A 230,686-nucleotide genomic window follows, 5' to 3' on the forward strand; every position below is an offset into this window, starting at 1 on the left:
ATTTTGAAGTTGAAATACTCCATTTTCCAAAACAGGAAACACACTTCCTTTTGTTTTTGAACCAAAATAACTTGCTGATAAATCCCAATTTAATTCTAATAAACGAAAACCAATTAAGGCATTAAAAGTATAATCGTGTTTTTCTTCTAATGCAATATCTTCATTAATAAATAAGTCTATATTACTGGTATAAGTAAAACTTTCTGATGGCAATAATTCTAAACTATTATGACTCTGATTATTATAAAACAAAAGCATTTCGTTAACATCAAAAGCACTACGAGCGCTAAGCGTAATGTCATTAAAATCATAGATGTCGATAAAATCTGTTAAATCTATTTTTAAGACAGATGTTGGTAAAAGCAATTTGTTTTTTTGAATTGAAGATATGTGGCTGTTATTACTAAAGATGATTTCAGTATTACGAGAACGAGATATTCTAATAAGCTGATTAAGCCTTAGTACATTTCTATATATTTTATTTTCAACAATGGACGTATTGCTTGGATTTGATAATGTAAATGGATTGAACTCTTCAGACTCTCTAAATTGATAATCTAAATTTTCGTTTCTAAGTTTTGCAACTGAACGTAAGTCAATAGAAAAGTCGCCTAAATGTTTTTTGTAGTTTAAGTTTAGTGATACATTAAAATTCTTACGTTTTATGGTTTTGTTACTTAGATAACCTTCTTCATACCCAATCGTATTTGCAACTAACCCAAAATTTTGCTCGTTTGTTGTGGTTTTATAATTTAACTGACTTTCAAGACTTAAATCATCAATAATTTTAAATTCATTTTCTAGGCTAAAAACAAATAAATCATTGGCATCATAGTTTTTATTGTTGTTCAGTAACCACTCTGGATTATTATAATTTGTTGGACTAAAACTACGCTGATTATTATCTAGTAAAACTGTTCCTTGACTATTCTCAAAAGAAACAGGTGTTATCCAAGAATTTATAAGGAGGTTGTTAGTAAACGCATTAATATTGGGTTGGTTATTTATCCATTTACTGAGTTTAACGAAGGATTTCCAGGTAAGTTTACGGTCGTAATGACGCTTATTATCAAAGCTTAGAACAATATTATCTCTTTTACTGTGCTTAAGGCCAAAAGCATCTTCAGTATTTTTATTACTAAAATCGATACCAGCAGTCCAACGGTCTGTGTCAACATTAAAATAGATATTGGTGAACCTGTTAATAGCTGTATTTAAAATAGTGTTATTATACGTATTTGCTAAGTCACCATTGCCACTTCCTAGAGGAACTAATCTTCCATTAGAATCAAAATTGTAATTACTTCCATCATATTCTAAAGTATTTAGATTTGGTCCATACGAAAAGCTATTTCCTGTTTCAGGTCCTAGAAAATAAAGTGCTCCATTTTCTGCAGCACCTTGACTAAAAGACGATTGTAATTTTGGTAAATTTCTATCTTTTACAAATCGAAAACTTAAGTTAGACTTAACACCGACTTGAAAATAAATATCAGGATTAAAATAAGTAAGATCGACGTTTTCTGAATTAATAGTTATCGCTTTTATACGCGAAAAAGCATTATAACCTTTTTTGTTATAAGTATGTTTCGAATCTTCAATGGTTAGCGTTTTGAAGCTTTGTTTTTTAATCGATTTTAAGGCGTTATTGTAGGCATCACTTTCAATGGGTTTTACAGGAATGCGTTCAACATAATTTTGCTGCGCTACTCCAAACATATCTGCTGTGACTCTTATTTCTTTAGAGGTCATGCCAACATAGCTGATTACAATTATATCACCTACATTACATTTAATATTGTATTTACCATCAAAATCAGTTTGTACTCCATTAGAGGTTCCTTTAATGACGATAGAAGCTCCCGGTAATGGTAATCCATCATCATCAGTAGTGAGCGTTCCTGTTACGACACCTTCTTGTGCCAGACCTAACAAGGGAAATAACATTAATAATAAGATTAGTTTAAGCGATATTTTATACATGAGTACAAGTGTTGGTTGACTCAAATATATATACGATATCTAGGGCTTAAAACCGATAATGAGTGAAACGGTCAGATGAGTGAGTGAAGTGGTTAAAATTAAAAACCTTACCAGAAATAGTAAGGCTTAATCTAATATATCTAAAAGCAAAACGCTCTAATAATCTAATATTGACTCCCATCATGCTTTCCAACCTCATAACCATGCTTTCCTAAATATTTGTTTCCACTTTCAACAGCCCCTTCTTCAATGCTAGTTCCCATAGAATCATTCCAACGGTTAAGGTATCCAAATAGAGAAATTACGCCTAGCATTTCTACTATCTCACCTTCATCCCAATGTTCATATAAACGCTTTTTAATATCTGCATTAACAGCATTTGGTACGAGCGAAGCTGCCAAGCTAAAATCTAATGCAGCACGTTCTGCCGCAGAAAAGGCTGGATGTGTTCTATATTCCCAAATGTTATCTAATTGCTCTTGCTCGGCGCCATAACGTTCGGCAGCTCTAATAGCATGTGCTTGGCAATAACGACAACCTGTTGAGTTACTACTCACCCAAGCAATCATACGTTTTAACGCTGAGGTTACCCTGCCTTCATTTGCCATTACGGCTTTATTTAAGTTTATAAACGCCTTACTTATAGCTGGTCTGCGTTGCATGGTTAAGACTGAATTAGGACAAAATCCAAGAGTTTCATTGAAGAATTCTGCTAATTCTTTGGTTTCTAAATCATGTTCTGCAGATAACGGAGTTACTAATGCCATATTTGTTTTTTTTAAGTCGTATTTTTGATTGTACAAGATAGGAGTTCTATTATTTAAACTAAAAAAATATGTCACATAAAATCACAACACATTGGAAGGGTGGATTAACTTTTGAATCGGACAACCCAAGTGGTAAGTCCGTAGTTATGGATACTGATATTGAAGGTCAAGATGAGCGTTTCGGTCTGTCGCCTAAAGCCATGATGTTATCTTCTTTAGCTGGTTGTTCTGCCTTAGATGTTATTTCTATTTTAGATAAAATGAAAGAAGATATTGACGATTTTAAAATTGAAGTTTCAGGTGAACTCACCGAAGAACATCCTAAATATTACCACTCTGTTATTGTTGATTATCACTTTTATGGATCAGATTTAAATAAAAAGAAGTGTGAAAAAGCAGTAGATCTTTCAGTTGAAAAATACTGCGGTGTGATGGAAATGTTTCGACAGTTTGCAGATGTAAAAACCAATATTATTTATCACATAGGAACCAAGCGTAATATTTAATTTTTAAGAATATCTATGCGCTGGACACTTAAACCAAAACCAGAACCCTCGAAAGTTGAAGAGTTAAAAAAAGAACTTCAAGTTGATGAGATTGTTGCAACTTTACTTTTGCAACGCGGTATCGATACTTATGAAGCTGCTAAAACGTTTTTTAGACCCAGTTTTGAAGATCTACACGATCCATTCTTAATGAAAGATATGGATAAAGCTGTTGCTCGAATAGAAAGAGCAATTGCCGAAGGTGAAAATATTTTGGTTTATGGAGATTATGATGTGGATGGCACAACGGCCGTAGCATTAATGTCGTCTTACTTAAAAACCCGAATTGATTCTATTTCAACATACATTCCAGATCGTTATGATGAAGGCTATGGTGTTTCCTATAAAGGAATTGATTTTGCAGATGACAATGATTTTTCATTAATTATCGCTTTAGATTGTGGTGTTAAGGCTATTGATAAAGTGGTATATGCTAATAAAAAAGGCATCGATTTTATAATTTGTGATCATCACAGACCAGCAGAAAAACTTCCAGAAGCTATTGCTGTTTTAGATCCAAAAAGAGACGATTGTGACTACCCTTTTAAAGAATTATGCGGTTGCGGTGTGGGCTTTAAATTAATTACTGCATTAGCTCAAAACCAAGGGCAGTCTGTTGAAGATTTAGTAGAATATCTCGATTTAGTAGCCACTGCAATTGGAGCAGACATCGTTCCTATTGTAGATGAAAATAGAGCATTGGCATATATTGGTTTACATGTAATTAATACTAATCCAAGACCTGGAATGAAAGCGATTATCGCTGAAGTAAAAAAAGAAAAATTAACCATTACTGATGTCGTTTTTATTATTGCACCAAGAATTAATGCAGCTGGAAGAATGAAACATGGTAATCACGCCGTGACTTTACTTACTGAAACGGATTTTAATTTGGCGGCTGAGTATGCTGTAGATATTGATCAATTTAATACTGATCGTCGCGAAACTGATAAGCGAATTACCAAAGAAGCCTTAATTCAAATAAGAGAAAACAAAGAACAAGAGGGTTTTACAACTGTGGTTTACCATGAAGATTGGCACAAAGGTGTTATTGGAATTGTAGCTTCTAGATTAATTGAAACCTATTACAGACCAACTTTAGTGTTTACAAAAAGTGGAGATAAATTGGCGGCTTCTGCACGTTCCGTAAAAGGGTTTGATGTGTATAATGCGTTAGAGGCATGTAGCGAATTTATTGAACAATTTGGCGGTCACAAATATGCTGCTGGATTAACCTTACTTCCAGAAAACTATAACGCTTTTAAAGCAAAGTTTGAAAGCGTCGTTAAAGACACCATCGACCCAAAGCTGTTGACACCAGAATTAAAAGTTGATTTAGAAATAGATTTAGGTCATATTAATGATAAATTAATGCGAATTCTCAAACAATTTGCTCCTTTTGGCCCAGGTAATATGTCTCCAACTTTTATGACTCAAGGTATAAAAGACACTGGTTGGGGAAAATGTGTTGGAGAAGATGATAAGCATTTACGATTTACAGCCACCCAATCATTTAACGATAAAATAGTCTGTATTGGTTTTGGATTAGGTGATAAAATAGATATCATTAAAAATAGAAAGCCATTTAGCGCAGCCTATTCTATTGATGAAAATCAATGGAATGGCAATGTTAGTTTGCAGTTGAAACTTAAAGATATTAAACCCTAACTATTGGTAAAAAACGATCCATACGCAGCACTTAGAATAAAAGAGTTCAATATTTTTTTATTATTACGATTTGCTTTGGTTTTAGGCTGGTCTATGCAATTTGTAGTTATAGAGTGGCAAGTATATGCTTTGACCAAAGACCCCTTATCACTAGGAATTATAGGTCTTTGTGAATTTTTACCAGCATTTTTTCTAGCACCTTTTGCAGGCCACATAGTAGATAAAAAAGAAAAGCGAAACCTATTTACACTATGTATTGCACTATTTTCTTTAATAAGCTTTGGATTGTTTTGGTTGACTTCAGAAACAATAGAATCCTCATGGGAAACAACCACTATCTTATACGGAATTTATGGATTAGTATTTTTTGGAGGTGTATTGAGAGCGTTTTTTGGCCCAACTATTTTCTCGCTCATCGCATTACTTGTACCTAAGAAAATATATCCTAATGCGGCAACATGGAGCAGTAGTACATGGAAAGGGGCTAATGTTTTCGGAGCATTATGTGGTGGGTTTTTAATTGCTTGGATAGGAGTGCATTATACGCTTGGAATCATATTTTTGTTGGTAATGCTAGCTTTGGTATTGGTTTTTCAGATTGCAAAAAAGCCAATTTTAAATAAAGGCTCTAATGAAACAGTAAAAGAAAGCCTTAAAGCAGGCCTTAGTTTTGTGTTTAACGATAAAGTTATTTTAGGAGCGCTAACCTTGGACATGATTGCTGTTTTATTTGGTGGTGCAGTTGCCATTTTCGCTGTATTTGCTAAAGATATTTTAGATGCAGGACCTAAAGGGTTTGGGCTTTTAAATGCTGCCTTATCTTCTGGAAGTATAATTACGATGTTAGCGACAACATATATCCCTATTACAAAAAGTACAGGAAAGAAATTACTCATTTCAGTTTTTGGATTTGGCTTTTGTATGATAATTTTTGGTGCTTCAAAATTGTTATGGTTGAGTGTTATTGCGTTGTTTTTTTCAGGTGTTTTTGATGGGATTTCTATGGTGGTACGACAAACTATTCTTCAATTAAAGACGCCAGACCACATGAGAGGTCGTGTAGGTGCTGTTAATTCTATGTTTGTTGGGTCTTCTAATGAACTAGGTGCTTTAGAGAGTGGTATAGCAGCAAGAATTTTTGGAGCACCATTGGCAGTAGTGCTTGGCGGTACAGTAACGCTAATCATTGTTGCTATTATAGGCGCAAAAAATAAGCCTTTACGTGAACTTGATTTGCAAGAAGATATTGAGGATCATTATAGTGAAGTAAGCACTTAGTATTTTTTAATCTGAAAAGTCTTACCATCAAAAACACCATAGGTGTAATATTGAATCCAGTCGCCTAAGTTGACGTATTTAGACGTTTCATTAAGCTGAATTTCTAAAGGCAAGTGTCTGTGACCAAATATAAAGAAGTCTCTATGTTTTTCTTGGAGTTTGCGTTTACTATAAACAGCTAACCATTCATTGTCGTCACCTAAAAACTTAGCATCGTCATCACCAGAAATCAATTTATTTTTAACCGAGAAATATTGTGCAATACGCATTCCAATATCTGGATGTCCCCATTTAAAGAGCCACTTAAAGAAAGGACTTATGAAAATCTTTTTCATACGTTTATAGCCTTTGTCACCAGGCCCTAAACCATCTCCATGTCCAATAAAAAAAGAAGTACTATTTAATGTAAATTCCCGAGGTTTATGATATACGGGAATACCGAGCTCTTCTTCAAAATACCCATTCATCCATAAATCGTGGTTACCAACAAAATAATGAATTGGAATACCTGAGTCACTTATTTCAGCTAGTTTACCAAGTGTTCTAGTAAAGCCTTTTGGTACCACAGTTTTGTATTCAAACCAAAAATCGAATAAATCACCAAGTAAAAAAATTGCAGCAGCATCTTCCTTGATTTCGTCTAACCAAGCAACGAATTTTTTTTCACGAGGACGAGACGCTTCCATAGTTGGTGCACCGAGATGATTATCTGAAGCGAAGTAGATTTTTTTTCCGTGTGGAATAGTTATGTGATGGCTTTTACTCATTATCAGAAGCGTACCATTCTGCAAAACTGGTAGCTGTTTCTTGTAGTTTTAAAGAATGTAGTTTAATATTTTCTGGTAAGCGTTGTTTAATTTTTTTAGCAAAGTCAATAACCATCATTTCACTAGTCGGCTGGTAATCTACCAATAGAACATTGTGACCTCTATCTTCTAGCTCTCTAGCCAATTCTACGTGAGGTGTGTTTTTGTTGAAAACAGTAGCATGGTCAAATACATTTACAATTTCTTCTTTAACGATTTTTTTTAAATCACTAAAGTCTATAACCATTCCATATTTTACATTGGTGTTATCAGAAATTGGCACACCGATTACAGTGACATCCAATCGATAACTGTGACCATGTACATTTTTACATTTACCGTCATAACCATAAAGTGCGTGACCAGTTTCAAAAGAAAACTGTTTTGTAATGCGTATATTGCTCATTAGCGTCTTTTGTTTCGATTATAGAAATAGACAACAATAAGGACAATACCTAGGATAAGAAATAGTCCGTTTCCGCCTAAAAAATTAAGAATATCCATTCTATTCGTCTTTTATTCTGTTTTTATTATATCTGTAAATAGTATATGCTATAATCACTAAAATCAAAAACGGTAAAAGTGTGCCGATAAAAACACCTATCCCGTAATTGCTGTCTGGAGCATCTTTTAGCTTTTCATCAATATTTATTTCTTGAAATATGGAAATAAGAAAATTCACTTTTACATTTAATTTAGGCCAAATTTAAGGGTTTTGAGCAAGTGTTTTAAATGTTTTACGGAATTTTATAATTAATGGCAATCCACGAGCAATAATCCAAAGCGTAAAAGCTATAAAAACACCGTAAAGCTTATAGCCTAAAGTGTCTGTAATAAAAATAACAGGGATGAAGACCAAAAGTGTTGAAAACAATAGGACATCTCTCAGATATTTCATTCTCCCAAGACCTTTAAAAACACCATCAAATATAAAAGCTAATGCACATAAAGGTTGCATAGCAAGGATAATCCAAAAAACCTTATAAAATTCTTTTAAAACGTTTTCATCATTGCTAAATAGATTTCCAATTGAATAATAAAAAAGAGTACCAATTAAACCGATTAAAATTCCTATTGCAATGCCATATTTAATAAGTTTATTACTCAAGTTAATAAGGCTTTTGTAATCTTTGGATCCTAATAACTTACCAGATAAGATATTACCAGCACTTGCATAGCCGTCTATTAAAAATGCACCTAAAAACCAAAGATTGATAGCTATAGTATATGCCGCAATGTATGTTGTGCCATACTTGGTAGCAAAGCTTGTCCCAAAATATAAAGCTACATTTAGAGCAATGGTTCTAACAAATAAATTGAGAATCATTATAGCAAAACGTTTTATTTCTGGATTAAATGGAAATCTGACTAAAAGCGGAATTTCTGTTTTTTTAAGAATATAGTATACCGAAAGTAAAGCCATTATAACTTGTGCTATAACGCTAGCGTAAGCAGCACCTTTAATATGCATAGCTGGGATTAAATCATTTATACCATAAACAAAAACGACATCTAAAACAATGTTTACTAGAGCTCCAGCAATAGCAATTAGCATAGGATAATATGTGTTTTGTAAACCTCTAAATGTTCCAAAAACAGCAATTGTGAAAAGAGTAAACGGGAAACCAAAAACACGTATTTGATAATAATCTATACTGTAATTTAAAATTAAATCTGATGCGTTGTAGAGCTTAAAAATTTGAGATGCAAAAGGGTATGTGAAGGCTATAATTAAAACACTTAAAGAGGTAATTAAAAATATGGCTTGAGCTGGTAAATTTTTTACTGCATTTATGTTACCAGCTCCCAAATATTGAGAAACAATAGATGAAATTGCACTTCGAGTTTGTCCTAAAACCCAGATTAGCATAGACATAAAGGTAGTTACTATACCAACTGCAGCTAAAGATTCTGTGGCATTATAATCCATATTGCCAATAATAGCAGCATCTGTTAAAGATAATATAGGTTCAGATACACCAGAAATTAATGCTGGTATGGCAAGTTTGTTGATTTGTTTTAATGTAATAGCTGTACTCAAAGGACTAATTCATAACAATGAAAAGGAAATTCACTTTGTTTAGGAAAATAAATATCTCCTAAGCGTTTATAGCTGCGAAGTTCGTAAAACTTTTGATTTCTTTTGTTTTGAGAAAACGTATCTAATCGAATAGAACTATAGCTGTTTTCTATAGCTAATTGCTCTGCAAAATTCATTAATTGTTGAGCATAACCAAAACCTTGATGTTTTGGGTGGATAGCCAAACGATGAATGTAGATGTTATTCTTATTTGGTGTCAACCATTTAATAGGGATATATTCTTCATCCATAAAAGTTGAAATAACTATACAGCCTACGATTTGAGACTCTAATTCTAGCACATAAAGTTCATCGCGCTTTATATCGTTTTCAAATGCACTTGCCTTTGGATAATGCTCATTCCATTGATAAATACCTTTGGCTCTCATAGCTTTAGCACAAGCCTTGGTCATAATTAATATAGGTTCGATATCTGATAGTGTAGCTTTCCGAATCATTTATAATGTTTACTTTTGCATCAAATTTAGTTTATATGAAAACAATACTAGTTCCTGTTGGTTCTTCTAAAAATGCAAAATCGCATTTACAATATGCTGTAGACTTTGCAAAAGCATTTGGTGCTAAGTTATATGTTGTTCAAATATATAATGTTTACACTAAAGCTGGCACTATGATAAAAGTAGATCATATAATTGAAAGAGAATCTAGGGCCTTTTTAGACGAGCATATTGCTTCAGTAGATACTAAAGGTGTTGAGGTTATAACAAAAACTTTTAAGGGAAAATTAATAGATACCATAGAGAAGGTTTGTGATGCACTAGAGGTCGATTTAATCATTCTAGAACCTCGTACTAACTCTGTTAAAGACGAGGTTTATTTAGGGCAAACTTCAGGCAAAATTGTAAAGCAAACTCAAATTCCTGCACTTGTGGTGCCAGAAGGTTATGTCTATAAGCCAATTGGAAAAATATTGCTAGCAATTAAATCTGCAATTGTAAAAAAGGAGAGAGTTTTATATCCACTGTCTGCGATTAAAAATCAATTTAAGGCTGTTGTAAATCTACTTTTGGTAAAAACGGCATATCATGTAGAAGAAGATTTTGAGCTCAATGAAGAATTGAAGTCAATAGTAAGTGAGACTGTTATTGCTGAAAAACCAACAACCTTTCAAGCAGTTTTAGAACACTATAAATCTAACAACCCTGATTTGCTATGTGTAGTAAGACGAAAGCGTGGATTTTTTAAGAAGCTCTGGGAGAATAATGTCATCTTAAAGAAAGATTTTCATAGCACTCAAATACCTGTTCTCATTTTAAGTGGGTTGAAATAATTTGGGGATGTAGCTCAGTTGGCTAGAGCGCTTGACTGGCAGTCAAGAGGTCGTGGGTTCGAATCCCATCTTCTCCACTTTTTATTTTACAATAAAATTTGAAATTAATTCAACTACTTTTTTTAACTCTTGAGATAAAATATCAGTAGACCAAGGGTGCTTGGTGTTAAACACATGATTTGCGCCTTCAATAATTTCGAGTTGACTATCAGGATACCATTTATGTAATTCTTCAGCTTCACTTAAAGATACTGAGGTGTCGTTATCACCATGAATAATCAGTGTGGGAATATTTAATCGTTTTATAGCAGACTCAATGTGTAGTCTTTTTTCATTGGCTTTAAAATCCTCGAAGAATTGATAATAGTGAGGCATTTGCTGTTTTGTTCTCCCATTAAGCACGTATTTTACTCCTTTTTCTTTCCATTCTTTTAAATCACCAATTGTAGCTGTTCGTTTTCCAAAATCACAAACACTAGCAAGAGTAACAAGTTTATTTATCCTATTGTCTTCAGAGGCTTTCAAAATTGCTATGCCACCACCACGACTGTGACCAATTAAATCAATCTCATTAACATCTACATATAAATTGTCTTTAAATTGGTTTTGAATCCAATCTATCACATCATTAAGATCATCAAGTTCTTTAGAATAGTTATTATTACCAAAAGCTTCTAAATCTGGAAAATCAATGGGATTTTCTATGGTGGCTCCATTATGCGAAAAGTTGAATTTAATAAAACAACAATCAGCTTTGGCTATTTTTTCAGCCATCAAATTCCAAGCACCCCAATCTTTAAACCCCTTATAACCATGACAAAAAATTACTATGGGCTGATTGGCTTTATCTTTAGAGTAAAAGGTGTCAATAAGAATAGGTTTTTTGTCTGTTCGCTCTAATATGATGTTTCTGTCAATTTGCATTAATCGAGTTCTTTTTCAATAAAGTTAATATCTGGGTTAAAGATTTCTAAAATGAGTTTTTTAAGTTCTATTTCAAAATTATTAAGTGTTTCTTCAGTTATTGTTTGGTCTTTTGTTCTGCTGTAAAATGATTCTTTTTTTCCGAATTTTAAAAAGCCAGCATTGAGGTTTTTAAAAGAAATAATACCAGCTTCAATTGGTAGCTCAATTCGATTTTTTTGGTGCATCATATAAGCGTAGCATAAAATTTGAAACGACTTGCTATATTTCTTGTAGTCTGAGGTTAAGTCTTCCCAATTTACAATTTCAACTTTATTTTGCTCAACCTTTCCAGACTTGTAGTCAATAACTCGAGTTACCCCATTAAAAGTATCTATTCTATCAATTTTTCCATTTAATTTGACAGGAAAATCTAAGCCCTCTACTTTAATTTCAATAGTTTCTTCCGCTTCAATAGCTAGAATTTTTATTTTATTACCAGCTTTAAGATTTTTAATTTCAGAATTTAAAAAATTGAAAATATAACGTTGTGCAATTTCAAAAATGATGAGGTTTTTCCCCATGGTGAAATCACCATCTTTATATAAGTCTTTAAAATGTTTGGCAATTGTTTTTTCGATTTGATTTTTAAAGGTATCTAAATTTTCTACTGTTAAAAATTCATTTTCCAATGGTTTATAAAAGTCCTCCAAGGTATTATGAATCACAGAACCCAAAGTATTTGCGGCTATATTTTCTTCAACATCTTCAAATTCTTTGATGCCAAGAATTTTTTCGTAATAAAAATCAATAGGGTTTCTGATATAATTGGTCAGAGATGAAGGTGAAAACCCTTTAGAAGAGAGCTCTTTTAGTTTTTCGGCAACAGACAATGTTTTAGAAATTTCCGTTAATTGTTTTTTTATTACAGGCAAATCAGGGGAAACTATTATATTTTTTATCTGATGAATTCCCTCAACCTCTAGCTGTGTAATAAATCTACTTTTTTCACCTCCTTTCAAAGCATCAATCTCAGTATTATAAAGAATATATACATTTTTGGCCCTCTGCAAAAGCCTGTAGAAGTGATAGGTGTAAACAGCGTCTTTTTCTCTGAAGGTTGGCATGTTGTTTTCAACTTTCACATCGAAAGGAATAAAAGAATTATTTGTTTTACCAGAAGGTAATATGCCTTCATTAACTGAGCTAATGATAATAGTTTCAAAATCTAGAACACGAGATTCTAACATCCCCATTATTTGAAGACCCTCTAAAGGTTCACCCTTAAAATCTAATGTTTCTGAGCTTAAAAGCTCTTTATAGACAGAGTATAAGGCTACAATACTATTAAGGTGTTTATAGTTGTCATTTAATTCTAAAAGTTGGTTGAATAAGATATTAAAGCGGTATAAATATTCTAATTCTAGGCTGTTAGTTTTTTTGTTAATATCATAATGAGCCTTCATCTTAAAAATAAGACGAGAACAATTTCTTAAAGCCATTTTAGGATTGTTTTCCCAAGATTTAAATATTAAATCGATAAGCTCAGCATGTGAACCTAATCGCTTTTTTAATTGATCAACAGAAATATAAACAAGGTTATTCTTTTGAATATAAGCTACTAGTCCAACCGATTTACCTTCAAAAAGTGAATAAATCGATGGATGGGAAAGAAGACTTATGACATCTTTATAGTAAAAGTTATTTGGAATATTTTTGTGTACAGCAAATAAGTGCTCAAAAAAAGAAGATAATGGTACAAACTGCAATGGCAAACCCATGGTAACATTAAGTTTCTCTATAGTTTTGGGGATAGAATTTAATACAGGTATCAAAAGATTTTCTTCTCCTAATACTACAGCTACACTTGAAAGATTTTTATTGGTTTGACTTATGTCTTCTAATAGTTTTCCAATATATTTTGCTTGCCCAATAAGCTTGGGTATTCCAACAACATGAATATTCTTTTCCTCATTGTAATGAGATGAGACCCAATTAAAGGGTTGTTTTTTAAAGTAGTTCCATGAGTTTCTGTGCATTCTTGTAAATAATCCAGCATCATGTATTGGATCATCTATGAATGTTTCGTCTATATCCCAATATATATGTGCTAAATCACTTTGAAGCAAACCTTGTATAATTTGTGATTCTGATTCGTTTAAGGCATTAAAGCCTAAAAAAATATGCTTTTTACCATCATTATTTTCAATATATGCTTCTAGATTATCACATGCTTCTCTATAGACTAAACCTTGATACCCTTGTTTGTTTTGAAGTAGTTTTTCGGTAAAAACTTGATAATACTCTTTAAGATGTTTCCAAAACTTCAAGTGATTTTTTACTAAATTGGTCTGTTCGGTTTCTAAAGACCAATGATTGAGTTCTTTTATAGCATGTAGATAATCGAATATATGTTCTTGTGATATAAGATAGCGATCAATTTCATTAAAGTCTTGTAATAGAATTTGTGCCCACTTAGAGAACGTGTCAAAAGGCTCTTGATCTTCTTTTTTAGTGAGTGAAATATAGGTTTCGTATAGTTTAAATAGTAAGTCTGTATTTTGTAAAGTTTGTAAACCAGAAAGTTCTTCAACAAATTCTTCAATACTTAGAATCTGGGGTGAAAAAATAGGTTGACTTAATAAAGTAGAAAGGTGATGTTTTAAAAATACACCTGCGCGCTTACTAGGAAGTACAAAATATAAATCTTTAAAATTTAGGTTTTTTTCTCTAAGATCTATTAATACAGTTTTTATAAAACCTTCCATTGTATAAAAATAAAAAACGCTCCGAATTTCGGAGCGTTTTTAAAATATATTTTAGAGATATAATTAGTTTTTCAACTTCACCTCTACACGTCTGTTTTCTTTTCTACCAGCTCTAGTTTTGTTATTGGCGATAGGATTGTCTTCACCATATCCAGAAGCTGTTAATCTATCTGCACTAATTCCATTAGCAATTAAATAATCTCTAACTGCATTAGCTCTTCTTTCAGATAAGGCTTGGTTACTAGACTTAGATCCTACACTATCAGTATAACCTTCGATAGCGAAATCTGCTCTTGGGTATTCTTTAAAGATAGCAGTCATTGCTTCTAATACTTGATTAGTTTCTTTTTTGAAAGATGCTTTACCAGTATCGAATAAAATAGTTCTTGCATAGCTATTTAAAGTTTCCATTACTTCTTCTGTAGGCTTAACTTCTGGACAACCATTATTTGCAGCTGTACCAGCTTCATTAGGACACTTATCATCTTTATCTAAAATACCATCACCGTCAGTATCTGGCCAAGGACACCCGTTGTTAGCTGCAGGACCTGATTCGTTAGGACAGTTATCATCACCATCAGCGATACCGTCACCATCAGCATCCGGACAACCCATTAACGCTTTAGAACCAGCAACAGCAGGACACTTATCATCTTTGTCAACTACTCCGTCACCATCAGCATCAGGACAACCATTAAATTCAGCTAAACCTGCAGTATTTGGACAATCATCTTTAGAATCTTGAATACCATCATTATCAGAATCTGGACAACCATTAAAGATTTCTAAACCAGCTTCTTCAGGGCAAGCATCGTCTTGGTCATAGATACCATCACCATCTGTGTCAGTACCACCAAACTTAAATGTTAAACCAAGTGTATGTTGAAAATGTTTTGGTAAATAATCTTCAAAAGAATGCTTATATGTAGAATTAAAATTCACACCTACTTTCTCACTAATCCAAAACTTAATTCCTAATGTTCCATTTAATGTACCAGCACCGATGTTGTCTAACCAAGAATAACCACCACCAACTCCTAAATATGGATCGATTGTGTTAGACTTAAGGACATCCATAAAGCTGTAAGAAACTCTACCGTCAAGCCCATAATAAGATAAATCATCTACTGAAGCATCACCAAATTTATCAATTCTGTTTAATGAACCTGTAGCGGTAAAAACAAAACCATCACTAAGGTATCTAGAAACTGAAATTGAAGAAAGCGAAGGCATAATATTCCAATGATCTCCAAAGTTGAAATATTCATTGAAGTAATCACCTTGAGGAGCATCTTCACCTACAGGGTAAGCATCAACTGCATTGGTTCCAATTTCGATAGCCCATGGATTGTTCTGATCTTGAGCATTGGAAGTGCTAAAGCTCATAAGAAGCACTGCTGCAAAAAATAATCTGCTAAGATTTTTCATATTCTTAATAATTTTAATTTTTAAGTGTTAAATTGTTGTCAAAAGTAAGTTGTTAAATATTATTAACAAAGACAAATATAAAAAAATATTGTGATATCGCCCTAAAATAGAGTGATTGAGTTAAATTTAGATTGATTTCAGATAACTTTCAATAGTTTACCGACTTTAATAAAAGCAGATATTGCTTTATCCAGCTGTTCTTTATTATGGGCAGCAGATAGTTGAACACGAATTCTAGCCTTGTCTTTTGGAACTACAGGATAGAAAAAACCAATAACGTAAACGTCTTCCTCTAATAGCATATTTGCCATAGTTTGCGAAAGTTTTGCATCATATAGCATTACTGGAACAATAGCAGAATCGCCATCAACAATATCAAAACCTGCTTCTTTCATTCCTTTTTTAAAATATTTTGTGTTCCAATCTACTTTGTCTCTTAATGAAGTGTTGTTTTTGAGCATATCAAAAACTTTGATAGAAGCTCCTACAATTGCTGGAGCTAAGGAATTAGAAAATAAATAAGGCCTAGAGCGTTGACGCAGAATTTCTATAATTTCTTTTTTCGCCGTAGTGTATCCACCCATTGCGCCACCCATTGCTTTCCCTAAAGTACCAGTAATAATATCGATTCTTCCTAATACACCTTTTTCTTCGAGAGTACCAATACCAGTTTCTCCGATAAAACCAGTAGCGTGGCATTCGTCAATCATTACCATTGCATTATATTTATCTGCTAAATCACATATTTTATCTAATGGAGCCACTAAGCCATCCATAGAAAATACACCATCTGTTACAATAATTTTAAAACGTGCTCCATTTTCGTTAGCGGCAATTAACTGCACCTCTAAATCTGCCATGTCATTGTTTTTGTAGCGATATCTAGCCGCTTTACAAAGTCTTACACCGTCAATAATTGAAGCATGATTTAAAGCATCCGAAATAATAGCATCTTCTGCCGTCAATAAAGGCTCAAAAACTCCTCCATTGGCATCAAAAGCTGCTGCATAAAGTATGGTGTCTTCTGTGCCATAGAAGTCAGCAATTTTTTGTTCAAGTTCTTTATGAATGTCTTGTGTGCCACAAATAAATCTTACAGATGACATACCAAACCCATGTGAATCTAAAGTATCTTTTGCAGCCTTTATAACTTCAGGATGTGATGATAACCCCAAATAATTGTTGGCGCAGAAGTTTAAAACTTTTTGCCCTGTATTTAGAGTTATTTCAGCACCTTGAGGTGATGTAATGATCCGTTCTTCCTTAAAAAGTCCAGCTTCTTTTATAGATTTAATTTCTTTTTGTAAATGAGTTTTTATATCTCCGTACATAGTTTTAAATTTTAATCAAAGATACTATGAAAAATTAGACCTTAATAACCTCAATTGTGTCATTTATATAAACTAGTATTTTGTTGGTAACCTTTAAATTCATCTGATTTAAGACAGCTTCATAATCCTTAAGTTGTGCATTGTGATAACTTTCAGAATCACCAGTTTTATAATCAAGAATTACAGCTTCATTTTTAGAATTGATGTTGATGCGATCGGGTCTCAATAACTGACCGGAACTGGTAATGATATCACGTTCATTATAAATAGTGAAACTGTCTTCAAAATATATATTTAGTTGTGGGTGTTCAATTACTTTTAAAACTAAATTTTTTAAGTCATCAATATTATCTTTGGTAATATCTCCAGAAACTAGCAAATCGTTAAAAGCAAAATCAAAATCTTGTCTAGTTCTAATTTTAGACAACACCAAGTGTACTAAATTTCCTCGTTCTATGGCGATTTCTTGCTGCGTGTCCCAAAGTAATCCTGCTTTAGTAATAATACTGAGATTATGATCTTCTTTTGGCACCGAAATTAAATTTAGAGGTTCTAAATATTCTTCTGCTTTTAAAATATGCTTATAAGTTTTTTGTACACCAAAACTATATCTTAATTGATTGTCTAACCATTTACCTTGTTGTTGCAAGAAAGAAATTAAAAGACCAGCATATGTTTTTTCATTTACCAACCCTTTGTTACTAATATCTTTTTTTGAAATTACATATAATTGATCTATAGCTCTAGTTAAAACTACATAAAGTAAATTGATATTGTCCAACTCTAGTTTGGACTGATGTTTCTGATATAAGTCACTGCCTACATCTCCAAAGTGTTCAATATCCTTACCATAATTAAGAAGCAAAGTATCAAAACCGCTGAAGTCTTCTTTTTTTACTGGAAACCAAATTTTGGGTTCCAGTTCTTTATAAATATTAAGGTCGGCGAATGGAAATATTACTACAGGAAACTCCAAGCCTTTGGCCTTATGGATGGTCATAATTTTAACAGCATTAGTATGACTTGGAGAAACAACACTTAGTTTATCTTTTTTCTTTCCGAAATAATCAATAAAGGCACCTAAATCTGAATTTTGTTTTTGTGTGAATTCTAAAACTACATCCATATAAAACTGAAGGTAGGCATCAGAATTTTTATTTAGATTAAAAACCCTAATGATTTGTTCTAAAAGTTCATATAGCGGTAGTTGAAGGAGCTCATCTTTGTTTATAAAAATGTTCAAAGGCTTTAATCCATCAAACATATCGTCTATATTTTTCTTTAGATATGAACTAAAAAAATGATGCTTGTCTTCAATTTGGTGTTGTTCGGCAATAAATGAAAGAAACTTAACTTTGAGACTATCGTTATTCGGTTGAAGCAGTAGTTTTAAGAAAGAATCAATAAAAATGATTTTTTTAGAATTTTTGAGTAGAAGTGTTTCAGACGAGGTTATATTAACACCATTTTCATTTAGGTGATTTGCAACAGCGACTCCTTCTTTTCGCTTTCTTACTAAAACACAAATATCATCTAAAGAAAAACCGTCCCTCAAGCACTGATTTATAGTTTCTAATACTTTTGAAACATATAATTCAGCAGAATCTTCGTCTTTTTTAATATCTAAGAAATTAAGGTCTACATAACCATCAGATTCGCTATAAGTTTTTTGTTTTGCTTTTCCAAAGAGTTCTGCATAGTTTGAATCATTAAAATGTTGTTCGCTCAAAAATTCAAAAAACGAATTATTAAATAAGATGATTTCTTTAGCACTTCTGTAATTAGTTTCTAAAGAAAGCACATCCGCCTCAATCTGAAATGGATTTTCGGTTTTATTATAGAGATGTATAAATTGCTCTGCTTCACCACCTCTCCATCTATAAATGGCTTGTTTGGCATCACCAACCAGCATTGTTGAGCCATTGGTAGCTGAGAGAGCACTATCTAGTAAAGGCACTAAGTTCTCCCATTGCATTTTTGAAGTATCCTGAAACTCATCAATAAAATAATGTTTAAATTTTTCACCCAATCGTTCATAAATAAAAGGGGTAGGTTGATCTTTTATTTCATTGCTAATAATTTTATTAAATTCTGAAATAAGCATTTTATTTTGCTCTTCTTTTAGACTATTTAATTCGTTCTGAATTGCGTTTAAAACTGAAAGTGGAGTGATATTTTTATAGGCGGATTTTAAGAATTTAATCTTAAAAACAAAATCTTGTGAGGTATTAAAAGCCGTAATAATTTCTGGTTGAAGAGCATCTAAAATCTGTTTTATTTCATCAGTTGTTGAGGTTTGAGGATATAGAGGCTTATTTTCTAAGTTTATTATCCAAGCAGCGCTAAAATTAATATCGAGATTAAGCTGCTGCAGTTTTAAAAAATAATTGGGCAGATAGGCGTTTTTACCACCAGAAAAATCGCTGTTTTCCAAACCAGCTTCTTCAATTAATTTTAAGGTAGAACTTGCTAAAGACTTTATGGCTTGTTCGGTCTCTGAAATCTGTTTTAATAATTGTTCTTTTAAAGTATTAAAATCTTGAAGAGTCTTGCCTTTTAATTTTTCAATTTCCTTGAGATCATTTTCATTAACCAAGAGTTTTGAAATTTTATTGAAGTCGTAACTAATATCCCAACTTTTGTCATCATCTGCTTTTTCTATAGCAAAATCTACTAAAATTTTGGTTAGCGTTTTATCACTTCCCGCTTTTGCTATAAGACTGTCTACAGCTTCATTTAATAGACGTTCCTGGTCAAGTTCAACTTCAAAATTTACAGGTAGTTTTAGATCGTGAGCAAAGGTTCTTATTACTCTGTGAGTAAAGCCATCAATAGTAGAAATATCGAAAGCACCATAGTTATGAATTATGTGCTTAAGAATATGTTTTGATTTACTATAAAGAATTTCGGGTTGAATCGATAATTCTTCACATATCGCTTCAAACATAGGGTGTGGATTGGCTAAATTTTGTTCATCCGAAAAAGACTTTAGCATCTCCAATATACGCTCTTTCATTTCACCAACTGCTTTGTTGGTAAAAGTTATTGCTAAAATGTATTTAAACTGGTCATAGTTTTTAGACCTAATCAGAATTTTTAGATATTCTTTTGCTAATGTGAATGTTTTTCCACTACCTGCGGAAGCATTATATATTTTATAGTCTGAGTTTTGCAAAAGATAAATTTTATACCAAAATAGGGAATCTTAATAATTTATTAAGTAAATCTTGTTTTCAAAATTGTAAATTTGTTAAAATAGAAACATTAACACTTAAAACACAAAATATTATGGCTTTTGAATTACCAAAATTAAAATATGCTTATGACGCTTTAGAACCAAACATAGATGCTCGCACAATGGAGATTCATCATACAAAGCATCATAATGGATATACTACTAAACTAAATGCGGCGATTGAGGGAACAGATTTAGAAGGTAAATCTATAGAAGATATCCTCAACAATTTAGATATGAATAACAGCGGTGTAAGAAATAATGGTGGCGGATTTTATAATCATTCCTTATTTTGGGATGTTATGAATCCTGAAGGAAAAGGCCGTTTGTCTGGGGATTTAAAAGATGCGATCGAAGCAGAATTTGGATCTTTTGATGCGTTTAAAGATGCTTTTTCTAAAGCTGCCGCAACACAGTTTGGCTCAGGTTGGGCTTGGCTATGTGTTCACAAAGGAGGAAAAGTTGAAGTTTGTTCTACTCCAAACCAAGACAATCCTTTAATGCCTGGAGTAACATGTGGTGGAACACCAATACTAGGCTTAGATGTTTGGGAGCATGCGTACTATTTAAACTATCAAAACAGAAGACCAGATTATATTGAAGCATTTTTTAATGTTATTAACTGGAATGAAGTCGAAAGAAGATATGCTGAAGCCAAATAATCTTTCTCTTTCCTAGATAAAGTGCTGAATTTATTGCAGCAACTTTAATTTTTAGGTAATACTATTATAAAAAAATCCGAGTCTTTTAAAGGCTCGGATTTTTTATGTTTTATTGAAATATTTGTTTCTCATTATTTGAAATTGGGCATGAAAAAGGGCGAACAGACGTCCACCCTTTTTGCCCCAAATCTACCATAAACTTAACCTACTTATGTTATGGTGATTCAAATATAAGTTTACATTATTTTAACCATTCAATTTTTTGGACAAACGACCTATATATTAGTCTAACAGTGGAAAATACTGCGATTACAATTCAATAAGAGTAAAAACATATTCTAAATTGAATTAATTACTTAAAGTAAAACTTTAAATTAGACTAATAAAAAAAGGTGAACTAAGTTCACCTTTTTTTGCCCCAAATCTACCATGAACTTAACCTACTTATGTTATGGTGAGACCAATGTAAATGTTATTTGTTAAATCAATACATATATTGGACGAAATACATATTTCTCGGATAAAATACACATTTTTTCGGATTAAACGCTATTTTGGGGTGTTATTTAGTAAGCGCGCTCCTTATTTCCTTCGTAGAAGTTAATAAAGGCTCTGTTAACAACTCTATTACCACCAGCTGTTGGATAATTACCAGTAAAATACCAATCACCTAAATTTTTAGGACAAGCCTTGTGGAGATTTTCTACAGGTTGAAAAATAATTTTCACTTCAGCGTTAACGTCTTCGTCACTAAGTAATTCTGAAATTTTATCAGAGATTTGTTCGTCTGTAAAATTATTGTAAATGTCTTTCACATAATTAACGACATTTTTATCATTCAAACTTATCTGAGTAACACACTTCTTATAAACCTCTTCTATTATATGATATTGATCGTAGTCTTTTAATAGTGCTAGTGCGGCTCTAAAAGCCACTAAGCTTTCTAGATTTGCCATATCAATTCCATAACAATCAGGATAGCGTATTTGTGGCGCGGAAGACACTACAACTATTTTCTTTGGGTTAAGTCTATCCATCATTTTGATGATACTCTTTTTAAGTGTAGTTCCTCTTACAATGCTATCGTCAATAATAACTAAGTTGTCAGTAGGCTTAATGACTCCGTAAGTAACATCGTAAACGTGTGCAACCAGATCGTCCCTACTACTATCTTCAGTGATAAAGGTTCTGAGCTTTACGTCTTTAACAGCTATTTTTTCAATTCTTGGGCGCTCAGATAAAATTTGTTTAACTTTTTCAGCAGATAATTCTCTTTGACCATTAAGAATAGCATTTGTTTTCTTTTGATTAAGATGTTCTTCAACAGTATCTATCATACCAAAGAATGATGTTTCTGCTGTATTTGGTATAAATGAGAAAACCGTGTTTTCAGTATCATTATCTATGGCTTCAAGAACTTTTGGCATTAATAAGCGACCAAGTTCTTTACGTTCTTTGTAAATTTCTGCATCACTCCCTCTTGAAAAGTATATGCGCTCAAAAGAACAGGCCTTACGTTCTAAAGGTTCTAGTATTTTTTTAATTGATGTTGAACCTGACTTTTTAGTAATTATAGCATGTCCTGGATCTAACTCTTTAACAGCTTCGAAGGGTACGTTAAACACGGTTTGTATCACAGGTCGTTCTGAGGCTACAACAACAACCTCATCGTCTTTATAATAATAAGCTGGTCTAATACCAGCGGGATCCCTCAATACAAATGAATCTCCATGACCTAATAAACCAGCCATAGCATAACCTCCATCCCAGTTTTTCGCAGCACGTTTTAAAATTTTGGCAACTTTTAAGCGCTCGGCAATAAGTGGCGAACATTCATTTTTATTGTAGCCTTCTTTTTTAAGATCTTTGTATATTTTAGCAACAGCATCATCTAGAAAATGACCAATTTTTTCCATTACAGTAATGGTATCAGCTTTTTCTTTTGGATGCTGACCAATCTCAATAAGATTATTGAAAAGCTCATTGACATTCGTCATGTTAAAATTTCCAGCGACAATAAGATTTCTATGTTGCCAGTTATTTTGTCTTAAAAATGGATGTACACTTTCTACACTGTTTTTACCAAATGTTCCATAACGAACATGACCTAATAATAGTTCGCCTATGTATGGAATGTTTTTCTTCTGTAAGGCGACATTATCTTGGTATTGCGGATTTTTAGTTAAGTCCTCATTGATACGTTCATTGATTTGAGCAAAAATATCTTGAATAGGTTGTTGAGCAATGGAACGTACTCTACTAATGTAACGCTCACCAGGTTGGGTATTTAATTTAATACTAGCAAAACCGGCTCCATCTTGTCCTCGGTTGTGCTGTTTTTCCATCATTAAATACATTTTATTGACACCATAAAATGCACTCCCGTATTTCTCCTTGTAATATTCTAATGGTTTTAAAAGTCTAATAAGTGCGATACCACACTCATGTTTTAAAGCATCACTCATGTTATGTAATAAAAAACGCGCTCAATTTAGAGCGCGTCGGTTTAAGTTAATTCTATATCAAATTGTGTTAGACTCTTAAACTGGTCTAAACGTTTATAAACTTCTTTATCTGTTAAATTTTGCATGCGCTCAGTGCCAAATTTTTCTACACAGAAAGATGCTAATGTAGAACCATAGATAACAGCAGTCTTCATATTTTCAAAAGAAAAATCACCAGTTTTCGCTAAATAACCTGCAAAACCACCAGCAAAAGTATCACCAGCGCCAGTTGGATCAAATACCTCTTCTAAAGGCAAAGCCGGAGCATAAAACACATTATCGTCGTGAAACAACAAAGCTCCGTGTTCTCCTTTTTTAATTACTACATATTTTGGACCCATGTTGTGAATCTTTCTTGCTGCAACAACTAATGAATATTCTCCAGTTAATTGCCTAGCCTCTTCGTCGTTTATAGTAATGACATCTATATGCTTAATAGTATTGTGTAAATCCTCTAGGGCACAATCCATCCAAAAATTCATAGTATCTAGAATAACCAGCTTGGGTTTTTTAGACATTTGGTTTAAAACACTCATTTGGGTTAAAGGATGCAAATTTCCTAACATTACAACTTCAGCATCTTTATAACTTTCAGGAACCACAGGTTCAAAATCTGCGAGTACATTTAGTTCAGTAGCTAAGGTGTCGCGAGAGTTCATATCGTTATGATATTTACCACTCCAAAAGAAGGTTTTACCGTCTTTTACAATTTCAATACCAGAAACATCAATGTTTTTATCAGACATTAAGTCTAAGTATTCTTGAGGAAAATCTCCACCCACAACGGATACTACTGCGGAGTCTACATTAAAATTAGAAGCTGCTAAACCTATGAAAGTACCTGCACCTCCTAGAATTTTGTCGGTTTTACCAAAGGGTGTTTCAATAGCGTCAAAAGCTACAGTACCAACAATCACTAATTTACTCATTACCTAAGTTTAAATTAAGGTGCAAAAGTACATAAAATATATTCCTTTTGAAACAGGGATTTTCGCCTTTTAAATGCATATTATTTTCTCCCAAAATCTGCAGGAATTTCTCCCCAAGCTTTTGTTTCCCACTTTACAATAGTTGTAGAATATTCATTTGTTTTTAGCCATTGTATAGCACGATCTATCAAATCATAAACAGGTTTGTTTTTTTCATTTCGCTCTAGCTTAGAGTTGCACATCTTTTTTCTAACCCAACTCATTGCTGTTTTAGAGTCTGTGTACATAATACGATCACTTTTATGCTGTTTTAAAAAAGCTAGGCCATGTACCAAGGCTAAGAATTCACCAATGTTATTCGTTCCTTCTTCAAAAGGACCCTGAATAAAAAGTTGCTTTTTTGTTTTTGTATCAACTCCTCTATATTCCATTTTACCAGGATTTCCACTTGATGCGGCATCTACAGAAATAGAATTATAGTTAGGCTTTCCTATTTTTTTGAGTTGTGCTTCGGTAAGTGCGCTTTTAAAGGATTTAGATTTTCCTACATAATCTTTATAGTTTCCTTTCAGTGCTTTTTTTGCAGCTTCAAAAGTTGAAAACGATTTATATTGTGCTCCTTTAAAATCTTTTATTTGAGCTTTACAGTCATCCCATTTTTCAAACACTCCGGTTTTGTGACCTTTCCAAACGGTGTAATATTTTTTCTTTTTTTTACTCATGTTTACTTCCTGCGAAGGCAGGAATCTTATTAATCGCTTCCTTCTAATGTTATATTAACATCTTCATTACCAATGTTAAGACCAAGTAATATATCTAAAGTTTCATTATCTCCAGAAATAGACAAAAGTTTATATTTTTCTTCTTCCCCAGAAATTTCTATTTCATCAATATTAAAGATTCTCAAAGTTAAAGATAGTGAGCTATTCAATACAACATTCACAAACCATTCTTTTTGAATTTCTCCCTCAGTAAGACTTCCTATTAAATAAAATTCGTCTTTTGATCTAATAGCAAAGCTTTCAATAACATTAAACTTACCTTTTATGTTTTTAGAATACATTACTAATTACTTTAATAATCTATCAACCACCTTCGGAAAATGTTCCATCTCTAACAAATGAATCTTCCCAGCGACATCTTCGGCAGAATCCGATGGTAAAACATCACATTTGGTCTGAAAAATAATAGCTCCTTCATCATAATTCTCATTCACATAATGGATTGTAATCCCAGTTTCAGTTTCTTTATTTGCAACTACAGCTTCATGAACATGCATACCATACATACCTTTTCCACCATATTTCGGTAATAAAGCGGGATGAATGTTTATAACTTTGTTTTCAAATTCTTTTAGTATAAACTCAGGAAATTTCCAAAGAAAACCTGCTAGTACAATTAGGTCTGGTCGAGAAGCTTTTAAAATATTTAAAACGTCTTCAGATTTTGAAAAAGCGATTCTATTAAAAGATAAGGCGCTAATATTCAGTTTTTTACAACGATCCAATACTTTGGCATGAGGATTGTTAGTTAATACCTGAATAACAGACGCATTATCGCTGTTGTGAAAAAACTTTATCAAATTTTCAGCATTACTCCCACTTCCGGACGCAAAAATTACCACACGTTTCATTTACAAGCTATCAATGTTATATTATTCAAACAAAAAAAAGAATAATAATTAACAATTAGGGCAAAACCAAAAGACTTATATTTATTTTAGTAAATTAAAAGCACATTTTATCGGTAAAGGTGATTATTAAAATAAAGTTTTTTATTTTTGCCATCTAATTAAAACTTAAAATTAAAAAATTATGTCAGACATTGCATCACGAGTAAAAGCGATTATCGTAGATAAATTAGGTGTTGATGAAAACGAAGTTGTAACTGAAGCGAGCTTCACTAACGATTTAGGAGCGGATTCATTAGATACTGTTGAATTAATAATGGAATTTGAAAAGGAATTTGATATTCAAATCCCAGACGATCAAGCTGAGAACATTGCAACAGTTGGTCAAGCTATTTCTTACATAGAAGAAGCAAAATAATAACTTCACTTTTATGGAATTAAAGCGAGTCGTAGTTACTGGTTTAGGTGCACTTACGCCAATAGGCAATACCAAAGATGAATATTGGAATGCGCTTATTAATGGCAAAAGTGGTGCCGCACCAATTACACATTTTGATGCTGAAAAGTTCAAGACGCAGTTCGCTTGTGAAATAAAAAACTTTGAAGTCACTGACTTTATTGATAAAAAGTTGGCGCGACAAATGGATAAGTTTTCACAGTATGCAATGGTTGCTTCGGATGAAGCAATTGCAGACTCAAAACTAGATCTAAATGCTATAAACAAATTAAGAGTTGGAGTAATTTGGGGAGCAGGTATTGGTGGTTTAGAAACATTTCAAGAAGAAGTGTTAAACTATGCTGCTGGTGACGGAACACCTCGATTTAATCCGAGATTCATTCCAAAAATGATTGCTGATATAGCACCAGGAAACATATCTATAAAATATGGTTTCATGGGTCCTAACTATACCACAGTTTCTGCTTGTGCATCCTCTGCAAATTCAATGATCGATGCTCTAAACACTATTCGTTTAGGCACTTGTGATGTTGTAATCACTGGCGGAAGTGAAGCTGCGGTTACTATTGCAGGTATGGGAGGATTTAATGCTATGCATGCAATGAGTACTCGAAATGATGATCCAAAAACTGCTTCCAGACCTTTTGATGCCACCAGAGATGGTTTTGTATTAGGAGAAGGAGCAGGAGCGATTGTTTTAGAAGAGTATGAGCATGCCAAAGCAAGAGGAGCTAAAATCTACGCAGAAGTTGTAGGTGGAGGTTTGTCTTCTGACGCTTATCATATGACGGCACCACATCCAGAAGGTATAGGTGTCATTGCGGTAATGAAAAATTGTTTAGAAAATGCTGGTTTAAATCCTGAAGATGTAGATCATATTAATACACACGGTACATCGACACCATTAGGTGATGTTGCTGAGTTAAAAGCTATATCAGAAGTATTTGGCAGTCATGCTAAAAACATAAACATTAATTCAACAAAATCTATGACAGGTCACTTGTTGGGTGCTGCTGGAGCTATTGAGGCTATTGCTTCAATTTTGGCCATGGAGCATGGTATTGTACCTCCAACAATAAACCACCAAACGGTTGATGAAAACATAGACCCAGAATTAAATTTAACACTCAATAAAGCTCAGAAACGAGATATTAAAGTCGCAATGAGTAATACATTTGGATTTGGCGGTCACAACGCTTGTGTATTATTTAAAAAATTAGATTAAATCCCGAATGAGCATCATTCGTAACATATTGAAAAATTCCCGTTCTGAAGAAGACGGGAATTTTTTTTTAAAACTGAAAGTTATCCTTGGGTTTAAGCCAAAATCAAAACCTCTTTACTTAAAGGCATTTACCCATCGTTCTATGAACATCAGGGACAAAAAAGGGAATGCCATTAATTACGAACGTTTAGAATTTGTAGGCGACGCTATGCTAAGCTCAGTTATTGCTGCATATTTATTTGAAAAAGTGCCGCATGGTGATGAAGGCTATCTTACTAAAATGCGCTCTAAAGTAGTAAGCAGAGAGCATCTTAATGAGTTAGGAAAAGATTTGAGTCTTATTGATTTGGTTCAGAGCAGAATTCCTAAATCAAATTTTGGAAGTAATATTCATGGTAACCTTTTTGAAGCTCTAGTTGGTGCTATTTATTTAGATAAAGGCTATAAAACTTGTGAAAAATTTATTTATAGACGTGTTATTAATCCTTATGTTGATATAGAAACCTTAGAAGGTAAAGTAATTAGCTATAAAAGTTTGCTCATAGAGTGGTGTCAGAAAGAAAAGAATACATTTGATTATGAAGTCTATGAAGACACAGGTAAAGATGAACTAAAACACTTTTCGGTTAAACTCAGTATTAATGAAAAAGTAGTATCTAAAGCAAGAGCAACTTCAAAAAAGAAAGCCGAGGAAAAAGCTTCTAAACGTGCATTTTTTGCCTTTCAGAATCAAATCACCAAGCTTATTTAACCTGTCTTTACTAATTCTGTTCCACGATAACGTTTTCGTAAATTTTAAGGGTTAAGATTAACCAAATCTTAATAAAACTAAGCTTTTATTATACTATATTTACCATTCAAAGTTGTAATTATATGGCTTTACACAAACTTCAGGTTGATGATTTTTATGACGATACCTACAAACTCATTGCGATTCATTGTGGGCTAGAAGATTATCGTTTGGCCTATTTACTTAATAAGAATTTAGACTTAAACCTAAAGCGTAAAGTAGAAGATTTAGATTTTAAATATTTAAAATCATCTTACAGCATTTTTGAATGGGAAAACGAATTGGAATATGTGAGATGGAATCTAATATCTAATGTTTGTAAAAAAGAAGAAGATGGTTTGTACAGCACAGGAACTTTATTTGAAACTAATCATAAAGTGCTTAAAACGTTCAACTTAATTTCAGAGTATAAAAATGTTGATTATTTCATTAAGATTTCTGATGAAATTAAGAATGTTAGTGAGCGATTAATTTTGAACAAACTACATTCTATTCCTCAAATTATTACTAGTTACACGGTAGATCCGTTAAAAATAAAATCGAAAGATCATTTAATTTTCTAATTTGATGTCAAATAAAAAAACAAAAATAGTAGCCACTTTAGGCCCAGCAACAAGCACAAAAGAAGTGTTAAAAGCGATGTTAGATGAAGGAGCCAATGTATTTAGAATCAACTTTTCGCATGCGGATTATAAAGACGTTGAAGAGCGTATAAAAATGATTAGAGAACTCAATGAAGAGTTTGGCTACAATGCTTCTATTTTAGGTGATTTACAAGGCCCTAAATTGCGTGTTGGAATGATGAAAGGAGAGGTAATTGTAAACGAGGGAGATGAAATTATTTTCGCTACTGGTAAACGTTTTGAAGGCACAAAAGAGCGCGTTTACATGACCTATGATAATTTTCCGCAAGACGCTAAACCAGGAGAGCGTATTTTGTTAGATGATGGAAAATTAATTTTTGAAGTCGTTTCTACAGACAAGAAAACGGAAGTAAAAGCAAAGGTAATACAAGGAGGACCTTTAAAGTCTAAGAAAGGAGTCAACTTACCTAATACAAATATTTCGCAACCAGCATTAACCGAAAAAGATATTGAAGATGCCATTTTTGCCATAGGACAAAAAGTAGATTGGATAGCTTTGTCTTTTGTAAGACATGCAGAAGATTTAATGCAATTGGAAAATTTAATTAATGAGCACAGTGATCATAAAATTCCTATCATAGCCAAGATAGAAAAACCTGAAGCCGTAGAGAATATTGATAAAATTGTTGCCTATTGTGATGGGTTAATGGTAGCTCGTGGTGATTTAGGTGTTGAAATACCAGCAGAAGAAGTGCCATTAATACAAAAGCAATTAGTATTAAGGGCCAAACGCGCAAGAATACCTGTAATTATAGCAACCCAAATGATGGAAACTATGATTACCAGTCTCACACCTACACGTGCTGAGGTAAATGATGTGGCAAATTCTGTTATGGATGGTGCAGATGCTGTAATGTTATCTGGCGAAACCTCAGTGGGGCAATATCCTGTGCAAGTTATTAGACAAATGGCAAATATTATTCGCAGTGTAGAGGAATCACCATTAATTGAAGTACCACAATCTCCGCCTCATATTCGTACTAAAAGATATATTACAAAAGCGATTTGTTACCATGCAGCAAACATGGCAAACGAAATTAATGCTAAAGCTATTTCTACATTAACTAATAGTGGTTATACAGCATTTCAGATCTCAGCATGGAGACCTTCAGCACATATTTTAGTATTTACGTCTAATAGGCTAATTTTAACACAACTAAGCTTACTTTGGGGTGTTACTGCTTTTTACTATGATAGGTTTGTAAGTACTGATGAAACGATTGAAGATGTGAATGCCATTGCATGTAAAAAAGGTTATTTAGAAGTAGGCGATATGCTTATTAGTTTAGCAGCAATGCCGATACAGGATAAAGGTATGGTAAATACATTGCGAGTTACTGAAATTGAGAGTTGTAGCTTCTAAGAATATATAACGACTTTATTCCTGTTTTAATTTTGATAGTTTGAAATACTTATTAGAAGTTTTATCTAGTCGTTCAGTTATTTTTTTGAAATTTTTCTGATTTGGTTTAAGATTAATGTATTTATCAATAACGTTACTTCTTTTATAAATAATAATTGTGTTTTCTACATTTTGATTTATCTTGTTTAAATGTACTTCTGAATCCTTATCTGAAAATGAAGGTATAAAAGTCAAAGCAGTTTTCACTAAATTAAGATTAGTACCAATTCTCTCTAATTCTTTCATTCTTCTGGTTTTATCATAATTAGTTTCATTACCATAAACAAAGTAAACCTTTAAATATTCATCTCTTTTAATACTTTCTTTATCTAAAAAAACCAACCATTTTTTGATTTCGTCCCAATTAGGATTATTACCTACAAAGTATAGAATACCATGAAACCAACCATATTTACAAATAGGACATGTTTTTGAACCTTTGTCTTCACCATAAGCATGAAATGGTGTAAAGGAAATAATATCTTCTCCAATATTTTTTCCTGAATTAAGTAGGTTAGTATTTTGCTTAGGATAATCTCGAATATTTAAACCTAAGACAATATCTCGTTCCCCAACCCACAGATTATCTTTCTGAACAAAACGAATAACACCACTTCCTCCACGATTCTTCATTTTTATTCTTTTCTTGGTAGTTAAAAGTGGGTCGTTATCAAACACAAAATCATCAATATAATATGGTTTTTTTACAAGCTTGTCTTTGATGGTTATATGCACATGTGCGGCTTCAGTTCTACTTGGATAAGTACCTGGTTTTATTGTATAAATGGAATAATTACCATGTTTATTTGTTTTTAGCCAACCCCTAATGTAACCATGAGTTTGACCTAACTTATTTTTTGGCATATTTCTTTCTTCGCTTTCTTTTGTAGCATAAACACCATTCGTGTTAGTCTGGTAATAATAAAGAATTACATTTGGCGCTGGTGTTTTTCCGTCTCTTTGATAAACTGTTCCCGTAAGTAGAATTTTCTGTCCATCTTGTTTAAATGCAGGACTTGTATCTTTCGATGACAATTTTTTAGGCATTTTGTAATTAAATGGTGGGGATTGATCAAAATCCTCGCTTAATTTATTTCTTTGCACTAAGTTGGTTTGCCCATTACAACTAATTAACTGCATACATATTAAGCATAGAAAACCTCTTTTTAAAACTCGTAACATTTTGATAGTTTTCAATAAATGTAGCAATTTGTAAAATGGATTATTCTATATTTTACAGGGAATTACCCAAGTGGAGTTAAAAATAGATTCAGTGGAGTAGTTGATGCCAATTATCTCTGTAATGTCTACTTAAACGAATAACTTCATCGTTTTGAAGTAGTGCTTCATAATCACCATTATTTCTTGATTTTAGTTCTTTTATGAATGTAGAATTTATGATAAAAGAACGATGAACTCTTAAAAAAATACTTGGATCAAGTTTGTTTCCAAATTCCTTTAAGCTTTTGCTGTCTAAAATTTTTTTATCATTTGTGTGAACAACCGAATACGGTTTCTCGGTTGAAATTAATTGAATAGAAGAAGTTAGAACAGTAATAATTTTTGAGCCTATTTTGAATTTTATTTTTTCTGAATAAGGAGTAGCTTCTTCAGTTGTTTTACGTAATGAAATATAAACAAAAGGAAAAATCACATACCATAATAAAGCAATATAAAATTGATTTGATAAAGCAGAATTAAAAATATTTGAAAAACGATGTGCTGGAGTAAATATCAAAGAACTAACAAAGACAAATAAAAAGGTAAATAAAACTAAATGTAGAAAACTAAAAGTTATTCCAATTCCTAAATTATAGACTAGTCTCCTATATTCTCTATTAGGATTAATAATTTTTATTAACCTATTTATAAAAACGGTTAAAGGAATGAAAAACGTCCAAAACGTATTATAAAGAAATGACTCTGACAAATAAAAGCCCGTTCCTTGTATTCTGCTGTATATGTAATCTTGAAGTATTGCCAATACAAAAACAAAAACCACAATGATTAAATACGAGGGTATTTTACCATTTTCCAGTATTTTTTTTATGTAAAATAATTTTTTCAATGTTTTTTAGATTACTTGGTATTATACATATAAACCAGAATAACAATGCAAAGCAGCAAAAATATGATTACGTAATTCTTATAATTAGAGTTATTACTTTTTATAATATGGCTTCCTCTTTTTGAGCGCTGCTTTATGGGTTTATTATAAGCTTTTAAGATTTTCGTTTCTGGTATATAATCTTTTCCATCATAAAAATTAGGATTTTCAATCAAATTATCTATAACATCTTTACATTCTTTAAGTCCCATATTGGTTTTATCCTTAACCAGCTTTATGGCACTAAGGCTTTTTCCACTATTGATTAAATGAAGTAATTCGTATTTGTTTAGCTCAATATTATTAATTCTAATTATCATTGATTTAAAAAGGTATTAAAATCTATCTGATAAATTCTGCTAGTACCATTATCATATTTATTAATCTCTGAGAATAATTCTTCCGCACTAGAAAAACCACCTTCTTTTAATTCAACACTACTTCTTCGGCTGGTAAAATAAAGTATATTATTATTTACAAAAGGGCAGAAGTCTGTTTGTTTGGAGTTAATCTTTTCACCTAAATTTTCAGCTGTAGCCCATTCTCCATTTATATTTCTACTGATATATAAATCACCAGCTCCAATACCGTCTGTGCGTTGCCAACCACCAAAAATGATATAAGATTCGTCAGGAGCAATAAACGCATTAAATTCGGCCCCTTTTGTATTTACTCCTTCGCCTAAAAGTTTTGGTTCAGAATACCTGTTGTTTTCCCATTTACTCATAAAAATATCGTCAGCTGATTCTAATTCCTTTTTTATGGTGGTATAGTATAAGTTTTTATTACTAGCTACTGCTGGATAAAACTCATCAGCTATTGTATTTATAGGTGCACCAATATTTTTTGGTTCAGACCATTTAGCCATTTTGGTTTCGCGTTCTACATACCAAATATCCATATCCTTTATATTTGTACTATCTGCTGAAATAGGTCTATTTGAAACAAAATAGAGTTTTAAATTATCTGGAGACAAAAAAGGTTCTAAATCTGTATATCGTCCTGAAAAACTACTTATTTGAGGCTCTTGCCAAACATCATTTTTCTTTTCAATTTTCATGATTACAGAAAGCTCTCTAGCTGGACTTTGTAAAGAGAAATAAGCTTCATTCTGTTCTGTATTCATCGTAAAATCTCTAACATTAGTAAACCGAGAAAAGATGTGTTCAGCAAAAGGTTGAACCCCTTCTTTATGTTCCTCGTCTTTTTTAATTTCGTTCAATTCTGTTGTAGTTTCTTCTTTCTCTTTACAAGAATGAATTACAAAAATGAAAAAGACGAAGAGTAATAAATTTTGAAGTTTCATTTCTGGGGGTTTTAGTTAGAGTTATAAACTTAAATAAATCAGACCATTAAAATTCAAATTTTAACTGAACACTAACAGATTTTTTTTCTTCTAATTTAGCTTTTGGTTTCTTTGGCTCTGTATTCAAATTAGATAATGAAATACCTAATAGCCTTACAGAATTATTCATCTTATCCTGATATAATAGATCTTTTGCAGTTTCAAGAATAATAGCTTTTTCGCTCATGTAATATGGTAATGTTTTGCTACGCGTTTGTAATGTAAAGTCGCTATATTTTATTTTAAGTGTTATGGTTTTTCCTGAGACCTTGCTTTTGCTCAAACGTTTTGAAACCTCTTCAGCAATATGCTCTAATTTTTCGAGCATAAAAATTTCTGAGGATAGATTTTCGCTAAATGTTCGTTCAGCAGCCAAAGACTTTCTAATACGATTGGGTTTTACTTCACTGTTATGGATTCCACGTACCACATGATAGTAATAACGACCAGATTTCCCAAAGTTTTCATCCAAGTATTCAAGTGTTTTAGACTTTAAATCTTTTCCAGTAAAAATGCCTTTTTGATACATCTTTTCTGCTGTCACTTTACCAACACCATAAAACTTTCTAATGTCTAAATCTTCTAAAAATTGAATAACATCCTCAGGATTTATTGTTTTTTGGCCATTAGGTTTGTTAATGTCACTTGCAACTTTAGCAATAAACTTATTAATTGAGATGCCTGCGGAAGCTGTTAAGCCCACTTCGTTAAAAATGCGTTGTCGTATCTCTTGAGCAATTAAAGTAGCGCTAGGAAGTCCCTTTTTGTTTTCAGTAACATCTAAATAAGCTTCATCTAAGGACAGAGGTTCGACTAAGTCTGTATAGTCAAAAAAAATCTTTCGTATGCGGTTAGAAATTTCTTTGTAGCGATCAAAATCTGTTCTAACAAAAATTAATTCTGGGCAAAGTTTTATGGCCAAGCGACCAGACATGGCACTTTTCACTCCAAATTTTCTAGCTTCATAACTGGCAGCACTAATAACACCTCTAGCACCTCCACCTCCAACAGCTATTGCTTTTCCTCTCAATTCAGGATTATCCATTTGTGCTACAGAGGCATAAAATGCATCCATATCTACATGTATAATCTTTCTATTAATAGGTGCATTCGACATAAAGCAAATTTATAATATCTTTGATTTAATTGTAGCTTTAAGCATGAAACTTATATACACACTTTTAGTATTAGTACTATTATTATTGATTTGGTCTGCAATTAATCCTTATGAATATTTTACTTGGTTCTTAGAAGTTTTGCCGGCCATTATAGGTATTGTAATTCTTATTGCGACGTTTCACAAATTTAGATTTACAAATTTTGTGTATGTACTTGTTTTCATTCACTGTGTTATTTTGATTATTGGTGGTCATTACACCTACGCAGAGGTACCTTTATTTGATTGGATTCAAGAGACTTTTAATCAGACCAGAAATAATTATGACAAGGTTGGGCATTTTGCACAAGGATTTGTACCAGCAATGATTACGAGAGAAATATTAATTCGTCAAAATGTGGTCAATAAGACGTCTTGGCTCAATTTTATTGTGGTTTGTGTTGCAATGGCAATTAGTGTTACTTATGAGTTTATTGAGTGGGCAGTTTCATTAGGAACTGGAGATGGTGGAGATGCTTTTTTAGGTACCCAAGGTTATATTTGGGACACACAGTCCGACATGCTTTATGCAACTATTGGTGCGATTTGTGCCCTTGTATTTTTGAGTAAATCTCATAATAAGCAAATTGAATATTTAAATTTTAAATAATATTCCCGTTTCACGGGAAGTAAATATGATAGAAATAGAACGTAAATTTTTAGTTATTTCAGAAGCTTTTAAAAAAGAAGCAATTAATAGTTATAGTATTAAGCAAGGGTTTTTAAATAGCCATAAAAAGCGTGCCGTAAGAGTAAGGATTAAAAAAGATAAAGGCTACTTAACTATTAAAGGAAAATCAACAAAAGATGGGTTATCTCGTTTTGAATGGGAAAAGGAAATATCTAATACAGAAGCTGAATCGCTTTTGAAATTATGTGAAAAGGGTATTATTGATAAAACACGGTACGAAATTAAATGTGGTAATCACATCTTTGAAGTTGATGAATTTCATGGTGATAACAAGGGTTTAATTATTGCTGAAGTTGAACTAGATTCTGAAAACGAATATTACGAAAAGCCTAATTGGTTGGGCAAAGAAGTAACGGGTGACATAAAATATTACAATGCAGTATTAAGTAAACAACCTTATAAAACTTGGAAAAAATGAAAAAATCAATTCTATTATTTATAATTGTATTAGGTTTTCTATCGTGTAAAAATGATTCTAATGTCGAAACAGACTTAACAGAAAATAAAACGGTCAAAGTGGAGTCTACAAATGAAGTTGTTAAAGAGCAATCTACCGCAGAGCTTAAAGCTAAATTAACATCTAAAGGATATCAAATTTTTGACTATGTAGATGAGAAAACGCAAGACACAATATTAATGCAACAGTATTTTATTGCATTTCTTAAAAGAGGATCAATACGAACTCAAAATGAAGAAGAAGCTGCAGTTTTACAAAAAGAACACTTAGCGCATTTAGGAAAGATGTATGATTTAGGTTATGCTGATATTTCTGGTCCTTTCGGTGACGATGGTGATATAAGAGGCATTACAATTTATAATGTACCAACTCTAGAAATGGCTGATAGTTTAGCTAATTCTGACCCAATGGTAAAAGCTGGTCGGTTAGCTATAGAAATTCATCCTTGGTGGGCTGCTAAAGGATTTCCACTAAGATAAATTAAAAAGGCTCTGAATTTTCAGAGCCTTTTTAACTATATAATCATCAATTTATTTATTGTGCCTGTGGACCACCACTCACAATAATAAACTCTGAACGTCTGTTTTCTGCATGCTGATCTTTTGTACAACCACTAGAACAATCTATGCGAGGCTCTGATTCACCTTTACCAGATCCTGATATACGAGATTCATCAATACCTTGGGAAATCACATACTGAATCGTAGTTTTAGCTCTACGATCAGAAAGACTTGCGTTATAAGATTCTGGTCCTCTTTCATCTGTGTGTGAATTAGCAACAATAATCATTTCAGGATATTTTTTCATAATCTGAACCAGTTTATCTAATTCAAATGCTGCTTGATCAGTGATATTAGATTTATCGAACTCAAAGAAAATTGGTGCTAAATTAATTTTTTCAGCAACAATTAATTTTTCTATTGGATCTAAAGAAATCTGAATATTATTCTCTTCTTCGCTAGATCCTTTAACAGGTACTCTCTTGCTGTTGAAACCATCCATTATTACTTCTAATTCGGTATCTTCTTCACATTCAACAATAAATTCGGCAACACCTTCAGCATTAGTTGTTTTTGAAACGACACTATTACCTTCTGAATCGAATAACGATACTGAAGCTCCACTAATTGGCTCACGTGTTTTATCATCTAAAACTGTTGCGCTGATTAAAACATCACAAAGTGGTTGTAATTTTTTAAAGGCATAAACATCATCACTACCTTTTCCACCATCTCTATTTGACGATACAAAACCAGATTCATCTTCTTCGTTAATAGTAAAGGCAATATCATCGGCATTACTATTTATAGGAATACCAACATTTCGTATTGGTGCCATTTTACCGTCAATTTCTCTAGTGTAGAATACATCCATTCCACCAAGTCCTAAATGACCGTTGGAAGAGAAATAAAGCATATTTGTACTGCTGATGTAAGGAAACATTTCCTGCCCCTCAGTATTAACTTTTTGACCTAAATTTTGAGGCTCACCTATCGTTCCATCTTTATTTATAGGTGCTTTGTAAATATCAAAATCACCATAACCACCTGGCATGTTAGAAGCAAAATATAATGTGGAACCATCCGCACTAACAGACGGATTTTTAACTGAATAGTTTTCACTATTAATAGACAAACTTTCTACTGTATCCCAATCATCACCTAATTTAGTAGCTTTAAAAAGATATAACTGACTATAACGTACTTTGCTTAAAGAGTCTTTCTGATAAGCTTTTTCAAAATAGCTTTCTCTAGAAAAATACATCGTACTTCCGTCTGGTGTAAAGGATACTAAACCTTCATGAAAACGTGTGTTAATTTTATCGTTTGCCAGTGTAGCTTCTTGGTAAGAACCATCTGAATTTTTAGTCATTGAATAGATATCTAAAAAAGGTTGTTCATTCCAACCATAGGTTTTACGACTATCATTACGACCAGAGGTAATATATAATTTTCCGTCATTTGTTGTACCTCCAAAATCTGATTGTTCAGAGTTGAAATTCGCATTCTGCAAATTAAACTTTTTACCTTGCTCTAAAATTTTAGGAAGGTAATCAGGGTTTTTTCTGAATGCGGTAGCTCTATCGTCTGAAGGACGCATAGTTGCAAATCGATCCATTTGTTGGTTAGACTCTTCATACTTACCGTTGGCTTTAAGCATTTGAGAATACTTATAAATCATTTCTGGGTTATCAGAAGTCTCTAGTGCTTTAGCATACCAGCGTTCGGCTTCAACCGTATTGAAAATATTGTAGTAACTTTCAGCAAGTTGACTGTAAACGTATGCATCGCCTTTACCATTTTCAATAAGTTTATTGTAGCTTTCTGCCGCATCTACAAATTCAAATCTGGCAAAATGTTTGTCTGCTTTTTTAGTAGCTTTATTCTGAGCAGTTAAGCAAAAACCACTCATCAACGTAATAAATAATAATGTTTTAAAGTTTTTCATAATTGTTTAGCTTAACTGATTAAAAGTATCTTGGTGAACGAGAAACACGTTTTGGAAAATTGAGATCAAATAACAACATCACCTCATGAGATGCAGGTGCATATGCTTTGATATCTGATGATATAGCATCATAAGCATATCCAATTCTAAGAGAAGGTGTAAGAGCAAAGTTGATTAACCCTGAAAAAGAATCATCTAATCTATATGAAGCTCCGATTTCAAATTTCTTATAGAATCGCGCATTAACATTAACATCAAAAGATGTTGGTGCATCAAAAGAAGATTTAACCATAAACGAAGGTTTTAATTCCGTATTCGGTGACAAATCAAAAACATAACCACCAGTCAAAAAGTAATGTTGAGTTTCTGAACCTATTTTAAAACCATTAGCATCTAAATGCACAGAGGATAATAAATTAGGTACAGACAATGATAGATAATAGTTATCAGTGTAATAAAAGAAACCGGCTCCAATATTGGGTGTTGTTTCATTTATATTTTCATCAAAAAATGGATCGTTTTGGTCAATAACATCTAAGGTACTTAGACCGATATCATGAAATGTAGCACCAGCTTTGACACCAAATGCCAAATTATGTCCACCGCCTAATTTTAAGGTGTAAGAAACGTCTGCGTAAACATTTGTCTCTTTAACTGGGCCAATTTGATCTGCAATAACAGACAAGCCTAATCCTAAGTTATTACCAATAGGAGAGTGTCCAAAAAATGTTCCTGTCTGAGGCGCACCATCAATTCCTGCCCATTGCGTTCTGTATAATAATCCGAAAGATAGATTCTCTCGTGAACCAGCATAAGCCGGATTAATGATATTCATATTATACATGTACTGTGTGTACTGAGGGTCTTGTTGCCCATGCATTTGAAATGCCAAGAGCAAGACCGCTATAATAGAGAGTTTTTTCATATTATAATTTAAGTTGATTCAGTTAGTCGATTTATTTGTTAATGTATACCCAAGAACTACGCATTTTTGTACCGCCTTCATATTCCATGGTGTAGAAATAAGTTCCTACTGGAAGTTCTTCACCATCATTGGTTTGTCCTACCCATTCATTGGTATAATCAGTCTTAGAATACACTAGTGTACCATTTCTATTAAATATCTCTAATTTGGAAACGTCATAACTACTTAGGTCGAAGATATCATTAAAGCCATCTCCATTTGGTGATATACCTTCTGGAATTACACAAGTATCTAATTCACTAACTGTAGCTGAAAGCGTATTATTTACACAACCAGAATCATTGAATATTATCTCAGCTCTATACTCACCTTGGACAAGCACTGAAGATAAAGTTAATCCGTTTCCACCTGAAATAAGTACGTCATCTAAGAACCATCTCACTGTCACTTGATCAGCTGTAAAGTTTGTTGGGATTAGCCCTATTTCTACAGGTACTGTTGCATTAGGACAAACTTCGTAATCGTAAATTGGATCAAAAGTTGCTAATGGAACGATATTTACCTCTAGGTTAAATGATGTTGTGTCGTAACAACTCGTTATAGTGTTTTCTGCCCTTACATAAATCGTCTCACCTGCACTTGAATAAGGACTAGTTAAAGCTCCAATTCCACTATCTGCGTCTTCTTGCGAAGTGTGGTAAGTAATTACTACATCAGCTTCTGTATTTACTTCATCATCAATTGAAGTTAAATCAAAAGCGGTAACACCATCAACATTGCCATCAATATCATCACAAACTATAAAATCAGCTGGTTGATTGATTACAGGTACAGGGTTTACAACAAGTTCTACTTGAGATAACTGGCGGCAACCTAAGAATCCGTTAGTAGCGGCATCAGTATCTTCTACTCTGATAATTAATGTTTCACCAGTAGAGTTGTAAGGTGAAGCCACTGGGTTCATTGCCTGATTTGCATCTGCCATACTAGTGTAATAACTGATTGTAAATCCATCAACTAAACCAAGGGAAGTTGATAAAGCATCTAAATCGAAATCAGCAGTTCCAGGACTAACAGGGCTATCACATGCAGTTATATTTTGCGGGTCAATAGAGCCTGCATCATCATAAAGGTTTACAATTACGATTTGAGAAAAAGCTTCTGAACCACATTGGTTGTCAAATGCTTGAACTTGGTAATTGTCTGATTCAGTTACTACTAGTGTAGAAGATGTTTCATCAGTCATCACAAAACCATTTTTGTACCAAACAAATTCGTCTGCAAATGGTGAGTTGGTTTCAATTGTAACAGTGTCAAAACCACATACATTCGCTTCTACTGGAGTGCCAGGATCAGAATCAGTATCTACAAAAACAACTTCATTACTTACAATTTCAGCAGATATTTCTGCGTCAATAGTACCATTATCTGTTCCTCCTACATTAGTTTGCTCAATAGTTATATCACCAGCACTTCCATTGAAATTAGTTACCAATAACATATATATTTCATCAGCTTGAGCATTATTAATAGTAAGGTTTTCTACTGAAGATGCGGAATAGCTACAATCTACAATATTACCAAACGGATAGAAATTAGGATTTGTGGTGTTATTAGGACATGTAGGACAATCTTCCAAGATAATATCTGTACACGCCTGTTCAACAGAAGCAAAAGGTCCCCAAATTACAAAGTCTACGTCCAATCCATTTCCATTAGCATCTTGTTGATTTATTTCGATTTCAATTGTACCAGGATCACCTATTTGAATAATATTCCAAGTTGGGTTTGGTGCGGTAAATAAACAAGCTACTTGTCCACTACTCGGAATTCCAATAATATTTGGTGTAGTTAGCGCACCACCTACTGAACAGAAATTCTCAGCATTTTCACATATAATGTTGGTTGGTGCAGGTCTTATACAAAGATCGAATGTAGAAGTCTCAGGTTGATTACCACCACTAAATACTCTAATGTAATACGTATTGCCTACTACTAAAGAAGGGGTAACACTAGCATCATCATCAGAGCAATAAAGCTCTGTTAATGTACCACATGAACCTTCATAAACTGCATGGTCAATATTAAATGTTCCACCAACAACATTGAGTATTGATATAATTTGTATTTCATCTAAGGCTTCAAATGTAAACCATACATCGTCATTTGTACTACCTGTACAACTTCCATCAGGAACTCCAGAAGGTGTAGCTGCTAATATTGTTCCAGGTGTTGTTGCGTCACAGGTACTATTTGCATTAACAACTGCAGCAATTGCACCTGCACAGTCGTCATTTGCTGGCGGACATGCTAACACTTCATAGTTTTCACTACTAATAACACAGTTGTTATCTTGTTCATTGGTTACGAATATTTTCACAGTACTACCAAATGGATATGGGCCAGCTTGGTAAACATCCACAGCTGTTGCTTGTAGCGTAGCAGTATCGAAATTATTAGAAATTTGAAGAGATGTCGCATCACCTAAACTAGTTACGTTAACATCTATAAAAAATTGGTCATTTTCACAATCCGCTACAACTGTGTAATCTGCTGCGGGCAAAGTACAGGTTAATTCTTGGATATTTACTGTAAAGTCTAAAGTAACACCCCAAGCTCCATTATAACAAGGATCCGGTGTTGCTTGTCCAAAATCAGCACTGCCAATACGCATTCTATGTTGTCCTAGAGGTGCCGTTGCAGGCATAACAAAAGAGGCATCTAATATATGAGGATTATTACCTCCAGCTGACTCTCCTTGGAATACTATTTCTGAAGCGTCAAAAACTAAGTCGTCATTGAAATCTATCCAAATATTTGTACCATAAGTAAATGTATGGCCGAATTCTATTTCAACAGTTGTATTAATACCTTGAAAAACATTAACGACTGGTGTTGTTTGGTTTTCATAAGTTACATCACCCAAACTTGGAAAGTCCGTTACACCAATAGTAACATTATTTACACCGTCACCATCATTACTACTTGGAATTGATTCACAATAGCCAGTAAAAAACTGAAAAGGACCAGCGAATGAACTCTCATCACCAGGACCACAAATAGCTTGAACATAGAACTCATAACTTGTGTCCGACATTAGACCAGTTAACACAAAAGGATTAGTTGTAACATTAGGTTCAATTGTTCCAGATCCTAATGCGAAACCTGCCTCACCGTATTGTATATTCCATGATGTTGAAGTTCCTGCTTCTGTCCAGCCTACTTCTGTAGATGTTAAGCTTAAATTTGTAGCTGTTAAATCTGTTGGCTCAGCACATGTAGGTATATTTCTAACACGGAAGTTATCTACAAAGACATCATTATCTTCTGGATCATCAACTGTACCTTCAGACCCTAATATTCCAAATTGTACTATTTGTCCACTATATGCTGTTAAATCTACAACAGGATGCTCACCAGCAGGTGAAACGACAGATGTATTATCATAAGTTAATAGCGTAATCCATGTAGCTCCATTATCATTAGTCATTAGTAATTGTACAGTATCATCAGAACCTAGAGTCCCAGCAGTATCATCACTACCGAATTCCATTATTCCAAAATCAAATTCTACCTGAAAAGGACCACCAGTTAAATCAAATAAAGGAGATATAATCCAATCACTTTTACTAGCTAACCAAAGGTTAATTTTATATGCTCCATCATCTGTACCGATATTAAGAAACTCGTCTGCAGTCCATGAACCAGCACCTAAATCACCAGGGCCAGTCATTGCGTCACCACTATCAGCCTCATCCCAACAATCAGGAGGAACTGTACCAGTAACTGTTGTGAAATTTTCTATGTAATCTGGTACAAAAACATCACACAATGTTATGAATGTAAATGGTCCAACCCAATCGCTTAATTCACTTCCGCAATTAGCTTGTACATAATAGTCGTAACTTGTTATTGCAGCTAAGCTAGTTGCTGTGTATGGATTAGAAATATCACTGGCAGTTGGTGTTCCTGATGGTGTTGTTCCAGTGGTTACAATTTCAATATTCCATAAAGACACGGCTCCGTCTTGAGACCAACTAAGTTCAGCCGTATTTGATGTTATCGCATTTGCCGTTAGCAAAGAAGGATTGAAACAACTTGGTGCTTCATCAAAAGTAACATCGTCAATTGCGATGTCATCATAAAAATCACCAGTTTCAGTCTCCGAGAATATAAATCTTACTTGCACATCGCCTGTAATTGTAAGTGTACTTATATCGATAACTTTTAACTCCCAACCTACTGTATTTGTATTGAAAGTACCCATGTTATTCCACGCAGCACCATCCCATACTTCAACATCTAAGTTACTATTGGCGTTACCTTCGTTATCACTTATTTCGTAAAAAGAAAGGGCTGGAGTAGTTAAGCCACTAACATCTACAAGCGGACTAGTTAATGTGCGAGGACCTTCATCACCAGATGAATCAGCCCAAGCGAAATAGTTGTTAGATGCTGTACTGCCAGTTATAGTTCCGTTATCTCCTATATGTTCACCCGCTCCGTCATTATCGAAAAACCAATCTTCTCCACCGCTCATAGACCAACATAATGGAATCGCACCAGCATTTTCAAAGTCTTCTGAGTAAGGAGCTGTAAACGTAACACACTCAGTCGCAAAGATGAAAGGTCCAACCCATAAGCTAAGGTCATTAGTACCACAGTTAGATTGGTAGTACACATAATATGTTGTAGCAGGAGTAAGTCCTGTTAAAGTCGTATTTGGTGAACCAGTTACAGGCACGGCATTTTCTTGCTCTCCATTTCCTGGAGTAAAATCCATACCACTATTGTATTCTATATTCCATGCTGTTTCAGAATCACCTGCTGTCCAATCTAGAGTTGCATCTGTAGCTGTTACTCCTGATGATGTAATGCCAGAAGGCTCAATACATGTAGGAACTTCAAATAGTCTTATTGTAATATTTGACCAATCTGCGTCAGAGCCAGCCCAACTTTGATTAAGAACTAAATCCATAAAACCATCTGTTGCTGGGTCATATAAGTCAGGTAGATTCCCTTCAAAAACAAGTGTAGTATTATTACCATTGGTTTGACCACCTGATGTCGCTGGATCTATAGTAATTGAACCAGCAGTAGTTGTAATGGTAAGGTCTGCCTCACTAGAAAATGGATTTCCTCCTCCAGCTACCCAATCAGCAGTAATAGAAAATGTATCATAAGAACCTGATGAGGATGCTGGTACACCAGCTGTGTTAGCTACATCGTTAAGATTAATAGTAACAGGTGCTCCTGCGGCTACATTGGTAGGACCTACAATCGGAGGGAAATCATATTGTGCGCTAGCTGTAAGGAAAAACCCTAGCATGATTAGAAATAGAGTAATCTTTTTCATTATTAATCGGTTTGTTAAAAATTATTTAATCTCCTTGTAATCATATGATTATAAAGAGGTTTTTTAATGCTCTAAAAAAAATGTGTTGTAATGTGCATTAGTAACGTTGGTTGGTCGTTTTTTTAATGCGAACTCGAATATATAAAAAATGACTATTAACAAGATATTAACAATACTATAATAGATTAACTACCGTATTAATCGACAAAATGGTCTGAGTAGATTTTAAGAAGTTTTCAATTGAATATAAACAGGGAAATGATCACTATATCCTCCTTTATATTTCTTGCCTACATAGGTTCTAAAAGGTTGCCCTTTATACTTGCCATGATATTGGGTTAAAAATTTGGAATTAAAGACGTCTGCACTATGAAAATCTAAGTTAGAATTATTGGTGTCAAGAAAATTAGTAGAAAATAGAATCTGATCAAATAAATTCCATTGAAAATTGTGATTTAAACTCCCTTTATCTCTAGACCAAACCGTTTTAAAAGGGTTGTAAAGATTGCTTTCTTTTTCCATTAATAATATACTGTTACAATTAGGGTTATCGTTGAAATCTCCCATAACTATAATCTTAGCATCTTTCTCTTCAGTGTTTAGTTTATTGATAATGGAGTTAACTACATTAGCCGCTGCCAGCCTTTTGTATTCAGTTTCTTTTACACCCTCGCGTCTAGAAGACCAATGACTAACTATCACATTTATGGTTTCTCCATTTAATTTGCCTTGTACTAAAAGAATATCTCTTGTGTAATCCTGATATCCTAATTCAGTTTGAAGGTAAACCGAGAAGGTTTCAGAATTTTCAACTTTAAATACATCACTTTTGTAGAGAAGAGCAACATCGACACCACGTTCATCAGAAGAATCATAATGCACATAGCTATAGCCTTCATTAATAAGATTTTTGCTTCGAACCAAGTCAGATACAACTTTACTGTTTTCAACTTCAGCTAAGCCAATTAATACAGGTGCTGTCTCTGTGTTTTCTTCTCCAATTTTTGAAATTACAGTTCCTAGTTTCAGTAATTTATTTTGATAACGTTTTGGTGTCCAACGCTTTCTAGAGGTTGGTAAAAAATCATCATCATTAGTAAGAGGGTCATTTTCTATATCAAATAAGTTTTCGATATTATAAAATGCAATCGTAAAGGCATTATAGTCATTATTACTCATGGCAATAAATATATGATTTTAAAACCTTATTCTAAATAATGCATTTGTTTAACTTTGCACTTTAATTACCTTATGATAGAGAAAAAAGATATTGCATTAGAAAAAGTTGTTTTAATTGGTGTGATTACACAAGAACAAGATGAAGAAAAGTCTAAAGAGTATTTAGATGAATTAGAATTCTTGACCTACACAGCAGGTGGCGAAGTTATAAAACGTTACACTCAAAAAATGGCCATGCCTAACCCAAAAACATTTATTGGTACTGGTAAGATGAATGATGTTATGGAGTTTGTAAAAGAAAATGAAGTCGGAACCGTAATTTTTGATGATGAATTATCACCTGCGCAAGAGCGTAACATAAGTAAAATTCTCAATTGCAAAATTCTGGATAGAACAAATCTTATTCTAGATATTTTTGCTCAGCGTGCACAAACAAGTTATGCAAGAACTCAGGTAGAACTTGCACAATGTGAATATTTATTACCTCGATTGAAAGGTATGTGGACACACCTCGAAAGACAAAAAGGTGGTATTGGTATGCGTGGACCAGGTGAAACAGAAATTGAGACTGATAGACGTATTGTACGTGATAAAATTTCATTGCTAAAAGCTAAGATTAAAACCATTGATAAACAAATGGCAGTACAACGCGGTAATCGCGGCAAAATGGTACGCGTAGCGTTAGTAGGTTACACCAATGTTGGTAAATCTACTTTGATGAATGTGATTAGTAAAAGCAAAGTATTTGCTGAAAACAAGCTTTTTGCAACATTAGATACTACTGTGAGAAAAGTGGTAATTGGAAATTTACCATTTTTAGTGAGCGATACTGTTGGGTTTATTAGGAAATTACCAACACAGTTGGTTGAATCTTTTAAAAGCACACTCGATGAGGTTAGAGAAGCTGACTTATTACTTCATGTAGTCGATATATCACATTCTAATTTTGAAGAGCATATTGATTCTGTAAATCAGATTTTAGACGAAATAGATAGCAAGGATAAACCAACCATTATGGTTTTTAATAAGATTGATGCTTATAAAGCAGAACCTTTTGATGAAGATGATTTGGTAGAAGAGCGAACCAAAGCTAACTATACTATTGAAGAATGGGAAAAAACTTGGATGGCAAGAGTAGGAGAAAATGCATTGTTCATTTCAGCATTAAACAAAGAGAACTTAGACGAATTTAGAAAACGTGTTTATAAAGAGGTTAGAGAAATACATGTAACACGTTTTCCATACAATCATTTCTTATATCCAGACGTTGAAGATATAGAATAATTAAGTCTACTTATGGATTCTTACCAATCATGTTTTAAAGTATGGATTAAAAAAGCTTTAAAAAAGAAATGGATAAAATGGCCACTTCTTTTAATAACTACAGTCTTGTTATTTCTTATCGGGCTTTACTTCTGTATATACTTTGGCTTATTTGGAAAATTACCCACGATTGAAGACATAGGTTCTATTAAGCAAGAGGAAGCCACACAAATATTAGATAAGAATGAAAAGTTAATAGGTAAATATTATATCTATGACAGGCAACCTGTAAAGTTTGAAGATTTTCCACAACATCTTATAGACGCATTGGTTGCTACAGAAGATAGTAGATTCTATGAGCATGATGGTATAGATAATATAAGCTTAATCCGCGTTTTTGTAAAAAACTTGATTCTTCAGGATAAAACAGCAGGAGGTGGAAGCACAATTACACTTCAGCTGGCAAAAAATCTTTATGGAAGAAAAGATTATGAGGTATTTAGTATGCTAATCAATAAGTTTAAAGAGTCCATTATTGCTAAGCGAATTGAACAAGTTTATTCAAAAGACGAAATCATAACGCTGTACCTCAATACAGTTCCGTTTTCCGATAATACGTATGGTATTGAAAGTGCTTCCCTTAAATTTTTCAACAAATCAGTAAGAGATATATCAATAAATGAAGCTGCAACTTTGGTTGGTACATTAAAAGCTAATACATACTATAACCCAAGAGTGCATTTAAAGCGAAGTGAGGAACGACGAAATGTAGTATTGCATCAAATGGTTAACTACGATTATATTTCAGAAGACTCTTTGGAATATTACACAAAACAGAAGCTGAAATTAAACTATCATTCTTTCAATCACGATGTCGGTTTAGCTCCTTATTTTAGAGAAGAGGTAAAAAAACAATTGTCAGCATTGCTAGATTCTATAAAATCCCCAGAAGGGGAAACCTATAATCTTTATAAAGATGGTTTGGTAGTGCATACTACTTTAGATTATACCATGCAGCAATTAGCTGAGGAAGCTATGAAAGAGCATCTTACTAGATTGCAGAATGATTTTGAAACGTCTTATGGCAAAGATTCACCTTGGAATAAAAATTCAATGACACTAAAATCGGCCATAAATAATTTACCTGTAGTAAGAAGTTACAAAGAGCAGGGATTAACAGAGAAACAAATACTAGATTCATTACATATAAAGCGTAATGTTGAATTATTTGGTTGGAAAGGCAACACCATCAGAAATGTTTCAGTAATAGATAGTTTAAAACATTATTTAAAATTTCTAAATACAGGTATGTTATCTATAGATCCTTCAACAGGTGCAGTAAGAACCTACATTGGTGGTATAGATTACAGGTTCTTTAAATATGACCATGTTTCTCAAAGTGAGAGACAAGTTGGTTCAACTTTTAAACCCTTTGTATACACAGCAGCTATTGAAGATGGATTAGATCCATGTTCATACTTTTCTATAAACAAAGTAACATACACAAATTATGGAGATTGGACACCAAGTAATTCTGGCAGTAAGGAAGATGACCCATATATTAATTATACTTTAGAAAATGCCCTAAGTAATTCTGTAAATACTATATCTGTAAAAGTTTTAGAAAAAGTCGGTATTCCTAAAGTTTTAGATCAGGTTAAAAAACTAGGCGTTTCTAAGTCTTTACCTAATAAACCCTCAATAGCGTTAGGAGTTTCAGAAATTAATTTAATGGAATTGACAGGCGCATATGCTAGTTATGTTAATAAGAGTAGAGCAGTAAAACCATTTTATATTACTAAGATAGAAGATAAATTCGGAAATGTAATTGCATCATTTGAACCCGAAGTTTCTAAAGAAAAAGCTTATAGTGATTATACAAGACAGATAATGTTAGAGATGATGAAATCTACTGTAAATAAAGGGACAGCATCAAGACTTAGAAATAAATATAGACTAAATAATGCTTTAGCAGGTAAAACAGGGACGACACAAAACAACAAAGATGGGTGGTTTGTGGCACTAACACCAAATTTAGTTACTATCACCTGGGTTGGTAATGATAATCATAGTATTGGTTTTAAATCTACGAACTTAGGTCAAGGTTCTAGTTCGGCTTTACCAATATTTGCTAAGTTTTATCAAAACCTAAATAAAGAAAGTCAATACGATGAAATTACCAGAGCTTCATTTGAAGCTTCTCCAAAAGAAGTTTTAGAAGATTTAGATTGTGAACCGACTAAACGAGACGGGTTTATTAAGCGCCTATTTAAAAAGAAAAGCAAAAAGAAGAAGTTTAATTAGAATAAAAAAAACCTGCCGAGATTTAATTCTCAACAGGCTTTTAAATATTTATAATCTTTTTGCAGGCCTAGAAAGCGTAGCTTAAACCTAAAGTATAATAAGTTTGTATTTTATTGTCAGCATCTGCTAAATTTACACCTTGAAAGTTTGCAGCTTCTTGCTGATTACTTCTTAATGCAAAATCAAAACCAACACCAATCATTTTCCATAGAGTGTAGCTAAATGAGTTTGTCCACGTCCAGTTAGATAAGTCGCTAGATTTGTAACTCTGGAATGTGGAGAAATTAGTTTTAAAATTAACCGCACCAATAGATCTTGTGTAATCTGCTACAATTTTTGCACCAGCTGAAGAATCGAAAGCTGCATCATTGTCAGCAAAAACAAAATTGTAGTTTAAAGGATGAATTACAACAATTAAATTTTCAAGTGGAGTCCAAGTTGCACCAATACCAAAATCTAAAAAACCTGGGTCATTGAAATTATCTAGTAAAGTTGTTCTGTATTCTGCTAAAGCAGAAACAGCCCATTTGTCGCTTAATTTGTAACCGTAAAGTGATGATAAATTAAAGACATCTGTAGTAGGATTGAATTCATCACTATCTGTTGCTATATCTTTATTATCCAATTTTACCCAATTTAAGTTTGCTGTTAGAGAATTTCTCCAGAAATATTTTTCTTCTAGTTTATTGGCAAATGCATTAACTGTAATACCAATGTTTCCAGAAGCGTTATTTGGAGCTCCTTGAGCATACCAATTGTTGAAGTTAGATAAGCTACCACCTATGGTGCCAAAAGCTCCGGTTCTCCAACCCGGTAAAGCATCTATCTGAGCTTGTATAGCATTTGCCTCTCCCTGAAACTTGTCCGCTTCAGCTTGTTTTTCAGCTTTTTGAGCTTCTAATTCTTCTTTAGTTTGAGAAAAACCGAACGTAATCGCAAACATTAAGAATGCCGATAAAAGTAATTTTTTGTTCATAATAAGTTTTAATTTAATAAATAGTAAATTGTTATTAAGTTGCAAATATAAGTGTTTCTTAATTTTAGTGAAAGCCGTTAATGAATGCATTCACTCTTGTTTAGACAAGTAAATAAATTAAAAGTCACATTTTTAATGTACTATCTTCTCTTAAAAAGGGGGACAGAAGAACAAGCTTCACCAAACATAATGGATTTTGCGATAGGTTTTAGTCTTTGAGAGAGTAGAACTAATGAGTTTGCTGGGACTGGTTTATTAGAGCAACCTTTAATGATAACTGGGGAATCTTTATAAATCGCTAAATCTAATTCCGAAATAATTGATGCATAGATAATAGATTCTAATGTTTCTAACGAACCAATAATAGTTAATTTAGAATAGGCTTGAAGCTCTAATGAAATTAACATGTAAGCCCAATCTGGCACAATGGCATCTGTAGAGCAGTGCAATGCAACATAACAATCTTGGTATTGTGACCAATCATGTTCTGTGACAGAAACTCTGAAGTCTTTTTCGCGAAGTACCAAATCTTCAAACAACCAGTCTTTTATATCAAAAAGAACACGCTTACCGCTTGGGTAATAGTCTTCTAAATCAATGACTTTTAGTTTACTATTGGCAACTCTATTGACTATTTCGTTATCCATTTTATTTCAAGGTTTGGAGTGAGTAATGCTAACAGAGTACTAATTTAAAGCATACCTAATTCTAGTTTTGCCTCTTCGCTCATCAAATCTTGAGTCCAAGGTGGATCAAAAGTAATTTCCACTTCAGCATCTTTTACTTCGTTAATAGATTTTACTTTTTCTTCTACCTCTAGTGGCAGCGTTTCTGCCACAGGACAGTTTGGTGTTGTTAATGTCATTAAGATTTTTACGTCATAGTCTTCGTTTACCATAACATCGTAAATTAATCCTAATTCGTAAATATCTACTGGAATTTCAGGGTCAAAAATGGTTTTTAAGACTCTTACTATTTTTTCGCCGAGTACGTTTGTATCTATAGTTGTATCACTCATTTTAATTCAATTGTGTTTGGTATGCAATGGCATACATTTTTATTTGCTTTATCATACTCACTAAGCCATTGGCTCTGGTTGGGGATAAATGTTCTTTTAACCCTATTTTATCAATGAAATCTGTATTAGCTTCTATAATATCTTTTGGGTGCTGATTAGAAAAAGCTCTGATTAATATTGCAATAATACCTTTTGTTATTATCGCATCGCTATCTGCTGTAAAGTTTACTTTATCATCAACCATATCAGCGTGTACCCAAACTTTACTTTGACATCCCTTTATTATGTTATCTTCAGTTTTATATTGTTCTTCAATTAGCGGAAGTGTTTTCCCTAAATCTATCATATATTGATAGCGCTCCTCCCAATCTTCGAACATTGAAAACTCATCAATAATTTCATTTTGAACCTCTTCAATAGTCATAGTCTAATTCTTTTTAGCAAAATTACAAAATAGCTACTGCTTTACTGTATTTTCTTTAATGGATAACACTTTATTAACTAATGCTTTAATTTCTTCTGGTGGATTGCCATGATCAAAAGCAGGAGTGATATGCAAAACATCACCCATTTTTACGGTTAAAGTGGCTTCTGCTGCCGCATCAGTAGTTCTATTATTAGAAGGAGCTTCTAATTCTCTAAAAGTATCTATATCAATGGCCTCAATTAAGTTGTTAATTATAGTCCAATCTTTTTCATTGTTACTGTAATTTTTTACAGATTTTAATCCTCTATCTGTAGAAAATGAAATTGTAGATTCTGAAATATTAATATATTCAAATACACCTCTGGATGAAATTTGATAGATTACACCAATGCCATAATTACCTCTTGCGTCTTTCTTATTTTCAATAGCATTAGCTTTTGTTCCTTTTAGCAATACATTTTTGTTATCTAATAATGATAAAACATCATTTTTTAGAGTGAAATTATTCACTGTATTTAGCACTTCTAAAAATTGATTTTCTATATCGTTTATTTCTGAACAACATAATTTTTTAGATCTAGCGATATCACTAAACTTTAGTTCACCGTTTTCAAAAGAATAAGTACCAAAAAAGTTATTGCAACCAGCAAAACCTGTTATTTTATTGGATTTTTCATCAAATGATAGTTTGAGTTTAGGTGAAACAGCCTTGTTTTCACCAATTTGAGAAATAGTATAATCTCCTGAAAGTGTGATTTGCTCTTTATTCATGTCCACAATATTAGTATTCTCAATAGAATCTTTTGTTGAATTACAAGATTGACTGACTACTATAAGTGTAAATAAGCTAAGTAAGAATTTCATTTTTAAAGTGTTTAAAACTGTAAGTTACACTTTTGATGCCAACGTTTAAGACAGCATCATTATGGCTTTTTTTAGTGAAGCTATAAAAACATCAATTTCTTCCTTTGTATTGTAAAACATAAATGATGCTCTAATGGTACCAGGAATTTTATAAAAATCCATAATTGGTTGTGCACAATGATGTCCTGTACGCACTGCAATACCCATCTTGTCTAAAATTGTTCCGATATCGTATGGGTGAATATTTCCTACATTAAAAGAAATAACTGAGGTTTTTTGTTTTGCTGTGCCATAAATCTTTAGACCTTCTATTTGCAGGAGCTGCTGAGTTGCATAATCTAGAAGTTCATTTTCGTAAGCTGCTATATTATCAAAGCCAATGGTATTCATATAATCTAATGCAGCACCAAAAGCTATACCACCACAAACGTTTGGAGTTCCAGCTTCAAACTTATGTGGTAAATCAGCATAAGTTGTTTTTTCAAAAGACACTTCGGCAATCATTTCACCTCCTCCTTGATATGGTGGTAATTTATTAAGCCATTCCTCTTTTCCGTAAAGCATTCCAACACCTGTTGGACCGCAGATTTTATGAGCAGAACAGACGTAAAAATCAACATCTAAAGCTTGAACATCTGGTTTTATATGCGGACACGATTGTGCTCCATCCACTAACACAGCTGCTCCAATATCATGTGCTTTCTCAATTATGTATTCAATAGGATTTATAGTTCCTAGAGCATTAGAAATATGATTAACAAAAACCAGTTTAGTGTTTTCGTTTAATAATGAATCAAATTTTGAAAGCACCAACTCTCCATTTTGATTCATCGGAATTACTTTTAAAACAGCTCCTGTGCGCTCACATAGCATTTGCCATGGTACAATATTACTATGATGTTCTAGAGCCGAAACTATAATTTCATCTCCTTTTTTAAGTAAAGAAGAGAATCCATTAGCTATAAGATTTATTCCATGTGTTGTGCCAGAAGTATAGATGATTTCATGCGAATGTTTTGCATTAAAATGTTTTTGAATCTTAACACGTGCTTGCTCATAAGCGTCAGTAGCTTCTTGGCTCAAACTATGAACTCCTCTATGAATATTGGCGTTATAGTTGGTGTAATAATCTACAATAACGTCAATGACTTGTTGAGGTGTTTGCGAAGTTGCAGCATTATCGAAATATATGAGGGGTTTTCCGTTTACTTTTCGATTAAGTATTGGGAAGTCTTTTCTTATTTTTTGTACGTCTAACATTAGTTTAATTCCTAATTGCAAAGATACAACGCATTGTTCTTAATGTAAAACTTATAGTCACTCATTCAAATAATTTAATTATACATTTTATGAAGATACATTTAAATAAAATGTATATTTGTGATATGTATAGCAAAGAATTAACAAAAGGAACGTTACAGCCCATCATTTTGTCGCTTATAAATAATAAGGGTAGAATGTATGGTTATGAGATTACACAAGAAGTAAAAAAAATGACTTCAGGAAAAATTGATATTTCAGAAGGCGCATTATATCCCATTTTGCACAAGCTTGAGGCAAAAAAGGTTTTAGAAACTCAAAAGGTTTTTATAGGTAAGCGCGTTAGAAAATATTATAAAGTGACAAAAGAAGGGAAGAAATTGGTTGAGACTGTTACTGAAGAAATCAATGATTTTATTGAAACCTTAAGTTTAATTTTTAATCCTAAACCTATATAATAATGGAATTGTCAGAAAAACATATCGCTTTTATAGAGAATAGCTTATCCTTATATGGTGTTGATAATAAAGATTTAAGAGAGGATTTGGTAGACCATATCTGTACATATATTGAAAGCCAGGATTCTGATGATTTCAATATCTTATATCAACAAGCTTTACATAAATTTGGTGGTTATGCGAGTTTTCAGAATCTACAATTAGAAACTAGTCATCAAAAAATAGCCAAACAAATTATAACTGTTAATAAGTTGAAATTCTCCTTTGGCTTTATAGTTATTGCCTTATTGATTGTTAGTTTAGTTTTTCAAATGATGCAATGGCCTTATGCTAATGCTTGGTTACTTGGTGCGATTTTAATTTCAGTTTTAGTCATTCTGCCAGCCCACTTTTATGCGAACTATAAAAAATCTATTCACAAATATTCTTAAATTATTTATTATGAAGAAATCATTTTACATCCTCGGATTTATTACTTTTTTTATTCTCGGAATAGGTGCTATGTTTGAGTTTCTAACATGGCCATACAGAGGAATAATAGTTTTTATTGGCTTTCTGTTTCTCAATTTCGGATTAATACCAAGCTATTTCTATCAAAAATATAAGCAATGCTAAAAGCAAAAGGTTATTATTCAGTCCTATTATTCTTTTTTGTTTTTAACCTCTATGCTCAAATTGAGCTAGAAGCTAAAATAGATACGCTTTTAAAAACATATAACACAAAAAGCTCTCCTGGTTTAGTAATTAGAGTTATAAAAGATCAGAATATATTATATTCTGAAGGTTTCGGAATTGCTAATTTAGATTATGATGTAAAAAATACCGATTCTACCATTTTTAGTATCGCTTCAATTAGTAAGCAATTTACTGCAGCTGCTGTATGGTCTTTAATTAGAGAATCTAAATTGAGTTTAGAAGATACTATTACATCGTTTTTCCCTGATTTCCCCGACTACGGAAAATCAATAAAAATCAGACACCTTTTAAATCATTCTAGCGGAATTAGAAATTATCATACTACGATGTATTTATCTGGTTTTGATTATGAGAAGGATTATTATGATAATTCTTATGTTCTTGATTTAGCTCAAAGACAAAAAAACCTCAATAACCGTCCTGGCGAAAAAATCATTTATTCTAATACAAATTATAACTTATTGGCCTTAATTGTTGAGCAGATTTCAGGTCAAAATCTAGATGAGTATCTCAAAGCAAAAGTTCTTATTCCGTTGGGTATGGAAGATACATTTGTACGAATTGCTCACGGAAAGCCAATAAAAAATAGAGCTATCGGTTATCAAAAACAAGAAGATGGCTATGTTTTTAGTACATCAAACCAATTAAGTTATGGTGCAGGAAGCATGGGAAGTAATCTTAAAGATATGATGCTTTGGGCGAGAATGCTTAATGAAGAAACACATGAATTTATAGAATTGGCTAAGTTTCTTAAAACAACTGAAGTATTGACTACTGGCGAAAAAGCAAATTATGCTAGAGGTTTAATGGTTGACGATTACAAAGGGTTTGAAACCTTAAGTCATAGTGGTTTTGGTTTTGGAGGACGAACACAGCTTATAACTGTTCCGGAGGAAAATATAGGTGTTATCATTCTAACCAATTTGCAATCTATAAACCCAACTTCTATTTCTTATAAAATTTTAGATGTATTACTTGTTCCCAAGGAAAAAGAGGCTAAAGTTATAGATGCGAAAGTGAGTTTCAAACCTCAAAAATTGAATCAATTTACAGGAGATTATAAAGAAGTTAATAGTGATATGACCATGCAGATTTCTGTAGAAAATGATACACTAAAAGCACTTGGTTCTATGGGAAAGACAAAAATTCCGTTATTACAAAACGGCACTAATGCGTTTGTAAGACACAATGCTCAAAATGTAAAATATAATTTTAATAAAACGTCAGCGTATGATATGATAATTTCATTCGGAGGCACTCCTTTTTACTTTAAACGTGCAAAACTCATAAAGAAAAACCCAAGTAATTTAAAAGATTTTACTGGTGACTATTATTCTGAAGAATTGCAAACAACGTACAATTTTTTTATCGAAAACGACATACTAAAACTGTCTTATGCAAATCATGATAGTATCAGCTTATTCCCTGTGCAATTGAATCAATTCGGAAATGGAGATAGAACGCTATATCATTTCGTTACCTCAGACGATGGTAAAATAAAAGGAATGTTATTGTCTTGCGATGGACAGGCAAGCAATATTGGGTTTGTTAAAGATCAAACCCAATATTAACACCTAATTTCTTAGCAATAATCTTAGTAATTCTGTTTTTAATTTCAGGAATTTTCACGGAATCTAAAACATTATTACTAAAAGCAAACATTAGTAACGCTCTGGCTTCTTTTTCGGGGATTCCTCTAGAACGCAAATAAAACATAGCACTTTCATCTAGCTGACCAATAGTACAACCGTGAGAACATTTTACATCATCTGCAAAAATCTCTAACTGAGGTTTCGTATTGATGCTTGCTTTATCACTAATTAGAATATTGTTATTAGCTTGAAAAGCATTCGTTTTTTGTGCTAATTTTTCAACGACTACTTTTCCGTTAAAAACACCAGTTGAGCTATCATCAAAAATACCTTTGTAATCTTGGTGGCTTTCACAGTTTGGTTCAATATGATGTACTAAAGTGTTATGATCTACATGCTGTTTGTTACCAATAATAGTAATACCTTTCATTGTAGAATCAATACGTTCACCATTTTGGTAAAAGTTGAGGTTGTTTCTAATCAACTTTCCACCAAAAGAAAAGGTATGTACCTTAGCTAAACTTTCTTGTTTTTGATTGACGAATGTATTGTCAATTAAAGACGCATTTTCATTATCATTTTGGATTTTATAAAAGTCTACAATGGCGCGTTTATTTGCGAAAATTTCAGTAACACTATTTGTTAAAACAGGGTTATCTGTTAAACTCTGATGACGCTCAATAATCTGAACATGAGAATTCTCATCAACAACAACCAAGTTACGCGGCTGCAACATTAGCGCCGCTTCATTTCCCGTAGAGAAATGTATAATCTGAATTGGTTTAGCAACCAGCTTATTTTTCGGTATATGTATATAAGCACCTTCTGCAGAAAACGCTGTATTTAGCGAGGATAATCCGTCTTTAGGTGCAATTTTATTGAAATAGTTTTCTATTATCAATCTGTATTTTGGTTTTGAAAGTGCTGCAGACATTAAGCAAACATCGATACCATCGTGAGTAGTTTGCGATAAATGAGAGGAGTACTTACCGTCGATAAAAATGATTTTATAACAATCAATTTCATGGATGAAATATTTCTTCACATCCTTGTATTCTAAGGCATTTTCATGCTTAGGAAACACACTATAATCATGTTTTAAAACTGAGTTTAACGACGTGTATTTCCATGCCTCCTGGCGCTTACTAGGAAAACCTTCAGTTTCAAACGTCTTTATAGCTTCAGTTCGTATGTCATGAACAGGTGAATCTACATCTACTGTATTCTCAAAGGCCATGAACGAGGATACTAACTTTTCTTTTAATTCCATGTGCTTATTAATTAAGCGTTTACTTCTTCTTTAATCCAATCGTAACCTTTAGCTTCTAACTCGTGAGCCAATGCCGCAGTTCCAGATTTTACAATTTTTCCATTATGCAAAACATGTACATAATCTGGTACGATATAATCTAACAAACGTTGGTAGTGTGTAATAACTATAACAGCATTATCTTTAGATTTTAGTTTATTTACACCGTTTGCAACTATTCTAAGTGCATCGATATCTAAACCAGAATCAGTTTCATCAAGGATGGCTAATTTAGGTTCTAACATTGCCATTTGAAAGATTTCGTTACGCTTCTTCTCACCTCCAGAAAAACCTTCATTAAGAGAACGCGATAAAAACTTACGATCAATCTCTAACATTTCAGATTTTTCACGAATCATTTTCAACATGTCTTTAGCTGGCATGTCTTCTAAACCTTTTGCCTTGCGAGTTTCGTTGATAGCTGTTTTCATAAAGTTAGTGACACTAACCCCAGGAATTTCTACAGGATATTGAAAAGACAAAAATACACCTTTGTGAGCGCGTTCTTCTGCAGCTAATTCTTCAATATCTTCACCTTCGAGTAGAATGTTTCCTTCGGTAACTTCATATTCCTCTTTACCGGCAATCACAGACGCTAAAGTACTTTTTCCAGAACCGTTAGGTCCCATAATAGCATGTACTTCACCTGCTTTTACTTCTAGGTCGATGCCCTTTAGAATTCCTTTGTCTTCTACACTTGCGTGTAAGTTATTTATTTTTAACATAGCTTTAATTTCCTAATTTTATAACGTCTTCTTTGTTTGGGTTAGGTGCTTCCACCTTTAAAATTTCTTTTATTTCTAATACCTGTTCCCAGAGGATATCTGGGTTGGTGTTTTCAATTCTTTTAACTCTTACAGTAACAGGAATAGAAGTAAACTCATCAATCTTGAGAGGAGTGACTTTCTCATTTAATAAATGCATATTATCATCTATAACTACTCCGTAAATTTCTGTCTCAGTTTGAAGCACAGCTGCGTTTTGTTTTTTGTCGTAAACGAAATCACCTTTAATCGCAATTAAACCATCATTTTGGTCATAAGATTTGGCGCGATTTTCTTCTAGATTAACTTCAGTTTTTGTTTCGTTTTTACATGCAAACAAAACCAAAGATATAATGAGAATTAGATTGATTTTTTTCATGAGTAACAATTTTTATCCAACTGAACCTTCTAAACTAATTTCTAATAATTTCTGAGCTTCAACGGCAAATTCCATTGGTAATTTATTGAGCACTTCTTTACTAAAACCATTCACAATTAAGGCTATAGCTTTCTCTGTATCAATACCCCTTTGGTTACAGTAGAAAATTTGGTCTTCACCAATTTTACTTGTTGTGGCTTCGTGTTCTATTTGGGCTGATTTATTTTTGGCTTCAATGTATGGAAATGTGTGAGCACCACATTCATTACCCATCAATAAACTATCACACTGAGAAAAATTACGCGCATTGTCAGCACGAGAACTTATCTGTACTAGACCTCTATATGAATTTTGAGATTTACCAGCAGAAATTCCTTTAGAGATAATCGTAGATTTAGTGTTTTTACCAAGATGAATCATTTTGGTACCTGTGTCTGCTTGCTGATAATTATTAGTTACAGCGATAGAATAAAATTCCCCTACAGAATTATCACCTTTTAATATGCAAGAAGGGTATTTCCAAGTGACTGCAGAACCAGTTTCTACCTGAGTCCAAGAGATTTTTGCATTTTTCTCGCAAAGCCCTCTTTTAGTTACAAAATTGTAAACACCACCTTTACCTTCAGCATTTCCTGGAAACCAGTTTTGTACTGTAGAATATTTTATTTCAGCATCGTCTAATGCAATAAGTTCAACTACTGCTGCATGTAATTGATTTTCGTCTCTACTTGGTGCAGTACAGCCTTCTAAATAAGATACATAACTACCCTCATCAGCAATTACTAAAGTTCTTTCAAACTGACCTGTTCCTGCTTGGTTGATTCTAAAATAAGTTGAAAGCTCCATTGGGCAACGCACCCCTTTTGGAATGTAACAGAAAGAACCATCACTAAATACAGCCGAATTTAAAGCAGCATAAAAATTATCTTTTGTTGGTACTACAGTGCCTAAATATTTTTTTACGAGTTCTGGATGCTCTTTTATAGCCTCAGAAATGCTCATAAAAATAATACCTTTTTCGCCTAAAGTCTTTTTGAAGGTCGTAGCAACAGAAACAGAATCAACTACAATATCCATCGCAACGTTGTTCATTTTCTTTTGCTCATCGACAGAAATTCCTAATTTTTTATACATCGCTAATAGATCTGGATCTACATCGTCTAATGTTTTATTAGGATCTACAGCGACTGGCGCAGAGTAATATGCTATAGCTTGAAAATCTGGCTTGGTATAGTTTACATTTGCCCACTCAGGTTCGGTCATTTCTTTCCAAACTTTAAAAGCTTCAAGCCTCCATTCCGTCATCCATTCTGGTTCTTCTTTCTTCTTAGAAATAGCACGAACAATATCTTCGTTTAGACCAACTGGAAATGTTTCAGATTCTATGTCCGTATAAAAACCATATTCGTACTCTTTGGTTTTTAATTCCTCTCTTAAATCGTCTTCAGTATACTTACTCATAAATCTTTTTTAAAGTGAGAATGATTCTCCACAACCGCAAGTGCGGTTAGCATTTGGGTTATTAAATACAAACCCAGTTCCGTTTAATCCACCTGAATATTCTAAAGTAGTTCCAATAAGATAGAGAAAGCTCTTCTTGTCAACTATGATTTTAATACCATTGTCTTCAAAAACTTTGTCTTCTTCTGCGTGCTCATTGTCAAATTTTAAATCATAAGATAGACCAGAGCAACCACCGCTTTTTACACCAACTCTAACATAATCTGTTGTTGGGTTAAAGCCATCGTCAGTCATTAATTCTACGACTTTCTTTTTAGCTGTTTCCGAAACTTTTATCATATTCTTATATAGATTTACTCTAAATAGAGGGCAAAGATACGATATAAGTCTGTTTTAACCATATAACCTAACATTATATTAGGATATGATTTGATAGGATTTATTTATAGCAACTAAAGTTGCCAGAAAGGCTAATTATTAAGATACTTTTGCTTTAGGGAAATGTCGCTTAAGACGATACAGTTCTTGTAATGCGTCTTTAATCTGAGTATTGGAGAAAGTATGAGAATCAAAATTTCCTTTATGATCTGTAATTACGACCATATCACAATGCATGCAAGTTAGTTCTATAGTGTGATCTTTATTGGTTTTTGATCTTGTATAGTTGTGACCAAAAATGGCACATGGCAAAGATTTGTTTGATTTAGGTTTCATTCTCATCAATAAATTAGGGGAAAACAATTTAAATAAAACCAGAGCTAAATTAAGTCTAAACACTTTATTTTTCGATGAAATACCAAAATTAAGTATATTATTCTTACAAAATTAATTATGAAACGAAGGATTATCGATAAATGAAGGGTCGGAAAGTGTTAACAAAAACGCCTTTAAATCTGCCTTATCTTGGTCGGATAATTGAACACCACCTTGGGCAATTTGCTTCATAAGCGGGTCTATGGTCGATGAATTTTGAAGTCCATCACTATAATGATTAATGACTTCTTCTAAAGTGGCGAATCTACCATCATGCATATATGGTGCTGTGTATGCTAAGTTTCGAAGTGATGGGGATTTAAATTTACCATTATCATTAGGATCTCCTGTTACTTCTCCCAAACCTAAATCTGAAAAACTACTATCTAACCCGTTGTTGTGGAAGTCATTATCTGTCCAAAGAGGATTATTAGGGTTACCATGGCAATGAAAACAATCTCCTTTATCTTCTCTTAGAAAAACATCGAGACCATTTAATTCTTGTGCAGTTAAATTGGTTTGTCCCATGGAGTATCTATCGAATTTTGAGTTTGCAGATATTAAAGTACGTTCAAACTGCGCAATAGCTTTGGTGGTTAATTCTTTTGTAATTGTATTAGTGTTAAATGCTAATCTGAATAACTCTGGATATTCAGGATGTTCTTGAAGTCTATCTACAACAGCTTCCCAATTACTATGCAATTCTATAGGGTTTTCGACAGGTTCTTCAGCTTGTCGCTCCAAACTAAGAGCAGTTCCGTCCCAATTAAAACGTTCGTTATAATTCCACGCCAGATTAAATAACGGCATAGAATTACGTGTTCCAAAAATGCCATCTATGCCACTGCTTGTAGGTGTGTTATCTGTAAATGCATTTTGAGGCGAATGACAACTAGCACAAGCCTGAGTTCCGTTGGCTGAAAGAATTCTATCAAAAAATAGTTTTTTACCTAAGGCCACACCTTCAACAGTTTGTGGATTATCGATTGGAATTATTGGAGGAATAATATTATCTGAAAAAATAGAGGGAATATCCAAAGGTTGTACTGTTGGCTCATAGCCAGTGTCTTCACTTGAACAGCTCAAACAAAGCGCGATAAACGCAATAATATATAACCACCTTTTAATCATTTAGTTTTCATATTATTGAATAACCTCACCCAAACTAAAGACATTTTGCCCATTATCATACATCATTATTTGTGCAGTGGAATTAGGCATTAACATTTGGTTAAAATCATTTAAATCCCAAAGAATAGGATTTTTAAACCATTCTGCAATGTTCATTTGTACTTCAATCTCAGTATTACTGGTTATATCAATTACTCCCAAATCTATAGTAAAGAATGTGTCTTGAGGAAATGTTGGATTCATTCCAGGATTATCTACAGCTCTTATGGCATGATAATTAAAACCTTGTTCTTCGGAGTTTGAATTGATGAATTTTCCATCAAATTGCATGTAATGGTAACCACCTCCAAGCATATCAGGCACATTAAAAGATTCAGAGTTTAAATCGAGATAATTTTCGGCATTGTCTTCATTATCTAATCCAAAGGTGAAGGAAACGGTATAACTACCTGTTGGAATTTGAGTTTGTAGTGTAAAACTTAAATTGTTATTGTTAGTTACATCAACTAAATTATAAACATCTAATTCAATAATTTCATTATTACTAGACGTAAACATAATATCCGAAATTACGTAACGCAATCTTTCAATACTTAATAAGTCTCCGTTTGCATTAGTATAAACAATATTATTGAAATTAGCATTAGTGACTAAAGTTCCATCCCAATTATGAGTAAAATTGAAAGTTGTTAAATTCTGTAAACTTAGATTATCATCGAGATCTTCGCTACAGGAAGTAAAACTCAGAAGTACAATTAAAAAAGGGGTCAAAATCTTTTTCATAGTTGTTTTATTTTGTAATTCCTTATTCAATTTTAATAATTAACATATCGGTGAAACCTTTATTTTCTGTTATATCTCCATCACTGCTAGTACTATCACCAACGGCAATAATTGAAGTTGCATTAAGCTCTACAATTCCATATGTAAAATCTATATTGGAGCCACCAACAGTCGTTTCCCATTGTAAAATACCATTTGCATCTATTTTTAATACCCAAGCATCATTCTGTCCTTTATTTTCTGAAACATCACCATCACTACTTCTAGAACTGCCAGCCAATAAAAAACCATCATCTTGAGTTGTAATAATAGAGCGAGCCACATCAAAACTTGAACCGCCAATAGTTTTTTCCCAAATTAAATTACCACTAGGTGAAATTTTAATTAACCATAAATCTGCAGCTCCATTGTTATTAGAAACATTATTATTGTTACTTCTTGTATCACCAGCAATTATATAATTACCATCTCCTGATTTTGCAATAGCTCTGGCTTCATCAATTTGATCTCCTCCAAACGATTTTTCCCAAACTAAATCACCTGTGGCAGAAATTTTAATCACCCAAAAGTCATAAGATCCAATATTGCTAGAAATATCAGTATCTTCACTATCGGAACCTCCTGCAATAATAAAACCGTTATCTTCAGTTTGAATTATACCTTCAGGTGTGTCAGTAAAGTTGCCACCATAGTATCTACTCCACTGTAACTCGCCAGTAGAATCTAACTTTAACGCCCAATAATCTCCTCCTGCATGCAGAATCTCCCAGCTTCGAGAAGAGTTTCCTAAACCACCTGAAGCTGTAACATCTAATATTCCTGAAATTAAATACCCTTGATCATTCGTTTGAATTACCGATATACCAGAATCCGCTCCTTGATACCCAAACGATTTTTGCCAAGATATATTTCCATTGGCATTTAATTTCACCAACCAATAATCTTGTAAACCTGCATTTTCCGTAACATCACCATCATTACTAAAACTAAATCCTAATATGGCAAAACCTCCATCTTGGGTTTGTATAATATTGCTACCTCTTTCATCTGACGAACCTCCATAAGTTTTTTGCCATTGTAGCTCATCTTCAGCATTAAATTTCATTACCCAATAATCAAAGCTTTCATTTTGTTTATCAGTTATATCTCCATCCATGCTTTGAGTAAATCCTAGAATTGCATAACCGCCATCTGAAGTAGCAACAACTGATTGTGCACTATCATTTTTACTTCCTCCATAAGTTTTTACAAAATCTATATTTCCTTCTGGATTTGAGTTGGAATCATCATCATTACTACAACTAAAAAAAAGTAGAAAAAACAAAACAGACACTATATATGGTGGAACCTTGAATAGCATTTTAGTTACTTGCTTTAGCAATAAACATGCCTCCTTCAATATCACTTATGAGGATATTTCCACTTTCAAAAAACGGATAAATATTCCATGCTCCATGAAAATCAGTTTCGTTATTAGGAATGTAGGTGTCAATAAAACCTGTTTCTACCATAACACCTGAAGCGATATTTGAGATGTCAATTATTCGCATACCTGCAGAATAATTGGCAATGTAAAATGTATTTCCGACCACATAACCATTGTGGTCTATTGCTGCAGTAGGTCCTAGATATTCCATGTGAAACATTGGATTATCTAAATCTGTAAAGTCAAAAACTAATGTTCTTGAGTTGCCACCGAAGTCGATTTCATCTACTTCGTCACCCAATAAAAAATACTCCATGTTTTCGGTAAACCATCCTTGGTGAGTATAACCAATATTGCTGTAGTCTATAGTAGAAATCTGAGCTGGAGAATTTTTATCAGTTACATCTACAATAACGACTTCGTTTTCATTACTACCAATTAAAATTTCTTTTCCAGTATGATCTGTGTCAGGCCCATTATAAGTTACTACTTGAGCATCATGTGAATAGGCATCGTCAGCATAACCTCCAGCGGCAATAGGGTTTGTAGGATCTTGAATATTAACAAAATGAGGCCCTCCACTAAAGGTATCGGAACCAACAGCGTAAGCAAACCCACTATCTTCATTTATTACAATGTTGTGAGCTTTTCCAAACCCAGTATAAGTAGCATCAGCGGTAAAGGTTTCAGGAGGATTGGTTACATTTCTGAGCCTTGTTAAATCAAATACCTGCATACCATGTCCTGGTGCTTCACTAACAACAAACGCATGATTGTTATATACTTTTATATCTCTCCACAAACTGTTTACTGTAGCAGTAGGAAGTCGTCCTAGAAAAATTGGGTTAGATGGATTGGAAATATCTACAAAAGCTGAGCTTGTTGTTGTGCCTATTAAGGCATATTCTTTACCTGTTTCAGGATCTGTCCAGCCCCAAGAATCGTTACCTTCTGCTCCTGTACCACCTAATTCTTCAACTGGAATATGACTCATTAAATCAAAACCATTGCAAGGATAATCTCCTGCGAAGCCATCTATACAAGGAAACTGAGGTTGAATAGTATTATCGTCACAGCTATTACCAAGACCGTCATTATCAGAATCTAATTGATCTGGATTTGCTATCAAGGGACAATTATCATTAATATCCAAAATACCATCATTATCATCGTCGTCGTCACAAGCATTTCCAAAACCATCATTATCAGAATCTAATTGATCAGTATTGGGAATTGCGGAACAATTGTCAAAAGCATTTAAAATAGTATCATTATCTAAGTCAGTATTTGCAGGCTCAACTAATTCGTTAGAGCAGCTTTGAGTTATACAAATAAGACAAATTAGTAAAACAGAAATAGGTCCATTAAGGGGGCTTAATTTCATAGTCTTTTTTTTAGCAATTTAAGCAAATTTTATTTCAAGGATGAAAGCTTAAATAAATAACGCGAATATTAACTTGATATTTGGTAAAAGCATAATATTTTTGCACTATGATAGAAGATAAAAATCCACAGCGTACTCCGTTGAGCGAATTAGGTGAGTTTAAATTAATTGAACACTTAACAGAGCATTTTAAAGTTACTCAAAAGTCTACCATTAAAAGTATTGGTGATGACGCAGCCGTATTAAACTTTGAAAAAAAGCAAGTTGTAGTTTCTACAGATTTGTTGGTAGAAGGTGTGCATTTTGATTTAAGCTATGTACCTCTTAAGCACTTAGGTTACAAGGCAATAATGGTTAATCTTTCTGATATCTATGCGATGAATGCTATGGCGACTCAGGTTACAGTTTCTATTGCGGTTTCTAATCGTTTTCCTTTAGAAGCATTGGAAGAGTTGTATGCAGGAGTTGCAACAGCGGCAAAAATGTATGGTGTAGATGTTGTTGGTGGTGATACAACATCTTCAACCTCTGGATTGATTATTTCAGTGACAGCAATAGGTGAGGTAGAAAAGGATAATGAAGTGTTACGCTCTGGAGCAAAACCTAACGATTTATTAGTAGTAACGGGTGATTTAGGTGGCGCTTACATGGGATTACAGGTTTTAGAACGCGAAAAAGAAGTGTTTAAAGTCAACCCAAACAATCAGCCAGATTTGTCTATGTACACGTATATTGTTGAACGTCAATTAAAACCTGAAGCCAGAAAAGATATTGTTGAATTATTGAAAGAGCTTAAGGTTAAACCAACAAGCATGATAGATATTAGCGACGGTTTATCTTCTGAGGTTATGCATTTGTGCAAACAAAGTAAAGTAGGAGTAGATGTGTACGAAAATAAAATTCCATTAGATCCTCAGGTAATTTCTACATGCGAGGAATTTAATATAGATAGTACAACGATCGCCTTAAATGGTGGCGAAGATTATGAGTTATTAATGACAATTTCTCAAGAAGATTTTCCAAAGATAAAAGGAAATACAAATCTAACAGTTATTGGGTATATGACAGATGAAGACAGGGGAATGCACTTAGTAACAAGAGCAGAAACAAAAATTCCTATTATAGCTAAAGGTTGGAATTCACTTAAAGATCAAGTATAACAAACTTCTGACTTTTCTCTAGACGTTTTGTATGAACGCGATGTAAAACAGAATTTATTTCTTTGAACTTTGGTGTTAGTGGAATAAAATTTCCATTACCGTCAATTGTCATTTCTGACTTACAGTTTTTGCATTTGTATTCTTTGACGTGATAAGTAACAATTTTGGAGACCTTATAGTCGTGCCCAAATAATGAGCAATAAACGTTTTTCATTTCTTAATTAGTATTCTTAAAGGATTAAGGAATAGTTAGGGTTTTAAATATAAGAAAAACAGATGTTGATAAGTTGTTAATAATTAATAAATCGACGAACTGAGTGTTTTTTGCTTTAAACGCATCATTCTGTTATTGTATATGCGCTCTAATGCCGAATTTATTTCTTGATATTTTGGGGTAAGTTCGGTGAGCCTACCATTGCTATTTGTTGTTAATTGCTTTTTACAACATTTACAGGTGTACTCTTTAACATGGTTAGTTACTTTTTTAGTCATTTGGTAGTTGTGACCAAAGAAATCGCAGTAAAGTTTGGTAGGTGTCATAAGTAGGTCTATTACATTCTTTTTTTTAATCTAGGTTATAAACTTAGAAAAAAAAGACAAATAAAACGTTTAAGTGGATTATTTTTCGACAAACTGTTTTATTTCGTAAGATAATTCTGATTTATTCTCAATATGACTCATGTGTCCTTCTGAAAATTCAACATATTTAATATCAGTATTAGTGATTTGGGATTTTAATTTTTCACCATCAACAATCCAGTCCTTTAGACCAATAATAATTAGTTTGTTGCCATTTAACTTTCTAAAACTATCAAAATAATCTGGTCTTAGCCGCATACCTTCTGAAGCCGCAATGTAGCCTTGGACAGGTGTTTGCAGTGCTATTTGCAAAGCTTCCTCTAGCTCATTTTGAAACTTCACTCTACTTTCAGGTGCAAAAAGATTGGCAAAAGACATCCTGATTAAACTTTCAAAATGAGTTTTTACCATTTCGTTTGCTTGCATTCTAAGTTTTTTGCGTTCTTCATCATCGGCTTCAAAAGTCGAATTCATTAAACACAAACCTTCAAAAAGCTGAGGTTGCTTTTTGGCTAAGGCCAAAGTGACATAACCGCCCATGGAATGTCCAATAAAAGTTGCCTTGTTAATCTCAAGATTTTTTAAAACAGCAAATACCGCATCTGCCATGTCATCCATAGTGTGCACATAACCTAAACAATCCGATTTTCCATGACCTAGTAAATCAATACAAACGACTTGATGCTTTTTTGATAATTCAGGAACTAGATCATTCCACATATCAACGGTTTCGAGAAAACCGTGTAGTAGAACAACCGCAGGACCTTCTCCAGTTAAGGTATAATGGATAGCACTGTTTTTATATTCTAAAATCATAATTGCAAAGATAAATTTTGAATGCGTTTTTACGACACAATCATCACTAACATTTTAGTATATTTGATTTCTTTCAAACTAAATAAAAAATCAAATGATTTTAAAGCGACTATTACTCTTAACCCTATTCTTCTGTAGCGTTACATTATCCGCTCAGATTGAAGAGCAAGAACTAGATAAATTAGTAAAAGAAACTTTAACCACTTTTGATGTTCCTGGTATATCAGTGGGAGTTTTAAAAGACGGGAAAATAGTCTATGCCAAAGGACATGGAGTCCGTTCTTTGACGACTAAAAAAGACATGAACGATAATACGTTAGTTGGTGTTGCTTCTAATAGTAAAGGCTTTACCTGTTTTGCTTTAGCCATGATGATTGATGCAGGGAAACTGAATTGGGATGATAAAGTTCGTAAACATATTCCAGAATTTCAATTGCACGATTCTTGGGCAACCGAAAACTTTACGGTTAGAGATTTAGTGACACACAGAAGTGGAATGGGATTAGGAGCAGGTGATTTAATGTTTTTTCCAGAAGGCAATGATTTTAATGTTGATGATGTGATTAACAATGTAAAGTACTTAGAACTTGAAACCTCATTTAGAAGCAAATTTGCATACAATAATAATATGTTTATTATCGCTGGTGAAGTTTTAAAACGTGTCAGCGGTTTGTCTTGGGAAGCGTTTATTGAAACCAAGATTATGAAACCGGTTGGGATGAAGAATTCCAAAGCCTCTTATAATCGTGTGACTGATAAATCTAATATTATCGAAGCACATACCAGAGCAGAAGGCAAGGTGATTCAAATTCCGCACGATTGGAGTGAAACTGCAAATGCTGCAGGAGGTATTGTTAGCAATGTGCTCGATATGATGACTTGGGCAAAATTCTTAATGAACGATGCTGTGACTGAAAGTGGAGAACGTTTGTTGAGCAAGGAAGAATTTCATGAACTATGGCAATTACAAACACCATTAAAAGTAAGGGCAGGTGATTGGTATGATTCTAACTTTAGAGGTTATGGTTTAGGTTGGTTTGTCACTGATGTAAAAGGAGGTCATAAACAAGTCTATCATACAGGTGGTTTATTGGGAACGGTTACACAGTTTACTATGATTCCTGATTTGGATTTGGCCATTGTGGTGTTAACAAATCAGATGAATGGTTCTGCATTTAATACCATTACTAATACAATTAAAGATTCGTATTTAGGTTATGAAAACAGAAATTGGCTAGAAAAGTATGGAGCTCGAAATGTAGATTATTTAAAATATAATGATAGTATTAAAGCAGCTGTTTATGATAAGACTGCAAAAATGAAAGGTGTTGCAACGCTTCCAAAACCTGAATATATTGTTGGTACCTATAGAGACGATTGGTTTGGTGATGTTAATATTTCTCATGATGGTAAAACCTATAGCATAAAGTGTAAACGTTCACCCGCACTGTCTGGCGAATTATTAACATATAGTGCGACAACTTTTGTTGCGAAATGGAACAATAGAAGCTTTGATGCCGATGTTTTTGTGCAATTTACCTTTAATGAAAAAGGTGAAGCGGTTTCTGCCACCATGAAATACATTGCGCCAATTACAGACTTTAGTTTCGATTTTCATGATTTAGAACTTGTAAAGACTAACTAAGTGAACATTCAACGTAAAGAACTTTTAGTTACAAGTTTTGCTTTATTCTCTTTATTTTTTGGAGCAGGAAACTTGTTATTACCACCATTATTAGGCTATAATGCAGGTGAAAATTGGTTTTGGGTAACCGTAGGTTTTATGATTACTGCTGTGGTTATTCCTATCATTGGAATTCTTGCGCATGCCAGATTGCAAGGCACTTTGTATGATTTTGGTAAAAAAGTATCACCAGCTTTTAGTTTAATTTATTGTATAATCATATACGTTATTGCTGTGGCCATTCCATCACCAAGAACAGCAGCGGCCACGCATGAGATTGCCATTCATCCTGCTTTTGGCACAAGCCCATTATTAACAAGTGCTATTTACTTTGCACTCGTTTTGGTATTTGTGCTCAACCGTTCAAAAATTTTGAACCTTATCGGGAAATTTCTAACACCATTCATTGTGATTATGCTTTTGGCCGTTATTGGTATTGGCTTATCGTCTTCTGAATTTACAACAGGAGCTTCAACGTTTGAAATACCAATTGTAACAGGAATTTTAGAAGGGTATCAAACTTTTGATGCTATTGGTGCTGTCGTTGTTGGTGCTGTAATTATTGTGTCTCTGAATTTTAAAAACATGAAGGTAAGTGCGTTTGAATCTAAACGCAAACTCATAAGACAATCAGGATTCATAGCAGGTACAGGTCTCTTTATTATTTATGCAGGTTTAATTTCTGTAGGAGCGTATTATGGTTCTGAAATCAAAGTCAACTCAGAACTCAGTAGCGATATGCAACGTGCCAATTTATTGCGAGGCATTAGTATTGCGTCTTTAGGTGAATTTGGAAATACCGTTTTAAGTGTGCTTATCTCTTTAGCTTGTTTTACTACAGCTATTGGTATTGTGGCAGGTACAGCCGATTATTTTAGAGGTCTGTTTCATAAGTCTCAAACTGTTTATGTGGTTACAGCAGTCATTGCTTGTATGGCAGGAATTGGTGTTGGGCAATTAGATTTTAACTCTATAATTGTCATTGCCATTCCGGTATTGTTATGTGTTTATCCAATTACCATTGTGCTGATTTTATTGAATGTCTTACCAGAGAAATTAGCAACTTCCTTGGTGTTTAGAGCTGTTGTATTAGTGACATTTCTGTTTAGTTTACCAGATGTCATTGGGTTTATTAGTCCTTCAGAAGGTTTAAAATCCATAACAGAGTATATTCCATTTTCGCAGTACAGTTTAGGTTGGATCTTGCCAGCTTTAGTGGCTTTTGTTATTTCGTCTGTTGTACAATCTTTAAAGCCGAATGAAGGATGAAGTACATGGGAAGCAAGGCACGCTTTGCCAAAGATTTATTGCCAATTATTTTAAAAGACAGACAACCAGACCAAGCTTATCTCGAACCTTTTGCTGGTGGCATGAATATGATAGACAGGGTTGATGGCATACGTATAGCCAATGACCAACACCAAGAATTAATGGCCATGTGGCAAGCTTTAATTTACGATAATTGGGATCCGCCAAAAACCGTAAGTGAAGAAGACTACAAACTCATAAAATATAACCAAGCAGATTACCCAAAACATTTGGTCGGATATGTTGGATTTAACTCTTTTGGCGGCAAGTGGTTTGCAGGTTACCGACGTGATAAAGAAGGCAAACGCGATTATTGGGGCGAACATTACCGCAATATCACAAAGCAAGTTCCAAAACTAGATGGTGTGATATTGTCTTGTAAATCGTATACAGAATTAGAGATTCCCAAAAACAGTATTATTTATTGCGATCCTCCTTATGCATCTACTACAAAATATAGAGACAGGTTTGACCATGAGGAATTTTGGGAATGGTGCAGACAGCAAAGTAAAGCTGGTCATCAAGTCTTTATAAGTGAATATAATGCACCTGAAGACTTCAATTGTATCTGGGAAAAGGATGCAAAAACTACCTTTTCTTGGCATGCAGAGAATTTATCCACTAAAGTTGCTTTGGAGCGGTTATTTGTATATTAGTTACAAGCTGTAGAATAATTTGCGGAGGCATCTTTGTTCCAATCATCTGGAATATTTTGAAATTGACTCTCACTAACTTTTATACAATTAAGATTATTCAATGTGCAGTCTAAATTAGATAAATTTGCGTTATAGCTTAAATCTAAATTCGTAAGTGCATTGTTAGATACTTCTAAAATGGCTAAATTACTAATAGTGCCAAGATTTAGATTAGAGAGATTACTATTATTACATTCAAGCCAAACCAATTGAGAATTAGCGCTAACATCTAGATTAGTTAATTGCGCATTATCATTGAAATACAGAAACTCTAAAGCAGTATTATTACTAAAATCTAAGTTAGATATTTGCGTATTGCCACCATAAATGTAGGTGAGCATTGTATTATTAGTAAGATCTATAGTGCTGATTGGGTTATTATAAAAACCAATGTTTTGCAATTCAGTATTATTAGTAACATCGATAGTACTAATTTGATTGCCTTCAAAGGCCAGGCCTTGAAGTTCTGAGTTGTTTGTAACGTCTAATGTTGTCAACTGATTACCACCTAAACCAAGCCCTTTTAAAGCCAAATTGTTACTTACATCTATATCTGTTAATTGACAATCTAAACATGTTAAATAATCTAAGTCTAAATTATTACTAACGTTTAGATCAGAGATTTGTGTGCCCCAAAATGATAATTTTTTAAGCTTTGTATTATTACTAACATCAATAGAAGAAAGGTTTATAAAACGCGCATCTAGCACCTCTAAATCTAAATTATTAGACACATCTATACTAGCTAATGCGTTGTTGTAGCACCATAATATTTTTAATAATGTATTGTTACTAACATCTAAAGTTGAAAGTTGCGAATTGTCATAAGTATACAATTCTTTAAGATTAACATTATTACTTACATCTAGGTTCGATAGGTTATTCGCATGACATCTTAGAATTTCAAGTTCAGTATTTTGGCTCACATTCAAACTGGTTAATGATTGAAATCTACTGTAACCACAATTGAGCTCTTTTAACTTTAAATTACTGCTTAAATCTAGGTTGCTTAAACTTTGTCCGTCACAATTAAGAATTTCTAAATTTGTAAAGAATTCTATACCAGTTAAATCCATAATGTCATTACTGGTATCGTTAAAATTAAAATCAGAAATATCTAATTCTGTAACGTTGACTACGTTTGAAATAATAATGCTCCCATCTAACACATCATCATAACCTTGATCTATTAAGGCTTGCTCAAAAATGGGATCTGGTATATTCCCTAGGTTTGGAGTATTAGAGTTTTCATCATCTGTTCCGCATCCAGTAAAAGCAAAACTGATTGCTAAGTATAAAACTAAAAGTGAAATAGATTTTGAAAACTTGGCCATAATTAAATAGTTTAAACACATCATTTGATACTAAAGATACTAAAGATACTAAAGATACTAAATATCAGAATATAGAGTTTGAAGTAACCAGAATTCAATTCCAAATTAACCTATAAGTATTTAAGAATTCATCAAATCCTCAATCTCTTCAATTTCAATAGGAATATTTCGCATCAAATTAAAAGGTTCTCCAGAGGCTTGTATCACCACATCATCCTCTAAGCGAATTCCAAAACCTTCATCTGGGATATAAATACCAGGTTCTACGGTAAATACCATATTGGCTTGCATAGGCTCGTGCAGTAAACCATAATCGTGGGTGTCCAATCCCATGTGATGCGATGTACCATGCATAAAGTATTTTTTATAAGCTGGCCAATCTGGGTTTTCGTTTTGTACATCGGCTTTGTCAATAAGTCCTAAACCTAAGAGTTCTGAAGTCATCAGTTTACCAACTTCAATGTGGTATTGTTCCCAAAGCGTTCCAGGAACAAGCATTTTGGTGGCTGCATCTTTAACACGATTCACAGCATTATAAACTGCTTTTTGTCTTTCGTTATAGCGTCCAGAAACAGGTATGGTACGCGTCATATCACTGGCGTAATTGGCATATTCAGCACCAGCATCAATCAAAATTAAATCACCAGCTTTACATTGTTGGTTGTTCTCTATATAGTGTAGTACGTTGGCGTTGTTTCCTGAGCCTACAATTGGAGTGTAAGCAAAACCTTTAGAACGGTTATTGAGGAACTCGTGCATAAACTCGGCTTCGATATTGTACTCCCAAACATCTGGTTTTACAAAATTAAGCACACGTCTAAAGCCTTTTTCGGTGATATCACAGGCCTTTTGTATCAGGTCTAATTCTATCTGATCTTTTACAGAACGCAAACGTTGTAAAATAGGATTACTCTTAGCGACGCTATGTGCAGGATACTTTTCTTTTAGCCATTTGGTAAACCGATCTTCGCGCGTTTCGGTGTCTACATTGGCTCTGTAATGTTCGTTAGTATTAATATAAACCGTGTCACATTGGGTCATGATTTCAAACATGATTTTCTCCATATCCTGCAACCAATACACAGTTTTAATTCCAGACGTTTTTAAAGCCGCTTCTTTAGTTAGTTTTTCACCTTCCCATATCGCTATGTGCTCATTGGTCTCTTTTAAGAATAAAATCTCACGATGCTTTTCTTTTGGGCAATCTGGAAACAGTACCAAAATACTTTCTTCTTGATCCACACCACTTAGATAAAAGATATCGCGATGCTGCTGAAATGGCATAGTGCTATCGGCACTAATCGGATAAATATCGTTAGAGTTAAACACCGCTAAACTACTTGGTTTCATCTGAGCTATAAAGTTTTTGCGGTTTTTTATAAATAGGTTGCGGTCTATTGGATGGTATTTCATTTGAAAAATATTTATTGTTTTAATCTGCAAAGTAAATCGTTGTCATTCTGAATTTATTTCAGAATCTGAAACGAGTTCAGATTGACAAAAACTAATTGAAGAACAAAATCTTAATTAAGTGTTTCAAAAATACCAATTTGCTGGGCATAAAAAAAAGGCAATCTGTAATAAGATTGCCTTCATTTGATTAGTTATGTAAAAGTTATTTAGCCATCGCTTTTTTCACCATGCCTATAATAGCCATTAAGATACCACCACCAACACCACCTCCGGCAACGCTGCCCAAGATGCTACTAAGATCCATACTCGATGATGCTTCAGCTGCCTCAGCACCTGTAAGGCCTAACATGCCCAATACGGTTCCGCCAAGTCCACCGCCAAGAATACCGACAATAGAATTCCATAAGGTACCAAGAGATGAATTTTTCATTAGCTTGCCAGCAAGATTTCCGCCAACAGCTCCACTGACTAATTGAATAATTAGAGGTAAATACTCTTCCATTTTAATGTGATTTTATTAGTTAATTGCGCTCAATGTAATGAATTTATTTAAAAAATTGTTAAAAAATAAAGAATAACACATTTTTGAGATATTAAAATTATCAAATTTATAATTACTTAAGGTTGTTAAACTTTAGGTTAGTTTTTTGATGATTCTATGTTTATTCATTAATTTCATGCTTATAAAAACTAACCAACATGACTCATTCAAAAATCTTTTCATTTTTACTTGCTATAAGTACTTGTTTTGCCATTGCTCAACAACCAGCTACCTCTGCTGAAACGGTTAAAAAAGCATTGGAAGAAAAACAAGCTATGACTCAATCGTCATTAGTTAAAAACGTACCCTTTGAAAATATTGGACCAACTATTATGAGTGGTCGTGTGGTAGATTTAGACGTTAACCCAGAAATGCCTTCAGAGTTTTATGTTGGTTATGCCTCTGGTGGTGTTTGGCACACAACTAATAACGGAACAACATTTACTCCGATTTTAGATAGTTCAGACACGCAAAACGTTGGTGATATTGCAGTGCATTGGCCAACCCGAACAATTTATGTTGGTACAGGAGAAAACAATGCATCACGTTCGTCTTATGCAGGAATCGGCATTTTAAAATCGACAGACAACGGAAAGACTTGGGTAAATATAGGGCTTATGGATGCACATCATTTTGCTCCTATTTTAATTCATCCTGACAATCCAGATGTTGTTACGGTTGGTGTTACAGGTCATTTGTATTCTCCAAATGAGGAACGCGGAATTTACAAAACTACTGATGGTGGTAAAACATGGAAGCAAACTTTGTTTGTAGATAATATGAGTGGAATTATTGATTTGCAACACAGCCCTAAAAATTACAATGTGATGTATGCGACCTCTTGGACAAAAGATCGTAAAGCATGGAATTTTTCAGGAAATGGAAGTAATTCAGGTATCTATAAGAGTACAGATGCAGGTGAAACCTGGACAAAAGTTTCTACCGCTAAAAGTGGATTTCCAACTGGTGATGGTGTTGGTCGTATAGGCGTTGCAGTATTTAATGATGATGTAGTTTATGCAATTCATGATAATCAATTTAGACGAAAAAATGATAAGAAGAAAGGCGATAAGAACGACCTAACAAAGGAAGATTTTAAGACCATGTCTAATGCAGACTTTTTAGCCTTAGACGATAAAAAGTTGAATGGATTTTTAAAGACTAATGGTTTTCAGGAAAAATACAGAGCAGAAAATGTAAAACAAATGGTGCGCTCTGGTAATGTAAAGCCAATTGATTTAGCAAAATATCTAGAAGATGCTAATTCTATGTTGTTTGATACTCCAGTTGTTGGTGCAGAAGTCTACAAGAGTATTGATGGTGGAAAAACGTGGAAGAAAACTCATAAGGATTATTTAGATGGTATCTATTATAGCTATGGCTATTATTTTGGTCATATTCATGTGTCAACAGCAAACGAAAATGATATTTACATTTATGGTGTGCCTATTATTAAGTCTAAAGATGGTGGTAAATCTTGGACATCGATAAGTGCAGAGAACGTGCATGCAGATCATCACGCACTTTGGATAAACCCTAAGAATCCTAATCACTTAATAGATGGTAACGATGGTGGAGTTAATATCACTTATGATGATGGTAAAAACTGGATTAAAAACAATTCACCTTCAGTTGGGCAATTCTATGCCATTAATGTAGATAATGAAAAACCATATAATGTCTATGGTGGTTTACAGGATAATGGTGTTTGGAAAGGAGCTAATAATGCTAGAGAAAATAAAAGCTGGCATCAACGAGGTCAGTACCCATGGGAAGGCATTATGGGGGGTGATGGTATGCAAATTCAGATAGATAGTCGTAATTCTAATATTGTGTATACAGGTTACCAGTTTGGAAATTACTTTAGACTCAACTTAGAAGAGGATAAGCAAAAATACATTCAGCCTAAACATACCTTAGGTGAAAACCCTTATCGTTTTAATTGGCAAACACCAATTTTGTTATCTCCACACAATCAAGATATTTTGTATTTAGGAGGAAATAAATTAATGCGATCTATGAATCAAGGAGACGACTGGGAAGCGATTAGTGGTGATTTAACAAATGGAGGTAAAAAAGGAAATGTAGCTTATGGTACATTAACGTCAATTAGTGAAAGCCCATTTCAATTTGGATTAATTTACACAGGAAGCGATGATGGTTTAGTGCATATAACTAAAAATGCAGGAGGCAGTTGGACTAATATTTCAAACACATTACCCAAAGATTTATGGGTAAGTCGTGTCATTGCGTCTCAACATAAAAAAGAAAGGGTTTACGTGACTCTGAATGGTTATCGTTGGGATGATTTTAAGGTCTATGCATATATGAGCGATGATTATGGACAAACCTGGAAAGCTATTAGTAGTAATATTCCTGCATCTCCTGTAAATGTTATAAAAGAAGATTCTGAAAATGAAAACTTATTGTATTTGGGCACAGATAATGGAGCGTATGTGTCTTTTGATATGGGAAATTCTTGGGAAGTGTTTTCAAATGGAGTCCCGAATGTTGCAGTTCACGATATTGTTGTTCAACCTGAAGCGAAACATTTATTATTGGGCACACATGGACGAAGCATTTACAAAGCAGACATATCCTCTTTGCAGAAAATGAATTCAGATTTAAAATCGAAACCGATTACGTTTTTTGATTTAAGTCCTGTACGTCATTCGAGTCGTTGGGGAAGTTCATTCAGTCAATGGTCGGATGCTTTTGAACCTGAAAAAACCATTCAATTTTATAGTAATTCTTCAGGTAAAAAAACAATTAAAATCTTATCGGAAAAGGGATCAGAATTGAAAAGAATGTCAGTTGATGCAGATAGAGGTTTTAATTATGTAGATTATAATTTAGAGATAACAGAAAAAGGTAAAAAGGCCTTGATGAAGGAGGATAGTAAAATAGACTTTAGAGAAACTGGAAATAAAAAACAGTATTTACCAAAAGGCATTTATTTTGTTGAAATTGATGATGTTAAAACAAAATTGGTTATTAAATAAACGCGAAGATCTATACGCTATACTTCTTTAATTGATTTGATTTTTATTGTTTTCAGAATTTAAAGATTCGATTAAAGAGTCATATTGAAGATCTAACTTTTCGTTTTTGTAATCATAATACTTTAGGTTATTAACTCTTTTCTTATCGTGTCTGATTTTTGCTTTTTCGTCAATTTTTGAGTCTAATACCTTAACGTAGTCCTCAATTTCATGAATTTTGACATAAGTTATATTTTTTAGTTGACGGCTTTTTTCTGTGAAGTCAAAATAGAAAGCTGCTAACTTGTTTACAATGTCTTCCTGTTCGGATTCTGATTTAAATTTAAAATTAAGCAAATCAACACCTACTTTCTTTTTCCAAAAACGCTCATTAATATAATCGTTATTCAGATAATCGAGTTTGGACCAGTAGTTTACTACAGAATTAATCCATTTTGAAGGTTTTCTAACAACGATTATATAATCGAGATTTTTAGCAACTTTATGATTTGCTAATTCGTCTATATAAGCACTAAAGAAGCCAGAACACTCTAATTTTAAATTTAGAGCATTTAAGCGCTTAAGAAAAAAATCGCTAAAGTTATTTTCAAATTTTTTTAATGATAAGTATTGCATTGGTTCATGCTGAGAGACTTCATTTGGGTACGCAGCAGCTAAAAATGTAGTACCTGTTTTGTATGGAGATATACAATAAATAGTGTTATGACCTGTCTTGATTCTATTTGAACTATTAATTGTTGAACAAAATTCTATTAAGGCTTGTGTTTTCTTAATAGGTTTTGCAAAAGTAGAGTTCATTAATCTTCTTCGATAATTACTCATCTTGAATGCGGTTAAGCTGAATAACCAAAGGCTATTCCGTTAGGGTTTAAAGTTTGTAATATATAGAAAGTTATTTATTTTTGTCTTTTAATCAGATGTAACGCCTTATTTATAGATAAAACCTTTAGTTATAAAGAAGCTTCATTTTTATTATTGACTATAAAGATTCATATTTTAAAACAAAGTAGTCAGTCATTTCTCCATCTACTTAAAATGATTCTAAATAATTAATTATAAGATAGCGTAGTTGGCAAAACGCCAATTGCGCTGTATCTTTGTAAGACTAACTATAAGTTTAATTCAACAATGAGCGGAATTCTAAATTCGTCGATTGGAAGAAAGTTTGCCATGGCACTTTCGGCACTCTTCCTAATGTTTTTCATACTACAACATTTTGCTATCAATATTCTTTCTGTATTTAGTCCAGATACTTTTAACGAAGTCTCTCACTTTATGGGAACTAATCCATTGGTACAATTTGCATTACAGCCTGTTTTAATTTTTGGTGTGATTTTCCATTTCGCTATGGGATTTATTTTAGAAATTAAGAATAATAAGGCAAGAAAGGTAAGTTATGCAAAGAATAGCCCTTCTGGAAATTCTACTTGGATGAGTCGAAACATGATTTGGAGTGGAGGGTTCATCCTTGTATTCTTAATCATTCACTTTATTGATTTTTGGATTCCAGAAATAAACACAAAATATATTGTTGGTGATATGAGTGGAATGCACAATGGTGAGTTTAGATATTATGAAGAATTGGTGCATAAATTTGTTCCTATTTGGAGAGTAGCTTTGTACTGCATTGGTTTTGTATTCTTAGCGTTACATTTATTGCATGGATTTGATTCTGCATTCCAATCTGTGGGAGCTAATAATAAGTATACCAAAGGCATTAAGGGATTAGGAAAAGCGTATTCGATTTTAATTCCACTTGGATTTATCTTCATTGCATTATATCATCATTTTAACCACTAAAAAACAGCTTGTATGGCTTTAGATTCTAAAATACCAAAAGGACCACTTGCAGATAAGTGGACAAATCATAAAAATGAAATTAACCTTGTTAACCCTGCCAACAAACGTCTTATTGATGTTATTGTTGTAGGAACAGGATTAGCAGGAGGCTCAGCAGCTGCAACACTAGCGGAATTAGGCTATAATGTAAAAGCATTTTGCTTTCAGGATTCACCAAGACGTGCACACTCAATTGCTGCACAAGGTGGAATTAATGCAGCAAAAAATTACCAAGGTGATGGTGATTCTACATACCGTTTATTTTATGATACTGTAAAAGGTGGTGATTACCGTTCGCGCGAAGCTAACGTGCATCGTTTGGCAGAGGTATCTACTAATATAATTGATCAATGTGTGGCTCAAGGAGTACCTTTTGCCAGAGATTATGGAGGGTTATTAGATAACCGATCTTTTGGTGGTGTACTTGTATCTCGTACTTTTTATGCTAAAGGGCAAACAGGGCAACAACTTCTATTAGGTGCGTATTCTGCAATGAATCGCCAAATAGGTCGTGGTAAAATAAAAATGTTTACACGACACGAAATGCTAGATGTTGTGATTGTAGATGGTAAGGCCAGAGGAATTATTGCACGTAATTTAGTGACAGGAGAAATAGAAAGACATTCTGCACATGCTGTTGTATTAGGAACCGGAGGTTACGGAAACGCATTCTATCTTTCTACTTATGCGATGGGAAGTAACGTCACAGCAGCATGGAAAGCTCATAAACGAGGTGCATATTTCGCAAATCCTTGTTATACACAAATTCACCCAACATGTATCCCCGTTTCTGGAGATCATCAATCAAAACTAACATTGATGTCTGAGTCGTTGAGAAACGATGGTCGTATTTGGGTGCCAAAACACAAAAAAGACGTAGAAGCTATTCGTGAAGGAAGTTTAAAACCAACGGACTTAGCTGAAGAAGATAGAGATTATTATTTAGAGCGTCGTTATCCTGCTTTTGGGAATTTAGTACCAAGAGATGTTGCTTCAAGAGCAGCCAAAGAACGTTGTGATGAAGGCTATGGAGTTAATAAAACAGGTGAAGCTGTTTATTTAGATTTTGCATCTGCTTTTATGCGTTATGGAAAAGAACAAGCACATGTAAAAGGACTAGATGAAAATGATGAGTCTTTAGTTAAAAAATTAGGTCAAGAAATCGTTAAAAATAAGTATGGAAACTTATTTCAGATGTATGAGAAAATTGTAGACCAGAATCCTTACGAGACACCAATGATGATATATCCAGCGGTTCATTACACTATGGGAGGTATTTGGGTAGATTATAATTTAATGACAACTGTTCCAGGTTTATACTGTATTGGTGAGGCTAATTTCTCAGATCATGGGGCTAATCGATTAGGCGCTTCTGCATTAATGCAAGGTTTGGCAGATGGTTATTTTGTTTTGCCTTATACCATAGGTGATTATTTAGCAGATGATATTAGAACAGGACCAATTTCAACAGATTCAAAAGAATTCGACGAAGCTGAGAAAAGTGCAACTGACATTATCGATAAATTAGTTAATAATGAGGGCACGCATTCTGTTGATTATTTCCATAAGAAATTAGGAAAGATTATGTGGAACAAATGTGGAATGGCAAGAAATGAAAAGGATCTAAAAGAAGCGATTACTGAAATTGCTGAATTAAGAGCAGAGTTTTGGAAAGATGTTAAAATTCCCGGCAAAGCAGATGAATATAATGAAGAACTAGCAAAAGCTGGTCGTGTTGCCGATTTCTTAGAATTGGGCGAATTATTCGCTAAAGATGCTTTGGTAAGAGAAGAATCTGCAGGTGGTCATTTTAGAGAAGAGTATCAAACACCAGAAGGTGAGGCAATGCGTCGTAAAGAATTTCAGTTTGTATCCGCTTGGGAATACAAAGGAGAGCCAAAAGATGCTGTTCTTCATAAAGAAGATTTAGTGTACGAAAATATTGAAGTGAAAGAGAGAAGTTACAAATAAAAAAAAGCTATGAATTTAACGTTAAAAATATGGCGTCAAAAGAACGCTAGTGACAAAGGAAAGATAGTCGATTATCCTATGAGCGATGTCTCTCCAGATATGTCATTCCTAGAAATGCTTGATGTTTTAAATCAAGAGCTTATCGATAAAGGAGAAGAGCCAATTGCTTTTGATCATGATTGTCGCGAAGGTATCTGTGGTATGTGTTCCATGTATGTTAATGGTAGAGCACATGGACCAGATTCTATGATAACAGTATGTCAGTTGCATATGAGAAGCTTTAATGATGGTGATACTATTTTTATAGAGCCTTGGAGAGCAACTGCGTTTCCGGTTATTAAAGATTTAATTGTAGATAGAAGTGCCTTTGACCGTATTCAACATGCAGGAGGGTTTATTTCTGTAAATACATCTGGTAATACTCAAGATGCCAATGCTATTCCTATTGAGAAAGAAAATGCAGATAAGGCATTTGATGCAGCAACCTGTATAGGTTGTGGTGCTTGTGTAGCAAGTTGTAAAAACTCATCAGCAATGTTATTTGTATCTGCAAAAGTATCTCAATTTGCCTTATTGCCTCAAGGCCAAGTTGAAGCGACAGATCGTGTATTAAACATGGTGAAGCAAATGGACGAAGAAGGCTTTGGTAACTGTACAAACACAGGTGCTTGTGAAGTGGAATGTCCTAAAGGTATTTCTTTAGAAAATATTGCACGCATGAATCGTGAGTATTTAGCAGCAAGTTTTAAAGGATAAAATATTATAACATACATTTATTCAAATCCTAAGTATTTACTTAGGATTTTTTTCTTTATTTTGAATTAAACCCCTAAGATGAAAAACAGAATAACTTTCTTCGTATACCTCGTATTTTTTATAACATTCAGTTTCGCACAGAATAAAAAACAAAAATTTAATGAGGACAAACTTTTAGAGCATTTAGAAATCTTGAGTTCAGATAAGTTTGAAGGTCGTAGAACTGGAGAAAAAGGAAATGATTCTGCTAGAGCTTATATCATTGAGCAATTTAAGGAGCTTAATGTTACTGGTTTTAATGGTGAATATGAACAACCTTTTTCATTCGAAAATAGAAACAAAACATACAACGCAACAAATATTTTAGCTGAGATTAAAGGAACAGAATCACCAGATAAATACATTGTTATCAGCGCACATTATGACCACCTTGGAGTTTCTGGAGGCAAAATTTATAATGGTGCCGATGATGATGCATCTGGTGTTGCCGCACTTTTAGCTTTTGCAGAATATTTTAAAACCAGCCCACCTAAACATTCGGTAATATTAGCTGCTTTTGATGCTGAGGAACTTGGGTTGAGGGGAGCAAAACACTTTGTCGATACTATTGATACCAATAAAATTTTGGTCAATCTAAATATGGACATGATAAGTCGTAGTGCAAAGGATGAGTTATATGTTGTTGGAGCACGTTACACAGAATGGCTCACATCGATTCTAGATAGATTCAAAAATACCACCACCACTAAACTTTTACAAGGGCATGATGGCACCGATAATAAAGACGATTGGACTATGGCTTCGGACCATGAACCATTTTATTCTGCTAAAATCCCATTTCTGTATTTTGGTAATGAGGATCATGCCGCCTACCACAAGCCAACAGATGATTTTAAGGATATTACACCAGAGTTCTATAAAAACGCTGTCGAAATTATTTTATCCGTTTTCGTAGCTATCGATACCTCAGGACTTTAATTAAAGATATGCAAGACCCAAGTACATTTTATAAAGCACAGCTAGAATTAAATAAATCGGAGTCAAAGCGTATATTTAAACAACTGAGTTTATATAGTCTTCTTAGACTTTCTGTTTTTGTACTTACAGGAATAGGTATTTATTTCACCTTTCAGAATTGGCAAATAGCAATGGGTATTGCAGTGGTTGGTGTGGCTATTTTTCTTTTTTTACTTTCAAGATATACAGATCTAAAGTCAAAAAGAAATTTACACAAACGATTGATTACAATTAATGAAGACGAATTAAAAATAGCAAAAGGGGATTTTCATAATAGATCTGATGGTTCAGAATTTCAAAATCCAAAACATTTCTTCAGTCTCGATATCGATTTATTTGGGAAAGGTTCATTCTTTCAATTTATAAATAGAACAGCTATTAAAGAAGGTGCTCAGAAACTCTCTGAAAATTTACTTTCAAATAATATTTTAAATATTGAAGAACGGCAACAAGCTATACAAGAGTTAGCAGCTTTACCGGAATGGAGACAAAACTATTCAGCAATTGCTCAAGGAGTTGAAATAGAACATTCTGCAGCTTCAATTATTACATGGTTAAAAGACTACAAACCTTTTTTAGGAAAAACGCAATATGCGTTAACCATTGCTTTTGGTATAATATCTATAGTGCTTATAGTATCAGGAATTGCTGAAGTTATTACGATTTCAATTGCTGGTTATTGGTTACTATTAGGATTAGGAATTACAGGTCGCTATTTAAAGAAAATCAATATACTGGCGCAACACACAGAGCGAGCAAAAGACACTTTTAGACAATATGCATTGTTGCTAAATGCAATAGAAACTACTGAATTTAATTCCGAATTATTAAAGTCTAAACAAAAATTGATTCAGTCAGAAGATTTAAAAGCTTCTGCAATTTTTTTAAAATTTTCAAAGGCATTGGATGCTTTAGACAATAGGAATAATCTCATTTCTGCAATTGTTGGTAATGGTTATTTTTTAATAGACATAAGAAATAGTTATAGGATAGAGCAATGGGTTACAAAATATGCAGATAAAGTTGATGATTGGTTTGAAGTCGTCACCTTCTTTGACGCCCTTAACAGCTTAGGTAATTACGCCTTTAATCATCAAAGTTTTACTTATCCTATTTTAACTGAAAAACCTATTACCATTTCTGCTGAAGATTTAGGTCATCCTTTATTAAATCCTGAAAAACGCGTGGATAGTGATTTACGATTAGAAGAAGAGCAATTCTTCATCGTAACAGGAGCAAACATGGCAGGTAAGAGTACCTTTTTAAGAACCGTTGCACTTCATATAGTTATGGCTAATGTTGGACTGCCAATTTGTGCAAAACAAAGTAAATACAAGCCCATTAAGTTAATTACCAGCATGCGAACTACAGATTCGTTAACTGATGACAGTTCGTATTTCTTTAGTGAATTAACACGACTAAAATTTGTAGTAGATACCATTGAAAAAGATACTAATTACTTTGTGATACTTGATGAAATTCTAAAAGGAACGAATAGTACAGACAAAGCCATCGGCTCAAGAAAGTTTGTTGAGAAATTAGTAAAACTTAATGCCACAGGAATTATTGCCACTCACGATTTAAGTCTTACAGAAATTGAAAAAGAATTAGAAGCAGTAAAGAACTACTACTTTGATGCAGAAATTATAAACGATGAACTCTTTTTTGATTACAAACTCAAACAAGGCGTTTGCCAAAATATGAATGCTAGTTTTCTGTTGAAGAAGATGGAAATAGTATAGACTAAAAAACCCTCTCTAAAAATAGAAAGGGTTTTTAAATCATTTAAGAAAATAATCTCCTAAGCCTCAAAAGGCTCTATAGAAACGTAAGACTTATTGTCTTTTTTCTTAGTGAATTTTACTAAACCATCAACTTTAGCATGTAAAGTATGGTCTTTTCCTTGGTATACGTTTTCACCTGGGTGATGTGTGTTACCACGTTGTCTTATGATAATGTTACCAGCAATAGCAGCTTGTCCACCAAAAATCTTAACGCCAAGACGTTTCGATTCTGATTCTCTACCATTCTTCGAACTACCAACTCCTTTTTTATGAGCCATGATCTTAAGGTTTTATATTGTTATACTTAAGTAGTTAAGCAATTAAGCTTTACCACCATCTAATTCGTCTTGCCATTTTTTAAGCTCGTCCCACTTACCATCAGCAGCTAATTTAGCTTGTGCTGGCCAAGTATCTGTTACGTGGTTTCCACGAACACCTGCTATGATTTCAGAAATTTTAGCTGGCTTAGTCTTAGCTAATTCAGCAAACGTAGCGACACCTGCTTCTACTAAGGTAGATGCAATTTTCGGTCCAATACCTTCAATTTTCTTTAAATCATCTGCTTTACCTGTTGCTTTTTTTGGTGCAGCCTTCTTAGGGGCAGCTTTTTCAGCTTTTGGAGCAGCAGCTTTGGCTTCTACTTTCTTAGTTTCTTTTTTAGGGGCAGCTTTTTCAGCTTTTTTAGCTGGCTTAGCTCCAGAAGCAACAATACTTTCAATTACGATTTCAGTTAAAGATTGTCTGTGTCCATTTTTAACACGGTAACCTTTACGTCTTTTCTTTTTGAAAACTATTACTTTGTCACCTTTAAGGTGCTTTAAGACTTTTGCACTTACTTGTGCTCCGTCTATAGCTGGGGCGCCTAAAGTAGTTTTGTTACCATCTCCTATTAAAAGAACGTTGTCGAAAGAAACTTTCTTACCTTCTTCTGTAGATAAACGGTTAACAAAAACTTTTTGGTCTTTTTCAACTTTAAATTGATGCCCTGCTATCTCTACAATTGCGTACATAGCGTAACGTTTTTATTAATTTGTTTATTAAATAAATCACTTTCTTCTCAGAAAGCGGATGCAAATATACTCCTAAATTCGTAATTCACAAACGTTTCGAGCGTTTTCAACATGATTTACAGATACTTTCTTGCAGAGCTTAAAATTTTTACGATCCAACCAGTTATAATTAATTGAGTTTTCACATTTTATTATGTTAATAAGAGGAATCATTCCTTATTTTTGTAAGGCTTTATGTAACAAAAGGCATTTAGTACAGACTAACACAAAAACAATTTAAATTTTAAACACACTAAATAATGAAAAAAAGTTTATTTACTCTTGTACTTTCATTACTTGTTGGATTTCACTCCAATGCGCAGAAAGTAGAATTTGAGGAGTACGATTTAGACAATGGTATGCATGTTATTTTACATCAAGATAATACGGCTCCTGTAGTTACAGTTTCAGTAATGTATCATGTAGGTGCCAAGGATGAAGATCCAGAACGTACTGGGTTTGCTCACTTCTTTGAGCATTTATTATTTGAAGGTACAGAAAATATTGAACGCGGTGAGTGGTTTAATATTGTAACTGCAAATGGAGGAAGCAACAATGCTAATACTACAGATGACAGAACATACTATTACGAGGTATTTCCTTCAAATAGCTTAGAGACTGGTTTATGGATGGAGTCTGAGCGTTTACTACACCCAATCATCAATCAAATAGGTGTAGATACACAAAACGAAGTTGTAAAAGAAGAGAAAAGACTACGTGTAGATAATCAGCCTTATGGTAATATTTTAGCTGAGATTAAAAAGCGTATGTTTAAAGTACATCCTTATAAAGGCACAACTATTGGTGAGATGGAACATTTGGATGCAGCTACTTTAGAAGAGTTTCAGGCATTTAATAAAAAATTCTATGTGCCAAACAATGCAGTTTTAGTTGTTGCTGGTGATATTGACAAGGCGTCTGCTAAGAAAATGATTGAGGATTATTTTGGACCAATACCTCGAGGTGAAGATGTAACAAGAGATCTTCCAAGAGAGGAACCAATTACAGAATCTTCTAGAGATAAGGCTTATGATGCTAATATTCAAATACCCGCTGTAATTGCCGCTTACAGAACACCTTCTTTTAAAGATAGAGATTCTTACGTTTTAAACATGATTTCCAGCTATTTAAGTGGAGGTAAAAGTTCAGTTTTATATAAGAAAATAGTTGATCAGCAAAAACAAGCACTAGCAGTTCAAGCGGTTAATATTAGTCAAGAAGATTATGGTATCTATGCTTTGTTTGCATTGCCTTTAGGAGATGTATCTCTAGATACATTGATTACAGAAATGGATGAGGAAGTGGCAAAAATGCAAGAAGAATTAATCTCTGAGCGCGATTATCAGAAATTACAAAACCAGTTTGAAAATCAGTTTGTAAATTCTAATTCTAGTGTAGCTGGTATTGCAAATTCATTAGCACGTTATTATATGTTATATGGCGATATAAATTTAATAAACAACGAAATTGATATCTATCGTTCTATTACAAGAGAAGAAATGAGAGATGTTGCTAAAAAGTATTTGAATTCTAACCAGCGTTTAATACTTGAGTATTTACCTAAAAAAGATGATCAATAAGATGAAAAATTTTAATATGAAAACTAAAATACCAGCATTCGTTGTATTGTTTTTAATGGCAATAGGTGTAAATGCACAAATAGATAGATCTAAACAACCTGAACCAGGACCAGCTCCTAAAATTACTTTAGAAGTACCAGGTGAATTTGAGTTAAAGAATGGTATACAAGTGCTGGTGGTAGAAAACCACAAATTACCTAGAGTATCTTACTCTTTAAGAATAGATAACAAACCGATTACTGAGGGAAAAAAAGCAGGGGTTTCTAGTATTTTAGCAGCAATGTTGGGTAATGGAACCACTAATATTCCTAAAGATGAATTTAACGATGAAATTGATTTCTTAGGAGCGAATTTAAATTTTGGAGCTCAAGGTGGTTTTGCTAGTTCATTATCTAAATATTCAGATAGAATTATAGAATTAATGGCAGATGCTGCGATTAATCCATTATTAACAAAAGAAGAGTTTGAAAAGGAAAAAGAAAAACTTTTAGAGAACTTGAAATCTCAAGAGAAAAGTGTTGATGCTGTTGCAGGACGTGTAGGTGGAGCTTTGTCTTATGGTGTAAATCATCCAAGAGGAGAGTTTACCTCTGAAGAGACGGTTAATAATATTGAGTTTGCTGATGTGTTAGCATTTTATGAAAAATATTTTAACCCAAACAACGCTTATATTGTGGTTGTTGGTGATGTTGAAATAAGTGATGTAAAGAAGCAATTAAAAAAGCATTTTGGTAAATGGGAAAAAGCTGCGGGAGTAGAAATTACACTTCCAGACCCACAACCTAATGCACAGTACACACAAATCAATTTTGTGGATATGCCTAATGCTGTTCAATCTAACATTTCATTGACAAACAATGTTAATTTAAAAATGAATGATGAAGATTACCATTCAGTGCTAATTGCTAACAAAATATTAGGTGGTGGTTTTGGTAGTTATTTAAATATGAACTTACGTGAAGAACATGGTTATACTTACGGAGCACGCTCTAGTGTTGGCACAAGCAGATGGAATGCCTCACGTTTTACTGCTGGAGCAGCTGTAAGAAATGCAGTTACTGATAGCGCTGTTGTTGAGACATTAAAAGAAATTAAACGTATCAAAACAGAACCTGTAGAAGCAGAAAAATTAGCAAATGCTAAAGCAAAGTATGTAGGTGATTTTGTATTGGCTTTAGAGCGTCCACAAACAATTGCAAATTATGCTTTAAACATAAAGTTGAATGACTTACCAAAAGATTTCTATACAACGTATTTAGAGAAAATAAATGCAGTCTCTAAGGAAGATGTTACTCGTGTTGCTAACAAATATTTTAAAACTGAAAACGCACGTATAGTAGTTGTAGGTAAAGGAAGTGAAGTATTAGAAAACCTTGAAAAAACAGGTATTCCAATTAAATACTTTGATCCTTACGCTAAGCCAACAGATAAGCCAGTATTTTCTAAACCTTTACCAGATGGATTAACAGCAGAGAAAGTGATAAAAAATTATGTAACTGCAGTTGGTGGCGAAGAAAATCTTAGAAAGATTAATACAACGCTTACTAATGCAGAGGTTACTATCCAAGGTGCACCATTTAAACCAAAGGCAATTATGAAGCAAATGTCACCAAACAAATTTTCTATGGAAATGGTTGCTGAAGGAATGGGTACATTGTTCAAGCAAAGTTTTGATGGTGAAACTGGATATCAAGAACAACAAGGGAGAAAAGTTCCTATGGACGAAAAAGACATATCTTCTAGAAAAGCTGAAAAAGGTTTGTTTTCAGAGTTATTTATGGAAGCTTCTAGTATTGAGTTAGAAAGCATGACTACCATTGATGGTACAGATGTTTATAAAATCAAGTTCACAAAAGATGAAAAGGAAACTTATAGATATTATGATGTAGAAACAGGTTATTTAGTAAGAACAGAAGCTACTACTGAAGCTGGAGGTCAAACTATTACTACAGTTACTGACTATTCTAATTATAAAGAAGTTGACGGTGTTATGATGCCATATACAATGAAAATTGTTAATGGACCGCAAGTAATAACTTTAGAAACTACAGATGTTAAAGTTAATGAAGGTGTTACTGCCGAAGATTTTAACTAAGCCGTAGTGATATTATAAAAACTCAAACCGAAGTGAAAACTTCGGTTTTTTTATGTTTTACGCTGATTAGATAAGTAGACACCAGCTAATATTAATAGCGAAGCTAATCCTTGAATAAGACCAAAAGTCTCCCCATCAATAATTCCCCAAATTAATGCAACAATAGGCATAATATAGGTCACTGAAGATGCAAAAACAGGTGTGGAAATTTGAACTAACTTAAAGAAAACTACTTTAGCCATTGCGGTACCAAGAACAGATAATATGGTTATATATATTAATGAACTTATTAAATAGGGATTATTAAAGCGTTCTGAAGTAAAAAAGTCTGTAAATAACAGTACTACAATTGCTGGTATTACAATAAACACATAATTTCCTGTGGCAATTGCTAAAGGTTTTACATCTTGTAAATAACGCTTTATAATGTTTACGTTGGCTGCATACATGAGTGTAGAAGCAATTACAAAACCTGCATATAAGTAATTCTGGTTAGGATTTAATTCGGCCCCTTTTAAAATTAAAATAGCAGTCCCAATAAAACCAATAATGACACCTAAAACTTGCCGTCTTGTTGATGCAATTCTAAATACTGCAAAACCTAATAAAATAGTGTTTAAAGGAACTAATGAGTTTAATATAGAGGCTACAGCACTATCAATTTCAGTCTCTGCAATGGCAAAAAAGAACGCTGGAATAAAAGATCCAAGTAGTCCAGAAATCAACAACCATTTCCATTTAGATTTCGGAATATCTTTGAGTGTATTGTATCCTGCAGCAAATAGGATTAGTCCTGTAATTATGGTTCTTAGAGCTCCGAGTTGATATGGAGTTAAACCTAGTAGTGATTTTTTAATTAAAATAAATGAACTTCCCCAAATGACAGAAAGTATTAAAAGATAAATCCATTTTATATTCGGGTTTTTCATACAAAAGCTCTGTAAACAAATCACAAAATTCGTTAATTATTACGCAAGAAACGTCAATATTTATTAGATTTATCCAAAATATAATAGTTTTAATTTATGAAGACATTAAAAAACATTTGTATCGTATCAATTTTAGCACTTGTTATTTCATCCTGTAAGAATGAAACACAGCCTGAAGTTAAAACAGTAGATGTAGAAGTTTCTAAAAAAGATGTTGCCCAAAATTTAGATCCAAATGCTACTTATGCTAAAGTAGAGTTTGGTATTGATGGTATGACTTGTGCTATGGGCTGTGCTAAGACCATTGAAAAGAAAATGGCGAAGATGGATGGTGTTAAATCTGCTAAAGTAGATTTTGATAAACGTCTAGCCATGGTAGAATATGATGAAGCCAAAGTAACTCCAGAATCTTTAGAAGAAACAGTTACTAAAGTTGCTGATATCTATAAGGTAAAGGATATGAAAAAAGTTATTGATTTTGAGAGTAACGAAGCAAAACCATGCAAAGCTGATTGTAATAAAGCTTGTTGTGCTAACATGTCTGAAGCTGAAAAGAAAGAGTGTAAAGCAGATTGTAAAAAAGCATGTTGCAATGGTGAGAAAAAGGCTGAATAAGCTCAGAACATAAATAATAAGTTAAAACGTCATCTGTTAAGGATGGCGTTTTTTATTGTACCTGTAGTAAAATAAATGCTATAGATAGACAGCCAAAAGGCAAAAACCACAATAAATATATTGAAGCCCGTTTACTTTTTGATTTTGCATTAAGAATGTTTCTTTTCTTACCGTTATATCGCATCCAATTTTTAAATATTACAAACAGACTAATTGCAGCAAACAATACCCAAAATTTAGTTGTTGACATCACTAGTATTCTCATTTGACTTGCAAATGCCTTAAAAAAGGCAGCAAAAGCCAATATGATAGATAATTCTAAAAAGTCGATGTATAACAATGCAATTGTTAAACTTCGCTTTCCTAAAGTCTTTTTGTAATAGTTGAAAACAGAAATATAAAAAGTATCAAGCATAGGTTTATTGAAAAATAAAAAGCCACATCTTCAAAACAAAGATGCGGCTTTTTAATTGTTTTATAATTTCTTAGTTACCAGTAATTTCGATATTGTCTACATGGTATCTTGTTGTTGCACTTGGATCTGAACCTTCGTAGAAGAAGCCAAAGTGTACATCTCCATCAATACAAGAGATATTTATTGGACCAACAGATTCAAAAGAACCAAATCCACCGCTAGGACCTACCGGGATCGTAGCATCTAGTAGTTGCCATGTTGCAGCTGTTGGATCACCTGTAAAATCATTAGAGAAATATACTGTTAATATAGTTCCATTATCAAAATTAGCTTGTACATCAAAAGATAATTCTTCACCGTCAGTTGTGTCCATATTTATTTCTGGGGTTACCAACCAAACATTAATTTCATCATCACCACTATTAAATCCAGAGATTTGTGCGTAAGCGGAGCCACCGAAACTGCCGGTAATCCATTCTGTACCACCTCCACTTATGTTAACATTAGTCCAACCTTCAGCGTCATATCCTGCAAAGCTTTCAAAATTCTCTGAGAAAAATGCTGAGCCTCCACCAGAAGCTTCGTTACATTCAAAAAAATCTGGATCACAACGCTCATCATTATCAAAATTAATATCTTCTGGGGAATTAATAACTATAGTATAAAAATCATCAAAGAAATCTCTAGTGAGTACACCAGAAATGAACCCTCTATTTGCTGGAAGAGGTAAACTTTTAAAATCAGAAAATGTACTTGTGCTCATAATAACAGAAGCACCAGTAGCACAATTTTCTACGCTGCGTTCACCATCAAATTCATCAGTATCTTCAGCAGCAAAAGTTAAAGGATTTTCTCCCAAAACGTCATTACGATTAAACTGCATATCATTTAATCTAATAAATTGACTTTCTAAATCATTTGTAAAATCGGCTATGGTAACATCTAGAGGTACTATTGTAGCAACCTCTGGATCTAAAATAATATGCTCTGCTCTTTTCGTGCCTGAAATTTTTTCTATACTATTTCCAGCTCCTGTACCCAATTGCAATACACCATTATCTTCGGCAATTGTTAAACCATCTAATTTGATAAATACTTTTCTCCCAAATTCATAAAGTGTGAACAATGGATTAACATCAACTTGAATTACAACACCCGCTGTAGGGTTTTCTGCTTTATCCTGAATAACTAATTCTTCAAAAAAGTTTCCGCCTTCATCGCTAGAAATTACATAACCAGATGTATAAACATCATAATTTTCATGATCTTCGAACGGGTAAGGTTCTCCATTTTGATTGAAATTACCTAGTACTGCATCGATATCAATAATAACATCATTCTCACCAAATTCAACTTCATTTACTGAGAGGTTTGGCAAATTGTAATCATCGTCCTCTACACATGCTGTAAACACTAATAAGCCTATTAGCAAAATTGTTAGTTTATTTAATTTATTTGTTTTCATTTTTTTGTCTTTATAAAGTTAAAGATTTATTTTTTTAGAATCTTACGTATACGTTTAAATAATATGTTGTGCCATTTCCATAGAAATAACGATTGCCAAATACTGGACCATTTTCATTGGTCTGTTCAGTTAATTGACTTCTGTAATCCACCCTACGTGCCTGTTCAAAACCACCTGTTCTATATTGTTGATTAAATACATTGTTTATGGTTGCAAAGAAGCCGAGATAGTAATCATCAACTCTCCAAGATTTTCCTCCAATTATATTTACAAGCATATAATCATCAAATTGCTCTTGTCTTAATAAATCTCTTGCAATAGCTTCATCGTAATCACTGAATCCATAACCCGAAATGTTTCCACCCTCTCTGTATCTATCTTCGGTAATTAGGTCAAGGTTAGTATTAAAACGTCCTGATCGCTTTAGATTGTTTACGTCTACATATGCATTAGAGAAGAAGTTACTTGTAATACCAATATTCCAGTAATCAGGGTCTCTATATTCAAATCCTATTTGATAAGCACGTTCAGGACCACCAGCAACATGATAATTTTCAAGATATGTTTTGCCATCTCCGTAAGTTAAGTCCTCTTCAAAATCATCACCAGATAAATACATATTTGGGTTGTTTGTAAAGATATATTGTCCTACTGAAGCGGCACCTTTTAACTTAATTGTTGGTGTAACTTGCGCTTCAATACCAAATTCTCCACCAATGTGTCTTCTATCTACATTAGTCAACACTTCTTGAGTAAATGCACCAGAACTTCCTTCAGTATAATAAAATCCAATATCGGTTCCATCTTCAAATGTTGAATAAAAACCTGTAAGACGTGCTTTTACAATTGGTGATCTAAATATATAACTAGCGTCTACTGATGTAATGACTTCACTATTTAAATCATTGATTAGCTCGTTGTTTTGTCTTGCGTTTTCGAATGTATTTCTAATACTTGGTGCCTTAGTCATATAGACTGCATTAAAATCAACAAGATGTTTTCCTGTAATTTTAAATGTTGCACCAGCTTTGACTCCTATATTAGAAAAATCTACCTTCTCACTTTTCCCAAATGAGTTATCCTCAAAATATCCGTTTTGATATAGACCCTTTCTTTGGTAATTAGTCTGAGAGATATTAGCAGCGGCATAGAAATCTACTTTGTTATATTTAAATTGTGCTTGAGCAAATGCACTAGCCACATTTGCTTCTATTTCGTAGTTATATTTATAACGATCCCCTTCTCCTACAATACGATTAGGGTTTCTAATATCTGATTGAGCTAGGTTACTGATGTTTTGACTAGGATCTATTTCTTCGGCAAAGAAATCGACATCTAAATAACCATTAGCTCCAAATAGATCCTTAACTCGTGCGTAATTTTCACTCTTTAAATTTCTGAAATTTAATCCTCCATTTAGTTTTATATTATCTGCAAGTTCTGCATCTAATAATATGTTTGCGCTTAGTTGTTTGTCATCTATTCTGTCTTCTTGTAAAGCATATATAGCATTGTGACCTCTTGCAGTAGAGTTGACATTTGCTCTATAAATATTTTCCCAGTTAAATTGGCCATTATTAATAAATTCTTGCTCAGCCAAATAAGCTAGTTGATAATCTGATGCTTCTGGCGCTCCTCCAACATTCAAAAAATAACTTGGTAAATTTTGGTAGTAAGTAGGGTCTGTGTTGCGGGCACCGCCAATATAAGTATCTACTCCATTAAATGTAACACGCCGTGTACCACCATTATCTATACGTGTATTTCCTATCTTTCCAAATTGATAAGCAACATTAGTGTTTAATTTTACTTTAGAGGATACATCCCAATAGTGGTTTAACATTAAAATTGGTTCACTTATCTCTCGCGTTCTCGAATTGCGTTGTTCGCCATTTAAATCTCCCCAAAATGGATTATATTCTCTACCTTTTAAGTTAAAAACCTCTTCTGTTATTGCGGTAGAACGACCACGTCTATTACTTGCATATATACTTGTAAAGTTTAAACTGTGTTTATCATTAAGCTGTTTTTCAACGGCAACAAAAAATGAATTAGCATCATAAAGTGTTCCGTCAATAAAGCCCTCTTCACCATAGCGTCGAGATCCTAATATAGAATATGACCAACCATCCTTTAACAAACCAGAACTATAACTAGCCATTACTCTACCTGCATAACTTCTATTAGCAGAAGCATAAGAAACGCGCCCACCTTTTCTGTATTTTGAGGCACGCATTACAATATTATTAGTACCAGCTAAATCACCAAAATTATAATCGTTGGCCGATATACCCATTGAAAATTCTTGGTTGCGCTGTACATCATTTAAACCTCCCCAATTTCCCCACTGTGGTCTTCCATTAAATTGTTTGTTCATTTCTATACCGTTGATAAGTACTTTACCGTTGGCATTGTCTAAACCTCTCGGCCTGAAAAATGTAGCACTAAAATCAAATGCTGCAGCACTAAGAAATACATCTCTAGAGGCTTGTAACAGTCCAGAAATATTATCTGTTAAGCCATCATCTTCACTATTTAAATTTGCATCCGATATGGAAATCACAAATAAATCTTTTTTATCACTACTATCAAAATCTAATGTCATACCACTGATATCAACAGTCTGACCTTCGTTTACGACAATCGGATAACGTTTTGTAACATAGCCTATTTTTTCAACCTTTAAAACTTGTTCACCAAGTGGTACGTTTTCAGTAAAACTGAATTCTCCCTTAGCATCTGTTTTAGTAGTTTGTTCGGTTTCTTCAATAGTAATTGTTACATCAGGAATTGGTTCTCCTGTAGTTCCATCCAAAACGCTTCCTTTAACAATGGTTTGCTGAGCAAAACTTGTTAATGAAAAGCAGATAGTTCCGAACAGAAAGAGTAAAAAACTTTTTTTCATACCTAATATTAAAATTGATTGTTATTGCAGGTTAAATTCTGGTTATTTAAGGCGTGCAAATGTACATTATTTATAATAATTACATACTTTTGGCAAGCAATTTGCTTATGATATAACAATAATATAATATATCAATTATGAAATTATTAAAATCACTTTTTGTTCTGCTTGCATTGGTTTGTATTTCAAATCTCCAAGCACAAGAAGAGAAACGCTTTAAAATACATACTGTAGCGTTCTACAATTTAGAAAATTTATTTGACACAATCAACGATCCAACTAAATATGATGAGGCTAGTCCAATAATGGAAATGAAGGCAAATCGTGGTGAAGTTTATAAGAAAAAAATTAAAAACATGGCACGAGTTATTTCCAATATTGGTAGTGACTATGCTAATAACTCACCTGCTATAATTGGAGTTTGTGAAGTCGAAAACAGACAAGTTCTGGTAGATTTAGTTAATGACCCTTTGCTCTTAGGAAAAGATTATGGGATTGTTCATTTTGATGGCCCAGATAGAAGAAGTATTGATGTTGCACTTTTGTATCAAAAAGAGCTATTTAGACCTATTGAAGAAAGTTCTCACGAATTATTAATATATGATGATGTATCTAGAGAAAGAGTATATACAAGAGATCAACTTTTAGTCAGCGGAGAGCTAGACGGGGATTTAATACACATTTTGGTAAATCATTGGCCTTCTAGAAGCGGAGGAGAAGCCAGAAGTAGATCCAAAAGAGTTGGTGCTGCAAAATTGAATAAGCGAATTATAGATTCAATACAATCAAAAGATCCTTATGCTAAGATTTTTACCATGGGTGATTTGAATGATGATCCAACCAATGATAGTGTAAAGAAAGTTTTAAAAGCAAAAAAAGATAAAGAAGATGTTCCACTAAAAGGAATATATAACCCTTTTGAAAAGATGTTTACAGAAAAAGGATATGGAACAACAGCTTACAGAGATGCGTGGAGTTTATTTGACCAGATTATGATGACCAAACCTTTGTTAGAAGACGATTATTCATCATATAGATTTTGGAAAGCAGGTATTTATAATAAAGCGTATTTATCTAATAAGCGCGGACGTTATGAAGGTTATCCATTTAGAAGTTTTGCAGATGGTGGTTTTACAGATGGTTTTAGTGATCACTTTCCGGTTTATGTATATCTTATAAAAGAAGTAAATGAAGAAGAGGAAAAGACTAAAGGCTAATTTTCAATATTAAAAATAAAAAAGGCACAAATTAAATTTGTGCCTTTTTTATTTTTTAGAACCAAAGATTCCAAGGAATCATATATAGAACTAATGCTAGTGCTATAGAGTAAAAAATGGCTAACATTTTAAATTTTGGTTTAGACACTAATTTCTTTTTATGTTTAGAATAGCCAATAGTTACTAAAGCTACAGCGATTATCATTGTAGCAGGATGCTCTACAGCTAACTTTCTTAAACTATCACTTTTCATTATTTCACCCATGCCATTCTCATCAAAATAACCTTTAGTAAAATACAGTATAATGCCTAATAATAATTGGATATGCATTGTAATTAATGCAAATAATGAAATTCTAAAATCTTTAGCATCAAATTCCTTATCACTAAAAAATTTAATAAGTGCATTAAATGTAGCTAGTACTAAGACTACTAAAACCAAATAAGCCCAATAGGAATGTAAAAATTGCATCATTTTTTTATAGTTTAATTAGTTAGATAATAACTACAAAAGTAGGGATTTGCAATTGAAAGTAATTAATCTGAAATCGTAATTTTATGCTTTAGCTCATTTCCTAATTCGTCAGTAACAGTTATGATGTGTTCACCAGAGGATGGTAAAACTGCCATATCATGTATATCTTTTGTACTACCAACAAATTGATTATCAATATACCAATAGAGTTCTAATTCTGGTTTTGAGTGTGCCACTTTAAGGACCAAATCGTTGGTGTTGCCATCAAAATCCTTAGGTAAGAAAATAGTATTTTGCTGATTAGGATAGATAAATTCCATGGAAACTCCTGAAGATTCTGCACAATCATTTCTGAAAGGAGGGACAGTTTTATAAAACGGATTTTTATGTTTAAAATAATAAGCTTGCAAAGGAGGAAGAACAAACCAAGGGGTATTATTAATGTTCGTAACAGATTCACAAGAGGAGTTGACCTGAAACTGTTCAGACCTATCTAAATGTACTAATTTGTGAAAAGGGCAAGGTGCCGTTTTTCTACCACTAGCTTGAATATATCTCAACTCAGTACCATCACAAATTGAAGATGCTCTGTAGCCACTTTTTTTGCAGATATTTACCTCTAGCATTTCGTCATAAGGTTGTGCAAACCATTTACTTTTTGGTAAAACATCGAACACATCAAATAGAATTGGCGCAGCAGTTTGCACTCCAACTAGTCCTGGTCGTCCTTCGCCATCAGCATTGCCAACCCAAACGCCAACCACATAATCCTTTGTTGTACCAATCGCCCAGGCATCTCTAAAACCGAAGCTGGTTCCTGTTTTCCATGCAATCTCTTGTGACGAATCGTAATATTCCCAGCTGTCATCGCCTTCTGGTCTATTTACTTGCTTCATGCTTTCAAAAGTGAGATAGATTGAAGCGGCATCAAAAACTACTTTTTCGTTTTTAAGTTCTCCAAAATCGATAGGTTTTCCGAATATGAAACTTGGCTCAGAAAACTCATCATCATAATATTTACTCGAGTTATCATTAAAATGATTTAAAGTTGAAGCCATTGCAGCATAGCTTTTACATAAATCCCAAAGGTTACTTTCCGCACCACCAAGCACCAAAGACAGGCCATAATGATTGGCATTGTATTTTAAGTCTTTTAGTTTTAGTTCTTTTAAATAATGATAAAACCGATCTAGACCAAAATCTTGAAGCATCCTAACAGCAGGTACATTTAATGAGCGCGATAATGCTTCGTTGGCAAAGACTGCGCCATCATAGGACTGATTAAAATTCTCAGGCTGGTAACTCCCAAACTGAGTTGGTATATCTGCGACTAAAGTATTTGGCAATAAATCTCCAGCATCAAGCATAGAGGCATATAAAAAAGGCTTTAAGATACTGCCTGTGCTTCTAGGCTTATCAATAATATCAACACTGTTTTGATGTGCTTTATCTGTTGGTGAATTGCCAACATAAGTCAATACTTCTCTTGTTTTGACATCTAAAACCAAAACAGAAATGTTATAAATTTCATTTTGCTTTAAAAGGTTATAATGCTGTTTTACAATAGAATTGGTTTGTTCTTGCAGTGACGTTTTAATAGTTGTTTTAATACGTTTTCCTTTGTACTCTTTTGCTATTTTTTGAAGTAAATGAGGGGCAATCTGAGGCAATGGATAAGGTTTTTGTGGTAAATCTTCGTCAATGGACAGCTCATAAGTGAGCTCATCAATCCTACCATTTTCAAAGAGTTTTTTTAATAAACGATTGCGCTTATCTAATAGTCGCTTTTGATTTTTCCCAGGATATATTAAACTAGGTGCATTTGGTAAAACAGCTAATGTAGCACTTTCTGCCCAAGATAAATTTAAGGGGCTTCGATTAAAATAGCGCCATGATGCCGCATCAATCCCAACGACGTTGCCTCCAAATGGAGCATGACTTGAGTATAAATTCAAAATGTCATCTTTTGATAATCTAAACTCTAATCGTGTAGCTAAAATGAGTTCTTTAAACTTTTCAAAATAAGTACGCGATTGTCCGTTACGAGATAAACGAATTACTTGTTGTGTAATAGTACTTCCACCTCGCTTTACCGAGCCAGAATTTAAATTACCTTTTAAAGCTTTAAAAATTGAAACAGGATTAAAGCCTGGATGTTTATAAAAGTATTCATCTTCAAACTGAAGAATGCAGGTTTTGAATTTTTCTGGAATACTATCGCTTTCTGGAAATCTCCATTGACCATCATCAGCAATCAATGCTCCTAACAATTCATCTGAACTACTTGTTATAACTGTTGCTGTTGGAACTTTAAATAATTGTTGAGGTAAACAGAAATAATAGACAATTAGAAGCAATACAATAATTGCAGATTTTATTTTATTTTGTTTTATGTAGTTTGTTAGTTTCAAACCTTAAATTCATACTCTCGTTCAACTTTGCAAATTCTCACATTATACCAATTGTACCATTGTTCTCGTCCTTTTTGTTGAGCGAATAAATGTTCTGTATTGGCCTTCCAATTTTTAATGGCATCTAAACTTTCCCAATAGCTCACTGTAATACCTATATCACTTCTAGCGCTTTCAATACCGATGTAACCTTTTTGTTGTTTTGCTAAGGTTTCCATTCTATTTGCCATTTCAGCATAACCTTCAGTATATTCAGTTTGAGTTGATGTAAATATTACAGCAAAGTATGGTTTAAAGTTATTCATGTTTATTTCTTAGATTCTCTATATAGGTATTTGTCTTTACTAAATACTAAATAATGTGACATTCTTAAAGGATCATTGTTACCTTTAATTTTTATAATTAAATACCATTTTTGATCTTCAATAGTCTGTGGGTTTTCCCAATCAACTTCTATATAATATGGTTGTCTGTTTTTTGCAGATTCCAAGGATATACCTTCTTGAAGATTATCAGCCCAATTTATAGTATCGTTATAATAATTTTTACAACTAAATATTAAACTAAAAACTAAGAAAACAATTAATTTATTTAATTTCATAAAATTAACTTTGTGGCATCTCAAATTCAATTATTTTTTCAGTGATGTTATCTTCAAAATCTGTCAATATAAATTTAATAAAAACACGCTCTTTTGAAATACTAACTGGATAATCTTTTATGTTTTTTATGGTTTTTACATAGTCTAACCAGTCTTTACCACATTTATTTGCAGCGTCATCTTTTATAGCTTTAGTAGCTGTTTTAACAAAATTGACCCAGTCATTTTCTGTATAGGTTAATGTCTCAAAAGTATTAGATTTTAACTGTTTAAGTGGCTTCCATTCGGTATTAAATTGTTTCCATTCACTAGAGTTACAATTAGAATCAGAACTCATAAAAGTGAAACTATTTTCATAGCGTTGAAATAAACTCACTTGTTTATAATCATTATCTAATAGAACAATATTTTTACCTTCAGGCTTATCACTTATATCCACATTAATTGTAGTAGAATCTACTTCTTTTAAGCTATGCGATCTTTTATAGTCGCTAGTGGCTAAGTTTTTAATTTCCACATTCAAATTATTGAGTTTTAGGCGAATTGTTCTGGCAATCTTATTTGGTGATAAATAGCCATTAAATACATAACCTATATGGTTTCTGGTCTCCACCTTTACCCATTCTCCGGATACTTTTTTTCCACTATCTAGTATTACCAGTTTTTTATCGGTTTTTTCTATGACTCCAATAGCCTCACCATACGATAATTTACTAAGCATTTTGGCACTGATATCTGGTTGTTCTCTAAGAGAAAGTCCACTTTCTGCAGCCACATGGGCTTCTTCTTGTTCTTGTGCGTTTAATATTGCTAAATTGAATACTAATACGATCGCTAAAATCTGTTTTAAATTTTGCATAATTACTTGTTTTTAAGTTAAACATTTTAGCGGTTTATTTTCTAGGATTCTTGTCTGTCGACCGACGAGTTTTAGTTTTGTTTAGTGTTGTCATTGCGAAGCTGATTTTTTATCAGCTGAGGCAATCTGCTTGTTGTTTCTATTTCATTTGATGAGATTGCCACGTCATTCGTTCCTCATTCCTCGCAATGACAGGTCTTCTTCGTTATTTCTCAACCGTAACCCATTTCCCTTTATTTCTTACCAAATAGTCATCAACATCATACATGGCTTCAGCTTGTGCTCCAGGCAAATAATAGGTTCCTAAGTAAGATGCGTTAAGCATTACTGTAAAAGTTTTAGTTCCATACTTTCCTTTTCTATTCATATCAAAATAGAAATTGACTCTGTCATCTCTTATATCTGTATACCTCGCATTACTCACAGTGGTATCTCCAAAATCTGTAAAACGTGTATTTACAATATCCCAACCCGAAGGGAAAATCTGTGTGAGCGCAACATCATTAACATAATCTCTAGTTAAGTTTGAAATACTAACCGTAGCCACAAAATCCTGTCCTTGTTGTAATTTGGTCACATCAATTTTGTTGCCTTGTAAATCTTTATAAACGGTTGAAATTGATAGGCCTCTTTGTTCTGCTATCTCGTCACCCAATTTCAACTTACCAGAATTAAGAACTCTCACATAAACCAAATTATCTTTTGAATTATTAATCGCAATTTGATTTGCACCGTCATTTATAGGAATATTGCGTTGGGCAATACCATTTTTGGTGTCAATAGTTTCTGATTTACCATTGATGGTATAGGTTAGTTTTAATTCTTTTCCGCCACTTTGACTAATCATTTTTCCTAATGCTAACAGATTATAAGCTGTGGTTTGCGTACTCATCCATCGACTACTTGATAATGATTTTGCAATTGACTTAGCTAAATCTGTTTTTTGAGGATGATTAGTGAGTAACATAGTTTCTAAAGCCATGGCTCTATTTCTGTAAGTTGAACCGTAGGTGTAACGATTAGATTCGTTGTTTTCAAAATCAATATTTGCTGATTTTGAAATCGCCTCACTAGCTTCTTTTTGTCCTGCTAATGCATAGGCTGCGGCTAACCTCCATTTAGCATCATTAGAAATCTCATCAAACTCTCTAAGTCTATTCATACTTGCTAAATCTGGCGCACCAGCTAATGCTAATGTGTAAAGTCGATATGCTTGAGCAAAATCAGTATGATAAGACTGGTAACTTGGCCTCCAATTACGAGCTGCTTGTCTTTGGTAGGCAATCCAATTACTCTTAAATGTTAGAGGTAAAACGAATCCTTTCTTTTCAGCTTCAATCATAAAATGGCCAGCATAACTTGTACTCCAATCGTTTGCCGTATTCTCACCAATCCAATAACTCATACCTCCATTTGCTTGTTGAAAATTCCCTAAGCGTCTTATGCCATTTTCAATATTGTGTTGCACTTCTTTTTTCTTTTGAGGTGTTAAATCGAAAATATCGGTTAAATATAATTGTGGAAATACTCCAGATGTTGTTTGCTCTAAACAGCCATGAGGATAACGAATTAAATAAGCCATTCGTTTCGTAAAATCCATAGGAGGTAAGGTTGAAAATTCTACTGTTGCTGAGTTACTTCCTGGCACTCCAAACGTTGTAAAATCAACCGTTTGTTTTGCATTGGCTTGCAGTTCTTTGTCAATAACACGAGATGTAAAAGGATTCGGGTTTTCAACATCAATCTCTACTTTATAAGTTGATTTTTCGCCATTTCCTGTGGCTACAACTTCAATGTTATTGATACCTTTTGCTTTGGTCACATCTAATTCAAAATAGACCATTTTTTCATCTGGTTTGCTGAATTTAAGTGATTGTGTTTTGTTTCCTTTTACTGTAATTCCGTCGCTAAGTTTTAAAGTTAATTTTACGTCTTTCACTTTATCTTCCATCGCAAAGACGGTTACAGGAAGCGTTACTTTTTCACCTGGACTTAACTTGCGTGGTAAGGTGGCTAAAACCATTAAAGGCTTCTTAACTTTTACTGATTTTTCTGCACTTCCGTAGGCTTCAGTATTACTGTTTCCTGCAACAACCATAGTTCTCACAGCACCAACATAATTTGGCATTTTTAGTTGATGTGTTTTTGTTTTTCCTGCATCTAATAAAAATGGGCCTAAGTACGTCACCACTGGTTTAAAGCGATTCGCTTTTTTGTTTTTTCCACCTGCTGCGCTTCCATCTCCACCAATGGCAAAGACTTGGTCGATACTACCAGAATAAGCTCCGATTACATCATCGAAAATATCCCAGGTTTTTACACCTAAAGCTTCTCTAGCATAGAAACTATTCCAGGCATTTGGTGTTTTAAATCGTGTTAAATCTAAAAGTCCTTCTTCGACCACAGCAATAGTGTATGTCATGGCTTTTTTGTTTTTTTCAGACACTTTTATTTCATAGGATTGCTCTGGTTGAATTGCGTCTGGCATAATGATTTGTGGTTCTAACTTCGTCGTAGGATTTTCTACCATCATAGGAATGACTCCGAATAAACGAATAGGTAAATCATTTGAGGTTATCGCATGAGGTTGTAAAAGTGAAATATTAATAAACACATTTGGTGCCATCTCTTTGGTTACAGGAATATCAATGGTTGTTTCACCAGGTTTTGTTTTTACCCATTGGTGTTGCAATACTTCTGTTCCGTTTTCAATACTTACTAAAGCTCGGCCTTCACTTCCAGAAGGGAAGGTGAGTTTTGCTGTATCACCAACGTTATACTTGTCTTTATTAGTAGAGAAGACTAACATTTTAGCGGCTTCTTTATCACCACCTGCTGAGTTAGACCACCAATTTTTATAAAAATAGGCTGTTCTTCCTGTGGCATGACCACTCACAGGATCAACCACTCTAATTAAATAACGGCCACGATCACTTTCTGGAATTTTGAGTTTGAAACTTGCTTTTCCCTTTGCGTCCGTATCAATTGAATATTGTTGCACAGGTCTATGATAATTGCTCGACACATAACTCGAAAGGTTATCGTAAGAGGAATTCCACCACCATCTCCATTCAATTTTATAGACTTTTACTTCTAATTTTTTTCGCTGAATTGGTTTGCCTTCAGCTGTAACTGTAGCAATATCGAAGGTTTGATTTTCATCTGTAAAAAATGAACCATAGTTGTTTCCTTTTGGGGATTGTAGACCTACAAAACTTTCATAAGGTGCATAAGGCTTCGTAAACGCATCGAGAGAAAAATCACCTCCCTTTTCAAATGCTCTTACTAAAAATTGAGCAGTTAACATGCCTGGTGCATTTTTGCCAATGTTCAGTTTTGTATCTACTTTTGCATTGCCTTCAGCATCTAAATAACCTTCAAAAACATTGGTTTCTTCTGTACTAAAGTTTTTAGTCGGATCATTAAACACATAATTCTTATAGCCTTCAAAACTTGTGTATGAGGTTGAGAATTTTGCTTTTATTTCAGCTTTTAAATTCTTTGCTGGTGCACCATGCAACCATGCCACGTTTAGGTCTCCTTTAAGAGGTTTGTTGTTGGTTAAAACGTCGTCTTCAAAATCTATTTTAATTTTTAATCGGTTTGGTTTTACCGTTTCAATTTTAAGGCCTTTTGTAAAGTTGGCTCCACCAACAGAAACTTTAGCGTTGTAATTTCCTGTTTTGTAATCTGATGATGTCGGGACTTTAAAATCATAGAAATTATTGATATTATCTACAGAGACTTTTCTGTAAACCAATTTACCAACAGGATCTGTGATTTCTAGTTTAACAGGATGTCTTTTCGGTAATTTATTAGCCTTATCATTTAGAACAAAAGTTAAGAATAAACTATCTCCAGGTCTCCAAACTCCACGCTCACCATAGATGTATCCTTTTAATCCACGTTGAAGTCGGTTTCCAGACACATCAAACTTACTCAGTGAAAGGGAATTACCATCGTGAAGCTTTACATAGCTTACACTCTTCCCTTTTGAAACAATAGCAAAAGCTGCACGTTTTTTGGCATCAATTTCTATAATACCTTCACTATTAGTATTGCCTTTAGCGATTTCCTGTTGTTGATAATTGTATAGTGTAACGTTAGCGCTAGATTCTGGATCTGTGGATAGAATATTGGTTACCGCAAAGAAATAATTAAAATCATTGCCTTGCTTTACAATAACACCCAAATCTGAACCTATTAGATTTAGCGATACAGAACGATTACCATAATTAAAATACGAATCTGTACAAGGATTATCTCTGTCTCTATATCTGTAATTGGTGTTTCTATAACTGTAACTTAGATTATCCCAATAGCGCTCTTCCCTTAATTCTTCCTCTTCTTCCGTTAGTTCTTCAGATGCATAGAAATCTTCTTCGTAATACTCATCGTAGTAATCGTCTTCTTCAACTTCAGTAGTTTCAGATTTTGAAGAACAATCGTATAGCGAGTAGTCTTTTTTAAATCCGACTTCTACTCTATAAATAGCTCCAGGATCTGCTTGTAAATATTTAGATAAATCGATGCTGTAAGCTTTCCACTCACCCGTGTTTAAACTTTCATCTCCTATTAAGGTAATGGTTTCTTTTGCAATACGACGTCCTACTTGTTTTATGGAGTGTTCGTAGTTGCTATCCATATTGTTTTCTTGCAGAAATTGAAGCACATTATCTTCAAATATTTTAATGATTCTAACATCGACCTTACTTAGATTAACAGCTTCGAAATTGAATTTTAAATCTTTTGAATTAGGTAAAATAGAACCGTTGCTAATCAATCGAACTTGTGGTTTTAATTCCTCAAAAGTTAAGGTTTGAGAAAAGGCAGTTTTTAGTTTAAATCCATCTGTATTTTGTATACCTGTAAAGACATTTACTTTTATAGCACCAACCAATTTGTTGTCTGGATAGACTTTTAAAACATTTCCGTCTACAATATATTTTGGGTTTTTTACATTTTGAATAGTGACTAATCCTCCAAAGTTTTGTTGCTTTTTTAGTGGGTCTGAAAAGTTAATAGATAAGAATTGCTCAGGACTTTGAATTACTTTTGTCTCTACAATACTAAAGTTGTTTTTTCCAGGAATATTGATAAAGTTCTCTCCTTTATTTTCAGCTTTAATTGCTTTACCATCCCAAGTGATATCAATTTTACTATCCTCTGTTTGACGCTTAATACTATCAATTCTGAATTCAAAATACTTAGAAGGTTCTGACATTTCTAACCAAACCAAGCTGAGGTCTTTTTTATTTTGCTTTGCTGAAACTAATTTTTTAGCATCTTCTAAGTTAATAACATCCGAAGAGCGCAATTGACCTAATACATATTGCCATTCTTTGCTGTAGGATTGCAGATTGTTTGTCATGATGCTAAAACTAGGAGTGATAGTTTTGAATTGAAAGGTGTAATCTTCGAACTCTGTTGGCATTGTTTCATAGATTTCACCAAGTTTAACAGTAACTGCATACTCGGTTGCTGGTTCTAGAGGTTCGTCAGGAGTAAAAAGTAGTGTATGTTTGTTAAGTGCTTTTAAGGTACCTTGAATATGAGGTTGTGTTTTAATTATGTCTACATCTATATCTTGTTCTGCTTCCCATCCTTCTACTTCATTAGCCAAATTAATTTTAATTGGTTCTAAAACAGATACAACTCCAGAAGTGGTATAACTGATGTAATCTCTATACTTAAAAATATTATCGGTTTCTACAGGCTTCTTTTTACACGAAATAGCGATTGTGATTAGAGCTAGGAAGGCAAGGTGCTTTTTGATTTGCATAATTGTTGATGGATTTAGTGTAAAACTTTGATTTAAAAAGAAGGGTAGGTGCATTCTTGTTAAATAAGTACTCTAATTTTTATAGGTTTAGACTTTTGTCTGTTGTTAAATTGTTCTTAAAGTTAAGAAATGTCCTTTGGGGTGGTTTTTAATTATTGAATTTCTATCTAGAAGATTTGAACTAATACTTCTTAAAAATTCTCACCACAAAATTACCAGAGTAATTTTATTGAAATTGAAAAAAGGTTTTGTATTCACTAATAAGGTCATAGTCTATTTTCTAAAAGCTTAATTATGTTGGTCTAATTTTGTTTTAGACTCCAAAAGCTTTATCGTTTTCTTTAGCTTGTCTTCAGTACTTTCAAGATAAATTAATCTCGTTTCTATTAACTTTCTAAGTTGAATGAGTGTATTTTTAAATTCGATATTTTGTGATAGTGAGTCAAAATCTAAGGGTTCAAAAAGGTCTGTAGCAATTACATCAAACTCATTAAATTTAATATTTAAACTATTAGGTGCTTGAACAAAAAGCTTATTGATAAAATTGTTTTGAATATAGTCAATACTATAGTTCATAACCCCTTGTCTATCTATAATATCAGGTAAATCATTTTCATAGAGATTAAGAACAGATTTTAGAATGCTTTCGTCTGATATAAGTGATGCTTTGCCATTTTGCATTATATTATAACCTGAACTCGCATTGTTGAAGTCGCTCTTTCGTAAAGTTTGAGACAAAAAAACAGGAACCATTAAATTGTAATTTTTTTTGTCTAATCTAAAAATAAGACTATCAATACCACTCTTGTTAATATTTAGACGTTTATTTTGTTCTACAACGTTGTCTTTGTTAATACTTATGTCTTTTTGGAGTTGCTTTAGAAGTTGAACCTCTTGTTTTGAGCTTTTACGTTGCTCATTCCAATTATTAATCTGTAGTGCAATGAGAATACCAATGACCACTAGGATAATTTCACCAAGGGCATATTTGAAGTATTTGCCTGTTTTGTTTTCACTCATAAGGTTGTAGCGTATTTTTCGGAAGAATTTAATCATATGACTATTAATCTAAAAATGGTTTTAGTTGTGGTAAAATAGCTCTAATATTCTCGAGGTTGGTTTCTAACTCCTCTTTAGCATATACGTATAATACATTGTAAGCTGCAAATAACACAGCCACTCTTGGTGCAAAATCTGCTCCGTTAACATTGGTCCAGCTAGTTTTGTATATATAACTATTGTTATAATTACTGTCATAAAAACGACCTATGATGTTGTACCGTTTTACAAAATCGTCTAGATGAATTCGATATTGATTTAAGACCTCATCGTTGAGAGTTTCATAGGATTCTATAGTAGTGTAATAATCAGATAAAGACAGTTTTATATCATTAGGTAAAATATCAAACGCTCCTGTGCTCTTTAGATTTGTGAAGGTATTTTTATTGTACTGAGGCGAACTATACCATCTCAGAGGAAACTCATTTTGCATCATCACAATTAAAGTGTCGAGATTAGTTTCTGTGGCATAAGAACGCTGTATTAAACTTTTGATGGTACTATCTCGCAAATGTACCAATGGTAAGCTTTGATATACGATAACACTATCTGAAACCATATCATTGTATACTGATTTAAGCGCAGACTTTAGTTGAATGTTTGTTTTTCGTTTTTCATTCCAATTATTAATCTGTAAGGCTATGAGAATGCCTATTACTACAAGGATAATTTCGCCAATGGCATATTTAAAGTATTTGCCTGTTTTATTTTCACTCATAAGTTTATAGCGTATATGTCTAAAGAGTTTAATCATTGTTGCTAGTTATTTTTTTATAGATAGTACCATTATTAGATTCTATTAAGGTATCACCATGATTAATTTTATAAGTAAAATAAGAACCTTTGTTTACTGTAAAAAACTGTGTTTTAGAAAAAGGAATAACTTCGAATTTTGTGGTATCTAAAGGACTTGTCATAAACAAGCGTTTCTCTTTTTCAATAATGGTGACTTGCTCTGTTGGTTTTTTATTTCCCCAGATAAAACCATTTTTTATATAAAACTCTAGTTTATATGTACCAGTGTAGAATTTAGGATTAGAAATTTGCCAAACCATATTTTTAGAATCCATTTCTAGTTCCAAAAGCTTAGCAATTTGCATGTAAATGGTTATAGCTGCTTTTCGATATTTGAGCACGTGATCTTCTAAGTTATGTATTACGATATCATGCCTGTAAGCAACTCTATTCTTGTAATCATTACTTGTAAGATAATATTCTAATATTGGGCCGTTACCATTTTCTGAATAATCAGAAAACCAAGAATAATTTTCGGACTCATACTTAACATAATCTTGAAATTCATTACTAAAAGTTTTATTCCATTCATCAACTTCTTTTTTTAGGATTTTATTGAGGTGACTTAAATCTTTAATAATAGTTTTATAACGTAAAGGCACATCTTGCATATTAGCCATCAAGACATTGAATGCTTCTTCCAGTAATTCAACTTTTCTAGAGTCATTCAGCATATATTTAAATTCTGGGAATTCAGGACTCAGGTAGGTTTCTTTAGTGACTTGTTTAAACATTATGGCATTAAACACACTATCTTTTTCATGAAAATAAGGTAGCTTTTCTGTAGAAATCTCAATATTTTTTTCAATTTCGTTTAGGACATCTAATAATAAAGTAGTTGTTTTTTGTTCTTTATTACGAGAATCATTCCAATTGTTGATTTGCAACGCTATTAGAATTCCTATAACCACAAGGATGATTTCGCCTATGGCATAGATGATGTATTTCGAAAATTTATTTTCGGATAATAAACTTTGACGGATTTTTCTAAAGAACTTAATCATAAATTAATAATTAGGTTTTTAGTAAGTCCGCAAGCGGCTATCTTCACCAAAGGTCTACAAGACCTTTGATTTTGATAAATCAAAATTGTGTTACGATAATGGCGGATTCGCCTAAAAAATTTAATCATTTACTTTCTTTAGGTTGAAAGTAAATTAGGTTGATGGTTGTAGTTGAGGTTGGTTAATTATATATGTATAAGATAGTGATATGTTACAGTAAAAAGCCTTTTGTGGTTTCTCTTAATTACTAGATGGTGCAAGTACACGGTTTAGAATGAATCAATAAAGAATATTATCTAAAGTCCAATCTAGGCGCTTTTCTAGCATACTAAAATTGCAGTCTGTAAAGAAAATTTTGTACATCTCTCTTCTAAATGCTGCAAGTTCCATATCGCTATAGTCATGATTTTGAATAACTCTTTCAACTTTTTCTAGTCTCTCATCTTCAGAATGTTTATGAAATTTAGCGTACATTTTTCCGAAGGTCTTTTTTGGTACTTTACTGAGTATCATTTCCAGTTCTTCCTCTGTTTCCTTTTTATCAGCATTGGCACAGAGCAGTAAAATGTAAACTTGCAGTTCAGATTTGGTCCAGTTTGGCTTTTGGTTTTTCATAATATAATCGGTTATTACTTTGACTTATTAAGTTCAAATGATGTTATGGTATCAATGTGCAAAAGCGAAAGTTCGCATATGTCATGGATAATACATTCCGAAAATTTATTCTTGGATAGAAGTTGTTTGCGGAATCGCTTATAAATTTTAATCATTTACTTTCTTTAGGTTGAAAACAAATTAGGTTGATGGTAGTCGTTGAGGCTGGGTAACTATATGTGTTTAAAGATATTAAAATGTTACATCTTATTGCTCATAAATGCCAATAACCAATTCTCCTTTGTCATTCATAGTAGCTCTATACATACCAGCTGTATTAAATTCAGCAACCATATTACCATTTTTATCTACAGCAACAATACCACCATCGCCTCCTAGATCTTTCACTTTGTTTAATACTAGTTTAGAGGCTTCTTTTAAACTTAAGCCTTTATAATCCATAAGTGCAGAAATATCGTGCGCGACCTGAGCTCTAATAAAATATTCTCCCCAGCCTGTGCTCGACACAGCACACGTGGCATTATTAGCATAAGTGCCAGAACCAATAATTGGAGCATCACCAACTCTACCATAACGTTTATTAGTCATGCCTCCAGTCGATGTACCTGCGGCCAAGTTGCCATTTTTGTCTAGCGCAGCACAGCCAACCGTTCCGAACTTCGCATTTTTAATATCTGCATCATAAAAATCTAAATAGGCAGATTCAGTATCAACTTTGCCCACTTTTTTTGCTTCTCGTTCCTTAACACGTTTTAGAGACTCTAAACGCCTGTCTGTATGAAAATAAGACGGTTCAACTAATGTTAAACCTTGTTCTTCTGCAAATAGCTCAGCTCCTTTGCCAGAAAGCATTACGTGTTTAGAATTATCCATAACAACTCTTGCTAAATCAATTGGATTTCTAACTGTTGTTGTGCCAGCTGAAGCTCCTGCATTTAAAGTTTTACCATCCATAATTGAGGCATCCAATTCGTTAGTTTCTGCATTAGTAAAAACAGCGCCTTTACCAGCATTAAAGAGTGGTGAATCTTCCATAACATTAATGGTTTTAGTCACTGCATCTAAACTCGACCCTCCATTTTTTAAAATCTCATAACCAACTCTAATCGCTTCTTCTAGTTTGGCTTTGTATGCCGCTTCTTTTTCTGGAGTCATATTCCTTTTTAGAATCGTGCCTGCACCACCATGAATAATGATCGCAAATTCTGGCTTTTCAGTTGTTGTTTCTAGTGCATTTTCGGCTTTAGCAGTGTCTCTAGAAGTGTTTTCATTTTTACACGCAAAACATAAAAATAATACAATAACAAATGGAATCAATTTTTTCATGATGAGTTAGATTTTATAAGTGCTTTAAAGTTACATTTTTAGGACTATTGCTTCAAAAGAAATTGACATTTTATTAGTAACTTCGCGTGATAATTTAATAATTCATAAAAAACAAGCATATATGGAAGCAGTTGCTACCGATTTCGGAATAAAAGAAGCTTTAAACCAGTTAGGTGTTAAAGAATTAAATGAAGGTTCTTCAACAGGTTCAAATAATTTTTCTAACGGTGAAATCATCGAAAGTTATTCGCCTGTAGATGGTCAATTAATTGGTAAAGTAAAATCAACGACAAGAGCAGATTACGATAAGGTAATGGATGCTGCTACAAAAGCATTTTTATCTTGGCGAGATGTACCAGCTCCTGTTCGTGGTGAAGTTGTTCGTCAGTTTGGTAACAAACTAAGAGATTTAAAAGAGCCTCTAGGAAAGTTGGTGTCTTACGAGATGGGTAAATCCTTACAAGAGGGTTATGGTGAAGTGCAAGAGATGATTGATATCTGTGATTTTGCGGTTGGTTTATCCAGACAATTAAATGGTCAGGTAATTCCATCGGAACGTCCAGGACATGTTATGAGAGAGCAATGGCATCCAATTGGTGTTGTTGGTATTATTTCGGCTTTTAATTTCCCGGTTGCAGTTTGGGCTTGGAATACGGCTTTAGCTTGGATATGTGGAGATGTTTGTGTTTGGAAAGCGTCAGAAAAAGCACCTTTATGCTCTGTAGCTTGTCAAAATATTATAGCTGATATATTAAAAGAAAACAACTACCCAGAAGGTATTTCTTGTATCATTAATGGTGATTATAAAGTAGGTGAGTTTATGACAACCGACTCAAGAATCCCTTTAGTTTCAGCTACTGGTTCTACACGTATGGGTAGAATTGTTGGTGCGACTGTTGCCGAACGTTTTGGAAAGTCATTATTAGAATTAGGTGGTAACAATGCCATTATTATTACTCCATCTGCGGATTTAAAAGTGGTAGTTCCGGGTGCTGTTTTTGGTGCTGTTGGTACTTGTGGTCAACGTTGTACATCTACACGTCGTTTAATTATTCATGAATCTGTTTATGATAAAGTAAGAGATGCAATTGTTGGTGCTTATGGGCAATTAACTATTGGTAATCCTTTAGACGAAAAAAATCATATAGGCCCTTTAATAGATAAAGACGCTGTGAATACATATTTAACTGCAATTGAAAAAGCGAAAACTGAAGGTGGAAACGTATTGGTTGAAGGTGGAGTTTTAGAAGGTGAAGGTTATGAATCTGGATGCTATGTAAAACCAGCAATTATTGAAGCCGAAAATCATTTTGAGATTGTACAGCACGAAACTTTTGCTCCAATTTTATATTTAATGAAATATTCTGGTGACGTTGAAAATGCTATTGCTAAACAAAATGGTGTTGCTCAAGGATTATCTTCAGCAATTATGACCAATGAAATGAAGGAAGCTGAAAAATTCTTGTCTTATGCTGGTTCTGATTGTGGAATTGCCAATGTAAACATCGGAACATCTGGTGCTGAGATAGGTGGAGCCTTTGGTGGTGAGAAAGAAACTGGTGGTGGACGTGAGTCTGGTTCTGATGCTTGGAAGGTATACATGAGAAGACAAACCAACACGGTTAACTATTCTGACGAATTGCCATTAGCGCAAGGGATTAAGTTCGATTTGTAAGACATTATTTGATGTAAAAATTATAAAAGCCGTTTCGATAGATTCGGCTTTATTTTTTAACATTATTCAACGCAACCTTTTCTTACATTTTGTATCTTCTAGGTAAGCTTTTCATGCATGAAGATAAAAAAACTACTACTTTTATTTATATTGACTCCACTACTAACTTGTGAAGTTAGACTAGAGAATGACACAAGAATTATGGTTACTGGTGTGGTGTTAGATCAAAATAATTCGCCCATACCCGAAGCCAAAATCAGTATTGCAACGAAAAGAGGTTCTGGAATTGGAGGAGGTCAGAGTCAATACATTTTAGGTGAAGGCTACAGTAAATCTAATGGAAGTTTTTCTGTGATTTCATTTTATGATAAAGATGAAGATTTTGCAATTGAGGTTGATGCTGGCGAAATATACTCGCGTTACGTCTATAAAAATAATACAGAAGATTATACACCTGTAGATCTTACATTTAGTTTAGGCGAAATCACTTTAAAAAAATTAGCAAATTTTAATTATAACGTCATCCGTACGAGTGGTGATGGGAATACAATTACATTTAGAATCAGGTATATCGATCCAGTTTGCCTAGAAACTTACGAGGGTACTATACTTAATGAATTGCAGACTTATTGCTTTCAAGAAGAAGTTATCAATAGAAGTCTTGGTAATAATCTACCCAATTTAGAGAGTAACTTACGTGTGTTATTCGGTGAAAGTATTGAATTCGCTTATTCCATAAATGACGAGCCAGAAATAACCCAAATTATAACTATAGATGAAGAAAACTATGACTTTTCACTCAATTACTAAAAATTTATTCGTTTTAGTCATCCTTTTATTTAATGTCATAATTTCAGCTCAAGAAAGTACATCTAATGATTATACTGAGGAGTCAACTAAGGGTAACTTTTTTAGTTCAGAAGAACGTCAGAATTTTTTTGTAATTATGGTGGGTGGACATAAACCTTTTACTAGTGGAGACAATTTTATGGGAAAAGGTTTGAAAGGAAAATCTGGTATTGATTTTAGAGTTCAAATGTATGTATATAAACAGTTTTTTATTGGAGTTGCATCTGGCGCAAGTTATTTAGATGTAAAAAATCAAGAACTTTTAGGGAATTATAAAAAGACACGTATTTCTGAAAATTACTTTTATTTGGGCTATGAATTTCTTCCAGCAGAAAGTTTAAGATTAGGTGTCAATATTTCAATCGATGGTGATTTAAGATATAAAAATACAGGTTTTTCAAGTTCTGATATTGCAGATCAATACGATTCTGCAAAGTTGAATAGGTATGGGTTTTATCTTAACTATGAACTCGGAAGACATTTTATGCTATATTTAGATTATGGTTATAATATTAGCAAAACTAATATCAACACACCCTCTACAGTTGAAGATTTTTTCTCCAAAGGTAAATATAGTACTATTGGTCTTGGACTTGTATTTACCATTGGAAGCAGAGATTTAATTTCTAGATTTCTAGACTAGATTTTGTTCATGTGACTTTTTTAAGTATTGTGTTTCAGATTAATGGCGAACTATGTTAATTTTTTAATATATTGATAGTCAATTAACTAAAAACACTAACTAATGAGTAAAAAAACATCTTACCTTTTAGGTATTTTACTTACTATCATTATTGGCACCTTATTGTATTGTTACCTTTGCGACGATTGCCATTGTAATCCAAACAAAGAGATCGAAACAGAAGACACCAATATTGTAGAAGAACCTGAGGTTATTACCGCGACTAGAAATGCATTTACAATTTCTGATGCTGATGGTGACTTCAACATTAAAATTAATGATAACTTTAATTTTAAAACATCGAATTTTTCAATTTTAGAACCTATTTCTGCAGGTGTAGCATCTAACGTCGGTAAATTGAAAGATTACCTTTTGGAAAATCCTTTAAAGGATATTGATATTACTGGTTATTATCGTAGTGGTGAAGCCAATAATTCAGCATATCCAAATTTAGGATTAGCTAGAGCAAATGCTGTTAAGAATTATTTGATTTCTCAAGGAATCCCTTCAAAACAGGTCGATACGCATGGGGAACTTAATGATGACATCAATCCGGATGATGCCAGTACTTTATTTGGTCCATTAAAATTTGGAATTGTAACTCTAGAAGAAGGTGCTACAAATGAAGCTCTCGAGGCTGCCTGTGATGCTATTAGAAAGAATCCATTAGTATTATATTTTAATACAGGTCAGGCTCAGATTAATTTAACTGCAGAACAACGTCAAAAAATAGCAGATATTTCGCGTTGTGTAGATAAGCTTGGAGTTAAAGTGCAGGTCGTAGGCCATACAGATAACACAGGTAATGCAGATAGTAACATGAACTTAGGACAGGGTAGAGCGGATTTTGCTAAAAGTTATTTAGTAACAAATGGAATTTTAGGAAGTAATGTGGAAGCAACTTCTAAAGGTCAGACGGAGCCTATTGCAGACAATAATACAGAAGAAGGACGTAAAGAAAATAGACGTACCGTAATAACAATTAACTAACAACTTAAAACATTATAAAATTATGAACTGGTGTATATTAATCCCATTACTTGTAGGTCTAATAAGTGCATTATTAGGTTACTTACTAGGAAGATTTTTAGGAGGAAGTAATCATGATGATTGCAATGATAAAATTAGAAGACTCGAAAAAGATTTGGAAGCCTGCAGAAAAGCTAAAACACAATTAGATACGGATTTAGCTTCGGCAAAATCATCTCTAAGCAACAGTAATGTAGCGTCATCTTTTGCTGCTCCTGCTGCAGTTGCAGCCATAGCCTTTGATGCTGATGCAGCCAAGGCAGTCTTTGGAAAGCGCATAAAAGAAAACGATTTAACAATTGTTGAAGGTATTGGACCAAAAATTCAAGAGCTATTTCATAACCACGATGTTAAGACATGGAAAGCACTATCAGAATGTAGCGTCGATAAATGTCAAAGTGTTTTAAATAGTGGTGGTGATCGTTACAAAATTCACAAGCCTGGTACTTGGCCAGAACAAGCAAAAATGGCTTACGAAGGGCGTTGGGAAGACTTGTTAAAGTGGCAAGATGAACTCGATGGCGGAAAGTAACATGTTTTTGATACGAGTAATAAAAAAAACCGTTTCTATGTTAGAAACGGTTTTTTTATTTTAGAATATTATTCTTCTAAAGTTAATTTCAAATAACCAGTAGCTGGGTCAGACAACATCTCCCCAGAACTCCAATATCCTATGAGATAAGTCACATTATCAATAAAAGTTAAATCGGTTTTAACAGTAAAAAAACTTTCTCCATTATTATAAGAATAAACACTTGTTATTTCATTATCTATTTGAGTCCAATTACCATCAGCTTCGTTTCCACCAGTGTCAGTGACATGTAAAGTACCATCTGTATTGAAATTCATTTTAAAGTTTAAAAAACTTAATTCTGTAGAATTTGGGTCTTCGTTATAACCTCCAATGTAATTTCCTAAAAATGTATCTTGTATGTCATTCTCATTATCGTCACTACTGCAGGATGATAAACTTAGTAGTAAGGCTATTACTAAGAAAATAATCATTTTTCCTTTCAATTTTTTTGTAAAAGTAGATTTTGATGTAATCTGCTGTTGGTTGAATTTTAATGAATCCATAGTTTTAAATTTTAATAGATTGGGATATTAGTAAGGTTGATTTTGTCTATTGAGTTTTTAAATTAACCTAGAATTGTAGGTTCTAATTTACAAAAAAATTTGTTTTAACCTAAAATAATGCATTTTATCGTTATTTTCTAAATTTAGAATAATACTCAATTAGAGTTTATATGTAATTTAAAGAGGACTAATGAAAAATAAAAAATGTATATTAATCCTTGAGTTGTGAGAACAATAATAAAAGAAATTAAACTAAAGCTCACTGTTTAAGTCTAACTTAATATGAAACGAAAAGAACTTCAACATTTATACTGGCGTGCAGGTTTTGGAAGTAATTCAAAATCGCTTAAAACGTTGCCTAAAAGCAGGGAACAGGTTGTTGAAAATCTTTTTAAAAGTTCTAAATCTTCAACACCACTACAAATAGATATGTCTTTTATGGATGGCATTAGCAATGAATCCCTAAAGAATAATCCAAAATTTGCTCAAGAACTAAGGGTTAAAAGCCGAAAAAAAGTAGTAGAGCTAAATTATGCTTGGGTAAATCAACTGGTTCAGCCAAAAGAGCTTTTAAGGGAAAAAATGACGCTGTTTTGGGCAAATCATTTTGTGTGTAAGGATAACAATGTGGTGTATGCTCAGAAATTCAATAATACTTTGAGAGCGCATGCACTTGGTGATTTTAGAACTTTCGTGAAAGCTATTTCCAAGGAAGCAGCTATGCTAAAATATCTAAATGGAAAACAAAACAGGAAGGCAAAACCTAATGAGAACTTTGCACGCGAATTAATGGAATTATTCACCCTTGGTGAAGGTCAGTATTCTGAAACAGATATTAAAGAAAGCGCCAGAGCCTTTACAGGATATAATCATAATTTTAATGGTGATTTTCGATTTAGAAAGAGACAACATGATGAAGGTTTAAAAACCTTTTTAGGTAAAACAGGAAATTTCTCAGGTGATGACATTGTAGATATAATACTTGAAGACAGACAGTGTGCATTATATATTTCGAAGAAAATCTATCGTTATTTTGTAAATCCAGAACCAAACAAAAAACATATTGAAGCCATGGCAGATGTGTTTTTTAAAGATTACAATATTGAAAAATTAATGCGTTACATATTTATGAGTGATTGGTTTTACCAAGAAGAAAATATTGGTGCAAAGATAAAATCGCCTATAGAGTTTTTAGTAGGAATGGTAAATGTGGTGCCTGTTAAATTTGAGAAAGAGAAAGACTTATTAAAGATTCAGAAACTACTAGGACAAACTTTATTAGACCCACCTAATGTTGCTGGTTGGAAAATTAATAAAGCTTGGATTGATGCTAATACCATAATGGTACGTTTAAAATTACCTTCGGTATTACTTAATAATGCTATGATTTCTTTAAAAGAAGAAGGTGATTTTAACGACAATTTTAGAAAGAAGTTTTTTAAGCGAAACAAAGGTAAGCTGCCCTTTAAGGTTTTACCAGATTGGGATACATTCTCCGAAAATTTCAAATTCGCTAAAACTGAAAATCTTGAAGATTATATTATTCAAGGTCCTGTAAATAAGGGAACATTAGATTATTTAGAGACACTTAATAAAGGCTCTAAGCGCGATTATTGTGTTCAGCTAATGTCGTTACCAGAATATCAAATGTGCTAACTATGGAAAGACGTAAATTTTTAAAAAATTCTGCATTAGCAAGTGGCTTGTTCTTTGTACCTAGCTTTGTTAAGGCCTTAGAATCTGTCGCTACTGAGCGTTTAGGTTATAAACGTTTAGTTATTATTCAATTGGCAGGAGGTAATGATGGACTTAATACCATTATTCCGTATAATAATGATATTTATTATAATTCTAGACCGCGTTTAGCTATTACAAAAGATATAATTAAGTTGAATGATAATTTGGGCTTTCATCCAAGTTTAGCGCCTTTAAGATCTTTGTTTGATAAAGGCGAGTTATCTGTTATAAATAATGTGGGTTATCCTAACCCTGTGCGATCACATTTCAGATCAATGGATATTTGGCAAACTGCCAGTGGCTCAGATGAATATTTGCAAAGCGGTTGGTTAGGACGTTATTTAGACCGACATGGTAAAAAGCCCTATAATGCTATTGAAATGGATGAGCAATTAAGTTTGGCTATGAAAGGTGAGCATTTTAATGGTATTGCAACCAGTGATTATAAAGTTTTATATAGATCAGCAAAAGACCCATACTTTAAGAACGTAATAAATCATTATAATGATGCTCATTTAAGCGAACATAATTTGGGTTATTTATATCAGACAATGATCGAAGCTAAGTCTTCCGCCAATTATATTTATGATAACACCAAGGTAAAATTATCGCAGCAAGAATATCCTCAAAACAAATTTGCAAAGCAACTTAAAAATGTAGCACAATTCATCAATTCAGATTTAGACACTAAAGTGTTTTATACATCTTTAGGTGGATTTGATACACATGCTAATCAAAACAATAAGCAATCGAGATTATTGTCTCAGTATGCAGAGAGTGTATCGGCATTTGTAAAAGATTTAAAAAGAGATAAAACCTTTGAAGATACGTTGATATTAACTTTTTCGGAGTTTGGAAGACGCTTAAAACAAAATGCAGCTAACGGTACAGATCATGGTGCTGCTAATAATGTTTTTGTAATAGGTAAAAATCTAAAGAAAGCTGGTTTTTATAATAATCTTGGTAGCTTAAATGATTTGGATGATAATGGGGATTTAAAATATACTATAGATTTTAGGTCTATTTATGCCACAATTCTTTCACAATGGATGGATGTTTCTGCTGAAGATATAATTCCTGCTAAACAAAAATTATTAGATTTCATTTAAAGAAATAAAAAAAACCTTGTTACAATTCTGCTTTCGCATTAATGAAACAAGGTTTAAATAATTGATTAATAGCACTACAAAGATGTGTATAAAATCCTTTGGTCAACAAATTTTATGATGAATGGTAAAAAAAAATGTATAATCTGTACCGTTTTGATTACAAATCCGACGATATGCAAAAAATAAGGATAAAAAATCCGTTATTTCCGACGAACTAACTGTATTTTACTTTTCTTAATATTCTTAAAGTTTCCTTGTAAGATTTGTAGAGTTCTGAATTATAGTTTTTTATATATGGCTTTACAGCATCTAACTTAAGTAAAGCATTATCAAAACCGTTGAGGTAACAAATTAAATAACTAGCTGCCAAATTCTGTAAATCTATGTCTTCATTTTGATTTAATGAGATGTTTTTTTCAAGTTTTTCTAAAATAGAATTATTGGCATTATAAATATGATGCAATACCTTTTTATCAAATTGTGGGGGATCAAAAACTAAGTTTGCTTCAATAGAATAATTGGCATTATCATCAAAATAAATTGTTTTTTCTTCAAGCTTATAATATTTGTAAGATTCTTGAAGACCTAGTCTTACATATTCAACAATTTTAAAAGAATCTTCAGTATAAGAAATAGCAACTTCATCTAAAGTTGAATAAAACAGACGTACTTGTTCATTTATTAATTCTATATCTACTCTAGAGAAGAATACTTCATCTTTAATATGTTTTTTATCACCAGACCAGCACAAAACAAAGTATTCTTTAAAAACTTTGTACTTAGGATTAAAATCTTGGCGTTTATTCATAAAATCAAAAACACCATCTAGCGTTAATTGAATGTTGTTTTGCGCATGTTTTTCAATGGCAATGACAATTTTAGAATTAACATCTTTAATTTCAATGTCAAACACTTTTGGCATACTCATGCTACCATCTCTAAAAAAAACTGCTCCACCATAATATTTCCAAATATTCTTTCTTAGAGATGTAATTTCATCAATAGGTCTTATGGTTACCAAACCAACTACTTTATCGTCTGGTAAGTGCGGAAACGGAATATTTTCATATTGTACAATTGGAGGATTGCTGAGATAGGCATTGATAAGATTTTGAATTTTGCTATCATCAAAAAAATCAACACCTATTATTTTGTTGTCTTCATCCTCAACACCAATAACAATGTAAGAATTGTTCTTTGGATTGCTATTTGAAAGTGCACAAATATGTTTTAGAAATTTAGCTTTCCCCTCTTTAAAGCTGATATCAATTTTTCGCTTTTTATCATAAAAACTATTCTCATCGTTGTGAGCTAATAGATTTTTTATGAGAAGCCTTTTGTTAATCATGTTTGTAATTCCTGGGTATACAGGAATCTTATTAATTAAATTTATTTACAATAGTAGAACTAGCCTGAGCCGTACAAAACATTAACACATCGGCAATGTTAACATGAGCTGGTCGAGACACAGCAAAATAAATCACTTCCGCGACATCCTCTGCTTGTAAAGCTTTATAACCTTTATAAACATTATCGGCAGCAGCATCCCCTTTAAAGCGGACTTCAGAAAATTCAGTTTCTACCAAACCGGGATTAATAGCACTAACTTTGATTCCGAAAGGGTTTAAATCAAGTCGCATACCTTCGGTAATGGCTAAAACGGCATGTTTGCTACCACAATATACGTTTCCTTTTGGGTACACTTCTTTCCCGGCTGAGGAACCAATATTAATGATATGACCCGATTTTCTTTCTGTCATTCCAGGAATAATCGCTTTGCTTACATATAGTAAACCTTTTACATTAATATCCATCATGGCATCCCAATCATCTAAATTACCTGTTTGGATTGGATCCAGGCCATGTGCATTACCAGCATTGTTAATGAGAATATCAATCTGTTGAAATTCTTTTGGTAGTGATGCTATAGCTTTTAGTGTTTTTTCCCTATCGCGTAGATCAAAACTTAAGGTGTGGATATCAGTTTCACGAGACAGTGCTTTTTGAATACTATCTAAACGTTGTTGCCTGCGACCACATAGTATTAAATTAATACCATGTTTCGCAAATTCATGCGCTGTTGCTCTTCCAATACCACTAGTCGCTCCTGTAATTAGTGCTGTTTTTTTCATAGTTCTGTCACTCCTGTGAAAACAGGAATTCTTTAATTCATTGTATAATATTATGAGATTCTTGCCTTATTCATAGATTTTATTAGATATAAATGAATTCATGAATCTTCGATTTCGCAAGAATTCATCAAGGCACTTTATAGCCTTGGCTAGCCACCAATATCAAAAACCAATCCTCTAATTCTAAATTAATCTGCGATGCTTCAACAGCTTGCTTTAATCGTTCTTTAGTTGTAGTTCCGACTACTGGATGGATTCCTGAAGGATGTTTTAGTGTCCAGGCCAGCAACAATTGGTCTTCAGTAGCATTATATTTATCCATCAATACACCAAGTTGTTTATGAATACGTCTGGTCTGCTCATTATCTTCTCTAAATACATTACCCAAAGGAGACCAAGCCATAGGTTTTATGCCACAAGTCATCATATAATCTAGAGTGCCATCGTGCATTGCAGAATGTTGTGTTAATGAAAATTCTATTTGATTAACGTCAATATCCATACGCAATCCAACCATTTCCATTTGAGAGGGAGTAAAGTTAGAGACACCAAAATCTCTAATCTTACCATCTTTTTTTAGAATAGTAATCGCTTCAGCAATTTCTTCGGCAACCATTAACGGACTAGGTCTGTGTAGTAATAACAAATCTAGATAGTCAGTTTCAAGATGTTTTAAAGATTCTTCGACAGACCAAATGATATAGTCTTTGCTGTAGTCGTAATGCTTAACTTTATTTTTTCGATTCTCTGATATATACTGAATGCCACATTTAGAAATCAGTTGTATGTCTCCACGCTTTATTCCAGATGACGTAAATGCTTTCCCAAAGTCTGCCTCTGTTGTATAGGCGCCATAGATATCAGCATGGTCAAAAGTGGTAATTTGGTTAGAAATGCAGAAATTCATTAGAGCTACCATTTCTTTTTTTGAAAGTTGTTTTCCCCAACTTCCCCAAGTCATGGTGCCTGCAATTAATCGAGAATATGTCACTTATTTTTCAGTTTATATATGTTTTTATGCAATTGGTGTATAAAAATACTCAAAACATACAGAATACAGTATTATTGATATGTAATTATTCCATTTCCCAAATCATGAAACATTTACAACCTATAAAATCACTTTTTCTAAGTCTAATTATTTTAGTTTGTTTTACAAGCTGTACAAAAGACGATGTTTACTCTGGTGAGCAATTAGCAAGTATTACTGTAAAGCTAAAAAGCACTGTTGGTAATTATGATAAAGTCTATATTGAGATTGAAGACGTGCAATTAAAAGTAAAGGAAGATGAAAACGCATCAAATGCTTGGATTAGTCTAAATACTATTAATACAGGGACTTATAATGCTTTCGATTTAAGAGGTGATTCGGAATTATTATTAGTAGACAATTTTGAAATGAAAGCGAAGTACATCTTTGCGATTAGACTTGTACTCGGTGATAATAATTATATTGATATAAATAATGGTTTGCATAGTTGCGATGTTAGTGATTTAGGGAATTCAAAACCTTCTAATTTAGTTCAACTAGAACTAGATCCAAACCACATATACGATTTTGAAATAGACTTAGATATTGACAAATCTATTAGCTTCGATGAAGAGCAAAATACTGTGATTCTAAACCCAGAAATTTATACAGAAATAAGAAAATTTTAATATTAATTACCCTGATCCATAATTAATACTAGAAAAAGAGTAATACTTAGGTGTTACTCTTCTTTTTTTAACCAATTGTTAACAGCATTACAAGAATAATTTTAACAATTTGCATCTCCTAAAAATTACTAAAAACAGTTTTATTCATAAACCCTTAAAAATTGATGGAAGAAACGAGTACAATTGATATTAAGTCAATTAACGAAAAGATAGAAAAAGAAAGTGCATTTGTAGATATGCTCACCTTAGAGATGAATAAAGTCATTGTTGGGCAAAAACACATGGTAGAACGATTGCTCATTGGTTTATTAGGTCAAGGTCATATCTTATTAGAAGGTGTACCTGGTTTGGCAAAAACTTTAGCTATAAACACGCTCTCTAAAGCTATTGATGCTAGTTTTAGTAGAATTCAATTTACACCAGATTTGTTACCAGCCGATGTTGTAGGTACATTAATTTATAACATGAAGTTGAATGATTTTTCTATTAAGAAAGGCCCAATATTTGCAAATTTTGTATTAGCAGATGAGATTAATAGAGCACCAGCAAAGGTTCAGTCTGCTTTACTTGAAGCAATGCAAGAAAAGCAAGTAACCATTGGTGATGAAACGTTCATTTTGGACAAGCCATTTTTAGTAATGGCTACACAAAACCCAGTAGAGCAAGAAGGAACGTATCCTTTACCAGAAGCTCAAGTGGATCGTTTTATGTTGAAAACAGTTATTGATTATCCAAAAATCAATGAAGAGCAAATGATAATGAGAGCGAATTTAAAAGGAGCTTGGGACAAGGTAAATCCTGTGGTTTCTGTTAAGCAAATTCTCAGTGCACAAGAAGCTGTTAGAGAAGTTTATATGGACGAAAAAATTGAAAAATATATTCTCGATATCATCTTTGCTACACGCTATCCTGAAAAATATAATTTGGGTGATTTAAAGGCTTTAATCTCTTTTGGAGCTTCACCACGTGGAAGTATCAACTTAGCAACTGCAGCAAAATGCTTCGCTTTTATAAAAAGAAGAGGTTATGTAATTCCAGAAGATGTACGTGCGGTAGTGCACGATGTATTGCGTCACAGAATAGGTATTACATATGAGGCCGAAGCAGAGAATGTCACTTCAGAAGACATTATCAATAAGATTGTAAATCAAATCGAAGTACCATAGTATTGTCATTTCTGTGTAAGCAGGAATCTCACTATTATTTGTCAAAAAGTTTAATTTGATAGATTCCGTATTAAGTGCGGAATGACAAAGCACAAAATGGATACCAAAGAACTTCTAAAAAAAGTACGAAAAATAGAGATTAAGACACGTCGACTGTCTGATCATATATTTGGAGGCGAATACCACTCTACCTTCAAGGGTCGTGGTATGACTTTTTCTGAAGTCCGTCAATACCAATATGGTGATGATGTAAGAAATATAGATTGGAATGTTACGGCGCGTTATAATGAGCCTTACATAAAAGTATTTGAAGAAGAGCGTGAGCTAACTATGATGTTAATGGCTGATGTTTCTGGCAGTAAATTCTTCGGAACCAAGAACCAGTTCAAAGACGAAATTGTTACAGAGATTGCAGCTACACTTGCATTTTCAGCAACTCAGAACAATGATAAAATAGGCTTAATCTTGTTTTCTGATGACATTGAACTTTACATTCCACCAAAAAAAGGACGTTCTCATGTACTCAGAATTATTAGGGAACTTCTTGAATTTAAACCAAAAAGTAAAAATACTGACATCGCTGAAGCTTTAAAATTTTTGTCTAACGTCATGAAAAAGAAAGCAATTGTTTTTGTGCTTTCAGATTTTATTGCAGACGATTATAAGCAGAATTTAAAAATTGCTGCTGGCAGACATGATATTACAGGCATAAGAATATACGATAAGCACGAAGCTGCTATTCCGAATCTTGGCATGGTGCAAATGGAAGATGAAGAAACAGGTGAACTGATGTTGGTAAACACAGCATCTAAAAAAGTAAGACTAAATTATGGTAAGTTTTACACTGAAAAAGTAAACTACTTTAAAGACACCTTTACAAAATCTGGAGCTGGTGCAATAGATTGCCGTGTTGATGAGAGTTATGTAAAAAAATTACTAGGTTATTTTAAAAGAAGAGGGTAAATAAATGATGAACTACGAATTACGAATCACGAATTGGGGTATCAGCAAGGTCAGAAAAGTGACTTTGGCTCTGTTTTTTGTTCTTTATTCTGTATTCTCTTTTTCTCAAGTCAAAACCGAAATAGACACTACTAAAATCCGAATAGGTGAACAAATTAGTTACCAAATTAAAGTTGAGGCAGATTCAACATCCTTAGTTGTATTTCCTGAAGGACAAACATTTATGCCTTTAGAAAATGTCGAAGCCCTAAAAATTGATACTACAAAGAAGGATGCTAAGTTCTTGTTATCTAGAATTTACAAGCTCACACAATTCGATTCGGGGTCTTATACTATTCCTAGACAAAAAATTATTATTGGCGATAAACCATTTTTCACGGATTCTTTAAGAGTTGATGTAAATACTGTAGAAGTTGATACAACAAAACAGCAACTCTACGATATTAAACCTATCATAGAAGTTGAAGAAACAGGGGGTAATTGGTGGAAATGGCTGTTAGGTGTTTTGGCAGCGTTGGCCTTAGTCGCTTTTTTACTGTACTGGTTTATATGGAGAAAAAAACCATTAACAGAGGAAGAAGAAATTGCGCTATTACCAGCTTATGACCGGGCAAAATTAGCTTTAAGAAAACTAGACGAAAGCCAATATTTAATGCGTTCAGAAGTAAAAGAATATTATTCTGAATTAACTTTTGTTATTAGAAAATATTTAGACGAAAAAGTATATGATCGTGCTTTAGAGAGTACTACAGACGAGTTGATATCTCGACTACAGTTACTTAAAGATGGTAATCAAGTTCCGCTTTCAAAAGACACTATTAAGAATATTGAATCTATTTTAAAACGAGCTGATTTAGTAAAGTTTGCCAAGTCTGCACCAGATACTGCTTTGGCCGAAATGGATAAAGACACCATTGATAAAGAAATAGATCATGTAAAAGAAAGTTTACCAGAACCAACTGAAGAAGAAAAACTTCTAAATCAACAATACAAAGAAGAACAAGAACGCAAAAAGAGGCGCAGAAAAGTACTTCTTACTATAGCAATTTCTGTATTCTTACTTATGGCGACTTTTGTAGGCTTCGGTATTAAATATGGTTTTGGTTATGTGAAAGATACTATTATTGGTCATGAAAGTAAAGAACTTTTAGAAGGCAATTGGGTAGAAAGTGCATATGGTTTTCCACCTATATATATTGAAACTCCTAAAGTTCTTAAAAGAGAAGAAAAAGAACTCCCAGAAGAATTAGAAGGTAAGGCGGAAATGACATTTTTTTCTTATGGTAGTTTAATTGAGCGTTTCTATATTGTAACAGGGACGACAATTTTAAATCTGCCCCCAAACCAAAAAGAAGATGCAGATACCCAAAAGGCAATAAATATAAATGCTGTTGTAGAAGGAAGTTTAAAATCTTGGGAAGAGAAAGGTGCTCGAAACTTGATTACCAAAAACGAAAAATTTGTTACACCAAATGGTGCTGAAGGCTTAAAAACTTTTGGGACAGCCGAATTTCCTAGTTTAACACCAGGTAGTTTTGAAGATGGTAATTACGTTATTCTAAGCTTTACTACCGAAAATATTATTCAGCAAATTATAATTATTAGTAGAAGTGATGACGCTTATGCAGAAGATATTGTACAGAGAATAATAGATTCTGTAGAACTCAATCCAGATGAATCAGAAGAAGGCGAAAACTAATGTTTGAAAATATAGAATTTTTAAATAAAGAATTGTTTTGGTTGTTACTGCTTTTGCCAGTAGCAATAATCTGGTATGTCTTTAAGCATAATCAACAAACAGCAGAGTTAAAAATATCGAGTATCAAAGGGTTCAAAGTATCATCTTCATTTTGGTCCAAGTTTAGACACTTGCTTTTTGCCTTACGACTCATCGCGTTAGGATTATTAATTGTGGCATTGGCGAGACCAAGAAGTGTTGATGTTTCTACTAAAACTAAAACAACTCGTGGAATAGATATTGTCATGGCTATTGATGTATCCGCAAGTATGCTAGCTAAAGATTTGCGCCCTAATCGATTAGATGCTTTAAAGGCAGTTGCTGCAGATTTTATAAAAGGACGACCAAATGACAGAATTGGATTGGTTGAATATGCTGGTGAAGCATACACCAAAACACCAATTACAAGTGACAAATCTATAGTTTTAAGATCACTTAGAGACATTAGATATAACACCTTAATTCAACAAGGAACTGCAATTGGTATGGGTTTGGGTACTTCCGTCAATCGATTAAAAGACAGTAAAGCAAAGAGTAGAGTTGTCATTCTACTTACAGACGGTGTCAATAATTCAGGTGCTGTAGATCCAAAGACAGCTAGTATTCTAGCTATTGATAATGGTATTAAAGTTTACACTATTGGTTTAGGAACTAATGGAATGGCTCTATCTCCAATAGGATTTAATGCTAATGGTTCATTTAGATATAGTAGACAACAAGTTGAAATAGATGAGGTGTTGTTGAAAGAAATTGCTGAAGATACAGGTGGTAAATATTTTAGAGCAACAAATAATAAGAAGTTGGCCGAAATTTATAAAGAAATCAATAAGCTCGAAAAAACTGAGATTGAAGAAAAGAAGTATTATAACTACGAGGAAAAATATAGACCATTAGTACTTTTAGGTGGTTTACTATTATTATTAGAACTTATATTACGAAACACAATATTTAGAAGCTTTGTTTAGACTTGATGAAAAAATATGGTTTTGGACGTTACTGGTTATTCCGGTAATTATTCTATTGTTTTTATTGTTGCAAATATGGAGACGCTCTGCGCAGAAAAAATTTGCAGAGAGTAGATTATTAAAACGACTGAGTCCAAATCAATCTTTGTTTAAAAGTATATTAAAAGTATTAGTGCTTTGTGGTGCTTTTGCGTGTTTATCGTTAGCACTAGTTAATCCTAAAATAGGAACAAAACTAGAAACCGTGCGTAGTCAAGGAGTTGATATTGTTTTTGCAGTAGATGTCTCTAAAAGTATGTTAGCAGAGGATATTGCGCCAAATCGTTTAGATAAATCAAAACAGTTAGTTACTCAAATTATTAATAGTTTGGCGAGCGATCGTGTTGGGATTATTGCTTATGCAGGCAAAGCTTTTCCGCAATTGCCAATTACAACAGATTATGCTTCGGCGAAAATGTTTTTGCAAAATATGAACACAGATATGTTGTCCTCACAAGGTACAGCAATTAGTGAAGCGATTGAGTTAGCAAAAACCTACTATGATGACGAAGAGCAAACCAATAGAGTGCTTATTATTATTTCAGACGGAGAAGACCATGATGGTGAAGCTGTTGATATTGCCGAAGAAGCAAATGAACAAGGCATTAAAATTTTAACGATAGGAGTTGGTGACACCAAAGGAGGTCCAATACCAATAAAGCGCAACGGAGTTATACTCAATTACAAGAAAGATAGACAGGGAGAGACCGTGATTACGCGCTTAAATGAGGTGACTTTAAAAGAGATTGCAGAAGAAACAAATGGAATTTATATCAATGGGAAAAATACAATTGAAGTAGTTGATGCCATCAAAGAAGTGCTAGATAAAATGGACAAAAAAGAATTTGAATCTAAACAAATAGCAGATTTTAAAGATCAATTTCAATGGTTTTTAGGTTTTGGCATTCTGCTGTTATTTATAGACATATTCTTTTTAGAACGAAAAACGGCATGGTTAAAGAAATTGAATTTATTTAACGAAAACTTTTAGAATTATTTTAACGCTAAGTAACAAACGGCTTTATTAATTTAGAGTTTAAAGGCATAATATAAATAGTAATGAAACTATACATAGCACTGATAACAATTTTAATTGGAAGTTTTGGATTCTCTCAAGACATTAATAAAGTACAATTAAAAGCAGAAAAAAAAGCAACTAATTTGGTTTACAAAGCTAATGAGTTGGTTGAAGATGATAATTATATTGAGGCTGAAATGGAATATAGAAAAGCCATTTCAGAGGCTCCGAAAAAAGCTGTTGGAGCCTATAATTTAGCACACTCATATTTTAGAAAAGGAAGTTTTGAAGAAGCTTTATTTAGAAATATGGAAGCAGTAAAAAATGCAATTACTAAAGATGAAAAACATAGAGCGTTTCATAATATTGGTAATATTTTAATGCAAAACAAAAAATGTAAAGAAGCTGTTGAAGCCTTTAAAGATGCACTAAGGAATAACCCAAATGATGATGAAACACGTTATAATTATGCCTTAGCAAAAGAATGTGCCAACCAGCAAGAAGATGGTGGTGGAGAAGATAATAAAGAAGATAAAGACAAAGAACAAGAAAAGGACAAAGAAGAAGAGCAAAAGAAAGAAGACCAAGACAAGGAAGAAAAAGATAAAAAAGACGAAGGGGATAAAGATAAAAAGGAAGGAGATAAAGAGGAAGATGAAAAAGGAAAGCCTAAGGACGATAAAAAAGATGATGGAAAGGGTGATGACAAAAAAGATAAAAAAGACCAAAAGCAAAAGCCAAAACCTGGGCAAATGTCTCCACAGCAAATGAAGAATATTTTAGAGGCTATGCAAAACCAAGAGCAAAAAGTACAGGAAAAAATAAATGCCAAAAAACAAAAAGGTGCAAAAGTAAGAACAGAAAAAGACTGGTAAATTCAACTCATAATTTCTAGGAACTTTCGTACTAAGGCTTGTCAAAGTGCTTTAATGTAAAATGAAATTCAAAAAATCTATATCAATATTATTGTTATTACTTGTAACGAGTATGGCTACTGCACAAATAAAATTTGAAGCTAAAGTCAGTAAGACAAAACTTGGCATAAACGAACGTTTGCGAATAGATTTTGAGATGAACAAAGATGGAGACAATTTTGTGCCTCCAAGTTTTGAAGATTTTGATGTTGTTATGGGACCCAACACCTCGGTCAGTAATTATTCAGGAAATGGTAAGCGCGTTTATTCTAAAACATACAGTTATTTTTTATCACCCAAAAAACGCGGAAAATTCACCATAAAACAAGCTACAATTGAGATTGAGGGGGAAACCTATAAGACCTTCCCAATTACTGTAAATGTTACAGGTGCTGTAGATAAACCCAATGCACCACCAACGGCTTCAGATGTTGCTTCTGAAAACATACATTTAGTGGCTGAGGTTTCTAATTTAAATCCGTACCTCAATGAAGCTATCACAGTAGTTTATAAATTATATGTGTCACGAGAAACTGGAGTTGGAGGTTGGAGTGAAAAAGATAGCCCAAGGTATAATGATTTTTGGAGTCAAAATATAGAAGTTAAAAGTTTTCCCACCCATAGAGCGCAATATAAAGGCGAAGATTATCGCTATGTTATACTTCGCAAAACGGTGCTATATCCTCAAAAAACAGGAAAGCTAAAGTTAGAACCTTTGGTATTAGATCTAACAGTTGAAGTGCCAACAAATAGGTTCGATATTTTTGGAAGATCAATAATGACTAAAGTCCCTAAAATAGTTACTGCTGGTAGCAGAACTATCGATGTAAAGCCATTACCAGAACAAGGCAAACCTTCAGATTTCAAAGGAGCAGTTGGGGATTTTGATTTTAAGGTCACAACTACCAAAACAGCTTTGGATGCAACAGAGTCGCTTCAAGCAAAAATAGAGGTTTCAGGAAAAGGAAATTTAAAACTTTTTGAACTCCCTAAGCTAACAGTACCAAGTTCATTAGAAGTTTACGAACCAGAGCACGAGGAGAGAGTTAGTACCAATTTAAAAGGAATGCAAGGTAGAATTTCTGATAATTATACCATTGTTCCGCAATACAAAGGGAAATATCCTGTGCCTTCAATTTCATTTTCATATTTCGATTTAGAGACGGAAAGTTATAAACGCGTCACTTCAAACGAAATAGTTATAGATGTTTTAGATGGCCCAACGGCTACCAATAACAATAGTGATACAGCATCAACGGCTAAACAAACTGTAAGACCAAATACAAACACGTTTGCATTTATTAAAACATCATCTAATTGGTCTAAAATCACAAGCCAATCGTTTTTTAAAACAACCAAATTTTGGACATTACTATTATTACCTTTTCTAGCGATTCCTTTGGCTATAGTAATTAGAAGAAAAAAGGACGAACGCGATGCAGATGTACAAGGTAACCGATTAAGAAAGGCAGATCGTTTGGCTAAAAAGTATTTAGGTGCAGCCAAAAAAGCTTTAGGTAAAAAGGAAACATTTTACTTGGCTTTGGAAAAAGCATTACATAATTATTTAAAAGCAAAACTAAATATAGAAACTAGTGATTTTAACAAAGAGAAAATAGAAACTACTCTAAAAGAAAGGCGGGTGGAACCTGAAGTTGTTTCAGATTTTATTTCAATATTAGAAAATTGTGAATTAGCGCGTTATACACCAATTACTCAGGTAACAATGCAGAATGATTATAATAAGTCAGCGAAAACAATTTCATTAATCGATAAACAATTAAGATAATATGAGAGCTGTAGTTATTATACTTTTTTGTTGTTTTAGTTTTTTTGTGTTTCCACAAAATGATAAGACTTTTGGGCAAGCCAATGCTTTATATAATGAAGGCAAATATGCTGAAGCCATTGATAAATATGAATCCATATTAGAGTCAGATGTACATTCTGCTGAATTGTATTATAATCTTGGTAATGCCAATTATAAGCTTAACAACATTGCTCCTAGCATTTATTATTTTGAAAAAGCACTTCAGTTAAACCCTTATGATAAGGACATAGAAAATAATCTGTCATTCGCACAACAGATGACTATTGATGCTATTGACAAAGTACCTCAGGTTGGGTTTTCAAGAATTATTAATAATATAGTTAATACTTTTAAAACAGATACTTGGGCAAAAATTGCCATAGGTGGTGTTATTATATTTGTGCTATTATTCTTAATGTATCATTTTTCTTATGCCACGTCACAAAAACGAATTGCATTTGTAATAAGTGTTTTAAGTTTATTGATTGCTTGTTTTTCTGCGGCAATGGCTTTTCAAAAAGAGAGTTTGGATAAAAAAGATAATCCTGCAATAGTATTCGTGCAAGAAAGCAAAGTAAAGGCTGAAGCCAATCAAACAAGTGAAGAAGTATTTAGGCTTCATGAAGGTACCAAAGTTCAAGTTTTAGAAACTTATGAAGACTGGAATAAAATAGAACTTTCCGACAATTCTACAGGTTGGATTTCATCCAAAGACATTAAATTGTTGAAGAATTTTTAAATAATATTTAACGAAATATTGATTAGTAAATAGTATATTCGTTCTTTATGCAAAAAACTAACCAACAAAGAATAGCAATACTCTTCACCATTTTTTTTATGGCGATTATTTCTGTTCCTTCAATAATTATGTCTTTCGATGACACAATTGATATTACCTGTTTTTATGGTGAAAATGAAGAAGAAGAAAAAGAAGGGTTAAAACTTGTTTTTGAATTTACTTCTCATAATCTCGAAGATTTTTTTACTGATAGCGACAATAATCGAAATGAAGTATATACTTCTAAAAACTATCCTAAACCTCATTTAAATTTAATTTCTCCACCTCCCGAATTCATTTAATTTCTTTGTTTGGACAATCTGTCCTGAAAAATCATTAAAAATTAGCTAATGAGATTACTCTTTGGCTTAAACTAATTTATATATGTTTAAATATTTAAAAAATGACATACCAGCGAGTATTGTCGTATTCTTTGTTGCGTTACCACTTTGTTTAGGTATTGCATTAGCCAGTGGTGCTCCATTATTTTCTGGATTGATAGCTGGTATTATTGGAGGTATTGTAGTAGGGTCATTAAGTGGTTCTAAAATTGGTGTTAGCGGCCCAGCAGCTGGACTTGCTGCAATTGTATTAACTGCAATTGGCACATTAGGTGGTTACGAAAACTTCCTTGTAGCTGTTGTTTTGGGTGGAATTATTCAAATTGGGTTTGGTGTTTTAAAAGCCGGAATTATTGGATATTATTTTCCTTCTTCAGTAATTAAAGGAATGCTGACAGGTATTGGATTAATTATCATCTTAAAACAGATTCCTTATTTCTTTGGACTTGATAAAAACCCTGAAGGTGATTTTGCATTTCTGCAATTTGATGGTGAAAACACACTCACCGAATTATTGAAAACTTTGAATGCAATAATAAGCGGGAATTTTGATAAAGGTGCTACAATCATAGCACTTGTTGCTATCGCAATATTAATACTTTGGGGAAATGTACTAATTAAAAAAGGAAAGTTTTTCGAGATTGTACAAGGACCAATAGTAGCAGTGGTGGTAGGTATTGTATTTTATATATTAACAAAATCTAATGAGACACTATCTCTAGAGGCCTCTCATTTAGTTAGTGTTCCAGTACCAGACAGTTTTGATACATTTATTGGACAGTTTAGTTTTCCAAATTTTTCAGTAATTACAAATCCAGAAGTTTGGGTAGTGGCTTTTACTATTGCTCTTGTGGCTAGTTTAGAGACTCTACTTTGTGTTGAAGCAACAGATAAATTAGATCCACATAAAAACGTGACTCCAACAAACAGAGAATTATTAGCGCAAGGAACTGGTAATGTTTTATCGGGTTTAATAGGTGGACTACCTATTACTCAAGTAATTGTAAGAAGTTCTGCAAATATCCAGTCGGGTGGACGTAGCAAAGCATCTGCTGTTATTCATGGATTTTTGTTATTAATTTCTGTAATCCTTATTCCTAAATTATTGAATATGATTCCGCTTTCTGTGTTAGCTGCTGTACTTTTTATTGTTGGTTATAAACTCGCAAAACCGGCATTATTCAAAAAAATGTACAATTTAGGATGGAAACAATTCGTGCCTTTTACAGTAACAGTATTAGGAATTGTATTTATAGATTTATTATATGGAATTGGATTAGGTTTAGGTGTTGGAATCATTGTTATCTTAATTAAGAGTTACCAAAATTCTCATTTTCTTCATATTGAAGATAAGAGCAATGGTAAGCACAAAATAAAAATGACCTTTGCAGAAGAAGTAACATTTTTTAATAAAGGTGCCATTTTAAAAGAATTAGATAGCTTACCAAGAGACACCTATTTAGAATTAGATGTTAGAAAAACTAGGTATTTAGATAATGATATTATCGAAATCCTAGATGACTTTGCTTTCAAAGCTAAGGAAAGACATATTGATATAAAGCTAATCTCGGAAAGAGGAATTGTAGAAAATCCAGATAGCTTTATAGAGTTTTTTAAACTTAGACCCAAAATAGCTCAAATTTAAGAATTATGAAAAATGGAACATATAAGATTTTAGTACTTTCTGACTTGAAAGCATCTACAACAGAATTATTAAAAAGCACTGCTAGTTTTGCAAATATGATCGATGGAGAAGTACATTTATTTCATGTAAAAAAGGGAACTGAGATTGTAAAAACCGCAAGTCAGTTATCTGCAAAGCGAGAGATTAATGAATACAATATTAATGCAGATAAAAATATTAAGAATCTTATTAAGCCAATTTCGAAGCAATACAATCTAGATATTAAATACAGATTTAGCCTTGGAAATGTAAAAGATGAGATAGATAAGCACATAAAACAAGTAAATCCAGATGTAATTGTACTTGGTAAAAGAAAGTCAAAACCCTTAAAACTTATTGGCGACAATGTTACGAATTTTATTTTGAAGAGATTCAATAAAGCTGTAATGATTGTATCAGACGACAACAATTTAGGACCGGATGCTGATTTGTCTATTGGACTGTTAAACGGCACTAATGCAGCTTTAACCGAAGGTTTATCTGGAAATTTAATAAGAAATACAAAACGACCTTTGACCTCTTTTAAAGTTGGATCTCAATCTAAAGAAACTATTGTGTCAGAAAATAAAGTCGTAGAGTTTGTCTTTGAAGAAAACGATAATACGATAAACACATTGTCAGATTATATTTCGAAGAAGAAAGTTAATCTATTGTGTATAGACCGTAATACGACTTCTAAAAAAGACAATTACACTAATGCAGTTATAAATAAAGTAAACGTATCACTGTTAGTTACATGAGAGTGTTACACTAAACTATTCCAAACCAGATTAAAATAATTGAAAATTTTAGGCTAATTTAGAAAAAGATAAAATCATTTTATGAAAAAACTATTTTCTAACATCAAAGGCGATGCTTTTGGTGGAATTACAGCTGGTATAGTTGCATTGCCTTTGGCATTAGCTTTTGGAGTTTCTTCAGGGTTAGGGCCAGAAGCTGGATTGTATGGAGCTATTTTCATTAGTTTTTTCGCGGCGCTTTTTGGAGGTACTGACACTCAGATATCTGGGCCAACAGCACCAATGACTGCCGTAAGTATGGTCATAATTGCAGGTATAGTTGCGGCAAATGATGGTAGTGTAGAAAAAGCATTGCCAGCTATTTTAACCGTATTCTTACTGGCAGGTTTAATACAAATTGGTTTAGGTCTCTTAGGAATAGGAAAATATATAAGATATATTCCTTATCCTGTTGTTTCTGGATTCATGACTGCTATTGGTGTTATTATTTTATTAACTCAAATCTTACCTTCGCTAGGGTATTATCCTAAAGAAGATGAGGCTTTTGTTGAAAAATTCAAAATACAAGCAGAAGAAGTGATTCTGGAAAATATTTTGAAAGAGGAAGCAGGTGAAGGTATTCTGGTACTAGAAAATTTTGAAGAAACTATAAAGCGCGGAACAAAAATTACTCCGGAAGAAATTTTACAAGAATCTAAAACTCTAGCCGCTAAAGAAGCTTCAGGTACCATTGGTGCACTTAAAGTATTACCAAGAGCTTTAAAAAATATAAAATGGTTGGAGTTAATATTAGCACTTGGAACTATATTTATTATTTATGCTTTTAAGCGAATAACCACAGCCATACCAAGTACTCTAGTAGCATTAGTCGTTATGTCTGGTATTGCCTATGGTTTTAATTTAGGATATGAACCAATTTCAGAGATTCCTGGTGGTATTCCTGTTCCGAAACTAGAAATGTTTAGTAACTTTAGTTTGAGTAGCATAACACCTTATATTTTTACAGCACTTGCCTTATCCTTATTAGGTGCAATAGATTCACTTTTAACAAGTGTAGTTGCCGATAATATGACTAAAACAAAGCATAAGCCCAATAAAGAGTTAGTTGGTCAAGGTATAGGAAATTGCATTGGAGCAATATTTGGAGGTATTCCAGGCGCAGGTGCTACGATTAGAACAGTAGTAAATATAAATGCAGGAGGGAAAACAAAATTATCTGGAATGATTGCTGGTGTAATGTTATTAGTAATTATGCTAGCGTTAAGTGATGTGGCGTCAAAAATCCCAGCAGCAGTTTTAGCAGGTATATTAATTACTGTTGGTATTGGAGTAATGGATTATAAAGGTCTAAGAGCTATTCCAAGCCTGCCAAAAGACATCAAATTTGGGCCATTAAAATTAAGTTCTGAGGTATTGATAATGTTAGTTGTATTAGTGCTGTCGACCTTCTGGGATTTAATTTATGCTGTAGGTATAGGTTTAGTAATAGCATCACTAATGTTTATGAAAAAAATAGGTGATTTAACAGCAGAACGCTCTGATGTAAAATCATTAAAAGAAGAATCTTGGGCGGATGAAGGGGATTTTCCTTCAGACTTAAAAGAAGAAGTATTTATTAAGCACCTTAAAGGTCCTTTATTTTTTGGATCTACTAGCGATTTTCAAGCTTTAACAGAGCAGATTCCTAATACAGCTGAAATAGTGATTCTAAGATTAGGTCGTATGCAATATATGGATCAAACGGGTCTATATGCTATGGAAGATATGCTTCAAGATCTCAAAAAAAATAATGTCGAAGTTTTATTTGTTGGGCTTTTAAAACAGCCACGCTATATGATGGAGCGTATTGATATTATTCCAGATTTTATTCCGAATGAACATATTTTTAAAGATTTTAAAACTTGTTTAAAATGGGTTAAAGACAACGTAAAAGATAAATATTAATAATTAAAAAAGATAAAAAATGAAAAATATAGCAATAACAAAAGACGTACAAAGTGCATTATCGCCAGATGGAGTTTTACAAGATTTATTAGAAGGTAATAAGCGTTTTGTAAACGGAAATCTTGAAGGAGCTGATAATGCTGCTTTAGTAAACCAAACAACAGGAGGGCAATTCCCTAAAGCTGTGGTTTTATCTTGCATAGATTCTCGTGTGCCAGTAGAAACAGTATTAGACCAAGCCATAGGAGATATATTTGTGGCAAGAGTCGCTGGTAATTTTGAAAACGTAGATATTCTAGGAAGCTTAGAATACTCTTGTAAAGCAGCTGGAAGTAAGTTGGTTTTAGTTTTAGGCCACGAAAGCTGTGGTGCAGTAAAAGCAGCTTGTGATGGTGTAGAGCTTGGCAATATTACAGCAATGTTAGATAATATTATGCCAGCAGTTAGAAAATCTGCAAATGAAGTTGAAGGTGAAGCAAATTCATCTAATAAAGAGTTTGTTGCAAAAACTGTGGCAAATAATGTAAAGCTTACAATTGACCGTATCCGTGAGAAAAGTCAAATCTTAAAAGAAATGGAAGATAATGGCGAAATTGCTATCGTTGGTGGTGTCTACAGCCTACATACCGGAAAAGTAGAAATGCTATAATAGAAAACTTTTAATTGAAAAGCCATTCTCTAAGAGTGGCTTTTTTTTATGCTTCTTCCTCTGGTGCTTGTGTTTCTTCTGCTTCGCTTTTAATAAGGTTAGGAAAAATCATCGGAGCTAAAGATTTCACAGGTTTGTAAAGTATACTTTCTTCTAAATCTTCTTTTTCCATAAACGGAAGTGTGTTATTTAATTTGTTGAAAACAATTAAAAGTACACTGAGAATTAATCCAATTTTAAGCGCTCCAAAAATACCGCCTGCAAGTTTATTTATGATGCCTAGTGCAGCAAAGTCGGCTAATTTAGTTAAAGCTTTTCCTGCTAAACTAATGGCTAAAACAATAATCACAAAGGTTATGGCGAATGCTACGATATTAATAGTTTTTTCATTCCATTCCACCTTAGATTCCAAAAACTCCGCCGCAAAACCACTGAAGTGAATGGCTCCATATACACCTAAAACCAAAGCAACTAAAGAAGCCACTTCAACGAAAAGCCCTTTCATAGCTCCACGTATAAGCCCAAATAATAATAGGGCTCCTAAAACAATGTCGATGATACTCATAATACTAGCGGTTTAGGCAAATATAAATTAACTTTGCCAATTATTAAACGTAATAATAGGTCTGAAAATTATGGCAAGAGATGAACAATTAAAAGAACGATGGGATTTGGTAGTAGAAAAACTCTCTAATCAGTTTGCAGATGGAGATAGATTAGACTTAGATTCCATTATTTATCTTATTGGTGTTCAGGAACTTGGGCAAATACATCGTGAATACAAAAAAGATCACAAACTCGATTTAATGCATATTGCTATTTGCAAGGTTTTGGAGCCTTATGGTTTTTATAAATTTGATTATGTAGACGATGACGGTTGGCCACATTACAAAGTATTGGCACAATTACCACATCTTAAGGCAGGTGAACAGAGTGTCTTAATGAAAGAAGCTATTGTTAATTATTTTATAGAAACCGATTATATTAATTAATATTTAACTTTTTTCAGGAGAATTACGGGGAGTATTGTTATATAATTGTAATCAATAAAAACTTATAAATGAAAACAAAACAAAGCATAAAGCAACTGCTGTTATTGTGTGTTGTAGGATTAACAGCTATGGCGTGCCCTAATGATGATGGTGAGGATCCAACCTCAGAAAACCCTATTGTAGGTACTTGGAGATTTTTAGAATCATTTGAAAATGGAGTTGTAGAAGAATTAGAACCTTGTGATACAGAAGGCGATTTGATATTCGCTGAAAATGGTAATTTTTCTGGTGAATATTATGTAGATGATAATGAAGATGGTATATGTGAATTAGAAGAAATGGATACAGGTTCTTGGTCTAATACAGGAAACCTTTACACCATCACAATTGGTGGTGAGTCAGAGACACAGGAAATTACTTTTGAGGGAAACACATTCTTTTTTGAAGAAACAGATGTAGAAGATGGAGTGACAATAACTTATAGAGATGTCTTTATAAAGCAGTAGACTCTAATAAAATCTTAATTATTTAAACTCCTTTAATCTTAAAGGAGTTTTTTGTTCTTAAAAATCATAAATTTGCGGATTAAGAAGAGATACTGAAATAAATTCAGCGTAAAATGATAGATAAGCTAAAAGAACTCATTGCAGAAGCAGAAGCATTTAAAGCACAATCAAAAGAAGAGGTTGAAGCGTTTAGAATTAAATATTTAGGGTCAAAAGGATTACTAAAACAGTACTTTGCTGAGTTTAAAAATGTAGCAAACGATCAGAAGAAAGAATTCGGACAAACGATTAATCAGCTAAAGAAAACAGCAGAAGACAAAGTAAATACTTTAAAAGAAGCTTTCGAAAATCAAGAAGAGGATAAAGGGATTTATGGAGATTTATCGCGTCCAGGAGAACCTATCGCTTTGGGTGCACGTCATCCTATTTCTATTGTTAAAAATCAAATTATTGATATCTTTTCTCGTATTGGATTTAATGTCAGTGAAGGACCAGAAATTGAAGATGATTGGCATAACTTTACAGCATTGAACTTACCTGAATACCATCCAGCGCGAGATATGCAGGACACCTTTTTTATTCAAACCAATCCAGATATATTATTGCGTACACACACTAGTTCGGTACAAGTACGTTATATGGAAAATAACAAACCGCCAATTAGAACTATTTCGCCTGGTCGTGTATATAGAAATGAAGCCATTTCTGCGCGTTCACATTGTTTTTTCCATCAAGTAGAAGGATTGTATATTGACAAGGATGTAAGTTTTGCAGATTTAAAACAAACACTACAATATTTTACTACAGAGATGTTCGGAAAATCTAAGATTAGATTACGTCCATCATACTTTCCATTTACAGAGCCAAGTGCTGAAGTCGATGTATATTGGGGTCTAGAAACAGAAACCGATTATAAAATCACTAAGGGTACAGGTTGGTTAGAAATTATGGGTTGTGGTATGGTAGATCCTAATGTATTAGAAAATTGTGGAATTGATTCTAAAGAATACACTGGTTTTGCCTTTGGTATGGGAATCGATCGTATTGCTATGCTTTTAAATCAGATTAGTGATATTCGATTGCTAAGTGAGAATGATGTGCGTTTTTTAGAGCAGTTTAGGTCAGCTTTATAAAAGCTATTATAAATGTTCAGCAGCATCAATACTAAAGACTGATTTTCTAAATTCTGAAGGCTTTTTTTCATTTAAAAGTTTAAGTCCTCCACTAGCTTTAATAAGTTTTGCAAAATGCGCCTCTCTTTTTTCGTATTGTTCTTTGTTATCATATGTAGTTACTAGTATAATATGAAAAGGTGTGTCTTCATTATATGCTGTTTGCATTAATGAAAACGAACTTATATAGCCTTTTTCAACTGCTTTTTCTCTTAGAACTTTCCAGTTATTCTGAAAGTAATATATAGCTTCTTCTTTATTGTTATTTAGAACTGCAACAGTTTCTATGGTCGTAATCTTTTCATTGGTTTGACTATAAGATAAACTATAAATCGGCAACAAAATAAGGAGTAATAGGAATCTCATAACTCAAGGCTTTTTAGATGAATACCTAAATTAAGAATTTAGTTTTTTTGAGCTTTCTTTTTAGCGTATAATTAACATGGAATTAAAAAGGTGCATTGTCATTCACTTGTTGTAATAACCATTTGATATCATCTTCTGAAACTTCGTCGATACTTTCAAATTTTACACGTTTAGCATGTTTACCTTTTCCAGAAAATTTTAATTTTTCGTGAGAAATATTATCGACATGATGAACATACAGCATGCAAGTATCATTTGCAGATTGTTGAATACCACATAGTACATTATTAGATCCATTTCGGCTGTAAAGAGTCATCTTAACTTTAGAACCTCCATAGAAGTTTTCTTCTATATTTGAAAAAAACTCTAAAACTATGGTTCTTAATTTTAAACCGATTTGCTGAGCTTTCGAATTACGAACAAACGTATTTTTAAAGTTTTCAAGTGAAGTCATGTTCTATAAATAGTTTAAGGTATTCAAGTTCGGATTTTTTATTAGAAAATCAAAACAGTTAATTTTGCAACCATGAAAAAAGACATAACAATTCCTGAAGTAAAAGATGTACACGTTGCAGTTGTGCAAGAAGAACATATAGAATACAAAACCCAAGACTGGAATGCCTATATCATAAACAACACAGATAAAGATCTAGAAACTGTCCTCATAGTTTCGCAAGGTTTTAGTGATAAGAAAATGACACCTCCAATGCGCCATACCATTTCAAAATTACCAGCAAGAAGTTATGCTAAGATTGAATATTTACAAGAAAAAGTTTTAGAGCTGAATAATTCTTTTAAAATCACCTTTTTTGAAGAAAATCGGATGTTTGATAAAACGTATTTATTTAGAAAGAATACTATTAATAAAAGGGCTTTACAGAATCTTCCATTAATGCAGTTGAAAGGTATTTTGGTGAAATAATATTGGTTCTTAGAGTCGTCATTCCACACTTAATATGGAATCTATTTTGATGAGATTCTGAATCGAGTTCAGGATGACAAAAAAATTAATCCAACTTATCAGTCAATTTCTTAAAAACCTTTTTTGGATCTTTATTCTCATAAAGAATGTCATAAACCGCATTGATGATTGGCATACGCGTCTTTTTAGTATTCTTTTCGTTGAGAAGGAAAGCACTCTTAGTGGCATAATAACCTTCCGCAACCATATTCATTTCCATCTGTGCAGATTTCACAGTATAACCCTTGCCAATCATATTACCGAACATTCGGTTACGAGAAAAGACAGAGTAGCCAGTTACTAATAAATCCCCTAAATAAGCTGAATTATTAATGTTACGTTTCATCTTATGCATCTTTTTAATAAAACGCTTCATTTCGCGAATTGCATTACTCATTAATACACTTTGAAAGTTATCACCATAACCTAAACCGTGTGCAATTCCTGCAGCGATTGCGTAGATGTTTTTTAACATTACCGCATATTCTACACCAATAATATCATCGCTGATTTTAGTTTTTATATAATTGCTCGATAAGTTATCTGCTATTGATTGTGCTTTTTCTGCATCGGCACAAGAAATAGTGAGATAGGATAAACGCTCTAATGCAACTTCTTCTGCATGACATGGACCAGCAATTACAGCAATATTTTCAAAAGGAATATTATAAATATCATGAAAATGTTCTCCAACTAATAATCCAGATTCTGGCATAATACCTTTTACTGCAGATACCACAATTTTATTACTAATATCTATTGTCAGTTTTTCTAGTTCAGAGTGCATAAAAGCAGAAGGAATTACAAAAATGAGGACATCTGCCCATTCTGCAATTTCATTAATATCATTACTGAGTTTTAATTGCTCTGTATGAAACTCAACAGAACTTAAATAACTAGGATTGTGTTGTTCTTTTAAAATATGCTCTTTGGCATAAACACTTCTCATATACCAACCGACTTCATCTAAGTTTTCGCAAAGCATTTTTACAATGGCAGTTGCCCAACTTCCTGCACCAAAAACAGCATATTTTGTAGTATCATTCATAGGATTGTAATCAATTAATTATATCAAAAATAAGGAAAGTTTTATGGAATGACTAATACATTGACAATTGCGTTAAGCATTTAAAATCGGTGCTTCTAAGCTTTTTTGAAATCCTTAAAACTAGTTCAGAAATCGAATATACGCCACAGTAAATGACAACCGATTATGATTTTGGCACGCGTTTTGAAACTCTATAAAGTAATAACCCTAAAACCATTAGATTATGAAGACATTAAAATTATTACTAGGACTTGCACTAGCAGCAACATTATTTACATCATGTTATGTAGAGGAAGCAAATTTTAATGATAACCCATCAGTTTCTTTAGATCAGTTATTGCATTCATACGATTTGTGGTATGTAGATATTAATTCCACTCAAGGTTATGGCGAAACACCATTCTTGCAAATTGCATTTACATTAACTTTTGATAATGGTCGTCTATATGCCAACAATAATTTAGTAGGTATTGGTAGCCAAGGAAATGGTTATGGGGTGCAAATAGGTAATTACGATGCTTATGATATGATATTAGATATTAACCATGTTATAGATGGTTTCGATAGTTTTGATGTCTATCAAGTAGATGGTAATACGATAGAATTATATAATCCGTTTAATGACACCTCTTACTTTTTAGATGGTTACCAGAGATCTAACTTTGATTATGATTTTGTATTCTATGATAACATTCATTATTTCTTACAAGAATATGAAGCTTGGGAAAAAACTTATACAAGTGAGTTAGGAGCCTTAAATGAGTTTGATGATGAAAACTATTTACAGTTTTTATCGGGCGGAAATGACTCTACATTTAGAAGCTCTCAAGATGAAAATGTGTTCAATCCTGTTAATATATTTTGGGATTACACAGGAGTTTATGGCGTCGGAGATATAACAGGAAATATGTACCTAAAAACATTAACATTAGATTATGATTTCTTTGACAATGAATTCTTTGAACTTAGCGTTATAGATGATGGAACGATAGAATTATTCCATGCGGATTCTGGTACAACATACGAATTTGCAGGACAAGGTTACATCCCTTATTACAGAAGTTCTGATACGCAAGGTAAAATCACTAAGCAAGTTGATAAACCTAAAAAGCGTAAGCAAAAAACAAAAAAGGTAGAAAACCTTAGAGAGAATAAAAGAAGCTAAATTTTGGTTGGTTATTTAGTTTCAAAACGCTCAGATAAAACGCTTGTTTTACTGAGCGTTTTTCTTTTTACAAACTTTTCAAAACAACCTCCAAATCCTCGTACTCATAAGGTTTAGCCATAATTATTTTAGAACTACTCAATAAAAAGTACATTGGTGTTGCAGCAATTCCGTAGGTTTTTACGATTGGGTTATCCCATTTACCTAAACCAATTGTATGTGTAAAATTGGGATAGTTTTTAATTTCTTCGGTCCACTTTACATCATTATCCTCTAAACCATAAGCAATTACTTTTAAGTTGGGTTTGTTGGCAACCAATTCTTTTACTTTTGGTAGTTCTACTAAACAATGACCACAACCACTACTCCAAAAGATTAAGAGATAGTTTTCTGCTCCTTCCAAAAGATGTAAGCTTGTTTTAGTCCCATTTGCTACGATATCAAAATCTGGAGCTTTTGTGCCAATAGAGGTGTTTTTATAAGATGTAATTGTTTCTGCTAAGACCTTATTATTTGTTGCGTTAGCTAAATCTAATAGGTACATCTCAGTAATATAGTTTGCTAAATCGTGATTTTCTAAGGTTACAAATCGTTGCCATAGAATTTCTATAAGACTTGTTTTAATAATTAAGTGTTCATTACTAATTGCGGCAGCAACATCATCTACATGTGTTTTGTATGTATCATCACTAGGATTTTCAACCATATTAAAGACATAACCTGTTATGCGATCTACCAAAAACGAAGAACTTTGAAGTAAGTAATTACTAAAATCTATTTGACTGAGATAATGTTGTTTTAGTTTTTTAGAATAAGTACTGATGTCTTCATATTCCGATGGAATATAAGGTCTGTTTGCAATAATAAAGGCAGATACCAATTTACCATTTGCAGATTCTTCATAAGCCAACTGTGTGTCTTTTAAAACTTTAAAAATAGAATTGAAACCTTCCTCATCTGTATTATTTTTTGAATAATAATTGCTGATGGTTTGGTTAACCATATCCATACTTTTTAGATAAGACGCCCAAAGTTTGTTTTCTTCAGATTGTGTAAACTCAACACCTTTTTCGTAATTAAAATTAAAGGCTACGGTTTCATTACCATCATAAATAAAATCGAAATTATTTTCCTCTGGCGGAATGGCATAAACAATTTTATAGATACCTGGGGCTACAGTTGAATCTAACGGAATTTCAAAATTTCCTGTAGCATCTAACTGACCTCTGTTAACATAGTTAGCACCTTGTGGTGTGGCTTCATACAGAAAAGCATAAGAATAATCTTCTGCTGGAGAAAAAGTTCCTTTTACAGTTTGGGCTGAAGCCATAAGAGGTATAGCCAATAAGAGGGTTAATAGTTTCTTCATGTTATGTTATGATTTAACAGGTTTAATAAAAGTAGCTTATCTTTTTAATTCTATTTTTTCAAGTTCTGTTTCTTCTGGTAAATTTTCAAAGTCTTTTTCAGATATAATATAAGATCCATCAAAATCATCATCAAACTGAACCCTATACTTTTTAATAGAATATGAAAAGCCAACATCAAAAAAGTCAGCATCTTTTGCTGTTAAAGTATTAGACGATGAGCTGTAGTTACTCAACTCAATTCCATCAGTTAAATTTTCATTTAATCCTGCGAATTCTATCCCTTCTGGTAAAATGCCTCCAATAGTGTGGGAATATCCTCCGTTTTCATTATCGGTTTTGTTCGAGATATTTTCTATTAGCTGTTCGAGAATTATATAGTGTTCTCCTTCAAATTCAGCCAATCTTATCCAAAGTCCTTTTTCTATTGGTAGTTCTGGTTGTACGTTTACTTCAATTGAATCTGTGGTGTATTTTTTACCATTGAATTCAAAATTAAAAGGGCCAATTTCATGCTTTTTTGCTTCATTAAAAATAATTACTCTCTGGAAGTCCTTTGATGACATAGCAAACACTGAAGAAGACCCAGTTAATTCGATACTTTCACCTAGTTCATCTTTAAAGTAGTCATTTAGAAAATCGATTTCTATAGTGAAATTAACTTTTTGTCCAACCCTTGGTTCAGGATTATCAATGTTAATTTTCAGTTTTTCTTGACCTATTAAATTAATTGAACAGAAAAGTAAGAATAGTATTGTAAATGTCTTCATATAGTTTTTTTATTTTCAAAATAACGACAATAACTGAGCCATTATTTGATTTTAGATCTAATACTTTCAATTATGACTGTGGCTAATATCAAAGCCCCTCCCACAAATGTATGTATTGTTGGTATTTCATTCAAGAAAAAATAGGCAATAATAATTCCGAAAACAGGTTGAGCACTACCTATAATACTTGCAGTACTTGCTTTAAAATATTTTAAACTGTTTACAAACATGGTATGTCCAATAGCTGTAGTCAAAAGCGCCAATAAAATTACATAAGGATATTGTGTTGTGATATTAGACGTATCTAAGAAATATAATATTGGAGTCAACAAAACAGCTATTATGGCAACTTGATAAAACATTAGCATTGTTCCGTTGTAGATAGCAACTTGTCCTTTTAAAATTAGAATTCTTAGCGCATAACATAATGCCGAAAGTAAACCAAATAGAATACCTTGTAAATGACTGCTGCCTAAATCAAACTCTGGTGCTAAAATATAAATTCCAATAAGTACCATTAATCCTAAAACGATATGAATAGGATCGAATTTAGTTCTAGAAAATAGTGGCTCTAAAAGTGCTATCATTACAGGAAATGTAAAAATTGAAAGCATACCAATGGCAACATTAGAGAGTTTTAAAGCATAGAAATAGGTTATCCAGTGCGCTCCCATTAATACCGCAGCTATAAAAAATGTCCAACGGTCTTTACCATTATTTATTTTTAAGTTAATGCCTTTATAAAGACAAAAAATTAACAGAAAGATTGCCGCTAAAGCTGCACGCCACCAAATAATTACTGGTGTAGGCATGGCTATAAATTTACCCAATGCACCAGAAGTACTAATGAATAAAGTGGCTACAGTAAGTAATAAAAGATGATTTAAATGGCTTTTTTCATTCATTTAATATCAGATAAAGTCTTAAGCGCTTGTTTAGTAGATTTTATATTATCGAATGTAATGAGTAAACGTAAACCATTACGCGTTTGTTTCTCTTTCATTTTACATTTACTAGCATTCAATTGCACAAACTGTAAAACCTTAGAAAAATCATCACTTTGATAAAAAGGACTTTGTTGATCATTGATAAAATAACCGACGAGTTTTCCTTTCTTCATAATGAGTTTTTCAAGTCCCATTTTTGTGGCAATCCATTTTAGGCGTACACTATCTAATAAATCCGAAACTTGAATTGGCAATTCACCAAACCGATCAATAATATCAGATTCAAATTTGTCTAACGCTTCTTCAGTTTTTATCTCATTGAGTTTGGTGTAAAGATTTAGGCGTTCAGTAATATTATTGACGTAATCGTCAGGGAATAGCAATTCAAAATCCGTATCAATGGTTATGTCTTTTACATACTGTTTTGGCTTACCATCGTCTTTGTATAACTCGGCAAATTCAGATTCTTTGAGTTCTTCAATCGCTTCATTTAATATTTTCTGGTAGGTGTCAAAACCAATATCATTAATGAATCCACTTTGTTCGCCACCTAATAAATCACCTGCTCCTCTAATTTCTAAATCCTTCATAGCAATATTGAAACCACTACCTAATTCAGTGAATTGTTCTAATGCTGTAATACGCTTACGAGCATCAGTGGTCATTGCAGAGTATTCTGGCGTGATAAAATAACAGAAAGCCTTTTTGTTACTACGACCTACACGACCTCGCATTTGGTGTAAGTCGCTTAATCCAAAATTATTAGCATTGTTAATGAAAATGGTATTTGCATTTGGCACATCCAATCCGCTTTCTACAATTGTTGTGCTTACTAAAACATCAAATTCACCATTCATAAAAGCAAGCATCAGTTGTTCTAATTTTTTACCATCGAGTTGTCCATGACCAATACCAATTTTAGCATCAGGAACCAAACGTTGAATCATACCAGCAACTTCCTTAATATTCTCGATTCGATTATGAATAAAAAAGACCTGACCTCCACGTTGAATTTCATAACTCACAGCATCTCTGATTGTTTCCTCATTAAAACGAATCACATGACTCTCTATAGGATATCGATTAGGTGGAGCCGTAGTAATAACAGACAAATCTCTTGCTGCCATTAAGCTAAATTGAAGTGTTCTTGGAATTGGAGTTGCCGTTAATGTCAATACATCAACATTCTCTTTTATGGTTTTAAGTCGTTCTTTTACAGCAACACCAAATTTTTGTTCTTCATCAACAATAAGCAATCCTAAATCTTTAAACTTTACATTTTTGTTAGCTAGTTGATGTGTACCAATTATAATATCAACACTTCCTTTTTCTAGACCCTCTAATGTTTCTCGTTTTTCCTTTGCAGTTCTGAAACGATTGACATAATCTACAGTAACAGGAAAATCTTTTAAGCGTTCTGTAAACGTTCGATAGTGTTGATATGCTAAAATCGTAGTTGGCACTAGAATAGCCACTTGTTTTCCATTATCAACTGCCTTAAAAGCAGCTCTTATGGCAACTTCAGTTTTACCAAATCCAACATCACCACAAACCAAACGATCCATTGGCCGTTCACTTTCCATATCTGCTTTTATGTCTGCAGTCGAAGAGATTTGATCTGGTGTATCCTCATATACGAAAGACGCTTCTAACTCTAATTGCATATGACTATCCGGAGCATACTGAAACCCTTTTTTTAACTTCCGTTTTGCATAAAGCTTTATAAGGTTAAAAGCGATTTCCTTAACTCTAGATTTCGTTTTTTGTTTAAGGGTTTTCCATGCTTTGCTTCCTAATTTATATACTTTAGGAGGTTTTCCATCTTTTCCATTAAACTTGGTAATCTTATGAAGCGAATGAATACTTAAATACAGAACGTCGCGTTCACCATAGACCAATTTTATGGCCTCTTGCTTTTTACCTTCGACATCTATTTTTTGAAGACCACCAAATCTGCCAATACCATGATCAATGTGTGTGACGTAATCACCAACTTCTAAATTGGTAAGCTCCTTTAAAGTAATAGCTTGCTTTTTAGCATAGCCATTTTTAAGATGGAATTTGTGGTAACGATCAAAAATCTGATGATCTGTGTAAACAGCAATTTTATGTTCTGAATCTATAAATCCTTGATAAAGAGAAAGTACAATAGTTTTGTAATGCACGTCTTGTTCCACATCATCAAAAATATCATGAAAACGCTTAGCTTGTTGTTCACTAACACAAGCTATATAATTGGTAATCCCATTGGCATGATTTTCATTAAGGTCTTCAATTAATAAATTGAATTGCTTGTTGAATGCTGGCTGAGGTTTTGTATTGAATTGAATGGTTTGATTGCTAAGGGTTGCTGAAGTACCAAACTCAACTAGACTATATTCTAAAAATTGACGTTTTAATAGCTCAGAATTACAAAACAACGCATCTGGTGAAGCATGTTTTATCTCTTTAGATAAAGTGTTGAAGGTATCAACGGCTTTTGTATAAAACTCATCTATTCTTGAAAATAAAAGTGGAGCATTCCTAGCAAAAACAACCGTTTTATTAGAAATATATTTTAAGAAACTTTCGCGTTGTTCAGCAATAAGCTTATTAGCTACATTTGGTATAATACTTACTTTTTTGATGCGCTCAGTTGAGAGTTGAGTTTCCACATCGAAGGTTCTAATACTATCGACTTCATCTCCAAAAAACTCGATACGATAAGGCTCATCATGCGAAAATGAAAATACGTCTACAATGCCACCTCTTACAGAAAAATCACCAGGTTCTGTAACAAAATCAACGCGTTTAAACTTGTATTCAAATAATACTTCATTTACAAAATCGATACTCAATTCGTTGCCAACAGAAATTTTAAGGGTATTTTTTTCAAGTTCCTTTTTTGTGACCACCTTTTCAAAAAGCGCATCAGGATAGGTTATAATAATACAGGGCTTTTTACGCGAATTAATTCGGTTTAGAACTTCTGCTCTTAAAAGAACATTGGCATTATTCGTTTCTTCAATTTGATATGGTCTCCGATAACTTCCAGGATAAAACAATACATCTTTGTCATTAATGAGTTGTTCTAAATCGTTGAGGTAATAAGCTGCCTCTTCTTTATCATCAAAAACAACTAAAAACGGTTTTTCGGCAGTTTTAAAACTTTCAGCAATAGTTATTGAAAAAGATGACCCAACAAGACCCTTTAAATGGACTTTTATTTGGGTTTGGACAATAGCACTTTGCAGATTTTGCAGTTGCAAAGTCTGTAAATATGTTTGGGCAATGAAGGCTTTACTCAAGTTCCTTTATTTGAAGGTGCAAATATAAATTTTTTTGAAGTGTTATTAATTGAAATAATCTATTATTAGATTTATATTTGCATCTAGATAAAAAAATAAAATATGTCATTTTCAGATTTATTCGAAAGCGGATTTAAAAAACGAAACGAAGATCATTTTGCAGCTATAGTTAGAGTTGCTATGAGCGATGGAATTATTAATGAAGCAGAAAAAGCGTTTTTAGATCGTTTAGCAACACGATTAGATATCACAGAACGCGAATACAAAGAGATTCTTAAAGATTATAAGAGTCACCCAATAAATGCACCACATTCTTATGATACACGTTTAGAGCGATTGTATGATTTAGCTCGTATGGTTTGGGCTGATCATATTGAAGGACCTAATCAAGTTAATTTACTTGAGAAGTTATGTATTGGTTTAGGTTTTAATCAAGATAATGTAAAATACATTGCTGATAAAGCATTGACATTAGTGCATTACGAAGTAGACTTAGAAGAGTTTACAGATAAAATGAAAAATATGAATCAGTAATAGATTCTTAAAATAAAAAAGCGAACATTGAATGTTCGCTTTTTTATTTTAAAGTTTTTTATGCATTTCGCATAAACTCTTCAGCTTTTTCTACCATCTTCCTACTTCCGCAGATAAATGGTGCACGCTCGTGTAATTCAGTAGGTTGTATATCCATAATTCGCGTAAAACCATCACTCGCTTTTCCATTAGCTTGCTCAGCTAAAAACGCCATAGGATTACATTCGTATAATAATCGCAGTTTACCATTTGAGTTTTTAGAACTTTTTGGATACATGTAAATCCCACCTTTTATCATATTTCTATGAAAATCGGATACCAAAGAACCAATATAACGAGAAGTATAGGGTCTATTATCTTCCTCCATTTGGCAATATTTAATGTAATCTTTTATACCCTTAGGAAAGTGAATGTAATTACCTTCATTTACAGAATATATATTTCCGTCTTCTGGAAATTCCATATCAGGATGTGATAAATAAAATGAACCAATTGCTGGGTTTAATGTAAATCCATTAACACCATTTCCTGTTGTGTAAACTAACATTGTAGAAGTTCCATATACAACATAACCTGCGGCAACTTGTTGATTTCCTTTCTGTAAAAAATCTTCGAGTTGTACAGGAGTACCAACTGGAGTTACACGTCTGTATATTGAAAAAATAGTTCCGACAGAGACATTTACATCAATGTTTGAAGAGCCATCTAAAGGATCTATAAGTACAATGTATTTGTTTTGGTGATTTTCATCTTGGCTATTAATAGTAATAAAATCATCCTCTTCTTCACTAGCTATACCACAAACAATGTTTCTTTTTGTCATGGTTTGAATAAACTTAGTGTTGGCATAGACATCTAATTTTTGCTGGTCTTCCCCTTGAATATTGGTATCTCCTGCCGCACCAATAATATCTACTAAACCAGCTTTATTAACTTCGTGGTTCACCACTTTAGCAGCTAAACGGATAGAATTTATAAGCCTAGAAAGTTCTCCAGAAGTATATTTAAATGCATGTTGGTTTTCAATTATAAATTCACCTAAGGTTTGATTACGTTTAGACATTTAGTGTTTTATTGATTAATTGTCGCAAATATCGCATTTTTTGATAAACTAAAACGTTTTCGTAGTGTAAATAACTTGTTATTTAAAGTCACTTTAGATTATATTTGAATTCCTTTTTTAACCAAAAAATGAATCAACCAAGAGTAGCAACCAAAAAAGACATGCCAAGAGTTTTAGAACTTATTAACCAATTGGCTATGTTTGAGAAAGAACCTTATGCCGTAGAAGTTACACTTACTGATTTAGAAAGAGATGGTTTTGGAGACAATCCAAAGTTTACATGCTTTGTTTCAGAAATTGACAATAGCGTTGAAGGTATAGCATTGGTTTACCCAAGATATTCTACATGGAAAGGCACAGTTCTGCACTTAGAAGACCTTATTGTTAACGAAAAATATAGAGGCAGAGGTATCGGAACCCAATTGTTAGATGCTGTAGTAAAATATGGAAAGAAAACAGGAGTTAAAAGAATAAGTTGGGAAGTACTCGATTGGAACGAACCTGCCATAAAGTTTTACGAAAGTAAAGGCGCAAATGTTATGCGCGATTGGGACGTTGTGCAGCTCGATGAAAAAGGAATTGAAAACTATTTGGATAATATTAATTAAAAGATTCCCATTTTAACGGGAAAATAGATATGCGTGTTTATAAGTTTGGTGGTGCATCTGTAAAAGATGCTGAAGGTGTAAAAAATTTAGCAACAGTTCTAAAAACTACAGGCTATGATAATACCTTAGTTGTGGTTTCTGCGATGGGTAAAACTACCAATGCTATGGAACTAGTCATTAAAAACTATTTTGAAAATAAATCTGAATTGCAGAGCTCAATTCATGAAGTTATTAAATACCATAATGAAATCCTTTTAGACTTGTTTGATAATGAACGTCATAATGTATTTGCTTCAGTAAAAGCACTTTTTGATGAGTTAAACATATTCTTTAAAACCAACAAATCACCAGATTATAACTATGTCTATGATCAAACTATCGGCTTTGGGGAATTAATTTCAACGACAATTATTAGTCATTATCTTAATGAAACAGGAGTAAAAAATAATTGGATTGATGTTAGAGAATTTATAAAAACGGATAATTATTATAGACGATCTAATGTGAATTGGGAGCAAACGCAAGACAATATTTCAACTAATTTTAATACGTCTATTCTTAATATTACTCAAGGATTTTTAGGAAGCGATTCTAATAACTTTACAACAACTTTAGGTAGAGAAGGTAGTGATTATACAGCGGCTATTTTTGCCTATTGTTTAAACGCAAATAGTGTTACTATATGGAAAGATGTACCTGGTGTATTAAATGCGGATCCACGTTATTTTGAAAACGCTCAGCTATTACACCAAATATCCTACAGAGAAGCTATTGAGTTGGCATTCTATGGAGCCTCGGTAATTCACCCAAAAACATTACAGCCATTGCAGCAAAAAGAAATTCCGTTGTATGTAAAATCATTTTTAAATCCTAAAGCGGATGGAACTTGTGTTAGTAAAGGAAAAGCTTTAGAACCAGAAATTCCATGTTTTATTGTTAAGAAAAATCAGAGCTTAATTTCATTATCATCATTAGATTTTTCATACATTATGGAAGAGAATATTAGTGAAATTTTCAGTTTACTACATTTATATAAGATGAAGGTTGATGTTATTCAGAATTCAGCAATTAGCTTTTCAGTATGTATAGATAATTTGTATAATAATCTTGAAAAATTGCTTCAACATTTAAAAGCAAAATTCAATGTAACATGTTACGATAATGTGAGTCTATATACTATTAGGCACTATAATGAGGCTTCAATAAAAGAACTCGAAAAAGATAAAACCGTATTGTTGAAGCAGTTAACGCAAGGAACGGTTCAAATAGTAACTAAATAACATTTACTACATTTGTTTTATGGGGAAATCGTCCAATATGGGTTTAGTCACAGCAAAGGAAGTTGCAAAGGCAATCCATGCAGACAAATATGGTTTCGTGGGTACTTTTTTTGGTTGGCTATTGATGAAAGTACTAAAAATTTCTACCCTAAATAGAATATATAATCGTAATAAACATCTTAGTGAACTTGAGTTTTTAAATGGTATTTTAGATGAATTTCAGATTAAGTTCGAAATTCCTGAAGAAGATATGAAACGACTTCCTAAAGAAGGTCCTTATATCACTATTTCTAATCATCCACTAGGCGGCATCGATGGTATTTTATTATTAAAGTTAATGATAGAACAGCGAAGTGATTTCAAAATTATTGCCAATTTTTTATTACACAGAATTGAACCACTTAAGCCTTACATAATGCCAGTAAATCCTTTTGAAGATAGGAAGGATGTAAAGAGCAGTATATCGGGTTTTAAGAATGCGATTATGCATTTACGAGATGGGCACCCACTTGGTGTTTTTCCAGCAGGTGAAGTTTCGACTTATAAAGATGGTAAATTAGTTGTAGATAAACAATGGGAAGAAGCTGCGATGAAGTTAATTCAGAAAGCAAATGTACCTGTTGTGCCGATATATTTTCATGCAAAGAATAGTCGTTTGTTTTACCGACTTTCAAAAATTAGTGATACACTAAGAACAGCAAAATTACCTTCAGAATTACTAACTCAGAAGCGTAGAACTATTAAAGTAAGAATAGGACGACCAATTTCAGTAAAAGATCAGAATGAGCATGAAAGTCTTCCAGATTTTTCAGATTTTTTACGACGAAAAACCTACATGTTATCTAAAACATTTGAGGATAAGCCTAAAATTTTAGATAATCTTCAATCGCAATTAAAAGTACCAAAACCTCCAAAAAGAATTGTTACACCTATTGATGCTAACGTTATGATGGAGGAGATAGAGACTCTAAAGGTTAAGGATTGTAGACTTTTAACAAGTAAGAATTACGAAGTTTATCTGGCTGAAGCTAGAGATATGCCTAATATTTTAAGAGAAATAGGAAGACTCAGAGAAATTACGTTTAGAGAAGTAGGAGAAGGTACCAATGAAGCTATAGACTTAGATACATTTGACACGTATTATCATCACATGTTTTTATGGGATAATGAAGCAAAAGTTATTGCCGGAGCTTATAGAATGGGCTTAGGTTCTCAAATTTTTGAACGGCATGGTATCGATGGGTTTTATCTACAAGATCTGTTTAGATTTGAACCAGAACTTTACAAAATGATGAGCCAGTCCATTGAAATGGGTAGAGCATTCATTATTAAAGAATACCAACAAAAACCAATGCCACTCTTTTTACTCTGGAAAGGTATTGTTCATACCACATTGCGTCATCCAGAACATAAATTCCTAATTGGTGGAGTGAGTATAAGCAATCAGTTTTCAAACTTTTCTAAGAGTTTAATGATTGAATTTATGAAATCTCATTATTACGATCCTTATGTGGCTCAATATGTGCATCCTAAAAAGGAGTTTAAAGTAAAACTGAAAGATGCAGACAAAGAATTTGTCTTTGATGAAACCGAAGCCGATTTAAATAAATTCGATAAAATTATTGACGAAGTAGAACCAGGTGCTCTTCGACTTCCTGTACTGCTTAAAAAATACATTAAGCAGAATGCTAAACTCGTAGCATTTAATGTAGATCCTTTATTCAATAATGCTGTAGATGGTTTAATGTATATTAAAATTGCAGACTTGCCAGAAAGTACGGTTAGACCAGTGATGGAAGAATTCCAGGCAGAGTTGGAGCGTAAGTTTATGGAAAATGGTGAAGCATAAATATTTTTTAATTGTTTTTGTCTTCCCTTTTTTTTGCTTTGCTCAAACCTTTAACGGCAGAGTTATTGACAAGGTAACTCAAGAGCCTATTGAAACAGTTTCGGTTTATTTTGATAATACTACTATTGGAACAACTACGGATGAAAATGGTGAATTTTCAATAACCTATACAGATGCTGTACAATCTACTTTAGTAATTTCTTATCTAGGTTACGAAAAGGTATTAATATCTGATTATAGATTTCGGAATAACGTAACTATAGAACTTGTCGAAGCCGATAATGCTTTAGATGAAGTTTATATAGAATATGACGATGGCTTAACCAGAAGACAAAAACTACGTCTATTTAGAAAAGAGTTTTTGGGTACTTCAAAGTTTGGTAAATCCTGCAAAATATTGAATGAAGATGATTTAATATTAAGATATGATAAAGGAAACAAATCTTTGTATGCAAGTGCAAAAGCTCCAGTACGAGTAGAGAATAAAGCATTGCAATATGAAATCGCTTTTGATATTATAGATTTTGAAGTTGAATTTCGTTATGTTGAGATTAAAACCAGTACGTTTACAGTAAATACAGTAGCCTTTCTCGGTACTTCATTTTATAAGGATTTAAAAGGTTCTGAAAAAAAGAAGACTATTAAGAATAGGGAAATTGCTTATGAATTTTCTATTCAACGCTTTATGCGTTCGCTTTATAATAAAAACTTGAGAGATGAAGGTTATTGGATTTATTATGATAAACTCAGAGTAGAAGAATGGTCTTATTTTACTATTGAAGACATTACTGATTCCGATTTAAAAAAGGTGAAATTAAAGGATAAGGTTACTATACTATATAACAAAGAATTACAGTCTGAGCTTCAAATAGAGGTAGATGAATTTTTTGTAGATGTCTATGGTAATTATACGCCAATTGAAGGTGTGTATTTTAGTGGTATTATGGGAAGCCAGCGTGTAGGTGATTCATTGCCTTTAGATTATGGGCTTAATAATTAATCATAAAAATAAAAACCCAGAATTTAAGTTTCTGGGTTTTTAAATATAATAATGTTTTACTATTCTAAATACCTTTAAACCAATCCTGAAACTGATTACCAAGCAACCAAGTAGGTTTCATTTCACCACCTAAAGCACTTATAAGGCTCATAACCCAAGCCACTAGAAGAGGTATCCAAGCCACAAAATTTACTATAGGAATGAATGAAGTTACTACACTAACAAGAATAAGACCTAGCATCTGTCTTATATAAAAAGAACCAAGTTCAGTCTTATTGCTACTATTCATTACTATGGCTATTATCCATCCAATAAAAGTGATATGAGCAATAATAGCAACATTTTTACCATCACTAAATACTTCTTTTGCATCATCCGCAAATTCGCTTGCTGCTTTTTTTGCGTCATCGGCAAACTCAGCAGCTTTTTCTTTAGCATCACTAGCCAATTCCTTAGCATCATCTGCTAACTCGCTTGTTTTTTGACTTATTTTTTCTCCAGCTTTTTTCGCACCGTCTTTTGCATCATCTAGCATATCATCTAGATCGTCACTTAAATTTTTATTATCGTCTGACATAATTTTATTGTTTTGGTTAGATTATAAAGTTAATAAAAAATGCTCTAGTTATTTATTTGCTTCCGAATAGTCTGCTAAAAAAACCTTTGGTTTTCTTTTTAGCTTCTGTGTAAGTCTCCTTTGCATCTTCGGCTAAATCCTCTAATTTATCTTCCGCTACATCAGCAAACTCGCTTATTTTTTCTCCTGCGTCACTAGCAAATTCTTTAGCCTTTACTTTTGCTTCTTCATAAGTTTCTTTAGCGTCTTCAGCTAAATCGGCAGCTTTCTCTTTGGCTACATCTTTAAATTCACTGAGTTTTTCGCTAGCTTCATCAGCAAATTCAGATGCTTTTTCTTTCGCATTACTCATCATTTCTTTGGCATCTTCGTTAATGAACTCAGTTGCTTTTTCTTTCACATTACTAAGTGCTTCTTTAGCGTCATTTGCTAATTCGCTCGCTTTTTCTTTAGCCGAGTCAAATGCTTCAGTTGCATTTTCTTTTAGATCATTAACCTCGTCAGCAATTGCGTCTGTATTTTCATTAACAGCATCTTTAGCTTGGTCTAATTCGTTAGTAGTGTTATCTTCTAAATTTTTGTTTTCTTCAGACATTTTATTAGTTAATTTAAGTTAGAGTTTAAAGTTAACAAATAATCCTATCCCAATTCTAAAATTCAGGCACATTAAATATTTATCTAAACAACATAATAACTCCACCCAATGCAGTAACTATTAAAATGAAGCGCCTATAATTAACATTAGAAATTAGCCTAACGATATATGTACCTAATAAAAACCCTGCAACAACAGCGGGAATTAACACTGAATTCAAAACCAAAGATTCTCGTGTAACTGTTTTCCAAATAAAAATATGAAAAGGGAGTTTAAATACATTTATGATGAAAAATAACCAAGCAGCTGTTCCAATAAATTCATTCTTAGGAAAACGTATGGCTAGAAAATAAACGTTAGAAATAGGACCAGCTAAATTGCCAATCATTGTTGTAAAGCCAGTTAAAAACCCCATACCTGTTGCAAACAACTTGTTTTTAGGTATACCATTAGATTTTTGTTTTTCTATATAAAACATAATAATAACGGAAACAATTATTATTATAGCCATTAGCCTTTTAAAGATAATTTCAGATATATCATTCCCAACCCATACACCAACCAGAACACCTACAATCATCCATGGTATTAGCCTTTTAATAATTCCCCAATCTGCGTGCCTATTGTAATATATAACAGCTAAAATATCTGCACATATTAACATGGGAAGCAAAATACCTGTAGATGCCTTCTCTCCAAAAACAAAGGCAAGTATGACTACAATAATAATACTAATCCCTTTGATTCCGGATTTAGATAAACCCAACAAAAAAACTGCAAAACCAATGGCCGTCCATTGCAATGCAGTTAAATTATAGGATTGAAGAATTTCTATATAAGACAAAAGCTTTTTTTAATAAGTAAGTTTACAAAAATGCTTTATCAATAGGTTCCCATAACTCTATTTTATTTCCATCGTTATCGAGTATCCAACCAAATTTACCATAGTCATACGATTCCATTTCTCCTATAATAGTTACTCCTTCTTCTTTTAAAGTGTCTAATAATTCCTCTAAATTTTCAACCCTGTAGTTAAACATAAAGTCTTTTTTTGAAGGCTCATAGTATTTAGTGTCTTCCGCAAAAGGACTCCATTGCGTAGAGCAATCTTTGCCTTCTTTGTCTTTCCACCAAAAGGTGCAGCCGTAATCGTCTGTATTAAAACCTAAGTGTTTTTTATACCAATCTTTTGATGCTTTTGGATCTTTGGTTTTAAAGAAAAGACCACCTATTCCTGTTACTCGTTTTTTCATTTTATTTTTTCTTTAAAGCTGTTTCGTAAATATCTATCCATTCATCACAAGTCATTTTTCTTGTAAGCTCACCGATTAATTCAAACGGAATTTCATCCATTTTTTTGAATCGAATACAGCTTTTACCCATATCTAATTTGCGTTTGCAATGTTTTGGATATTCTGTAACAAACCACTCATGTAATTCTGGGTTTGCGTAGATGCCACTATGGTATAAATTCACAGAATTCTTTTGAGATGCAAAACTCATAAATGGTAAAGGTGTTTTGGGATCACAATGATAACCATCTGGATAAACAGAATGTGGGACATAATAACCAATCATACCATATTGAATACCTTCTTCAAAATCTTTAGGTAAATTATCATTTATTACTTTTCGTAATTTTTTTAATGTGTCTTTACGTTCTTCAGGAACTTGACTTATATAATCGTCTGGGGAAGATGCTTTATATTGCATAGTTAGATTGATTTAATTTTTATTTGCGTTGAAGGATTAATCCTGATATTAAAGATATAATAAAACCTAGAATTAGTACTGTAGCAAACATCATAAAAGCCATAAAGCCAGGACTGCCATAATCTTTCATTTGTTGTGTTAGTTCAGCACTTTTAATCTTAAGTTCCTCTGGCGATAAGGTAACTTCCATCTTTTTTATGGAATACTCTAAATAGTCATTTGCAAAATCAGGGTTTATTTGAGTAGTGTAGATGTAGTCAAAAAATGCAACACCAGTGGCCGAGAATAATGCTATAAGCATACCTATTCCTATAGCTTTTCCTAAAGATACTTTTCCTTCGTTCACTTTATCTCGATAATGTTTGATTCCGAAATAAACAAATAATAAGGAGATTACCATTGAGGTGTATCCTATAAGTTCACCATAATCAAAATCTACTCCCATTCCAAATAAGAAAGGCAATCCAAATAATACAAACCCACTTAGTAATGCAAAAAGTCCGTACTTAATTACTGTGTTTTTCATTTTTTATTTTATGTATTGATTAGTGGACCAAAAGTAGGAAGAAGCAGATGTTGGGAACTCATACTAAAGTACCAAATCAATCATACTTTAGTTGTAAAGCTATGGAATTAAATAATATTTAGATTTTTTGAAATTTGAATAGCTTGCGTTCGTCGTTTGGCATTTAGCTTCACCAAAAGGTTTGAGACATGTGTTTTTATAGTGCTTTCTGATACAAATAATTTTTCTGCTATTTCATTATTAGATAAGCCGAGTGCAACTTCTTTTAAGACTTCATATTCTCTTTTGCTTAAGCCTAATTCTTCAATTTTTTTTAAATCTATTTCACTTTTAGAAATAGGCAACTGTTTTTGTGTCCTTTTATTAATGAATAACCCAATAGCTAAAAAAGCTATCGCAACAAAAGCCATAAGGTATTCAATTTGTAAATCGCCACTAATTAATGTGTATTTACTAAACTGAAACAATAGCAATAATGCTAAAATGAGCAATCCAAAAACAAGAACGGTTTTCTTCATTGTATAAAATTAGCAAAAATTTGCTTTTATTTTATCTACAATAGTTTGTGCGAGTTTAACATTGCTTTCTACTGTCCAGCCAGCAATGTGAGGAGTGAGTAATACATTATCTGCTTGAATTAGATACTGAAATGCTTCAGGTAAATTTGTTTTTTTACTCTTTCGCATCCATCTAAATTTTGGCTCATCTACTTTGAATAAATTTTCGAATGAAGATTTTTCGTATTCTAAAACATCGAGTCCTGCACCTAAAATTTTACCAGCATCTAATGCACTTACTAAATCTTCAGTCACCACGCTTTTACCACGAGCTGTATTAATGAACCAAAATGGTTTTTTGAATTTATTGATGAATTCAGCATTCACCATATTTAATGTTAATGGGGTTTGTGGTGTATGTAAACTCAAAACATCTGCTTTTTCTCGAAGTATTTCTAGCGATACTTGCTTAGCATTATCATCTCCAACATTAGGTTTAATGTCATAACATATTATTTCAACATCAAAACCTCTAAGTTTTTTTGCAAAGGCCTTTCCCATATTGCCATAACCAATAAGCCCAACGGTTTTTCCATGAAGTTCTAATCCGCGATTGGCTTCTCGTAACCATTTACCTTGTCTTACTTCTTTATCAGATTTGTTGAGTTTATTAAATAAGGATAAGAGCATTCCTAAAGTGTGTTCTCCAACAGCATTTCTGTTGCCTTCTGGTGCGTTGAACAATATAATACCTTTTCCTTTAGCATAATCGCAATCTATATTTTCTAAACCGGCACCAACGCGTCCTATAAATTTTAGGTTTTTGGCTGCATCTAAAAATTGTTGATCAATTGTAAAACGACTGCGAATAATTAAACCATCATACTCTGCTATTTTTGCTTCAATCTCTTCTTTAGAAGCTGAATAATCTTCATGATTAGTAAAGCCCAAATCGTTGAGTTGATTTATGAGTAATGGATGGTTTGAATCTATGTGTAGAACATTCATAGTTATTATTATACTGAAATTTATATCCAAGGATATTCTGTTTGTGTCATTTCATCTTTTACATTACCAGTATGTGCTGTATTAAGTTTTTCGAATAGCAAAAGATGCACTTCTTCACCGTCTTTGGTTGATGGATTATGTTCTACTCCTTTTGGTACCACAATGAGTTCTCCTTCCTTAACAACTTCGGTTCTGTCTCTAAATTGCATATATAAAGTACCTTTTACAACTTGAAACAATTCGTCTTCATCGTCATGGCTATGCCATACAAATTCACCTTTAATTTTAGCCAAAATGACTTGCATATCATCTACTGTTGCGATGCGATGCGGATGCCATTGCTTTGAGAATAAGGTGTGTTTGTCTTTAATGTTTATTGCTTTCATAGCTTAAAAGTATAAATAATGAGATGTTGAAACAAGTTGAGCATAACAAACTTGTCGTGAAAGATTAAATACCTAAAATCAATTTTGCAATCCAGAAGTAAATAAGAATCCCAAAAATATCGTTACTTGTTGTAATAAAAGGACCTGTCGCAATGGCTGGATCAATACCTCTTTTATCTAAAAATAAAGGAACAAAAGTCCCGATTAAACCTGCAACAATGATAACTGCAATTAGTGATACTGAAATTGCAAGCGCAGTATAAAAATCTCCTTTGGTTATCCAAACGAATAGAAACAGGAATAAGGCCAAAATGGTTCCATTAAGTGCAGCGAGCAACATTTCTTTTATTAATCTACTATTGATACTTCCTTTTACATCGTCATTTGCCAAACCTTGAACAATAATTGCACTAGACTGCACACCAACATTTCCTGCCATTGCAGCAATTAAAGGCGTAAAGAAGAATAAAACAGCGTATTTACTAAAGGATTCTTGAAAACCTTCCATAATAATAAAAGCGCCCACACCACCAATCAGTCCTAAAAATAACCAAGGTAGTCTTGCTCTAGTGAGTTCTATGATACTATCATCTGCTTCGACATCTTGTGTAATACCTGCAGCTAATTGGTAATCTTTTTCCGCTTCATCTTTTAATACATCGACAATATCATCAATGGTAATTCTTCCTAAAAGTGTCTGCTTATCATCAACCACAGGAATGGCTTCTAAATCATACTTAGCCATCACTTTAGCAACATCCTCATCATCATCATTTACATGAACAAAATCCACATTATCTTTAGCAATATCTGCAATTTTTTGATCGCTTTTGGCAACGATTAAATCTTTAAGAGAGAGACGACCTATTAGCTTTTCTTCCTTGTTAACTACATAGATAGAATGTACACGTGTTACTTCTTTTGCCTGGCCTCTAATACGTCTTAAACAACCAGCAACAGTCCAAGTTTCATAAACTTTAACAAGTTCTTTTGCCATAAGGCTGCCGGCAGTATTGTCAGCATAAGCAAGAAGTTCTTGGATCTCGGCTTTATGTTCCTCATCTTCTATTTGAGAGATTACAGCTTCTTGTCGTTCTTCTGGAAGTTCTGCAATAATATCTGCAGCATCATCGGTATCTAATTCTTCAACCTCTTCGGCAATTTCCTTGGCTGATAAGTTTTGAAGTATTTTTTCTCGATTGTCCTCATCGAGCTCTGTAAGTATATCAGAAGTCGTATCCGAATCTAAAAGTTTGATGACATAAACCGCATCCTCTGAATCTAATTCATCAAGAATTTCGGCAATATCAGCGTAGTGATACTCACTTAAAAGGGCTTTGAGGTCTTTGTCATTTTCATCTTCAACAAAGATTTCTACCTTTTCAATAAGCTCATTCGTAAGCTGAAATTGTATGTTTTCTTGGATTTCTTCCACGTCATTCTTTCCATCATTGTGAAAGTAGTGACGCAATCTGTTTAATCAAACAATAAATATTTGATAATATTACCACGTCCTTTGTACTCGCAATGACGATTATTTAGTTGATGTCATTTTCAATCAACGACGTCAGCACAATAAATTGTGAAACACTTAATTGCTCTGGTCGCTGCCCAAATATAGTATTTGCTTTTAAATTATTCGACAGATTGAAAGTTTTTAAACTATTACGCAATGTTTTTCTACGTTGTTGAAATCCTGTTTTTACAACTCTAAAGAATAGTTTTTCATCGCAAGGTAATATAAAGTCGGCCTTTCTTTTTAGTAATAATACTCCAGAATCTACCTTTGGTGGTGGGTTAAAAACGGTTGGAGGAACCGTAAAAAGATATTCTGCATCATAAAATGCTTGCGTTAATACAGACAAAATTCCATAAACTTTTGAACCTTCTTTAGAACAAATGCGTTTTGCCACTTCTTTTTGAAACATACCTGAAAACTCAGGAATTTGAAGGCGTAATTCTAAAGTTTTAAATAATATTTGAGAAGAAATATTATATGGAAAATTACCAATTATTGCGAATGGCTTGTCCTCGAAAACAAGATTTAAATCGTATTTTAAAAAGTCTTGTTCTATAATACGATCTGCAAGGTTGAGGTAATTGTTTTTTAGATAATCAACAGATTCGGTATCGATTTCTATGACGTGAGTAGTCGTGTCTTTTTTAAGTAAGTACTTGGTTAGCACTCCCATTCCTGGACCAATTTCTAAAACGTCATTGTAACCTTCAAGAGACAGACTATCTGCGATATCTTGAGCAATAGATTCGTCAGTTAAGAAATGCTGACCTAGATGTTTTTTTGCTTTTACTTGGTTATGGTTAGCCACAGCTTATTTAATTTTTTTAGGTTGTTTGATAGCTATATAAATAAGGAATAAGCCAAATCCAAGACCACAAAGAAATCCACCTATGGTTTCGTGAGGTTCTGTACCATAATAAAAATAGGCAATAGCAATACCAACTAGAAGTAGAATAATACTAGTATATTTTACTTTCATTCTGTGTTTATAGATAATGTCTTTGTTCGTCATTAATGCAACTTAATTGAAATTAACAGAATATTCATCTATAATTTCTAGTTCTGTTCTAAAGGCTAGAGATTTATCTGCCCAGCGTTTTAAACCATCACCTCTTAGTCGTTCTGCATCTTCTGCATAATAGGCATCTAATGCTTCTCTAGAATGTGCTCTGTATTGAATAGAGTAGGTGTCTGTTTCGTCATCAGTCACCAATACTTTGGTCAATTTAGCTTCTTTAAATTTACCAGTGGCTAATACTTCTGGAATGTGCTCTTTTATCCAAATTAGCCATTCTTTATTTATGGTTTTATCGACATTTACAGTGACGTTATATATGATCATTTACTAAATTTTAATTTGAAATAATTTTTAAAGCTAACTTAGACTTTGTTAGCTGGACTATTTGAAGTGTGTCAATAACTGATCCTCTCCAATCTTTATATTTTATTTCTAGGTCTGATTCAGAAATATGTTTCCAAGTTCCTGAAACTATTTCGAATTCAATTTGTCCTGTTCCGCACCAATTTGCATTTTGTTTACGCTCAAGAGTACCATTTTCACTAAATTCAATACCAAACTTATCTCTTTTATAATTTCGTTTACTTTTTAAAATCATAGTATTATTTTCAAAATCTTCATACACCCATTTTTGAAACAAAAAGTCTTTGGATTTAAATTGAGTTATCTGAAAGGAACTACAAATTAAAAACAGTGAAATAAATGTTATGTAATAAAAAACTTTCATGTAAGAATAACTAATTGATTGTGTCACCTCTAAGCATCCTAAACTTCTTCCGAGCTTCAATAAAATAGATACTATCTTCAAACTCAAAAATGATTTTCTCATAGAGTTGTTTGGCTTCTTCTGGCTTAGCCAAATGTGTGTAGTAGAGCTCTGCTAAGTAGTAGTGTGCATCGTCTGCTAAAATATCTTCTTTGTAATCTTCAATAATTTCAAGATAATTAGCTTCTGCTTTATTGTATTGTAATTTCTTTTTGAAGAGTTTTGCTTGTTGATACAACGCTTGGTCTGTTATACTTTCGCCTTTGTGCTCTACTAAAATGGTGTCTAAAAGTGAAATGGCTTCATCAGTTTTATTTTGAAAAGCATACAAATCTGCTTTGGCATAGTATTTTAAGGCAGTTTGTGTACTGTCTTCAAATTTATTATCTGAGATTAATAGTTTTAAATCTAAAGCATCATTGGCTATGAGTTGAGATGTTGAAGATTTTAAAATTTTAAGTTGAGATTCTGCCCAATCAAAATCGCCTTTATAATAACTTGTTTTAGCAACTTTAAATCTTGCTTCTTGTGCAATCGTACTATTTTTTAGTTCTGCTTGGATTTGAGAATAGAAAATTAAGGCTTCGTTAAACTTTTCTTGAAGCACTAAAATATCAGCCAATAGTAGCTTTACTTTGGCTTCTTGAAAGTTAGAGATATTTAGCTTCATACTTTGTCTTAAAAAGCTCGTAGCACTATCAGTATCTTTTTTATAAAAGGCTAAAAACTCACCATAGGCTAATTGTAGAGGTAAGGTCAACCTAGACTTACCAAATTCATTAAATAGCTTTTTATAGCTTTCATCTATGCGCTTCAATTCTTTTTCATCTGCATTTTTAGTATCTATTTCTAGTATATATTGATGTGCCGTTAGAACTGTGTCAGCATCTTGAGTGGTATCGATGATGTAATTAAAGATGTTTTTTGCAGTTTCATCATCATTATCAGTGTGTGCGGTAACAGCCAATTCTATAATACGATCTAAGCTTTCGGGATTACGTTTGTAAAGCGCCTTTTCTTGGATGAACGATTTATTATATGCTTTTTCTTGCACGTACAACCAACTTAGCATTTCGTACCAATACGGGTTTGGTTCTTGCTGTATTTTTTTTAAAAGTGATCGTCTCAAATACGTGTTGTTTTCATTAGAGCTATTTTCTGAGATAAAATCGCTAATGGCACGTTTAATATTGTTGAGGTAATTTGGTTTGTAAGCAATATATTCAATATAGTTAGCAAACATTTTTTCAACATTGCCTTGATCACCGTAAATACGTGCTAATTGGATACTATAATTTTTGTCAGGAGTCAATAATTTGCCTTTATCGTAAACACGAATAGCCTGTTCTAACAGAGAATGGTCTTCAAATTTTTTGGCAATACTGTAAATGTAATTGGGTTTTTTATCTACATATGAAATAGCTTCTTCATATAATATATTAGCTTTTTTTAAACTATCCTTAAGTTGAAAATTATACCCTAATTCAATAATTAAAGTCGGATTTCGTCTTTTTTCTAAACGTTGAATAAGTATATTCTCGGCTTCATCTAATTGCTCTAACTGTTGATGTATTGCAATTAATTTATAGAAGTACTCGTAGTGATAAGGTTTTTCTTTATTTAAGTTTTGGTATATGATAAGTGCTTTTTCAAATTCACCTTTTTTGTAATAACTTTCTCCTTGAGCTACATTGTTTTGTGCCAAGCAAGAAAACCATCCAATAATTAAAAGTAAAATGAAAAATCGCTGTTGCATGTTTGTCTTTTGTGTAAATATAACAAATGCGCATACTAGATATTGTAAATGTTTTTATAAAAAAATGCCTAAACTCTCCGTTTAGGCATTTTGACCAGCAAAATAAATGTGCTATTAACCATTATTTGTTAAAATATGATTCAGTTATTCTGTCTAGGTTTTATTTATTTTACTATTTCTAATTTAACTGTTAAAATAAGACTTTGCTTACCATAACAATTAATGAAACAAGTAATACAATTCGTTTTAAATTCTTCATAGTTAGGCTAATCCGTTGATTGGGATTGCTAACTTGATAAAAATAATCAAATTAAACGAAGAAATACATAAAAAATCGACAAAAAGCCTATTTTTTTAACAAAACAGAGAAAGTCATACTTAAATATAATATTAAGATATGATGTCGAAACCAGTATAAGGCACTAAAACTTCAGGAATTTTTATACCGTTTTCAGTCTGATAATTTTCTAATATTCCGGCTAAAACTCTAGGTAGAGCTAAAGAGCTTCCATTTAATGTGTGGCATAATTCATTTTTACCATCACTATTTTTGAAACGTAATTTTAAACGATTGGCTTGAAAAGCTTCAAAATTAGATACCGAAGAAATTTCTAGCCAACGGTCTTGAGCTGTTGAAAAAACTTCAAAATCATAAGTCAATGCAGAAGCAAATGTAGTATCACCTCCACATAATTTTAAGATCCTAAATGGTAATTTAAGTTCTCGTAAAATAGCTTTAATATGTTCAATCATGCCATCGAAAGCTTTGTATGAATTATTCGGATGTTCAACCCGGATGATTTCCACCTTATCAAATTGATGTAATCTATTTAATCCTCTTACATGCGCGCCATAACTCCCAGCTTCACGTCTAAAACACGGTGTATAGCCTGTAATACCAATAGGTAAGTCAGTTTCATTTAGCAATTCATCTCTAAATACATTTGTACCTGGTACTTCTGCCGTTGGAATTAAATACAAATCGTCACGAGAATCATGATACATTTGCCCATCTTTATCTGGCAATTGTCCAGTACCATAGCAAGATGCTGCATTCACTAAGTGTGGTAATTGATATTCGGTATAACCAGCTTCAGTATTTTTATCTAAAAAATAAGCAATCAATGCACGTTGTAATCTAGCACCTTTTCCTTTGTAAACAGGAAAGCCAGCTCCAGTGATTTTATTACCCAATTCAAAATCAATGATATCGTATTTTTTTGCGAGCTCCCAATGTGGTTGAGCTTCACTATGCAACGCAGGAATTTCACCCTCTTTGAAGATTTCTTCATTATCTTCCTCTGAGCCCCCTTTAGGTACAGACTTATGAGGTACATTAGGAATTTTGTATAATAACTCAGTTAATATATTAACCTTATCATTTAATTCTTGCTCTAAAGTTTTTGTAATCTCCTTTAGTTGGATAGTTTTCTCTTTTAAAAGATTTGCTTTTTGAGTTTCACCAGACTTAAATAAGTTACCAATTTCTTTAGATATGCTATTAGACTCTGCTTTTTTATTGTCTAACTTAGTTTGAAGTGCTTTGCGATCTTCGTCCAACGCAATGGCATTATTAAGCATTTCGGTAGCATCGATATTTCGCTTTGCTAAACGTGCAATGATGTCTTCTTTATTTTCCCTTATGAATGCAACTTGTAACATATCTGTAACTTTAAGTTCTACGGCTATTGACACAATAGAAACAAGCTACAAAAGTATAAAGAAGAATAACCAGATAAAAATAAAAAGAAGTCTATTTTGAGGGTAATATCCAATCGTGATGTTTAAAATGATACCACTCCTCATTTGCGATATCAACTTTTGGATCAATGAGTTGTTTTGAAGGCTTTCCATTTACACTCACATAGGATTTCACATAGACTTTGACAGCCACTCCTTTTTTTGCAAAATCTTGTTTTAAGTGTTGTGCAAATTGCCATATAACATCTGGTTTTGTAGTCGCACTACGTTGCTGTTTTTTAGTTAAATAATCATTTAATTTAATAGGTATGTTGTTATTGGTATTGGCATCAATTACAGAATATTTAATTCTGCCACTTTTGGCGCGTAACATCATTCGCCAAGACAATCTATGACCTTCTTCGGTCCAAAGGACATTATCTTTAAAAAAATGGTGACGGAGTGGAAGCGCTACTTGAATTAGAAAATAGACTGAGAGTAGAGAAATCAATATAGTATTATATTTAGGTATAATAATTTCATCAGAATTGTAAAATGGCTTTCCTTTTAAGAACATATTTCGAATGGTTTTAGGCTCAAAAAAGAATAGGCTAAATGCTAAAGACAAATAGGGAAATATACCTATCTGAAATACGACAGAATTAAAAAGATGAAAGAAGATAGAAGCAAAGAACGCGTACTTGCGAGTCGGTTTAAATAATAGTAATGGAATTATTAAACCATCAAACAAAATACCTCCATAAGCAATAATATAATGAACTGTTGAATGTTGTAATAAACTACCTATTACAGGAAGACTTGCCTTGCCTTTCATTAATAATTCAGGGACAGAAGCATTTAGCCAGTCTGGATAAAATTTTGCAATCGATGCATATGTGTAAAGGATAAATAATTGTACTACAAAAATCCACTTGCACCAACTCGGCATGGATATCTTCTTTAACAAAGGATTGAGCTTAACATCGACAGAAGCATAACGATTTGCTGGTAATAAGACCATTATAAAACTCAAAAGAGCGAGTAAATAGTAGTGGTTATTATACGATGATTTTTGCATTAAGTAAGTGGCTGTCCACATCATGGCGAACATCAACATACTAAATCTGTATTTATAGCCTACCATTATCAGCAAACCAAAAATCGACATAAGTATATAATAAGCATACATCCAACTATCAGGAAGTGGTTGTAACCATTCAAAACCAATAAAGGAAAATGTAAATTGAGGTTCTAATAATGTGCGTTTTACCCAACCCGTAAGTATGGCTCCAAAAGACTCTAAAAAGCACAATAATCCAAAAACAATTCTAAAGATTATAAGACCAGAATTATCAATATGTTTGAATAAAAATTTATTCATGCTATAATTTTATATAGTCCAATGCTGCTTTTTTATCTTTTTTAAGCTGTGTTTTTAAAGCTTCAAGATTTTTGAATTTATGTTCGCTACGAAGACGCTTTAAAAATTCAATCTTTAGCTCAGTATTATAAATATCTTCATTAAAATCGAAAAAATGAACTTCTACAGAACGTGTTTTTCCGTTAACTGTTGGATTGGTTCCGATATTCATCATTCCAAAAACAGTATTATTTTTTAGTTGAGATTTTATTACATAGACTCCATCATTTGGAATCAATTTATAGGACTCTTTTATATGAATATTAGCAGTTGGGAAATCGATAGTTCTACCTAATCCCTTTCCTTTAATGACTTTTCCGGTGATGTAGAAATTATAACCCAAAAATGAATTTGCTAAATCAACCTCACCATTATTTAGTGCATTCCTTATTTTAGTAGAACTTACGGTAACGTCTTCTATATCTTGTGCTGAGATTTCTTCAACTTTAAAGTGATATAATTGAGCGAATTCTTTTAAATCTTTAATGTTAGCGCTTCTGTTTTTTCCAAAGTGATGGTCGTAACCGATAACAATCTGTTTAGTATTTAACTCGTCAACCAAAATTTTTTTCACGTAATCCTTGGCAGATAGGCTAGCAAATTTTTTCGTAAATTTTTTTACAATGACCTCTTTTATACCGAATGACTTTAAGAGTTCTATACGCTCATCTATTGTATTTAATAATTTGATAGAATCATCTTTTTGAAGTACCATTCTGGGATGTGGAAACAACGTTAAAACTACAGGTTCATAGTTTTGTTCTTTGGCGAGTGCAACAACGTGTTTTAATATTTTTTGATGCCCAATATGAATACCGTCGAAGGTGCCAATGGTGATTACTTTTGCTGATTTTGCATTCAAATTTAAACTGTATTGTTGTTTTTTAATTTGTAAAGTTGCCTGAAAACAAAGCTACATTTTATTTTCCGTTAAATTGATTCATTGTATTATTAACACCAGCGAGCACAAAAGATTTTATAAGTTCTGCGGAAGTCTTTAGACGTTCTTCTAATTTAGAATTCTCCTCATCATGCCATTCTCCAAGAACATAATCTACTTGTCTCCCTTTACCAAAACTATCGCTAATACCAAACCTAAAGCGGTTATACTTTGTGGTTTGTAATTTGTCTTGAGTGTCTTTTAGGCCATTGTGCCCACCATCACTTCCTTTTGTTTTTAAACGAAGTGAACCAAAAGGTAGATTGAGATCATCGGTGACTACGAGCAAATTCTCTAATGGTATCTTTTCTTTTTCTAACCAGTATTTAATAGCTTTTCCACTAAGATTCATATAAGTACTAGGCTTCAGAAGAATAAGAGAACGTCCTTTTATTTTTACAGTAGTTATATCGCCTAACTTTTGAGTTTCAAAAGTGGCTTCTTCATTTTTAGCGATATAATCTAAAATTTTAAAACCTATGTTATGTCTGGTGTTGGCATATTTTTCTCCAATATTTCCTAAGCCAACAATTAAGAATTTTTTCATTTTAACGTCTTCCTTTAATTCTGTATCGTTACTAAAACCAAACCAATTTTTAATAATCTCCCACATAATTACAATTTATGTAAAAATAAAAAAAGCATTCTGTTACAGAATGCTTTTTAAATATTTGAAATAGTTTTTATCTATTCTTGTGCTGCTTCTGCTGCTGGTGCATCTCCGCCTTCGGCAGTTGCTCCTTCCGCTGCTTCAGTTGCTCCTTCTTCTCCTTCTTCCTCTTCTTCTTCATCAACAATAGCTAATCTACTACGTCTTACTTGGCAAACAACAGTGTTGTCTGGGTGTAAGAATTTATAATCGTCATTCTCTAATTCAGTGATGTAGAACTTACTTCCAATTTTTAGAGGAGTAATATCTATCTCAATAAAATCTGGTAATTTTGAAGGGATAGCTTTTACTCTTAGCTTACGGTAAGGCATCCTAAGGTTACCACCATTTAATACACCTTTAGACACTCCTACAGTTTTTACAGGAATTTCCATTGTGATTTGTTTGTTTTCGAAAATTTGATAGAAATCGACATGTAAAATTCTATCTGTTACTGCGTGAAATTGAATGTCTTGCATTACTGCATTGTATTCTTCACCGTTATCTAAGGCAATCACAACTGTGTGTGCGTTAGGTGTGTATACGAGTTTTGAAAAAGCCAGTTCTGGTGCTGAGAAATGTAATGGCTTGTCTCCTCCGTATATAACGCAAGGAACCTGACCAGCATTACGTAAGGCTTTAGTTGACTTTTTGCCTACGCTTTCTCTTTGAGATCCGTTAATTGTAATTGATTTCATTTTTGAAATGTTTGTTTAATAAATATTTAATTCCCTCATTTTGAGGGCTGCAAATTTAGAAATATTAAATGAAAATACTAGTGTTTTGAAGCTATTTTTTATTCGAATTGGGTTTCACCAAGAATTGAGAAAAAATCACTAGTTATTAAAGCGTTAAAATCAGCACTATAAAACCGCTCGATTACATTACAAATTTATTACTAATCGATTCATTGTGATGTACGTGATGCATTACTTCAGCAAATAAATCTGCACAAGTAAGGACTCTAAGTTTTTTACTTTCTTGTTTTAAAGGGATAGAGTTAGTAACAATTAATTCTTCCAGTTTAGATTTTTCTAGTTTTTCGTAAGCATTACCAGATAAGATAGGGTGTGTGCAAATAGCTCTTACACTTAGAGCACCACGTTCCATCATTAAATCTGCTGCTTTAGTTAGAGTCCCAGCAGTATCTACCATATCATCTACTAAAACTACATTTTTACCAGTAACATCACCAATGAGTTCCATGTGCGATATCACATTAGCTTTTGCACGTTGCTTATAACAAATTACAACATCACTACCCAAAGCTTTTGAGTATGCATAAGCTCTTTTAGAGCCTCCCATATCTGGAGATGCAATAGTTAGGTTATCTAAGTTTAAACTTTTTAAGTAAGGTAAAAATATTGTAGAAGCGAATAGATGATCTACTGGTCTTTCAAAGAATCCTTGAATTTGATCAGCATGTAAATCCATAGTTATAATTCTTGTTGCACCAGCAGCTTCTAGCATTTTTGCTACCAATTTTGCCGCAATTGGCACTCTTGGTTTGTCTTTTCTATCTTGTCTTGCCCAACCAAAATAGGGCATTACTGCAGTAATATGTCTTGCTGAAGCACGTTTGGCAGCATCTATCATTAAGAGCATTTCCATTAAATTCTTTGGTCCAGGATGTGTGGAACCTATAATAAAAACACGTGTACCTCTAATAGATTCTTCATAAGATGGCTGAAATTCACCATCGCTATAAGTAGATGTAATTACATTTCCTAGTTTAACTCCATAGGCTTTAGCAATTTGTTCTGCGAGGTATGTACTTTGGGTACAAGCAAAAAATTTGGCTTCTTTAGTTTTGTAAGACATTTGATATCAGATGTTTAGTTGGTATAGTAATGGGATTTTTAATTCCTTCAAATTTAGAAAATTATTTTACTACGAAAAGCATAAAACCCACTAAATTTAATTGATTGCGAGAAATAATTTTCTATTTTTGCAGTCCAATAAATTGCTCAAGTGGCGGAATTGGTAGACGCGCTGGATTCAAAATCCAGTTTCTTCGGAAGTGTGGGTTCGATTCCCACCTTGAGTACATATAAAATCCGTAATTCATTTATTATAAAATGATTACGGATTTTTTGTTTTTAGTTGAGAATTATGTGAGTATTTGCATAGAGCGTTGTTTTACCTGTCTTTGGTATGTTTTTTGTGGCTTTATGATTCATAACTAACTACAAATTAACATCACTATGACAGGAAAATTAACTCTTTTTTGTACTATTTTTTTAATAGGTGCAAGCATAATAAGTGCCCAAAACGAATTAGAATGTAAGACTAAACTTTCGCTATTTCATGATTCTGTTAAAGCAAAAAAATATGATGCCGCTTATGAACCATGGTTGTATGTAAAAAATAATTGTCCTGACCTTAGCTTAGCAACTTATGCTGATGGCGAAAAAATTCTAAAACATAAAATTGATGATACTGATGGCGAATTAAAGATAAGTTTTATTGAAGCTCTTATAGATTTATGGAAAAAGAGAAGCCAGTTTTTTGAAAGTAAAACACCAAATGGTGAATATACTGCTAAAGCATGTCAATTAATGTATGATTATAAAGATGAGTTGAGTAAAAATAATAAAGAGTTATATGATTGCTTCAACGAAGGGTTTAATACAGACAAACAAACTTTTACACATCCTAAAAGTTTATACACTTACTTTTCTTTAATGGTAGATCTTTTTAATGAAGGTGAAAAATCCGCGGCAGAATTATTCAATGCGTATGATGATGTCAGTGAAAAAATACAATTTGAAGTTCAGAATTATTCAGAAAAATTGAATGCATTAGTATTAAAAACCGAAACAAACAAAACACTTACCAAAAAAGAAGAAAACAAGAAAAAAGTCTACGAAAGTTATCTGAAGAACTATGCTCTCATTCAAGATAATATTGACGCCATATCTAGTAGAAAAGCTAATTGCGATAATTTAGTTCCGTTATATTCTAGAGATTTTGAAACTCATAAAAATGATTCCATTTGGTTAAAACGATCGGTGAGCAGAATGTATCACAAACAATGTACTGAAGAAGAGTTATACGAAAAACTTGTTAAGCAATACGATAAGGTCGCACCTTCATATGATACAAAAATCTTTGTGGCAACAATGTTGATCGCTAAAGGAAAGGATAAAGAAGGATATCAATATTTAGAAGAGGCCTATTTTTTATTTGATGCTAGTCCTTATAAAAAATCAAAATTAGCGTTTAGGATTGGGGTTATATTTAAGAATAAAAATCAGTATAGTAAGTCTAGAAGATTACTTTTAGAGGCTTTAAAGTTAAATCCTTCTAATGGGAAACCTCATTTAATCATTGCTGAAATGTATGCTAAAAGTGCAAAGAACTGCGGAAAGGATAATTTTCACCAAAGAGCAGTATTTTGGTTAGCTGCGAAAGAAGCAAAAAAAGCTTCTAGAGTTGATCCTACATTACAAAAATTAGTCAATCAATCGGTTTCTAATTATGAAGCAAAAGCACCATCAAAAGAAAAAATATTTCTTCTTGATATGGGAGGGAAAACGATAGAAATAGGATGTTGGATTAATAGATCTATTGTAGTTCCTAAACCTTAATAAGTAAATTACTAGTTCTCTATTTAAAACAACTCAGAAGCAATAGCTTTTATATTATCACTTTTTTCCATAGAATAATAATTTTCACTTTTAGACTTGAAATTGCTCTGAACTATAGGTTTATTTCCTAGAAAAATATCGAACCACCTTTAAGTATATGAAGGAGGTTCGCCATTAAATCTCTTTATAAAATTATTTACTCCATTCTTTCACTTCTTATCCGTAATTGAACAAGTTTTTAATCCGAATGGCGCATACAATGGGCAGAAACTAATTAAACTGGTTAAAACAAATATTCCAGCTAAAATTAGTAATATGACACCTAAGGTTCCAGTAATTATTTCTTTAAAGTACAATACACCAACAATAGCAGCGATTATTAATCTAATAACTCGATCTGCTGATCCCATATTTTTTTTCATCTCATTTAGTTTAAAATTATACAGCAAAGATTATAAAATAGGTAAAGCTAAACAGTGACTATAGTCACAACTATGCAATAATTTTTATCCCTCCAGAATCTTGTATTATCTTACTTTCTAATTCTAGTTTTTTAAGTAATCTCGTAACCACTTCACGCGCAGTGCCTAATTCATTAGCTATTTGGTTGTGGCTCATTTTTATAGAGGAGTTGTTTGTTAATTCTGACTTGTTTTTTAAATGTTCGTATAATCTTTTATCCATTCTATCAGTTAAGAGATGACCAATAGTATCTAATAATTCTGAATAACGTAAATTAAATTGATCGTAAAATAGTTGATTAAAGTCAGGAAAATCTTTCAACCATTTAGGAAGCAAGCGCACAGGAATTAATAAAATTTTAGAATCCTCTTCAACAGATGCATAAACCTTACTTGGAGTATTTTTCAAGGACGCATAGAACGTCATTACACAGCTTTGAGATGGTTGAATATAGTATAGTAGAAGCTCTTTATCATTAAAACGAGAATAAACTTTCACAAGTCCTTCAAGAACAATAGGTAAAACTTTAACGTATTGCTCCTCTCGTAAAATTTCTGTGCCTTTTTGGAACTCTTTAATAGAAGAATTCTCCAAGACTTTCTCTAATAATGGAGGTTTTAAAAATGATAATAAGTTTTTATCAAAATCCATATTATTAATTTATCATATAAATTAAAGATACAAACTTCTGATGTATGTTATAGTCTAAAGAAAAAATACGTTTAGCTTAAAAATACAGTCTAAACACAGCGTTGGTTGTAAGACCTAGTGAAAATCTTGAGAATCTGTCAACTGTATTATTCTCATTAATTCTGAAATAATTGTTTATGGTATTTTCTCTATCGGAAATATTCCAGATTGAAGCTCCTATTTCTGACCTGAAGGTTTTGCTTATTTTAAATTTATAAATTGCAGATGCATCGATTCTAAGATAATCTCTTAATCGCTCTTGATTGGCAGAATCAAAATTTACTTCATCATCTTCAATTTCATCTCCAAATATTGGAATTGAGGTTGGCTTTCCTATTCTGTAATTTAGGCCTGCAGAAATATCCCAAGAATCATTGCTATACGTACTTCCTAATGTAATTGAATGTGAAATATCGAAATTACTTGGAAATTCTGTTTCTTGCAAAGCATCAAATGTGTATGTGTTATTTACATAAGAATAACTCAACCAACTATTGATGTTATTAAACTTTTTTCTGAATAGAAACTCTATTCCAAAGACATCGTAACTGCCTGTTTCTCGAGCAAATTCATATTTAGTAGTAAAGCTTTGACTTTGGGTTGTAATGCCATCCACATTTTTGTAATACGCTTTGGTATCTAAAAGCCATCCGTCTTTAGAAAATATAGCACCAATTGAAACTTGCTTACTTTCTAATATTGGGATTTCATTATCATCAGCAAGTTGCCATCGTCTTTTTTCAATACCTAAGAAATCATTTTGAAAGTTAACAATCTGAGATGTAGTTTGATGTTTAAATTCACCTAAGGCCTCTATTTCAAAATAATCATTAAGGGCTTTCCTAATGCTTAATCTTGGTTCTATGATGTATTTCTCAAATTTAGGTAGATAATTGGCTCGTATTCCACCTCGAATAGAAAAATCATTATTCTCATTGGTGTACCATGCCTGACCGAAAACAGCGTGTGATCTTATAATTTCTTCATCGCGTCTCACAAATCGTGGCAAGTCAATATCGTTAAGGTTAATAATTTCGGTTTCAATAAAATTATAACCAAGATTAAACTTCCAGAGCTCTTTTTGGTATAAATTATCTACTTTAATATTTGTTTCGGAAACGACATTTTCTTGCAAGAAGAGTTGGTCTGCCAAGACATCAGCATTTAGAGATTGTAGTTTATAATCTGTATTAAATACATTGAATATTGTCGCTAGTTTTTTGTTCCATTGTCTTTTATAGTTCAATCCAAAAGCAAGACTGTTTTGAGACACATTACTTCGTCTTGTACGCTCAGACTCTTCTATTATAGCAGTTTCATTAAAGCTTAAGTTATTATCTATATGTATAAAATTTAATCTCAGAAAATCCTTCTCACTAGGTTTATAGAGCCACCTTAATGAAACGTCGTTAAAATCAAACTCCTGATTAGAATTTGAAACTTCAGCAGTATTGTCTTGTGCTTCTGTGTCTTGAGTTACTCTTTCAAAATAAACATCATAGGTGGGTGTTCTAACCAAATCATCCAAAGATTTTCTAGTAGATACTTGTATTGATGATTTTTCTCCAATGGGAATATCTGTAAACAACTCAGCATTTAAAAAATTGAGACCAAAAACACCTTCAAATTCAGAATTTATTTTTTTATTAGTTTGCATGTGAATTGTGCCAGAAATACCATCAGTATAAGCAACGTCTGTTCCATTATTAATGACACTAGCTGTTTGAGTCATATGCGGATTAAAACTCGAAATAAGACCAAAAAAATGACCTGTCTGATACATCTTTATATCATCCCATAGTATTAAGTTTTGGTCATTAGAACCACCTCTAATATTTATATTAGAAACTGTTTCATCTGCACTTAAAACACTTGGTAAAGCTTGAACGGTTTGAAGCACGTCAGACTCTATAAGGCCAGGTAATAAACTGAATTGATCATAGTCTATAGATGTTGTCCAATCGTTCTCTTTATTAATTCCTTTAACTAAATAGGCCTCAAGAAAAACAGCACTAATTTCTTCTTGCTGCTCTAACATGAATATAAATTCACATTCTTCTAAATAAAAGGAATTTACAGGACGTTTAATAGTTTTAAACCCAATATACCTTATGGTGAGTAGCTCATCTAAAGACTCTAATTCAATTTCAAAATAACCGTTTTCATCACTAATCGTATAAGCAGATTTACCATTAATCGTGGCATCTGTAAGCGGTTGTTTTAAATAAGCGTCTTTAAGATATCCGCATATCGATATGGTTTTGGATATTGTAATGACAGCATCACTAACTTTAGTGAAGACTAGGTTAGTTTGTTCTTTCAGATTATTGACTTTTTCCAATAAAGTTAGTTTTTCTGAGGGAGGGAAAACATTAATATCTTTAAGAAGGTTACTCTTATAATTAAAAGTAACATTATGAAAAGTACTTATTTTATCTAATACTTCTTTTAATGGTAGTCTTTCATTTTGTGCTTGAGCTTGTAGTGTGAAGCACGATAGTAGAACTAGTAAAATAGATAAGTAACACTTAGTTTTTATTGGCATTCCTTAATATGACTTGGTCGTTTTCAATCGAAAAAGTCAAATTTAAGGGTTGCGAGATAGATTTTAAAGCATTTTCTAGATTATTATGTTCAAAAGCACCTGTAAAATTAATAATAGTATCTGTATTTGTTTGGTGTTTTACTTGTACATTGTATTGCTTTTCAAGTTCAGCCAATACAGCATCAAGTTTTGCATTATCAAAAACACTCATATTTTTAAGCCAATTCGGTTCAGCAATAGCAATATCTGCTTTTAAACTCGTCCCAGATTCTAAAGTAAATTCTGTTCCGGCAGGTAATTTTACTTCTTCATTACCATAGCTTACGCTTACTAAACCTTCATAACAAGATACTTTAAAAGTACCTTCTTTTGATATGACATTAAATTCAGTTCCTAAAACGCTTACTGTACCAAACTCTGTAATAACTTCAAAACGTTCACCTTTTTCTACATCAAAAAAGGCTTCACCTTTAAGTTCTAAGGTTCTTTTCTCATCCCATTTACCTGAATTATATTCTAGATGAGATAATTCATTAAGGTTTACGATTGAGTTATCAGGTAGTGTTATAGTTTCAGTTTGTGCTAATTTGGTATCAAAAGATTGGATATTGTTTTGATTAAAAACAGTAAATAATGCCAAACCAATAACGAATACTGCTGCAATTCTCATGGCTACATTCATCCAATTTGTACCAGAATTGCTGTCCTCAGTAGTTAAATGTTTATCTAATTCTTCAAAAGAAACAACTTTAGCGTGGTCTTCACCTCTATATAGTTGCGCCTCTTCAATGATCTCTTCATATAGTTTAGCATCGTCCATAGCTTTAAAGGATGTTTCCTCAGCTTCAGACAATTCGTTACTTAACCACTTTTTTACTAAATATTCTTTATCCATAATTCTGGCTTTATATACTTAAAACAACTCACTTTTAAAATGTCCCATAAAAAAATGAAATAATTTTATTTCTTGTGCTGTTCTATATTTAAAACAACTCATTTAATAAAAGTCCCAAACTATTTTTTATTAAGTTCTTCTAAATTGTTTTTTAAGTATTTCATAGCGGCATAGATTCTGTGTTCAGCTACTTTTTTTGTTATGCCCAAAGTTTCAGCAACCTCTTTGTGGGTCTTGCCATCTACTTTACTCAGAAGAAAAGCAACGCGTTCTTCTTCCTTTAATTTAGACAATACATGCTCGAAGCGATTTGAGAATTCTTTTTTACGCATTACAAATTCTGGTGATTCGTTAGTATAGTCTTTTGGTTTTACCTGTTGGTATTTAAATTTTACTTTTTGATGCTTTACTTCATTTAACATCATATTATTGGCAGTAGTGTGTAGGTAGGTTTTTACGGCCTCAGGTTTTACTTTAGCACAATTTTCCCAGAGTTTAATAAATGCTTCTTGCACTTTATCACTAGGATTTAATATATCACCATACTTATATAATAAAATATTGCTTAAAGTTTGTGCATACTTTTCGTAAAGTTTAGAAAAGCGAAGCTTGTCGCAGATATTATCGTGTAGCGATTTTGTCAAATGTTATCAATTTAATTAAGGGTTAATAAAAGATGATGAAAGATAACAAAAATTAAAATTTCTTGGGACATTTAATTTCTGAGTTGTTTTAAGAATAAATAAACCCTTAATCCCTAAACAAAACCCCTTAATTATGTATACTCCCTTAAACGAAGTCTTAGTTCAGTTAAAATTAGAAAACTCTAATTACAATCCAAACATGAACGTTGTCATTTCAACATTAAAGACCAAAGGACTTAGCTGCTAACAGCAAAAAAAATTAAAATTTCTTGGGACAATCCTAAAGTGAGTTGTTTTAAGAATAAAGCCCCCAAATTAATCCTTAATATTATGAACACTACTTTAAACCAAACGATTACAGAACTAAAATTAAAGCTCGTTTACTCTAAATCTAATTTAGATGAAGTTTTAACTAAGATGAAGGAGAAGGAAGTTAACTATCGTATCGCAGTATAATTTAAGAAGGTCGAGTCTAATTATATCTCACCTTTAATTTTAAAAAAACAATTTAGAAAATGATTGATAGTTTAGAAAAAAGCACAAAATATATCTTGTATGCCCTAACAATAGCTAAAAAGAATGAATTAGATCTATACGAGGATAAGATTTTACAATTGAAAGAAAAAATGGATCAAAATCCTGATAGTACTGTAATAGAACATAAATATTTTCTTGCTAAAATGCGGTACGAGCAACTCAAGAGAACTAATCAAGAATTGTGGGAGTTAGATCGAGACATGCTATATAATAAAAGATTTAGACAAATTAGTACTTTAGAGGTCTCTTAACCTGACTTCTTAAATTGATTCCTTAAAAAAATAATATAATGAAAACGCTACTTATGAAAAACTATTTTTTACTTAGTCTTATGGCTTTGGTACTTATGACCTCTTGTAGGTCTGAAGACGACCTAAGTATAGACCCACCAATTAATGCTAATATTGAGAACAACTCAACTTTAGCGTTTTTAATGGCAAAGGTTTCATTAAATGACGGTTCCAAAGATAATATGATAGACTTCGCAAGTAATCTAAGTGTTAAGTTGCCTGTAACCGTAACAGTTAATGGAATGGTTATAAATGTAACCAATAGCAATGATTACGAGGAGATTTTAGATAGTTTTGATGTGTCTGAAGATGATGACGATGAGGTAATTATTTCTTATCCTATTACCGTTGTATTTTCAGACTTTTCAACAGCTGTCATTAATTCAGATTCAGAGTTGGCTGTTGTTGCTAACACAGGTGAGGATGAGAACGACGATGATATAGAATGTATCGATTTTGAATATCCTATTACAGCATCAGTATTTAACGAAAATGATGATACTGTAAGTACTATTACTATCAATAACGATAATCAGATGTATAATTTCATCGAAGACCTCGATGAGTTTGCAGCGGTAACAATTAACTTTCCGATAACAGTTGTATTAGCAGATGGTTCTGTAGAAACTATTAATTCAGTTCAAGAATTGGAAGCTGCTATTGAAGCAGCAGAAGGTACTTGTGATGAGGATGATAACAATGATTTTGACGATTGCGACACTAACATATATACTCCTACTTATTTTGAGGATAGCATTCTTGCTTGTGGTGAATGGACCATTGATAAACTAAAAAGAAACAATAACAATCTTGTAGATATTTATGAAGAGTATATTTTCACATTCAACGCAGATGGTACACTACTAGTTACCGAAAATGCAAATATATTTAATGGGACTTGGATAGCTACAGAAACAGCAGGTGATGCAGATGTAACTATAGATGTGGTTGGCTTACCAGATTTTAATGATACTTGGAATTTGTGTAAGATTAATTTACAGCCTGTTGAGAAACAAGTTGAATTAAAGATAGGTACAGACAGATTGCGCTTTGGAAGTTATTGTTCTGATAATACTGATGCTACCCTTGAAGATATTTTAGAAGATGGTGCATGGATAGTTGCATCTTATAGCGATGATGGTATTGATGAAACAGCTGATTATGATGGCTATGAAATAAACTTTAGCGATGATGGAACTGTATTTGCCACAAATGGAACTAACACTAATAATGGGACTTGGTCTGTATTTGGAAATGATGGTCTTATGGCTTTAGATTTTGGTACAGAAATGCCTTTCGAAGAGTTTAATGATAACAATTGGGACGTTGTCTCAATATCAAATACCGAAGTGACCATCCATGATGTAAGTGGTGGTAATGGTAATACAGATATATTAACGCTACAAAAACTTTAATCTATTCCGATTTAAAGAATTAAGATATTGGAGAACATGATTTTTTGAAAATGCTATATTAACTCAATTTTCAGGGACTTGAAAGTTGAACTTAAAACTGCCTCAGAGGTTAGGTATCTGGGGCAGTTAATTTTAAAAAAGTAATAGTATAAATCAGTTTTTAAGAATGAATAGTATTTATCTTTTTTGCCCCAAATACTATCATAGTAAAAAGCTAACCATAATTATGGTTGGCTTTTTACTTTAAAACAACTCAGAAGCAATAGCTTTTATATTATCACTCTTTCCCATAGAATAATAATGTAACACAGGAATACCGGCTTTTTGAAGTTCTTTAGACTGCTCAATACACCATTCAATACCGACTTGTCTTACTTGTTTGTTATCCTTACATTTTACAATCGATATAATAAGTTCCTCAGGTAAATCTACATGAAAACGATGCGGAATTAAATTCAGTTGTTTCTTTGTAGCAATAGGTTTTAATCCTGGGATAATAGGAACTGTAATCCCTTCCTTTCTGCATTTGTCTACAAAGTCAAAATACTTTTGATTATTGAAAAACATCTGGGTGACGATATAAGTCGCTCCATTTTTAATCTTCTTTTTTAAAAAATGAATATCGCTTTCTAAACTTGGTGCTTCCATATGTTTTTCAGGATAAGCAGCAGCACCAATACAAAAATTAGTAGCAGAGCTATTTAGTAATTCTTCATCTAAATATTTACCATTATTCATATCTTCAATTTGAGAGATGAGTTCATTGGCATAGGCATGACCTTCTTTTTCTGGTTTAAAATAAGTCTCGCTTTTTACAGCATCACCACGTAATGCCATTACATTATCAATGTCTAGAAAATCTAAATCGACCAAAAAGTTTTCGGTGTCTTCTTTAGTAAATCCACCACATAATATATGTGGAATGGCGTCAACTCCATATTTGTTCTGAATAGCAGCACATATACCAACGGTTCCAGGTCTTTTTTTAACGACTTGCTTTTTTAGAAGTCCGTTTTCTACTTCTTTAAATACATATTCTTCTCGATGATAAGTGACATCAATAAATGGAGGTTTAAATTCCATTAATGGATCGATATTATCAAAAATAGATTGAATATGCTGTCCTTTTAATGGTGGTAATATTTCAAAAGAAAACTGAGTTTTTCCGTTGGCGTTTTTTATATGTTCTGTTACTTTCATGTGATTTTATCTATTGTTTTTTTTGGGACACATGCTGTTCGCAATTAATCATTTTAGTTAGGTGAAAATATTTAGAATATGCTCGATTCATTTATTGTGCAATGTTTGGGTTAAGCCATTTTTCGGCTTCTTCTAAAGAAATATGTCTACGTTTACTATAGTCTTTTACTTGGTCTGTTGTGACTTTCCCTAATCCGAAATATTTAGCCTCAGGATTACCAAAATAATAACCACTGACACTCGCAGCTGGCCACATAGCTAGGCTATCGGTAAGTTTTACACCAATATTTTCTTCAACATTTAAAAGTTTCCAAATGGTGTTTTTTTCTAAGTGATCTGGACATGCAGGATAACCTGGAGCAGGTCTAATACCTTTATAACTTTCTTTAATTAATTCTTGGTTAGATAGGTTTTCGTTTTTAGCGTAACTCCAGTATTTTGTTCTTACTTCTTTATGTAAATACTCGGCAAAAGCTTCTGCTAATCGATCAGCTAATGCTTTTATCATTATAGAATTATAATCATCATGATTAGCTTCAAATTGTGAGGCTAATTCTTGTGTTCCAAATCCTGTAGATACACAGAAACAGCCCATATAATCTTGTTTTTCTGATGTTTTTGGTGCAATAAAATCCGCTAAAGCAATGTTTGGTTTCCCTTCTGATTTTTTAGATTGTTGACGAAGGGTTAAGAATGTCTCTAAAATATTACCAGAAGCGTCTTTAATTTCAATATCATCGTCATTGATGGTATTCGCAGGAAACAACCCGAAGATGGCCTTAGCTTTCAAGAGTTTTTCGTCAAAAATACGTGTGAGTAATTCTTGAGCATCAGTAAATAACTCTGTTGCTTGTGAACCTACAACAGTATCGGATAATATTTCTGGATATTTACCATGTAAATCCCAACTTCTAAAGAATGGAGACCAATCGATAAAATCTTCAAGTTTTGTAATATCAAAATCTTCTATAATTTGAATACCTAATTGCTCAGGCTTTACAATTTCAGAAGTGTTCCAATCTATTTGAAATTTATTTTTTCGAGCATCTTCAATAGAGAGATATTCTTTTTTCTTTCCACGTTTTAAGAATTGCTCACGGAAGGCATCATAATCCTCGCGAATCTGGTGTTTATATATTTCACTATCTTTTTTAAGTAAATCACCTACTACAGTTACAGCTCTTGAGGCATCATTTATATGTACTACAGTATTACTATAATGAGGAGCGATTTTTACAGCGGAATGCGCTCTAGATGTGGTAGCTCCTCCAATAATAAGAGGAATGTCTAAATTCTCTTTTTCAAGTGCTTTAGAGATATAAACCATTTCATCTAGCGACGGTGTAATTAAACCACTTAAACCAATAATATCCACATTTTCTTTCTTCGCAGTCTCTATGATTTTTTCTGGCGGAACCATTACTCCAAGGTCAATAATTTCATAATTATTACAGCCCAAAACTACGCTTACAATATTTTTCCCAATATCGTGTACATCTCCCTTTACTGTTGCCATTAAAATGCGTCCTGCGAATTCTTGCTTTCCATCTTTTTCAGCTTCAATGAAGGGTTGCAAATAAGCCACTGCTTTTTTCATTACGCGTGCAGATTTTACCACTTGTGGTAAAAACATTTTACCACTCCCAAATAAATCTCCAACCACATTCATCCCAATCATTAAATGACCTTCAATAACTTCAATAGGTTTGCCCGAAGCGAGTCGTGCTTCCTCAACATCTTCGATGATATGAGCATCAATACCTTTAACTAAAGCGTGTGTAATTCTATCTTGTAATGGCTCATTCCTCCATTCTTGGATTACTGCATCTCGACTCGTAGATGTTGAGCCTTTTACCTTAAGCTCTTCCGCAAAGTCCAATAAACGTTCCGTTGCATCTTCGCGTCGGTCAAATAGCACATCTTCAACACGTTCTAATAAGTCTTTATCAATTTCGTCATAAATCTCAAGCATTGTTGGGTTAACAATACCCATATTCATTCCATTTTTTATGGCATGAAATAAAAATGAAGAATGCATGGCTTCTCTAACCACATTGTTTCCTCTAAATGAAAAAGACACATTACTTACTCCACCAGAAACATTGGCGTAAGGTAAATTCTCTCTAATCCATTTTGTAGCCTCAAAAAAGTCGAGTGCGTTTCTACGATGTTCATCCATGCCTGTGGCCACAGGAAAAATATTGGGATCGAAAATAATATCTTGAGGCGGAAAATTGACTTCGTTGACCAAAATATCATAAGAACGTTTACAAATTTCAATACGCCTATTGTAATTATCAGCTTGCCCAGTTTCATCAAAAGCCATAACGATAACCGCAGCTCCATAACGCTTAACTAACTTGGCTTGGCGTTTAAATTCGGCTTCTCCTTCTTTCAAACTTATAGAATTCACAACACATTTTCCTTGTGCGACTTGTAAACCTGCTTCAATGATTTCCCATTTAGAACTATCTATCATCAGTGGAATTCTAGAAATATCGGGTTCTGAGGCAATAAGGTTTAAAAAGGTAGTCATGGCATAAACACCATCTAACATGCCTTCATCCATATTTACATCTAGAATCTGTGCTCCACCATCAACTTGGTCTCTTGCAACTTCTAAAGCTTCATCGTATTTTTCTTCTTTTATTAAACGCAGAAATTTTCGAGATCCGGTTACATTGGTTCGTTCACCAACGTTTATAAAATTACTTTCTGGTGTCACCACCAAAGGTTCTAATCCAGATAAGGTTAAATATTTCATACAGTCAGGTTCTGCCATTATACGAATTCTTGAGTTAGTCTAGGTTGATAGTTTTTTGCTACTTCTGCAATTGCATTAATATGAGCAGGACTTGTACCACAACAACCTCCAATAATATTTATGAGACCATCTTTAAGGTAATCTTCAATGTAACTTTGCATCTGTTGAGGTGATTCATCATATTCTCCAAAGGCATTTGGTAAACCTGCATTTGGATGCGCGGATGTGTAAAATTTAGTTTTGTTAGATAAGCGCTGTAAATAAGGTTTTAACTGTTCTGCACCAAGTGCACAATTAAAACCAACACTTAGCAATGAAATATGTGATATTGAAGTTAAAAAGGCTTCAACAGTTTGTCCGGACAAAGTTCTTCCTGAAGCATCCGTAATTGTTCCTGAAACCATAATTGGAATATTGATATTCCGTTCTTCTTTTACTTCTTCAATAGCAAATAAAGCTGCTTTTGCGTTTAAAGTATCAAAAATAGTTTCAACTAAAAGGATATCAACTCCACCATCAATTAAGGCTTCTACTTGTTGTTTGTATGCAATACGTAATTCGTTAAACGTTATCGCTCTGTATTCTGGTCTGTTTACGTCTGGAGATAAACTTGCAGTTTTATTTGTTGGTCCAATACTACCAGCTACAAATCGTGGTTTCTTTGGATTGGCTTTTGTAAATTTATCAGCAACCTCCTTAGCGATTTTAGCAGATTCGTAATTGAGTTCGTAAATCAAATCTTCCATGTCGTAGTCTGCCATCGCTATCGTTGTTCCAGAAAATGTATTGGTTTCTACGATATCTGCTCCAGCTTCAAAATATTTAGCATGAATATCTGCTATTGCTTTGGGCTGCGTTAAAGACAATAAATCATTATTACCCTGTAAAGGTGATGGATAATCTTTAAAACGCTCTCCTCTAAAATCTTCCTCTGAGAAATTGTATTGCTGAAGCATAGTTCCCATGGCTCCATCGAGAATTAATATTCGTTTTTCTAATTCTTGTTTAATATTTGCCATTAATTGAGGGCTTGTTTTAAATCGTTAATAATATCTTCTGGATGCTCCAAACCAACAGAAATTCTTATCAAACCATCAGTAATTCCTGTTTGTAGACGAATATCTTCAGGTATTTTTGCATGAGTTGTTGACGCAGGATGCGTTACGATGCTTCTTGTGTCTCCTAAGTTTGCAGATAGTGATAATAACTTTATTGCATTTAAAAATTTACACCCTGCTTCGACACCTCCTTTTATTTCGAAAGCGACAACGTTGCCACCCAATTTCATTTGTTGTTTAGCCAATTCGTATTGTGGATGTGATTTTAAGAAAGGATATTTTACAAAATTCACAGTATTATGAGATTCTAAAAAAGTAGCAACTTTTAAAGCATTATCACAATGTCTATCAACTCTAACTGGCAATGTTTCTAAACTTTTTGACAAAACCCATGCGTTAAAAGGTGATAATGCTGGGCCTGTGTTTCTAGAAAATAAATATATTTTCTGAATTAAATCTGCGGTACCAACGGTTACACCTCCTAAAACTCGTCCTTGTCCATCCATTAATTTGGTTGCAGAGTGAATAACCAAATCTGCACCAAATTTTATAGGCTGTTGTAAATAAGGTGTAGCAAAACAATTGTCAATTATAAATATGAGATTATGTTTTTTTGCAATATCCCCTAAACGTTTTAAATCTAAAATATCTACAGCAGGATTTGTTGGACTTTCAGCATAAATTACTTTAGTGTTAGGTTGAATAAGACTTTCAATATTATCTAATTGGTCAATTTTAAAATAACTTGTAGAAATATTCCACTTAGGTAAAATATTATTAAATAAGGTTTGGGTTGAACCAAAAATGCTTTGAGATGAAATAATATGATCTTCTGAATTCAATAAAGCGGCAAATGTTGAAAATACAGCTGACATACCAGAGGCAAAGGCATAGCCACGTTCTGCTCCTTCCATTAAGCATACTTTTTCAACAAACTCTGAGGTATTAGGATTAGAATAACGACTGTAAATATTACGTTGTTTTTCATCTGCAAAGGAAGCACGCATATCTTCAGCATCTTCAAAAACATAGCTCGATGTTAAATACAAAGGGCTGGAATGTTCTAAAAATTGCGAACGCTCAATTTGAGTACGTATAGTTGTAGTTTCAATGTATTTTGAACTCATTTCTTTTACTTTAGTCAAAAGCCAAATACATCAATGTTGACGTACTATATAAAAAAGTTAAAAAGAAATTGAATTACAAATGAGTAATTACGTTAGGTTATCTATCCAATTACGCGATAAATGAATCGGTAATTACGTAGAATTTAGCACCTTCTTAATAAGTTTAAGGGTTGCTAAGGTTTCAAAGGGTCTAATCCCTCCACCTTTCTTGATAACATTTCAATAAGTTATTTGAACTTTGTAAACACAATATTCCGAAAGAAAATAGGAAAAAGCAAATTTTTATTCACTTTATTTTAACGAAATCATATTGCTTTTTAGTTGTAACTTTGATTTAGCCCAAATGAATTAATTATGTTAGAAAACTTCTGGTTCAATGTTAAGATAGGCATTGACCATATTATAGATAAAAACGGCTATGACCATCTACTTTTCTTATTGGTTTTAGCTGTTCCATACGTTTTTAAAGATTGGAAACGTGTTTTGATTTTAGTATCTATTTTCACTATTGGTCATTCAATTTCATTAGTTTTAGGTGCTTATGATGTTGTTACTGTAAACGGTAAACTTATTGAGTTTTTAATACCAATTACCATATTAATTACTGCTATATACAACGTTTTTACTGCAGGGAAAAAGGATAGGGGAAACAAAGTAGGTCCATTATTTTTAACAACTCTTTTCTTTGGTCTTATCCACGGTTTGGGTTTTGCGAGATACCTAGATATGATCTCTGATAATTCATTAATGTTTCTTGTTGAGTTTGCATTAGGTATCGAAATTGCTCAAGTTATAATTGTATTTGTTGTATTATTTCTTGGCTTTATGTGTCAAACTATATTTAGGTTTACGCGTAGAGATTGGGTTATGGTGCTTTCTTCTATTGTAATAGGACTGGTAATCCCCATGATAATTCAAAGTAATTTGTTAAATCCTTGATTAAGTTTGGTAAAACTTTAACTACTAGTAAATTGGTTATAAAATACTATCCTTTTATATTCGTTATTTACATTGTATTATTGTACAAGAAGAAGAATTAATGCCAAAGACAAAACAATTACGTTACGATAAAGCTTATTTACGTATAGCAGAAGAATGGGGAAAATTATCGCATTGTAAACGCAAACAAGTAGGAGCACTTATTGTTAAAGACCGTATGATAATTTCAGACGGTTATAATGGAACTCCAACAGGTTTTGAGAATTATTGTGAAGATGATGAAGGTTACACCAAATGGTATGTACTACATGCTGAAGCTAATGCCATACTTAAAGTAGCATCCTCAACACAATCTTGTAAAGGTGCGACGTTATATATTACTTTATCACCTTGCAAAGAATGTAGTAAGCTTATTCACCAAGCTGGCATTATTCGTGTAGTATATCAACAAGGTTATAAAGACGACTCTGGATTACAATTTTTAGAAAGAGCAGGCATAGAATTAGAGCATATTGAAGATTTAAAAGCCTAATGACAACAAAAAATAAATACATACCGCTTATTATTGGTGTTGCAATTGCAGCAGGAGTTACTATAGGCGGAAAGTTAAATTTCACTGACACTTCGGATAATCTATTTACTACAAACAGTAAGAAAGACAAACTCAACCGTTTAATAGATTACATCGATTATGAGTATGTAGATGACGTAAATACAGATAGCATCGTCGATGTTACAGTCAATGGCATATTAGATAATCTAGATCCGCATTCTACATATATTCCTAAAGAAGATTTACAGCGTATTACTGAAAACATGAAAGGTGATTTTGTTGGTATAGGAATTAATTTTTATCCTTACAAGGACACTATAGCCGTAATAAGACCAACAGAAGGTGGGCCAAGCGAACGTGCTGGTATTATAGGTGGAGATCGAATTTTGCTAGCTGATGGTGATACCATTTTTGGTCGAAACATTACGAATGGTGATATCGTAGAAAAACTTAAAGGTGATAAGAACACTAAAGTAAGGTTAACAGTTTACAGAAAAGGTGAAGATGAGTTATTGGAATTTGATGTAAAGCGAAAAAATATTCCAATTAAAAGTGTAGACGCGGCCTATATGTTAACTGATGATTTGGGTTATATAAAAATGAACCGATTTGCAGAATCTACGTATAAAGAATTTAAAGCAGCTTTAGAAGAACTCCAAGATCAAGGAGCTACTAAGTTAGCATTAGATTTGCGTGATAATCCTGGTGGATTTTTAGGCATTGCAGAGCAAATTGCTGATGAATTTTTAGAAGACGACAAACTCATTTTGTTCACTAAGGATAAAAAAGGGAAGGAAGAACGCACTTATGCAACAAGACGAGGAGATTTTGAAGATGGTGAAATTTATATCCTTATTAATGAAAACTCAGCATCCGCGAGTGAAGTTATTGCTGGTGCACTTCAAGACAATGATAAAGGTATTATTGTAGGAAGACGTTCTTATGGTAAAGGCTTAGTGCAGCGCGAAATGGCACTTGGCGATGGTAGTGCAGTGCGTTTAACGGTTTCACGTTATTATACACCAACAGGAAGATCTATTCAAAGGCCATATACTAACGGTGATAACAATAATTATTATAATGATTATTATAAACGTTTAAGAACAGGCGAACTGGCTGATGAGGAAAGCATTGAAGTTGATGATTCATTAAAATATACGACTCCAAAAGGAAAAGTAGTATATGGAGGTGGTGGTATTATTCCAGATATTTTTGTACCAGTAGATCGTTTGTTTGATAATGAAACGATAAACTATCTCAGAAGAAGAGGTCATTTTGATTATTTTGTTTTTGAGGAATTAGATAAAGATCGAAATGCATATAAAAATGTTTCTAAATACGATTTCATTAATAATTTTGAAGTAAGTGACGATATCGTTGTTCGTTTTCAGGAATATATTAATGCAAAAGAACGCACCAATATCACTTTTGTTGCTTACAATAATGAAATAAGGCGCATCATAAAAGCAACACTTGCGCGTCAATTATTTGATGATAACGCTTTTGAAGAAATTATAAATAAAAAAGATGTTATGGTACAAGAAGTGATTCTTCTGAGTAATGAATATCCAAGTATTAAGCAATAACTTTAATTAGATTTTATCGTGAACTTTAGTGTGCTTCCCAGCATTCCAAAGTGTTAGAATATCTGTAGCTACATGAGATCCACTACCACAAGCCATAGAAAATTGACTTCGCCAGCCAGCTAAAGTCCCAGCAACATAAAGATTCCTCTCTATTAGATGGTCTGTGTTTTTTAACCAAATCCTGTCCTTTTCTTTTACAGCTCTTGGATGAGGTTCTATATAACTTTTTAATCCGTTAATGGTCATTAAGTTGGTATAGCCTACTGCAATGACAACAATCTTAGATTGGTAGGTGTTTTTATTAGTATTCACTATAAATCCGTCTGAATATTTTTCTACAGCTATAACTTTTTCCTTATCAATTTGATTGATATGTGGGTATAAATCTTTGAGTTGATTTTTACCGTTCTCTAAAATAGAACTTCCTAAAGTTCCAGGTTGTAAACCTAAAACATTATTGAATAAAGCATTTTGGAGATGAGAAGTTTTTTGATGCGTAATAATAGCAATAGTCTTATCCTTAGCAAAAACTTTATCTTTTGCTGATCCTAAGACAAGAGCACAAGATAAACCTGCAGCACCGCCACCAATTATCAAAGCATCAAAAGACATTAACGTTGCTTATTTAATTTTTCAATTTTTTTAGAAATTCTAAGAATTTGCAATAATATAATAGCACACAGTGCTGTTATAATTGTAAGTATTGCGGTATAGCTTTCTCCTTCAAAAAGGGCTTCAAAATTCAATTTAGTGGCATTGAAAATGATGAGGCCAATAGCGACAATAGTTAATACAAGTGTAAATATTTTCATTTGTTCAGTTTCTTAAGCTAATAATTCCTTTATGTTATGCGCAAATAGTTTCACTGCAATGGCTAACAAAATTACGCCAAAAACTTTTCTTATAATGTTAATTCCATTTGGACCTAAGATACGCTCGATCTTTGCTGATGTTTTTAGTACAATATAAATAAAGATGACGTTACAAATTACTGCTACTATTATATTTTCTATGGCAAACTCTGCACGTAAGGATAACAAAGTGGTTAAACTTCCTGGACCTGCTATAAGAGGAAATGCTAACGGAAAAACAGAGGCTGTTATCGCATTACTATCTTCTTGTTTATAAAGTGTTATACCAAGTATCATCTCTAAAGCTATAAAGAATAAAATAAAAGCACCAGCTACAGCAAAGGAATTTACATCTATTCCGATGAGATTTAAGAGGCTTTTTCCTAAAAACAGAAAAACTATCATTATCACACCTGCAATTAATGAAGCTTTTTCACTTTGTATATGGCCAACTTTTTTACGTAAATCAATGATAATAGGAATATTACCTATAATATCTATTACAGCGAATAATACCATAAAAGCTGTAAATATTTGTTTAAAATCTAGTTGCATAACATGGGTTTTTCAAATTTTTTGCAAAGGTGCGATATTATTACAGATTTTCAACATTAAATTGCGGTTAAGTTTAGCTACTTTTGAGGCATGTTTCAACTTGGAAAAACCATAGTGTCAGAGGATATTATTGAAAAGGATTTTGTCTGCAATCTCTCAGCATGCAAAGGGGCTTGTTGCATTGATGGTGATGCTGGTGCACCATTAGATAAAGACGAGGTAAAAATCCTTGAAGATATTTACCCAAAAGTAAAACCATTTCTTCGTAAAGAAGGTATTGAAGTTATAGAAGCTCAAGGGACTTCAGTAGTAACAGCTCTAGGTGATTTAGAAACGCCACTTATTAATGGAGCAGATTGCGCGTATGTTATTTTCGATGACAAAAAAACAGCACTTTGTGGCATAGAAGAAGCTTATAACCAAGGAGAAATTTCCTGGAAAAAACCAGTTTCTTGCCACTTATATCCAATACGAGTTAGAGAATATACAGAGTTTTCTGGTGTTAATTACGACAAGTGGGAAATCTGTGATGATGCTTGTTCATTAGGTAAAGAACTACAAGTGCCTGTATACAAATTTGTGAAAGAAGCACTGATAAGAAAGTTTGGAGAAGATTGGTATATGGAGTTGGAGAAAATTGCCAAGAAAATGCAATAATGTTTGTTCTAATTGTTTCTGCATTCTAAGTATACAAGTTTCACAACCAAATATACATCCCGCTTTAGAATTATAAGTAATATTTGTAACTTATTGACATACAAATTATTAATTCTAAATATTCTTAAAATGAAAACTCAAAATGTTCTAAAATTTGTTTTTCTATTTACGTTCTTATTTGCTTTGCAAAACACGCATTCTCAGAAGGCATCAAAAGTTGAGCTTCCAGCAACTTATGATTTCGATTACATCTACAAACTCAAAATGACACATAAAAAAGGTGATGTCACCTTAGACTATTATCTCAAGCAAGATGCAGCATATTTTGGTTTTGACACTGCAGAAATGACCAAAGGAAATGATGATACTAAAATGTTTATGGTTATGGATGCTGAATTAGAAGTTACAGCGATGTTTATGGAGATGATGGGTAAAAAGATAGTTCAGAAAACAAAACTAAAAGCCTCTGATTTTAATACAGATAATAATGATATGTCTGATTATACCTTTACTGAAATTGAATCGAAAACCATTAACGGATATGAGTGCGAAGGCTATGTAAGCGAAAATGATAAAAACAAAATCACTTTTTATATTACAGACGATGTACCAGTAAGCTTTAATCAGGTTTTTGGGTCTAATATGAAAAGTCTTCCAAAAGGATTTAATGCAGATTGGATGAAGAAATATGCGGAAAATGGGCTAATGATGGAGATGATTTATGAGGATAAAAAGAAGTCTAAAAACAATATGACGATGGAATGTACAGGTTTAGAAGAAACTGATTTTTCTATAGACACTTCAAAATATGGTTCAATGTTAGGTGCTTTTGGAGGCTAAATTAGGTGCTTTTGTTTTTAGTTTTTTGGTAGGAATTTGAAGCGTTATTTTAGTGCCAGATGGAATATCATTATCGTATAAATCTTCAATATCTAAAGTGTAGGTGTTTGAAAATGCTTCTGAAAAATTAGCAAGCCTAGCTTTTGTAATGTCTATTCCAACAGATTTGCGCTTTAATTTTTTATTGTCTTTTATTTTTCCTGAAGCTATTCTGCCAATACCGTTGTCAATAATTTCTACGGTAATAAAGTCAGGCGTGTTTTTAAAAACGTTTAGCTCAATTTTTTTATCTTCAGATTTTGATGATAAACCATGCCATAGTGCGTTTTCTAAAAAAGGTTGAAACACTAATGATGGTACTTTAGTAATTTCAGTATTTATAGATTCGTCTACATTAATTGTAAAATCTATCTCGTTAGAAAAGCGAATATTTTCAATATTCATGTAAAGTTTCATAGTCTCAAGTTCATCATTAAGAGATGTTTCTTTTTCTTTTGAAGCCATTAGTATTTTACGAATTAGCTTAGAAAATTTATTGAGATAGTACACCGCATTTTCCTTTTCATTGTTTATGATGTAGAGTTTTATAGAATTTAAAGAATTGAAGATAAAATGTGGATTCATTTGGCTTCTCAGCATGTCTTGTTCTAAAGTTAGAATATGCTTGTCTCGTTTTAAGGCTTTTGTTCTATTTATTATAAATAAGGCAATACCAAGAATGGCTAATGCTAATGAAGTGTATAATAAGATACGTTTATTTCTTTCTAATCGTAATCTTACGGCTTCATTTTCTAAAGCCAAGGCTTTAATTTGATTGTTCTTATTTTCATTTTCATACTCTATGGCAATGTCATTGACGTACTGCAGATTTTGCTCAGTTAGTATAGTGTTCTCTATCTCAACTGCTTTTTGATAATAATCTAAAGCGGTTTTATAGTTTTTGTTTTTTTGATTTATTTCGGACAGTAGTTTGTTAGATTCAGCAACAGAGGATTTCAAATTATAAGAAGTAGCAATCTCTAATGCTTTTTTTAAGTTTTTTTCGGCTGAAGAAAGTCGGTTTAACCCAATTTCTAATTCACCAAGATTAAGATAGGAATCTGAGATATAGAATTGATCTTCTAGAAGCAAAGCTTTTTCAAGTGCTTCTTTAATAATAGGTTCTGCGGCCTCAAAATTTTCTTTTTTTAGATAAATACTACCAATACTATTGTCACAAATTACACGACCTATTTCTGAGTCTATGGCATTATTATATTCTAATGATTTTTTGTAATTAGCTAAAGCTGCATCTAAGTTTCCTTTGGCTTCTTCGGCATAACCAATATTGTGATAATTTATGGCCAAGCCTAATTTATTTTCAGCTTCATTTTCAATTATAAGCGATTTTTTGAATTGGTTTATCGCCAAATCATACTGCTTCAATGCTAAATAAATATTACCAATACTATTTTGAGAAACAGCAATACTTCGACTTATCGTTGTTGAAGGGTTTGATACAGAATAAGCTGTTTTTAAAGCTTCGGTATGATAGTCTAAAGCTGGTTTAATAATATCCATACGTCTATAAGCAACGCCAATCATATTTAAACTAATAATTTTTAATTCTATACTGTTGGCTTCTTCAGCGTATTGTTTTGCCTCCAAATGAAGTTTTATAGATTTGTCGTAATTAGAAATATCTCTATTAATTACGCCTAATGCATTTAAGGCGTAGCAGGTTCCTTCATCATAGAAATTTGCTTTAGTGGCCTCTAATAAATGTTTTATTTTTACGCTATCTCTTTCAAAAGGTTTTAACAGCGAATCAATGCTTACATATTTGGAAGGCTTCGTTTTATTTATGTCTTTTAATACGGTTTCAAAATCTGAATTTTGCGCATTGCTAAACGAAGTGTAAAATGTAGCCAATAAGAAAAAACCTAGAAATCTGTATGGAATGTGATAGTTCACTATTAGTTGGCTTTTTAATTATAGTTTTTCAAGAAAATCAGACTTTCTTTGTCTAGCCACTGGGATTTTATGGTTACTATCCATAATAACGTAACCTTCATTTTTTATGAATGCCTTTATCTTATTTAAGTTAATGATGTAAGAATTGTGTATTCTAAAAAAATAATGTTCAGGTAAAATAGCATCAACTTCTTTCAATTTTTTTGTTATTACTATTTTTTTCTGATCTTGTAGAAAGAGTGTGCTATAATTTCCATCAGATTCTATGTAAATGATATCGTCTACATCTAAGAATAGAAGTTTTCCGTCGGTATTAATCGTAATTCTTTTTTTATCAAATTGAGAATTAAAATTAGATAGTACACGTTCTAATTTCAGCGAGTTAACATTTCGATCACTATGCTTTTTAATTTTTTCAATAGACACTTTTAAATCATCAGAATCTATAGGCTTTAATAAATAGTCAATAGCTTCGTGCTTAAGGGCTTTAATAGCATATTCGTCGTAAGCAGTGGTGATGATAACAGCAAAATCAATATTTTTTAGTTTTTCTAAAAATTGAAAACCACCAATGGTTGGCATTTGGACATCCAAGAACAAGCAATCTGGTGAGTTAGCTTCTAAGTAGGTTAATGCTTCATCTGGGTTTGTAAAAGATGCCATAACCTCTATTTCCTTGTTAAAGTTGCTTAACTCCCACATTAAACTTTGAATAGCCTTTGGCTCATCATCAACGATTACTGCTTTTAACATATTGAAAATTATAGATTATAAATATATGTATATAATGAGTGTTTTGCATATAAATATGTATGCAATGCTTGGTTTTGTGTATAATATGCTGAAAATTAATAATTAGAGAATTGCATAAGCCAGTTATACATTTTTTTTTACCAATTATACATTACAGTCAGGTAAAAGCTTGTCTTATATTGATATTTGAGTATTGAATCTAAAAGAACAATTAAAAGCAAAATGGGGACTTGCTTTTAATATTTATTGCTATTAATTCGATAAAAGTTGAACTTTTAAAAAATTAGACTTTTAGTTTCAGTGTTAATTTAATAATTAAGCAATTTAGGGTTGCTTTTTCATTAATTAGTTAGTTATTAGGGAAAAAAGAGCGTTACAACAACGCTCTTTTTTTTGTTTTTAATAGCTAATACTTCATTTAAAATCATCAATAAAAACGCTTGCTAAGCTTTATTTTAACAGGATAATACCTACAATAGAGTATTTTGAAAATTAATTTTAAATTACTGTTAATCAATAAGTTATGCTATATTTTGATCAATTGACCATTTCATAGGCGTTACAAGAGTTTGTTAAAAACTTGTTGACAACGTTTATAAAATACCCTTTCATTTTTAATGACAATTGTCAATCTTTGTTCGAGGCAAAAAAGAAATTAGATTTTTTAGTTTCTAGATTTAGAAAAAGTATTTAAAAATCAATTTTTTAAACGCGCCCTTTTATCCCTAGTAAGGGAATTTATAACACATTTTACGGAATTAATAACAGAATTTGAATGATGAATATCGTTCTAATGGCTATCTAGGCTTAAAATTAAAAAGAATTTATGGAGGTGAATCAACTAGAGATTACGGAAATTATAAAAAGAGATTACGAAACGAGTCCATTTGTTTTAAGGAAAATTTCTAATGCGGTTGAAAAAGCGATGATGTCTGTAGGTAATGGTACCAAAGAAGATGCAAATACAATTTCTGTAAAAGTTTTACAAGAATTACTAGATAGAAAAGGTAAAGATTATAAGTATGTGCCAACTGTAGAAGAGGTACAAGATCTTGTAGAGATAAAATTAATGGATAGCCAATTTTTGGATGTTGCGAAAGCGTACATTCTTTACAGAGATGAGCAGGCCAGAAACAGAAAGACTAATATTTTTGAAAAACGTATCAACCTAAAACCTTATGAGTATCCTGCACTTAATGATTATGTAGATGCCATTAGACATTCGTATTGGATTCATTCTGAATTTAATTTTACAAGTGATATCCAGGATTTTAAGACGAGACTTACTGTTGTTGAGCAAAATGCCATTAAAAATACGATGTTGGCCATTTCGCAAATTGAAGTCGCAGTAAAATCTTTTTGGGGTGATATTTACCACAAAATGCCAAAACCAGAAATAGGGTCTGTGGGAGCAACATTTGCAGAAAGTGAAGTGCGTCACCATGATGCATATTCTCACTTATTAGAAATATTAGGTCTTAATAACGAGTTTAAAAGATTAAAGAAAAATCCTGTAATAATGCGACGTGTGCATTATTTAGAAACAGCATTGAAGAATGCTAAGAGTGAAGACAATAAAGAGTATGCAGAGTCTATTTTATTATTCTCATTATTCATTGAGCATGTATCGTTGTTTTCTCAATTTTTAATCATAATGGCCTTCAATAAACACAAGAATATGCTTAAAGGTATTTCTAATGTAGTTGAAGCAACTTCTAAAGAAGAACAAATTCACGGAGATTTTGGTATCGATGTGATCAGAATTATCAAAGACGAAAACCCAACATGGTTTGGTGAAGAACACAATACGATTGTAAAAGTAATGTGTGAAGAAGCTTTTGAATCTGAAAGCAAAATCATCGATTGGATTTTTGAGGCAGGTGAATTGGATTTCCTTCCTAAAAATGTGATTAACGAATTTATAAAGAACAGATTTAATAATTCCCTTGAAAGTATCGGCATCGATAAAGTATTTGATGTTGACAACAGTTTACTAGAGCAGACCGAATGGTTTGATGATGAAATCATAGGTACCAAACACGGTGATTTCTTCGTGAAACGCTCTATCAACTACAGCAAAAGAACTAAAAGTATAACTAGCGACGACTTATTTTAAACCATGAACGACAACACTAACTTAGACCTTGAAAACAAAGTAGTAAACCCTCAAACTACAACAACTTCACCACAAGATGAATTAATAAAAGCCAGAAAAGAAGCCATTAAAGAGGCCAACAAAGAACCAGAAATAAAATGGTTAACTGACCATAGTCGCAAATTTTTATCTTCAGGTTATCTTACAGAAGGTGCTACACCAGAAGCAAGAATTAGAGAAATAGCCAACAATGCGGAGAAAATCTTAAAAATAGATGGTTTTGCAGATAAGTTTTATGGTTATATGGCTGAAGGCTTTTACTCGTTAGCATCACCAGTATGGTCTAATTTTGGAAAAAAGCGTGGCTTACCAATTAGCTGTTTCGGTTCACATATTTCTGATGATATGGGAGATATTCTCTATACACAGTCAGAAGTTGGAATGATGTCTAAGCTAGGAGGCGGTACTTCTGGTTATTTTGGTAAGCTTCGTCACAGAGGTGCACCAGTAAAAAATAACGGTGAATCTTCTGGAGCAGTACATATTATGCAACTGTTTGAAAAAATGGTTGACGTAGTAAGCCAAGGCTCCGTGCGACGAGGTCGTTTTTCCCCATACCTACCAATAGAGCATAATGATATAAACGAGTTTTTAGAAATCGGTACAGAAGGTAATCCAATACAAGAGTTAACACATGGTGTTACTGTTGGTAATGAGTGGATGCAAGAAATGATCGATGGCGATGCAGAAAAGCGTGCGATTTGGGCAAAAGTATTACAACGAAGAGGCGAAATAGGATATCCTTACATTTTCTTTAAGGATAATGCTAACAATTCAGCACCAGAAGTATATCAAGAAAATAAGCATGAGATTTACGCAAGTAACTTGTGTTCAGAAATCATGTTACCAACAAACGACAGATGGTCTTTTGTATGCGTATTGTCTTCAATAAACTTATTGCACTATGATAAGTGGAAAAATACAGATGCTGTTGAAACGATGGTCTATTTCTTAGATGCCGTTTTAGAAGAATTTGTAACTAAGCTAGAAGTTTACAGAGATTCTCCAGATAGAGATGATAGACAAACCTTCATGTTTATGGAGAAAGCTTATAATTTTGCTAAGGAAAATAGAGCGCTTGGAATGGGAGCTTTGGGATGGCACTCATTACTACAGTCTAAAATGTTACCATTTGATAGTGCTGAAGCATTTAATCTTAACAGTGAAATCTTTAAAACCATTAAAGAGAAGTCGGTTAAAGCATCAGAAGAATTAGCAACGTTATTTGGTGAGCCAGAAGTATTAAAAGGTTATGGAAGGCGTAATGCAACATTAAATGCTGTGGCACCAACAACATCTTCTGCGTTTATCTTAGGACAAGTATCTCAAGGTATTGAGCCAATATGGTCTAACAGTTATGTTAAGGATATTGCGAAAATAAAGACAACGATTAAGAACCCTTTCCTTAAAGCACTTTTAGCAGAAAAAGGAATGGATACCGTTGAAGTTTGGAAGAGCATCCGTGATTATGACGGTTCTGTACAACATTTAGAAGGCTTAACTGAGCTAGAAAAGGATGTCTTTAAAACCTATTCTGAAATTGACCAAATGACAATCATTTATCAGGCGGCAAACAGACAGAACCACATAGATCAAGGGCAGTCTTTAAACATAATGGTACATCCAGATATGCCAGTTAAGGACATTAACAAAATCTATGTTACGGCATGGCAGCTAGGAGTAAAATCATTGTACTACCAACACAGTATGAATGCAGCACAGAAATTCAAGCAAAAGAAAGAATGTGCGAGTTGTGAAGGGTAATAAATTCCTTTGAAAAAAGGAATCTTATTCTAAATATTAAAAAAGCATCTCATTTCTGAGATGCTTTTTTTAGTTCTTTGTTGAAATCCAAATTTAACAGTCTGTCATTCTAAACTTGGCTCAGAATCTAAGCCATCGTATTATCAATTTTGTATGAGATGCTGAAATAAATTCAGCATGACAAACCGATATGATAAATCAAAGAAATTTTATAGATTTTAATCCTCTACCAAAGTATCAGTTCCCAAATACTTATCATCCTTATTATAATACCAAGCTCTTACTTTTGGCATTTTAATGCCTTCAATTTCTAGTTCTTCCGATAATAAGATATATTCACCTGTATCAGATTTTTCTCTACCATTTTCATCTGTTTTAAAAAACTGATAGACTTCCATGGCATATGTTTTTGGATTAAAATAGAAATACCACACGTCGCTACCAACAGCTTCATCATAAGTTACTTTTAAAACTAAATAGTCTTTACCTTTAAATGTTTTCTTTTCTACGTTATCACTGAGATTGGTGCCAGGATCATTCAATTTCATTGGTAATCCATATAAATACGTATAGTAGTTTTTATATAATATGGCCCTGTTGCAAGACATGTTTTTGGCTTTGGCTGAAAGGCTATCTAAATCCTTACCATTATACACCATATTGCATTTGCCTTTATTTATGGTATAAACTGTGGTTACTGTATCTCTAGTAGCCTTAACACTAAAAAATTCTCGAGCCAAATCAATTCTAATAAAGCTTGTACGTTTTGAAGCATTTGGTGTTTTCATTTCAACTGTAAACTTTGCTCTCAAAGTTTCCCAGTTACCATTCGGATCATGATAGCTGATAGCATTTTCTAATAATTGGTCTGCTGTAATATTTTGACTCGAAAGGATTAGCGTAAAGGAAAGGACAAAAAGGGTTAAAGCGTTTTTCATAGTACATAATTAGTATTGCAAATTACAAATTATGGAATAAAAAAAGCATCCAATGCCGAACTTTACGGGAGGATGCTTTTTTGTTAGTTTAGATAGATTTGAATATTAATTTGCTTCCATTAAAGCAAAAAACTTATCTATGTTTGGCATTAATATAATGCGAGTTCTTCTGTTCTTAGCACGATTAGCTCTAGAATCATTTTCAACCAAAGGTTGGTAGCTACTGCGACCAGAAGCGATTAATTGCTCAGGTGCTACATTAAATTGCTTTTGTAATTTTTTAACTACTGAAGTAGCACGTAATACACTTAATTCCCAGTTGTCAGAAACTTTAGCTGTATTAATACTTCTAGAATCTGTATGACCTTCTACCATAACATCTAAGCTTGGCTCAGAATTGATAACATCTGCTAACTTTTTTAAGATTTTATCTGCTTTATTACTAACTCTATAACTTGCAGTATTAAACAACATATCATCATCAATAGATATCATTACCACAGTTTCATTAATATCTACAACGATATCTTCATTTTCGTCTAGGTCATTAGTATTAATCGCTTTACTTAAGTTATATTGTACAGCTAGGTTCATTGAATCTTTCAATGTTTTTGCACCTGCTAATTTTTCTGGACTTACGTTTTGTAAAGTTGCACGCATTTTTTCTTTGCTTGCACCAGAAGCGACAGTACCGTCTTTAGAAACTTCAAATTTTGCTTTGTTCTCTATAGTTAAGCCTTCAACATCTTGATTTAAGGATTGAATCTTATAGTTATAGTCGTTAACACGTTTCTCTATAACAGCAAACTTGTTTTCTAAATCTTCTTTTTCGACTTTAGTTTTTGTTAGTTCACTTACAGTTTCACCGTGTTGTTGTTCTAAGGCTAAGTATTTCTTTTTTGAAACACAAGCGGTTAATAAAATTGTTGTTACTAATAGGATTGAAATTTTTTTCATGTTTAAGTTTTTGGTTAATTTATTCAATACAATTACATATACGGCGAAAGTGTTTAAAAAGACGTCGAAGTGAAAAATTAAATTCACTTTTTTTTACTTAACAATTTATTTACATTACCTTCAATATCATATTTATATTTTATGCAATACGGATTTACCGATATTCTACAACTCATAGGATCTTTAGGCGTCTTTCTTTTCGGTATGAAAGTGATGAGTGACGCCCTTTTATTATTAGCAGGTAATAAAATGCGATCTATCTTAGCTAAAATGACTTCCAATAGAGTCTTCGGAATAGGAACTGGTTTTTTAATAACATCAGTTATTCAGTCGTCATCAGCAACAACACTTATGGTAGTTAGCTTTGCAAATGCAGGCTTGTTGACCTTGGTTGAGTCGATAGGTGTTATAATGGGAGCCAATATTGGTACCACAATAACGGCATGGCTAATTACAATATTAGGCTTTAAAGTAAGTATGAGTACTATCGCTTTACCTTTAGTTGGCTTTGGCTTTGGCTTTACGTTTCTTAAAAAAGAGCAACTAAAAAATTTGGGAAGCTTTATCATTGGCTTTGCTTTGTTGTTTATTGGGCTTCAGTTTCTTAAAGAGGCAATGCCAGATATTAAGAATAATCCAGAATTGTTAGCGTTTTTATCGCGTTATACAGATTTGGGCTATTTGTCTATTCTATTATTCTTACTCATAGGAACTTTATTAACCGTTGTTATTCAGTCTTCTAGTGCTACTATGGCATTAACTTTAATAATGACTGCACAAGGATGGATACCTTTTGAATTGGCAGCTGCTATGGTTTTGGGTGAAAATATTGGAACAACAATTACTGCGAATTTAGCTGCTATTATTGGTAATTATAAAGCCAAACAAACGGCAAGAGCACATCTAATTTTCAACCTAATGGGAGTCTTATGGATGTTAGTTTTATTTTATCCTTTCTTAAAAATGGTAAGTTGGTTGGCTATGTATTTGGGTTCTGAGTCTCCATATGTTAGTGCTGCATCTATTCCTGTAGCGATTTCTTTATTTCATACTACTTTTAATATTGCTAATACTTTTTTGTTGGTTTGGTTTGTAAAGCCAATTGCAAAGTTAGTAGAGCGCATTGTGCCAGAAAGATTAGAAGACGATAAACAAATAGATGAGCCAAAATACTTAACTAAGGATTCTTTAAAGTATCCTGAAACGGCAATTTCAACATTGCAAAAAGAATCTAAATACTTATTTAAAAATGCTGTCTTTGAAATTGTATCTCATGCGTTGAATATTCACAGATCTGATATTAAATCAGATTTGAAGGTGAAAAAGGTCATTAAAAAATCTAATATTCTGTTTGATACTAATGTGAGAGAACTTTATGCTACAAAAGTTAAAAATATATATGGTAAAATCATTAGCTATGCGACCAAAGCTCAGACTGCACTGAAGTTAACTGAGGCTCAAAATAATCAACTCTTAGAGCTAAAAATTGCCAATAGAAAAATGGTTGAAATATTGAGGTATGTTGGAGAATTAAGTAGAAATGTTAATCTGTACCTAAATTCTGATAATAAATATATTAGAAAAGAATATGATAAAATTAGAAATAGAGTAGTTAAAGTATTGCGCGTGATTCATCTATTTAGAACAGAGAAAGAAAACGAAGTATATCACAATAAATTGGTTAAACTAAGGCAAGAGGTGAGGGAAACATTTCATTCCAACAATCGTAAAATTGATGAACTAATTAGAAATGATTTAATTACAGTAGATATGGCCTCATCACTGTTTAACGATTATGATAATGTTAATGATATGATTGAAAATCTTATTGAGGTTGCTGACTTACTTTATGGAAAAAAAGATTCACTTTTGAATAATGAGTAAAGTTATTCTTTTCTACTAAAATTATGAATGAAAAATTACTTGAGGTTGCAAAGGTGTTTTTTAAGTTAGGTTGTTTTGCATTTGGTGGTCCTGCAGCTCACATTGCAATGATGGAAGATGAGATCATTGAAAAACGCAAATGGATGACTAGAGATTATTTCCTAGATCTCATTGGTACAACAAATTTAATTCCTGGACCTAATTCTACCGAAATGACAATGCATTGTGGATATGAGCATGCTGGCAAAGCAGGCTTATTTGTTGCTGGAATTGCATTTATTTTTCCAGCTACTATTATAACTGCAATTTTAGCGTATTTATATGTAAAATATGGTCAGCTTCCGGAAGTAGAACCCTTTATTTATGGTATTAAACCTGCTGTTTTAGCAATAATCGCAGGAGCAATTTTAAAACTAGGTAAAAAGGCGGTAAAAAGTATAGAACTCATAATTCTTGGTGTAATAGTTTTAGTTGTAAGTCTCTTAGGAGTAAATGAAGTTTTAGTTTTATTAGCGGCTGGAATTTTTGGGATGTTATATTTTTATTTAAAATCAAAGACAAAAGATAGTTTTAACTCAATTTCACCATTCCTTCTCTTTCTAGGAGTAAATACTACAATAGCAAAGGTATCTACGCTAAAATTGTTTTTAATTTTCTTAAAAGTAGGTGCTATACTTTATGGTAGTGGCTATGTTTTGTTTGCATACTTAGATGCAGAATTAGTAACTCGAGGATTACTAACCAGAGCTGAGCTTATTGATGCTATTGCGATAGGTCAATTTACACCAGGACCAGTACTATCCACATCTACCTTTATTGGATATCAGCTTTCTGGATTTACAGGAGCATTAGTAGCTACAACAGGAATATTTTTACCATCTTTTTTATTCGTTTTAATACTTAATCCATTCATACCTAGAATGCGAAAATCAACGATACTACGTTATTTTTTAGATTCTGTAAATGTGGCAGCAGTAGCTGTAATGCTCGCAGTATTGATTGTTATGGGAAAAGAAACATTGATAGAGTGGCAAAGTATAGTTATAGCTTTAATCGCTGTATTTTTAACTTTTAAGACCAAAGTAAGTACAATATGGACAATTGTAATCGGTGCAATTTTTGGATATGTTATAATTACTTTTACTAAATAAAAAAGCCATCACTTATAAAGTGATGGCTTTTAAAATGATTAAGGCGATTCGCACCTTGTCTTTTATAACTTTTTGTCTGTATCAACTGTTGTTTCATCCACTACTTCTATGGTAGCAGGTTCAACAGAGGCATCATGAGCACTATGGTATTCCTCTAGTAAATTCATAGTAGCATTCATTAAATCCTTTGTTTCTAGTAAAACACTAAAGTATAAGGTGGTGTTTTTTGGACTGGATTCTTCAGTACGTGTTCTCTTGACTTGTTGCTTTATCTTATCTTTAACAAGGTCATAAACTTCTTTTTTCTCATTTATGATGGCTCCAATATCTTCAAAAGACCCAGACTTAAATGCTTTTTCAGTATCAGCAAATAAAACCTCTAGCTTATCATCTATTTCCTTTAACTCCTTAATTTGGCTAAATTTAAGCTTTTTATGGTTATTGTTAATGTGTTTATGACTCACTTTAGAAATATACTCTAACGACTGTGCCATATCTTGCAGATGTCCTAGAATATTAATATAAAAATTACTGGCTTCAACACTAGATTCATCTAAATTTTTAATGAAATAAAATATGTTATCTCGTAACGTATCAATCTCATTAGATAATTTAACAACTTGTCCCTTACTCTTCTTTAGTAAGGATAATTCTTGCTTAGCTAAACCAACAATAGAATTAGAATATATTCTATTAGTACGTTTTACAACTTTAGCAATATTTCTAGCACTTTCGTGAATAACACCCTGTACAGAGCTGATTTCTGAAGTTGTTAAGCTATCCTCATCAATTTTCTTATTAGACTTATCTTTGTGTGATTTATAGTTTCTATATAATAAAATACCAGTTAATAATAGAAGTATTGGTATCATTACACTAGGATTCCAATTAATAAGGAATACAACAAAACCAGCAGCAATAAATGCTCCTATAGCAGTTCCAAACCAACCACCTATTACATTTAATACACCAGCTACACGATACACTGCACTTTCTCTTCCCCATGCTCTGTCAGCAAGTGAAGTACCCATGGCTACCATAAAGGTTACATAGGTTGTAGATAGTGGTAACTTCATGGAGGTAGCGATAGCAATTAAAATACCAGCTACCATTAAGTTAACAGAAGCACGAATCATATCGAATGCAGGAGCATCAATACTTTGATCTTTTGTCATTATAGATTCCGGTTTGTCAAACCTCTTACCTATATTACCTGTAACTGAGCTTGGTAGGATAACACCAAAGTAATTAGATAACTGGGTTGTTCCTTTTACAATTGCTCTTGAAAGTCGATTTGGTTCAAACTTCTCATGAGTTTCTCCTTGACGTGATAAACTAATTTCAGTTTCTGCAACGGTTTTGGCTTTTTTAGAAAACCATAGGGTAAGTACCATTATAGCACCTGCAATAAATAGTAATAACGGTTCAGCAGGAACTTTTTTATCTAAAACCGACATCGACATAGTTACGTCCATACCTCCAGCAATCCATGCCTCATAAGAGTGGTATGCTGCCATAGGTACACCGATGAAGTTTACTAAATCATTACCAGAAAAAGCTAATGCCAATCCAAAAGTACCAATTGCTATGACAACAAGCAATACAGTTTTTTTAGTGATTCTCTCAAATATGAATGAAAATAGTGTCCAGAATACAAAACTAGCTAGTATGATATAAATTTCATTTCCTTCTAATAAATCTTTGAGATCACTGTAATATGGGGTGCCTTTAAGTCCCTTTAAGAAGATAAAATAGGTGATAGCTGTTAAGGCAACACCTCCGAAAACCATTCCAAAATTCTTTACTTTTTTCTCATAATTAAATGTAAAAATAAGTCGCGAAATCCATTGCACTAAAGCACCAACGGAGAAAGCAATAACTACAGATAGTAAGATACCAGATATAATTTCAATTGCTTTTTCTGTATTTATATAGGTTGCTAAATCAGCAAAGGTTTGAGAATCTGAGTTACTAATTTTAATCAACGACATTACTACAGCTGCTCCTAATAAGTTGAATACAATAGAAACCGTTGTAGATGTTGGTAAGCCAAGCGTGTTAAAAAAATCTAACAGTAATATATCTGTTATCATTACTGCCATAAAAATGAGCATAATTTCACCAAACTCAAATTGTGCAGGGACAAAGATTCCTTTACGTGCTACTTCCATCATACCGCTAGAAAATACAGCACCAATAAAAATCCCTAAACTAGCGACGATCATTATTGTTCTTAATGAAATAGCCTTAGATCCAATAGCAGAATTTAAGAAATTAATTGCATCATTACTTACACCAACTACAATATCAGCAACAGCTAAAACTGTGATAGCGATTAACATCAATAAGTAAATATTATCCATAATTTTTAATTAAAATAAGTTTGCAAATATCTTTATACAATTTCAGTATAACGTTACCTAATTGTTATTTTTTATTTGTTAAAAATGAATGTCGAATCCTATTCTAAAAGTTATATTGTCATCATTTCCATCTAGAGTTGAATAACTAATATCAGACTGTACTTTTAGTTTATGACCCACAACAAATTTATTAACACCAAGTGTATATTGTTCTGTTGGCAATGCACCTGTTTCACTTTCATAATCTACAGTAGTAAAACGTGCAGCAATTTCATAATTGCTTTTAAATAAATAACCTGCTTGTAAGTTTAAAGCGTTACCTGTTAAAACAATATCTCCTGTCGGAGTTGTGCCATCTGCTTCAGTCGCAATAGCATCTTCTGCAGTTCGCTTTGCATATTCTCCCATAAATGAAAACCCATCATACTTAAACATGGCATCTGCAAAAATAGTAGTTTGGTCTGTTTCGTAAATTGTACCATCTGTTCTTATCATATAATCTCCTGCAAAACCTCTTTCTCTCACAGCATCTTGATTATAATTATAGGTAAATCCAACCATTAACTTTGGCTTCTCTTCACGTTTTAAATCAGATTGACTGTAATCTCCTTTAGATTTAAATGTTCCAAATGGAAGGAACTCTAAACGTCCTGTATATTGCAGTCCTCCTTCATTTCCTTCTGAAACATTACGACCCTCACCTTGAGACACAGAAAACTTCTCACGCATTAAGAAATCGCCTCCTAAATTGGTTTTGTGTCTAAGTTGAATACCTAAATCACGGTCAATATTAAATCGGCTATTAAGCAATGAACGATCAATTAATTGTAGATTTCCTGAAGATACAACACGTTCAACATTACCTGGAAGTTTTGTTTGTCCTGCCCATAATTCCCAATTACCAGCAAAATTCCACATAATCACGGCATCTAAAATATAACGCGGAGTATTTCTGTTAAATTGATTGGCGCCAGATATATCTCTGTTAGACAAACCTAATTCTATTTTATATTTAAGTTTAGGACTGTATGCAAATCCATCAAACTTTAAACGCGCTCTACGCACAATAAAGTTGTGTTCTGGACTTCCATACTGATTTCCATCATGATCCCAAGAAGACATTGAGCGAACTTGAAAACGTGGAGCAAATTTTATACCAAAAGAACTGTCTTTAGCAACAAAATTAATTAGACCTTTCCCGAAAGAAGTGTCACTGATTTCTTGTGCACTAAGCGAAGTTAGAGCTATTAGGGCAATAGCCACTAATGTAAATTTTAGTTTCATTGTATGATTTAGTTTTTGTCGGGTACAAAGAACTTACTTATTTCAAATACAAATGTTTCCTTAGTGTTAAGTTTTTGCATAAAAAACTGCCTTGGCCAAAGGCAGTCATTAGAATTCATGATAATTAGTCGACAAAAACTAGTAGATCATACGAAACTAATATGTCTTATAAGACAAGGCAAATGTATGAGTACTATTTAATTACAGTGTAACCTTAGCATTAACTAATTATTAAGCTTAAATCATGAATGCATAATTTTTAAACACCTGTTTATCAATTAATTGTGTTTTCAATGTAAAATTAATGTTAAGTAAATGTTGTTTAAACATTAAGAAATCTTTATATTTGATTGAATAAATAATTTTAAACCCATAATTATGAACAAGAATGTTTTAATGTTGTTCGCCTTATTTGTCGGTTTAGTTTCTTTTGCACAGCAAGAGCGACAATTAAAACTTAATGAAGACACTAATTTAATTGAAGTAACTTATTTTCATGACAATGGAGTTGTAAGTCAAACAGGATTTTACACTACAGATGGTAAATTACAAGGTGAATGGTTAAGTTTTGATAGTGACGGTAAAAAAAGCGTTTCGGCGAATTATGATAATGGGGAAAAGGTCGGCAAGTGGTTTTATTGGACAAATAAAACTTTAAGAGAAGTAGATTATACAGATAATGCTATTGTTAGTGTTATAGAATGGAAAAAAGATGATGAAACATCTCTAGCATTCCGTAATTAACAATGAAACTCTATAACAAAATATAAAAGCATCTTTAATTTTAAAGATGCTTTTTTTATTACCATTAATCTAAATATTTTAGAATCTTACCCAACCTTGAGTCCAATCATTAGCGGTACTTACAGCACCAACATAATTAACAGATGTAAACCACGAGTTAATAGTTGATGGGTCAATTGCGTTAGCTTCATAGGTTCCTCTAAAACCTACCAATGAAAAATCATCAGGAATTGCTGTACCTGCATTATTAAATGGATCATTAGAACCATCTAAAGTATAATTGGAGTATATTGAATAATCTGCTAGATCAGCAGTAGCATTTCCACCATGATCTAAGTCAAATGAATTTACATTATCTATAATAGAGTTACGTACTTCTACTTCGCCGTTATTAAGGTTAATTAAGGTTTGATCATCATCTACTTCGATACCTTTTCCAGGGAATCCTTTAATAATCATATTATAGGCAGCAACTTTAGTACCAGCTCTAAACTCAATTCCTTTATTTTCTCCGTCTCCATCTTCAGCTCCTAATAAAGTGATGTTAGAAAGTGTAGGGTATGAGAAGGGAATAGCATCTGGTGTAGAAGATAAGTTATCAGCTTCGATACCTTTATCACCTTCTAGAGTTGTTTGTTGTACAACCCAGAATTGGCCTCTACCAACCCAACCGTCAGTCCAGTCAAAACTATCATCTTGTGCACCTGTTGAAACAGCATACTTTAAATCTACAGTTCCACCATAAAATTCAATACCATCATCGTTACCTAAATAAGTCTGAATGTATTCTAAAGTTGTACCGTTACCAACACCATATAAGGATAAACCGTTATACTCAGAGTCGGCATTAATACGACCACCTGTATATTCTAAACGCATGTAACGAATAACTCCAGAGTTATCAGCTGGTTCAGAACCACCATATGTAATATTTGCAACCTCCGCTGTTGCAGTTTCACCTCTATTAATTGGTGCTTTACCAGCAATAATTAATCCGCCCCAATCTCCAGGATTTGGTGTTGCTTGATTAGATGTTATTACGATTGGCTGAGCTGCTGTTCCTTCAGCCATAATTGTAGCACCTTGATTGATTAATAAGTATGAATAGATACCATCTGTTGTCTGACCTGCTTCGATACGAGTACCGGCTTCTATAGTTATAGTTACACCGTCTAGCACAGAAACACCTCCTACAAGTTCATAACAGTTATTTGATGATAACGTAATATCTGAAGTAATTTCACCTGTTAATTGAATACAGTCTGAACCACTGTTTCCTCCGCCAGGATTAATAGTGACATCACCAATACTTTCTTCATTAATTGTACAAGCCTGAAATACGCTAACCAGGGCTAGAAATAATCCTTTAATTATGTTTTGAGTAGTTTTCATAGTTTTGATTTTGATTGTGTGTGTTTTATTTTTTGATTAAAATTTATATGTAAATCCTAGGCTTATGTTTGAACCTATCTGATATGAACTCACTGTAAGTTCTTGATTGATGTCTTCTTGATCTTGGTATCTATCGATTGTTGGATTAAGAAGGTTTTTAGCGGATAAGCCAATTTCCCAATGCTCGTTAAACGTATCTTTAAAGTTGAAGTTTAAAGTTCCGAATCCTTTCTCAAAAATATCTCCTACACCATTACCACCTGCAGAATATATTCTGTCTCCGAAGTAGTTAAAATCTAGAGTTGTAGAGATATTATGTTTTCCGAATTCTTTAGAAAAATTAATATCTGCATTAAAAATATAAGGTGATGCACCTTGTAGTTTGCGTTCTAAGTTTGTTGGTGCAATAGCAGCATTTAAAACTGTAACAGTTGGGTCAATAACAACTTTGGTATACATTACGGTTGCATTTAATCCAAGTGATAAGTTACTCAATGCACTTTCATCATCTTCATTTGTGAAAATGTTATTTAATTGCTGTCTGTATTCTATTTCACCACCGAATATCTTAGCATTATCTGAATTTACAAATGAGTTATTATTGTTTGCAGACGCAATTCTTATTTTTTCAATAGGCTGATCTAGATATTTTCCAAATGCAGTTACGGAAAAGACTTCTCCATTTCTAGGGAAGAATTCGTATTTGATATCGAAGTTGTAGTTGTCCGAATTTTTAAGATCTGGATTGCCAATCGTAAATTCATTAACATCTTCATCTAAGAATGGTGCTATTTCCGTGAATAGAGGCAATGTAATTGTTTTACTTGCGGCTATACGAAGGTTAGTTTTTTCATTAAGTGTATACTTTATATCTAAACTTGGTAGTACAAAAAACTCGTCAATAGTACCTGTAGAAGCATCACTAGTTACAGGATCTTTATAAAATACATTTTGTTCAAAATCCTCAACTCTTAATCCGGTATTAACCAGTACATTTTCTGAAACTTGCCATTTAAAAAGTGCAAAACTCGCGAGTGTATTTAAGTCTGCTTCGTAAGCATTTTGAGGACGTGTTACTTCAATGACATTGTAAACATCATTTAAAAGATTTTGCTCATTTAAAAATGCATCAGGATTATTAAGTTCAACAACTGTATTGTTTGCATCAAAGATGTAGTTAATTTGTTTGGCTTCAAAATCACGTTCTTTGGCTCTTGTATTGATGCCTAGGGTTAGTTTATTTTTAAAGACATCGTCTTCGTCTTTTGAGAAATTGATATCAAAAGAAATATTTGTAGAGAAATCATCCTCGTTTAATTCTTGATAAAAACGTTGGTTGTCACTATCATTAGTATTTCTAAAGTTTCCTAAAACAATAGATCCATCTTGACGCTCAGAAAAGAATAATTGACGTCTATCTGGCACATAACCTAAAGCTTTGTTATACGCTCCACCATAATTGATTTCATATTTGCCATCTTCAAATTTATGATTACCAGTTAATTGCTGAGTAAATAAGTTGTTTTGTTGAAAAGTTCCACGTCTTACATAAGTATTCAGTTCTGTATTTTCACCAGAAACACCAGTAAACTCTCTTAATTCATCTTCAGTATCATTAACAAATAATGTTGTAGAGGTAATCGTATTATTAGAATTCCACTTAAAAGAAGCACTTCCTAAAACAGTCGTATTTGTTTTATATCTGTATCTATCGTAATTAAATAAATAAGATCCTTGATCTAGTTCTCCTTGCGAGTTATAAACCGTTTCAAAACCATTTATTGTAGATTCGTGTCCATTACTAAAAGAAGCAGATAAAAGCAAATCTAACTTACTTGAGTCGCTTGTATTAAAACTATGACCAGCTAAAATATTTGCGTTTACATTCGGTCCATCTAAACGTTGTTCAGGATTAAAGCCTGTTTTAAATGGATAATACTCAACATCGTTACTGTTGTAAGTATAATTAGGAATATTCAATAAAGGGGTTGGGAATCTAGATCCATCATCCAAACCGTAAAAGTCATATTTACCACCATCTAGTAAAAAGAAATCATTTGAGATTGCTGTTGTGTTTACACCAGATCCAAAACCAATTTCTAACAATTTTTTTCCAGGACTATCTTTGGTATTAATATCTACACTCGCACCTGCAAAATCACCATATAGATGTGAAGAATAAGCTTTAAATATCCCTAGGTTTTCTACAATTTTAGTTGGAAATATACCTAGGTCTAATAATTTTAATTTAGGATTTAATGACGGAATTGGTAATCCATTTAAATAAGCAGTATTGTACCTATCTCCCAAACCTCTTACATAAAGTTTGTCACTCTCTTTAGAGATACCTGCTGCTTTTGTTAATCCTGTAGAAACATCACCAACTCCTTTCTTAGACAGTTCTACAGCACCTATTTTAGTCTGAGTTGTTGCTGCCTTTTTTTGTTCTAATAAAATAGCTATTTCACTTTCTTTTTTTCTCGAAACGTCTCCTAATACAACAGTCTCAAGAGTCGCTGCACTAGCTCCCATAGTAACATCTAGTATAGTAACCTTATCAGCTTCCACATTTACTTTTATTTCTTGTGTTTCGTAACCAACAAAACTAAATACTATGGTGTATGAGCCCACTTCTAGATCTTCAAACATATAGAGGCCATCCATATCAGAAGTTGTTCCTACAGATGTTCCTTTTATTAATACATTGGCAAAAGGAAGAGGTTCATTATTATATTCCTTATCAGTTAGTTTTCCTTTAATTGATCCAGTATTCTGTGCAAAAGATATTGCTGAAATAAATAAAATTAATAGTAATTGTAGTCTTCTCATTAGTTCTTTTAATATCGACGGTGCAAAGAAACTACGATTACCTTGTTTGCAGGTTATACAAAAGTTAAACGTTTGTAATCAAAAGGTTAGTTTACTGTTATCTTAATATTAACCCAATTGACATTAAGGAAACAATTACATAACATGGGAATTTTAGAATCTACTAAGCTTTTTGTAATCAATTGTATACCAATTTACATATCTTGCATGCTTTAATTTTAGAATATGCATTGGGAGCAATTATTATCTTTAAAACGCTTTGGCGACACCAATAAAAGACTTAGAAAGGAACAAGATGAAACTCGTTTGGGCTTTGAGGTAGATTACGATCGTATTATTTTTTCTTCAGAATTTAGAGGCCTCCAGGATAAAACACAAGTGGTTCCGTTATCTAAAACAGATTTTGTTCATACACGTTTAACTCATAGCTTAGAAGTTAGTGTCGTTGGCAGATCTTTAGGACGAAAAGTTGGACAATTATTACTTAAAAAACATCCTCATTTAGAAAATGTACATGGCTATAAAATGAATGATTTTGGAGCTATAGTCGCAGCAGCAGCGTTGGCCCACGATATTGGTAATCCACCTTTTGGACATTCTGGCGAAAAAGCTATTGGATCTTATTTTAAGGCTGGAGAAGGAGTACATTTTAAAAAGCACCTAACTGATAAAGAATATCAAGATTTATGTGATTTTGAAGGTAATGCTAATGGTTTCAAAATTCTTACTGAAAGTAGACATGGTAGAGAAGGAGGATTAAGATTAAGTTATGCGACTTTAGGAGCATTTATGAAATACCCAAAGGAATCCTTACCTAAAAAACCTTCTAACCATATTGCAGATAAAAAATATGGCTTTTTTCAAAGTGAAAAACAAATGTTTGATGGAGTCGCCTCTGAACTAGGTTTAACTAAACGCAGTGATGAGTATTTAAGTTTTCAAAGGCATCCATTAGCGTTCTTGGTTGAAGCTGCTGATGATATTTGTTATACCATTATCGATTTTGAAGATGGTATTAATCTTGGACTTATACAAGAAGAATATGCCTTAGAGTATTTAATAACTTTAGTAAAGAATATAAACAAAACGAAATATTCTGAACTAAGAACTACTGAAGACCGTGTTAGTTATTTACGCGCTTTGGCTATTGGAACACTAATAGATGAAGCAGCCTCAATCTTTATGAAAAATGAAGATAGAATTTTAGCAGGTGAATTTGAAACTGCTTTATTAGATGCTAGTCAGTATAAAGCTCAGATTAAAGATATTATTGATATAAGTATAAATAATGTTTACCAATCTAAAGAAGTGATTAATAAGGAAATTGCTGGTTACGAAATATTGAATCAGCTGTTGAATGCTTATGGAAAAATGGCATTTAATTATTTTGAAGGTAATCTTTCTAATTATGATCGATTATTACTGAATGTTTTACCAGAAACAGTTAACCTCACTGCAGATAATTTATATCAAAATTTGTTAGCTATTTGCCTGTACATTTCTAAACTATCCGATACAAATGCGATGCTTCTGCACCAAAAGTTAAAAGGTAATATCTTATAATTTTATACATTTTATCGAATAATTTTGTTTTTTAACGATATTTTGTTTTTATTTGCTTTGCTAATTAACTTTAAATAACCCTACTTATGAAAAATAATATATTAGGTGGTTTAGTTATATTCTTTGTCGTTGTAACTTGCCTGTTAATGATAGATGATATTTCTAATACAAATGAAGTACTATCTTCTACTTATCAAAAAGTTGAAGTAGAACAAGTTGAAGACCAGTCAGATTTAGCTATTGTTGATGGCGTCGAGGAAGACGAATAAATTTTCAATTGCCCTTTTTATTGATTGAGCATCCAATTTTTGTAGTCTCATTAGTTGGTTTACAGTGCCATGTTCAATAAATTCATCCTCAATTCCCAGAATTATTATTTTTTGCTTGTAATTATTGGTATTAGCAAATGCCAATACAGAACTAGCAAACCCACCAACTATTGTTCCATCTTCAATAGTAATTATACTTTCATATTTTTTGAATATATTATGCAGTAATGTTTCATCTAAAGGCTTTACAAATTGCATATCATAATGTCCAATATCATTTTTTTGTTCTATAGAAGTAATAACATCTTCAATAGTTTTAGCTATTGTACCAATACTTAAAATTGCAATTCGTTTACCTTCTTTAAGACATTTCCCTTTTCCTATTTCAATTCTTTTAAAAGGTTGCTTCCAATCTAATAAATGACCTCTTCCACGAGGGTAACGTATAGTAATAGGAAAATTAATTCCCAATTGAACTGTGTACATTATATTTCTAAGCGCAATAGCATCCTTAGGTGCAAAAATCACTAAATTAGGAATGCAATTTAAATATGCTAAATCGAATACACCATGATGCGTCGCCCCATCCTCACCAACTAAACCAGCTCTGTCTAAACAGAAAACAACAGGTAGCTTTTGTAAAGCAACATCATGTATTACTTGGTCATAAGCACGCTGTAAAAAGGTGGAATAAATGTTGCAAAACGGAATTAGTCCTTGTGTTGCCATTCCAGCAGCTAAAGTAACTGCGTGTTGTTCTGCAATACCAACATCGAAAGCACGTTCTGGAATTTCTTCCATCATATATTTTAAAGAACTACCAGTTGGCATGGCTGGTGTAATACCAATAATTTTTTCATTCTGTAAAGCGAGTTCCACAATTGTTTCACCAAAGACATCTTGATATTTTGGTGGTTGCTGGCTAGAGCTAGATTTTGAAATAAGTTCACCTGTATCAGCATCGAATTTCCCAGGGGCATGATATTTTACTTGATTTTCTTCAGCTTGTTTTAAGCCTTTGCCTTTGGTGGTAATCACATGCAAAAACTTTGGGCCTTTTACTGATTTTAAACGCTCTAACTCTGAAATTAATAATGGTAAATCATGACCGTCAATAGGACCAGAATAATCAAAATTTAAAGCTTCAAAAATATTATCCTGTTTCTCAGTTCCTTTTTTAACATTGGTTAAATATTGCTTTAAAGCACCAACACTTGGATCAATACCAATGGCATTATCGTTTAGAATAACTAGTAAGTTTGCGTCTGTTACACCAGCATGATTTAAACCTTCAAAAGCCATACCACTAGCTATAGATGCATCTCCTATTACAGCAACATGGTGTTTATCTTCTCCTTTTAGTTGTGATGCGATTGCCATACCTAAAGCTGCAGAAATAGAGGTTGAGGAATGACCAACTCCAAAAGCATCATACTTACTTTCACTACGTTTTGGAAAACCACTAATACCATTGAGTTGTCTATTGGTCTCAAAAATGGCTTTGCGACCAGTTAGTATTTTATGACCATAGGCTTGGTGACCAACATCCCAAATCAATTGATCTTCAGGAGTGTTAAAAATATAATGTAGTGCAATAGTGAGTTCTACGACTCCAAGACTTGCACCAAGATGACCTTCTTTTGTGGCAACTATATTAATGATGAAATTACGTAGCTCTTTGGCGAGTTGAGGTAGATCATCTGCTTTAAGTTGACGTAAATCTTCCGGGAGATTGATATGTTTTAAAAGTGAATTTTTCACTTCGTAAAAATACGAGATTTAATAAATGAATTAGAAGAAAAATGTAAACCTATTCATTACAACGCACGAAGTGTTTCCAATATCCGGAACGATTCCCTATTTTTGGAGAAAAGAAAATAAGTTAAGCTCGTTTTTACGACTGACTTTTAAACATTTATTACCCGCTATGATAAAAAACTATACTTGCTTTGCATTGCTACTCCTATTGTTATTACCAATCTCATCTGTATTTGGTCAAAACAATCTTCAATCTTCAGAATATGGAGTAATAATAATTGATTATTTAGAAGATAATAAGTCAGATTTCAATTTTCAAGATCAAGATATTGAAGAGTTAGTAGTAACTGATACTTATTATTCAGAGAATACGGATTTAACTCAGGTATATGTTAATCAGACTTATCAGGGCATTAGAATTTTTAATGCTATTTCTAGCATTGCAGTTAAGGATAATAAAGTCTTTTACTACTCAAATAGATTTGTAAATAATATTTCTGACAGAATTAGTTCTACGTCACCTTCTTTTTCGCCGACTTCTGCTATTCAAAAAGTCGCGACCCAGCTTGAATTGGATGGCCTACAAAATATAGAGGAGTTAGAGCGCGATGTAAATCGATATGTGTTCTCAAATTCAGGAATTTCTTCAGAAAATATTCCAATTGAGTTGGTATATGTTAAACAAGGTGAAAGTCTAATTTTAGCATGGGATATGATTATTTATGCCAAAGACAATAAACATTGGTGGAGTGTGAGAGTTAATGCTGTTACCAATGAAATCATAGAGTATAATGATTTGATTTTAACCTGTACTTTTGAAAAAGATCATAACCACTCAGAGCATACAAGTCAATTAGATTATAACGATTTATTTACGTCTTCCAATTCTATTTTAGTAGATGGATCTAGTTATAATGTTTATCCACTTCCATTAGAGAGTCCGAACCATGGTCCAAGACAAATAGTTACAGAGCCGGCAAATCCTAATGCATCTCCATTTGGTTGGCATGATGATGACGGAATTTTAGGTGCGGATTATACAATCGCAAGAGGTAATAATGTTTGGGCAAAAGAAGATATAGATGGAAATAATTCTAGAGTTAGTTTTTCAGCCGATGGTACAGCGTTATTAAATTTTGACTTTCCACTAGATTTTAATTTATCACCATTAGACAATCAAGAAGCTGCAATCACAAACTTATTCTATCTAAATAATATGATGCACGATATATGGTTTCAGCATGGATTTGATGAGAGTTCAGGAAATTTTCAAAAAACAAATTATAGTGGTCTAGGGATTGGAGATGATTTTGTTTTTGCTGATGCTCAAGATGGTAGTGGGTTTAATAATGCTAATTTTGGAACACCACCAGATGGCTCAAATCCAAGAATGCAAATGTTTTTATGGTCTCCTCCAGGCGTTGGAGTTTCGGACAGAGTTGAAATTCAAAATGGGAGTTTAGCAGGTCTATATGATGGTGTAAGTGCTGCATTTGGCGCACAATTATCTTCAACACCGCTTACATCTAGTTTAATTTTGGCAACTGATTCTGGTACTGATATTTATGATGCTTGTGAAGCTATTACTAATCCAGGACCACTTAATGGTAACATTGCAGTCTTAAGACGCGGAACATGTGAATTTGGTGTAAAAGTACTAGCTGTTGAAAATGCTGGAGCAATTGCAGCGATTGTAGTTAATAATGAGCCAGGTGATCCTATTGTTATGGGACCTGGTGCAGTCGGAAATTCAGTATCTATACCTTCAATAATGTTACCACAAGATACAGGAGAAGCATTAATTGCTGCTCTAATTAATGGAGAAAGTATAACAGCCAGTTTATTAGGACCTGATTTAACTGATTTTATAGATGGTGATTTTGACAATGGAATTATAGCTCATGAGTATGGTCATGGAATTTCAAATCGATTAACTGGTGGTCCATCTGCAGCAGGTTGCTTACAAAACAATGAGCAAATGGGTGAAGGCTGGTCAGACTGGTTTGGGCTTATGATAACAATGACAGCAGCGGATTTACCTGATGACGGAAGAGGTATAGGAACTTTTGCTATAAGTCAACCTACTACAGGAGGAGGTATAAGACCAGCGCGTTATACTGCAAATTTTTCAGAGAATAGTTTCACATATAATGCATCAAACACGTTAGCTCAGCCTCATGGTATTGGGTTTGTTTGGGCAACTGCATTATGGGATTTAACATGGGCATACATAGATAAATATGGTTTTGATTCTGATTTGTATAACGGAAATGGTGGTAATAACAAAGTTATGAAACTAGTTATAGATGGTCTAAAATTACAACCATGTGGTCCAGGTTTTGTAGATGGCAGAGACGCACTTTTAGCAGCTGATATGGCAACAACCGGTGGAGTAGATCAATGTTTAATTTGGGAAATATTTGCTGCTCGTGGATTAGGTTTTGGAGCACAACAAGGTGATGCTAATAACCGAAGCGATCAAATAGAAGATTTTACACTGCCACCAACCAGTGATCCTTCATTGGCTAATTGCGCTAGTTTAAGTGTTGATGAGTTTACTGAGAATAGCTTAAGTATATACCCAAACCCTGTACAAACAGAATTATCAATCTCAACTAGTAATAACTTAGGAGATGTTTTAATTACTATAGTAGATATAAATAGCCGTATAGTTTTAGAAACACAAAGGGAATTAAGTAGTACGATTACAATAAATACAAGTCAATTACAATCTGGACTCTATATTCTAAACATCATAGGTGATACCTTTAGCTATAACGAAAAAATTGTTAAAAACTAGTTGATTTTGAATTTCTAACTTTTATATGATAGATCCATTTGATGACACATACTTTATGAGAAAAGCACTTCAGGAAGCTGAAGTTGCTTTTGAAAAAGGTGAAATCCCTGTTGGTGCTATTATTGTAGTAGAAAATAGAATTATTGCAAGAACACACAACCTTACTGAACTTTTGGATGATGTAACTGCACATGCCGAAATGCAAGCCATTACATCTGCAGCAAATTTTTTAGGTGGAAAGTATTTGAATAAGTGCACTTTATATGTCACTTTAGAACCTTGCCAAATGTGTGCTGGCGCATTGTATTGGAGTCAGATTTCTAAAATAGTTTATGGAGCTTCAGATACGCAAAGAGGTTTTAAAGCTTTAGGAACAACATTACATCCTAAAACAGAAGTGTTAAGTGGAATTCTGGCCGAGGAGGCTTCGGCATTATTGAAGCGTTTTTTTATCGAAAAACGCAACTTGAATTAAAATCGAGCATTATGATAAATAAGACTTTTGCAATACTCATACTACTATTTGTATTAAACTGTAAATCGACTCAAAATCAAGAAAAGATGGGAGAGCAAGACATTGTCTTAATTTCTAAAGGTAATCTTTATGGCTCAGGTGAAGAAGGTATTGAAAAACAAAATAGTGTAATTACAAACGATAGTGATTGGCAAGATTTAATGGCAAGAATGAACAGCGTTAACAAAATATCTGGTGGATTTTCTGAATCAGAAATCGATTTTTCAAAATATAGAGTTGTCGCTGTTTTTGATGAGGTAAAATCAACAGGTGGTCATAGTATAGAATTAGATATAGCTTCAAATTCCGAAAATATTGAAGTGAATATAAGTCATAAATCGCCAGAAGGTATGGCAACAACTGTAATGACACAGCCTTATTATATTGTTAAGATTGTTAAAAACGATTTACCAATAAGCTTTTTATCAGCCAAAAATTAGAACAAAAAAAAACGCTCAACCATGGGTTGAGCGTTGAAACTTATAAGATATATACTTACAGTACCTGCACGTTTGCAGCTACCATTCCTTTTCTTCCTTCTTCTTCTGTGTACTCTACGTTATCACCTTCGCGTAATTCTACGCCATTAAGGTTTGATACGTGTACAAAGATGTCTTTTCCTGTTTCTTCGTTGGTAATGAATCCAAATCCTTTTGAATCATTAAAAAATTTAACTGTTCCAGTCATTATAAATATAAATATAAAATTAAAGTGCAAAGATAATATTTTAATCAACGCCAATGTTAATAAATTGTTTTATTTTAAAATATTGACAGTTAATGAGTTAAAATTAATTTCTCATCTTGTACGAGAAACACTGTTAATAGAGGGATTAACAACATCTTTTTCGATTACTATATTTTTGAAACTAAATCTTATTCTTTTTCTGATTTTCTCTCATTTTGTCAAGGTTTTCTTTGGTAAGCATATAATCCTTAACATCTTTTCCTTTCCATCGGTAGTATGAAAATAGTGGAAAAACTACTAGAAATAAACCTACAACACCAAATCCAACAAGCTTTGGAGCATATTCAACATCTAATATTAATCCGCAAGTGATACTTATTATAGAAGCCAAGAAAGCTATGAGTGTGATGACGTGAATAGGTTTCATTTAATGATTTGTTTACACTTATAAATATAAGTTGACACTCAGAAATATATCCATTTCGAAATTAAAAATTTGCGAAATAGGCTTTTAATTTTAAGATTAATTCTATAAAATTAATAAAAAAATCCTGCGAAAGCAGGATTAGAATATTATGATTTTAAATTAAGTTTTAGACTCAGTTCTTCTAGTTGTTCCTCGTCAATTGGTGCAGGTGCATCAATCATTACATCTCGTCCAGAATTATTTTTAGGAAACGCTATAAAATCTCTAATTGTTTCTTGCCCTCCTAAAATGGCTACCAATCTATCTAAACCAAAAGCTAAACCACCATGTGGCGGAGCTCCATATTCAAAGGCATCCATTAAAAATCCGAATTGTGCTCTTGCTTCTTCTTCCGAGAAGCCTAAATGTTTTAGCATAATAGCTTGAGTAGCTTTATCATGAATTCTAATTGATCCTCCTCCAATTTCGTTACCATTCAATACTAAATCGTAAGCATTAGCTTTTACGTCTCCAGGATTTGTATCCAACAATTCTATTTGTCCTGGTTTTGGAGAGGTGAAGGGATGATGCATGGCATGATAATGACCAGTTTCTTCATCTAATTCTAATAATGGAAAATCGATAACCCAAAGTGGTGCAAACACCTTAGGATCTCTGAGGCCTAAACGTTCTGCCAATTCCATACGTAAGGCACTTAATTGAGTTCTCACTTTATTAGTTTCTCCAGAAAGTACACAAATTAAGTCTCCAGGTTTTGCTCCAGTTACTTCTGCCCATTGAGATAAATCCTCTTGGTCGTAAAATTTATCAACCGAAGATTTAAAACTACCATCATCATTACATCTTGAATAAACCATTCCCAAAGCTCCTACCTGTGGACGTTTTACCCAATCAATGAGTTTGTCAATCTCTTTTCTTGTATATGAATTTCCACCAGGTACTGCAATACCAACTACTAATTCTGCAGAGTTAAAAACATTAAAATCTTTGTGCTGGGCTACTTCGTTTAGTTCACCGAATTCCATACCAAATCTAATATCTGGTTTATCGTTTCCGTATAAACGCATCGCATCTTCGTAGAGCATTCTAGGAAATTTTTCTACTTCAATATCATTAACCTCTTTTAGCAAATGACGTGTTAAGCCTTCAAAAGCGTTTAAAATGTCTTCTTGCTCAACAAACGCCATTTCACAATCTATTTGTGTAAATTCTGGTTGTCTGTCTGCGCGTAAATCTTCATCTCTAAAACACTTAACAATCTGAAAATATTTATCCATACCGCCAACCATAAGCAACTGCTTAAAGGTTTGAGGTGATTGTGGAAGTGCATAAAATTCACCTTCATTCATACGAGATGGCACTACAAAATCACGTGCACCTTCTGGTGTAGATTTAATTAAATACGGTGTTTCAACTTCAATAAAGCCTTCATTAGATAAGTAATTTCTAACAGCTTGAGTTACTTTTGCTCTAAAGATTAGGCTTTCTTTTACCGGATTACGACGAATATCTAAGTAGCGATATTTCATACGTAAATCGTCACCTCCATCTGTTTTATCTTCAATGGTAAAAGGTGGAACTAAAGAGGCATTTAATACGTTTAGTTCTGAAACTAAAACTTCAATATCTCCTGTTGGGATATTTGGATTTTTAGAAGCACGTTCAATAACAGTACCTTTTACTTGAATTACAAATTCACGTCCTAATTTTGACGCTTTTTCTATAATGTCTTTTGCAGTTCGCTCTTCATCAAAGTACAATTGTGTGATACCATAACGATCTCGTAAATCGATATATATCATAAATCCTTTATCTCTTATTCCTTGAACCCAACCAGAAAGTGTAACTTCTGTATTAATTTGAGTAACTCTTAATTCACCACAATTATGACTTCTATACATTGATAATATATTAACTATAATAGGTTGCAAATTTAGCATTATTATTAGTAATATAAAGTTGTAAAAGTGCTTTTGTGGCAGTTTAGTTTTTTACAAAGCGTTTGATGATAAAACTATTAGAGCTAAAGATTTTGATAATATAAATTCCTTCTGAAATATTTGATATATCAATGGCAGAATTAGGTTGATTTAATGATTTTATAATACGACCTGTTATTGAGTATATTTCGACTTTATCAATAATATTAATGTTAGAATTTATATTAATCTTTTCTTTTGCAGGATTAGGGGATATGCTTGTCTGTTTTAATGAGTTGTCTTTTATGCTCAAAACAAACTCTTCATAATTAGCAGTATCTCCATTAGCTGCTGTAATAGTTAACGTATTTAGATCATTTACATTATTTATATCATATGATAAAGGAATATTTGTATTATCATAAAAAAAGCCAAAATAGTTGTTTTCAAAAAAGTCATTTTCAGCATATCCACAAATGCTCAATGTTTGAGTAAATGCAGAAACTGAGAATGTTGGTTCTGGGTCGTTGTATGTAACTATACCGTCACTAGAAGTAAAACTGTTGCATACATTACTTGCAAAATCATCTGTGTCTGTGTCATTATCTTGAATCATCTGTAGAACAACCCTTACAACTTCATCATTGCTAGGTGCTTCTATAATATCTCCGTTGATTACAATATTTGTGCAACGCCAAGTAATATCAACCAGGTTTTCACTTTGACCATAGCTTAATATTGAAAAAAAGAGTATGAAAACAAATAAAATTATATGCATATTATTATACAATTCACTTAAAGATAGCAAAAATAAAAAGCCTCAACAATTGCTGAGGCTTTTATCGCTTTTAATAAAATTTCACTAATTCTCTAAAATAAGGGTCTTATATCAAAAGCTTATTGTCTTATAGTTTCATTTTAATTAGTCTATTTTACTATCAATATTGTATACTCCCTGAGGAATTAACTCTTCTGATACAACAGAATCTGAGGAGTTAAACTTTCGTTTTAAATACATTTTGAATGTGGTTGCTAAATAAAATAAAACAGGAACGACTATTAGTGTTAAAAACGTAGCTATGAATAAGCCATAAATAACAGTCCAAGCTAATGGTCCCCAAAATATTACATTGTCACCACCAAGATAGATGTTGGCATCAAACTCACTGAATAAGGTAAAGAAGTTAATATTTAGACCGATCGCTAAAGGAATTAATCCTAATATGGTGGTAATTGCAGTTAAAATAACAGGCCTTAAACGAGCTTTACCAGCTTTAATGATTTGTGTTAATAATTCATCTTTTGGTAAATATTCTGAATCATCTAAATCTAGGTTTTGCTTTCGTCTATCAATTAATAACTGAGCATAATCGAGCAGTACAACACCATTATTCACAACAATTCCGGCGAGGGAAATAATTCCCATCATAGTCATTAATATAACAAACGAGTCTCCAGTAATAACGATACCTCCAAATACACCAATTAAACTCAAGAAAATGGCAATCATAATAATTGCTGGTTTTGAAACCGAGTTGAATTGGAATATTAATATGAAGAAAATTAAACCTAAACCAGTAAAGAATGCTCCCATTAAGAATGCCATCTCTTTATTTTGCTCTTCAATCTGACCAGTATAATCTATTTTGATATTTGAAGGCAAGCCTTCAAAATTTTTCATTTCATTTTGTACCTGACTAACCACAGCACCTGCATCAGTATAACCTGGTGCTAAGGCAGAATATACAGTAACGACGCGCTTTGTGTCTTTATGCTTAATAGCACTAAAGCCAGAATTATTTTTCTGTTTTGCTACAGTAGATACAGGAATTTCTTTGACTTGGCCAGACGCCATATCTCTAAACACTATATTCTGATTAAATAAGGCACTTGTGTTATAACGTAAATCTTCATTAAAGCGCACATAGATGTCATAATCATCACCTTCTTCTTTGTAGATTCCAGCTTTTGCGCCAAATAATGAATTTCTCAACTGTTGGCCAACTTGTCCAGTGCTTACACCAAGTTCTCCAGCTTTTTCTCTGTCAACAAGCACTTCCATTGCAGGTTTGTCTTTGTTCACATCAATTTTCAATTCATCAATTGCGGCTATATTTTTAGAGTTAATAAATTCACGCATGCGCTCAGCTACGTCAATTAATTCGTCATAATCATTACCTTCTAGCTCAATATTTACTGGTGCTCCTGCAGGTGGACCATTAAGATCTTTCTCTACGGAAATTAGAACTCCTGGATAAATACCAGTTAAAGCTTCTTGAACTTTTTGGCGTAAAAGCTCACTATCTTTTCCATTACGATATTTGTACTCTCGCATGGAAGCCGTAATCTTACCCTTATGTGGCATTTCTGCCGCAGATCCGCCATCGGTTTGTGGATTACCTGCACCTTCACCAACTTGAGCAACTGCACTTTCTACTAAGAAGTTTTGACCGTCCTTTATATATTCATCATCATTAAGGATGTCATATACTTTGGCTTCAATTTCGTTAGTTATTGTATTTGTTTTTTCAATGTCAGTTCCTTCAGGATATTCAATGTAAACTATAATCTGATTAGGTTTATTGTCTGGAAAAAATTCAATTTTGGTACGCTGACTTGCTACAGAAGCCCCAAAACTTCCAAAGGCTAAAAGGAATAAAATTAAACTTCCAAAGGCTATAAGTTGAGGTTTCCAACCTCTTAACGAACTTGTTAATACGCGTTCATAAAAATTCTCTAAACGTACTAATGTCTTGGTCTGGAACTTATTTGCTGCTTTTCGTAGTATCAACCTGTATACCCACAACATTATAGCAGTAAATATCATTAAAGTTCCTAAACCTCTGTAAGCACCACCAAATAAGATTATTAATAATCCGATTCCACCTACAATTGCAGATATTGTGATGATTTGTTTTAAAGGCATATCCTTGTCTTCGATTGTCATAAACTGTGAGACTAAAACTGAATTAAAGAAAATGGCAACTAGTAATGAAGAACCAAGCACTACTGATAATGTTATCGGGAAATAAATCATAAACTGTCCCATTAATCCAGGCCATAAGCCTAGCGGAATAAAAGCAGCAACTGTTGTCGCTGTTGAAATAATTATTGGAAATGCGATTTCTCCAATACCTTTTTTCGCGGCTTCAATACGACTCATGCCTTCTTGTTCCATTAATCGATATACATTTTCTACCACTACAATTCCATTATCTACTAACATACCAAGGCCCATAATTAATCCGAAAAGAATCATAGTATTCATTGTGTAACCTAAAGCATTCAGAATCATTAAGGACATAAACATTGACATTGGTATTGCAAAACCAACAAAAAGTGCATTCTTAAATCCTAAAAAGAACATTAAAACGGTTACTACTAAGA

Annotated in this window: 207 protein-coding genes, 2 tRNA genes and 1 riboswitch (2 of these 210 only partly in view); of the genes, 84 read left to right on the forward strand and 125 right to left on the reverse strand. The window is 32.9% G+C overall.

Annotation, left to right across the window (positions count from 1 at the left end):
• Together Q0822_RS06145 and Q0822_RS06150 are read right to left on the reverse strand one after the other, a co-directional pair.
• Positions 1 to 1,947, reverse strand: partial view of a carboxypeptidase-like regulatory domain-containing protein gene (locus Q0822_RS06145; RefSeq protein WP_299121503.1) — the 5' portion only. It extends 849 nt beyond the left edge of the window; 1,947 of the gene's 2,796 nt are visible here — the first part of the coding sequence; it begins with the start codon at positions 1,945 to 1,947; its stop codon lies beyond the left edge, outside the window.
• A gap of 200 nt (positions 1,948 to 2,147) precedes the next feature.
• On the reverse strand, positions 2,148 to 2,750 hold the full coding sequence (locus tag Q0822_RS06150) for a carboxymuconolactone decarboxylase family protein (RefSeq protein WP_299121506.1): 603 nt from the start codon (positions 2,748 to 2,750) through the stop codon (positions 2,148 to 2,150).
• Positions 2,751 to 2,818: 68 nt separating this feature from the next.
• Here Q0822_RS06150 and Q0822_RS06155 point away from each other — a divergent pair, with 68 nt between their 5' ends.
• Genes Q0822_RS06155 through Q0822_RS06165 form a run of 3 tightly spaced genes read left to right on the forward strand, consistent with a single transcriptional unit; the run spans position 2,819 to position 6,241 of the window.
• A complete protein-coding gene (locus tag Q0822_RS06155; RefSeq protein ID WP_299121508.1) occupies positions 2,819 to 3,256 on the forward strand; it encodes an OsmC family protein in 438 nt (145 codons plus the stop codon).
• Positions 3,257 to 3,271: 15 nt separating this feature from the next.
• The gene (gene recJ / locus Q0822_RS06160; RefSeq protein WP_299121510.1) at positions 3,272 to 4,963 is read left to right on the forward strand and encodes a single-stranded-DNA-specific exonuclease RecJ; all 1,692 of its coding nucleotides are present in this window, start codon (positions 3,272 to 3,274) and stop codon (positions 4,961 to 4,963) included.
• A gap of 3 nt (positions 4,964 to 4,966) precedes the next feature.
• Positions 4,967 to 6,241 carry an MFS transporter gene (locus tag Q0822_RS06165; protein WP_299121513.1) on the forward strand — a complete coding sequence of 425 codons (1,275 nt, stop codon included), beginning with the start codon at positions 4,967 to 4,969 and terminating at the stop codon, positions 6,239 to 6,241.
• On the opposite strand, the gene Q0822_RS06170 is transcribed toward Q0822_RS06165, so the two are convergent.
• The 5 genes from Q0822_RS06170 to Q0822_RS06190 form a co-directional block, all read right to left on the reverse strand.
• A complete protein-coding gene (locus tag Q0822_RS06170) occupies positions 6,238 to 7,008 on the reverse strand; it encodes a UDP-2,3-diacylglucosamine diphosphatase (RefSeq protein ID WP_299121516.1) in 771 nt (256 codons plus the stop codon). The genes Q0822_RS06165 and Q0822_RS06170 overlap by 4 nt on opposite strands.
• Complete coding sequence (locus Q0822_RS06175) at positions 7,001 to 7,453, reverse strand: 6-carboxytetrahydropterin synthase (RefSeq protein ID WP_299121518.1); 453 nt, start codon at positions 7,451 to 7,453, stop codon at positions 7,001 to 7,003. Before Q0822_RS06175 ends, Q0822_RS06170 begins: the two co-directional genes overlap by 8 nt.
• 99 nt (positions 7,454 to 7,552) lie before the next feature.
• Entirely contained in the window at positions 7,553 to 7,729 is a 177-nt protein-coding gene (locus Q0822_RS06180; RefSeq protein WP_299121520.1) for a hypothetical protein, read from the reverse strand.
• Positions 7,730 to 7,753: 24 nt separating this feature from the next.
• Complete coding sequence (locus tag Q0822_RS06185; RefSeq protein WP_299121523.1) at positions 7,754 to 9,088, reverse strand: MATE family efflux transporter; 1,335 nt, start codon at positions 9,086 to 9,088, stop codon at positions 7,754 to 7,756.
• Positions 9,085 to 9,585, reverse strand: a complete 501-nt coding sequence (locus Q0822_RS06190) for a GNAT family N-acetyltransferase (RefSeq protein WP_299121526.1) — start codon at positions 9,583 to 9,585, stop codon at positions 9,085 to 9,087. Before Q0822_RS06190 ends, Q0822_RS06185 begins: the two co-directional genes overlap by 4 nt.
• 35 nt (positions 9,586 to 9,620) lie before the next feature.
• Between Q0822_RS06190 and Q0822_RS06195 the strand changes: the two genes are divergently transcribed.
• Both Q0822_RS06195 and Q0822_RS06200 read left to right on the forward strand, forming a co-directional pair.
• Positions 9,621 to 10,418 carry a universal stress protein gene (locus tag Q0822_RS06195; protein ID WP_299121529.1) on the forward strand — a complete coding sequence of 266 codons (798 nt, stop codon included), beginning with the start codon at positions 9,621 to 9,623 and terminating at the stop codon, positions 10,416 to 10,418.
• A gap of 3 nt (positions 10,419 to 10,421) precedes the next feature.
• Positions 10,422 to 10,495, forward strand: a tRNA-Ala gene (locus Q0822_RS06200).
• Positions 10,496 to 10,499: 4 nt separating this feature from the next.
• Here Q0822_RS06200 and Q0822_RS06205 read toward each other — a convergent pair.
• The 5 genes from Q0822_RS06205 to Q0822_RS06225 all read right to left on the reverse strand — a co-directional run bounded on the left by Q0822_RS06205 (position 10,500) and on the right by Q0822_RS06225 (position 20,023).
• A complete protein-coding gene (locus Q0822_RS06205) occupies positions 10,500 to 11,342 on the reverse strand; it encodes an alpha/beta fold hydrolase (RefSeq protein WP_299121531.1) in 843 nt (280 codons plus the stop codon).
• Positions 11,342 to 14,089, reverse strand: coding sequence for a PD-(D/E)XK nuclease family protein (locus Q0822_RS06210; protein WP_299121533.1), 2,748 nt, complete (start codon positions 14,087 to 14,089; stop codon positions 11,342 to 11,344). Before Q0822_RS06210 ends, Q0822_RS06205 begins: the two co-directional genes overlap by 1 nt.
• Before the next feature lie 63 nt (positions 14,090 to 14,152).
• A complete protein-coding gene (locus Q0822_RS06215; RefSeq protein ID WP_299121536.1) occupies positions 14,153 to 15,517 on the reverse strand; it encodes an OmpA family protein in 1,365 nt (454 codons plus the stop codon).
• A 137-nt stretch (positions 15,518 to 15,654) separates the two neighbouring features.
• On the reverse strand, positions 15,655 to 16,848 hold the full coding sequence (gene kbl, locus Q0822_RS06220) for a glycine C-acetyltransferase (protein WP_299121539.1): 1,194 nt from the start codon (positions 16,846 to 16,848) through the stop codon (positions 15,655 to 15,657).
• 34 nt (positions 16,849 to 16,882) lie between these two features.
• Entirely contained in the window at positions 16,883 to 20,023 is a 3,141-nt protein-coding gene (locus Q0822_RS06225) for a UvrD-helicase domain-containing protein (protein ID WP_299121542.1), read from the reverse strand.
• 113 nt (positions 20,024 to 20,136) lie between these two features.
• On the opposite strand from Q0822_RS06225, the gene Q0822_RS06230 reads away from it, so the two are divergent.
• Positions 20,137 to 20,745, forward strand: coding sequence for a superoxide dismutase (locus tag Q0822_RS06230; protein WP_299121545.1), 609 nt, complete (start codon positions 20,137 to 20,139; stop codon positions 20,743 to 20,745).
• Positions 20,746 to 21,311: 566 nt separating this feature from the next.
• On the opposite strand, the gene Q0822_RS06235 is transcribed toward Q0822_RS06230, so the two are convergent.
• The 5 genes from Q0822_RS06235 to Q0822_RS06255 all read right to left on the reverse strand — a co-directional run bounded on the left by Q0822_RS06235 (position 21,312) and on the right by Q0822_RS06255 (position 25,811).
• Complete coding sequence (locus Q0822_RS06235) at positions 21,312 to 23,210, reverse strand: amidophosphoribosyltransferase (RefSeq protein WP_299121547.1); 1,899 nt, start codon at positions 23,208 to 23,210, stop codon at positions 21,312 to 21,314.
• A 41-nt stretch (positions 23,211 to 23,251) separates the two neighbouring features.
• Positions 23,252 to 24,178: a PfkB family carbohydrate kinase gene (locus Q0822_RS06240; protein WP_299121549.1), complete on the reverse strand. Its 927-nt coding sequence runs from the start codon at positions 24,176 to 24,178 to the stop codon at positions 23,252 to 23,254.
• 80 nt (positions 24,179 to 24,258) lie between these two features.
• On the reverse strand, positions 24,259 to 24,900 hold the full coding sequence (locus Q0822_RS06245; protein WP_299121551.1) for a ribonuclease H family protein: 642 nt from the start codon (positions 24,898 to 24,900) through the stop codon (positions 24,259 to 24,261).
• A gap of 29 nt (positions 24,901 to 24,929) precedes the next feature.
• Complete coding sequence (locus Q0822_RS06250) at positions 24,930 to 25,241, reverse strand: hypothetical protein (protein ID WP_299121553.1); 312 nt, start codon at positions 25,239 to 25,241, stop codon at positions 24,930 to 24,932.
• A gap of 6 nt (positions 25,242 to 25,247) precedes the next feature.
• Positions 25,248 to 25,811 carry a phosphoribosylglycinamide formyltransferase gene (locus tag Q0822_RS06255; protein WP_299121556.1) on the reverse strand — a complete coding sequence of 188 codons (564 nt, stop codon included), beginning with the start codon at positions 25,809 to 25,811 and terminating at the stop codon, positions 25,248 to 25,250.
• Positions 25,812 to 25,992: 181 nt separating this feature from the next.
• Here Q0822_RS06255 and Q0822_RS06260 point away from each other — a divergent pair, with 181 nt between their 5' ends.
• The 5 genes from Q0822_RS06260 (at position 25,993) to pyk (ending at position 30,287) form a co-directional block, all read left to right on the forward strand.
• Positions 25,993 to 26,226 carry an acyl carrier protein gene (locus Q0822_RS06260; RefSeq protein ID WP_008269813.1) on the forward strand — a complete coding sequence of 78 codons (234 nt, stop codon included), beginning with the start codon at positions 25,993 to 25,995 and terminating at the stop codon, positions 26,224 to 26,226.
• Positions 26,227 to 26,239: 13 nt separating this feature from the next.
• A complete protein-coding gene (gene fabF / locus Q0822_RS06265) occupies positions 26,240 to 27,490 on the forward strand; it encodes a beta-ketoacyl-ACP synthase II (protein ID WP_299121558.1) in 1,251 nt (416 codons plus the stop codon).
• A 7-nt stretch (positions 27,491 to 27,497) separates the two neighbouring features.
• The gene (gene rnc, locus Q0822_RS06270; RefSeq protein WP_299121561.1) at positions 27,498 to 28,241 is read left to right on the forward strand and encodes a ribonuclease III; all 744 of its coding nucleotides are present in this window, start codon (positions 27,498 to 27,500) and stop codon (positions 28,239 to 28,241) included.
• 122 nt (positions 28,242 to 28,363) lie between these two features.
• Complete coding sequence (locus tag Q0822_RS06275; protein ID WP_299121563.1) at positions 28,364 to 28,843, forward strand: IPExxxVDY family protein; 480 nt, start codon at positions 28,364 to 28,366, stop codon at positions 28,841 to 28,843.
• Position 28,844: 1 nt separating this feature from the next.
• Positions 28,845 to 30,287 carry a pyruvate kinase gene (gene pyk / locus Q0822_RS06280; protein ID WP_299121565.1) on the forward strand — a complete coding sequence of 481 codons (1,443 nt, stop codon included), beginning with the start codon at positions 28,845 to 28,847 and terminating at the stop codon, positions 30,285 to 30,287.
• 15 nt (positions 30,288 to 30,302) lie between these two features.
• On the opposite strand, the gene Q0822_RS06285 is transcribed toward pyk, so the two are convergent.
• From Q0822_RS06285 to dinB, 5 genes are all read right to left on the reverse strand, one after another.
• Entirely contained in the window at positions 30,303 to 31,430 is a 1,128-nt protein-coding gene (locus Q0822_RS06285; protein WP_299121568.1) for an intradiol ring-cleavage dioxygenase, read from the reverse strand.
• A 166-nt stretch (positions 31,431 to 31,596) separates the two neighbouring features.
• Positions 31,597 to 32,394: a LytTR family DNA-binding domain-containing protein gene (locus tag Q0822_RS06290; protein WP_299121571.1), complete on the reverse strand. Its 798-nt coding sequence runs from the start codon at positions 32,392 to 32,394 to the stop codon at positions 31,597 to 31,599.
• 11 nt (positions 32,395 to 32,405) lie between these two features.
• On the reverse strand, positions 32,406 to 32,753 hold the full coding sequence (locus tag Q0822_RS06295) for a hypothetical protein (RefSeq protein WP_299121574.1): 348 nt from the start codon (positions 32,751 to 32,753) through the stop codon (positions 32,406 to 32,408).
• Positions 32,750 to 33,739, reverse strand: a complete 990-nt coding sequence (locus Q0822_RS06300) for a hypothetical protein (RefSeq protein ID WP_299121577.1) — start codon at positions 33,737 to 33,739, stop codon at positions 32,750 to 32,752. The genes Q0822_RS06295 and Q0822_RS06300 overlap by 4 nt, the downstream gene beginning before the upstream one ends.
• A gap of 46 nt (positions 33,740 to 33,785) precedes the next feature.
• Positions 33,786 to 34,895, reverse strand: a complete 1,110-nt coding sequence (dinB, locus tag Q0822_RS06305; RefSeq protein WP_299121579.1) for a DNA polymerase IV — start codon at positions 34,893 to 34,895, stop codon at positions 33,786 to 33,788.
• A gap of 43 nt (positions 34,896 to 34,938) precedes the next feature.
• On the opposite strand from dinB, the gene Q0822_RS06310 reads away from it, so the two are divergent.
• Genes Q0822_RS06310 through Q0822_RS06320 form a run of 3 tightly spaced genes read left to right on the forward strand, consistent with a single transcriptional unit; the run spans position 34,939 to position 36,561 of the window.
• A complete protein-coding gene (locus Q0822_RS06310; protein WP_299121581.1) occupies positions 34,939 to 35,544 on the forward strand; it encodes a DUF2238 domain-containing protein in 606 nt (201 codons plus the stop codon).
• A 25-nt stretch (positions 35,545 to 35,569) separates the two neighbouring features.
• Positions 35,570 to 36,043, forward strand: coding sequence for a CYTH domain-containing protein (locus Q0822_RS06315; RefSeq protein ID WP_299121582.1), 474 nt, complete (start codon positions 35,570 to 35,572; stop codon positions 36,041 to 36,043).
• Positions 36,040 to 36,561, forward strand: coding sequence for a YciI family protein (locus tag Q0822_RS06320; RefSeq protein ID WP_299121585.1), 522 nt, complete (start codon positions 36,040 to 36,042; stop codon positions 36,559 to 36,561). The genes Q0822_RS06315 and Q0822_RS06320 overlap by 4 nt, the downstream gene beginning before the upstream one ends.
• Positions 36,562 to 36,616: 55 nt before the next feature.
• On the opposite strand, the gene Q0822_RS06325 is transcribed toward Q0822_RS06320, so the two are convergent.
• The 4 genes from Q0822_RS06325 to Q0822_RS06340 form a co-directional block, all read right to left on the reverse strand.
• On the reverse strand, positions 36,617 to 38,530 hold the full coding sequence (locus tag Q0822_RS06325; RefSeq protein WP_299121588.1) for an OmpA family protein: 1,914 nt from the start codon (positions 38,528 to 38,530) through the stop codon (positions 36,617 to 36,619).
• Positions 38,531 to 38,549: 19 nt separating this feature from the next.
• Complete coding sequence (locus Q0822_RS06330) at positions 38,550 to 39,455, reverse strand: type IX secretion system membrane protein PorP/SprF (RefSeq protein WP_299121591.1); 906 nt, start codon at positions 39,453 to 39,455, stop codon at positions 38,550 to 38,552.
• Between the two features lie 31 nt (positions 39,456 to 39,486).
• Entirely contained in the window at positions 39,487 to 44,811 is a 5,325-nt protein-coding gene (locus Q0822_RS06335) for a gliding motility-associated C-terminal domain-containing protein (protein ID WP_299121594.1), read from the reverse strand.
• A gap of 225 nt (positions 44,812 to 45,036) precedes the next feature.
• Positions 45,037 to 45,990 (reverse strand): endonuclease/exonuclease/phosphatase family protein, encoded by a 954-nt coding sequence (locus Q0822_RS06340; protein ID WP_299121597.1) that lies wholly within the window; start codon positions 45,988 to 45,990, stop codon positions 45,037 to 45,039.
• Between the two features lie 72 nt (positions 45,991 to 46,062).
• Between Q0822_RS06340 and hflX the strand changes: the two genes are divergently transcribed.
• Positions 46,063 to 47,274, forward strand: a complete 1,212-nt coding sequence (gene hflX, locus Q0822_RS06345; RefSeq protein WP_299121600.1) for a GTPase HflX — start codon at positions 46,063 to 46,065, stop codon at positions 47,272 to 47,274.
• Positions 47,275 to 47,286: 12 nt separating this feature from the next.
• A complete protein-coding gene (locus tag Q0822_RS06350; protein WP_299121603.1) occupies positions 47,287 to 49,557 on the forward strand; it encodes a transglycosylase domain-containing protein in 2,271 nt (756 codons plus the stop codon).
• A gap of 67 nt (positions 49,558 to 49,624) precedes the next feature.
• Here the strand turns inward: Q0822_RS06350 and Q0822_RS06355 are convergent, their stop codons facing one another.
• The 6 genes from Q0822_RS06355 to Q0822_RS06380 all read right to left on the reverse strand — a co-directional run bounded on the left by Q0822_RS06355 (position 49,625) and on the right by Q0822_RS06380 (position 54,102).
• On the reverse strand, positions 49,625 to 50,533 hold the full coding sequence (locus tag Q0822_RS06355) for a DUF3078 domain-containing protein (protein ID WP_299121606.1): 909 nt from the start codon (positions 50,531 to 50,533) through the stop codon (positions 49,625 to 49,627).
• 140 nt (positions 50,534 to 50,673) lie between these two features.
• On the reverse strand, positions 50,674 to 51,180 hold the full coding sequence (locus tag Q0822_RS06360; protein WP_299121608.1) for a DUF2480 family protein: 507 nt from the start codon (positions 51,178 to 51,180) through the stop codon (positions 50,674 to 50,676).
• A 44-nt stretch (positions 51,181 to 51,224) separates the two neighbouring features.
• The gene (locus tag Q0822_RS06365) at positions 51,225 to 51,551 is read right to left on the reverse strand and encodes a DUF59 domain-containing protein (protein WP_299121610.1); all 327 of its coding nucleotides are present in this window, start codon (positions 51,549 to 51,551) and stop codon (positions 51,225 to 51,227) included.
• Position 51,552: 1 nt separating this feature from the next.
• Positions 51,553 to 51,975, reverse strand: coding sequence for a SufE family protein (locus tag Q0822_RS06370; protein WP_299121612.1), 423 nt, complete (start codon positions 51,973 to 51,975; stop codon positions 51,553 to 51,555).
• Positions 51,976 to 52,008: 33 nt separating this feature from the next.
• Positions 52,009 to 52,842, reverse strand: coding sequence for an META domain-containing protein (locus tag Q0822_RS06375; RefSeq protein WP_299121616.1), 834 nt, complete (start codon positions 52,840 to 52,842; stop codon positions 52,009 to 52,011).
• Positions 52,843 to 52,887: 45 nt separating this feature from the next.
• Entirely contained in the window at positions 52,888 to 54,102 is a 1,215-nt protein-coding gene (locus Q0822_RS06380; RefSeq protein ID WP_299121617.1) for a cysteine desulfurase, read from the reverse strand.
• Between the two features lie 89 nt (positions 54,103 to 54,191).
• Between Q0822_RS06380 and Q0822_RS06385 the strand changes: the two genes are divergently transcribed.
• The 3 genes from Q0822_RS06385 to Q0822_RS06395 all read left to right on the forward strand — a co-directional run bounded on the left by Q0822_RS06385 (position 54,192) and on the right by Q0822_RS06395 (position 56,827).
• A complete protein-coding gene (locus Q0822_RS06385; RefSeq protein ID WP_299121619.1) occupies positions 54,192 to 54,560 on the forward strand; it encodes a PadR family transcriptional regulator in 369 nt (122 codons plus the stop codon).
• A gap of 2 nt (positions 54,561 to 54,562) precedes the next feature.
• Positions 54,563 to 54,991 (forward strand): hypothetical protein, encoded by a 429-nt coding sequence (locus Q0822_RS06390; protein WP_299121624.1) that lies wholly within the window; start codon positions 54,563 to 54,565, stop codon positions 54,989 to 54,991.
• Between the two features lie 177 nt (positions 54,992 to 55,168).
• Positions 55,169 to 56,827 carry a serine hydrolase domain-containing protein gene (locus Q0822_RS06395; RefSeq protein WP_299121627.1) on the forward strand — a complete coding sequence of 553 codons (1,659 nt, stop codon included), beginning with the start codon at positions 55,169 to 55,171 and terminating at the stop codon, positions 56,825 to 56,827.
• Here the strand turns inward: Q0822_RS06395 and sufD are convergent.
• From sufD to Q0822_RS06445, 10 genes are all read right to left on the reverse strand, one after another.
• Complete coding sequence (sufD, locus tag Q0822_RS06400; RefSeq protein WP_299121631.1) at positions 56,805 to 58,118, reverse strand: Fe-S cluster assembly protein SufD; 1,314 nt, start codon at positions 58,116 to 58,118, stop codon at positions 56,805 to 56,807. The two genes, Q0822_RS06395 and sufD, sit on opposite strands and share 23 nt — an antisense overlap.
• An 11-nt stretch (positions 58,119 to 58,129) precedes the next feature.
• Complete coding sequence (gene sufC, locus Q0822_RS06405) at positions 58,130 to 58,882, reverse strand: Fe-S cluster assembly ATPase SufC (RefSeq protein WP_299121634.1); 753 nt, start codon at positions 58,880 to 58,882, stop codon at positions 58,130 to 58,132.
• Between the two features lie 4 nt (positions 58,883 to 58,886).
• Positions 58,887 to 59,300 carry a hypothetical protein gene (locus Q0822_RS06410; protein WP_299121637.1) on the reverse strand — a complete coding sequence of 138 codons (414 nt, stop codon included), beginning with the start codon at positions 59,298 to 59,300 and terminating at the stop codon, positions 58,887 to 58,889.
• Between the two features lie 12 nt (positions 59,301 to 59,312).
• Positions 59,313 to 60,761, reverse strand: a complete 1,449-nt coding sequence (sufB, locus tag Q0822_RS06415; protein ID WP_299121640.1) for a Fe-S cluster assembly protein SufB — start codon at positions 60,759 to 60,761, stop codon at positions 59,313 to 59,315.
• 9 nt (positions 60,762 to 60,770) lie between these two features.
• A complete protein-coding gene (locus tag Q0822_RS06420; protein WP_299121642.1) occupies positions 60,771 to 61,100 on the reverse strand; it encodes an iron-sulfur cluster assembly accessory protein in 330 nt (109 codons plus the stop codon).
• A 138-nt stretch (positions 61,101 to 61,238) separates the two neighbouring features.
• Entirely contained in the window at positions 61,239 to 61,475 is a 237-nt protein-coding gene (locus Q0822_RS06425) for a hypothetical protein (RefSeq protein ID WP_299121645.1), read from the reverse strand.
• Between the two features lie 111 nt (positions 61,476 to 61,586).
• A complete protein-coding gene (locus tag Q0822_RS06430; RefSeq protein ID WP_366125099.1) occupies positions 61,587 to 62,600 on the reverse strand; it encodes a cytochrome c peroxidase in 1,014 nt (337 codons plus the stop codon).
• Between the two features lie 57 nt (positions 62,601 to 62,657).
• A complete protein-coding gene (locus Q0822_RS06435) occupies positions 62,658 to 63,428 on the reverse strand; it encodes an MbnP family protein (protein ID WP_299121650.1) in 771 nt (256 codons plus the stop codon).
• Positions 63,429 to 63,450: 22 nt separating this feature from the next.
• Positions 63,451 to 64,788 carry a hypothetical protein gene (locus Q0822_RS06440; RefSeq protein WP_299121653.1) on the reverse strand — a complete coding sequence of 446 codons (1,338 nt, stop codon included), beginning with the start codon at positions 64,786 to 64,788 and terminating at the stop codon, positions 63,451 to 63,453.
• 1 nt (position 64,789) lies between these two features.
• Positions 64,790 to 66,238 carry a choice-of-anchor B family protein gene (locus tag Q0822_RS06445; protein ID WP_299121655.1) on the reverse strand — a complete coding sequence of 483 codons (1,449 nt, stop codon included), beginning with the start codon at positions 66,236 to 66,238 and terminating at the stop codon, positions 64,790 to 64,792.
• 107 nt (positions 66,239 to 66,345) lie between these two features.
• Here Q0822_RS06445 and thiL point away from each other — a divergent pair, with 107 nt between their 5' ends.
• On the forward strand, positions 66,346 to 67,398 hold the full coding sequence (gene thiL / locus Q0822_RS06450) for a thiamine-phosphate kinase (protein WP_299121657.1): 1,053 nt from the start codon (positions 66,346 to 66,348) through the stop codon (positions 67,396 to 67,398).
• Positions 67,399 to 67,695: 297 nt separating this feature from the next.
• On the opposite strand, the gene Q0822_RS06455 is transcribed toward thiL, so the two are convergent.
• Positions 67,696 to 67,938 (reverse strand): hypothetical protein, encoded by a 243-nt coding sequence (locus Q0822_RS06455; RefSeq protein WP_186844985.1) that lies wholly within the window; start codon positions 67,936 to 67,938, stop codon positions 67,696 to 67,698.
• A 78-nt stretch (positions 67,939 to 68,016) separates the two neighbouring features.
• A complete protein-coding gene (locus Q0822_RS06460) occupies positions 68,017 to 68,793 on the reverse strand; it encodes an alpha/beta hydrolase (protein WP_299121666.1) in 777 nt (258 codons plus the stop codon).
• A 94-nt stretch (positions 68,794 to 68,887) separates the two neighbouring features.
• Here Q0822_RS06460 and Q0822_RS06465 point away from each other — a divergent pair, with 94 nt between their 5' ends.
• From Q0822_RS06465 to Q0822_RS06475, 3 genes are read left to right on the forward strand one after another with little or no spacing between them, the layout of a single operon-like run.
• Positions 68,888 to 70,438, forward strand: a complete 1,551-nt coding sequence (locus tag Q0822_RS06465) for a serine hydrolase (protein ID WP_299121670.1) — start codon at positions 68,888 to 68,890, stop codon at positions 70,436 to 70,438.
• A complete protein-coding gene (gene brnQ / locus Q0822_RS06470; RefSeq protein ID WP_299121672.1) occupies positions 70,439 to 71,746 on the forward strand; it encodes a branched-chain amino acid transport system II carrier protein in 1,308 nt (435 codons plus the stop codon).
• Between the two features lie 5 nt (positions 71,747 to 71,751).
• The gene (locus Q0822_RS06475) at positions 71,752 to 72,441 is read left to right on the forward strand and encodes a DNA adenine methylase (protein ID WP_299121675.1); all 690 of its coding nucleotides are present in this window, start codon (positions 71,752 to 71,754) and stop codon (positions 72,439 to 72,441) included.
• Here the strand turns inward: Q0822_RS06475 and Q0822_RS06480 are convergent.
• The 3 genes from Q0822_RS06480 to Q0822_RS06490 form a co-directional block, all read right to left on the reverse strand.
• Positions 72,438 to 73,814: a hypothetical protein gene (locus Q0822_RS06480; protein WP_299121677.1), complete on the reverse strand. Its 1,377-nt coding sequence runs from the start codon at positions 73,812 to 73,814 to the stop codon at positions 72,438 to 72,440. The two genes, Q0822_RS06475 and Q0822_RS06480, sit on opposite strands and share 4 nt — an antisense overlap.
• Positions 73,815 to 73,934: 120 nt before the next feature.
• Positions 73,935 to 75,227: an aminopeptidase P family protein gene (locus tag Q0822_RS06485; RefSeq protein WP_299121679.1), complete on the reverse strand. Its 1,293-nt coding sequence runs from the start codon at positions 75,225 to 75,227 to the stop codon at positions 73,935 to 73,937.
• A 202-nt stretch (positions 75,228 to 75,429) separates the two neighbouring features.
• Positions 75,430 to 75,729: a hypothetical protein gene (locus tag Q0822_RS06490; protein ID WP_299121681.1), complete on the reverse strand. Its 300-nt coding sequence runs from the start codon at positions 75,727 to 75,729 to the stop codon at positions 75,430 to 75,432.
• A 197-nt stretch (positions 75,730 to 75,926) separates the two neighbouring features.
• On the opposite strand from Q0822_RS06490, the gene Q0822_RS06495 reads away from it, so the two are divergent.
• Entirely contained in the window at positions 75,927 to 78,770 is a 2,844-nt protein-coding gene (locus Q0822_RS06495) for a sialidase family protein (RefSeq protein ID WP_299121683.1), read from the forward strand.
• A gap of 27 nt (positions 78,771 to 78,797) precedes the next feature.
• Here Q0822_RS06495 and Q0822_RS06500 read toward each other — a convergent pair whose 3' ends face one another.
• Entirely contained in the window at positions 78,798 to 79,592 is a 795-nt protein-coding gene (locus Q0822_RS06500) for a hypothetical protein (protein WP_299121685.1), read from the reverse strand.
• A gap of 306 nt (positions 79,593 to 79,898) precedes the next feature.
• Between Q0822_RS06500 and Q0822_RS06505 the strand changes: the two genes are divergently transcribed.
• The 5 genes from Q0822_RS06505 (at position 79,899) to Q0822_RS06525 (ending at position 86,095) form a co-directional block, all read left to right on the forward strand.
• Positions 79,899 to 80,570, forward strand: coding sequence for a succinate dehydrogenase cytochrome b subunit (locus Q0822_RS06505; protein ID WP_299121687.1), 672 nt, complete (start codon positions 79,899 to 79,901; stop codon positions 80,568 to 80,570).
• 12 nt (positions 80,571 to 80,582) lie between these two features.
• A complete protein-coding gene (locus Q0822_RS06510) occupies positions 80,583 to 82,580 on the forward strand; it encodes a fumarate reductase/succinate dehydrogenase flavoprotein subunit (protein WP_299121689.1) in 1,998 nt (665 codons plus the stop codon).
• Between the two features lie 9 nt (positions 82,581 to 82,589).
• On the forward strand, positions 82,590 to 83,336 hold the full coding sequence (locus Q0822_RS06515) for a succinate dehydrogenase/fumarate reductase iron-sulfur subunit (protein ID WP_299121691.1): 747 nt from the start codon (positions 82,590 to 82,592) through the stop codon (positions 83,334 to 83,336).
• Between the two features lie 78 nt (positions 83,337 to 83,414).
• Positions 83,415 to 84,314, forward strand: a complete 900-nt coding sequence (locus Q0822_RS06520) for a M20/M25/M40 family metallo-hydrolase (RefSeq protein ID WP_299121693.1) — start codon at positions 83,415 to 83,417, stop codon at positions 84,312 to 84,314.
• Between the two features lie 8 nt (positions 84,315 to 84,322).
• Complete coding sequence (locus Q0822_RS06525; protein WP_299121695.1) at positions 84,323 to 86,095, forward strand: DNA mismatch repair protein MutS; 1,773 nt, start codon at positions 84,323 to 84,325, stop codon at positions 86,093 to 86,095.
• A 59-nt stretch (positions 86,096 to 86,154) separates the two neighbouring features.
• Here Q0822_RS06525 and rpmA read toward each other — a convergent pair whose 3' ends face one another.
• Together rpmA and rplU are read right to left on the reverse strand one after the other, a co-directional pair.
• On the reverse strand, positions 86,155 to 86,415 hold the full coding sequence (gene rpmA, locus Q0822_RS06530; protein WP_013869859.1) for a 50S ribosomal protein L27: 261 nt from the start codon (positions 86,413 to 86,415) through the stop codon (positions 86,155 to 86,157).
• Positions 86,416 to 86,457: 42 nt separating this feature from the next.
• A complete protein-coding gene (gene rplU, locus Q0822_RS06535; protein ID WP_299121697.1) occupies positions 86,458 to 87,147 on the reverse strand; it encodes a 50S ribosomal protein L21 in 690 nt (229 codons plus the stop codon).
• 299 nt (positions 87,148 to 87,446) lie between these two features.
• On the opposite strand from rplU, the gene Q0822_RS06540 reads away from it, so the two are divergent.
• Positions 87,447 to 88,766, forward strand: a complete 1,320-nt coding sequence (locus tag Q0822_RS06540; protein ID WP_299121699.1) for a pitrilysin family protein — start codon at positions 87,447 to 87,449, stop codon at positions 88,764 to 88,766.
• Between the two features lie 16 nt (positions 88,767 to 88,782).
• Complete coding sequence (locus tag Q0822_RS06545) at positions 88,783 to 90,861, forward strand: insulinase family protein (protein WP_299121701.1); 2,079 nt, start codon at positions 88,783 to 88,785, stop codon at positions 90,859 to 90,861.
• Positions 90,862 to 90,911: 50 nt separating this feature from the next.
• Here the strand turns inward: Q0822_RS06545 and Q0822_RS06550 are convergent, their stop codons facing one another.
• A complete protein-coding gene (locus Q0822_RS06550) occupies positions 90,912 to 91,790 on the reverse strand; it encodes an EamA family transporter (RefSeq protein WP_299121703.1) in 879 nt (292 codons plus the stop codon).
• Between the two features lie 96 nt (positions 91,791 to 91,886).
• Here Q0822_RS06550 and Q0822_RS06555 point away from each other — a divergent pair, with 96 nt between their 5' ends.
• Positions 91,887 to 92,405 carry a heavy metal-associated domain-containing protein gene (locus Q0822_RS06555; protein WP_299121704.1) on the forward strand — a complete coding sequence of 173 codons (519 nt, stop codon included), beginning with the start codon at positions 91,887 to 91,889 and terminating at the stop codon, positions 92,403 to 92,405.
• A gap of 52 nt (positions 92,406 to 92,457) precedes the next feature.
• On the opposite strand, the gene Q0822_RS06560 is transcribed toward Q0822_RS06555, so the two are convergent.
• The 3 genes from Q0822_RS06560 to Q0822_RS06570 form a co-directional block, all read right to left on the reverse strand.
• Positions 92,458 to 92,820, reverse strand: coding sequence for a hypothetical protein (locus Q0822_RS06560; RefSeq protein ID WP_299121706.1), 363 nt, complete (start codon positions 92,818 to 92,820; stop codon positions 92,458 to 92,460).
• Between the two features lie 70 nt (positions 92,821 to 92,890).
• Positions 92,891 to 94,285 carry a DUF5689 domain-containing protein gene (locus tag Q0822_RS06565; protein WP_299121708.1) on the reverse strand — a complete coding sequence of 465 codons (1,395 nt, stop codon included), beginning with the start codon at positions 94,283 to 94,285 and terminating at the stop codon, positions 92,891 to 92,893.
• 34 nt (positions 94,286 to 94,319) lie between these two features.
• On the reverse strand, positions 94,320 to 97,190 hold the full coding sequence (locus tag Q0822_RS06570) for a carboxypeptidase-like regulatory domain-containing protein (RefSeq protein WP_299121709.1): 2,871 nt from the start codon (positions 97,188 to 97,190) through the stop codon (positions 94,320 to 94,322).
• Positions 97,191 to 97,327: 137 nt separating this feature from the next.
• Here Q0822_RS06570 and Q0822_RS06575 point away from each other — a divergent pair, with 137 nt between their 5' ends.
• Positions 97,328 to 98,407, forward strand: coding sequence for an endonuclease/exonuclease/phosphatase family protein (locus tag Q0822_RS06575; RefSeq protein ID WP_299121710.1), 1,080 nt, complete (start codon positions 97,328 to 97,330; stop codon positions 98,405 to 98,407).
• 55 nt (positions 98,408 to 98,462) lie between these two features.
• On the opposite strand, the gene Q0822_RS06580 is transcribed toward Q0822_RS06575, so the two are convergent.
• The 11 genes from Q0822_RS06580 to Q0822_RS06630 form a co-directional block, all read right to left on the reverse strand.
• Positions 98,463 to 98,882 carry a hypothetical protein gene (locus Q0822_RS06580; protein WP_299121711.1) on the reverse strand — a complete coding sequence of 140 codons (420 nt, stop codon included), beginning with the start codon at positions 98,880 to 98,882 and terminating at the stop codon, positions 98,463 to 98,465.
• A gap of 62 nt (positions 98,883 to 98,944) precedes the next feature.
• Complete coding sequence (pbpC, locus tag Q0822_RS06585; protein WP_299121713.1) at positions 98,945 to 101,293, reverse strand: penicillin-binding protein 1C; 2,349 nt, start codon at positions 101,291 to 101,293, stop codon at positions 98,945 to 98,947.
• Positions 101,290 to 101,598 carry an antibiotic biosynthesis monooxygenase gene (locus tag Q0822_RS06590; RefSeq protein WP_299121714.1) on the reverse strand — a complete coding sequence of 103 codons (309 nt, stop codon included), beginning with the start codon at positions 101,596 to 101,598 and terminating at the stop codon, positions 101,290 to 101,292. Before Q0822_RS06590 ends, pbpC begins: the two co-directional genes overlap by 4 nt.
• 2 nt (positions 101,599 to 101,600) lie before the next feature.
• Positions 101,601 to 101,894, reverse strand: coding sequence for a hypothetical protein (locus Q0822_RS06595; RefSeq protein ID WP_299121715.1), 294 nt, complete (start codon positions 101,892 to 101,894; stop codon positions 101,601 to 101,603).
• A 4-nt stretch (positions 101,895 to 101,898) separates the two neighbouring features.
• The gene (locus tag Q0822_RS06600) at positions 101,899 to 102,753 is read right to left on the reverse strand and encodes an SH3 domain-containing protein (RefSeq protein WP_299121716.1); all 855 of its coding nucleotides are present in this window, start codon (positions 102,751 to 102,753) and stop codon (positions 101,899 to 101,901) included.
• Between the two features lie 205 nt (positions 102,754 to 102,958).
• Entirely contained in the window at positions 102,959 to 108,535 is a 5,577-nt protein-coding gene (locus Q0822_RS06605; protein ID WP_299121719.1) for an MG2 domain-containing protein, read from the reverse strand.
• A 288-nt stretch (positions 108,536 to 108,823) separates the two neighbouring features.
• A complete protein-coding gene (locus tag Q0822_RS06610) occupies positions 108,824 to 109,555 on the reverse strand; it encodes a DUF6090 family protein (protein ID WP_299121721.1) in 732 nt (243 codons plus the stop codon).
• A 43-nt stretch (positions 109,556 to 109,598) separates the two neighbouring features.
• On the reverse strand, positions 109,599 to 110,312 hold the full coding sequence (locus Q0822_RS06615) for a DUF6090 family protein (protein WP_299121722.1): 714 nt from the start codon (positions 110,310 to 110,312) through the stop codon (positions 109,599 to 109,601).
• A gap of 28 nt (positions 110,313 to 110,340) precedes the next feature.
• Positions 110,341 to 111,393 (reverse strand): DUF6090 family protein, encoded by a 1,053-nt coding sequence (locus Q0822_RS06620; RefSeq protein WP_299121724.1) that lies wholly within the window; start codon positions 111,391 to 111,393, stop codon positions 110,341 to 110,343.
• Positions 111,394 to 111,672: 279 nt separating this feature from the next.
• Positions 111,673 to 112,008 carry a hypothetical protein gene (locus Q0822_RS06625; protein ID WP_299121725.1) on the reverse strand — a complete coding sequence of 112 codons (336 nt, stop codon included), beginning with the start codon at positions 112,006 to 112,008 and terminating at the stop codon, positions 111,673 to 111,675.
• Between the two features lie 246 nt (positions 112,009 to 112,254).
• The gene (locus tag Q0822_RS06630) at positions 112,255 to 113,334 is read right to left on the reverse strand and encodes an isoaspartyl peptidase/L-asparaginase (protein ID WP_299121726.1); all 1,080 of its coding nucleotides are present in this window, start codon (positions 113,332 to 113,334) and stop codon (positions 112,255 to 112,257) included.
• A 121-nt stretch (positions 113,335 to 113,455) separates the two neighbouring features.
• Here Q0822_RS06630 and Q0822_RS06635 point away from each other — a divergent pair, with 121 nt between their 5' ends.
• The 5 genes from Q0822_RS06635 (at position 113,456) to Q0822_RS06655 (ending at position 118,101) form a co-directional block, all read left to right on the forward strand.
• Complete coding sequence (locus Q0822_RS06635; protein WP_299121727.1) at positions 113,456 to 115,009, forward strand: aldehyde dehydrogenase family protein; 1,554 nt, start codon at positions 113,456 to 113,458, stop codon at positions 115,007 to 115,009.
• A gap of 117 nt (positions 115,010 to 115,126) precedes the next feature.
• Entirely contained in the window at positions 115,127 to 115,819 is a 693-nt protein-coding gene (locus Q0822_RS06640; RefSeq protein WP_299121731.1) for a hypothetical protein, read from the forward strand.
• Complete coding sequence (locus Q0822_RS06645) at positions 115,797 to 116,501, forward strand: hypothetical protein (protein WP_299121733.1); 705 nt, start codon at positions 115,797 to 115,799, stop codon at positions 116,499 to 116,501. The genes Q0822_RS06640 and Q0822_RS06645 overlap by 23 nt, the downstream gene beginning before the upstream one ends.
• 102 nt (positions 116,502 to 116,603) lie before the next feature.
• Complete coding sequence (locus Q0822_RS06650; RefSeq protein WP_299121737.1) at positions 116,604 to 117,530, forward strand: OmpA family protein; 927 nt, start codon at positions 116,604 to 116,606, stop codon at positions 117,528 to 117,530.
• Between the two features lie 22 nt (positions 117,531 to 117,552).
• The gene (locus tag Q0822_RS06655) at positions 117,553 to 118,101 is read left to right on the forward strand and encodes a hypothetical protein (RefSeq protein WP_299121739.1); all 549 of its coding nucleotides are present in this window, start codon (positions 117,553 to 117,555) and stop codon (positions 118,099 to 118,101) included.
• Positions 118,102 to 118,169: 68 nt separating this feature from the next.
• Here the strand turns inward: Q0822_RS06655 and Q0822_RS06660 are convergent, their stop codons facing one another.
• The gene (locus Q0822_RS06660; RefSeq protein ID WP_299121745.1) at positions 118,170 to 118,646 is read right to left on the reverse strand and encodes a hypothetical protein; all 477 of its coding nucleotides are present in this window, start codon (positions 118,644 to 118,646) and stop codon (positions 118,170 to 118,172) included.
• Positions 118,647 to 118,928: 282 nt separating this feature from the next.
• Here Q0822_RS06660 and Q0822_RS06665 point away from each other — a divergent pair, with 282 nt between their 5' ends.
• Positions 118,929 to 120,302: a DUF1800 domain-containing protein gene (locus Q0822_RS06665; protein WP_299121747.1), complete on the forward strand. Its 1,374-nt coding sequence runs from the start codon at positions 118,929 to 118,931 to the stop codon at positions 120,300 to 120,302.
• A 2-nt stretch (positions 120,303 to 120,304) separates the two neighbouring features.
• A complete protein-coding gene (locus tag Q0822_RS06670; protein ID WP_299121749.1) occupies positions 120,305 to 121,492 on the forward strand; it encodes a DUF1501 domain-containing protein in 1,188 nt (395 codons plus the stop codon).
• 214 nt (positions 121,493 to 121,706) lie between these two features.
• Here the strand turns inward: Q0822_RS06670 and Q0822_RS06675 are convergent, their stop codons facing one another.
• The 3 genes from Q0822_RS06675 to Q0822_RS06685 form a co-directional block, all read right to left on the reverse strand.
• Complete coding sequence (locus Q0822_RS06675; protein ID WP_299121751.1) at positions 121,707 to 122,840, reverse strand: ATP-binding protein; 1,134 nt, start codon at positions 122,838 to 122,840, stop codon at positions 121,707 to 121,709.
• A gap of 31 nt (positions 122,841 to 122,871) precedes the next feature.
• A complete protein-coding gene (locus Q0822_RS06680) occupies positions 122,872 to 123,624 on the reverse strand; it encodes an SDR family NAD(P)-dependent oxidoreductase (protein WP_299121753.1) in 753 nt (250 codons plus the stop codon).
• A gap of 127 nt (positions 123,625 to 123,751) precedes the next feature.
• Positions 123,752 to 124,615: an aldo/keto reductase gene (locus tag Q0822_RS06685; RefSeq protein WP_299121755.1), complete on the reverse strand. Its 864-nt coding sequence runs from the start codon at positions 124,613 to 124,615 to the stop codon at positions 123,752 to 123,754.
• Positions 124,616 to 124,719: 104 nt separating this feature from the next.
• Here Q0822_RS06685 and Q0822_RS06690 point away from each other — a divergent pair, with 104 nt between their 5' ends.
• From Q0822_RS06690 to Q0822_RS06755, 14 genes are all read left to right on the forward strand, one after another.
• Positions 124,720 to 125,283: a DUF4382 domain-containing protein gene (locus Q0822_RS06690; RefSeq protein WP_299121757.1), complete on the forward strand. Its 564-nt coding sequence runs from the start codon at positions 124,720 to 124,722 to the stop codon at positions 125,281 to 125,283.
• A gap of 164 nt (positions 125,284 to 125,447) precedes the next feature.
• Positions 125,448 to 126,449, forward strand: coding sequence for a MoxR family ATPase (locus Q0822_RS06695; protein WP_299121758.1), 1,002 nt, complete (start codon positions 125,448 to 125,450; stop codon positions 126,447 to 126,449).
• 96 nt (positions 126,450 to 126,545) lie between these two features.
• Positions 126,546 to 127,412 (forward strand): DUF58 domain-containing protein, encoded by an 867-nt coding sequence (locus Q0822_RS06700; RefSeq protein ID WP_299122266.1) that lies wholly within the window; start codon positions 126,546 to 126,548, stop codon positions 127,410 to 127,412.
• A gap of 4 nt (positions 127,413 to 127,416) precedes the next feature.
• Positions 127,417 to 129,111 (forward strand): hypothetical protein, encoded by a 1,695-nt coding sequence (locus Q0822_RS06705; RefSeq protein ID WP_299121759.1) that lies wholly within the window; start codon positions 127,417 to 127,419, stop codon positions 129,109 to 129,111.
• Positions 129,111 to 130,115: a VWA domain-containing protein gene (locus Q0822_RS06710; protein ID WP_299121760.1), complete on the forward strand. Its 1,005-nt coding sequence runs from the start codon at positions 129,111 to 129,113 to the stop codon at positions 130,113 to 130,115. Before Q0822_RS06705 ends, Q0822_RS06710 begins: the two co-directional genes overlap by 1 nt.
• Positions 130,108 to 131,145: a VWA domain-containing protein gene (locus tag Q0822_RS06715; RefSeq protein WP_299121761.1), complete on the forward strand. Its 1,038-nt coding sequence runs from the start codon at positions 130,108 to 130,110 to the stop codon at positions 131,143 to 131,145. The genes Q0822_RS06710 and Q0822_RS06715 overlap by 8 nt, the downstream gene beginning before the upstream one ends.
• Before the next feature lie 68 nt (positions 131,146 to 131,213).
• The gene (locus Q0822_RS06720; RefSeq protein WP_299121762.1) at positions 131,214 to 132,047 is read left to right on the forward strand and encodes an aerotolerance regulator BatC; all 834 of its coding nucleotides are present in this window, start codon (positions 131,214 to 131,216) and stop codon (positions 132,045 to 132,047) included.
• A gap of 61 nt (positions 132,048 to 132,108) precedes the next feature.
• Positions 132,109 to 133,875, forward strand: coding sequence for a BatD family protein (locus Q0822_RS06725; RefSeq protein ID WP_299121763.1), 1,767 nt, complete (start codon positions 132,109 to 132,111; stop codon positions 133,873 to 133,875).
• 1 nt (position 133,876) lies between these two features.
• On the forward strand, positions 133,877 to 134,635 hold the full coding sequence (locus Q0822_RS06730; protein ID WP_299121764.1) for a tetratricopeptide repeat protein: 759 nt from the start codon (positions 133,877 to 133,879) through the stop codon (positions 134,633 to 134,635).
• A 47-nt stretch (positions 134,636 to 134,682) separates the two neighbouring features.
• Positions 134,683 to 134,976 (forward strand): hypothetical protein, encoded by a 294-nt coding sequence (locus tag Q0822_RS06735; RefSeq protein WP_299121765.1) that lies wholly within the window; start codon positions 134,683 to 134,685, stop codon positions 134,974 to 134,976.
• Positions 134,977 to 135,058: 82 nt separating this feature from the next.
• Positions 135,059 to 136,660 carry a SulP family inorganic anion transporter gene (locus tag Q0822_RS06740; protein ID WP_299121766.1) on the forward strand — a complete coding sequence of 534 codons (1,602 nt, stop codon included), beginning with the start codon at positions 135,059 to 135,061 and terminating at the stop codon, positions 136,658 to 136,660.
• A 5-nt stretch (positions 136,661 to 136,665) separates the two neighbouring features.
• Positions 136,666 to 137,439 (forward strand): universal stress protein, encoded by a 774-nt coding sequence (locus tag Q0822_RS06745; RefSeq protein ID WP_299121767.1) that lies wholly within the window; start codon positions 136,666 to 136,668, stop codon positions 137,437 to 137,439.
• A gap of 81 nt (positions 137,440 to 137,520) precedes the next feature.
• On the forward strand, positions 137,521 to 139,383 hold the full coding sequence (locus tag Q0822_RS06750; protein WP_299121769.1) for a SulP family inorganic anion transporter: 1,863 nt from the start codon (positions 137,521 to 137,523) through the stop codon (positions 139,381 to 139,383).
• A gap of 19 nt (positions 139,384 to 139,402) precedes the next feature.
• Entirely contained in the window at positions 139,403 to 140,032 is a 630-nt protein-coding gene (locus Q0822_RS06755) for a carbonic anhydrase family protein (RefSeq protein WP_299121771.1), read from the forward strand.
• A 46-nt stretch (positions 140,033 to 140,078) separates the two neighbouring features.
• Here the strand turns inward: Q0822_RS06755 and Q0822_RS06760 are convergent, their stop codons facing one another.
• Positions 140,079 to 140,597, reverse strand: coding sequence for a CvpA family protein (locus tag Q0822_RS06760; RefSeq protein WP_299121773.1), 519 nt, complete (start codon positions 140,595 to 140,597; stop codon positions 140,079 to 140,081).
• Between the two features lie 70 nt (positions 140,598 to 140,667).
• On the opposite strand from Q0822_RS06760, the gene Q0822_RS06765 reads away from it, so the two are divergent.
• The 3 genes from Q0822_RS06765 to pheS all read left to right on the forward strand — a co-directional run bounded on the left by Q0822_RS06765 (position 140,668) and on the right by pheS (position 142,663).
• Complete coding sequence (locus Q0822_RS06765) at positions 140,668 to 141,024, forward strand: hypothetical protein (protein ID WP_299121775.1); 357 nt, start codon at positions 140,668 to 140,670, stop codon at positions 141,022 to 141,024.
• Between the two features lie 68 nt (positions 141,025 to 141,092).
• Positions 141,093 to 141,530: a lipocalin family protein gene (locus Q0822_RS06770; protein ID WP_299121778.1), complete on the forward strand. Its 438-nt coding sequence runs from the start codon at positions 141,093 to 141,095 to the stop codon at positions 141,528 to 141,530.
• 113 nt (positions 141,531 to 141,643) lie between these two features.
• Positions 141,644 to 142,663: a phenylalanine--tRNA ligase subunit alpha gene (gene pheS, locus Q0822_RS06775; RefSeq protein ID WP_299121780.1), complete on the forward strand. Its 1,020-nt coding sequence runs from the start codon at positions 141,644 to 141,646 to the stop codon at positions 142,661 to 142,663.
• A 6-nt stretch (positions 142,664 to 142,669) separates the two neighbouring features.
• Here pheS and Q0822_RS06780 read toward each other — a convergent pair whose 3' ends face one another.
• Positions 142,670 to 143,068, reverse strand: coding sequence for a hypothetical protein (locus Q0822_RS06780; protein ID WP_299121781.1), 399 nt, complete (start codon positions 143,066 to 143,068; stop codon positions 142,670 to 142,672).
• Positions 143,069 to 143,150: 82 nt separating this feature from the next.
• Entirely contained in the window at positions 143,151 to 143,522 is a 372-nt protein-coding gene (locus Q0822_RS06785) for a DUF1801 domain-containing protein (protein WP_299121783.1), read from the reverse strand.
• Positions 143,523 to 143,594: 72 nt separating this feature from the next.
• Between Q0822_RS06785 and Q0822_RS06790 the strand changes: the two genes are divergently transcribed.
• Positions 143,595 to 143,990 (forward strand): hypothetical protein, encoded by a 396-nt coding sequence (locus tag Q0822_RS06790; RefSeq protein ID WP_299121786.1) that lies wholly within the window; start codon positions 143,595 to 143,597, stop codon positions 143,988 to 143,990.
• Positions 143,991 to 144,075: 85 nt separating this feature from the next.
• Here Q0822_RS06790 and Q0822_RS06795 read toward each other — a convergent pair whose 3' ends face one another.
• Complete coding sequence (locus Q0822_RS06795) at positions 144,076 to 145,077, reverse strand: NAD(P)H-dependent glycerol-3-phosphate dehydrogenase (RefSeq protein WP_299121788.1); 1,002 nt, start codon at positions 145,075 to 145,077, stop codon at positions 144,076 to 144,078.
• A 223-nt stretch (positions 145,078 to 145,300) separates the two neighbouring features.
• Here Q0822_RS06795 and Q0822_RS06800 point away from each other — a divergent pair, with 223 nt between their 5' ends.
• Positions 145,301 to 146,242: a nicotinic acid mononucleotide adenyltransferase gene (locus tag Q0822_RS06800; protein WP_299121789.1), complete on the forward strand. Its 942-nt coding sequence runs from the start codon at positions 145,301 to 145,303 to the stop codon at positions 146,240 to 146,242.
• A gap of 67 nt (positions 146,243 to 146,309) precedes the next feature.
• Here Q0822_RS06800 and Q0822_RS06805 read toward each other — a convergent pair whose 3' ends face one another.
• From Q0822_RS06805 to mfd, 4 genes are read right to left on the reverse strand one after another with little or no spacing between them, the layout of a single operon-like run.
• Complete coding sequence (locus Q0822_RS06805) at positions 146,310 to 147,611, reverse strand: redoxin family protein (RefSeq protein ID WP_299121790.1); 1,302 nt, start codon at positions 147,609 to 147,611, stop codon at positions 146,310 to 146,312.
• A 36-nt stretch (positions 147,612 to 147,647) separates the two neighbouring features.
• A complete protein-coding gene (locus Q0822_RS06810) occupies positions 147,648 to 148,379 on the reverse strand; it encodes a hypothetical protein (RefSeq protein ID WP_299121791.1) in 732 nt (243 codons plus the stop codon).
• A gap of 41 nt (positions 148,380 to 148,420) precedes the next feature.
• A complete protein-coding gene (locus Q0822_RS06815; RefSeq protein ID WP_299121792.1) occupies positions 148,421 to 149,284 on the reverse strand; it encodes a DMT family transporter in 864 nt (287 codons plus the stop codon).
• Positions 149,281 to 152,613: a transcription-repair coupling factor gene (gene mfd, locus Q0822_RS06820; RefSeq protein WP_299121794.1), complete on the reverse strand. Its 3,333-nt coding sequence runs from the start codon at positions 152,611 to 152,613 to the stop codon at positions 149,281 to 149,283. Before mfd ends, Q0822_RS06815 begins: the two co-directional genes overlap by 4 nt.
• Positions 152,614 to 152,715: 102 nt before the next feature.
• Between mfd and Q0822_RS06825 the strand changes: the two genes are divergently transcribed.
• On the forward strand, positions 152,716 to 153,147 hold the full coding sequence (locus tag Q0822_RS06825; RefSeq protein ID WP_299121795.1) for a TerB family tellurite resistance protein: 432 nt from the start codon (positions 152,716 to 152,718) through the stop codon (positions 153,145 to 153,147).
• A gap of 58 nt (positions 153,148 to 153,205) precedes the next feature.
• Here the strand turns inward: Q0822_RS06825 and fbp are convergent, their stop codons facing one another.
• Positions 153,206 to 154,210 carry a class 1 fructose-bisphosphatase gene (gene fbp, locus Q0822_RS06830; RefSeq protein ID WP_299121797.1) on the reverse strand — a complete coding sequence of 335 codons (1,005 nt, stop codon included), beginning with the start codon at positions 154,208 to 154,210 and terminating at the stop codon, positions 153,206 to 153,208.
• A gap of 128 nt (positions 154,211 to 154,338) precedes the next feature.
• Here fbp and Q0822_RS06835 point away from each other — a divergent pair, with 128 nt between their 5' ends.
• The 4 genes from Q0822_RS06835 to Q0822_RS06850 are packed head-to-tail and all read left to right on the forward strand — an operon-like array spanning position 154,339 to position 158,947.
• Positions 154,339 to 154,818, forward strand: a complete 480-nt coding sequence (locus tag Q0822_RS06835) for a GNAT family N-acetyltransferase (protein ID WP_299121799.1) — start codon at positions 154,339 to 154,341, stop codon at positions 154,816 to 154,818.
• 29 nt (positions 154,819 to 154,847) lie between these two features.
• Positions 154,848 to 156,098 carry an aspartate kinase gene (locus Q0822_RS06840; RefSeq protein ID WP_299121801.1) on the forward strand — a complete coding sequence of 417 codons (1,251 nt, stop codon included), beginning with the start codon at positions 154,848 to 154,850 and terminating at the stop codon, positions 156,096 to 156,098.
• Between the two features lie 19 nt (positions 156,099 to 156,117).
• Complete coding sequence (locus Q0822_RS06845; RefSeq protein ID WP_299121802.1) at positions 156,118 to 157,947, forward strand: lysophospholipid acyltransferase family protein; 1,830 nt, start codon at positions 156,118 to 156,120, stop codon at positions 157,945 to 157,947.
• Positions 157,934 to 158,947: a carboxypeptidase-like regulatory domain-containing protein gene (locus Q0822_RS06850; RefSeq protein WP_299121803.1), complete on the forward strand. Its 1,014-nt coding sequence runs from the start codon at positions 157,934 to 157,936 to the stop codon at positions 158,945 to 158,947. Before Q0822_RS06845 ends, Q0822_RS06850 begins: the two co-directional genes overlap by 14 nt.
• 64 nt (positions 158,948 to 159,011) lie before the next feature.
• On the opposite strand, the gene Q0822_RS06855 is transcribed toward Q0822_RS06850, so the two are convergent.
• The 21 genes from Q0822_RS06855 to Q0822_RS06955 form a co-directional block, all read right to left on the reverse strand.
• On the reverse strand, positions 159,012 to 159,524 hold the full coding sequence (locus Q0822_RS06855) for a YtxH domain-containing protein (RefSeq protein WP_299121804.1): 513 nt from the start codon (positions 159,522 to 159,524) through the stop codon (positions 159,012 to 159,014).
• Positions 159,525 to 159,576: 52 nt separating this feature from the next.
• Positions 159,577 to 160,119 carry a hypothetical protein gene (locus tag Q0822_RS06860; protein WP_299121806.1) on the reverse strand — a complete coding sequence of 181 codons (543 nt, stop codon included), beginning with the start codon at positions 160,117 to 160,119 and terminating at the stop codon, positions 159,577 to 159,579.
• A gap of 79 nt (positions 160,120 to 160,198) precedes the next feature.
• On the reverse strand, positions 160,199 to 160,963 hold the full coding sequence (locus Q0822_RS06865) for a sulfite exporter TauE/SafE family protein (RefSeq protein ID WP_299121807.1): 765 nt from the start codon (positions 160,961 to 160,963) through the stop codon (positions 160,199 to 160,201).
• Positions 160,964 to 160,985: 22 nt separating this feature from the next.
• Positions 160,986 to 161,372 (reverse strand): VOC family protein, encoded by a 387-nt coding sequence (locus Q0822_RS06870; RefSeq protein ID WP_299121808.1) that lies wholly within the window; start codon positions 161,370 to 161,372, stop codon positions 160,986 to 160,988.
• Position 161,373: 1 nt separating this feature from the next.
• Positions 161,374 to 161,832, reverse strand: coding sequence for a DUF1801 domain-containing protein (locus tag Q0822_RS06875; protein ID WP_299121811.1), 459 nt, complete (start codon positions 161,830 to 161,832; stop codon positions 161,374 to 161,376).
• 19 nt (positions 161,833 to 161,851) lie between these two features.
• On the reverse strand, positions 161,852 to 162,358 hold the full coding sequence (locus tag Q0822_RS06880; protein ID WP_299121814.1) for a DUF4199 domain-containing protein: 507 nt from the start codon (positions 162,356 to 162,358) through the stop codon (positions 161,852 to 161,854).
• Positions 162,359 to 162,465: 107 nt separating this feature from the next.
• Positions 162,466 to 162,876 carry a response regulator transcription factor gene (locus Q0822_RS06885; RefSeq protein ID WP_299121815.1) on the reverse strand — a complete coding sequence of 137 codons (411 nt, stop codon included), beginning with the start codon at positions 162,874 to 162,876 and terminating at the stop codon, positions 162,466 to 162,468.
• A gap of 9 nt (positions 162,877 to 162,885) precedes the next feature.
• Positions 162,886 to 163,863 (reverse strand): 2-hydroxyacid dehydrogenase, encoded by a 978-nt coding sequence (locus Q0822_RS06890; protein WP_299121817.1) that lies wholly within the window; start codon positions 163,861 to 163,863, stop codon positions 162,886 to 162,888.
• A 20-nt stretch (positions 163,864 to 163,883) separates the two neighbouring features.
• On the reverse strand, positions 163,884 to 164,249 hold the full coding sequence (locus Q0822_RS06895; protein WP_299121823.1) for a cupin domain-containing protein: 366 nt from the start codon (positions 164,247 to 164,249) through the stop codon (positions 163,884 to 163,886).
• A 64-nt stretch (positions 164,250 to 164,313) separates the two neighbouring features.
• On the reverse strand, positions 164,314 to 165,684 hold the full coding sequence (mgtE, locus tag Q0822_RS06900; RefSeq protein WP_299122267.1) for a magnesium transporter: 1,371 nt from the start codon (positions 165,682 to 165,684) through the stop codon (positions 164,314 to 164,316).
• 103 nt (positions 165,685 to 165,787) lie between these two features.
• Positions 165,788 to 166,576: a 16S rRNA (adenine(1518)-N(6)/adenine(1519)-N(6))-dimethyltransferase RsmA gene (gene rsmA / locus Q0822_RS06905; RefSeq protein WP_299121825.1), complete on the reverse strand. Its 789-nt coding sequence runs from the start codon at positions 166,574 to 166,576 to the stop codon at positions 165,788 to 165,790.
• Between the two features lie 3 nt (positions 166,577 to 166,579).
• Complete coding sequence (locus Q0822_RS06910; RefSeq protein WP_299121826.1) at positions 166,580 to 166,780, reverse strand: hypothetical protein; 201 nt, start codon at positions 166,778 to 166,780, stop codon at positions 166,580 to 166,582.
• A 9-nt stretch (positions 166,781 to 166,789) separates the two neighbouring features.
• The gene (locus Q0822_RS06915) at positions 166,790 to 167,110 is read right to left on the reverse strand and encodes a DUF4286 family protein (protein WP_299121829.1); all 321 of its coding nucleotides are present in this window, start codon (positions 167,108 to 167,110) and stop codon (positions 166,790 to 166,792) included.
• A 10-nt stretch (positions 167,111 to 167,120) separates the two neighbouring features.
• Positions 167,121 to 167,513 (reverse strand): hypothetical protein, encoded by a 393-nt coding sequence (locus tag Q0822_RS06920; protein WP_299121832.1) that lies wholly within the window; start codon positions 167,511 to 167,513, stop codon positions 167,121 to 167,123.
• 10 nt (positions 167,514 to 167,523) lie between these two features.
• Positions 167,524 to 169,308, reverse strand: coding sequence for a tetratricopeptide repeat protein (locus tag Q0822_RS06925; RefSeq protein ID WP_299121834.1), 1,785 nt, complete (start codon positions 169,306 to 169,308; stop codon positions 167,524 to 167,526).
• A gap of 390 nt (positions 169,309 to 169,698) precedes the next feature.
• The gene (gene serS, locus Q0822_RS06930) at positions 169,699 to 170,970 is read right to left on the reverse strand and encodes a serine--tRNA ligase (RefSeq protein WP_299122268.1); all 1,272 of its coding nucleotides are present in this window, start codon (positions 170,968 to 170,970) and stop codon (positions 169,699 to 169,701) included.
• A 91-nt stretch (positions 170,971 to 171,061) separates the two neighbouring features.
• Positions 171,062 to 172,369, reverse strand: a complete 1,308-nt coding sequence (locus tag Q0822_RS06935; RefSeq protein ID WP_299121836.1) for an HTTM domain-containing protein — start codon at positions 172,367 to 172,369, stop codon at positions 171,062 to 171,064.
• Between the two features lies 1 nt (position 172,370).
• Positions 172,371 to 173,297, reverse strand: a complete 927-nt coding sequence (locus Q0822_RS06940) for a bifunctional riboflavin kinase/FAD synthetase (protein WP_299122270.1) — start codon at positions 173,295 to 173,297, stop codon at positions 172,371 to 172,373.
• 31 nt (positions 173,298 to 173,328) lie between these two features.
• Positions 173,329 to 173,961, reverse strand: coding sequence for an aminoacyl-tRNA hydrolase (gene pth, locus Q0822_RS06945; protein ID WP_299121838.1), 633 nt, complete (start codon positions 173,959 to 173,961; stop codon positions 173,329 to 173,331).
• Between the two features lie 74 nt (positions 173,962 to 174,035).
• Entirely contained in the window at positions 174,036 to 174,695 is a 660-nt protein-coding gene (locus Q0822_RS06950; protein WP_299121840.1) for a 50S ribosomal protein L25/general stress protein Ctc, read from the reverse strand.
• Between the two features lie 181 nt (positions 174,696 to 174,876).
• Positions 174,877 to 175,818, reverse strand: a complete 942-nt coding sequence (locus Q0822_RS06955) for a ribose-phosphate pyrophosphokinase (protein WP_299121842.1) — start codon at positions 175,816 to 175,818, stop codon at positions 174,877 to 174,879.
• Between the two features lie 144 nt (positions 175,819 to 175,962).
• On the opposite strand from Q0822_RS06955, the gene Q0822_RS06960 reads away from it, so the two are divergent.
• Both Q0822_RS06960 and Q0822_RS06965 read left to right on the forward strand, forming a co-directional pair.
• Positions 175,963 to 176,044, forward strand: a tRNA-Leu gene (locus tag Q0822_RS06960).
• A gap of 157 nt (positions 176,045 to 176,201) precedes the next feature.
• Positions 176,202 to 177,587: a hypothetical protein gene (locus Q0822_RS06965; protein WP_299121844.1), complete on the forward strand. Its 1,386-nt coding sequence runs from the start codon at positions 176,202 to 176,204 to the stop codon at positions 177,585 to 177,587.
• Between the two features lie 209 nt (positions 177,588 to 177,796).
• Here the strand turns inward: Q0822_RS06965 and Q0822_RS06970 are convergent, their stop codons facing one another.
• The 5 genes from Q0822_RS06970 to Q0822_RS06990 all read right to left on the reverse strand — a co-directional run bounded on the left by Q0822_RS06970 (position 177,797) and on the right by Q0822_RS06990 (position 182,823).
• Positions 177,797 to 178,009 carry a DUF2892 domain-containing protein gene (locus Q0822_RS06970; protein WP_299121846.1) on the reverse strand — a complete coding sequence of 71 codons (213 nt, stop codon included), beginning with the start codon at positions 178,007 to 178,009 and terminating at the stop codon, positions 177,797 to 177,799.
• Positions 178,010 to 178,079: 70 nt separating this feature from the next.
• Positions 178,080 to 178,700 carry a Crp/Fnr family transcriptional regulator gene (locus Q0822_RS06975; protein ID WP_299121848.1) on the reverse strand — a complete coding sequence of 207 codons (621 nt, stop codon included), beginning with the start codon at positions 178,698 to 178,700 and terminating at the stop codon, positions 178,080 to 178,082.
• Between the two features lie 76 nt (positions 178,701 to 178,776).
• Positions 178,777 to 181,284, reverse strand: a complete 2,508-nt coding sequence (locus Q0822_RS06980; protein ID WP_299121849.1) for a TonB-dependent receptor — start codon at positions 181,282 to 181,284, stop codon at positions 178,777 to 178,779.
• Entirely contained in the window at positions 181,268 to 182,179 is a 912-nt protein-coding gene (locus Q0822_RS06985) for a FecR family protein (protein ID WP_299121850.1), read from the reverse strand. The genes Q0822_RS06980 and Q0822_RS06985 overlap by 17 nt, the downstream gene beginning before the upstream one ends.
• A gap of 119 nt (positions 182,180 to 182,298) precedes the next feature.
• On the reverse strand, positions 182,299 to 182,823 hold the full coding sequence (locus Q0822_RS06990; RefSeq protein ID WP_299121851.1) for a sigma-70 family RNA polymerase sigma factor: 525 nt from the start codon (positions 182,821 to 182,823) through the stop codon (positions 182,299 to 182,301).
• Between the two features lie 330 nt (positions 182,824 to 183,153).
• Between Q0822_RS06990 and Q0822_RS06995 the strand changes: the two genes are divergently transcribed.
• The 3 genes from Q0822_RS06995 to Q0822_RS07005 are packed head-to-tail and all read left to right on the forward strand — an operon-like array spanning position 183,154 to position 185,065.
• Entirely contained in the window at positions 183,154 to 183,279 is a 126-nt protein-coding gene (locus Q0822_RS06995; protein ID WP_299121853.1) for a hypothetical protein, read from the forward strand.
• Between the two features lie 59 nt (positions 183,280 to 183,338).
• Positions 183,339 to 183,611 carry a hypothetical protein gene (locus Q0822_RS07000; protein ID WP_299121854.1) on the forward strand — a complete coding sequence of 91 codons (273 nt, stop codon included), beginning with the start codon at positions 183,339 to 183,341 and terminating at the stop codon, positions 183,609 to 183,611.
• A gap of 53 nt (positions 183,612 to 183,664) precedes the next feature.
• Positions 183,665 to 185,065: a hypothetical protein gene (locus Q0822_RS07005; protein ID WP_299121855.1), complete on the forward strand. Its 1,401-nt coding sequence runs from the start codon at positions 183,665 to 183,667 to the stop codon at positions 185,063 to 185,065.
• 243 nt (positions 185,066 to 185,308) lie between these two features.
• On the opposite strand, the gene metF is transcribed toward Q0822_RS07005, so the two are convergent.
• From metF to Q0822_RS07025, 4 genes are all read right to left on the reverse strand, one after another.
• Positions 185,309 to 186,265, reverse strand: a complete 957-nt coding sequence (metF, locus tag Q0822_RS07010; protein WP_299121857.1) for a methylenetetrahydrofolate reductase [NAD(P)H] — start codon at positions 186,263 to 186,265, stop codon at positions 185,309 to 185,311.
• Between the two features lie 91 nt (positions 186,266 to 186,356).
• Positions 186,357 to 189,029, reverse strand: coding sequence for a methionine synthase (gene metH, locus Q0822_RS07015; protein ID WP_299121859.1), 2,673 nt, complete (start codon positions 189,027 to 189,029; stop codon positions 186,357 to 186,359).
• Positions 189,030 to 189,046: 17 nt separating this feature from the next.
• Positions 189,047 to 190,048 carry a homocysteine S-methyltransferase family protein gene (locus Q0822_RS07020; protein WP_299121861.1) on the reverse strand — a complete coding sequence of 334 codons (1,002 nt, stop codon included), beginning with the start codon at positions 190,046 to 190,048 and terminating at the stop codon, positions 189,047 to 189,049.
• Positions 190,048 to 191,214: an aminotransferase class I/II-fold pyridoxal phosphate-dependent enzyme gene (locus tag Q0822_RS07025; RefSeq protein WP_299121863.1), complete on the reverse strand. Its 1,167-nt coding sequence runs from the start codon at positions 191,212 to 191,214 to the stop codon at positions 190,048 to 190,050. Before Q0822_RS07025 ends, Q0822_RS07020 begins: the two co-directional genes overlap by 1 nt.
• Before the next feature lie 94 nt (positions 191,215 to 191,308).
• Positions 191,309 to 191,432: riboswitch (SAM riboswitch) on the reverse strand.
• A 136-nt stretch (positions 191,433 to 191,568) separates the two neighbouring features.
• Between Q0822_RS07025 and Q0822_RS07030 the strand changes: the two genes are divergently transcribed.
• From Q0822_RS07030 to Q0822_RS07040, 3 genes are all read left to right on the forward strand, one after another.
• Positions 191,569 to 192,153: a HupE/UreJ family protein gene (locus tag Q0822_RS07030; protein WP_299121864.1), complete on the forward strand. Its 585-nt coding sequence runs from the start codon at positions 191,569 to 191,571 to the stop codon at positions 192,151 to 192,153.
• 100 nt (positions 192,154 to 192,253) lie between these two features.
• Positions 192,254 to 192,685: a dCMP deaminase family protein gene (locus tag Q0822_RS07035; protein WP_299121866.1), complete on the forward strand. Its 432-nt coding sequence runs from the start codon at positions 192,254 to 192,256 to the stop codon at positions 192,683 to 192,685.
• Positions 192,685 to 194,292 (forward strand): S41 family peptidase, encoded by a 1,608-nt coding sequence (locus tag Q0822_RS07040; protein ID WP_299121868.1) that lies wholly within the window; start codon positions 192,685 to 192,687, stop codon positions 194,290 to 194,292. The genes Q0822_RS07035 and Q0822_RS07040 overlap by 1 nt, the downstream gene beginning before the upstream one ends.
• A 6-nt stretch (positions 194,293 to 194,298) precedes the next feature.
• On the opposite strand, the gene Q0822_RS07045 is transcribed toward Q0822_RS07040, so the two are convergent.
• From Q0822_RS07045 to Q0822_RS07055, 3 genes are read right to left on the reverse strand one after another with little or no spacing between them, the layout of a single operon-like run.
• Complete coding sequence (locus tag Q0822_RS07045; RefSeq protein ID WP_299121870.1) at positions 194,299 to 194,904, reverse strand: FAD-dependent oxidoreductase; 606 nt, start codon at positions 194,902 to 194,904, stop codon at positions 194,299 to 194,301.
• Positions 194,904 to 195,104, reverse strand: a complete 201-nt coding sequence (locus Q0822_RS07050) for a hypothetical protein (RefSeq protein WP_299121872.1) — start codon at positions 195,102 to 195,104, stop codon at positions 194,904 to 194,906. The genes Q0822_RS07045 and Q0822_RS07050 overlap by 1 nt, the downstream gene beginning before the upstream one ends.
• Before the next feature lie 12 nt (positions 195,105 to 195,116).
• Positions 195,117 to 195,698 carry a MarC family protein gene (locus tag Q0822_RS07055; protein WP_299121874.1) on the reverse strand — a complete coding sequence of 194 codons (582 nt, stop codon included), beginning with the start codon at positions 195,696 to 195,698 and terminating at the stop codon, positions 195,117 to 195,119.
• A 90-nt stretch (positions 195,699 to 195,788) separates the two neighbouring features.
• Here Q0822_RS07055 and Q0822_RS07060 point away from each other — a divergent pair, with 90 nt between their 5' ends.
• Positions 195,789 to 196,355 (forward strand): DUF3109 family protein, encoded by a 567-nt coding sequence (locus tag Q0822_RS07060; protein WP_299121876.1) that lies wholly within the window; start codon positions 195,789 to 195,791, stop codon positions 196,353 to 196,355.
• A gap of 129 nt (positions 196,356 to 196,484) precedes the next feature.
• Positions 196,485 to 197,195, forward strand: a complete 711-nt coding sequence (locus Q0822_RS07065) for a DUF4412 domain-containing protein (protein WP_299121878.1) — start codon at positions 196,485 to 196,487, stop codon at positions 197,193 to 197,195.
• On the opposite strand, the gene Q0822_RS07070 is transcribed toward Q0822_RS07065, so the two are convergent.
• Positions 197,175 to 199,148 (reverse strand): tetratricopeptide repeat protein, encoded by a 1,974-nt coding sequence (locus tag Q0822_RS07070; RefSeq protein ID WP_299121879.1) that lies wholly within the window; start codon positions 199,146 to 199,148, stop codon positions 197,175 to 197,177. The genes Q0822_RS07065 and Q0822_RS07070 overlap by 21 nt on opposite strands.
• A gap of 18 nt (positions 199,149 to 199,166) precedes the next feature.
• Positions 199,167 to 199,901 carry a LytTR family DNA-binding domain-containing protein gene (locus Q0822_RS07075; RefSeq protein ID WP_299121881.1) on the reverse strand — a complete coding sequence of 245 codons (735 nt, stop codon included), beginning with the start codon at positions 199,899 to 199,901 and terminating at the stop codon, positions 199,167 to 199,169.
• A gap of 826 nt (positions 199,902 to 200,727) precedes the next feature.
• On the opposite strand from Q0822_RS07075, the gene Q0822_RS07080 reads away from it, so the two are divergent.
• On the forward strand, positions 200,728 to 202,017 hold the full coding sequence (locus Q0822_RS07080; RefSeq protein WP_299121883.1) for a ribonucleotide-diphosphate reductase subunit beta: 1,290 nt from the start codon (positions 200,728 to 200,730) through the stop codon (positions 202,015 to 202,017).
• A gap of 3 nt (positions 202,018 to 202,020) precedes the next feature.
• The gene (locus tag Q0822_RS07085; RefSeq protein ID WP_299121884.1) at positions 202,021 to 203,820 is read left to right on the forward strand and encodes a ribonucleoside-diphosphate reductase subunit alpha; all 1,800 of its coding nucleotides are present in this window, start codon (positions 202,021 to 202,023) and stop codon (positions 203,818 to 203,820) included.
• A 218-nt stretch (positions 203,821 to 204,038) separates the two neighbouring features.
• On the opposite strand, the gene Q0822_RS07090 is transcribed toward Q0822_RS07085, so the two are convergent.
• Together Q0822_RS07090 and Q0822_RS07095 are read right to left on the reverse strand one after the other, a co-directional pair.
• A complete protein-coding gene (locus tag Q0822_RS07090) occupies positions 204,039 to 204,758 on the reverse strand; it encodes a DUF6503 family protein (protein ID WP_299121886.1) in 720 nt (239 codons plus the stop codon).
• 105 nt (positions 204,759 to 204,863) lie between these two features.
• Positions 204,864 to 205,715: an OmpA family protein gene (locus Q0822_RS07095; protein WP_299121888.1), complete on the reverse strand. Its 852-nt coding sequence runs from the start codon at positions 205,713 to 205,715 to the stop codon at positions 204,864 to 204,866.
• 141 nt (positions 205,716 to 205,856) lie between these two features.
• On the opposite strand from Q0822_RS07095, the gene Q0822_RS07100 reads away from it, so the two are divergent.
• Together Q0822_RS07100 and chrA are read left to right on the forward strand one after the other, a co-directional pair.
• Positions 205,857 to 207,599, forward strand: a complete 1,743-nt coding sequence (locus Q0822_RS07100) for a Na/Pi cotransporter family protein (RefSeq protein ID WP_299121889.1) — start codon at positions 205,857 to 205,859, stop codon at positions 207,597 to 207,599.
• A gap of 23 nt (positions 207,600 to 207,622) precedes the next feature.
• Positions 207,623 to 208,750 carry a chromate efflux transporter gene (gene chrA / locus Q0822_RS07105; protein ID WP_299121891.1) on the forward strand — a complete coding sequence of 376 codons (1,128 nt, stop codon included), beginning with the start codon at positions 207,623 to 207,625 and terminating at the stop codon, positions 208,748 to 208,750.
• A gap of 62 nt (positions 208,751 to 208,812) precedes the next feature.
• Here chrA and Q0822_RS07110 read toward each other — a convergent pair whose 3' ends face one another.
• Both Q0822_RS07110 and Q0822_RS07115 read right to left on the reverse strand, forming a co-directional pair.
• A complete protein-coding gene (locus tag Q0822_RS07110) occupies positions 208,813 to 211,113 on the reverse strand; it encodes an inorganic phosphate transporter (protein WP_299121893.1) in 2,301 nt (766 codons plus the stop codon).
• A gap of 78 nt (positions 211,114 to 211,191) precedes the next feature.
• Positions 211,192 to 212,397, reverse strand: coding sequence for a porin (locus tag Q0822_RS07115; protein WP_299121896.1), 1,206 nt, complete (start codon positions 212,395 to 212,397; stop codon positions 211,192 to 211,194).
• Between the two features lie 378 nt (positions 212,398 to 212,775).
• Here Q0822_RS07115 and Q0822_RS07120 point away from each other — a divergent pair, with 378 nt between their 5' ends.
• The gene (locus Q0822_RS07120) at positions 212,776 to 213,141 is read left to right on the forward strand and encodes a nicotinic acid mononucleotide adenyltransferase (protein WP_299121898.1); all 366 of its coding nucleotides are present in this window, start codon (positions 212,776 to 212,778) and stop codon (positions 213,139 to 213,141) included.
• 78 nt (positions 213,142 to 213,219) lie between these two features.
• Here Q0822_RS07120 and Q0822_RS07125 read toward each other — a convergent pair whose 3' ends face one another.
• On the reverse strand, positions 213,220 to 214,533 hold the full coding sequence (locus tag Q0822_RS07125; protein ID WP_299121900.1) for a hypothetical protein: 1,314 nt from the start codon (positions 214,531 to 214,533) through the stop codon (positions 213,220 to 213,222).
• A 36-nt stretch (positions 214,534 to 214,569) separates the two neighbouring features.
• Positions 214,570 to 217,362 carry a TonB-dependent receptor gene (locus Q0822_RS07130; RefSeq protein WP_299121903.1) on the reverse strand — a complete coding sequence of 931 codons (2,793 nt, stop codon included), beginning with the start codon at positions 217,360 to 217,362 and terminating at the stop codon, positions 214,570 to 214,572.
• Positions 217,363 to 217,587: 225 nt separating this feature from the next.
• Between Q0822_RS07130 and Q0822_RS07135 the strand changes: the two genes are divergently transcribed.
• The gene (locus Q0822_RS07135) at positions 217,588 to 218,925 is read left to right on the forward strand and encodes a deoxyguanosinetriphosphate triphosphohydrolase (protein ID WP_299121905.1); all 1,338 of its coding nucleotides are present in this window, start codon (positions 217,588 to 217,590) and stop codon (positions 218,923 to 218,925) included.
• 86 nt (positions 218,926 to 219,011) lie between these two features.
• Positions 219,012 to 219,194, forward strand: a complete 183-nt coding sequence (locus Q0822_RS07140; RefSeq protein WP_299121907.1) for a hypothetical protein — start codon at positions 219,012 to 219,014, stop codon at positions 219,192 to 219,194.
• Here the strand turns inward: Q0822_RS07140 and Q0822_RS07145 are convergent.
• Positions 219,159 to 220,955 carry a 1-deoxy-D-xylulose-5-phosphate synthase gene (locus Q0822_RS07145; RefSeq protein WP_299121909.1) on the reverse strand — a complete coding sequence of 599 codons (1,797 nt, stop codon included), beginning with the start codon at positions 220,953 to 220,955 and terminating at the stop codon, positions 219,159 to 219,161. The two genes, Q0822_RS07140 and Q0822_RS07145, sit on opposite strands and share 36 nt — an antisense overlap.
• Positions 220,956 to 221,121: 166 nt before the next feature.
• Between Q0822_RS07145 and Q0822_RS07150 the strand changes: the two genes are divergently transcribed.
• The 3 genes from Q0822_RS07150 to Q0822_RS07160 are packed head-to-tail and all read left to right on the forward strand — an operon-like array spanning position 221,122 to position 224,706.
• The gene (locus Q0822_RS07150) at positions 221,122 to 223,752 is read left to right on the forward strand and encodes a T9SS-dependent M36 family metallopeptidase (RefSeq protein ID WP_299121911.1); all 2,631 of its coding nucleotides are present in this window, start codon (positions 221,122 to 221,124) and stop codon (positions 223,750 to 223,752) included.
• A 25-nt stretch (positions 223,753 to 223,777) separates the two neighbouring features.
• Complete coding sequence (locus Q0822_RS07155; RefSeq protein WP_299121912.1) at positions 223,778 to 224,227, forward strand: nucleoside deaminase; 450 nt, start codon at positions 223,778 to 223,780, stop codon at positions 224,225 to 224,227.
• Positions 224,228 to 224,238: 11 nt separating this feature from the next.
• Entirely contained in the window at positions 224,239 to 224,706 is a 468-nt protein-coding gene (locus tag Q0822_RS07160) for a protease complex subunit PrcB family protein (protein WP_299121915.1), read from the forward strand.
• A 55-nt stretch (positions 224,707 to 224,761) separates the two neighbouring features.
• On the opposite strand, the gene Q0822_RS07165 is transcribed toward Q0822_RS07160, so the two are convergent.
• The 5 genes from Q0822_RS07165 to Q0822_RS07185 form a co-directional block, all read right to left on the reverse strand.
• Positions 224,762 to 224,953, reverse strand: a complete 192-nt coding sequence (locus tag Q0822_RS07165; protein WP_008269621.1) for a cold shock domain-containing protein — start codon at positions 224,951 to 224,953, stop codon at positions 224,762 to 224,764.
• 181 nt (positions 224,954 to 225,134) lie between these two features.
• Positions 225,135 to 225,380, reverse strand: coding sequence for a hypothetical protein (locus tag Q0822_RS07170; RefSeq protein ID WP_299121917.1), 246 nt, complete (start codon positions 225,378 to 225,380; stop codon positions 225,135 to 225,137).
• A gap of 146 nt (positions 225,381 to 225,526) precedes the next feature.
• Positions 225,527 to 227,281: an aspartate--tRNA ligase gene (gene aspS / locus Q0822_RS07175; protein ID WP_299121919.1), complete on the reverse strand. Its 1,755-nt coding sequence runs from the start codon at positions 227,279 to 227,281 to the stop codon at positions 225,527 to 225,529.
• Between the two features lie 82 nt (positions 227,282 to 227,363).
• A complete protein-coding gene (locus Q0822_RS07180; RefSeq protein WP_299121921.1) occupies positions 227,364 to 228,077 on the reverse strand; it encodes a T9SS type A sorting domain-containing protein in 714 nt (237 codons plus the stop codon).
• Between the two features lie 144 nt (positions 228,078 to 228,221).
• Positions 228,222 to 230,686 carry the 3' portion of an efflux RND transporter permease subunit gene (locus Q0822_RS07185; protein WP_299121923.1) on the reverse strand. It continues 1,099 nt past the right edge of the window, so 2,465 of the gene's 3,564 nt are visible here — the last part of the coding sequence; its start codon lies off the right edge, out of view; the stop codon is at positions 228,222 to 228,224.

Origin of the sequence: uncultured Winogradskyella sp., from assembly GCF_947496485.1 — a bacterium.
Classification (GTDB): domain Bacteria; phylum Bacteroidota; class Bacteroidia; order Flavobacteriales; family Flavobacteriaceae; genus Winogradskyella.

Excerpts from the sequence above, each read along its gene's own strand:
- Q0822_RS06675 (WP_299121751.1), bottom strand. The coding sequence starts at position 122,840 with ATGATTAACAAAAGGCTTCTCATAAAAAATCTATTAGCTCACAACGAT.
- recJ (WP_299121510.1), top strand. The coding sequence starts at position 3,272 with ATGCGCTGGACACTTAAACCAAAACCAGAACCCTCGAAAGTTGAAGAG.
- Q0822_RS06730 (WP_299121764.1), top strand. The coding sequence starts at position 133,877 with ATGAGAGCTGTAGTTATTATACTTTTTTGTTGTTTTAGTTTTTTTGTG.
- Q0822_RS06495 (WP_299121683.1), top strand. The coding sequence starts at position 75,927 with ATGACTCATTCAAAAATCTTTTCATTTTTACTTGCTATAAGTACTTGT.
- Q0822_RS07000 (WP_299121854.1), top strand. The coding sequence starts at position 183,339 with ATGATTGATAGTTTAGAAAAAAGCACAAAATATATCTTGTATGCCCTA.
- Q0822_RS06620 (WP_299121724.1), bottom strand. The coding sequence starts at position 111,393 with ATGATTAAGTTCTTTAGAAAAATCCGTCAAAGTTTATTATCCGAAAAT.
- Q0822_RS06695 (WP_299121758.1), top strand. The coding sequence starts at position 125,448 with ATGGAAGAAACGAGTACAATTGATATTAAGTCAATTAACGAAAAGATA.
- Q0822_RS06310 (WP_299121581.1), top strand. The coding sequence starts at position 34,939 with ATGAAACTTATATACACACTTTTAGTATTAGTACTATTATTATTGATT.
- Q0822_RS06735 (WP_299121765.1), top strand. The coding sequence starts at position 134,683 with ATGCAAAAAACTAACCAACAAAGAATAGCAATACTCTTCACCATTTTT.
- Q0822_RS07135 (WP_299121905.1), top strand. The coding sequence starts at position 217,588 with ATGCATTGGGAGCAATTATTATCTTTAAAACGCTTTGGCGACACCAAT.
- Q0822_RS06315 (WP_299121582.1), top strand. The coding sequence starts at position 35,570 with ATGATAGAAATAGAACGTAAATTTTTAGTTATTTCAGAAGCTTTTAAA.
- Q0822_RS06840 (WP_299121801.1), top strand. The coding sequence starts at position 154,848 with ATGCGTGTTTATAAGTTTGGTGGTGCATCTGTAAAAGATGCTGAAGGT.
- Q0822_RS06445 (WP_299121655.1), bottom strand. The coding sequence starts at position 66,238 with ATGAAATTAAGCCCCCTTAATGGACCTATTTCTGTTTTACTAATTTGT.
- Q0822_RS07155 (WP_299121912.1), top strand. The coding sequence starts at position 223,778 with ATGATAGATCCATTTGATGACACATACTTTATGAGAAAAGCACTTCAG.
- Q0822_RS06565 (WP_299121708.1), bottom strand. The coding sequence starts at position 94,285 with ATGAAAACAAATAAATTAAATAAACTAACAATTTTGCTAATAGGCTTA.
- Q0822_RS06920 (WP_299121832.1), bottom strand. The coding sequence starts at position 167,513 with ATGAAAGTTTTTTATTACATAACATTTATTTCACTGTTTTTAATTTGT.
- Q0822_RS06965 (WP_299121844.1), top strand. The coding sequence starts at position 176,202 with ATGACAGGAAAATTAACTCTTTTTTGTACTATTTTTTTAATAGGTGCA.
- kbl (WP_299121539.1), bottom strand. The coding sequence starts at position 16,848 with ATGTACGGAGATATAAAAACTCATTTACAAAAAGAAATTAAATCTATA.
- Q0822_RS06980 (WP_299121849.1), bottom strand. The coding sequence starts at position 181,284 with ATGCCAATAAAAACTAAGTGTTACTTATCTATTTTACTAGTTCTACTA.
- Q0822_RS06335 (WP_299121594.1), bottom strand. The coding sequence starts at position 44,811 with ATGAAAAAGATTACTCTATTTCTAATCATGCTAGGGTTTTTCCTTACA.
- Q0822_RS06725 (WP_299121763.1), top strand. The coding sequence starts at position 132,109 with ATGAAATTCAAAAAATCTATATCAATATTATTGTTATTACTTGTAACG.
- Q0822_RS06755 (WP_299121771.1), top strand. The coding sequence starts at position 139,403 with ATGAAAAATATAGCAATAACAAAAGACGTACAAAGTGCATTATCGCCA.
- aspS (WP_299121919.1), bottom strand. The coding sequence starts at position 227,281 with ATGTATAGAAGTCATAATTGTGGTGAATTAAGAGTTACTCAAATTAAT.
- hflX (WP_299121600.1), top strand. The coding sequence starts at position 46,063 with ATGATAGAGAAAAAAGATATTGCATTAGAAAAAGTTGTTTTAATTGGT.
- Q0822_RS06520 (WP_299121693.1), top strand. The coding sequence starts at position 83,415 with ATGAAAAACAGAATAACTTTCTTCGTATACCTCGTATTTTTTATAACA.
- Q0822_RS07040 (WP_299121868.1), top strand. The coding sequence starts at position 192,685 with ATGACAACAAAAAATAAATACATACCGCTTATTATTGGTGTTGCAATT.
- dinB (WP_299121579.1), bottom strand. The coding sequence starts at position 34,895 with ATGTCGAATGCACCTATTAATAGAAAGATTATACATGTAGATATGGAT.
- Q0822_RS06410 (WP_299121637.1), bottom strand. The coding sequence starts at position 59,300 with ATGAAAAAAATCAATCTAATTCTCATTATATCTTTGGTTTTGTTTGCA.
- fabF (WP_299121558.1), top strand. The coding sequence starts at position 26,240 with ATGGAATTAAAGCGAGTCGTAGTTACTGGTTTAGGTGCACTTACGCCA.
- Q0822_RS06155 (WP_299121508.1), top strand. The coding sequence starts at position 2,819 with ATGTCACATAAAATCACAACACATTGGAAGGGTGGATTAACTTTTGAA.
- Q0822_RS06860 (WP_299121806.1), bottom strand. The coding sequence starts at position 160,119 with ATGTCTGAAGAAAACAAAAATTTAGAAGATAACACTACTAACGAATTA.
- Q0822_RS06740 (WP_299121766.1), top strand. The coding sequence starts at position 135,059 with ATGTTTAAATATTTAAAAAATGACATACCAGCGAGTATTGTCGTATTC.
- Q0822_RS06550 (WP_299121703.1), bottom strand. The coding sequence starts at position 91,790 with ATGAAAAACCCGAATATAAAATGGATTTATCTTTTAATACTTTCTGTC.
- Q0822_RS06805 (WP_299121790.1), bottom strand. The coding sequence starts at position 147,611 with ATGAAGAAACTATTAACCCTCTTATTGGCTATACCTCTTATGGCTTCA.
- Q0822_RS06925 (WP_299121834.1), bottom strand. The coding sequence starts at position 169,308 with ATGCAACAGCGATTTTTCATTTTACTTTTAATTATTGGATGGTTTTCT.
- Q0822_RS06780 (WP_299121781.1), bottom strand. The coding sequence starts at position 143,068 with ATGAGATTCCTATTACTCCTTATTTTGTTGCCGATTTATAGTTTATCT.
- Q0822_RS07050 (WP_299121872.1), bottom strand. The coding sequence starts at position 195,104 with ATGAAAATATTTACACTTGTATTAACTATTGTCGCTATTGGCCTCATC.
- Q0822_RS06295 (WP_299121574.1), bottom strand. The coding sequence starts at position 32,753 with ATGATAATTAGAATTAATAATATTGAGCTAAACAAATACGAATTACTT.
- Q0822_RS06785 (WP_299121783.1), bottom strand. The coding sequence starts at position 143,522 with ATGACTTCACTTGAAAACTTTAAAAATACGTTTGTTCGTAATTCGAAA.
- Q0822_RS06300 (WP_299121577.1), bottom strand. The coding sequence starts at position 33,739 with ATGAAACTTCAAAATTTATTACTCTTCGTCTTTTTCATTTTTGTAATT.
- Q0822_RS06325 (WP_299121588.1), bottom strand. The coding sequence starts at position 38,530 with ATGAAAAACTTTAAAACATTATTATTTATTACGTTGATGAGTGGTTTT.
- Q0822_RS06490 (WP_299121681.1), bottom strand. The coding sequence starts at position 75,729 with ATGGAAGAGTATTTACCTCTAATTATTCAATTAGTCAGTGGAGCTGTT.
- Q0822_RS07020 (WP_299121861.1), bottom strand. The coding sequence starts at position 190,048 with ATGGCAAATATTAAACAAGAATTAGAAAAACGAATATTAATTCTCGAT.
- Q0822_RS06895 (WP_299121823.1), bottom strand. The coding sequence starts at position 164,249 with ATGAAAGCAATAAACATTAAAGACAAACACACCTTATTCTCAAAGCAA.
- Q0822_RS07140 (WP_299121907.1), top strand. The coding sequence starts at position 219,012 with ATGAAAAATAATATATTAGGTGGTTTAGTTATATTCTTTGTCGTTGTA.
- Q0822_RS06665 (WP_299121747.1), top strand. The coding sequence starts at position 118,929 with ATGAAACGAAAAGAACTTCAACATTTATACTGGCGTGCAGGTTTTGGA.
- Q0822_RS06375 (WP_299121616.1), bottom strand. The coding sequence starts at position 52,842 with ATGAAATTCTTACTTAGCTTATTTACACTTATAGTAGTCAGTCAATCT.
- rpmA (WP_013869859.1), bottom strand. The coding sequence starts at position 86,415 with ATGGCTCATAAAAAAGGAGTTGGTAGTTCGAAGAATGGTAGAGAATCA.
- Q0822_RS06320 (WP_299121585.1), top strand. The coding sequence starts at position 36,040 with ATGAAAAAATCAATTCTATTATTTATAATTGTATTAGGTTTTCTATCG.
- Q0822_RS06245 (WP_299121551.1), bottom strand. The coding sequence starts at position 24,900 with ATGAGTAAAAAAAAGAAAAAATATTACACCGTTTGGAAAGGTCACAAA.
- Q0822_RS06835 (WP_299121799.1), top strand. The coding sequence starts at position 154,339 with ATGAATCAACCAAGAGTAGCAACCAAAAAAGACATGCCAAGAGTTTTA.
- Q0822_RS06515 (WP_299121691.1), top strand. The coding sequence starts at position 82,590 with ATGAATTTAACGTTAAAAATATGGCGTCAAAAGAACGCTAGTGACAAA.
- Q0822_RS06370 (WP_299121612.1), bottom strand. The coding sequence starts at position 51,975 with ATGACTATTGAAGAGGTTCAAAATGAAATTATTGATGAGTTTTCAATG.
- Q0822_RS07095 (WP_299121888.1), bottom strand. The coding sequence starts at position 205,715 with ATGAAAAAAATTTCAATCCTATTAGTAACAACAATTTTATTAACCGCT.
- Q0822_RS06525 (WP_299121695.1), top strand. The coding sequence starts at position 84,323 with ATGCAAGACCCAAGTACATTTTATAAAGCACAGCTAGAATTAAATAAA.
- Q0822_RS07080 (WP_299121883.1), top strand. The coding sequence starts at position 200,728 with ATGGAGGTGAATCAACTAGAGATTACGGAAATTATAAAAAGAGATTAC.
- Q0822_RS06705 (WP_299121759.1), top strand. The coding sequence starts at position 127,417 with ATGATGAACTACGAATTACGAATCACGAATTGGGGTATCAGCAAGGTC.
- Q0822_RS06500 (WP_299121685.1), bottom strand. The coding sequence starts at position 79,592 with ATGAGTAATTATCGAAGAAGATTAATGAACTCTACTTTTGCAAAACCT.
- Q0822_RS06850 (WP_299121803.1), top strand. The coding sequence starts at position 157,934 with ATGGTGAAGCATAAATATTTTTTAATTGTTTTTGTCTTCCCTTTTTTT.
- Q0822_RS07110 (WP_299121893.1), bottom strand. The coding sequence starts at position 211,113 with ATGGATAATATTTACTTATTGATGTTAATCGCTATCACAGTTTTAGCT.
- Q0822_RS06355 (WP_299121606.1), bottom strand. The coding sequence starts at position 50,533 with ATGAACAAAAAATTACTTTTATCGGCATTCTTAATGTTTGCGATTACG.
- pheS (WP_299121780.1), top strand. The coding sequence starts at position 141,644 with ATGATAGATAAGCTAAAAGAACTCATTGCAGAAGCAGAAGCATTTAAA.
- Q0822_RS06985 (WP_299121850.1), bottom strand. The coding sequence starts at position 182,179 with ATGGATAAAGAATATTTAGTAAAAAAGTGGTTAAGTAACGAATTGTCT.
- Q0822_RS06825 (WP_299121795.1), top strand. The coding sequence starts at position 152,716 with ATGTCATTTTCAGATTTATTCGAAAGCGGATTTAAAAAACGAAACGAA.
- thiL (WP_299121657.1), top strand. The coding sequence starts at position 66,346 with ATGATAGAAGATAAAAATCCACAGCGTACTCCGTTGAGCGAATTAGGT.
- Q0822_RS06360 (WP_299121608.1), bottom strand. The coding sequence starts at position 51,180 with ATGGATAACGAAATAGTCAATAGAGTTGCCAATAGTAAACTAAAAGTC.
- Q0822_RS07025 (WP_299121863.1), bottom strand. The coding sequence starts at position 191,214 with ATGAGTTCAAAATACATTGAAACTACAACTATACGTACTCAAATTGAG.
- Q0822_RS06230 (WP_299121545.1), top strand. The coding sequence starts at position 20,137 with ATGGCTTTTGAATTACCAAAATTAAAATATGCTTATGACGCTTTAGAA.
- Q0822_RS06875 (WP_299121811.1), bottom strand. The coding sequence starts at position 161,832 with ATGCAATATAAAGCATCTTCCCCAGACGATTATATAAGTCAAGTTCCT.
- Q0822_RS07120 (WP_299121898.1), top strand. The coding sequence starts at position 212,776 with ATGAACAAGAATGTTTTAATGTTGTTCGCCTTATTTGTCGGTTTAGTT.
- Q0822_RS06390 (WP_299121624.1), top strand. The coding sequence starts at position 54,563 with ATGGAATTGTCAGAAAAACATATCGCTTTTATAGAGAATAGCTTATCC.
- Q0822_RS06625 (WP_299121725.1), bottom strand. The coding sequence starts at position 112,008 with ATGAAAAACCAAAAGCCAAACTGGACCAAATCTGAACTGCAAGTTTAC.
- Q0822_RS06590 (WP_299121714.1), bottom strand. The coding sequence starts at position 101,598 with ATGAATAACTTTAAACCATACTTTGCTGTAATATTTACATCAACTCAA.
- Q0822_RS07045 (WP_299121870.1), bottom strand. The coding sequence starts at position 194,904 with ATGTCTTTTGATGCTTTGATAATTGGTGGCGGTGCTGCAGGTTTATCT.
- Q0822_RS06210 (WP_299121533.1), bottom strand. The coding sequence starts at position 14,089 with ATGGAAGGTTTTATAAAAACTGTATTAATAGATCTTAGAGAAAAAAAC.
- Q0822_RS07125 (WP_299121900.1), bottom strand. The coding sequence starts at position 214,533 with ATGAAAACTACTCAAAACATAATTAAAGGATTATTTCTAGCCCTGGTT.
- Q0822_RS06885 (WP_299121815.1), bottom strand. The coding sequence starts at position 162,876 with ATGAAGAAAACCGTTCTTGTTTTTGGATTGCTCATTTTAGCATTATTG.
- Q0822_RS06255 (WP_299121556.1), bottom strand. The coding sequence starts at position 25,811 with ATGAAACGTGTGGTAATTTTTGCGTCCGGAAGTGGGAGTAATGCTGAA.
- Q0822_RS06595 (WP_299121715.1), bottom strand. The coding sequence starts at position 101,894 with ATGAAATTAAATAAATTAATTGTTTTCTTAGTTTTTAGTTTAATATTT.
- Q0822_RS06510 (WP_299121689.1), top strand. The coding sequence starts at position 80,583 with ATGGCTTTAGATTCTAAAATACCAAAAGGACCACTTGCAGATAAGTGG.
- Q0822_RS06340 (WP_299121597.1), bottom strand. The coding sequence starts at position 45,990 with ATGAGTAATAATGACTATAATGCCTTTACGATTGCATTTTATAATATC.
- Q0822_RS07075 (WP_299121881.1), bottom strand. The coding sequence starts at position 199,901 with ATGTTAAAAGCAGTAATCGTTGATGATGAGCCAAAGGCTATTCAAAGT.
- Q0822_RS06385 (WP_299121619.1), top strand. The coding sequence starts at position 54,192 with ATGAAGATACATTTAAATAAAATGTATATTTGTGATATGTATAGCAAA.
- Q0822_RS06645 (WP_299121733.1), top strand. The coding sequence starts at position 115,797 with ATGACTTTTCACTCAATTACTAAAAATTTATTCGTTTTAGTCATCCTT.
- metF (WP_299121857.1), bottom strand. The coding sequence starts at position 186,265 with ATGAAAGTAACAGAACATATAAAAAACGCCAACGGAAAAACTCAGTTT.
- serS (WP_299122268.1), bottom strand. The coding sequence starts at position 170,970 with ATGTTACAAGTTGCATTCATAAGGGAAAATAAAGAAGACATCATTGCA.
- Q0822_RS06680 (WP_299121753.1), bottom strand. The coding sequence starts at position 123,624 with ATGAAAAAAACAGCACTAATTACAGGAGCGACTAGTGGTATTGGAAGA.
- Q0822_RS06580 (WP_299121711.1), bottom strand. The coding sequence starts at position 98,882 with ATGATGCAATTTTTACATTCCTATTGGGCTTATTTGGTTTTAGTAGTC.
- Q0822_RS06485 (WP_299121679.1), bottom strand. The coding sequence starts at position 75,227 with ATGAAATACCATCCAATAGACCGCAACCTATTTATAAAAAACCGCAAA.
- Q0822_RS06560 (WP_299121706.1), bottom strand. The coding sequence starts at position 92,820 with ATGCTTGATACTTTTTATATTTCTGTTTTCAACTATTACAAAAAGACT.
- Q0822_RS06540 (WP_299121699.1), top strand. The coding sequence starts at position 87,447 with ATGAAAAAAAGTTTATTTACTCTTGTACTTTCATTACTTGTTGGATTT.
- Q0822_RS06720 (WP_299121762.1), top strand. The coding sequence starts at position 131,214 with ATGAAACTATACATAGCACTGATAACAATTTTAATTGGAAGTTTTGGA.
- Q0822_RS07090 (WP_299121886.1), bottom strand. The coding sequence starts at position 204,758 with ATGAAAAACGCTTTAACCCTTTTTGTCCTTTCCTTTACGCTAATCCTT.
- Q0822_RS06655 (WP_299121739.1), top strand. The coding sequence starts at position 117,553 with ATGAACTGGTGTATATTAATCCCATTACTTGTAGGTCTAATAAGTGCA.
- Q0822_RS06630 (WP_299121726.1), bottom strand. The coding sequence starts at position 113,334 with ATGAAAAAATTGATTCCATTTGTTATTGTATTATTTTTATGTTTTGCG.
- Q0822_RS07065 (WP_299121878.1), top strand. The coding sequence starts at position 196,485 with ATGAAAACTCAAAATGTTCTAAAATTTGTTTTTCTATTTACGTTCTTA.
- rplU (WP_299121697.1), bottom strand. The coding sequence starts at position 87,147 with ATGTACGCAATTGTAGAGATAGCAGGGCATCAATTTAAAGTTGAAAAA.
- Q0822_RS06380 (WP_299121617.1), bottom strand. The coding sequence starts at position 54,102 with ATGTTAGACGTACAAAAAATAAGAAAAGACTTCCCAATACTTAATCGA.
- Q0822_RS06810 (WP_299121791.1), bottom strand. The coding sequence starts at position 148,379 with ATGAAGACATTTACAATACTATTCTTACTTTTCTGTTCAATTAATTTA.
- Q0822_RS06870 (WP_299121808.1), bottom strand. The coding sequence starts at position 161,372 with ATGAAAAAACGAGTAACAGGAATAGGTGGTCTTTTCTTTAAAACCAAA.
- Q0822_RS07085 (WP_299121884.1), top strand. The coding sequence starts at position 202,021 with ATGAACGACAACACTAACTTAGACCTTGAAAACAAAGTAGTAAACCCT.
- Q0822_RS07100 (WP_299121889.1), top strand. The coding sequence starts at position 205,857 with ATGCAATACGGATTTACCGATATTCTACAACTCATAGGATCTTTAGGC.
- Q0822_RS06615 (WP_299121722.1), bottom strand. The coding sequence starts at position 110,312 with ATGAGTGAAAATAAAACAGGCAAATACTTTAAATATGCCATTGGCGAA.
- Q0822_RS06915 (WP_299121829.1), bottom strand. The coding sequence starts at position 167,110 with ATGATCATATATAACGTCACTGTAAATGTCGATAAAACCATAAATAAA.
- Q0822_RS06150 (WP_299121506.1), bottom strand. The coding sequence starts at position 2,750 with ATGGCATTAGTAACTCCGTTATCTGCAGAACATGATTTAGAAACCAAA.
- Q0822_RS06815 (WP_299121792.1), bottom strand. The coding sequence starts at position 149,284 with ATGAATGAAAAAAGCCATTTAAATCATCTTTTATTACTTACTGTAGCC.
- Q0822_RS06970 (WP_299121846.1), bottom strand. The coding sequence starts at position 178,009 with ATGAAAAAAAATATGGGATCAGCAGATCGAGTTATTAGATTAATAATC.
- Q0822_RS06700 (WP_299122266.1), top strand. The coding sequence starts at position 126,546 with ATGGATACCAAAGAACTTCTAAAAAAAGTACGAAAAATAGAGATTAAG.
- Q0822_RS06365 (WP_299121610.1), bottom strand. The coding sequence starts at position 51,551 with ATGAGTGATACAACTATAGATACAAACGTACTCGGCGAAAAAATAGTA.
- Q0822_RS06260 (WP_008269813.1), top strand. The coding sequence starts at position 25,993 with ATGTCAGACATTGCATCACGAGTAAAAGCGATTATCGTAGATAAATTA.
- Q0822_RS06950 (WP_299121840.1), bottom strand. The coding sequence starts at position 174,695 with ATGAAATCAATTACAATTAACGGATCTCAAAGAGAAAGCGTAGGCAAA.
- Q0822_RS06610 (WP_299121721.1), bottom strand. The coding sequence starts at position 109,555 with ATGAGTGAAAACAAAACAGGCAAATACTTCAAATATGCCCTTGGTGAA.
- Q0822_RS06465 (WP_299121670.1), top strand. The coding sequence starts at position 68,888 with ATGATTTTAAAGCGACTATTACTCTTAACCCTATTCTTCTGTAGCGTT.
- Q0822_RS06790 (WP_299121786.1), top strand. The coding sequence starts at position 143,595 with ATGAAAAAAGACATAACAATTCCTGAAGTAAAAGATGTACACGTTGCA.
- Q0822_RS06575 (WP_299121710.1), top strand. The coding sequence starts at position 97,328 with ATGAAATTATTAAAATCACTTTTTGTTCTGCTTGCATTGGTTTGTATT.
- metH (WP_299121859.1), bottom strand. The coding sequence starts at position 189,029 with ATGAAATATTTAACCTTATCTGGATTAGAACCTTTGGTGGTGACACCA.
- Q0822_RS07170 (WP_299121917.1), bottom strand. The coding sequence starts at position 225,380 with ATGAAACCTATTCACGTCATCACACTCATAGCTTTCTTGGCTTCTATA.
- Q0822_RS06240 (WP_299121549.1), bottom strand. The coding sequence starts at position 24,178 with ATGAGTAAATTAGTGATTGTTGGTACTGTAGCTTTTGACGCTATTGAA.
- Q0822_RS07060 (WP_299121876.1), top strand. The coding sequence starts at position 195,789 with ATGTTTCAACTTGGAAAAACCATAGTGTCAGAGGATATTATTGAAAAG.
- Q0822_RS06395 (WP_299121627.1), top strand. The coding sequence starts at position 55,169 with ATGCTAAAAGCAAAAGGTTATTATTCAGTCCTATTATTCTTTTTTGTT.
- Q0822_RS06640 (WP_299121731.1), top strand. The coding sequence starts at position 115,127 with ATGAAGATAAAAAAACTACTACTTTTATTTATATTGACTCCACTACTA.
- Q0822_RS06190 (WP_299121526.1), bottom strand. The coding sequence starts at position 9,585 with ATGATTCGGAAAGCTACACTATCAGATATCGAACCTATATTAATTATG.
- Q0822_RS06650 (WP_299121737.1), top strand. The coding sequence starts at position 116,604 with ATGAGTAAAAAAACATCTTACCTTTTAGGTATTTTACTTACTATCATT.
- Q0822_RS06955 (WP_299121842.1), bottom strand. The coding sequence starts at position 175,818 with ATGTCTTACAAAACTAAAGAAGCCAAATTTTTTGCTTGTACCCAAAGT.
- Q0822_RS06605 (WP_299121719.1), bottom strand. The coding sequence starts at position 108,535 with ATGCAAATCAAAAAGCACCTTGCCTTCCTAGCTCTAATCACAATCGCT.
- rnc (WP_299121561.1), top strand. The coding sequence starts at position 27,498 with ATGAGCATCATTCGTAACATATTGAAAAATTCCCGTTCTGAAGAAGAC.
- Q0822_RS06765 (WP_299121775.1), top strand. The coding sequence starts at position 140,668 with ATGGCAAGAGATGAACAATTAAAAGAACGATGGGATTTGGTAGTAGAA.
- Q0822_RS06570 (WP_299121709.1), bottom strand. The coding sequence starts at position 97,190 with ATGAAAAAAAGTTTTTTACTCTTTCTGTTCGGAACTATCTGCTTTTCA.
- Q0822_RS06250 (WP_299121553.1), bottom strand. The coding sequence starts at position 25,241 with ATGTATTCTAAAAACATAAAAGGTAAGTTTAATGTTATTGAAAGCTTT.
- Q0822_RS06750 (WP_299121769.1), top strand. The coding sequence starts at position 137,521 with ATGAAAAAACTATTTTCTAACATCAAAGGCGATGCTTTTGGTGGAATT.
- Q0822_RS07055 (WP_299121874.1), bottom strand. The coding sequence starts at position 195,698 with ATGCAACTAGATTTTAAACAAATATTTACAGCTTTTATGGTATTATTC.
- Q0822_RS06710 (WP_299121760.1), top strand. The coding sequence starts at position 129,111 with ATGTTTGAAAATATAGAATTTTTAAATAAAGAATTGTTTTGGTTGTTA.
- Q0822_RS06745 (WP_299121767.1), top strand. The coding sequence starts at position 136,666 with ATGAAAAATGGAACATATAAGATTTTAGTACTTTCTGACTTGAAAGCA.
- Q0822_RS06205 (WP_299121531.1), bottom strand. The coding sequence starts at position 11,342 with ATGCAAATTGACAGAAACATCATATTAGAGCGAACAGACAAAAAACCT.
- Q0822_RS07150 (WP_299121911.1), top strand. The coding sequence starts at position 221,122 with ATGATAAAAAACTATACTTGCTTTGCATTGCTACTCCTATTGTTATTA.
- sufC (WP_299121634.1), bottom strand. The coding sequence starts at position 58,882 with ATGTTAAAAATAAATAACTTACACGCAAGTGTAGAAGACAAAGGAATT.
- Q0822_RS06910 (WP_299121826.1), bottom strand. The coding sequence starts at position 166,780 with ATGACGAACAAAGACATTATCTATAAACACAGAATGAAAGTAAAATAT.
- Q0822_RS07130 (WP_299121903.1), bottom strand. The coding sequence starts at position 217,362 with ATGAGAAGACTACAATTACTATTAATTTTATTTATTTCAGCAATATCT.
- Q0822_RS06770 (WP_299121778.1), top strand. The coding sequence starts at position 141,093 with ATGAAAACAAAACAAAGCATAAAGCAACTGCTGTTATTGTGTGTTGTA.
- Q0822_RS06995 (WP_299121853.1), top strand. The coding sequence starts at position 183,154 with ATGAACACTACTTTAAACCAAACGATTACAGAACTAAAATTAAAGCTC.
- Q0822_RS06505 (WP_299121687.1), top strand. The coding sequence starts at position 79,899 with ATGAGCGGAATTCTAAATTCGTCGATTGGAAGAAAGTTTGCCATGGCA.
- Q0822_RS07165 (WP_008269621.1), bottom strand. The coding sequence starts at position 224,953 with ATGACTGGAACAGTTAAATTTTTTAATGATTCAAAAGGATTTGGATTC.
- Q0822_RS06275 (WP_299121563.1), top strand. The coding sequence starts at position 28,364 with ATGGCTTTACACAAACTTCAGGTTGATGATTTTTATGACGATACCTAC.
- Q0822_RS06545 (WP_299121701.1), top strand. The coding sequence starts at position 88,783 with ATGAAAACTAAAATACCAGCATTCGTTGTATTGTTTTTAATGGCAATA.
- Q0822_RS06435 (WP_299121650.1), bottom strand. The coding sequence starts at position 63,428 with ATGAAAAAGATTTTGACCCCTTTTTTAATTGTACTTCTGAGTTTTACT.
- Q0822_RS06760 (WP_299121773.1), bottom strand. The coding sequence starts at position 140,597 with ATGAGTATCATCGACATTGTTTTAGGAGCCCTATTATTATTTGGGCTT.
- Q0822_RS06890 (WP_299121817.1), bottom strand. The coding sequence starts at position 163,863 with ATGAATGTTCTACACATAGATTCAAACCATCCATTACTCATAAATCAA.
- Q0822_RS06455 (WP_186844985.1), bottom strand. The coding sequence starts at position 67,938 with ATGACACCTACCAAACTTTACTGCGATTTCTTTGGTCACAACTACCAA.
- Q0822_RS06215 (WP_299121536.1), bottom strand. The coding sequence starts at position 15,517 with ATGAAAAATCTTAGCAGATTATTTTTTGCAGCAGTGCTTCTTATGAGC.
- Q0822_RS06330 (WP_299121591.1), bottom strand. The coding sequence starts at position 39,455 with ATGAAAAAACTCTCTATTATAGCGGTCTTGCTCTTGGCATTTCAAATG.
- Q0822_RS06670 (WP_299121749.1), top strand. The coding sequence starts at position 120,305 with ATGGAAAGACGTAAATTTTTAAAAAATTCTGCATTAGCAAGTGGCTTG.
- Q0822_RS06975 (WP_299121848.1), bottom strand. The coding sequence starts at position 178,700 with ATGGATTTTGATAAAAACTTATTATCATTTTTAAAACCTCCATTATTA.
- Q0822_RS06935 (WP_299121836.1), bottom strand. The coding sequence starts at position 172,369 with ATGAATAAATTTTTATTCAAACATATTGATAATTCTGGTCTTATAATC.
- Q0822_RS06420 (WP_299121642.1), bottom strand. The coding sequence starts at position 61,100 with ATGATAAAAGTTTCGGAAACAGCTAAAAAGAAAGTCGTAGAATTAATG.
- fbp (WP_299121797.1), bottom strand. The coding sequence starts at position 154,210 with ATGTCTAAACGTAATCAAACCTTAGGTGAATTTATAATTGAAAACCAA.
- chrA (WP_299121891.1), top strand. The coding sequence starts at position 207,623 with ATGAATGAAAAATTACTTGAGGTTGCAAAGGTGTTTTTTAAGTTAGGT.
- Q0822_RS07180 (WP_299121921.1), bottom strand. The coding sequence starts at position 228,077 with ATGCATATAATTTTATTTGTTTTCATACTCTTTTTTTCAATATTAAGC.
- Q0822_RS06635 (WP_299121727.1), top strand. The coding sequence starts at position 113,456 with ATGGAAGCAGTTGCTACCGATTTCGGAATAAAAGAAGCTTTAAACCAG.
- Q0822_RS06800 (WP_299121789.1), top strand. The coding sequence starts at position 145,301 with ATGAAGACATTAAAATTATTACTAGGACTTGCACTAGCAGCAACATTA.
- Q0822_RS06175 (WP_299121518.1), bottom strand. The coding sequence starts at position 7,453 with ATGAGCAATATACGCATTACAAAACAGTTTTCTTTTGAAACTGGTCAC.
- Q0822_RS06460 (WP_299121666.1), bottom strand. The coding sequence starts at position 68,793 with ATGATTTTAGAATATAAAAACAGTGCTATCCATTATACCTTAACTGGA.
- Q0822_RS06555 (WP_299121704.1), top strand. The coding sequence starts at position 91,887 with ATGAAGACATTAAAAAACATTTGTATCGTATCAATTTTAGCACTTGTT.
- Q0822_RS06170 (WP_299121516.1), bottom strand. The coding sequence starts at position 7,008 with ATGAGTAAAAGCCATCACATAACTATTCCACACGGAAAAAAAATCTAC.
- Q0822_RS06880 (WP_299121814.1), bottom strand. The coding sequence starts at position 162,358 with ATGAAAAACACAGTAATTAAGTACGGACTTTTTGCATTACTAAGTGGG.
- Q0822_RS07005 (WP_299121855.1), top strand. The coding sequence starts at position 183,665 with ATGAAAAACTATTTTTTACTTAGTCTTATGGCTTTGGTACTTATGACC.
- Q0822_RS07160 (WP_299121915.1), top strand. The coding sequence starts at position 224,239 with ATGATAAATAAGACTTTTGCAATACTCATACTACTATTTGTATTAAAC.
- Q0822_RS06690 (WP_299121757.1), top strand. The coding sequence starts at position 124,720 with ATGAAACATTTACAACCTATAAAATCACTTTTTCTAAGTCTAATTATT.
- Q0822_RS07030 (WP_299121864.1), top strand. The coding sequence starts at position 191,569 with ATGTTAGAAAACTTCTGGTTCAATGTTAAGATAGGCATTGACCATATT.
- Q0822_RS06660 (WP_299121745.1), bottom strand. The coding sequence starts at position 118,646 with ATGGATTCATTAAAATTCAACCAACAGCAGATTACATCAAAATCTACT.
- Q0822_RS07035 (WP_299121866.1), top strand. The coding sequence starts at position 192,254 with ATGCCAAAGACAAAACAATTACGTTACGATAAAGCTTATTTACGTATA.
- sufB (WP_299121640.1), bottom strand. The coding sequence starts at position 60,761 with ATGAGTAAGTATACTGAAGACGATTTAAGAGAGGAATTAAAAACCAAA.
- Q0822_RS06855 (WP_299121804.1), bottom strand. The coding sequence starts at position 159,524 with ATGTCAGACGATAATAAAAATTTAAGTGACGATCTAGATGATATGCTA.
- Q0822_RS06440 (WP_299121653.1), bottom strand. The coding sequence starts at position 64,788 with ATGCTATTCAAGGTTCCACCATATATAGTGTCTGTTTTGTTTTTTCTA.
- Q0822_RS06845 (WP_299121802.1), top strand. The coding sequence starts at position 156,118 with ATGGGGAAATCGTCCAATATGGGTTTAGTCACAGCAAAGGAAGTTGCA.
- Q0822_RS07115 (WP_299121896.1), bottom strand. The coding sequence starts at position 212,397 with ATGAAACTAAAATTTACATTAGTGGCTATTGCCCTAATAGCTCTAACT.
- sufD (WP_299121631.1), bottom strand. The coding sequence starts at position 58,118 with ATGGAATTAAAAGAAAAGTTAGTATCCTCGTTCATGGCCTTTGAGAAT.
- Q0822_RS06425 (WP_299121645.1), bottom strand. The coding sequence starts at position 61,475 with ATGAAACCTAAATCAAACAAATCTTTGCCATGTGCCATTTTTGGTCAC.
- Q0822_RS06350 (WP_299121603.1), top strand. The coding sequence starts at position 47,287 with ATGGATTCTTACCAATCATGTTTTAAAGTATGGATTAAAAAAGCTTTA.
- pth (WP_299121838.1), bottom strand. The coding sequence starts at position 173,961 with ATGTGGGAGATTATTAAAAATTGGTTTGGTTTTAGTAACGATACAGAA.
- Q0822_RS06475 (WP_299121675.1), top strand. The coding sequence starts at position 71,752 with ATGGGAAGCAAGGCACGCTTTGCCAAAGATTTATTGCCAATTATTTTA.
- Q0822_RS06600 (WP_299121716.1), bottom strand. The coding sequence starts at position 102,753 with ATGCAAAATTTAAAACAGATTTTAGCGATCGTATTAGTATTCAATTTA.
- Q0822_RS06480 (WP_299121677.1), bottom strand. The coding sequence starts at position 73,814 with ATGGCCAAGTTTTCAAAATCTATTTCACTTTTAGTTTTATACTTAGCA.
- Q0822_RS06795 (WP_299121788.1), bottom strand. The coding sequence starts at position 145,077 with ATGAATGATACTACAAAATATGCTGTTTTTGGTGCAGGAAGTTGGGCA.
- Q0822_RS06235 (WP_299121547.1), bottom strand. The coding sequence starts at position 23,210 with ATGAGTGATGCTTTAAAACATGAGTGTGGTATCGCACTTATTAGACTT.
- Q0822_RS06195 (WP_299121529.1), top strand. The coding sequence starts at position 9,621 with ATGAAAACAATACTAGTTCCTGTTGGTTCTTCTAAAAATGCAAAATCG.